The 188,639-nt window shown below is 32.6% G+C and carries 151 protein-coding genes; 93 read left to right on the top strand and 58 right to left on the bottom strand.

Going from position 1 to position 188,639, the window contains the following annotated elements; all coding sequences use genetic code 11:
- Positions 1–345: 345 nt before the first annotated feature.
- Together ABD816_RS14240 and ABD816_RS14235 are read right to left on the bottom strand one after the other, a co-directional pair.
- Entirely contained in the window at positions 346–1,194 is an 849-nt protein-coding gene (locus ABD816_RS14240; protein ID WP_344928490.1) for a hypothetical protein, read from the bottom strand.
- A gap of 90 nt (positions 1,195–1,284) precedes the next feature.
- Positions 1,285–1,989: a DUF4294 domain-containing protein gene (locus ABD816_RS14235; RefSeq protein ID WP_344928488.1), complete on the bottom strand. Its 705-nt coding sequence runs from the start codon at positions 1,987–1,989 to the stop codon at positions 1,285–1,287.
- A 107-nt stretch (positions 1,990–2,096) separates the two neighbouring features.
- On the opposite strand from ABD816_RS14235, the gene ABD816_RS14230 reads away from it, so the two are divergent.
- A complete protein-coding gene (locus tag ABD816_RS14230) occupies positions 2,097–3,188 on the top strand; it encodes a M42 family metallopeptidase (protein ID WP_344928486.1) in 1,092 nt (363 codons plus the stop codon).
- Positions 3,189–3,349: 161 nt separating this feature from the next.
- Here ABD816_RS14230 and acs read toward each other — a convergent pair whose 3' ends face one another.
- The 8 genes from acs to ABD816_RS14190 form a co-directional block, all read right to left on the bottom strand.
- Complete coding sequence (gene acs / locus ABD816_RS14225; protein WP_344928485.1) at positions 3,350–5,302, bottom strand: acetate--CoA ligase; 1,953 nt, start codon at positions 5,300–5,302, stop codon at positions 3,350–3,352.
- Positions 5,303–5,368: 66 nt separating this feature from the next.
- The gene (locus ABD816_RS14220; protein WP_344928483.1) at positions 5,369–5,740 is read right to left on the bottom strand and encodes a response regulator transcription factor; all 372 of its coding nucleotides are present in this window, start codon (positions 5,738–5,740) and stop codon (positions 5,369–5,371) included.
- Between the two features lie 52 nt (positions 5,741–5,792).
- Positions 5,793–8,495, bottom strand: a complete 2,703-nt coding sequence (locus ABD816_RS14215) for an ATP-binding protein (protein WP_344928481.1) — start codon at positions 8,493–8,495, stop codon at positions 5,793–5,795.
- Positions 8,488–8,682: a hypothetical protein gene (locus ABD816_RS14210; RefSeq protein ID WP_344928480.1), complete on the bottom strand. Its 195-nt coding sequence runs from the start codon at positions 8,680–8,682 to the stop codon at positions 8,488–8,490. The genes ABD816_RS14215 and ABD816_RS14210 overlap by 8 nt, the downstream gene beginning before the upstream one ends.
- Positions 8,683–8,767: 85 nt before the next feature.
- Positions 8,768–10,558: a sodium:solute symporter family protein gene (locus tag ABD816_RS14205; RefSeq protein ID WP_344928478.1), complete on the bottom strand. Its 1,791-nt coding sequence runs from the start codon at positions 10,556–10,558 to the stop codon at positions 8,768–8,770.
- Between the two features lie 77 nt (positions 10,559–10,635).
- On the bottom strand, positions 10,636–10,902 hold the full coding sequence (locus ABD816_RS14200) for a DUF4212 domain-containing protein (protein ID WP_344928476.1): 267 nt from the start codon (positions 10,900–10,902) through the stop codon (positions 10,636–10,638).
- Between the two features lie 10 nt (positions 10,903–10,912).
- Complete coding sequence (locus tag ABD816_RS14195; protein WP_344928474.1) at positions 10,913–12,145, bottom strand: hypothetical protein; 1,233 nt, start codon at positions 12,143–12,145, stop codon at positions 10,913–10,915.
- Positions 12,146–12,264: 119 nt separating this feature from the next.
- Entirely contained in the window at positions 12,265–12,684 is a 420-nt protein-coding gene (locus ABD816_RS14190) for a transposase-like zinc-binding domain-containing protein (protein WP_344928472.1), read from the bottom strand.
- A 163-nt stretch (positions 12,685–12,847) separates the two neighbouring features.
- Here ABD816_RS14190 and ABD816_RS14185 point away from each other — a divergent pair, with 163 nt between their 5' ends.
- Positions 12,848–13,402 (top strand): NUDIX hydrolase, encoded by a 555-nt coding sequence (locus ABD816_RS14185; RefSeq protein ID WP_344928470.1) that lies wholly within the window; start codon positions 12,848–12,850, stop codon positions 13,400–13,402.
- A gap of 145 nt (positions 13,403–13,547) precedes the next feature.
- The gene (locus ABD816_RS14180; protein WP_344928468.1) at positions 13,548–14,411 is read left to right on the top strand and encodes a hypothetical protein; all 864 of its coding nucleotides are present in this window, start codon (positions 13,548–13,550) and stop codon (positions 14,409–14,411) included.
- Here the strand turns inward: ABD816_RS14180 and ABD816_RS14175 are convergent.
- The 3 genes from ABD816_RS14175 to dnaK form a co-directional block, all read right to left on the bottom strand.
- Complete coding sequence (locus ABD816_RS14175) at positions 14,404–14,961, bottom strand: GNAT family N-acetyltransferase (protein ID WP_344928466.1); 558 nt, start codon at positions 14,959–14,961, stop codon at positions 14,404–14,406. The genes ABD816_RS14180 and ABD816_RS14175 overlap by 8 nt on opposite strands.
- A 186-nt stretch (positions 14,962–15,147) precedes the next feature.
- Positions 15,148–16,455 carry a phenylacetate--CoA ligase family protein gene (locus ABD816_RS14170; protein WP_344928464.1) on the bottom strand — a complete coding sequence of 436 codons (1,308 nt, stop codon included), beginning with the start codon at positions 16,453–16,455 and terminating at the stop codon, positions 15,148–15,150.
- A gap of 191 nt (positions 16,456–16,646) precedes the next feature.
- Positions 16,647–18,560: a molecular chaperone DnaK gene (gene dnaK, locus ABD816_RS14165; RefSeq protein ID WP_344928462.1), complete on the bottom strand. Its 1,914-nt coding sequence runs from the start codon at positions 18,558–18,560 to the stop codon at positions 16,647–16,649.
- Positions 18,561–18,818: 258 nt separating this feature from the next.
- Here dnaK and panB point away from each other — a divergent pair, with 258 nt between their 5' ends.
- Together panB and ABD816_RS14155 are read left to right on the top strand one after the other, a co-directional pair.
- Positions 18,819–19,637, top strand: coding sequence for a 3-methyl-2-oxobutanoate hydroxymethyltransferase (gene panB, locus ABD816_RS14160; RefSeq protein WP_344928460.1), 819 nt, complete (start codon positions 18,819–18,821; stop codon positions 19,635–19,637).
- 51 nt (positions 19,638–19,688) lie between these two features.
- Positions 19,689–20,390: an RluA family pseudouridine synthase gene (locus ABD816_RS14155; RefSeq protein WP_344928458.1), complete on the top strand. Its 702-nt coding sequence runs from the start codon at positions 19,689–19,691 to the stop codon at positions 20,388–20,390.
- Positions 20,391–20,394: 4 nt separating this feature from the next.
- Here ABD816_RS14155 and ABD816_RS14150 read toward each other — a convergent pair whose 3' ends face one another.
- Entirely contained in the window at positions 20,395–21,252 is an 858-nt protein-coding gene (locus ABD816_RS14150; protein WP_344928456.1) for a DMT family transporter, read from the bottom strand.
- 451 nt (positions 21,253–21,703) lie between these two features.
- On the opposite strand from ABD816_RS14150, the gene ABD816_RS14145 reads away from it, so the two are divergent.
- A complete protein-coding gene (locus ABD816_RS14145) occupies positions 21,704–22,612 on the top strand; it encodes a hypothetical protein (protein ID WP_344928454.1) in 909 nt (302 codons plus the stop codon).
- A 31-nt stretch (positions 22,613–22,643) separates the two neighbouring features.
- On the opposite strand, the gene ABD816_RS14140 is transcribed toward ABD816_RS14145, so the two are convergent.
- Positions 22,644–24,188 carry a hypothetical protein gene (locus ABD816_RS14140; protein WP_344928452.1) on the bottom strand — a complete coding sequence of 515 codons (1,545 nt, stop codon included), beginning with the start codon at positions 24,186–24,188 and terminating at the stop codon, positions 22,644–22,646.
- Between the two features lie 207 nt (positions 24,189–24,395).
- Here ABD816_RS14140 and ABD816_RS14135 point away from each other — a divergent pair, with 207 nt between their 5' ends.
- A complete protein-coding gene (locus ABD816_RS14135; protein WP_344928450.1) occupies positions 24,396–25,568 on the top strand; it encodes a 2-isopropylmalate synthase in 1,173 nt (390 codons plus the stop codon).
- A gap of 95 nt (positions 25,569–25,663) precedes the next feature.
- A complete protein-coding gene (gene leuB / locus ABD816_RS14130) occupies positions 25,664–26,779 on the top strand; it encodes a 3-isopropylmalate dehydrogenase (RefSeq protein ID WP_344928449.1) in 1,116 nt (371 codons plus the stop codon).
- 30 nt (positions 26,780–26,809) lie between these two features.
- Here leuB and ABD816_RS14125 read toward each other — a convergent pair whose 3' ends face one another.
- A complete protein-coding gene (locus ABD816_RS14125; RefSeq protein ID WP_344928446.1) occupies positions 26,810–27,754 on the bottom strand; it encodes a phosphoribosylaminoimidazolesuccinocarboxamide synthase in 945 nt (314 codons plus the stop codon).
- A 76-nt stretch (positions 27,755–27,830) separates the two neighbouring features.
- Positions 27,831–28,787, bottom strand: a complete 957-nt coding sequence (locus ABD816_RS14120; RefSeq protein ID WP_344928444.1) for a PhoH family protein — start codon at positions 28,785–28,787, stop codon at positions 27,831–27,833.
- A 259-nt stretch (positions 28,788–29,046) separates the two neighbouring features.
- On the opposite strand from ABD816_RS14120, the gene ABD816_RS14115 reads away from it, so the two are divergent.
- From ABD816_RS14115 to dnaN, 5 genes are all read left to right on the top strand, one after another.
- Positions 29,047–29,877, top strand: a complete 831-nt coding sequence (locus ABD816_RS14115) for an SAM hydrolase/SAM-dependent halogenase family protein (protein ID WP_344928442.1) — start codon at positions 29,047–29,049, stop codon at positions 29,875–29,877.
- Positions 29,878–29,989: 112 nt separating this feature from the next.
- The gene (locus ABD816_RS14110) at positions 29,990–30,280 is read left to right on the top strand and encodes a putative quinol monooxygenase (RefSeq protein ID WP_344928441.1); all 291 of its coding nucleotides are present in this window, start codon (positions 29,990–29,992) and stop codon (positions 30,278–30,280) included.
- A gap of 126 nt (positions 30,281–30,406) precedes the next feature.
- Entirely contained in the window at positions 30,407–32,803 is a 2,397-nt protein-coding gene (gene gldG, locus ABD816_RS14105) for a gliding motility-associated ABC transporter substrate-binding protein GldG (RefSeq protein ID WP_344928439.1), read from the top strand.
- 200 nt (positions 32,804–33,003) lie between these two features.
- Entirely contained in the window at positions 33,004–33,588 is a 585-nt protein-coding gene (locus ABD816_RS14100; protein WP_344928437.1) for a DUF1572 family protein, read from the top strand.
- Positions 33,589–33,839: 251 nt separating this feature from the next.
- Positions 33,840–34,958 carry a DNA polymerase III subunit beta gene (dnaN, locus tag ABD816_RS14095; protein ID WP_344928435.1) on the top strand — a complete coding sequence of 373 codons (1,119 nt, stop codon included), beginning with the start codon at positions 33,840–33,842 and terminating at the stop codon, positions 34,956–34,958.
- Between the two features lie 190 nt (positions 34,959–35,148).
- Here dnaN and ABD816_RS14090 read toward each other — a convergent pair whose 3' ends face one another.
- Positions 35,149–38,616 (bottom strand): glycosyl hydrolase, encoded by a 3,468-nt coding sequence (locus ABD816_RS14090; protein WP_344928433.1) that lies wholly within the window; start codon positions 38,614–38,616, stop codon positions 35,149–35,151.
- Positions 38,617–39,177: 561 nt separating this feature from the next.
- On the opposite strand from ABD816_RS14090, the gene ABD816_RS14085 reads away from it, so the two are divergent.
- The 3 genes from ABD816_RS14085 to ABD816_RS14075 all read left to right on the top strand — a co-directional run bounded on the left by ABD816_RS14085 (position 39,178) and on the right by ABD816_RS14075 (position 41,474).
- Positions 39,178–39,822: a spermidine synthase gene (locus ABD816_RS14085; RefSeq protein ID WP_344928431.1), complete on the top strand. Its 645-nt coding sequence runs from the start codon at positions 39,178–39,180 to the stop codon at positions 39,820–39,822.
- Between the two features lie 93 nt (positions 39,823–39,915).
- Positions 39,916–40,851 carry a pyridoxal-phosphate dependent enzyme gene (locus tag ABD816_RS14080; RefSeq protein ID WP_344928429.1) on the top strand — a complete coding sequence of 312 codons (936 nt, stop codon included), beginning with the start codon at positions 39,916–39,918 and terminating at the stop codon, positions 40,849–40,851.
- A gap of 77 nt (positions 40,852–40,928) precedes the next feature.
- Positions 40,929–41,474: a hypothetical protein gene (locus tag ABD816_RS14075; RefSeq protein ID WP_344928427.1), complete on the top strand. Its 546-nt coding sequence runs from the start codon at positions 40,929–40,931 to the stop codon at positions 41,472–41,474.
- A gap of 10 nt (positions 41,475–41,484) precedes the next feature.
- Here ABD816_RS14075 and ABD816_RS14070 read toward each other — a convergent pair whose 3' ends face one another.
- Positions 41,485–45,204: a bifunctional metallophosphoesterase/BamA family protein gene (locus ABD816_RS14070; RefSeq protein WP_344928425.1), complete on the bottom strand. Its 3,720-nt coding sequence runs from the start codon at positions 45,202–45,204 to the stop codon at positions 41,485–41,487.
- A 365-nt stretch (positions 45,205–45,569) separates the two neighbouring features.
- On the opposite strand from ABD816_RS14070, the gene ABD816_RS14065 reads away from it, so the two are divergent.
- Positions 45,570–46,079, top strand: coding sequence for a peroxiredoxin-like family protein (locus tag ABD816_RS14065; RefSeq protein ID WP_344928423.1), 510 nt, complete (start codon positions 45,570–45,572; stop codon positions 46,077–46,079).
- A 96-nt stretch (positions 46,080–46,175) separates the two neighbouring features.
- Here the strand turns inward: ABD816_RS14065 and ABD816_RS14060 are convergent, their stop codons facing one another.
- A complete protein-coding gene (locus ABD816_RS14060; protein WP_344928421.1) occupies positions 46,176–47,639 on the bottom strand; it encodes a glutamate synthase subunit beta in 1,464 nt (487 codons plus the stop codon).
- Between the two features lie 16 nt (positions 47,640–47,655).
- Positions 47,656–52,155 (bottom strand): glutamate synthase large subunit, encoded by a 4,500-nt coding sequence (gltB, locus tag ABD816_RS14055; protein ID WP_344928420.1) that lies wholly within the window; start codon positions 52,153–52,155, stop codon positions 47,656–47,658.
- Positions 52,156–52,588: 433 nt separating this feature from the next.
- On the opposite strand from gltB, the gene ABD816_RS14050 reads away from it, so the two are divergent.
- Together ABD816_RS14050 and ABD816_RS14045 are read left to right on the top strand one after the other, a co-directional pair.
- On the top strand, positions 52,589–52,927 hold the full coding sequence (locus tag ABD816_RS14050; RefSeq protein WP_344928417.1) for a P-II family nitrogen regulator: 339 nt from the start codon (positions 52,589–52,591) through the stop codon (positions 52,925–52,927).
- A 60-nt stretch (positions 52,928–52,987) separates the two neighbouring features.
- The gene (locus tag ABD816_RS14045) at positions 52,988–54,262 is read left to right on the top strand and encodes an ammonium transporter (protein ID WP_344928415.1); all 1,275 of its coding nucleotides are present in this window, start codon (positions 52,988–52,990) and stop codon (positions 54,260–54,262) included.
- 84 nt (positions 54,263–54,346) lie between these two features.
- On the opposite strand, the gene ABD816_RS14040 is transcribed toward ABD816_RS14045, so the two are convergent.
- Both ABD816_RS14040 and ABD816_RS14035 read right to left on the bottom strand, forming a co-directional pair.
- Positions 54,347–54,685, bottom strand: coding sequence for a DUF4870 domain-containing protein (locus tag ABD816_RS14040; RefSeq protein WP_344928413.1), 339 nt, complete (start codon positions 54,683–54,685; stop codon positions 54,347–54,349).
- 204 nt (positions 54,686–54,889) lie between these two features.
- Positions 54,890–56,746 carry a trypsin-like peptidase domain-containing protein gene (locus ABD816_RS14035; protein ID WP_344928411.1) on the bottom strand — a complete coding sequence of 619 codons (1,857 nt, stop codon included), beginning with the start codon at positions 56,744–56,746 and terminating at the stop codon, positions 54,890–54,892.
- A gap of 306 nt (positions 56,747–57,052) precedes the next feature.
- On the opposite strand from ABD816_RS14035, the gene mnmE reads away from it, so the two are divergent.
- From mnmE to ABD816_RS13985, 10 genes are all read left to right on the top strand, one after another.
- The gene (gene mnmE, locus ABD816_RS14030; RefSeq protein WP_344928410.1) at positions 57,053–58,468 is read left to right on the top strand and encodes a tRNA uridine-5-carboxymethylaminomethyl(34) synthesis GTPase MnmE; all 1,416 of its coding nucleotides are present in this window, start codon (positions 57,053–57,055) and stop codon (positions 58,466–58,468) included.
- A gap of 237 nt (positions 58,469–58,705) precedes the next feature.
- Positions 58,706–59,059, top strand: coding sequence for a helix-turn-helix transcriptional regulator (locus ABD816_RS14025; protein WP_149622979.1), 354 nt, complete (start codon positions 58,706–58,708; stop codon positions 59,057–59,059).
- 76 nt (positions 59,060–59,135) lie between these two features.
- Positions 59,136–60,281, top strand: coding sequence for a phage integrase SAM-like domain-containing protein (locus tag ABD816_RS14020; RefSeq protein ID WP_344928406.1), 1,146 nt, complete (start codon positions 59,136–59,138; stop codon positions 60,279–60,281).
- Between the two features lie 13 nt (positions 60,282–60,294).
- Positions 60,295–63,075, top strand: a complete 2,781-nt coding sequence (locus ABD816_RS14015) for a hypothetical protein (protein ID WP_344928404.1) — start codon at positions 60,295–60,297, stop codon at positions 63,073–63,075.
- Between the two features lie 141 nt (positions 63,076–63,216).
- A complete protein-coding gene (locus ABD816_RS14010; RefSeq protein ID WP_344928402.1) occupies positions 63,217–63,567 on the top strand; it encodes a helix-turn-helix domain-containing protein in 351 nt (116 codons plus the stop codon).
- Entirely contained in the window at positions 63,557–63,934 is a 378-nt protein-coding gene (locus ABD816_RS14005; protein WP_344928400.1) for a hypothetical protein, read from the top strand. The genes ABD816_RS14010 and ABD816_RS14005 overlap by 11 nt, the downstream gene beginning before the upstream one ends.
- Positions 63,934–65,457, top strand: coding sequence for a DNA primase family protein (locus ABD816_RS14000; RefSeq protein WP_344928397.1), 1,524 nt, complete (start codon positions 63,934–63,936; stop codon positions 65,455–65,457). Before ABD816_RS14005 ends, ABD816_RS14000 begins: the two co-directional genes overlap by 1 nt.
- On the top strand, positions 65,454–66,404 hold the full coding sequence (locus ABD816_RS13995) for a DUF6371 domain-containing protein (RefSeq protein ID WP_344928395.1): 951 nt from the start codon (positions 65,454–65,456) through the stop codon (positions 66,402–66,404). Before ABD816_RS14000 ends, ABD816_RS13995 begins: the two co-directional genes overlap by 4 nt.
- A 27-nt stretch (positions 66,405–66,431) precedes the next feature.
- Positions 66,432–67,019, top strand: a complete 588-nt coding sequence (locus ABD816_RS13990; RefSeq protein WP_344928393.1) for a hypothetical protein — start codon at positions 66,432–66,434, stop codon at positions 67,017–67,019.
- An 11-nt stretch (positions 67,020–67,030) separates the two neighbouring features.
- Positions 67,031–67,618 carry a hypothetical protein gene (locus ABD816_RS13985; RefSeq protein ID WP_344928392.1) on the top strand — a complete coding sequence of 196 codons (588 nt, stop codon included), beginning with the start codon at positions 67,031–67,033 and terminating at the stop codon, positions 67,616–67,618.
- Positions 67,619–67,665: 47 nt separating this feature from the next.
- On the opposite strand, the gene ABD816_RS13980 is transcribed toward ABD816_RS13985, so the two are convergent.
- On the bottom strand, positions 67,666–67,866 hold the full coding sequence (locus tag ABD816_RS13980; protein WP_344928391.1) for a hypothetical protein: 201 nt from the start codon (positions 67,864–67,866) through the stop codon (positions 67,666–67,668).
- Between the two features lie 105 nt (positions 67,867–67,971).
- Between ABD816_RS13980 and ABD816_RS13975 the strand changes: the two genes are divergently transcribed.
- Entirely contained in the window at positions 67,972–68,190 is a 219-nt protein-coding gene (locus ABD816_RS13975; protein WP_344928388.1) for a helix-turn-helix domain-containing protein, read from the top strand.
- Between the two features lie 573 nt (positions 68,191–68,763).
- Positions 68,764–71,493 carry a KAP family P-loop NTPase fold protein gene (locus tag ABD816_RS13970; protein ID WP_344928386.1) on the top strand — a complete coding sequence of 910 codons (2,730 nt, stop codon included), beginning with the start codon at positions 68,764–68,766 and terminating at the stop codon, positions 71,491–71,493.
- A gap of 214 nt (positions 71,494–71,707) precedes the next feature.
- Here the strand turns inward: ABD816_RS13970 and ABD816_RS13965 are convergent, their stop codons facing one another.
- From ABD816_RS13965 to ABD816_RS13930, 8 genes are all read right to left on the bottom strand, one after another.
- Positions 71,708–72,331: a hypothetical protein gene (locus ABD816_RS13965; RefSeq protein ID WP_344928384.1), complete on the bottom strand. Its 624-nt coding sequence runs from the start codon at positions 72,329–72,331 to the stop codon at positions 71,708–71,710.
- Positions 72,332–72,837: 506 nt separating this feature from the next.
- Entirely contained in the window at positions 72,838–73,302 is a 465-nt protein-coding gene (locus ABD816_RS13960) for a hypothetical protein (protein WP_344928382.1), read from the bottom strand.
- A gap of 317 nt (positions 73,303–73,619) precedes the next feature.
- Positions 73,620–74,138 (bottom strand): DinB family protein, encoded by a 519-nt coding sequence (locus ABD816_RS13955; RefSeq protein ID WP_344928380.1) that lies wholly within the window; start codon positions 74,136–74,138, stop codon positions 73,620–73,622.
- 166 nt (positions 74,139–74,304) lie between these two features.
- Positions 74,305–76,143, bottom strand: a complete 1,839-nt coding sequence (locus ABD816_RS13950) for a YfiR/HmsC family protein (RefSeq protein ID WP_344928378.1) — start codon at positions 76,141–76,143, stop codon at positions 74,305–74,307.
- Positions 76,140–78,851 carry a TonB-dependent receptor gene (locus ABD816_RS13945; RefSeq protein ID WP_344928377.1) on the bottom strand — a complete coding sequence of 904 codons (2,712 nt, stop codon included), beginning with the start codon at positions 78,849–78,851 and terminating at the stop codon, positions 76,140–76,142. Before ABD816_RS13945 ends, ABD816_RS13950 begins: the two co-directional genes overlap by 4 nt.
- A 128-nt stretch (positions 78,852–78,979) precedes the next feature.
- Complete coding sequence (locus tag ABD816_RS13940; protein WP_344928375.1) at positions 78,980–79,390, bottom strand: response regulator; 411 nt, start codon at positions 79,388–79,390, stop codon at positions 78,980–78,982.
- 402 nt (positions 79,391–79,792) lie between these two features.
- On the bottom strand, positions 79,793–80,197 hold the full coding sequence (locus tag ABD816_RS13935; protein ID WP_344928372.1) for a response regulator: 405 nt from the start codon (positions 80,195–80,197) through the stop codon (positions 79,793–79,795).
- Positions 80,198–80,240: 43 nt separating this feature from the next.
- Entirely contained in the window at positions 80,241–80,669 is a 429-nt protein-coding gene (locus ABD816_RS13930) for a response regulator (protein ID WP_344928369.1), read from the bottom strand.
- Between the two features lie 442 nt (positions 80,670–81,111).
- Between ABD816_RS13930 and ABD816_RS13925 the strand changes: the two genes are divergently transcribed.
- Positions 81,112–82,143 carry a hypothetical protein gene (locus tag ABD816_RS13925; protein ID WP_344928367.1) on the top strand — a complete coding sequence of 344 codons (1,032 nt, stop codon included), beginning with the start codon at positions 81,112–81,114 and terminating at the stop codon, positions 82,141–82,143.
- Between the two features lie 4 nt (positions 82,144–82,147).
- A complete protein-coding gene (locus ABD816_RS13920; RefSeq protein WP_344928366.1) occupies positions 82,148–83,167 on the top strand; it encodes a metal-dependent hydrolase in 1,020 nt (339 codons plus the stop codon).
- A 54-nt stretch (positions 83,168–83,221) separates the two neighbouring features.
- Here ABD816_RS13920 and ABD816_RS13915 read toward each other — a convergent pair whose 3' ends face one another.
- The 3 genes from ABD816_RS13915 to ABD816_RS13905 form a co-directional block, all read right to left on the bottom strand.
- Positions 83,222–83,722, bottom strand: coding sequence for a DUF1761 domain-containing protein (locus ABD816_RS13915; protein ID WP_344928364.1), 501 nt, complete (start codon positions 83,720–83,722; stop codon positions 83,222–83,224).
- A gap of 69 nt (positions 83,723–83,791) precedes the next feature.
- Positions 83,792–84,391: a LysE family translocator gene (locus tag ABD816_RS13910; protein ID WP_344928362.1), complete on the bottom strand. Its 600-nt coding sequence runs from the start codon at positions 84,389–84,391 to the stop codon at positions 83,792–83,794.
- Between the two features lie 74 nt (positions 84,392–84,465).
- A complete protein-coding gene (locus ABD816_RS13905; RefSeq protein ID WP_344928360.1) occupies positions 84,466–86,193 on the bottom strand; it encodes a chondroitinase-B domain-containing protein in 1,728 nt (575 codons plus the stop codon).
- A 238-nt stretch (positions 86,194–86,431) separates the two neighbouring features.
- On the opposite strand from ABD816_RS13905, the gene ABD816_RS13900 reads away from it, so the two are divergent.
- On the top strand, positions 86,432–86,788 hold the full coding sequence (locus tag ABD816_RS13900; RefSeq protein WP_344928357.1) for a hypothetical protein: 357 nt from the start codon (positions 86,432–86,434) through the stop codon (positions 86,786–86,788).
- Between the two features lie 78 nt (positions 86,789–86,866).
- Here the strand turns inward: ABD816_RS13900 and argH are convergent, their stop codons facing one another.
- From argH to ABD816_RS13845, 12 genes are all read right to left on the bottom strand, one after another.
- Positions 86,867–88,147: an argininosuccinate lyase gene (argH, locus tag ABD816_RS13895; RefSeq protein ID WP_344928356.1), complete on the bottom strand. Its 1,281-nt coding sequence runs from the start codon at positions 88,145–88,147 to the stop codon at positions 86,867–86,869.
- A gap of 42 nt (positions 88,148–88,189) precedes the next feature.
- Positions 88,190–89,254 carry a M20 family metallo-hydrolase gene (locus tag ABD816_RS13890; RefSeq protein ID WP_344928353.1) on the bottom strand — a complete coding sequence of 355 codons (1,065 nt, stop codon included), beginning with the start codon at positions 89,252–89,254 and terminating at the stop codon, positions 88,190–88,192.
- Between the two features lie 3 nt (positions 89,255–89,257).
- On the bottom strand, positions 89,258–90,040 hold the full coding sequence (gene argB, locus ABD816_RS13885; protein ID WP_344928351.1) for an acetylglutamate kinase: 783 nt from the start codon (positions 90,038–90,040) through the stop codon (positions 89,258–89,260).
- A 57-nt stretch (positions 90,041–90,097) separates the two neighbouring features.
- Positions 90,098–91,045, bottom strand: coding sequence for an N-acetylornithine carbamoyltransferase (locus ABD816_RS13880; RefSeq protein WP_344928350.1), 948 nt, complete (start codon positions 91,043–91,045; stop codon positions 90,098–90,100).
- 1 nt (position 91,046) lies between these two features.
- Positions 91,047–91,850 (bottom strand): glutamate 5-kinase, encoded by an 804-nt coding sequence (gene proB, locus ABD816_RS13875; protein WP_344928348.1) that lies wholly within the window; start codon positions 91,848–91,850, stop codon positions 91,047–91,049.
- The gene (locus ABD816_RS13870) at positions 91,828–93,024 is read right to left on the bottom strand and encodes a glutamate-5-semialdehyde dehydrogenase (protein ID WP_344928346.1); all 1,197 of its coding nucleotides are present in this window, start codon (positions 93,022–93,024) and stop codon (positions 91,828–91,830) included. Before ABD816_RS13870 ends, proB begins: the two co-directional genes overlap by 23 nt.
- An 89-nt stretch (positions 93,025–93,113) precedes the next feature.
- On the bottom strand, positions 93,114–93,272 hold the full coding sequence (locus ABD816_RS22315; RefSeq protein WP_425549119.1) for a GNAT family N-acetyltransferase: 159 nt from the start codon (positions 93,270–93,272) through the stop codon (positions 93,114–93,116).
- Between the two features lie 177 nt (positions 93,273–93,449).
- Positions 93,450–94,601: an aspartate aminotransferase family protein gene (locus tag ABD816_RS13865; RefSeq protein WP_344928343.1), complete on the bottom strand. Its 1,152-nt coding sequence runs from the start codon at positions 94,599–94,601 to the stop codon at positions 93,450–93,452.
- Positions 94,602–94,672: 71 nt separating this feature from the next.
- Positions 94,673–95,467: a pyrroline-5-carboxylate reductase gene (proC, locus tag ABD816_RS13860; protein WP_344928341.1), complete on the bottom strand. Its 795-nt coding sequence runs from the start codon at positions 95,465–95,467 to the stop codon at positions 94,673–94,675.
- Positions 95,468–95,559: 92 nt separating this feature from the next.
- Positions 95,560–96,537 (bottom strand): N-acetyl-gamma-glutamyl-phosphate reductase, encoded by a 978-nt coding sequence (argC, locus tag ABD816_RS13855; protein ID WP_344928339.1) that lies wholly within the window; start codon positions 96,535–96,537, stop codon positions 95,560–95,562.
- Positions 96,534–97,724: an argininosuccinate synthase gene (locus ABD816_RS13850; RefSeq protein WP_344928337.1), complete on the bottom strand. Its 1,191-nt coding sequence runs from the start codon at positions 97,722–97,724 to the stop codon at positions 96,534–96,536. Before ABD816_RS13850 ends, argC begins: the two co-directional genes overlap by 4 nt.
- Positions 97,712–98,353 carry a GNAT family N-acetyltransferase gene (locus ABD816_RS13845; protein WP_344928335.1) on the bottom strand — a complete coding sequence of 214 codons (642 nt, stop codon included), beginning with the start codon at positions 98,351–98,353 and terminating at the stop codon, positions 97,712–97,714. The genes ABD816_RS13850 and ABD816_RS13845 overlap by 13 nt, the downstream gene beginning before the upstream one ends.
- A gap of 831 nt (positions 98,354–99,184) precedes the next feature.
- Here ABD816_RS13845 and ABD816_RS13840 point away from each other — a divergent pair.
- The 15 genes from ABD816_RS13840 to ABD816_RS13770 all read left to right on the top strand — a co-directional run bounded on the left by ABD816_RS13840 (position 99,185) and on the right by ABD816_RS13770 (position 120,735).
- Positions 99,185–99,928 carry a FadR/GntR family transcriptional regulator gene (locus ABD816_RS13840; protein WP_344928333.1) on the top strand — a complete coding sequence of 248 codons (744 nt, stop codon included), beginning with the start codon at positions 99,185–99,187 and terminating at the stop codon, positions 99,926–99,928.
- A 260-nt stretch (positions 99,929–100,188) separates the two neighbouring features.
- On the top strand, positions 100,189–103,326 hold the full coding sequence (locus ABD816_RS13835) for a SusC/RagA family TonB-linked outer membrane protein (RefSeq protein ID WP_344928331.1): 3,138 nt from the start codon (positions 100,189–100,191) through the stop codon (positions 103,324–103,326).
- Positions 103,327–103,337: 11 nt separating this feature from the next.
- A complete protein-coding gene (locus ABD816_RS13830) occupies positions 103,338–104,825 on the top strand; it encodes a RagB/SusD family nutrient uptake outer membrane protein (protein ID WP_344928329.1) in 1,488 nt (495 codons plus the stop codon).
- Positions 104,826–107,258: a polysaccharide lyase 6 family protein gene (locus ABD816_RS13825; protein WP_344928327.1), complete on the top strand. Its 2,433-nt coding sequence runs from the start codon at positions 104,826–104,828 to the stop codon at positions 107,256–107,258. It abuts the gene before it with no gap.
- Between the two features lie 12 nt (positions 107,259–107,270).
- Entirely contained in the window at positions 107,271–108,806 is a 1,536-nt protein-coding gene (locus tag ABD816_RS13820) for an IPT/TIG domain-containing protein (RefSeq protein WP_344928326.1), read from the top strand.
- Positions 108,807–108,833: 27 nt separating this feature from the next.
- Complete coding sequence (locus tag ABD816_RS13815; protein ID WP_344928325.1) at positions 108,834–111,104, top strand: heparinase II/III domain-containing protein; 2,271 nt, start codon at positions 108,834–108,836, stop codon at positions 111,102–111,104.
- Positions 111,105–111,113: 9 nt separating this feature from the next.
- Positions 111,114–111,467, top strand: a complete 354-nt coding sequence (locus ABD816_RS13810) for a cupin domain-containing protein (RefSeq protein WP_344928322.1) — start codon at positions 111,114–111,116, stop codon at positions 111,465–111,467.
- 3 nt (positions 111,468–111,470) lie between these two features.
- On the top strand, positions 111,471–113,288 hold the full coding sequence (locus ABD816_RS13805; protein ID WP_344928320.1) for an MFS transporter: 1,818 nt from the start codon (positions 111,471–111,473) through the stop codon (positions 113,286–113,288).
- Between the two features lie 38 nt (positions 113,289–113,326).
- Positions 113,327–114,088, top strand: coding sequence for an SDR family NAD(P)-dependent oxidoreductase (locus ABD816_RS13800; protein ID WP_344928319.1), 762 nt, complete (start codon positions 113,327–113,329; stop codon positions 114,086–114,088).
- A 194-nt stretch (positions 114,089–114,282) separates the two neighbouring features.
- A complete protein-coding gene (locus ABD816_RS13795) occupies positions 114,283–115,323 on the top strand; it encodes a PfkB family carbohydrate kinase (protein WP_344928317.1) in 1,041 nt (346 codons plus the stop codon).
- Between the two features lie 89 nt (positions 115,324–115,412).
- Positions 115,413–116,081, top strand: a complete 669-nt coding sequence (locus ABD816_RS13790) for a bifunctional 4-hydroxy-2-oxoglutarate aldolase/2-dehydro-3-deoxy-phosphogluconate aldolase (RefSeq protein ID WP_344928316.1) — start codon at positions 115,413–115,415, stop codon at positions 116,079–116,081.
- Between the two features lie 364 nt (positions 116,082–116,445).
- A complete protein-coding gene (locus tag ABD816_RS13785) occupies positions 116,446–117,450 on the top strand; it encodes a sugar kinase (protein WP_344928314.1) in 1,005 nt (334 codons plus the stop codon).
- Between the two features lie 282 nt (positions 117,451–117,732).
- Positions 117,733–118,662, top strand: coding sequence for a hypothetical protein (locus ABD816_RS13780; RefSeq protein WP_344928312.1), 930 nt, complete (start codon positions 117,733–117,735; stop codon positions 118,660–118,662).
- Positions 118,663–118,838: 176 nt separating this feature from the next.
- A complete protein-coding gene (locus ABD816_RS13775; RefSeq protein ID WP_344928309.1) occupies positions 118,839–119,864 on the top strand; it encodes a T9SS type A sorting domain-containing protein in 1,026 nt (341 codons plus the stop codon).
- Between the two features lie 40 nt (positions 119,865–119,904).
- Complete coding sequence (locus ABD816_RS13770) at positions 119,905–120,735, top strand: heparin lyase I family protein (RefSeq protein WP_344928306.1); 831 nt, start codon at positions 119,905–119,907, stop codon at positions 120,733–120,735.
- A gap of 20 nt (positions 120,736–120,755) precedes the next feature.
- Here ABD816_RS13770 and ilvA read toward each other — a convergent pair whose 3' ends face one another.
- From ilvA to ABD816_RS13730, 8 genes are all read right to left on the bottom strand, one after another.
- The gene (ilvA, locus tag ABD816_RS13765) at positions 120,756–122,021 is read right to left on the bottom strand and encodes a threonine ammonia-lyase IlvA (protein WP_344928303.1); all 1,266 of its coding nucleotides are present in this window, start codon (positions 122,019–122,021) and stop codon (positions 120,756–120,758) included.
- 3 nt (positions 122,022–122,024) lie between these two features.
- On the bottom strand, positions 122,025–122,606 hold the full coding sequence (locus tag ABD816_RS13760; protein WP_344928300.1) for an O-methyltransferase: 582 nt from the start codon (positions 122,604–122,606) through the stop codon (positions 122,025–122,027).
- Between the two features lie 247 nt (positions 122,607–122,853).
- Complete coding sequence (gene ilvC / locus ABD816_RS13755; RefSeq protein WP_344928298.1) at positions 122,854–124,329, bottom strand: ketol-acid reductoisomerase; 1,476 nt, start codon at positions 124,327–124,329, stop codon at positions 122,854–122,856.
- Between the two features lie 131 nt (positions 124,330–124,460).
- Entirely contained in the window at positions 124,461–124,994 is a 534-nt protein-coding gene (gene ilvN, locus ABD816_RS13750) for an acetolactate synthase small subunit (protein ID WP_344928296.1), read from the bottom strand.
- 101 nt (positions 124,995–125,095) lie between these two features.
- Complete coding sequence (gene ilvB / locus ABD816_RS13745) at positions 125,096–126,829, bottom strand: biosynthetic-type acetolactate synthase large subunit (protein WP_344928294.1); 1,734 nt, start codon at positions 126,827–126,829, stop codon at positions 125,096–125,098.
- A gap of 66 nt (positions 126,830–126,895) precedes the next feature.
- Positions 126,896–128,572 (bottom strand): dihydroxy-acid dehydratase, encoded by a 1,677-nt coding sequence (ilvD, locus tag ABD816_RS13740; RefSeq protein ID WP_344928292.1) that lies wholly within the window; start codon positions 128,570–128,572, stop codon positions 126,896–126,898.
- Between the two features lie 493 nt (positions 128,573–129,065).
- A complete protein-coding gene (locus ABD816_RS13735; RefSeq protein ID WP_344928290.1) occupies positions 129,066–129,719 on the bottom strand; it encodes a response regulator in 654 nt (217 codons plus the stop codon).
- Positions 129,716–130,525 carry a sensor histidine kinase gene (locus ABD816_RS13730; protein WP_344928288.1) on the bottom strand — a complete coding sequence of 270 codons (810 nt, stop codon included), beginning with the start codon at positions 130,523–130,525 and terminating at the stop codon, positions 129,716–129,718. The genes ABD816_RS13735 and ABD816_RS13730 overlap by 4 nt, the downstream gene beginning before the upstream one ends.
- A 264-nt stretch (positions 130,526–130,789) precedes the next feature.
- Here ABD816_RS13730 and ABD816_RS13725 point away from each other — a divergent pair, with 264 nt between their 5' ends.
- The gene (locus ABD816_RS13725; protein WP_344928286.1) at positions 130,790–130,960 is read left to right on the top strand and encodes a hypothetical protein; all 171 of its coding nucleotides are present in this window, start codon (positions 130,790–130,792) and stop codon (positions 130,958–130,960) included.
- Positions 130,961–131,196: 236 nt separating this feature from the next.
- On the opposite strand, the gene ABD816_RS13720 is transcribed toward ABD816_RS13725, so the two are convergent.
- Positions 131,197–131,598: a hypothetical protein gene (locus tag ABD816_RS13720; protein WP_344928284.1), complete on the bottom strand. Its 402-nt coding sequence runs from the start codon at positions 131,596–131,598 to the stop codon at positions 131,197–131,199.
- A 414-nt stretch (positions 131,599–132,012) separates the two neighbouring features.
- Between ABD816_RS13720 and ABD816_RS13715 the strand changes: the two genes are divergently transcribed.
- The 41 genes from ABD816_RS13715 (at position 132,013) to ABD816_RS13515 (ending at position 182,839) form a co-directional block, all read left to right on the top strand.
- On the top strand, positions 132,013–132,579 hold the full coding sequence (locus ABD816_RS13715; protein WP_344928281.1) for a Pvc16 family protein: 567 nt from the start codon (positions 132,013–132,015) through the stop codon (positions 132,577–132,579).
- Positions 132,579–133,148 (top strand): hypothetical protein, encoded by a 570-nt coding sequence (locus ABD816_RS13710; protein WP_344928278.1) that lies wholly within the window; start codon positions 132,579–132,581, stop codon positions 133,146–133,148. The genes ABD816_RS13715 and ABD816_RS13710 overlap by 1 nt, the downstream gene beginning before the upstream one ends.
- 10 nt (positions 133,149–133,158) lie before the next feature.
- Positions 133,159–135,102: a phage tail sheath C-terminal domain-containing protein gene (locus ABD816_RS13705; RefSeq protein WP_344928276.1), complete on the top strand. Its 1,944-nt coding sequence runs from the start codon at positions 133,159–133,161 to the stop codon at positions 135,100–135,102.
- Between the two features lie 36 nt (positions 135,103–135,138).
- On the top strand, positions 135,139–135,573 hold the full coding sequence (locus ABD816_RS13700; RefSeq protein ID WP_344928274.1) for a phage tail protein: 435 nt from the start codon (positions 135,139–135,141) through the stop codon (positions 135,571–135,573).
- A 2-nt stretch (positions 135,574–135,575) separates the two neighbouring features.
- Positions 135,576–136,016, top strand: coding sequence for a phage tail protein (locus ABD816_RS13695; protein ID WP_344928273.1), 441 nt, complete (start codon positions 135,576–135,578; stop codon positions 136,014–136,016).
- A gap of 1 nt (position 136,017) precedes the next feature.
- A complete protein-coding gene (locus tag ABD816_RS13690) occupies positions 136,018–136,173 on the top strand; it encodes a DUF5908 family protein (protein ID WP_344928272.1) in 156 nt (51 codons plus the stop codon).
- Positions 136,174–136,176: 3 nt separating this feature from the next.
- Complete coding sequence (locus ABD816_RS13685) at positions 136,177–136,941, top strand: CIS tube protein (RefSeq protein WP_344928270.1); 765 nt, start codon at positions 136,177–136,179, stop codon at positions 136,939–136,941.
- 3 nt (positions 136,942–136,944) lie between these two features.
- Positions 136,945–138,684 carry a type VI secretion system tip protein VgrG gene (gene vgrG / locus ABD816_RS13680; protein ID WP_344928267.1) on the top strand — a complete coding sequence of 580 codons (1,740 nt, stop codon included), beginning with the start codon at positions 136,945–136,947 and terminating at the stop codon, positions 138,682–138,684.
- Between the two features lie 18 nt (positions 138,685–138,702).
- The gene (locus ABD816_RS13675; RefSeq protein WP_344928265.1) at positions 138,703–138,990 is read left to right on the top strand and encodes a PAAR domain-containing protein; all 288 of its coding nucleotides are present in this window, start codon (positions 138,703–138,705) and stop codon (positions 138,988–138,990) included.
- 138 nt (positions 138,991–139,128) lie between these two features.
- Positions 139,129–139,539, top strand: a complete 411-nt coding sequence (locus tag ABD816_RS13670; RefSeq protein ID WP_344928263.1) for a GPW/gp25 family protein — start codon at positions 139,129–139,131, stop codon at positions 139,537–139,539.
- Between the two features lie 3 nt (positions 139,540–139,542).
- Positions 139,543–142,635, top strand: a complete 3,093-nt coding sequence (locus ABD816_RS13665; protein WP_344928261.1) for a baseplate J/gp47 family protein — start codon at positions 139,543–139,545, stop codon at positions 142,633–142,635.
- Positions 142,636–142,645: 10 nt separating this feature from the next.
- Entirely contained in the window at positions 142,646–145,387 is a 2,742-nt protein-coding gene (locus ABD816_RS13660; RefSeq protein WP_344928259.1) for a hypothetical protein, read from the top strand.
- 33 nt (positions 145,388–145,420) lie between these two features.
- Entirely contained in the window at positions 145,421–149,584 is a 4,164-nt protein-coding gene (locus ABD816_RS13655; protein WP_344928257.1) for a hypothetical protein, read from the top strand.
- Positions 149,584–151,296, top strand: coding sequence for a contractile injection system tape measure protein (locus ABD816_RS13650; protein WP_344928254.1), 1,713 nt, complete (start codon positions 149,584–149,586; stop codon positions 151,294–151,296). The genes ABD816_RS13655 and ABD816_RS13650 overlap by 1 nt, the downstream gene beginning before the upstream one ends.
- Positions 151,293–155,609, top strand: a complete 4,317-nt coding sequence (locus ABD816_RS13645; RefSeq protein ID WP_344928253.1) for a hypothetical protein — start codon at positions 151,293–151,295, stop codon at positions 155,607–155,609. The genes ABD816_RS13650 and ABD816_RS13645 overlap by 4 nt, the downstream gene beginning before the upstream one ends.
- A gap of 62 nt (positions 155,610–155,671) precedes the next feature.
- Positions 155,672–156,496, top strand: a complete 825-nt coding sequence (locus ABD816_RS13640; protein WP_344928251.1) for an N-acetylmuramidase domain-containing protein — start codon at positions 155,672–155,674, stop codon at positions 156,494–156,496.
- Positions 156,497–156,498: 2 nt separating this feature from the next.
- Positions 156,499–157,821, top strand: a complete 1,323-nt coding sequence (locus tag ABD816_RS13635; protein ID WP_344928249.1) for an ATP-binding protein — start codon at positions 156,499–156,501, stop codon at positions 157,819–157,821.
- A 281-nt stretch (positions 157,822–158,102) separates the two neighbouring features.
- Positions 158,103–158,924 carry an SH3 domain-containing protein gene (locus tag ABD816_RS13630; RefSeq protein ID WP_344928247.1) on the top strand — a complete coding sequence of 274 codons (822 nt, stop codon included), beginning with the start codon at positions 158,103–158,105 and terminating at the stop codon, positions 158,922–158,924.
- 404 nt (positions 158,925–159,328) lie between these two features.
- Positions 159,329–160,051, top strand: a complete 723-nt coding sequence (locus ABD816_RS13625; protein ID WP_344928245.1) for an SMI1/KNR4 family protein — start codon at positions 159,329–159,331, stop codon at positions 160,049–160,051.
- Between the two features lie 239 nt (positions 160,052–160,290).
- Positions 160,291–161,013 carry an acetolactate decarboxylase gene (locus tag ABD816_RS13620; protein ID WP_344928243.1) on the top strand — a complete coding sequence of 241 codons (723 nt, stop codon included), beginning with the start codon at positions 160,291–160,293 and terminating at the stop codon, positions 161,011–161,013.
- A gap of 200 nt (positions 161,014–161,213) precedes the next feature.
- A complete protein-coding gene (locus tag ABD816_RS13615; protein WP_344928241.1) occupies positions 161,214–162,263 on the top strand; it encodes a hypothetical protein in 1,050 nt (349 codons plus the stop codon).
- A 284-nt stretch (positions 162,264–162,547) separates the two neighbouring features.
- Positions 162,548–162,841, top strand: coding sequence for a hypothetical protein (locus tag ABD816_RS13610; protein ID WP_344928240.1), 294 nt, complete (start codon positions 162,548–162,550; stop codon positions 162,839–162,841).
- 157 nt (positions 162,842–162,998) lie between these two features.
- On the top strand, positions 162,999–164,246 hold the full coding sequence (locus ABD816_RS13605; RefSeq protein WP_344928238.1) for a serine hydrolase domain-containing protein: 1,248 nt from the start codon (positions 162,999–163,001) through the stop codon (positions 164,244–164,246).
- A 314-nt stretch (positions 164,247–164,560) separates the two neighbouring features.
- Positions 164,561–164,992, top strand: a complete 432-nt coding sequence (locus ABD816_RS13600; RefSeq protein ID WP_344928236.1) for a hypothetical protein — start codon at positions 164,561–164,563, stop codon at positions 164,990–164,992.
- A gap of 243 nt (positions 164,993–165,235) precedes the next feature.
- Positions 165,236–166,333, top strand: a complete 1,098-nt coding sequence (locus ABD816_RS13595; RefSeq protein ID WP_344928234.1) for a serine hydrolase domain-containing protein — start codon at positions 165,236–165,238, stop codon at positions 166,331–166,333.
- A gap of 275 nt (positions 166,334–166,608) precedes the next feature.
- The gene (locus ABD816_RS13590; RefSeq protein WP_344928230.1) at positions 166,609–167,433 is read left to right on the top strand and encodes a TolB-like translocation protein; all 825 of its coding nucleotides are present in this window, start codon (positions 166,609–166,611) and stop codon (positions 167,431–167,433) included.
- Between the two features lie 2 nt (positions 167,434–167,435).
- Complete coding sequence (locus tag ABD816_RS13585) at positions 167,436–167,777, top strand: hypothetical protein (protein ID WP_344928228.1); 342 nt, start codon at positions 167,436–167,438, stop codon at positions 167,775–167,777.
- A gap of 86 nt (positions 167,778–167,863) precedes the next feature.
- Positions 167,864–168,484, top strand: coding sequence for a hypothetical protein (locus tag ABD816_RS13580; protein ID WP_344928226.1), 621 nt, complete (start codon positions 167,864–167,866; stop codon positions 168,482–168,484).
- A 139-nt stretch (positions 168,485–168,623) separates the two neighbouring features.
- The gene (locus tag ABD816_RS13575; protein ID WP_344928224.1) at positions 168,624–169,538 is read left to right on the top strand and encodes a GTP-binding protein; all 915 of its coding nucleotides are present in this window, start codon (positions 168,624–168,626) and stop codon (positions 169,536–169,538) included.
- Between the two features lie 299 nt (positions 169,539–169,837).
- Positions 169,838–170,794 carry an alpha/beta hydrolase family protein gene (locus ABD816_RS13570; RefSeq protein ID WP_344928222.1) on the top strand — a complete coding sequence of 319 codons (957 nt, stop codon included), beginning with the start codon at positions 169,838–169,840 and terminating at the stop codon, positions 170,792–170,794.
- Positions 170,795–170,883: 89 nt separating this feature from the next.
- Positions 170,884–171,591, top strand: coding sequence for a DUF1963 domain-containing protein (locus ABD816_RS13565; RefSeq protein WP_344928220.1), 708 nt, complete (start codon positions 170,884–170,886; stop codon positions 171,589–171,591).
- A 162-nt stretch (positions 171,592–171,753) separates the two neighbouring features.
- Complete coding sequence (locus tag ABD816_RS13560) at positions 171,754–172,206, top strand: nuclear transport factor 2 family protein (RefSeq protein WP_344928216.1); 453 nt, start codon at positions 171,754–171,756, stop codon at positions 172,204–172,206.
- Between the two features lie 172 nt (positions 172,207–172,378).
- On the top strand, positions 172,379–172,879 hold the full coding sequence (locus ABD816_RS13555; RefSeq protein ID WP_344928214.1) for a hypothetical protein: 501 nt from the start codon (positions 172,379–172,381) through the stop codon (positions 172,877–172,879).
- Between the two features lie 135 nt (positions 172,880–173,014).
- Entirely contained in the window at positions 173,015–173,500 is a 486-nt protein-coding gene (locus tag ABD816_RS13550) for a hypothetical protein (RefSeq protein ID WP_344928212.1), read from the top strand.
- 463 nt (positions 173,501–173,963) lie between these two features.
- Complete coding sequence (locus tag ABD816_RS13545) at positions 173,964–174,977, top strand: hypothetical protein (RefSeq protein WP_344928210.1); 1,014 nt, start codon at positions 173,964–173,966, stop codon at positions 174,975–174,977.
- A 6-nt stretch (positions 174,978–174,983) separates the two neighbouring features.
- Entirely contained in the window at positions 174,984–176,282 is a 1,299-nt protein-coding gene (locus ABD816_RS13540) for a YHYH protein (RefSeq protein ID WP_344928208.1), read from the top strand.
- A gap of 173 nt (positions 176,283–176,455) precedes the next feature.
- Positions 176,456–177,481, top strand: a complete 1,026-nt coding sequence (locus ABD816_RS13535) for an SH3 domain-containing protein (RefSeq protein ID WP_344928206.1) — start codon at positions 176,456–176,458, stop codon at positions 177,479–177,481.
- Positions 177,482–177,515: 34 nt separating this feature from the next.
- Entirely contained in the window at positions 177,516–179,081 is a 1,566-nt protein-coding gene (locus ABD816_RS13530; RefSeq protein ID WP_344928204.1) for a phospholipase D family protein, read from the top strand.
- Between the two features lie 146 nt (positions 179,082–179,227).
- The gene (locus ABD816_RS13525; protein ID WP_344928202.1) at positions 179,228–179,773 is read left to right on the top strand and encodes an isochorismatase family protein; all 546 of its coding nucleotides are present in this window, start codon (positions 179,228–179,230) and stop codon (positions 179,771–179,773) included.
- 110 nt (positions 179,774–179,883) lie between these two features.
- Positions 179,884–180,468 (top strand): helix-turn-helix domain-containing protein, encoded by a 585-nt coding sequence (locus ABD816_RS13520; RefSeq protein WP_344928200.1) that lies wholly within the window; start codon positions 179,884–179,886, stop codon positions 180,466–180,468.
- A 349-nt stretch (positions 180,469–180,817) separates the two neighbouring features.
- Positions 180,818–182,839, top strand: coding sequence for a peroxidase family protein (locus tag ABD816_RS13515; RefSeq protein WP_344928197.1), 2,022 nt, complete (start codon positions 180,818–180,820; stop codon positions 182,837–182,839).
- An 85-nt stretch (positions 182,840–182,924) separates the two neighbouring features.
- Here the strand turns inward: ABD816_RS13515 and rimO are convergent, their stop codons facing one another.
- Positions 182,925–184,229 (bottom strand): 30S ribosomal protein S12 methylthiotransferase RimO, encoded by a 1,305-nt coding sequence (gene rimO, locus ABD816_RS13510; protein WP_344928195.1) that lies wholly within the window; start codon positions 184,227–184,229, stop codon positions 182,925–182,927.
- A gap of 162 nt (positions 184,230–184,391) precedes the next feature.
- On the opposite strand from rimO, the gene ABD816_RS13505 reads away from it, so the two are divergent.
- A complete protein-coding gene (locus ABD816_RS13505; protein ID WP_344928193.1) occupies positions 184,392–185,483 on the top strand; it encodes a serine hydrolase domain-containing protein in 1,092 nt (363 codons plus the stop codon).
- 461 nt (positions 185,484–185,944) lie between these two features.
- Here the strand turns inward: ABD816_RS13505 and ABD816_RS13500 are convergent, their stop codons facing one another.
- Positions 185,945–187,624 (bottom strand): amidase family protein, encoded by a 1,680-nt coding sequence (locus ABD816_RS13500; protein ID WP_344928190.1) that lies wholly within the window; start codon positions 187,622–187,624, stop codon positions 185,945–185,947.
- Positions 187,625–187,872: 248 nt separating this feature from the next.
- Here ABD816_RS13500 and ABD816_RS13495 point away from each other — a divergent pair, with 248 nt between their 5' ends.
- Complete coding sequence (locus tag ABD816_RS13495; RefSeq protein ID WP_344928188.1) at positions 187,873–188,445, top strand: hypothetical protein; 573 nt, start codon at positions 187,873–187,875, stop codon at positions 188,443–188,445.
- The last annotated feature ends 194 nt before the right edge of the window (positions 188,446–188,639 follow it).

The raw sequence follows: 188,639 nt of genomic DNA, 5'->3' as shown, positions 1-188,639 counted from the left end.
CCAAATCCTATCAATGAACACAACCAAAATCAATAACATTCTACATACCTCCCTTGGCGGGTGCAAACCTACTAACTATTCACGTATAAACAAGACTTTTTTTAAAGTATTTTTAAAAGAAATGACACAATAAATGAAACTGCTTGATTTTTAAAAAGTTGGATGACGAATATAAGAAAACTAATTAAAATAAATTGAAAATAAATATTAAAATTAATTATAAAACCAATCTTATTTCTTTTAAACCACCTCTATAATGGTATTCCCTTATAAATATTAAGGATTTAACATATAGTCCGCGTAAAAATTTATATATCTAGTAATATACAAGACTAAAGAAATCGATTAGTTACTAAGAAACAACCAATACAATAAAGTTATAATACTGCCTGCATTCATTATTAGAGGAAAAATGATTGCCACTATGTGCTGATCATCTTTAAAAACATTTGAAACCGGGACTACAGCAAAATGACGCCCATTCCAATCCATATCCTTATATACAAATATTGCATTTAGAACAAATAAATGACTTGCCGTAAGTATTCGGGCATGAAAAAACTCATTTGACATTAAAGCTACCACCATAGTAGCAGCATGTGCTAAATACATAGTTGCCTTAGGTAAATACTGTCTAAACTCCACAAGAAAAACATTTGCAACCCAAAAGGTATACATGATTTGTAAATACAATGGAGCATTAGATCCCCAAAACTGAACTTCTCCGTCTGGAGTAATACTGGTTTTTTCTCCGGCACTATTAAAATACCAATATGCAATTCCAATACCCATTGCTATGGAAGAAGGTAAACATTTGTACTTTTTCTTTTTAAACTCCGATATCAGGAAGCCGCCCGTCTGAAAAATAAAAAAGATAACAAACATCCAATTCAATATCTCACCCCAATCTATATTCAAATCATTAGTGACTTTAGCAACTATACATATAATATTAAATCCTGTTTCTAATAGTATTAATCGTTTTATATCAACCCAATTATCTGCCTTTTTAAAAAAAGGATATCCAACTAATGGAAACACAATGGCAATTAATATTTCAAAACCGTAATGAAATTGGGATATGGTCAGAATAAAATAGCAATATGCTACAGATACCATAAAAAACAGCACAGAAGTCAAATGCGCATATGAGTTTTTACTTAAACCAAAAAAGTGATTTTCGTTTGTAGACATCAGCTTATATTTTAATCAGCATATTAGTTTTTTCACTAAAATCACTTAAAAATAGCATGAATAGTTTATATCTGTTAATAGATACTAATTTTATTTTTTTAAGGAGGTTGTCTTTTTTGAACCAGACCATTTATTTCTTAAATCATAAAAACTAAAATCCAATGCTGTCTTTTGTTCATCCAGAATATTGGCTTGAAAGCTTCGCTGTAAGATATCTTCTATCCAGAAATCCTCTTCTATATTTATAGGATCATATTCTTCTTTTAATGAGATACTAAAAAGTTTTGCAGTATTATTATACCAAAATGCCCGCCATCCACTTCTGTACTCCTTTACAAGGTCAAACATAGTAACACCTGTCTGACGGTGTACCAGTTTTACTAATATCTGTCCTTCTGTACGTGTCATTTTCTTCAATTCTTCTGTAAACTCTTCTTCCATATACTTTTGAAGAATTTTAATGTACTTTTTTTTGGATCTTTTAGAGTTAATATCCTTTAATCTATTATTCAATTCCGTCAACCTATCTGAAGCGAGTTTTGCATAGGGATATACTTTTCTGGTTTTACGTCTCAAGATGAGATACCTTCTTCTGGCTAATTTATCTTCAAAATTAAGCTTCCCCATAATTACCACTTCTTCTAAATCTATGGCTTCGTGAGGAATTGTATCTCCTTCTATTATATAATATTGTGCATATCCAGTAGTATCAACTTTGGTAGTATCGATTTCTTCTTGGCTAAATGACACTACCGAATTCAAAATTAACAGGATATAAATTAAAAACTTTTTCATATTTTATTCTTGGGATCGACAACGATCATTCCAAAATTAGTAATAAACACTTTCTAAACTGTAAAATATATGTGAATATTACTAACTTCGTAAAAAAACTGATATAAATGGCTAAAAAAAGTATATTAAATAAAAAGTCTCTGACTTTTCTGGAAAAATACCTAAATAATCCCGCTCCTACAGGATACGAATGGGAGGGACAAAAGTTATGGATGAACTACCTTAAACCATACGTTGATGAGTTTATTACGGACACTTATGGAACTGCCGTAGGAGTTATTAATCCAAAAGCGAAATACAAAGTAGTTATAGAAGGACATGCTGACGAGATTTCCTGGTATGTTAATTATATTACCGATAATGGTCTCATCTACGTCATCAGAAATGGTGGAAGTGATCACCAGATTGCCACTTCTAAACGTGTGAATATACATACGAAAAAAGGTATTGTAAAAGGAGTATTTGGATGGCCTGCTATCCATACACGTAAAGGATCAAAAGAACAAGCACCTACGCTGGAAAATATTTGTATAGATGTAGGATGCAATACTAAAGAAGAGGTATTAAAACTAGGAGTTCATGTAGGATGTGTTATCACTTATCCTGATGAGTTTTTTATTCTTAATAAAGATAAGTTTGTTTGCCGGGCATTAGATAATAGAATGGGCGGTTTTATGATTGCCGAAGTTGCTCGTTTACTTAAAGAGCATAAAGATAAACTACCTTTTGGACTTTATATTACTAATTCTGTACAAGAAGAAATAGGACTTAGAGGAGCAGAAATGATTACACATACAATCAAACCTGATGTAGCAATTGTAACTGATGTATGCCATGATACGACTACTCCTATGATAGAAAAGAAAACTCAGGGTGAAACTAAAATTGGTGATGGTCCTGTAATTTCTTACGCTCCAGCAGTTCAGAATCGACTACGAGAATTATTGATTGATACAGCAGAAAAGAAAAAAATACCTTTTCAGCGTATGGCTTCGAGCAGAATGACGGGAACAGATACTGATGCTTTTGCCTATAGTAATGGAGGTGTTGCTTCTGCTCTAATTTCATTACCACTGCGATATATGCATACAACGGTAGAAATGGTGCATAGAGATGACGTGGAAAATGTTATCAAATTAATCTATGAGAGTCTTCTTAACATCAAAGAAGGTGAAACATTTAGTTACTTTGGTAAGTAAAATTAAGAACCAACTTGTAAATATTGAATATTGAGGCAACCTAAAAATGTTTTAGGTTGCCTCTTTTTTTAAATAGAAATAAACCAATACTACAAAGTGGCTTTATATGTATTCAAAAGCCTCGCGATTGCAAGGCTTTTGAATACAAATCATTTTAATGATTATAGCGATTCGTCCATAATTTTCTGTACTACCTCTGGATTGAGTAGTGTAGATGTATCTCCCATATTAGAAGTTTCTTTTGATGCTATTTTACGAAGAATCCGACGCATAATCTTACCACTTCTTGTTTTTGGCAATCCTATAACAAACTGTACTTTATCAGGTTTTGCTATGGGACCAATGGTTTTAGATACTTGCTCTCTTATCTCATTACGCAGGGTATCACTTGGCTCCTTTCCATCAAATAATGTGACATACGCATATAAGGCTGTTCCTTTTACATCGTGCGGAAAGCCAACGATTGCAGATTCTGCTACAGCAAGATGCTCATTAATCGCATTTTCTATAGGTGCAGTACCCAGATTATGTCCTGATACGATCACTACATCGTCTACTCTACCTGTAATTCTAAAATTGCCTGTGGCATCTCTATACGCTCCATCTCCTGTAAAATACATATTTTTATAGGTAGAAAAATATACTTCTTTATATCGCTGATGATCTCCATAAATGGTACGAGCCATGGATGGCCACGGAAATTTGATTGCCAGTCGCCCTTCAGATTTTTTACGATTAAAGGGTATTTCATTTCCTTCGGCATCCATCAGTACAGGTTGAACTCCTGGCAATGGCAATGTAGCAAACGTAGGTCTTGTTGGGGTAATTCCTGCTAAGGGAGAAATCATGATTCCTCCAGTTTCTGTCTGCCACCAAGTATCAACTATAGGAGAATTTCCTTTTCCTATATTATCATTATACCAATGCCATGCTTCTTCATTAATTGGCTCACCTACAGAACCTAATACTTTTATAGCATCAAGGTTATGTTTATTAACCAGATCTAATGAATGTTTTGCTAATGCACGAATTGCTGTAGGTGCGGTATAGAAATGGGTAACATTTAGTTTATCACATATCTCCCAGAAGCGTCCATAATCCGGATAACTAGGCACTCCTTCATACATCACTGTGGTAACTCCGGCTGCTAATGGTCCATATATGATATAAGAGTGACCAGTGATCCAACCAATATCAGCAGTACACCAATAGACGTCGCTTTCTGGTTTCATTGAGGATTTAGTTCCGGCAGTTGCAAAATGATCACATTGAAACACATTAGCAAAAGTATAAGCTGTATACACCATATATCCTCCGGTAGTATGCACCATACCCTTAGGCTTACCTGTTGATCCAGAAGTGTATAGGATAAACAACATATCTTCTGCATCCATTACCTCAGCAGGACATTCTTTTTCTACTTTTTGCAATTCATCAAACCAAAAAACATCTCTTCCTTCTGTCATTGGTGTTGGTTCTACTGTTCTTCTATACACAATTACTGTTTCTATAGAAGGTGTATCTTTTAATGCTTCGTCGCACATCTCTTTAAGTTTCACAGGTTTTGTTCCTCTAAAGACCTCATTAGCAGTGATCAACATTTTACATTGAGAATCATTAATACGACTTGCGATCGCAGTGCTTGAAAACCCTGCAAATACAATCGAATGAACGGCTCCTATTCTTGCACATGCCAACATTGCTATCGCTAGTTCTGGAATCATAGGCATATATAGACATACGCGATCTCCTTTTTTGATTCCGTTATTTTTTAACACATTAGCAAAATGACAAACTTTTACATATAACTGACGGTAGGTGATATGCCTTGATTCTTCATCGGGATCATTAGGCTCCCATATTATAGCGGTTTTATTTCCTAGTTTCTCCAGATGACGATCCAGACAATTTTCTGTTATATTTAACTTTCCGCCTTGAAACCAAGCCACTTCAGGTTTTGTAAAATCCCAAGCTAATGTCTTATCCCACCTTTTATGCCAATGAAATTTTTCTGCAATACTGTCCCAAAACTTTTCAGGATTTTCTATACTTTCTTGATATGCTTCCTTATATTCTGCAAAGGATCGCAATTGTAACGTATCTCTTATTTCCATGATTTGTGATCTTTAATTTTATATGACTTTCAATTTTATTTTTTACTGATAAACTACCGAAATCTTCTATGCATTATTTAATAATTCAGTGATTTCAGCTATAACTTTTTTTACTGAAAATGGTTTCGTTAAATACTTATCAACTCCTAATGTTAATCCTATTTCTATGTCTGAAGCTTTATTCTTAGCACTTAAAAAGACAACCTTAATATTTTGAGTTCTTGAGTTTTCTTTAATATGTTTTAATGTTTGATATCCATCAACATTGGGCATCATAATATCCAGCAGCACTACATCAGGAATTTGAGTTTCTAAGATATGAAGCGCTTCACTACCATCACGTGCTATAAATACTTCATAGTCTTGTTTTTTAAAGGAATATTCCAATGACATAACAATATTAGGCTCATCATCTACGATCAATATTTTCTTTTGCATACTGTACTTTATTTTCTATCTACTTCTAAAATAGTTTTTTTCTTTTACTTAATTAGTTTTTAACATTTAGTGATACGGGTAAATCAATCATAAATTTAGCTCCATTTTTATAGGTAGTATCTGTCCAGATTTTGCCATTATGCCCTTCTATAATATGTTTACTAATTGCTAACCCTAAACCACTTCCTAATGGTTTTTTAATATTTTGATTTTTGGATTGATAAAATTTATCAAAAATATATTTCATGTCTTCTGCAGGGATTCCTTTTCCATTATCTTCTATACTAATACGAATAAAACCATCAATTTTTTCAGATGAAATTTGAATCATTCCCTTTTCCTCTTCTACAAACTTAATGGCATTAGATAATAAATTAGTAAACACCTGCAACATCCTGTCTTCATCATAACATATGGGTTCTTTCTCAATATGATCAGAAATAATAATAGTAACATCTTTCTTCTGAGCAATCGTATGGACACCATATACTGCCTCTTTTATGGTTACTGCTAAATCATTAAAAGTTTTATTCATTGATTCTCGACCTGATGCCAGTTTTTCAAGATCCAGTATATTATGAATCAAGGTAGATAACCGCTCTGAATCTCTTAAAATATTATCTAAAAATTGCTTTTTCAATTCTACAGGCATATCACTATCATTATCTATCAATACTTCTGCAGCCGCTCTGATAGAGGTAGTTGGAGTTTTTAATTCGTGAGAGACTGTATCTAAAAACTCATTTTTGAGTGTATCCTGCAACACTAACTCTTCATTTGCTTCTTTTAATTCTTCTGTAAGTTGAATCAATTCTTCTGATCGTTGTTGTAAAAATTTATTATTAGTAATTGCTTTTTTACTCTCTTCCAAAATTTCCAGTACTTCTACTAAACTGATAGGTTGTTCTTTTACAACACTTGCTATCAAAATACGAGATGATGCGCTTCCTATACTTCCTGTTAGTAATTTTTCAGAAAAATTAATGAGCCTGGCATCTGCCTGCTCTATGTCCTTAGGTATTTTGTATTTGACATAAAAAAGATTCAGAGCTCGTTCCGTTTTTTGAGTACCTAAAAACTTTGTCAGTACGCTCTTTATATCAGAGACATAAGCTTCACCTTTCCATACAAAAGCATTCTCTTGTAAAGCATTATAATTATTCACAAACATTTCTGCATAATTACGTTCTCTATAATTGCCTTTTCTATACAAGGAAACTGATAAATACAAAATGGTATTAAAAAATATACTCCAAAAAAACGCATGGGTTACTGGTGTCATAAAATCAATTCCAAACAAAGCATAAGGCTTTAAAAGCTCTATACCAAAAGGTCCGTATTTAGTAAAACCAATATGTTCTATAATAGTATCTAACACAAAGGGAAGCATAAGCGTATACATCGTAATAAGTGTTCCAAAAACGATACCTGTTTTTGCTGCGAGCGCTGATCCACGATTCCAAAAAAGTCCAATAAAAAAGGACGGTGCTAGCTGAGCAATCACCACAAAAGATATTTGACCAATTGAGAATAAAGACAATTGAACATTAAAATTTATGTAAAACAAATAAGCTCCAACAATTAATGAAAAAATAGCTATTCTTCTTATATTCTTAATATAGTTTGCATTTCGCTCTGGATGTCCTTTGCTAAATTTTTCTAAAAATCCATATGGAATGATCAAATTATTGCTAAGCATCGTAGAAAGTGCTAATGTAGAGACCACTACCATAGAGATTACCGCTGAAAACCCACCTAGAAACACTAAGGTTGCTAAGAATATATGACCATTCTGTAGTGGCAGTAATAACGTGTAGTAATCGGGGTTTGCTGAGGCTCCCAGATTTAACTTTCCGCCCCATGCAATAAAAACAACAAAAATATTAAATAACAATAGATATAACGGAAATAACCAAATCGCTTTTTTAAGATGCTTTTCTGAAGTATTTTCAATCACAGAGACCTGAAATTGTCTGGGCAATAAAAAAATTGCAAAAAAGGAAAGAGCAATCATAAAATACCAATTAATCCCTGCTTCTAACCCATTAAAAGTTGTGAGTGCTTCAAAATTTTCGGTAACTGCAATTTTAGTGTAGATATCTGTAGTTCCATCAAATAAGAAGTAGGTTACATATATTCCTATGATCAAAAAGAAAACAAGTTTGATAACTGATTCTACGGCAACAGAAAAAACAATCCCTTGTCTTCTTCTGGTAGCATCTGTAGCTTGTGTTCCAAAAAAGGCTGCAAAAATAGCGAGTAATACTGCAATATAAAAGGTAGTATCACTGAAGATTGATGCCGATGCAACAGTAGTATCATTAGAGATAATAGCATAGGTTTCTGAAATAGCTTTAAGCTGTAATGAAATATACGGGACGATCCCCAATACACAGATTAAGGTAACCAGAGCCCCTAACAATCTATTATTACCATATCGTAAAGAAATAAAATCAGCTATACTCGAAATTTTTTGCTGTTTAGAAATCTTGATCACTTTCTTTAGAACGATAATCCATAAAGGAAAAGCTATCACTGGACCAAGATAGGTTGTTAAAAAACTGACACCTGATGTAGCAGCAATACCTACACTCCCATAATAGGTCCACGCAGAGCAATACACTGCAAGAGATAAGGTATATACGTACGCATTATTAACCCAATTTCTTTTGGCTTTCTTTTCTGCCCAAAAAGCAAGACCAAATAGAAGTATCAAGTAGAATATGATTATGAAAATTAAAATATAATTATTCATAATGCTTCTTTAATATAAATGCAGAAATCAAAATCGCAATTGCCCAAATCAAAAAAACAGCAAAATAAAGTATGGGGAAACCAAAAATGCTACCGGATCTATTCACGATTAGAATCAACGGAAGATTAAAAAGAAAAACTAACCCTAAGGATAGTATCACTAATTTTTGCTGATGTCGCTTTTTCATATACGAATCCTATTTCTCGTTTTAAGAACCAATTAAATTAAACCTTCAAAGTTTTATGTCCTTTGAAGGTTTAATTACTCTTTCATTAATGATGTGTTGCTTCTCCTACTCCACTAGGTATTCTAATATTTTCTACAATTTCCTGAACATCATGTGGAGGTTCTTTAGTAAATTTAGATACTACTAAAGATACTATAAAATTAATAACCATTGCAACCGCTCCAAATCCTTCTGGAGAAATCCCAAACCACCATTCGCTCGCTGGCGGTAATGTTTCATCAAACCATCCTAACTTATATTTGATCATATACAAAAGCATACAAGTAATACCTACTATCATACCTGCTACAGCACCTTCTTTATTCATTCTTTTATAGAAAATCCCCAGAACTATTGCTGGAAAGAACGAAGCAGCGGCAAGTCCAAATGCCAATGCTACTACCGCAGCAACAAAGCCAGGTGGATTGATACCAAAATAACCTGCTACACATACTGCTGCAACTGCAGAAAGACGTGCTGCAATCAATTCTCCTTTTTCTGTAATATCCGGTTTGATCATTTTTTTGATCAAATCATGAGATACAGAAGAAGAAATAACTAACAATAATCCTGCAGCTGTAGATAAAGCTGCTGCTAATCCTCCTGCTGCCACTAATGCGATTACCCAATTGGGTAAATCAGCAATCTCCGGATTAGCCAATACCATAATATCTCTATCAACAAACAACTCATTTTTTGTTGCTGCATTAACATTAGTGATAAGTCGCTCACCACGTTCGCCTCTATTATTACCATCAAATATTGGTTTATTTTTATTTCCTTCTACCGCATGACCACTAAAATATTGTACCTGCCCATCTCCATTTTTATCTGTCCATCCTAATAATCCTGTATCTTCCCAGTTTTTAAACCAGGTTGGTAATTCTGAATATTCTTTATTTTGTACAGATTCTATCAAATTTGTTTTTGCGAAAACCGCGACTGCAGGCGCTGTTGTATATAAAATTGCGATTAACAATAATGCGTATCCGGCAGACTTACGAGCATCTTTTACCTTTTTCACAGTAAAAAAGCGTACGATTACGTGTGGCAATCCTGCAGTTCCTACCATTAACGCGAGTGTTATGGCAAATACATCAAGGGTTGATTTAGACCCATCCGTGTATGCAGCAAAACCTAAATCTGTACTTAATCCATCTAGCTTATCCAGTAAATACATTCCGGAACCATCTGACACCGTATCTCCAAACCCTAATTGAGGTATTGGATTGCCTGTCATCTGTATTGAAATAAAAATTGCCGGAACCATAAAAGCAAAAATCAATACACAATATTGTGCTACCTGGGTATAGGTAATACCTTTCATACCACCAAGTACAGCATAAAAGAGTACAATTATCATCCCAATAATAACACCCGTATTGATATCTACTTCTAAAAATCTTGAAAATACAATCCCTACACCTCTCATTTGTCCAGCTACATAGGTAAAAGAAACCAAGAGCGCACAGAATACAGCAACGGATCTGGCTGTTTTAGAATAATAACGATCTCCTATAAAATCCGGAACGGTAAATTTTCCAAATTTCCGAAGATATGGTGCTAATAATAAAGCCAGCAACACATATCCTCCTGTCCAACCCATTAAATATACGGCTCCATCATAACCAGAAAAAGCTATGATTCCTGCCATCGAGATAAAAGAGGCAGCACTCATCCAATCTGCTGCAGTTGCCATACCATTAGCTAAAGGAGAAACCCCTCCTCCTGCAACGTAAAACTCTTTTGTAGAACTTGCCCTTGACCAGATGGCAATACCTATATATAAGGCAAAAGTTACTCCTACGAGAATATAAGTCCAAATTTGAACACTCATACTGTTTTATTTTAAATATTATTTAATTTTTGTGTGATGACTACACTATGTAGTTACAGTTCTTATACTATATTTTTTTAATCTTTATCATCATACCCATACTTTTTGTCAAGTTTGTTCATCAATCGAACATAGACAAAGATTAAAATCACAAATACGTAGATAGAGCCTTGTTGTGCAAACCAAAAACCCAGCTTAAAACCTCCTAAGCGAATTTCGTTTAATGCATCTTTAAATAAAATACCTGCTCCATAGGATACTATGAACCAAATAGAGAGTAGAATAAAAAGGTACTTTACATTTTCTTTCCAATAGGCGGTAGCCTTTTTGTCTTTTTCTGTCATAATTTTAGATTTATAAATAGATCATTGCCTGTAATGTAAGTACTCCTTGCCCATCATTATCCCCATATGTTGTATTTTGGTACTCTAATGTTAGCTTAGAATTGTGTCCACTAATGTATGCATTGGCACCAATACCAAAACTCGTAGCGTTATCATCTATTAAATCAATAGATCTATTATTAAACAATACATAGGGTTGATATTTGATTTTCTTATCAGCATTAGGGATTACATATCCTACATGACCATAAATCATGGAACCTGTCTCATAAGTTTGTCCCAATGTATAGTTAGTCCCATAATCATTATTCTGATACGTAGCATAGGCGGTTATTACAGAACCATTATCACCTAGTGGCGCATCATAAAATGCATCAACCGCAAAAATTGCTACATCCTCCCCTTCTAATGTTCCATCGGCATTAGCTATTACACTTCCGCTGGGATGATAGAAGAACCCTGCTCCCACATTAAAAACTTTTTTTCCTCCCAAATAGGTTCCTACTTTATAGGGTAAAAAATTTGATTCTTTATCCTGAAAACTATATTCAAAATAACCCGCATAGTTTTTTCCTGCATCTTTAGAACCTAATAATCGTCTGCCTGCATACACTGCATTACCACCAGACACAGGTTCTGCTGTAGCTTGCAAATTATTGGTAACTGATTCGTTAATTGCAACCTGATAACCAAACTTACCAAAAGAACCTTTTGCATAGATCCCAATATGCCTTGCGAATTGATCTGATAAACCAATGGTTGCCCATGATTGTCTGTTATTATCCAGCGTCATCATATTGAGCGTACTCTGATTATTTAATCTCGAAATACCATTCCAATAGTGTAAACCTCCTCCAATGGAGTGATGTTCACCCAGGCTATACTGAACCCAGGCACCGTGAAGAAATAATTGAGAAGCTTCTCCTAATCCTGTGGGACTTTGATTATCTGCGTTTAAACTGTTTAATCCAAAATGTGTAAGAATTAAGAAGTCTTTATTGATCTGTGAGTATAATAAAACACGAGCTCTACGAATACTGAAATTAGTTTTACTAGCGTCTTCTGCAACGTTATCATTATACTGCGCCCAAAATTGAGCCCAAGAAATAACTCTGAAATACTTTGATCCATCTTCATTGAGTTTTACTTTTAATCCACCATCATAATCAGGAGAACCTTGAGAAAAACTTAGTTGACTGATCAAAAAACTACAGAGCAATACGACATAAAAGTGATTTTGCATAATTTTAGAATTTGATAAGTGATGATTTGTTTATGATATCGATATATTGTGTACCGTATAAAACTCTAAAATTTAAACTAGTAAATAAAAATTACTATATATTTTTGCTAATACTATAGTTATTCTTTAAACCTTTCCCATTTAATCAACATAAATTTATCTCCTAACTCAGTAACAATAACCCCAGCTCCTTTAATATTCTCAGGAGACTGAAAGTAAGAAGAAAGTTCTAAAGCATTTAGGATCTTATAGGTAGGATGATATTCAGAATTATATGGGCGTTTAATATTATATTTCTTAACCCAATTCATAATACTAACGTGAGAAATTCCTAATATTCTTTCTATTTCACGATATGTTAAACCCTCCAGATATAACTGTAAAGCTTTATTTACATAATAATCATCTATTTTCTTTCCAAGCTTATTAACCGTAAAAAAATAATTACACATTTTACATCGATATCGCTGTCTATTATTAACAATTCCACTTTTGACATAGCTTCGGGAATTACAATTGGGACAATTATCAATTTTCATATATATTAATTTAGCATAAATATACTAAATTAGCAATAATTATTTTTCAACATATCATTACTTATTTTAACAAAAACACATTTATAGACTTATTTCTTTGATAAATTATCCTCTTATCACAGTTTTGTTTATACATTTGGTTTTTTAATTATTTATATTATCCATGGCAGATGAGCTTATAGATATCGTAGATTCACTTGGAAATCAAACTGGACGAATTCGTCTTAAATCAGAGGCGCATCGATTAGGGCTTTATCATAAAAGTGTACATATCTGGTTCTACACCCTACGGGGAGAATTGTTATTGCAGAAGCGAGCCATAAATAAAGACACGTATCCTAATCTCTGGGATGTATCAGTTGCTGGTCATATTAGTGCAGGAGAAACCCCTGAAATTTCTGCAATTAGAGAAGTTGAAGAAGAAATCGGTTTAAAAATCAGCATAGATGATCTCGAATTCTTAGATATCTATTTATCAAAAAAAGAACCAGCTCCCGGAATAGTAGACAATGAATTTCATCATATCTATTTATCAAAATTATCCATTCCTTTACAAAAGCTAAAACTACAAAAAGAAGAAGTTGCTGCAATAAAGCTACTTTCTATAGATGATTTTAAAAATGAATTATCTAATTCGTTAGATAAAAACAAATACGTTCCTCACGATGAGAGTTATTTTCATTTAATAATAGATGAAATTAATAAAAGAATACACTAAATCCTTGTAATTCTTATCAAATAATAGAATGTTATCCTTTATTATGGTATTTTTATTCAAAATTTACAATATCTCAGTAGTAACCCACTTACACTTAATCAATATATTTTCTTTTTAAAAACGGTACCAAACTAAACTTGATAGTATGAAATTATCATCTCAAATTTTTTTATGTATTTCTTTGATTTCTCTATCCATGAGTTGTCAGAAAAAAAACACGGATGGTCTTTATATTATTAATGATTTATCAGGCTCATTAGATGAAATCTCGGGAATTACCAAATTTTCTAATGAACCTTATTTATATGCGATTAACGACTCTGGCAATAGTAATACAATCTATCAGTTAGATCTTCAGGGTGAAATAGTAAGAGAGTTAACTATCGATAATGCCAAGAATCACGACTGGGAAGATCTGGCATATGATTTTCAAAATAATATTTATATTGGTGATTTTGGCAATAATTATAATGACAGAAAAAATTTAGCTATCTATACAGTTTCTGATATATCAAACGAAAAAATAAAAACGCTTAAAACTAATTTTCGCTTAGAGGATCAAACGGATTTTCCTCCAAAAAAGAAAAACAGAAATTTTGATATTGAAGCTTTTATATACTTAAAAGGTAATTTCTATTTGTTTACAAAAAACCGAAGTTCAGAATTCAATGGAGAAACCAAATTATACAAAGTTCCTGCTCAACCCGGTAATCAAATTGCAACACTAATTACTAGTTATAAAACCTGTGATGATGCTTCTGATTGTTTTATAACTGGTGCTGCGATCAATGCTACAGGGGATGTGATTGCCCTACTTACCTATAATAAAATATTTGTATTAAAAAAGTTTAAAGGGGATGACCTATTTAGTGGAACTGTAGAAAAAATTAAGCTCCATCATTCTTCTCAAAAAGAAGGGATTTGTTTTAAAAATGAATCAACTCTTATTATTGTTGATGAGAAAGGTAAAAACAAAGAAGGTTTTCTGTATGAATACATTCTTAATTAGCTCTTTTCTTTTCCCAATCTTCTTCTAACATTGCATATTCGTAATTATCAGACCACCCGGTTTTAAGAGGTAACACTTTACGTTTATGACCTTCTCTAATCATTCCTGATTTTTCTAACACCCTTATCGACCCAATATTATCTACAGCACAGCCTGCTTCAATCCTGTGCAAATGCAGTTGTAAAAAACCGAATTGTAATAATTTAATCACTGCCTCTGTTGCATACCCTTTTGACCAGAAATCAGGCAATAGTTTATACCATAGTGAGCCTATTTTATATTTTGAATTTCCTATTCTTATTGATATTAAACCTACAAAATCATTTGTATCTAATGTACAAAGTGCAAATACAAATTCTTTTCTCAATCTAAAATTATCAATCCATTCATCCAAATATACTTGAGTAACTGCTTTATTTGTAGGAATTCCTAATGCATTATACATATCAACCGCTGGTATCGATAGCAGCTCATGAATAATAGAGAGATCGGCTTCTCTTACTGGTCTTAATTGTAACCTATTTGTCTGTATTATTAAATGCTCTGTCATTAATCAAAATTATGTTAAGCTATATGTTTAAATTTTCTAAGTTATAAAATGATTAGAAAGATAAATAAAACAAAAACTAAGTTTTTAATGCCTTATCAAGTAATCAAAATACTGTAGTCAGATCCAAAACTCTATTTCCCAGAATTACTACTAATTTTTACTTATAGCTCCAAAAGTCGATGTGTATTATAATTGAGAATGATATGTATTACTAACCTCTCTTCTTTTTCCTGAAGATAGCAACGGTATTTCATCTACATATTCTAGACTGATAGTCGCATCATTACCAAAAATATTTTTGTATTCTTTCATTAAGGTATGCTCATCAATCTTTTTATCTGTATTAAGTTTGATCAAATAATCTTTTTCTCCATACTGGACTAATTGAAACTGTTTGAAATCTCCATACTTAGACAATTTATAAGAAACATGGGAGGGGATTATATTTCCTTTAGTATCATAAATTAAGTCTAATTTCCGACCTTCAATTGAGGTAAGAAAAGGTATATCATTCTTATCCTTTTCTATAATCCCTATATCCCCTGTATCATATCTAATAAGAGGCATAGCATAATTATGTAAATCTGTAATTACAATTCTACCTCTTTTCCCATTTTCAATCACAACATCTTCTTTCATATCAAAAATCTCCATATAATAGCTTGCCTCGTTGACAATGAATCTCGAAGAATCTGTTCGATCCTGTTGGGCTAAAATTCCATTTTCATTATTAGAATATCTGGATACTGGTGCCACGCCAAAATATTTTAGCATTGCACTATAAGTATATTCATTTAATCTTTCAGACATGGTAATAATAGAAACCACATTACACTGGATCGGTCCTGATTTAATCTTATCTAAATATTTACAAATTTTCTCAAAAGCAGAAGTATACCCAAGGAAACTTTTCTGACTACTATCTTTACTAAGGTGATCTATAAGATGTGCTATATCATTATCCTTTAAATTAAAAACACTTTGTGGATATACGTTTTGTAACCAGAATTTAGAAAAGATTGTATGTTTATAAGTATCCGGCCAAATTTTAACGTATACTAATTGTTGCCCAATACGATATCCTGATCTTTTAGAAAAATATAGATTATCTGCTGTATTTCTTACTCTTTTGTTGGCATCTTGTAATACTGAAAAAGGAGCTCCTGTAGAGCCGCTTGTAGAAACCAATGTGCATTTTTCAGGAGTGTATTTTGATGATACAAATTCATCAAAATGATCTCGAATCAAATTTTTATTAGTTAATGGAAAATCTGCTATAGAGGAAAATTCAGAATTTTTTTTATAATACGCTGTGGTATCAACAGCGTGCTGTAGTAGACCTTTAAGGTACAAATCCTTCTTATTTTTTAATGATTCCTTATCTGAATTCTCAATGAGGTTTTGTATATCCTCATAATTTTTTTTGATCGGATTTCCTTTTAAAATATCAAGAGATCTAAATATAAATTTTCTAAAAATTTGTGATAGCTTCATTAGTTTCCCACTACTAATATTAACACCTTACTATTCAGCCTTATTACTTAAAATTTTACGAAATTAATTTTAATGAGCTGAGAATTTTATTAAAAGTAAAACAATTTAATGGTATAGTTATACATTTGTAGGAAATTAACAAAAAAAGGCATAGCGAATGCTATGCCTTTTTAAAATAGTGATTACTCTATTTATTTTACTTCTTCAAAATCTACATCTTCTACATCACTAGCTTCTGTATCTCCAGCTTCAGATTGTGCGCCTGCAGCATCCGGACCAGCCTCTGCTCCTGGTTGTGCTTCTGCTTGTGCTTTATACATCTCTTCACTAGCTACTTTCCAAGCCTCATTGATTTTATCAAGGGCTGGCTGGATTACAGCTAAATCCTTAGATTCATAAGCTTTCTTTAATTCTTCTAAAGCTTCTTCAACTGGCTTTTTCTTATCATCAGATAATTTATCACCAAACTCCGCTAATTGCTTTTCTGTTTGAAAAATCAATCCGTCTGCTTCATTTAACTTATCCGCAGTTTCTTTTGCTGCTTTGTCCGCTTCTGCATTAGCTTCAGCTTCCTGCTTCATTTTAGCAATTTCTTCCTCTGTTAAACCAGATGAAGCCTCGATACGAATATCTTGAGATTTATTAGTTGCTTTATCCGTAGCAGAAACCTTAATAATACCATTTGCATCAATATCAAAAGTTACTTCAATCTGTGGCGTTCCTCTCTGTGCTGGTGGAATTCCATCTAAGTGAAAACGACCGATTGTCTTATTATCAGCAGCCATAGGACGCTCTCCCTGTAATACGTGAATCTCTACAGAAGGTTGATTATCTGCTGCTGTTGAAAATACTTGTGACTTTTTAGTAGGAATTGTTGTATTAGATTCAATAAGTTTTGTCATTACATTACCCATTGTCTCAATACCCAGAGAAAGTGGAGTTACATCTAATAACAATACATCTTTTACATCTCCTGTCAATACACCACCTTGAATCGCTGCACCTACTGCAACCACCTCATCAGGATTTACACCTTTACTTGGCGCTTTACCAAAGAATTTTTCTACCGCTTCCTGTACAGCAGGAATACGTGTAGATCCTCCTACCAGAATTATTTCATCAATATCACTTGTTGATAACCCTGCTGCTTTTAATGCAGTACGACAAGGCTCAATAGTACGCTTTACTAAATCATCAATTAATTGATCAAATTTAGCTTTAGACAATGTTCTTACTAAGTGCTTAGGTCCACTTGCAGTAGCCGTAACATATGGTAAGTTAATTTCAGTTTGAGTAGATGAAGACAATTCAATCTTAGCTTTTTCTGCAGCTTCTTTAAGACGTTGCAGTGCCATAGGATCCTGTCTTAGATCCATATTCTCATCATTCTTAAACTCTTCTGCTAACCAATCAATAATTTTTTGATCTACATCATCTCCTCCTAGGTGTGTATCACCATCTGTTGATAATACTTCAAAAACACCATCTCCTAATTCAAGAATAGATACATCATGAGTACCTCCTCCAAAATCGAATACTACTATTTTTTGATCCTGACCTTTTTTATCCAGTCCGTAAGCCAATGCTGCTGCTGTAGGCTCATTAATAATTCTTTCTACTTTAAGACCTGCAATCTCACCAGCTTCTTTAGTAGCGTGACGTTGAGAATCATTAAAATAAGCAGGTACCGTTATTACTGCTCTGGATACATCCTGACCTAAATAATCTTCTGCGGTTTTCTTCATTTTCTGAAGAATCATCGCAGATAATTCTTGTGGTGTATATAAACGACCATCAATATCAACACGTGGCGTATCATTATCTCCTTTTACTACTTTATAAGCAGCTCTTTCTGCTTCTTTAGAAGATTCTGAGAACTTATTTCCCATAAATCTTTTAATAGAAGATATTGTTTTTGTTGGATTAGTAACTGCCTGACGCTTTGCAGGGTCACCCACCTTAATTTCTCCTCCTTCTACAAATGCAATTACAGATGGAGTAGTTCTTTTTCCTTCAGCATTAGGGATCACCACAGGCTCATTACCTTCCATAACAGAAACACAAGAGTTGGTTGTACCTAAGTCTATTCCTATAATCTTACTCATATCGTTTTATTATTTTTTAAGTGTTATTTCTTATTTTCTACAACCATCTAAAGTCAATGATTATGCCATGACCATCTGTATGACAGGATGTCATTCTATTTTTTCTAAAACAAACATATTGACACAAAACCCTTTGTTCAAACTTTTCACTTCATTACATCTCTTATACCCATGATAATTTATATTTTTGATTTATAGAATGAGAAACACTTCCTATAAATCACTACTTTTACCACAAATTAAACGAACTCACGCATTATGTCAACAGCAAAAAAAGATTACAAACGTGTTACAGTAAAGTCTCTGGTAGAGATGAAAAGTAATAAAGAAAAGATATCTATGCTTACTGCATATGACTATACGATGGCTAAAATTGTTGATAGTGCCGGAGTGGATGTAATTCTTGTGGGTGATTCTGCGTCTAATGTGATGGCGGGTCATGAAACCACATTGCCTATCACTTTAGATCAAATGATTTACCATGCATCTTCTGTAGTAAGGGCTATTGATCGTGCTTTGGTTGTTGTAGATTTACCCTTTGGGAGTTATCAAAGTGACCCCAAAGAAGCTTTGCGATCTGCTATCAGAATTATGAAAGAGTCCGGAGGTCATTCTGTAAAACTTGAAGGCGGAAAAGAAGTAAAAGAATCCATTAAAAGAATCTTACATGCTGGTATCCCTGTAATGGGACATTTAGGATTAACCCCTCAATCAATATATAAATTTGGCACCTATACTGTCAGAGCAAAGGAGGAACAAGAAGCAGAAAAACTAAAAGAAGATGCTTTGATGCTCGAAAAAGCAGGATGTTTTGCCATAGTACTGGAAAAAGTTCCTGCTGCTTTAGCTGAAGAGGTTGCAGCAAGTCTAACGATTCCTATCATTGGTATCGGTGCAGGAAATGGTGTAGATGGACAGGTATTGGTAACACACGATATGCTGGGCATGACGCATGAATTTAATCCTAGATTCTTAAGACGCTACCTGGATCTATATACAGAAATGACAACTGCATTCGAACAGTACGTAACCGATGTTAAATCAAAGTCGTTCCCTAATGAAAATGAGCAATATTAATTAATAATTGATTGTTCGTCAAGGATTAACCCATTTTATATCATTATACTATTGCCTTCTAAAATTGTTTCAAATAAATCCAACCTTCAAGTCCTTTATGAGGACAATCATATTATTGCTGTCAACAAAAGACCCGGGGATATTGTACAAGGAGATAAAACAGGTGACAAACCACTAAGTGAAGTGGTAAAAGAATATATCTCAGAAAAATATAATAAACCAGGAGCTGTCTATCTGGGGGTAGTGCATCGTCTTGATCGCCCTACTAGCGGTATCATTGTTTTTGCCAGAACTAGTAAAGCTTTACCCAGACTTAATAAATTATTTGCTGATAAGAAAGCAAAAAAAACATATTGGGCAGTGGTAAAAAATCACCCCCCTGCCAAGAGTGATACACTTACACACTGGCTTAAACGTAATCCAAAACAAAATAAGTCGTACGCATATCCTAAGGAAATTTCTGACAGCAAAAAAGCTATTTTAGATTACACGCTTATTAAAAAATTAAATAATTATTATTTACTGGAAATAAATCTACATACAGGTCGTCATCATCAAATACGATCTCAATTATCAAGTATAGGGTGCACAATCAAAGGAGATCTAAAATACGGTGCAGATCGTAGCAACAAAGATGGCAGTATACATCTACATGCCCGCATATTAACTTTTATCCATCCAGTAAAAAAAGAGTCTGTGACTATTATTGCGCCGCCACCATCAGATGCTATTTGGGACGATTGCATAGAGTAACTTTTTATTTATAGGATCTCACACTTTCGATCACAACAGCCATGAGTATAAGACTACCGCCTACCAATGTAGTCCAAATGGGTATTTCTTTTAAAAAAATAATCCCAATAATAATTCCGTAAACGGGTTGTATACTACTGATAATACTAGCGGTAGTAGCAGAAAATTGTTTAAAACTCACTAAAAACAAGGTATGTCCAATAGCGGTGGTAACCAGCGCTAAAACTAGTACCCAATGCCACTGATCTATAATTCCTGTGGGATTTAATAAAAATATAGAAGGCAGTAATAAAATGGCAATAACCACCAATTGATACCACATTAGCATAGAACCGTGATACGTGTCAACTTTAGTTTTCATAATCAAATTACGTAAAGCATAGCAAAATGCAGAAAAGATTCCAATTCCTACCGCTTTTGCATAGGTGTTTTCAAAACTAAAATCCGGTACTAAAAAATAAATCCCTAATAAGACCAGTGCTCCCAAAACTAAATGCATCTTCTGAAATTTAGTTTTCAATAAGATGGGCTCCAGAAAAGAGGTGATTACAGGATACGTAAATAAGGATAACATCCCAATCGCTACATTGGATAATTTTAATGCATAAAAATACGTAACCCAATGCACCCCCATTAAAACACCTCCCGTTATAATGGTCACTCTGTCTTTTGAAGCAATTTTAAAAGATATTTTTTTCCATTTACAAAAAATAAAAAGTAAAACACCGGCTAAGATTGCTCTAAAACAAATAGTAACAGGCACTGGCATATCAATATATCTGCCCAATGCTCCAGAAGTACTTATCAAAAGCATTGCAAAATTTAGTTCGAGGAGATTACGTATGTGTTGTTTTGTTTGCAATTTTTTTTATCAAAAGTATTCAATATAATTGTTTGATACTACTTATATCCACTTTATAGGTATAAAAAGACACTAAAAAACGTAACATTATTTATACTTAAGACATATTAATAGTAGAAGAAGTTATTATAGATAGTACTTACCTACTTTCTTTTGTATCTAAAAGCTATAATATCCGTATTATTTGATTTTAAAACAGCTTATTGATTACGCAACAAATATAAATACCATCTTTTTAAGTTCAAGGGCATCCCAAAACTTAAGAAAATTATACAAAGTTAAACGTGGCATTGTTATACCAATAAAAACTTGTAAAAAAAATGGATATCATTTTAATCAGAGTAAAAAAAAGAAAATAAATCAAGTGATGGTAGAAAAAACCTACTTTTATATAACAGAAAAGTAACAAAACGACTATTTATTATACTAATATCAAAAAGAACAAAATAACGTGGAAACATCCTTAGAATATTTAAATACTATTGATTGGCGTTTCATCTGGAGTATTATACGGGACATCGTATTACCTCATTCTGGAACTTTACTTCTTAATACGATCTTGTTTTTATTTCTAGGTTTCATAATAGCTCTTATATATTGTATCATTTTATATAGAAAAGGAATTCTTACCAGAGTACCGAGATATTATAATTGGGCGGTGAAATTATACATACCGATTCTCTTTGTTGGCATTTTGTATATTCTAGGGCAATGGGGTTTTATTAGAGGAGTGTACAAAATACTTGATAAAGAAAGACCTGCTATAGTACAAGGGGTTTACCAAGGAACTATGCAACAATTCTTTAAAAATGATCTAGAAAAAGATAAGTTTATAAGATTGATCCAAACATTTGCCTCAGAAACTAAATCAGATTCTGAAGTGTTTTTATATGGTTTTGAAGCCCAAATGGCACAATATGATACCGGAAGCTCTTTTCTTAATACTACAAAAAATAAATTATCTAAATATCTTATAGAAAATTATGGACAAGATGTCTACAAAGCTGCTATCTATGGCATGCTGGCATCTGCAGGAAAAGGACATATTGATATTTCAGAAGCATTACCTTATGAACAATATAGCGCTGGAATGGACTTTTTACTTACAGTAGGACATCAGGATTTAGAAAAAATTATTCTGGAAAAATTAGATATTTGGTGTCATCATTTTTTATCAACACAATATCACGGACTGATAAAATCACTTCTCATCTTTTTAATTCTCCTTATGATTGTTCCTCTTATTGAGTTTTTTATTTACAAAAAATGGTTTGAACCACAATTCATCAGAAAAAGAGAATCACTACTAGATAAGGACGCTATCCAATCATCAAAAATTCGCAGTGTGTTTAAAGAATAAATTGATAGGACAATTGGTTTGCAACTAAAAATTATCTCAACAACTTTTTAGACTTTTCTTTAATAATTTCAGCAACAGGCCTGCCTTCGATATTACTCTCTAACCAAGACAAAATATCTAGATACAAAAATGCTCTTTTTTCATAAGGGTGATTCTCGTATTGTTTTAAGGTTTTATGAAGCTTTCTAAATTCATCTTTAATCTGATGAGGAAAAATTTCTCCTAAATTTTTGAGAAATTTAATCATTTCCTTTTGTACCTCGTGTAATTCATCCATTTTGATTAAGAATCTATAGGTTTCCTTTAGTTGGGTTTCAAGATGATAATCCATACCTGCTTCATAATGTGAAACCAAACTCAATACTCTTGAAAAACACATTAAATCTTCTCGCATTTTTAGCGACTTATTCGAAATAATCTTTGTCAGGTATTCAATGCATTTTTTATGATTAGCCATCCCAAAATACAGACACGCTATTTTATAATATAATACCATGATATGATGATCATCCAATCTATTTTTGTATGCAGAAATACCATTGATTATCTCATCCACCAGATATTCGCCTGCATCAAATGTACCTTCCAGAAAATGAACATTTAATTTATTATTATACACAAATTGAAACGAAAGAACTTCTATATTATCGTCCTTTGGAAAATCAGCAGATACTATCGTCTTTTCGAACCGGGATAATCTTACCATTAATTGAGTTTTATCTTGTATCAAAAACAGAGATTCTAACAAATAATGATTCCCTCTTAAAAAAAATACGGGATTCAAAATAATCATGTGTGGGTTTTCATAAAACAGATCAACCCATTTTTTAGAATATTTATAACACGCTAAAAAATCCTGAACAATAAAACTATACCAGAGATGCGCTTTGTATAACCATAATTTTTCTCTAAAACCTAGTAATTCCCATTCATACTTTGGTAATTTACTTTCAAAATACGTAGTGATTTCTTTATGCTCTTTATCATTTCTTACGTATCCTGATTTAAGCATCAATCCGTATAACTGAAGAGATAGATTAGACAACTTACTCGTCAAAACATTTTTCATACTCAATGCTTTAGCCTCTAGGGTTAACTCATCTGCACGCGTATTAATACTTCTGGTAATATATTGGGTTTCTATAATCTTTTCTAATTCTACGATTTCATAAGCAATATTATGCTCTTCATTTTCTTTAGCCAAGGTTTTAGCCTTATCTAAAATCTTAAGACTTTGTTTGTACAACCCTTTATGATATAGTATAGTAGCAAAATCAAGTTGTTCTCTAATCTGAGACCTAATATTTTGATGTAATGGACTTAGCCTAAGACTTATTAAAATCTGTTTGTATAGATGAGCTTTCAAATTTGAAATCTGAAGCTTTGTCACGATTCCCTTAGACACAATAAGCTCTTCATTTAACGATTCATTTTTATCTAAATGATTAAAAAGCGCTAAAAATTTTGAATCTGAATTGACTCCTAATCGTCCAACATAGACCTTAAATTGTCGCTTTTCTGACTTAGAAAGTGACTTTACTAAAACAAACAAAGGATCTTTTTGATCATTAGTCATTGTAAGAAACGTATTATAATTAATTGATTAAAAGAATGTTATGTTTTAATTAAAACATTTCAGCATTGTAAAAAATGTAGCTAAATACCTTCTTTTTGAATTCCTAAAATATAAATTCGTTAGAGATTACTAATAATATCTTAAGATTTTTTTTTAAAGATATTCATTTAAAAGCAGAGCACTAAACTAATAATTGATAGAATCCCTATGAGCGATAATAAAGTCCAAATATTTGATACTACCTTAAGAGATGGAGAGCAAGTCCCAGGCTGCAAATTAAATACAAATCAAAAATTAGTTATAGCAGAGCGATTAGATCTATTAGGTGTTGATATTATCGAAGCAGGGTTTCCTGTATCCAGTCCGGGAGATTTTACCTCTGTGAATGAAATTGCTAAAATAGTTAAGAATGCTACCGTTTGCGGACTTACCAGAGCTGTAGAAAATGACATTAAAGTTGCTGCAGAAGCCCTTAAATTTGCAAAACGACCAAGAATACATACAGGAATAGGAACCTCTGAGTCACATATTAAATATAAATTTAATTCTACTCAGGAGAAAGTAATTGAACGTGGTATTGCTGCGGTCAAATATGCTAAATCTTTTGTAGAAGACGTAGAGTTCTATGCTGAAGATGCTGGACGTACTGATAATGAATTTCTGGCACGAGTCTGTGAGGCTATGATAAAAGCTGGTGCCACTGTACTTAATATTCCTGACACCACAGGATATTGTTTGCCAGAAGAGTATGGTGCAAAAATAAAATACTTAAAAGAAAATGTAAAGGGTATTGATAACGTAATTATCTCTTGCCACTGCCATAATGATCTGGGATTAGCCACTGCCAATTCTATTGCAGGAGTGATTAATGGTGCCAGACAGATCGAATGTACTATCAATGGTATTGGAGAACGTGCAGGAAATACTGCGCTAGAAGAGGTAGTAATGATTATGAAACAACACCCATATCTAGACTTACATACAGATATTAATGCTAAACTACTATACGACACCAGTCTTATGGTATCGGATAGCATGGGCATGTTTGTACAACCCAATAAAGCAATCGTAGGAGCTAATGCTTTTGCTCATAGTTCTGGTATTCATCAGGATGGCGTTATCAAGAATAGAGAAACATATGAAATCATTGACCCTACAGAAGTGGGCGTCACAGAATCAGCTATTGTACTTACCGCTAGAAGTGGAAGAGCTGCATTAGCATACAGAGCTAAAAAAGTAGGGTACGAATTAACCAAACTACAGTTAGATGATGTGTATAAAGAATTCTTAACCTATGCTGACAAGAAAAAAGAAGTACTTGACGAAGATATTCATCAAATAATGAGTACTCTTAATGTACCCACAACTGTAACTGCATAAAATATAAGCATATCACTAAAGAGATAAAAAGGAATTAGGTATCTTTACTATACTTAGATTTATTGTTTTCATCTTCTTTTCTATACATCCCTCTTATGAAATTAGATATTGCTGTATTATCCGGAGACGGAATCGGACCAGAAGTTACTGCGCAAGCTGTAAAAGTATTAGAAGCTATAGCGCATCGTTTTGATCATGTATTTACTTTTAAAGAAGCACTGATTGGAGGAGTAGCTATTGATCAAACAGGTAATCCGTTACCAGATGAAACTTTACAGATATGCCTCAATGCAGATGCGACCTTATTCGGTTGTATTGGCACTCCTACATATGACCATAATCCCACTGCTGTTATCAGACCAGAAAAAGGTTTATTAAAGCTTCGTAAAGAATTGGGATTATATGCTAATATCAGACCCGTAATCGCCTATGAAAACCTAATTAATAAATCTCCATTAAAACGAGAGGTAATTAAAGGTACAGATATCCTGATTTACAGAGAATTATCTAGCGGAATTTATTATGGTGAAAAAAAAGTAAATGAGGATGCAACCAAAGCTTCTGATCTATGCGAATACTCACGAGCAGAAATTGAGCGTGTTGCACATTTAGCGTTTAAAGCTGCTCAAAAAAGACGAAAAAAGCTAACATTAGTTGATAAAGCGAATATTTTAGAAACCTCACGTTTATGGAGAAAAGTCGTCAAAGAAATTTCTCACGATTATAAAGATGTTACACTTAACCTTTTATACGTAGATAATACAGCGGTACAAATTATTGTTAATCCAAGACAATTTGATGTAATACTCACAGAAAATATGTTTGGTAATATCATTTCTGATGAAGCCTGCGTGATCGTTGGGTCTATAGGATTATTAGCTTCAGCGTCTATAGGCGATACCAACTGTATGTTTGAACCCATTCATGGCTCTTATTCTCAGGCAACCAACAAGGGAATTGCTAACCCCATAGCTTCCATTCTATCTGCTGCTATGTTGCTAGAGCATTTTGGGCTGATCAAAGAGGCATACGCTATTAAAATAGCAATCAATAAATCATTGGAGTTAAAACTTACTACTCCAGATCTAAATCCAAATAATCCATTATCAACTCAGAAAGTTGGAGACTTTATTTATGATTATATCCTAAACCCTGAAGACTCTAATATCAATTTTGAAAACCTTCACTTAGGACAATCTACCATTATATAAATGATATCCTCCTTCTTTATTGAATTTGAATTATTTTAAATAGGTTAATACATTGTCTTTGATTCGCTCTTCTACGTTAGACACTTCAGCTTTTTGAAATTTTTCTCCGGTAATTTTTTCATAAAGCTCGATATATCGCTCCGAGACTGAAATTATATAGGAATCCGTCATCTCTGGGATTTGCTGTCCTTCTTTTCCCTGAAAACCGTTACTAATTAACCATTGGCGTACAAACTCCTTTGATAATTGTTTCTGTGGCTCATTATTCTCCTGTCTTTCTTCATACCCATCAACATAAAAATAACGTGAAGAATCAGGGGTATGAATCTCATCTATCAATACTATTTTTCCATCTTTTGTTTTTCCGAACTCATACTTGGTATCTACCAAAATCAACCCTTGTTCTGCTGCTATTTCTGTACCTCTCTGAAATAATTTATATGTATACTCTTCTAATACTAAATAATCTTCTTCAGAAACTATATTCTCAGAAAGAATTTCAGATCTGGTAATATCTTCATCGTGGGCTCCATTATCAGCTTTTGTAGACGGCGTAATAATTGGTTCAGGAAACTTATCGTTTTCTTTCATTCCTTCTGGCATCGGTACACCACATAATATTCTCTTCCCTGCTTTATATTCTCTCGCCGCATGACCTGACAAATACCCTCTGATCACCATTTCTACTTTAAAAGGCTCACATAGATGTCCTACCGCCACATTAGGATCCGGAGTAGCAATCAACCAATTTGGCACTAAATCTTCTGTTGCCTTCATCATTTTTGTAGCAATTTGGTTTAAGATTTGCCCCTTAAACGGAATTCCTTTTGGCATGACTACATCAAAAGCAGACAATCGATCGGTAGCAATCATAACCAACAGATCATTATTAATGGTATATACTTCTCTTACTTTCCCTTTATATACTGATTGTTGTCCGGGAAAATTATAATTTGTAGCTGTTATAGTATTCATTAGTATGCTGAGAATTTCTCGTTTTTGATTTCTAGTTCTAAAGATTTATTTTTTGACCTAATCCTTAGTATTCATTTTAGTCATTTCTATTTTCTATTTCTTTATAAGCAGCTATTACTTTTTTGACTAGTTTGTGACGTATCACATCTTTGTCATCCAAATGAATTACACCAATTCCTGCTACTCCTTTAAGTACAAGCAATGCTTCTTTTAATCCAGAAGTGACTCTGCGTGGCAAATCAATCTGTCCGGGATCCCCAGTAATCATAAACTTTGCATTTTTACCCATACGGGTTAAAAACATCTTCATTTGTGCGTGCGTTGTATTCTGTGCTTCATCCAGAATCACAAAAGCATTGTCTAGTGTTCTACCCCGCATAAATGCCATTGGGGCTATTTGTATCGTTCCTTTTTCGATAAAACTTTCTAGCTTTTCATTAGGAATCATATCCCGTAATGCATCGTATAGTGGTTGCATATACGGATCCAGTTTTTCTTTTAGATCACCCGGTAAAAACCCAAGATTTTCTCCTGCTTCTACAGCGGGACGGGTTAGAATAATGCGCTTTACCTGCTTTTCTTTCAAAGCTTTGATCGCCAATGCCACACCCGTATAGGTTTTTCCTGTTCCTGCGGGTCCTATGGCAAAAACCATATCATTTTTAGTCATTAACTCTACTAACTTTCGCTGATTAGCCGTCTGAGCTTTGATCAACTTGCCTCCTACTCCATGAACGAGAGTGGCTCCACTGATATCCGAAGTCTCATAATCTGCTTTACTTTCGCTGGTAAGAACACGCTCGATTACATTCTCATCTAACTTATTATACTTAGCAAAATGTTCTAATAGCATATTAAGTCTTATATCAAACTCCTCCAGTAATTCTTCTTCGCCATATACTTTTATCTTACTACCTCTGGCAACAATTTTTAGTTTAGGAAAATATTTTTTTAATAATTGAATGTTACTATTCTGATCTCCGAAAAACTCTCTCGGATTAATTTCTGTAAGTTCTATAATAAGTTCGTTCAAAAGCTATATAAGTTTTTAGTATGAATTGTTTTTAGGATTGACTAAGTTTGCTATCGTTGGTCAATTTTTTGCAGGGAAATCAAAAATGAAAAACTAAGTATAAAATATACTGATTATGAACTTACTAGTAAGTTTCAAAACAGTTTATATTAAAACTCAAATATCACATTTGATTCTACCTACGAAAATTAAGTAACCTTGTAACAAATTTACATATTTTTAAGTGCCAAATATTAAAAGATATTAACAATTCTTATCCATGTCAATAATCACTTTAACCACAGATTTCGGAATCAAAGATCACTTTGTCTCTGCTGTAAAAGGTGCTATTTACACAGAACTCCCTGAAGCTAGAATTGTTGATGTTTCTCATGAGATTTCACCGTTTCATATTATTGAGGCTGCTTACATTATTCAGAATGCTTATAAAAATTTTCCAAAAGGCAGTATCCATATTATAGGTATTGATAGTGAACTACACGCAGAGAATAAACATATTGCAGTAAAACTGGATGACCATTATTTTATTTGTGCTAATAATGGATTAATCTCATTAATAGCATCAGAGTTTCGACCTGAAAAAATGGTAGAAATTAATATTCATGGAACAAGAGGCACTAATTTTCCCGTACTTGATGTATTTGTTACCGTAGCGTGTCACATTGCCAGAGGAGGAACATTAGAAGTCATAGGAAAAACGGTGACAGATATTAAAATGATCAAAGGTATTACCCCTATCGTTAATCTGGGAGATAAGCAAATTGTAGGGAGTATCATATATATTGATAACTATGGTAATTTAGTTACCAATATCAAAAGAAAACTTTTTGAAAAAATAGGGAAAGGACGAACATTCAAAATTACAGCCAGAAGTGCCTTTTTTTATACTATATATGATCGATATAGTGATGCTATAAATTTTGAAATTGAAAAAAGCAAACGAGAAGAAGATGGTAAAAAATTAGCTATTTTTAATTCTTCTGATTATTTAGAATTAGCAATTTATAAAAGTAACCCTAAAACTGTAGGCGGTGCTTCGAGCCTTTTTGGATTGCGCTACAGGGATACTGTGAGTATTAATTTTGAATAAAAATATTCTCTTATTTTATCCGTAGTAAAAAATAACACCATCACGAAGTCAAAAATAAAATATTGAAAACTAAAAGAACTTTGTAACTTGGGCACCTTTAAAATATAATTAGATGATCATACGTATTGTAAAAATGGGGTTCTTACCAGAACAAATCGATGCATTTTTAGAAATATTTGAAAAAAATAAAAGTAAAATAAAAAACTTTGATGGTTGTTCACATCTCAAATTAATTAGAGATACGTCTCAAATTAATCAATTTTTCACTTATAGTCATTGGGAAACTGAACAACACCTCAATAACTATAGAAACTCTTCGTTATTTAAAGAAGTCTGGGCAAATACAAAAAGTAAATTTAATCAAAAACCAGAAGCCTGGAGTACTAAAGAGATCTGTAATTAAAGAAACGGTCACTATAAAATGTAACAATGCTAAGATTAAATTTTCTATGGTTACCCAACATATTTTCAATACAACCCATCATATAAAATTCATTGCCTCAACTCTTAACTCATAATTAAACAAAGAATGCTTGCAGTCATACAAAAAGAAATAAACACCTTCTTTGCCTCGGCAGTAGGATATCTGGTCATTGGAATATTTTTAATCCTTAATGGACTTTTCTTATGGGTATTCAAAGGACAATTTAACATCCTGGATAGTGGCTTTGCTGATCTGTCTCCATTTTTTCAGATAGCACCATGGATTTTATTATTTCTTATTCCTGCAATTACTATGCGCAGTATTTCTGAAGAAAAGAAACAAGGTACACTAGAATTATTACTAAATAAACCTATAAAGCATTGGCAATTAATTATTGGAAAATATCTAGGCAGTTTCTTCCTCATTATCATTGCCCTTATTCCTAGTATTTTATATATCATTACGATCTATCAATTAGGAAGCCCCTCTGGTAATCTTGATGTAGGAAGTACGTTGGGGTCTTACATAGCATTACTTCTACTTAGTGCAACCTATACTGCTATTGGTACTTTTTCTTCTGCTATTACTAATAATCAAATCGTAGCCTTTTTGATTTCTTTATTTCTTTGTTTTTTATTCTATTTTGGGTTCAGTGGGTTGGCAGATTACCAATTATTAGGCACTATAGATTATATAATTGAACAAATAGGGGTGCAATTGCACTATGAACGTATTAGTCAAGGAATTGTAGATAGTAGAGATATACTATATTTTATTAGTCTTATCTTCTTATTTACTTTTTTAACTATACTTGCAATAAAGAAAAGAACTATTATCACCCTTCTAAAACTGGGAGGAATAGCAATAATTACTGTTATCATATTGAACATTACAGGAAACTCAATATATAAGCGCTTTGACCTTACTCAGGATCATCGGTTTACCTTATCTGAAGCAACCGTACAACTTCTCAAAGAATTAGAAATACCTGTGACTATTGATGTATTATTAGAAGGTAATTTTCCATCAGAATTCAGAAAGCTACAAGGTGAGACTAAACAGTTATTGGAGGAGTTCAACTCCATGAACCCAAAAATTCAATATATTTTTACAAATCCGATCGAGGAAGAGGAATTCAGAAAAGAAACGTTAACAGAACTCCAACGTCTGGGACTTACTCCTATGGAGGTAAGTGTACAGGAAAGTGGTAAAACTGAAATAGAAACTGTAGTACCTTGGGCGATTATGAATTATCAAAATCGTAGTGTAAAAGTAGCTTTAGTAAAAAACACAATGGGTGCGACTACAGAGGAGCGCGTTCAGAATTCTATTCAGCAATTAGAATATGTTTTTGCGGACGCCTTAAAAAAACTAATCCAGCCAAAAAAGAAAAAAATTGCTGTTTTACGAGGAAATGGTCAGTTACCAGACGTAAGAGTTGCCGATTTTATCAAAACCCTTCAAGAATATTATTTCCTAGGTGCTTTTACCTTAGACTCTGTAGCAGCAAATCCAGAAAAGACCTTGCAAGAATTGCAAAAATTTGATATGGTCATTAATGCTAAACCTACGGAAGCTTTTTCTGAAAAGGAGAAATATGTATTAGATCAATTTATTATGAACGGAGGTAAATCTCTGTGGCTACTAGAATCCGTTGGTATGGAAATAGATAGTTTGTTTACACCAACCGCTAAGGGATCAACTGTTGCATTCATGCAGGACCTACGATTGGGAGACGCTTTATTCTCTTATGGTGTAAGGATTAACCCGGTACTGGTTAATGACCTCTACTCTGCTCCTATCATGCTTGCTTCTGGTCAAGGTAATGACACCCAGTTTACACCGTATCCATGGTTTTATGCTTCTTTGACAAAAAGCAACAGTAACCATCCTATTGTAAAAAATATAGAATCTGTAAAATTTGAATTTTCTAATCAGATTGATACCCTTCAAAATGATGTGAAAAAGACTATTTTACTTACCAGCTCTGATCAATCAAAATTAGAAGGAGTTCCTAAAGAAGTTCGTCTGGATATTATTAAACAAAAACCTGATATTGCCAGTTATAAAAAAGGCAATCACGCCCTTGCCGTTTTATTAGAAGGTACATTTACATCTGCCTATGAGAATCGTGTAAAACCTTTTAAAACTGACAGCATGCGTGACACTAGTCTGACTACAAAAATGGTTGTCATTGCTGATGGGGATGTTATTAAAAATGGGGTTAGAAAAGGACAACCTGTTGCTTTGGGCTATGACCCCTATATGAACTTACAATATGGAAATAAAGAATTCTTACTAAATACCATAAATTACTTATTAGATGATTCCGGCCTTGTAGAGGTAAGAGGCAAAGAAATACAAGTAGCCTTTTTGGATATCAAGAAGGTAGTAGATAACAAGGTTTTTTGGCAAGTCATCAATATGATCGTTCCATTAATTCTTTTGGGGATTTTTGGATTTTTATTCTTATTCTTTAGAAGAAGAAAGTATACGGTTTAATTCATAGGTAATACCGTTCAAGATATTTTTGTTTTGAATCTTTATATATCAAAATCTGTAATTTTTTATCTATATCAAAATATATAGAGATATGTTATCAAGGCTTTGAAAATCAAAACAGACTTTATAATGAAGAAATAATAGAAAAAGAATCGTATTATTAGCTTACATTATCATAGACTCATATAAAATAAACCGACATGAATTCTGTAACCTATCTTGATGGCATCAAAAAGCAATTTCTATACTATAAATCATTAGGTCAAAACACCATAGATCAAACTCCTGATAAGCAACTATTCTGGCAATATGATGATAACAGCAATAGTATAGCCATCATTATAAAGCACTTATGGGGAAATATGAAATCCCGCTGGACCAATTTTTTAACCACAGATGGAGAAAAAGAATGGCGGAGCCGAGATGAAGAATTCGAAAATGATATTCAAACAAAAGAAGAGTTAATCGAGATATGGGAAGAAGGTTGGCAATGCTTATTTGAAGCGTTAGATAGTATCAATGAACTAAATTTTGAACAACCCATTTATATCAGAAATATCGAACATAGTATTACCGAGGCCATTAACAGACAGTTGGCACATTACGCGTATCATATTGGTCAGATAGTGTTTATAGGAAAAATGTGTTGTGGAGAAAACTGGCAATCATTATCTATTCCAAAAGGAGCATCTCAATCTTATAATAAAAAACGTTTTTCTACTCCAAAACATAAGGCACATTATACGGACAATTTGATTAATAAAACACGTCAATTTCCTAAATAGTACCTGAGAGATAACAATTACAAAATATAGTCAATAACTCCTCCTTCTTTGTTAATAACTATAGTTTTTGACATACCAAAATCCTTAAGCATTACAATTATCTTTGTCTCTTAATTTTGCAATAGCTATCATACAAATAATGGTACACTATAAAACTTATGTCAGGATTGACTTGATTTTATAATCGCATATACCATCGTACTAAAAGCTATTTTTAAGTATAATAATAGAAAAATCACACATATAAACCGATGAAATTTATTGTATCCAGTTCCTATTTATTAAAGCAACTTCAGGTATTAGGCGGCGTAATTAATAACAGTAACACCTTACCTATTTTAGATAATTTTTTATTTGAATTAGATAATAATTCTTTACACGTATCTGCATCTGATCTGGAGACTACAATGTCTGCCAAACTGGATGTAGAATCTTCTGATACAGGAATTATAGCGGTACCGGCAAAATTACTTCTAGAAACACTAAAAACGTTTCCAGAGCAACCCCTTACCTTTGTAGTTGGAGATAATAATACCATTGAGATCAGTTCTAATCATGGTAAGTATGCATTAGCCTATGCTGATGGAGAAGAGTTTCCTAAAGCAGTAGAGGTAGAAGATCCCAGCGCTACCAATTTGTTAGGTGATATCCTTGCCACAGCTATAAGTAAAACTATTTTTGCTACAGGTAATGATGATTTACGACCAGTGATGAGCGGTGTATTCTTTCAATTTTCTACAGAAGGATTAACTTTTGTAGCAACAGATGCTCATAAACTAGTAAAATATACAAGAGAAGATGTAAAAGCTTCTCAAGCGGCTGAATTTATTATGCCAAAAAAACCATTGAATCTGTTAAAAGGGATATTAGCCGGTAGTGAGACAGAAGTATTAATAGAATATAACGATTCTAACGCTAAGTTTACATTTGATGATACACAACTGATTTGTAGATTAATTGATGGGAAATATCCAAACTATGAAGCAGTGATTCCAAAAGAGAATCCCAACAAGTTAACAATTTCACGAGTACAGTTTTTAAATTCTGTACGCAGGGTTTCTATATTTTCTAATAAAACTACCCATCAGGTGCGTCTCAAAATCGCAGGAGCAGAATTAAATATATCCGCAGAAGACATCGACTACTCTAACAAAGCAGAAGAACGTCTTACCTGTGATTATCAAGGTGATGATATGCAGATTGGATTTAACTCTCGATTTTTAAGTGAAATGCTTAATAATTTAAATACAGATGATGTACAATTAGAAATGTCATTACCTAATCGAGCGGGAATCCTAACACCTACAGATGGATTGGATGAAGGAGAAAGTGTAACTATGCTAGTGATGCCTGTGATGCTAAACAGCTAAGAAACATATCACGATACCTTTCATAAAAAAGTATTAGTTGTATATCATTTTTTTAAAATTTACCAAGAGAAAATAATGAGTCGTCCTGAGATATGTTAACACAAAACTGACTTATGTAAGGACGAGATATAATATATAAAAAGGGCAACTTCAGAGAAGTTGCCCTTTTTGGTAATAGCTAGTTTTAGGGTTAATTCTTCATAATTTTATGAACAGTGGTTTCTTTGGTATCACTATAGACTTTTACGATATATAATCCTTTTGCTAATGCGCTCATATCCATATCTACTTGTGTTTGAGAATCCTTTAGCAATTGATTTTTGACAAGAGTACCTCCAATACTATACACATGAACCCTTACATCATTCGCCAATCCAGAAAGACTCATTATATTTTCTATTGGATTTGGATAAATAGATATGTTAGAAGTTATTTTATCTTCACTAACACCAGACCTATCTCCACATGATCCTACAGTAAAATTGTGTCGCGATCCTGATGTATTATTCTCACCACCAGTGGGGAGGCTATAGGTATAGTAGAAATAAATCTCTTGGCCTTCACTGGCATTTATTTGAAATGGTACCATAGGTGTCACATTATATCCAGGATACCCTCCTGTAGCAGTTGTGCCGTAATAGAGGATACAAACCGTATCTCCCATATCGGTAGCTTCTGGAATAAAGGTAAGAGTAGGGTTAGTACCATCTGATGAAATTTCATAACTATATTGACCGTTAGAAGCATCTCCATTACAATTTGTCACCCCTGTCGTTATACTCTCTTTAAATTCTAAATAATTTACATTAAGTCCAGCCGCATCAAAAACCAGTTTTAACTCGTGAACTTCAGAACTAATTGTAACACCAGGAACTGTAAGAGTAGTATAATTTTGCCAGGCTCCTGTATCTGGTACCGAAATAACATCCGTAATAACAGTGCCATCTAACTCCACATGAAATTTTCCGTTTCCATTGATTGAAGCTACTCTAAAATCAAGATCATATGTATCTGTAGAAGCACTCGCATCAATAGTATATGCTAACCACTCACCAGAAGCAATCCATCCTACGTTATATATCCCTGTAGTATCTCCTGCATTCTGAATATCCACATCATCTGTTTTATAAGCTCCTCCTCGATTTCCTGTAGTAGTATCAAAATAGCCTACATTTTGACCTCCTTCTTTATAATCTTCTGCTTCTACTAAACCTGGTATAGGATGAGATTCTGTAGGCGTTATAATCACTCCTGATCCATCTGTTGTAATTAAGGTAGTTGCGGGAACTGTAAATGAATCTACTATACTTCCATCTTTAAAAACCTCGCACACCTGCGCTACATCTTTCGGATTATACACTACATATGTCATGCTACCATCTTTAAGAAATGCACTACTCAATGGCAAACTCAATCTGTAATTTGATTGACGTAATCCTAGATTTTGAGAGTTATGTGCATAATAATAGGTTAATGCATTTTCGGTAGAATTATGAGCTACGCTATATGCATCCGTACCTGCACTACTATCCCAGAATTCTTCAAAATTTTTGGTTACACCTTCTGGGTCAAAAAATAATTTGAATCCCCAGCTAACATTCATCCAATCACCGCTTAGTGCCCCCAGATCAGCCTCCATATTATTGATAATAGGGTCTACTATTGCATTTGCTTCATTAGTAGTTAGGAAATCATTCCAAAAACCATACGCAGGAGAAACAGGTAACCATTGGATTCCATGAATATATGTATCCTGCGCTCCAAAAAAAGTACCATAAACATATCTATTCATTTCCAGAATCCCAACGATTGGCTGTTCATATCCTATTTCTTCAAATACGCCACTTTCATTATACCAATAATCAGCAATAGCTCTGCTTTCCATCAAATATCCATATGCTGCAGCATCCCTCATCTCCTCATTTTCTGTAATCTCTCCCGTCATAAACATCCCTGCCCAGGATTGCATAGCTTCTGATGTAGACTCCTGATTATTTCCAATAGCATTACCTAAACCATTTGCAAAAGAATGTCCCATCCATGGGCTAAAGGTTCTCATATATGGAAAATCAGTATCATTTCGATCCCAATTTGCATACGTTTTGATTACACTAGTAAGCATTGGCCAATATCCATCCATAGCACCAGGCTCTGCCATCTCTAATAAAGCCCCTGCATGCGCAAGATACCCGTAATGAAAATGATGATCAGTAAAAAAACCAGAATAATACTCTTCATTAAACCCTACCAGCGCTTTCCAGGCTGGGTAATAGGCATAATAAAAAGACGTTTCCCCAGGAGTATATGTCAACCAATCATAGGTACGCTCTTTGGCAAGGTTCAATAAACTGTCAAAATCAGGATGCCCTATTTCCTTAGCAATTAATGCATATTTAATCAATTTCACTAAAGCTTTTCCTCCCCAATATGTTCCGTCTGCAAAATTATCAGGATCTAAACTTGCACTATAGCTATCTATCATTTCTGTAAGCTTAGCTTTTTCATATGGGTTTGCATCAGATGTTACTGTTGTAGGTTCATTAAAATGTGGCAAAATATCCGCTTTAAATTCATAGCTGAAGGTAAAATTAGTTCCCGCAGCTAATTTTAAGGTTCCTCTGGGCGTTGCTGTATATTCTCTACCTGTTAAAAATGAAAATGTATTAGCATTACCTCTATAATGATGTGGTATAAATCCCTGTAATACATTAGATTCTGTTCCTACAATATTGGTAGTCTCTACTTCATATGTAACATTCACCAATCCATTATCTGGCTGGTAATCATAAACTGCTGTAGTTCCTGTTGGTTTTGTAAATGCATAAGTATGTAAAAAATCAAGATCAGAAATATCAGTCAATGCCGAGAACACAACATACTTACCGCTTGTATTTGCAATTTCCAGATTTCCTTCATTACCATCAACACCGGTAATCGTAGTCGTTTCGGATAGGTGTACGCCATATAAATTGCCATCATATTCTATAGCAAACCTATCTGTAGTTGTTGGAAAACTAAGTACCTCACCATTAGCATCATAATATGTTCTTACGCCTGTATGAACCGATTGAACAATAGCATTAAATCCATTTGTCTTAATCCATACAAATGGCATACCTTGTGCTAAAGTAACATTCATAGTATTAGGACTGTCACTTTGTTGTACCTCTAAATCTACATGCCAATCAGACCAATTAGTAGCTACTGTCTTAGAAGCCGAAAAGTTATCCCCTGTTAAGGTTACTAAATAGTCAACACTAATCCCTACACTTTCATCTCCTCCCCAATCTTTAGCAGTTCTATGTCCTATTTGAAATCCCTCTGTATTTGCTCTCGATAATAACGGATACGTCCATAAGTTTCCTCCATTTCTTGTACCATCATCATTTTCAGCATATAGAACACTAGTCCACCAATCATTAGTAGGCACCGGCTTTCCAGCCATATCTGGTCCTATATCCAAGGTAGGAAATCTTGCTATACTCTGAAAAGTAGGTTGTGTAGGATCATTTCCTATATACTCATGACTAGGCGGATATTCCGCATAGGATCCTGATCCTACATTGATTGTACTTTGTGACCGCATCTCTTGTAAGCCCACAAAAGAAATCAAAAACAGTGTAAAAACTGATTTGACAAAAGGTTTTAATTTTCTCATAATTTTAAATATTTGTGTGAATATGTTGGTTAATTTATTTCCGCCAGTGTTAACGTTTTTTTTGTTTTAATAGTATATCATAATGTTTATTTTCAAAAATTTTCACCCTAACCAATCTTTTTAAATAATCGTCATCTTCACTAAGTTGTGATATAAAATAATATATACCATACGATGCATAAACAATGCTAAAGGCATTTTTTTAAACTTTATAAAACTAGGAATACTATTTTGATACACGATAAAGAACAACTACAACAAAAAACATACAAAACCATAAATTATTAACAATTATCTATTTTTTTAGCAAAAAATAAACAATATCTCTACTAAAATGACACAAAAAATACACAATATTCAATACAAAAAGTAATTATTAAAGCTTTTGTATAGGTAATGTTGTGGTTTTATTTAGTCTAGTAGTTTACTATCTAAGCTTTTATAATTCCTATAGTTGCTTTAAAACAGAAAAAATTCATTCATTCAATTGCTAACAAAATGATCAACTTCTAGTCAGCTTTTAGGAAATAAAAAGTAGTTTTACACCTATAACTCATCATTTTGAAAAAAATCATAAGCTACATCTGGCCCGTCACTAAAAAAATCAAATCTAATATAAATGGGATATTAGAAATCACCTGGATTGATGGCAAGAAAGTACTGGATAGTAAAAATGCCAATTACTCTTATGGATCTTTGCAGAGACTATTATCATATGGGATATCAAAAATCAATTTGCAATACGATTCAGAAATTCTATTGTTAGGACTTGGCGGTGGAAGTGTTATACAATCGCTACGAAAAAACTTTAAGCATACCGGTAAAATCACTGCGGTAGAAATTGACGAGATGATAATTGAGATTGCCAAACAAGAATTTAATATTGTAGAAGATGAAAGCCTTACAATTATTTGTGATGATGCAATAGCTTATGTAGAGACTTGTCAACAAAAATTTGACCTTATTATAATCGATTTATTTATAGACACTATAGTTCCTGACCAATTTTATAAGTCAGATTTTTGGAATAACCTCATCTTATTAACTAAACCAAAAGGTCACGTTATTTTTAATGCAGGCATTAACTTAAAAGAAAAAACAAACATTGAATATTTAATAAATCATTATCAATCAAAAATTAAATTTACGAAACACGATGAAGTTGAAGGATCGAATATTGTTTTGATTGGAGAGTTCAAAAATTAACCAGATTATCAATAGTAAAAAACGAACAGTGATGATTAAAAAAATGTCTATATAATCGTTTAACTTTATACAGTTCAAAAACTTATCAGATTCATGACAGCAAAAGACTTAAAAGATTGCCACAAACGTATTAAATCTAATATCCATAGAACTCCTGTAATGACTTCCAGATTACTTAATACAATGTCGGGAGCGGATTTGTTTTTTAAATGTGAAAACTTCCAACGCATGGGAGCTTTTAAGATGCGGGGTGCTATGAATGCCATTTTACAGTTATCTGATCAACAAAAATCCAAAGGAGTTGTAACCCATTCTTCTGGCAACTTTGCACAAGCATTATCACTGGCTGCCCAAAACCTGGGTATTACAGCATATATCGTTATGCCATCAAACGCTCCAAAAGTGAAAAAAGAGGCTGTAAAAGGTTATGGAGGTCATATAATAGAATGTCCTCCCACACAAAAAGACCGAGAATCTACTGCTATAAGGGTGCAATTAGAAAAAGGAGCTACTTATATTCATCCATCTAATCAACTCGAGGTAATCTTGGGGCAAGGAACAGCCGCATTAGAATTACTGGAAGACTATCCTGATCTAGAATATATCTTTGCACCAGTAGGTGGCGGTGGATTAATAGCAGGAACAGCATTAGCTGCCTATTTTTACGGAAAAAACTGCACTATCATTGGCGGAGAACCCTTTGAAGTTGATGATGCATATCGTGCATTGAAAAGTGGAAAACTAGAAATGAATGAAACTACTCATACGATCGCTGACGGTCTTAGAATGCCGTTAGGAGATGTTAATTTTCCTATTATCAAAAAGTATGTTTCTGAAATAATACGAGTAGAAGAAAAAGAAATTATAGATGCAATGCAACTCATTTGGGAACGGATGAAAATTATTATCGAACCCTCTTGCGCTGTCCCTTTTGCGGCACTACTTCGTAAAAAAGAGAGATTCAAGAATAAAAAAATTGGAATTATTCTATCAGGAGGCAATGTAGACCTTTCTAATTTGCCATTCTAATTTAAGTATACCTTTGTTAACAGTATAAAAAACAACCACTTAATCTATTGCTAAAATTGTAGACACACCGCATTGCTATGAAGAAAATCATATTCTCATCAAACTTCACAACATTTCAGAAAATTTTTCTAATTATGATTTTTTTAGTCCTCTTTTTTCTTGGTTCTCTTATGTTACTTGCGATGATATTATGGATTCTTGGTGCACCAGAATTAGAACATTATTCCATAAGTACCTTCTTCTTAGTTATACTCTTTCCTATTTCTATTGGAATTCTAGTGATGTTATTCTGTAAAAAGGGAATTCTAATTAAAAATGGTAATTTATATAAAACTCAATTTTTCTTCGGAAAAGTGCTTAAGAAGAAACAACTATCTCTGGATCGCATTACAGATATCAGTCTTCTTTCCTTTAATGGTACACAAAAATTCGCTTGGTCCTCTATGGCAAAACCCGATCAAGGATATGAAGTAAAACGATATGAATTATATTTATTAAATGAGAATCATACTGTGAAACTTTTTTTAATATCAACCTCAAAAAAGGAACTGGCAGTAGATTCAATCAATATAATTGCTCAGGAATTAGGATTAGTACATAGCGTATACAACCCAAGGTTTTAATTTTTTTATCCTAAAATTCAAAACCGAAACCTCCCTGGATTTGAAAACCTTCTTCTGATCCAAACATACCCAATCTAAATGCAAATGTATCGGCTCCACTTAACCATAGCCCTCCACCATAAGAAGTATGCCATTGGTTAGAGTTTTGATTGTCAATCCATACTCTACCATAATCAAATCCACCAAATGTTCCAAAGGTTACAGGAAAAACCGAAGTAACAAAACGCTTTATTCTTAATTTTAAATCCGTAGTCTGATAAAAGTATTGTTCTCCCGTAAAACGTTCATTTCTAAATCCTCTTAAACCATTATCTCCACCTATGGATGGCGCGTGATAATAAAAATAGTCACTACCTATATTTGCCATAATCTCTGCTTTTGTTCCCAGAACTAAATGTCCTGAAGGAATTAACTGATGACTACCACCAAGTGTAAAGGATGCATATCCAAATTCATTTTCTGAATTTTGTAAATTTTTCTTATATCCCCCATATAATTTGAAAGTTAAAGATTTAGTAGGAAAATCAAATGCATTTTGACTATCAAAAGAAAAGCCAGTTTCTACACCTGCAAAGGATTGTGCTTCAAAAACCAATGGATTGACATTCATCTGATTTACAAATCGATCCGGATCGTCATTAACCGTTATTGATTCGAACAATGCTTTAAAATATAATGATCTATAACTTACAGAAGCATCCACTTTAATTTGCTCCATCTGTGAACGATTAAAATCCTGATTAAAATCATCTTCAAGGTTTTCCGTTTCATTACCAAATCCAAAAAAGTTATTAGCATACCCATCACTGGTGTAATATCCGTTTAGAGTAAAATTCCAATTAGGAAAAATATTAGCAAAAACACCTTTATATGACAGATCGAAGCCTTGAAAAGTAAAAAAGTAATTTCCACCAAAGGTATGTTGTTGTTTAAAATCTTTACCATCACCATGAATTCCAAATTTAGTGTAGGTATTTCTCAACCCAAGAAACAAACCATCATCATTACGCAAACCAATAGTAGGCATTATAATATTATAATCTTCTTGAAAATATCGCCAATGTAACGTATTAGTTTCATACAAATTCGTTAATTGTTTAGCAGGCTTCTTTTTTGTAAAATCAGATTTCTCGAACTCCCAGTCATACACTTTTATACTTCGCTTATTCTCTATTTTATAAACATCCGTACCATATCCTCCAATTATTTTTATTTTACTGTAGGAGTCGCCATCACCGTTTACTATAAAAGTATCATCATCATTTAATCCATATATCAATATAGTTTTATTTTCATTTTTATCAAAAACCCTATCGTAAAACACCTTGTTTTCCTTCTCTTTTAGGTTTCTTTTTCCAACGATTCTTGTTTTTCCTTCGGGCATTCGTGTAATTTCGAATATATCATCTTTGTGAGTTCCTGAGACCACAGCTGTTTTATTTAGATAGGTAGCATATTCTTTTGCATATTGATCAATATCTTTTAGCCTTTGCTTTAGATTATTTTTTATTTCATTGGTAACATCATCCTGAATCTCAACTGGTAAATTTTTAAATGCCTCATCAACGGAACCTTCACTAAGATTTTCCTGTATAAATTTTGCTTCTTCTATCCAAGCATCTACTCCATATTTAGTAATAAACGTTTGATCCAGATTATGTCCTTCAGCATTAAACCATTTTACACTTTTAATTTTGGGACCATACGATTGCCATAATCTAGTAGGAGGCGAAAACGTCTTTATAAATGGTATTGCAATGCCATCATATTTAGAGAATGTATTATCCCTATCTCTTGCAACTGGTATAAAAAGTTTTTCATCTTTATCATCTTTATCATATTCTACCCATCTCCATTGATCCTGATGTCTATCCCAATCACCTATAAGCATATCAAATATTCTTGCTCGTATATATGCTTTTTGGGCTACTACATAAGATTCATCTTCTTTAATTTTCTCCAGCACATCAGTAGTGCTTTCAAAATCTGATACTTTACCATCTACATCCGGGATGGCGCGCCTATATCCTTCATATTTGTTTTGTTCTTCAGAGGGACGTCTCTCTATATAATATAACTCATCTCCATACCCTTCATTATATACACCTAAACGATTTTGTTTTGGAACATAGAATAAATTAGTTTCAGAATGATTAATATCCAATTTATCTGCCATATCATTAATGACCATTTGCATAAATGGATGCGCAGTAGTAAAAAAATCTGATACTAAATCTTCTGTTAGTGTATTTTCATAATCCTGAGTATCATAAGAAATCCCCTGAATCTTCTGAGTTAAGAATTTTAAAGCCTCTTTTTTTAAAGATCTCATAGCATATTCCCGGTTTTGACTATCTACCAGTCTTAAAGAATTAGATTGATGTCCTCCTCCTCTTTTTTCAACAGTGAGTCCTCCATATAAGGTATCTAATAGTGCAACAGGAACAGTTACTTCTTTATTAAAATAAGATCTGTATCGTTCACCCCACAAAAACGTATAGAATCCAGATTTTTCTAAAGAAGCATCATCTTCAATTATAACGGCCTTTTTCTCAGCAGGGTATGTTGATGTATCAAAATTATAATCTTCATATGTTTTTAGAGGTGTTAAAACATCAAAATTATATTCTTCCTTTTGATTAGGTGTTATAAAACTGACAGATGAAGAACCATCTTCATAATATTCTAATTTAGCAAATCCCTTAGATCCATAGGTAAATTTTCCATTATATTTTAAAGTTCCTCCTGGTGCGTGAATGAACCCATTAGTGCGATAGGTAGCTGATGCATTGCCAAAAGAACCACTAATAATCTGATGTATACCACCCCCTGATAGATATTGCAAGCTTTCCTCATGACCAGAAGCTACGGTAACTCGATCCGACTTTTGTGCAATTGAGCTCACCAAAATTCTTAAATATCTATATCTAGGAAAATCTAACTGATCTTTTGATAAACTCGAAAGATCTTTTACCTCATCGATAACACTCCCTAATACCGGCACCGGTAAGAGATGACTGCCCAAAGTTTCATGCCCAGCGTTGACACCATTACTAAAAATGGGATGATGCATGACAATTAATATATTTTTATCTTGTGCGTCGTTTATATAACCTTCCAATTCTTCTGCAAAACGCCTTCTGGTATTAATATTAGAACACTTCTTGTTAATCTCTTCTACACGATCCCAATTTGTTATAAACCAATATGAGTTCACAATAATCATATCTAGCTGATCATTAACTACTATATGCTCCAGTGGACATCCGTTTTTTTCTTTAAACTCAGCATCAGCAGCAGTATTTTTTTCTATATAATCTTCATATTCCTCCATCTCATCAATCTTAGCATCTTTCCATTCGTTTACTCCATGAGTAAAAATCATTTCTCCTTTAAATCCCTTGGCAAAAGCCAACTGCTCGTCTAATAATGCAAAATCCTTTTTCTTCTCCTTTTCTTTTTCGGATATATTATCTCCTAAAAACAATAAAGTACTTTTTTTATCTGCTTTTGCTAATTCTTCAGAAAGTAATTCACTTAAGCTTTCCGACACATCCTCTCGCTGTTGATTTCCATATCCTCCTACTAAATAAAAGGTATGCTTTACCTTTTTAGATAAAGAAGGCATTAATTGTTCTTCACTTTTTTGTTGTGGTTTATAGGTAGCACATCCATGCAATATCAGTAACGATGCTACAACAAATGAAAACTGAAAGTAATTGATTCTCATAAATATAATATTGAAATAAGTTCAAAAATCAGGATAGTATACTCAATACTATTTACCCTAAAATGTAATTAAAAACATTTTCTAAAATTCATTCGAAATAACGCACTATTACAACAATTCTGTGATCGCTAATCCAAATTTTATTAGCCTAAATGATAAATAATAAACTACTAGTCGAAATGCCTGTATTCTAAAAATAAAATAACAAATGGCTACAAAGGATTTTTACTAAGTAAATACACTAATATGTACTATTTAGAAAAAATTTGATAAACAAGACTTTCAAATTCTTATAATAGAGTTAATACAAACATTATTTAAGTTAAAATAAATTATCTTATAAATTTATATTTGATAAAAAAATTATGATTAAACCAAGAACAAAAGTACCATCACTTGTTGTAGATCTTATTAATGGTACACAGTGGAAATTATCTAATCAGCATCCAGAAAACTATACATTAATCGTATTTTATAGAGGAGTACACTGTCCTGTTTGCAAAAAGTATCTGGAAGAATTAACAGAAAAATTACAAGATTTTATAGATAGAGGAGTACATGTAATTGCCATTAGTTCTGACAGTGAAGAAAGAGCTAAAAGATCTGTTGATGAATGGAATATCACAGCATTACCTCTTGGATTTAATTTATCTATAAAAAAAGGACGTGAATGGGGATTATTTATCTCCAAAGGAATTAGTGAAAAGGAACCTGAAGAATTTACTGAACCAGGCGTTTTCCTGATTAAATCAGATGGTACCTTATATTTTTCAGCTATTCAGACTATGCCATTTGCAAGACCCAATTTTGAAGAAATTTTAAGTGCTATAGATTTTGTTCAGAAAAAGAATTATCCCGCTCGTGGTGAATCATAATGCCATTTAAGTTATATCTCTTTTCTTATTTATATCAAAAAGCTGCTAATCATATTTGATCAGCAGCTTTTTTTATAAAAATAACACTTATTAAAATTAAACTCTTGGAAGATCTCCTTCACCTTTTCGAGGTAAACTTGAAGATCCCATCAAATATGAGTCTATATGATAAGCAGCCTCTCTACCTTCTGAGATTGCCCACACAATAAGAGATTGTCCTCTACGTGTATCTCCGGCAGCAAAAACACCTTTTACATTAGTTGTATAATTTGCTTCTGTAGCGCTAATATTTGTTCTGGCATCCATAGATATCCCCAGTTGTTCTGCAATTGTAGGTTCTGATCCTGTAAACCCAAGAGCTAGCAATGCCAGCTCACATTTCCATTCTTTCTCAGTCCCAGGTATTTCATTTAAAGTAAAACGACCATCGACCTTTTTCCATTCTACTTGTGAAGTAATTAATCCAGTAAGATTACCGTTCTCATCTCCTAAAAACTCTTTTGTAGATATGCTCCAATTACGTTCTGCACCTTCCTCGTGTGATGAACTAGTACGAAGACGCATAGGCCAGAAAGGCCATGGTTGATTAGCCGGACGTTCCGTAGTTCCTTTACCCATAATCTCAAAATTAGTTACTGATGTAGCACCATGACGAATAGAAGTACCAATACAATCTGATCCTGTATCTCCCCCTCCTATTACAATAACATCTTTTCCTGTGGCTAGAATTTCTTCTCCAAGATCACTAATTCCATCTACACGCTTATTATTCTGCTTAAGAAAATCCATCGCCTGTGTCACTCCCTTTAGATCAGCACCTTTTACAGGAAGGTTACGTCTTATAGTAGCTCCTGTGCAAAGCACAACTGCATCAAAATCTTCTTTAAGTGATTCTGCAGTAATATCTTTTCCTATCCAGGTATTGGTCTTAAACACAATACCTTCTTCTTCCAGTACCGTTACTCGACGATCAATCACATTTTTTTCCAGTTTAAAATCAGGAATTCCATATCGTAATAAACCTCCTACTTTTTCATCTCTTTCAAAAACAGTTACTAGATGTCCTGCACGATTTAATTGTTGAGCCGCTGCCAATCCAGCAGGTCCTGATCCAATAACAGCAACAGTTTTACCAGTTCTCTCTTTTGGAGAGACCGCTTTAACCCATCCTTTTTCAAAAGCCTCTTCTACTATGTTTTTTTCTATATTTTCAATAGTAACAGGATCCTCATTAATTCCTAATACACATGCTTCTTCACAAGGTGCAGGGCATAGTCTACCAGTAAACTCAGGAAAATTATTAGTAGAGTGCAATATAGTTGCTGCTTTTTCCCATTTACCTCGATACACTGCGTCATTAAAATCGGGAATTAAATTTCCTAAAGGACACCCACTATGACAAAATGGAACACCACAATCCATACAACGGGCTCCTTGATCTTTCAATTTACTCTCCTCCATTGGAATCGTAAATTCCTTATACTCTTTTATACGATCCTTAACAGGCTGGTACTGCTCAATCTCTCTCTCAAATTCTAAAAATCCAGTTATCTTTCCCATGGTTAATATCGTTTTTTTAAGCTTGCGCTAAGTTTTCTTCTTCTAATCTTTTTAATGCCTGTTTGTATTCTTCTGGTAGAATTTTAATAAATTTAGATAATTCGTTTTCCCAATTCTCTAAAATTCTTTGTGCTATAGGACTTAATGTAGCATTATAATGGTTTTCTATCAAGGTCTTCAATTCCTCAATATCAGCTTGTTCTATTACTGGATCCAGATTTAATGCTTCTTTATTACAGTTTGCCTCAAACGTATTTTTATCATCATAAATATAGGCAATACCTCCAGACATTCCTGCCCCAAAGTTTCTTCCCACTTCACCAAGTATAACAGCAACACCTCCGGTCATATACTCACACCCATGATCTCCGATACCTTCTACCACAGCTTTAGCTCCTGAGTTACGAACACAAAATCGTTCTCCTGCTTTTCCGTTAATATATACTTCACCTGCCGTCGCTCCATACAGGGTAACATTACCCGTTATTACATTTTCTTCAGGCACAATGGTAGCCTCATCTGGTACTTTGATAATTAATTTTGCTCCAGAAAGTCCTTTACCTAGATAATCATTTGTATTTCCATTGACAATCATCGTTAAACCTTTAGTAGCAAATGCTCCAAAACTTTGTCCGGCAGCACCCGTAAAGTTTAGCTTTAAAGTACTATCCGGTAATCCTTGCGCTCCGTATATTTTAGAAATTTCATTACTTAAAATAGCTCCTACCGCTCTATCGGTATTGATAATATCAAAATCTAATGTAGTTTTCTCTTTTCTAAATAATGCCTGGTGTGCTTGTTCTATTATCTCAAAATCTATGGATTTACCTAATCCATGATCTTGTCTTTCTGAATTATACAAAGTCACATTGTCTGGTGCTGCAACCTTGTGTAAAATTGGAGAAAGATCAATTCCTGCAGATTTATAATGACTAATAGCCGCTTTTCTATCTAGTTTTTGTACTTGCCCTACCATTTCATCTATAGTACGGAAACCAAGTTGTGCCATAATCGCTCTCAACTCTTCTGCAACAAAATACATATAGTTTACCACGTGTTCTGGTTTCCCTTTGAATCGTTTACGTAATTCAGGATTTTGCGTTGCTATACCCGCTGGACAGGTATTCAGATGACATACACGCATCATAATACAGCCTGAAGCTACTAATGGTGCTGTTGCGAAACCAAATTCTTCTGCCCCCAGCAAACAAGCTACTGCCACATCACGTCCGGTTTTTAATTGACCATCACATTCTAGAACGATTCTACTTCTCAGGTTGTTACCTACTAATGTTTGTTGCGCTTCTGCAATACCAAGTTCCCAAGGCAGACCCGCATGTTTTAATGATGTTAATGGTGATGCTCCTGTCCCTCCATCAAATCCGGATATTAAGACAACATCTGCTTTTGCTTTTGCAACTCCTGCAGCAACAGTACCTACTCCTACTTCAGACACTAACTTAACATTAACTCTTGCACTTCTATTTGCAGATTTTAAATCATAAATAAGTTGCGATAAATCTTCAATTGAATAAATATCGTGGTGTGGCGGTGGTGATATCAACCCTACATATGGTGTAGAATTACGTGTTTTAGCAATTTCCGGATTTACTTTAGGTCCAGGTAACTGACCTCCTTCTCCGGGTTTAGCACCCTGCGCCATTTTTATTTGAATCTCTGCTGCATTTGTCAAATAATTTGACGATACTCCAAATCTACCTGAAGCTACCTGCTTAATAGCACTATTCTTCCAATCTCCATTCGCATCTTTATAAAAACGAGTAGGATCTTCTCCTCCTTCACCAGAATTACTTTTTCCGCCTATACGATTCATTGCTACTGCAAGATTCTCGTGAGCTTCTTTACTAATCGATCCGTAAGACATCGCTCCTGTTTTAAAACGTTTCACAATTTCTGTCCACGGTTCTACTTCTTCTATAGGAATAGGGTCATAATTAGAAAACTCTAGTAACCCTCTAATGGTCATTAAACTTTTAGACTGTTCATTAATCAAGTTAGCATATTCCCTGTATGTCTTTGGGTCATTATCCCTAACTGATTTTTGTAATTTAGCCACAGACATTGGATTAAACTGATGTTTTTCTCCATTACGTCTCCACTTATATTGTCCACCAAATTCTAAATCCAGCGTAGCATCTACTTCTCTTTCAATATATGCTCTCTTATGACGTTTTCCTATTTCTTTTTCTATCTCATACAATCCAATTCCTTGAATACGTGTGGCTGTATTAGGAAAATACTGATCCACCACCTTAGTATTGATACCTATACATTCGAATAACTGAGAACTTCTGTAAGAATTCAAAGTAGAAATACCAATTTTATTCATTACTTTAAGCACTCCTTTACCAACAGCTTTATTATAGTTTGTTACTGCTTCTTCTCCGGATAAACCAGAAATATTCTGCTCATCAATCTGCTCCTTTATAATCTCATTGACCATATATGGATTGATTGCACTAGCCCCATATCCGAATAGTAGCGCAAAATGATGTACTTCTCTAGGTTCTGCAGATTCTATAATAAGACTCACTTTGGAACGCTTACCCAATCTTTGTAATCCACTATTAACATAAGAGCAGGCTAACAAAGCAGGAATCGGAGCTCTGTGCTTACTAACGTTTCTATCAGATAAAATTACAATATTACTACCTTCATCAATTGTGTCTGAAACATTTTTAAGTAATACTTCCAACGCATCTTCTAAGCCATTTAAGCCGCGATTTACATTATAAAGCATTGGTACAGACGTGGCTTTAAAACCATTTTCTGTATATGTTTTTATTTTATCCAAATCCTCTTTAGAAATAACAGGATTTTGAATCTTTAATTTTTTACAATGTTTTTCATTAATATCAAAAATATTATGATCAGACCCTAATGTCAAACTAATATCAGTTATTAATTCTTCACGGATACCATCTAATGGCGGGTTGGTTACTTGTGCAAATAACTGCTTAAAATAATTATAAATTAATTGTGGACGTTCAGAAAGTACAGCAATTGGGGTATCAGACCCCATAGATCCAATAGGTTCCTTTGCCGATTGACTCATGGGAACGATAATAACATCAATATCTTCCTGTGTGTATCCAAAAATCTCTTTACGAGTATCTATAGTTTCTTCGCCTAAGAATAAAGGGCAGTCATTATATGATATGTTTTTTAAATGAACCAAATTAGCATTAATCCATTTACGATATGGATGTTTTGCTGCTATTTCTTCTTTAATTTCTTCATCGTTAATAATACGTCCTTCACCCATATCAACCAGAAACATCTTCCCTGGCTCTAATCGTCCATGAAACTCTATATTACTTGGTTCGATATCTACAACACCAGTTTCTGAGGACATTATTACATATCCATCTTTAGTCACCGTATAGCGAGAAGGTCTTAATCCGTTTCTGTCCAGAACAGCTCCTATATAATTACCGTCAGTAAATGGAATTGAAGCAGGACCATCCCAAGGTTCTACAGCACAAGAGTTAAATTCATAAAATGCTTTCTTCTCATCAGACATATTTGGATTTTTCTCCCAAGCTTCTGGTACCATCATCATCATTACTTCTGGTAATGATCTCCCTGTCATTAACAACAATTCAACAACCATATCCATAGAAGCAGAATCTGACTTCCCTTTTAATACAACTGGTAATATTTTTTTAATATCTTCTCCAAACCAATCACTTTCTAATAGTTCTTCTCTGGATCGCATTCGGGAAACATTACCTCTTAAGGTATTAATTTCTCCATTATGACACATATATCTAAACGGCTGTGCTAGATCCCAAGTGGGAAATGTATTTGTAGAAAAACGCTGATGTACTAAAGCTAATCTTGTTACCACCTTAGGGTCCATAAGATCTGTATAGTACAATTTTATATCTTCGGGCATTAAAAGCCCTTTAAATATTAAAGTCTTCGTAGATAAACTTGGTAGATAGAAAAATTTGTTTTCAGATAATTTAGAACTATAAATAGTATGTTCTGCAATTTTACGTGCGCTAAATAATTTCAAATTAAAATCAAAATAGCTTTGTTCCGGATTACTTTTACCAATAAAAATTTGTTTGATAAATGGTTCTGTAGTAGCAGCTATTTCTCCTAAATGAATATGATCTACAGGAACATTTCTCCATCCTAACAAAACAAGTCCCTGATCTTCTACACTCTTCTCAAAGGTATCAATACAAAACTGTCTCTGATTATCTTTTTTAGGTAAGAATACATTACTTACAGCATATTCTCCAGCCTCTGGTAAATCAAATGTGCAGTTTTCAACAAAAAAATCGTGTGGTATATCAATCAGTATTCCAGCACCATCACCTGTTTTTCCATCCGCACTTACCGCACCTCGATGCTCTAATTTCTCAAGAATCTCTAATGCTTTATGTATGATATCATTCGACTTCTTCCCTTCCAAACTACATATAAATCCGGCACCACATGCGTCGTGTTCGAATTCTGGTAAATACATTCCTTGTTTCTTCATATTATTTCCGATCTAAACGATTTCTAGATGATGAAATTAACAAATCATTAAGGAAAGAAAAAGAAAATCGCTCCTTATCTCATTACTTTTCTTTGCTCTTTAAAAAAAGACCATAATCAATAAAATAATCACAAAATATAGACTTTTCATTACGAATTTGACAACGTGTTTTTTGTTAAAAATGTAAATATGACAAGGGATTGAAGCTTTTTATTCATGAAAATTGAGTAATTCAAGATTTTGAATAAAAAAATTGATATTTAACTAAGGAATCATCAGTTTTTGACCTTAAAAATAAATACCCCCCATTTTTTTAGGGGTAATTCTTTAAAAATGATAAAAATTATAAGTTTACCCTTTAAAACATAGATGTTAAAAATTAAATAACATATTTTTGAAACAGATTTAACATTAATTTTAACTTTTAATCTTTATGAAGAAAATAGAAGCAATCATCAGAAGATCTAAATATCGCGTTGTAAAGGAAGCTTTACATGACAAAGGCGTAACATTTTTTTCTTACTGGGATGTTACGGGTGTAGGAAACGAACAAAAAGGAAGTGTTTATAGAGGTGTTTCTTACAGTACAACAGATATTCAAAGACGTTATCTATCCATCGTTGTCAATGATGAATTTGTAGAAGGTGCTATCGCTGCGATTTTGGAAGCGGGTAAGACAGGAGAAGTAGGAGATGGTAAAATCTTTATTTCTGACATAAACGAAGCTTATAGAATACGCACAGCAGAAAAAGGTAGTGATACATTGTCTTAACAGTTTATCATTATTACACATTACTAACTAAAACGAAAACAATTAAAGATCAATTACACAATGGAAATGTTAACTATAAATAATGTATGGATGATGGTGTGTACTGCACTTGTCTTCTTTATGCACTTAGGTTTCTCTTTTTTAGAAATTGGATTAACCCGTCAGAAAAACACAATAAATATTCTGTTTAAGAATGTTTTTATTATCTGTGTAGGATTATTATTATACTACATCGGAGGATTTAACTTGATGTATCCCGGATTCGAAGCAGGGGATGCTGGATTTTTAAAATTTGCAGGATTTGGGATTGAGGCTCCGGCAAACGGAATGACTCCAGAATATGCAAGTGCAGGTTATACCTGGTGGACAGATTTCTTATTTCAGGGTATGTTTGCTGCTACTGCTGCTACCATTGTTTCTGGAGCTGTTGCTGAAAGAATTAAACTTGGAGCATTTATGACTTTTACCGTAGTATACGTTGGGTTAATTTACCCAATTGTTGGTGCTTGGAAATGGGGAGGCGGATGGCTTCATACCCTCGGAAACAAATATAATGCTGCTGGAGAAATTATATCAGAAGCTGGTTTTTATGATTTTGCAGGATCAACACTTGTACACTCTGTAGGAGGATGGGCTGCATTAGTTGCTGTATTTTTATTAGGATCAAGAATTGGGAAATTTAATGCTGAAGGAAAGCCTCAAGCAATTCCAGGACACAATATACCATTAGCTACCGCAGGTGTACTCATCTTATGGCTAGGATGGTTTGGATTTAACGGAGGATCTGTATTATCTGCTGATCCTGCAGCTACATCACTTACACTAGTAACTACTTGTCTTGCAGCTGCAGCTGGAGGAATCGGAGCTTTTATTACTTCTACAGTATTATATAAAAATTATGACTTAACTATGTTCTTAAACGGAATATTGGGAGGTCTTGTAGGTATTACTGCTGGAGCTGATCTTATGTCACCTAATGAAGCTGTTATTATCGGTATCATCGCTGGTGTTATTATTGTATTAGGTGTTGCATTAGTAGATAAATTAAAATTAGATGATCCTGTTGGAGCCATTGCTGTACATTTAATTTGTGGTATCTGGGGTACATTAGCTGTTGGAATTTTTGGAACAAAAGCTGGTGGGGATCAACTTTTATATCAACTAACAGGAATCGGAGCAATCGGAGCATTCTGTCTAATATCGGCTTTTATCATACTTTTTGCTATTAAGAAAACAGTAGGATTAAGAGTATCTGAAAAAGAAGAAATCGATGGTTTGGATGGTCACGAACATGGGATGGATGCATATCCTGATTTCAGAACTAATGAACATTAGAAAACAAAACTAGTTTTATTGTATATAAAAAAAAGAGGGCGATTTTGATAAATCGCCCTCTTTTTTATTTCAGGATAGGATACCTTATTTTATAATTTCTAAGGATAAAGGATAAGAAGGACTTTCCCCATCATTTACTTTAATGGCATTTATGATAGGAAATACAATACATAGAATTCCTATCACAGCCAATCCCAAGGCACCCAGACCAAATAAAAATGTCAAGGGAATACAAATGATCCCATAAATTAACATACTGAGTTGAAAGTTGACGATTGACTTACCATGTTCATCCATAGCTAATACTTTATCTTTTTGAGTGATCCAAAGAATTAAAGGAACAATAAATCCCCCAAAACCGGTAACTACATCTAATAATTGCGATAGATGAGTAAAAACTAATAATTGCCTGTCTTTTTTCATAATTTATTTTTTTGATTGATGAATGTAAATATGCTAATTTTATTAGCATCTATATTTATATGACGAAATACAGACTAAAACGTTACAATTATTAAAAAATACGAAGTGAAACACATTAAAAAAGGTGTCTTTGAAACTTTCCAAAGACACCTTTTTCTTAACTAAAAATAGAATTTTATACGATTAAAATAGATCCCATAACTACTATTTTATTATAACATTATGCGTAGTTATAGCACCTTGACTATTAACTCTTAACAAATACATACCTGAGCTTAACGAAAACTGAGAAGTCTTTACTTCGTTATCACCTTCTTTTAAATAAATTTCACCATGCTTCTTACCTAAATACGAATAGATAGTTGCGACCGCATTGTCAAACTCTTTTCCTACCTTAATAGAAAATACTTGGTCAGAAGGATTTGGATAAATAAAAACAGCATTTTGTGCTAAAACTTCTTCTTCGTTTATACTTTCGATTTCGCCAGCAACTGATTCCGAATTGTCTGCGGATTCGCTCAATGGTATAATTTGCCATTGTAAATTTTGACTTGGATTACTAGATGTATATAGATTCACATTTTGACCATTGGCACCATTGCTTCCTCCATTAATAGAAAACCCAGATGAATTTCGTTTTTCCAACTTAACATATCCTCCACCAGCATTCACCTTTCTCCAGTGCTGATTATAATTATTTGCATTGTATGTCCATAAATACACATTTTGTCTAAGTGAACCTCCATTACCCCCATCAATTGCATAATTAGTCCCGTTTTTTATATAGGAGTAGTATCCACCCCCTTGATCGATTTCGATCCATTGTTGATTGACATTACCTGGATCACTAGACCATAAATATAAATTTTGCCCATCAGCACCACCATTATTACCATCTAAAGCATACCCAGAGGCATTTCTTTTCACTATTTGCACAAGATTAGTTGTGGTACCCGGATTATCGAGATCCATTGCATCCCAAAAAGCAGAAATAGTAGCTCTTTCTCCAAAATTGGAACCATTGATTGACCTACATCCTCCATAGGCATGCACACCAACTGCATTACCTGTAGCCTCATCAATGATAGGACTTCCAGAATTCCCTCCTTCTGTATCAGTCTGATAGTACACATAATTGGAGTTCGTACTTGTCATTGGACCGGTATGAGTTTGTTGAGTCTGATTATCACTACCACTATCTACTCCATATCCAGTTATTCTTATAGTACTGCCGGGCGTAGCTTGTGTTACATTATATGATTTTCTTTGTGCCTGAATAGGTGTTTGACCCGTTTCAGAATTAGAACTTGCCGTAAAAACAGCCCAATCAGTTATTGAAGTTCCTGCATAAGGAGTTATAAAATTACCTATAGGATATTGATCTTCTGGTCCTGGATGCACAATACTTCTATCTGAATTAGAAGGTGGGACATTAAATTCGATTATAGTTGCTCTACTTGCATCTGCACAATGCCCTGCAGTTACTAATTTTCCATTACGTATAATCCAGCCCGTACAACCTATAGGAACGATTCTTCCAATTGCTGCATCATTAGATGATACTCTGTCATCTGTAGATCCACATTGAGATTTAGTTTGTTGGGCACGTTCTCCAACACCGACTTTATGAATCGTAAAACCTACATTTTTTTCGTCATTTACTACCTGTAAGGATACAGTTACTTCATCGCCATTAAAATATGCAGAGCTATTTTGCCAATTTTTAATCGTTTCACCTGTTAAAGTTTGAGAATGACCATCTAGAGTAGAAGTTATTGTTAAGGTACTTTGCTCTCCCAGATTAATATCAGTAAAAAATAAACGTAGCCATTCAGCATTTTTTTCTGAAATTTTTTCTGAAATAATTTCGGCGCTTTTGGTATTCAATTTATTATCTTCTGATTGAAAAACAAGATCATATTTTACATAATGCCGTTCCAATTCGTCTTGTGCATTACCTATAAAAGGTGATAACAAAGTTAAAAAAATAAGAAAGAGTACTAATTTCTGAAAACGATAGCCAATAAAAGAGTAAGATTGATTTGTGTCTAAATACTTCATAAAAGTAAGATTAAAAAGGTTAATAAATATCTATTATAAACTGCAATTTCTTGAAAACACTTTCTCAAAAAAACACAGGTCTTATACAACTCTATATTGTATATGTACTTATAACTACACTAAACCTTTGTAGTTTATTTACACATATCTAATATTTTATTATTCCTTTTTTCCCTCCCTAAATTGGATGACCAATTTAGCAAATTATTTTAAGTAAATCAATATAAATCAACAACTTAAAAAGTTTACAATAAAAACACAAACTACATACGGATAATACTTACTTTTGTTCCTTTATATATTATTATGATTCCACAAGATACTATTGTTGCATTAGCAACTCCATCTGGAGCTGGTGCAATTGCAGTGATTCGGGTATCCGGATCTCAATCGATAACTATATGCTCCTCTATATTTAAATCAATAAGTGGTAAAAATCTTGCTAAACAAAAAACACATACAATTCACCTGGGACACATTATTGATGGAGAACGCATTCTGGACGAAGTTTTAGTTTCTATTTTTAAAAACACTAACTCCTATACAGGAGAACCCACTGTAGAAATTTCTTGCCACGGATCTAGTTATATACAACAAGAAATCATTCAATTATTACTCCGTAATGGTTGTAGAATAGCGAATGCTGGAGAATTCACCTTACGCGCTTTCATTCACGGAAAGTTAGACCTATCACAAGCAGAAGCCGTCGCAGATTTAATTTCTTCAGATTCAGAAGCTTCACATCAGATTGCTATGCAGCAGATGCGTGGTGGTTTTAGTTCTGAAATCAAAAAATTACGTGATGAACTTCTCAATTTTGCATCTCTTATAGAGTTAGAATTAGATTTTGCTGAAGAAGATGTTAAATTTGCGAATAGAGGTCAATTTCAAGAGTTGATTTCTAAAATCACTACCGTATTAAAACGGCTCATTGATTCATTTGCTATAGGAAATGTAATAAAAAACGGAATTCCTGTTGCGATTGTGGGAGAACCAAATGTTGGGAAATCTACATTACTCAATGCATTGCTTAATGAAGAAAGAGCAATAGTATCTGATATTGCCGGTACTACACGCGATACTATTGAAGATGAAATCATTATCGGTGGCATTGGTTTTCGATTTATCGATACCGCAGGAATTAGAAAAACAAAAGATGTAATTGAAGAACTAGGAATTCAAAAAACTTTTGAGAAGATAGCACAAGCTCAAGTTGTCATTTACTTAGTTGACAGTTCTGAAATGATAGAATCAGTCAATACTCCTATCATCTCTTCTAAGGGCAAAGAAAAGGTTATTGAAATCAATCAAATAAAAAATAAGTATCCTCAAAAACCAATCATTATTGTAGCTAATAAAGTGGATCAACTTGAAGAAAATCAAATTATACACTTACAATCCGAAATTTCAACTATTCATTTATTATCTGCTAAAAAGCATATAGGAGTTGAATCATTACAAAATAAACTTTTAGAGTTTGTAAACACAGGTGCCCTCCGCAATAATGATACTATTGTTACCAATTCAAGACACTACGATGCTTTATTAAAAGCGCTAGAAGAAATCCAGAAAGTTCAGTATGGATTAGATGCTGGATTATCAGGTGATTTAATGGCAATAGATATTAGGCAAGCGCTATTTCACTTTGGAGAAATCACTGGAGAAATTACTTCAGATGATTTATTGGGAAATATTTTCGCTAATTTCTGTATCGGGAAGTAAGCCAACAAAACAAACAAATACCAATCACATAATAACCTATGTAAACAATTGATTTTAAATATTAATTGTTAATAATTACTATATTTTAGTTAATATCTATTACCTGTTTCTTACGCATCTATTTGTACCTTTGTTGTACCTCGAAGTATTTGAGGTACAAATTTTAAGTATTAAGGCGAAATTATGGCACTTATTTCTTCTTAATACTACTTAATGATACTTAAGACTTCTTAATTTATGAGTACAAATATTAGAGTACAACGGATTTGCCAGCATTGTGGGAATGATTTTACCGCTCGTACTACAGTAACAAAATATTGTGGAGACAATTGCGCCAAAAGAGCTTATAAGGTTCGTAAACGCAATGAGAAAATAAATAATAGTAATAGAGAGACTAAAGAAATAATCCGTAAGCCTATCGAGCAGATTAAAGCCAAGGAATTTCTTACTGTAAATGAAACGGCAATTCTATTAGGTTGCTCCAAAAGAACCGCCTACCGATTGATTGAAAAAGGAACTATAAAAGCAGTAAACCTTTCGGAAAGAATGACAAGAGTGAAACGTGAAGAACTTGACAGGTTACTAAGTTGAAAATATTTTATTTTTAAAGGTACACCAATTACACTTTCTACACGATTAATAATAAAAGACAACGAATAAAAGACAGATGGCAATTAAAATTAGCTTAAGAAAAAAGCCTATCTCAAAAGGTAGACACAGCTTATACCTTGACTTCTACCCTCCTATTACTATTGCCCAGACAGGCAAAAAAACCCGTAGAGAGTTTCTAGGGCTTTATATTATAGACAAACCCAAATCACCACTAGAAAAACTAGATAACAAAAACACCTTACTACTTGGTGAACAAATACGTCAAAAAAGAGATAATGAATTGAACAAGCCCGAAGTGTATAATGCATTCGAATTAGAACAATTGAAGGCGAAAGAAAAAGGTAAACATTCCTTTATTAGCTATTATGAAGAACAAATGGAAAAGAAAATCGGAAAAAACTACGCTGTCTGGATTTCTTCTTTTGCGTATCTAAAAGACTTTACTGCTAATAGTTTAACATTTGCCGACCTCAACGAAAAGTTTTGTAATGATTACCGTGATTATCTACTTACTGCCAAAAGTAAGAGAAGTAGTAAAACTACCATTTCACAAAATACCGCTCAAAGCTATTTTAATAAATTCAAAGCTACATTAAAGCAAGCATTTAAGGACGATTTATTACCCAATGACCTCAACGGAAAAATAAAACCAATTAAGCAAGCAGATACAAACAGGGTGTTTTTATCTATAGAAGAACTAAACAAATTAGCTAATACGGATTGTGTAAATCCAATATTAAAAAAAGCATCTTTATTCTCTGCTCTTACTGGGTTGAGGTTTTCAGATATTGAAAAATTACAATGGAGTGAAGTAGTTCATTCCCCAGATCGAGGATATTCTATTCAATTTCAGCAAAAGAAAACTAAAAGAAATGAATACTTGCCAATTCCAGAACAGGCTTATGCTTTAATGGGAGAACCAAAAGAAGCTAATCAAAAAGTATTTGAAGGATTATATTACTCTGCACATCAAAACTCGCAATTATTAAAATGGGCTATCAGCGCAGGAATACAAAAACACCTAACTTTTCATTGTTTCAGACATACGTATGCCACCTTACAACTTAGTAATGGTACTGATATCTACACTGTATCCAAGATGCTCGGACATAAGGATTTAAAGACTACTCAGATTTATGCTAAGGTGATTGATGAAAGTAAAAGAGAAGCCGCTAGTAAAATTAAATTGGACTTAGAATAAGAAAAGTGAAGAAATGAATATAATTAATCATTTAAACTATCAATTAAGCAAAATAGAAGAACTTCTAAATAAAGACTTAGAAAACAAGGAAGTTACTTACAACTATTTGATTTGCGAAGACGACTACAAATTTTTAGATAAATATGAACTGCAAACATACATAACGGAGACTAAAATAGAAAATTTAGGATTTCTCAATACAATTAATGAAAGATGTTCTAATATAATTAAACTTTGGAATATAGATTTCGAAACTCTACCAAATAAAACACTTGATAAACCATTTATTTATAACGATACCGAAACTGGGAATTATTTCAATTCCGTTTTAGATTTCCACGCTATTTATTTAAATGAGGAAAAATGGAAGTTTTACAATACCGAACTAGGTAAAACATATTTTATTAAAAATTATGAATATGAATTATATTCGATAGCGGATATAGCTAATAGATGTTATTTAATATTGAACTGGATCACAGGTACTTTCCCAGACAGTAAATCTGAAGTGCATCCTGATGTTTTTTTTCAAAACTATCTGAAGCACGGACTTTTTTCTTTACAATCACCAATAAAACCATACGATAAAAATAATTTAAAATTAGTTCTTAAAAGAATCGAAGAATATGAAAGTAGATATAAATACATTTATAATAAACTTAATAGTAAAAAACAATTAAAACTCAAAGAACAAGTTTTAAACCATCTTAAAGAAATCAAAAAAGTTCAAACTTTTCCCATCTACGAAACAAAATTAAACGAGCTAATTGAAGAGATTATTAATCTTTCGGAGGATCATTTAAATTATAAAAACGTTGATAAAGAAATACCCTATAGAGATCGGGGATATTGGATTGAAGTTTTTAATGACATTGATACCTCCAAAAAACAAAAAGTTATTGTAAGACTTTTAGGTTCAAAAAACTTAGAACGTGGTGCTTATGATGAAGGGTCTTTTAATTTAACCGTTGAATACTTAAAAAGATTCAAAGAAGATACCGAGTTTTTATCTAAAGAAAGAACTTTACAGTACATCGGTCAACTTAATATTAAAAAACCAAAGAGTCCAAAAACTGACAGTGCTTTATTTAATCAAACTGTTTTCAACGCAGAAAATAGCTATTATGAATTTATTGAAGATTATAAATTACATCTTGAAGAAAATAATCTAATAGAAGAACTACAAAAAGTCTTAAATAATATTGGTAGTATAACAGAAAAACTTGACTATTTAGAAGAGCAAAAAATAGATTTTAAAACTCATAATTTAATTTCTCCATTAAAAATTCCCGAAAGTATCTATAAAGATCATTTTCGTGATGGTTTAAAGTTGCCAGAATTCACTTATTGGTTTTTAAAATTTAATGCTAAAGAACTTTTTAGCTATACCATAAACAGTAAGGATTTTACTAGTAAATTAAACTCAACACTGAAAAAAGAATTTATACAAGCAGAACTAAATGAGCTTAAAGAAATTGAAACAAATGCTAAAGAATTACTTCTAAAAAAAGAAGTTGATATTCATAATCAAAATCACCCTAATAATTACAATTATCGCAGAGAAATTACACTATTAAAAGTGTTAGATGGCAATTACTATCAAGAAAACATAATTAACTCTCCTCATGCCTGGGGTAGTTTAGAAACACAGTATTATTTTAAATATCATCTTTTGAGACCTTACTTGGAGAAAATTAAATCCACAAAAAAGGCATTAGAATCTGTGAACAATGCCGATGATCCTTTATATTCTTTAGAACAAATTGATCCTAAAACATTACGAAAAACAGACTTATACAGAATACATAAAGATCAAATAAAATCCAATGGGTATTTATGTGTTAATCTTGATGATGGCAGTCAGACTAAAATCTATACACCTGAATTAGCCATAATATTAACTAGTGGTTTTATTAAAGGAAAAAAACGGAATAGTGATACTATTATTAATATTGAAGAACTTGACTTCTTAAGAGATTATAATATAGGGTTCAAAGAGGGGCAAGAATATTTTAAAAAAGAATTTAATCCTACATTAGAAATACTCTATGGAATAAATAGCACAACTTATATTAAGAACCTTCACTATAATTATTTTCATTTCAATTTCGGTTCTTTTAAAATAGGTTGGAACTATATTAGACATAATTATCCAATGATTATAAATCGTAAAACAAGTAAGGAGTATGGATATTATTCAGGAATTGTATCGGAAATGGAGTTACTTATTAAAAAACATCCTGAATTGTTTAAAGATTTTAATAAATGTGGTTCTGAAAAAGATTATAAGACTATAAAAACCAAACACTCAAGTACACTGAGCGTAAACGTTGAGTCTGAAGTCCAAAACTTAGAACAAGAAAAAGGAATCGAAATACCTAGAGAAACTCTTAAAGACGATGGGAAGCAAAATATTACTATTGAACAGAAAACAAAAACTAAACAATCAGAAAACATTCAATTATTAACAAAAATATGGCTCGCTGAACCTAAACTTGCAATAAAAGATTTAATTGAAAAAGGCATTGAAAAAGGAATGTGGGATAAAGACCTTATTTTAAAACTAAGAAGAGGTTCATTGTATGGCTCTGAAAAAGTTTTTCTAGGTTCTTTATCTGTAGCTCTAAGATCATATTCTATCAATTCTAACACTGATTACAAATTAATTGGAGAAATATTTTGTAAAGTTTTTAATGTAGATATTAAAACAGGTACATCAACTCCATACAAATCCTTTCAAACTGGTAATTCAAAATATATCGATCAAATAAAAAGAGCTTTTAATATTAAATGATTATTCTTCAAAATTCCTAACCAAAAAATAATAATAATTTTATTCTAGGTTTATTACAGGTTCTCTGCGTTCTTGAAAATTCCTGAAAATTCTAACTTCAGAATTCTGCCTTATTGTACTCGAATTTAAAAAAACAGTACAATGGAAGCATTGAAATTTGAAAATCTGCCAAACGCAGTCGCTGAGCTTCAAAAAGGACAAAGCGAATTAAAAGCCTTATTACTTCAAAAGGCACAACCTCAACCTGAAACCGATAACCCTATAACTATACAGGGAGTATCAGAACTCACAGGATTAACAGTACCTACATTATACGGGTATTGTCAACGTAATGAAATACCCTATAGCAAAAAAGGGAATCGACTTTACTTCTTCAAATCCGAAATCATTGATTGGATTAAAACAGGAAAAAGCAAAACACTGAAAGAATTGCAGTTGGATGCGGAGGCGTATTTGTCTAACAAAAAGAAAGGGCTGAATTATGAAAAATAATCACAAAAACAACCCTAATAAAAGACAACGTAAAGATAAGGTTTCTGTGTTGAAATACATAAAAGCTAGGGTAGAAAATGGAACAGGTTTGGTACTGTCCGAACTTAAAAAAGAGTATAACGAAGAGCAACTTTTTTTTATAGCTTTAAAGTATATCACCACAACAAAAAAAGCACTTTGCAAAGCTCTTGACATCCCAGTTGAAGCAGGTTGCAGATACAAGAGAAAATATGAGAAACAAGGACTTCTTGTAGAATCTATTGAAGATATTGTATGTCCCTACACTATGCATCCTGCAAAACGTTTAAGTACAAATCCTGATGAATTTGACGATTTGACCCACACTAACCAATTAACCTTATTCTAATGAAACAGACAGAGATAAGTAATATTGATATAGATGATATTTTGGAAGAAACCACTAAACTTCTGGATGAGGTTAAAATTGACAAAATATCTCTTAAGCAAAATAATGTATCAAATATTCTGGATGAGATACTAAATCGCATAGACTATGTAGATTTTAGGGAGTATTGTAAATTAAAAGGTGATAACGCTAAACTAAAAGGCAAACACTTCTTGGTATCCGTAGTAGAGATTCTATTACAGGTTACGAACGAAAACGGTTTTAGCCTTTGTAGAAAAGACGGTATGATCTATTTATTTAATTCTGAGTATTGGGAAAATATAGATCAAGATAGGTTTAAAGATTTCTTAGGTAAAGTTGCTTTAAAAATGGGAGTAGATAAATTTGATGCAAAGCTGCATCTCTTTAAACACGAATTACTAAAGCAATTTATATCAGACGGTGGATTAGAAGAAATTAAAACCATACACGGAACTACATTGATAAATCTTAGCAATGGTACATTTGAGATTACTCCCGAAAAGCAATACTTGAGAGAGTTTAAGAAAAACGACTTTATAACGTACCAACTACCTTTTGTTTACGATCGTGCAGCAAGCGCGCCAATTTTTAAAGGGTTTTTAGACAAAGTACTTCCCGAGCCAGAATTACAAGATATTCTAGCAGAATACTTAGGGTATATCTTTGTTAGGAATAACGTTCTCAAGCTCGAGAAAGTTCTTTTACTCTATGGTACTGGTGCTAACGGAAAAAGTGTCTTATTTGAGATCATAATGGCTCTATTGGGTAGTCAAAACGTTACAAATTATTCTCTACAATCACTTACAGCAGAAAACGGATATTCTAGGGCAATGCTTTCTAATAAGTTATTGAATTATGCAAGTGAGATTAATGGTAAATTAGAAGCTAACATTTTTAAACTTCTAATTTCGGGAGAACCAGTTGAAGCAAGACTACCCTATGGAAATCCTCACTTGATAACAGACTATGCTAGGTTTATGTTTAACTGCAATGAGTTACCAAGAGAAGTAGAAAATACTAATGCATTTTTTAGACGCTTCATTATTCTCCCTTTTCGCGTTACTATACCATCGCAGGAGCAAGATAAAACATTAGCTAAACGAATTATTGATAATGAGCTTTCGGGTGTTTTCAATTGGGTTTTAGATGGTCTTACTCGTTTATTTAAAAAAGAAGGTTTTACAGAAAGTAACGTAGTACAAAATGAGGTAGTACAATACCAAAAGGAAAGCGATAGTGTATTGATGTTTCTTGACGACGAGACTTATCAACGTTCTACCCTAATGGATATGCCTTTAAAAACAGTCTATAATGAATACAAATCTTATTGTATCGATGGGGGTTATCGGACTTGTTCAAATCGTACTTTTTCCAAAAGATTAAAAAAAGCAGGGTTTACTATCGAAAGAAAGAATTATGGAATGGCAATCTACATAGAGAAAGCTCCCAATAGTGTAGAAAGTGTATCAAATGTAGGTTCTAAAACAACAAAATTATTTTGAAAGACTATAGATACATACTAGAACCATACAACGGGATGAAGACCAGGTATCGTTGTCCTAATTGCGAAAAAAATGGCGTATTTACTCGTTACCTTGATCAACGTACTGGAGAATATTTGGACGACAAAACGGGTAAATGTTCCAGAGCAATTAAATGCGGATACCATTTTTCGCCGAAACAATACTTTTCTGAGGGTGGTATTTCAATCTCTGAAGTGCAAAAAAAACCATTGATATGGAAACCAAAACTAAAGGTTAAACTAGAACCCAACTATATCGATAAAATAGTTTTAGAAGAAAGCATTGATAACAGACTGTCTAATAACTTTTTGCTGTACCTATCTCATATCTGGAATGATGAGGTTGCTGTTCATTTAGCTAATGAGTATAATATCGGCACTTCTAATCACTGGAGTGGAGCAACCATTTTTTGGCAAGTAGACAATTTCGGCAAAATTAGAAGCGGTAAAGTTATGCTATACAATCCTGTGACTGGAAAACGTATAAAACAGCCATACAATCACATTAATTGGATTCATAAAGTATTAAAGCTAGACAACTTCCATTTGCAGCAATGCTTCTTTGGAGAACACCTACTCCATAAACACAAAGAAAAGCCAGTCGCCATTGTGGAAAGCGAGAAAACAGCTATAATAGCTAGTGTGTTCCTACCTGAATTTGTCTGGTTAGCTTGTGGTAGTGTGCACAACCTCAACAATGAAAAAACAATGGTTTTAAAAGGTAGAAGTGTTGTGCTTTTTCCAGATTTAGGATGCTTTGACCTATGGAATGATAAAATACATAAGCTATCAAAATTAGCAACTTATCGAACTTCTACTCTATTAGAAGAAAAAGCTACCGATAATGAGCGCAAACAAGGTTTTGACATTGCCGACTACCTAACAAAACCTAATATTATAAATTACATTACTACTAACCTTCCTTAAAGATTTAGGTTTCAAAAATTCTGAGATATGCCAAAACCTTATACAGCTCCTTTACTAATCGATCAACAAAAAACACTCTCAACTGGTTATTTGTCTAAGCGTAATTACTTTCTGCCTAACTATAAAGTTACTGGCTCAACTGGTTGGACTTCTAACAAATCTAAGGATTTAGATATTACAATAACTACAATAATGAAAAAGGGCAATGAGGTTGTAATTCTAAACTATTATGATTTTAACAGCGAACCCGTAGAGCAAGTTATTTACTTACAATCAGAACCTTCTAATTTAGGTAAAGGATTAGTTTGGTTTTTTATTTGCCCATTTTCTGGTAAAAGGTGTAGAAATTTGATATTTGTTTATAATCGTTTTATGCATCGAAGTAACATACCCAAAGCTATGTACACCGTGCAATCAGAAAGCAAGTATTGGAGAAAATTATTTCAACTACAACCTAACATACCCAAAACTCAGAAGATACTTAATGAGCCTAATAGAAAGTATTATAAAAAATACTATTGTGGTAAAATAACAAAACGCTATAAAAAGTATTTAGTCATCATTCAGAAATGGAATACTAACAGGGATGAACGTATTGCTTTAATGAATAGATAAAACGATTTACAATGCCAAAACCACATACATTTCCTTTCATATTTGATCAAGTAAAAAGCATTGATATTTCATTACTTAGAAAATGGGGTTACTTAAATCACTGCCATTATAAAAGTGGTACACTTACTTGGAGTACAAATGGAATAGAAACTAGTAATATCTCTATAGCAACAAAGATGAATACCATAAAAAAAGTATTAATTCTTAGCTACAATTGTAATGACAAATCTTATAAATATGAAGTGCCATTAGTTTCTTTGCCTTCTAATTTAGGGAAAGGTATAGTGTGGTATTTCCTTTGTCCTTTCACCAAAAAACGATGTAGAAAATTACATTTTATAGACCAACGTTTTATTCACCGTTCTGCGCTACCTAGTGGGATGTATGAAAAACAAATCCAAAGTAAGAAATGGAGACAAATGGACAAGGCTTACGGTTTCTATTTTGATTCAAATCAACACTACCAAGAACTTTACGGAAAGTACTTTAAAAAGTATTACAATGGTAAACCAACGAAGAGGTATCTAAAATTGATGGCAAAAATAAATAGATCAGAAAGCATCCCCTATCAGGAAATCGAAAAAGCAATGTGCATTTGAAATTTCAAGATAATTTCTTAACTTTTTCAATACCATAAGTTTTATTTCTAAGATTCTGCGATTTTTTTAAATGACTTCAAAAAGAAAGCAATATTCTGCTGCTGTTTTTGAGTAAAATAATCTCGATCTATGTGATTTAATAAATACATCAAATCATCTAAGTCATCAATTAACTCCTTCTTACTGCCATAATTTAGTTTTAAATCGTCCGCTATTCTAATCAACTCTCCTTGATTTAATTCTTTCATAATATTTTTCTAGATAGCAAAATTAAAAAAAACCGTATAAATAAATACACATTTTGTGTAAATATTTACACGGTTGAATCAATTATGTTTCTTGAATATTGTTTTATGAAAAATATTGATGATAAAAAATTAAGGGCAATTGGAAAAAGAATCAATGATTTGAGAATTGAAAAAAGAATGTCAATTCAAGAGCTTGCTGACAAAGCAAACATTGAGAGATCAAATTTATCTCGAATTAGCACTAAAGGATCTAATTTCACATTATTAACTTTATTGAAAATTATTACAGCGTTAGAATGTGAACCCAATGATATAATATTATAACCCTATTGGTATATTCAGCCTTACAATTGATAGTTTTTCAAAACGAATCCTATCAATATTTTGTTTACAATATCTAAAATATAAGAAAAATTAATAGACTAATGTCATCTCATTTTTAATCAATTTAATCATTCTAATCCATTTAATATCTTGTCTATAACAAAACAGAATAAACAGAAAACAATCAATATTGAGAATAGTATTAAGAGGTTATATCTATGCGAATAAATATTAACACACTCAAAATCAGTTCTTTTTACTTTTTCAGGAGTGATTTCGAAAAAATCGAGTAATAACAATAATGGAAGCCAAACCACAATTGACAAGTATACAAACAGCATTACCACTCCATCCAAAAAGGAATCATTAAAATGTTTTATTGTTCTTTTCACTAGATACCTGTACATAATTCTAAAATACCAGTTTGTTTAATAATTTCTTTGAATATTCCCCAAATTAACATAATTTAACCAAACTCAATCTGAGAATGTAACAAATCCTCTCTATTTTTAGGTAAATCATATTTCTAATTTCACATATTACTATTTTTATCAATCTCATATTTAATACTTTATGATAGAAAAACTAATTCGATTAACAAATAAATTCTTGCTATTTAGCAGGAGGAATTTCAGAATTTGCGTAATATGGGCAATTCTTTTTTTAGTTTTTATTTTATTCGAAAATAGAATTTCTGATTTATTAATATCCTACAGTTTCCTAGCAGAAAAGGAAGTGAATGGTGAAAATTTTGAAACTATTTTTATAGCACTTAATATCATAATCATCATTATTATTATTTGGTTCTTAATAAAGAATTATCGCATTTCAAAACAGTTTAACTTTTGGTTATTACTATTCGCAGTTTCCTATTTGGTCTTGAGGATAAATCAATTAGATAATTTAAAATTCATTAAGATTAAAAACATCACATTTTCAAATCTTTACTATACTGATATTTTTTTATTAGTTGGAATCGGTATTATTGTTCTTTACATAAGAAATTTCTTTAAGGATTTTAAACCTTATGATCATCTAAAAGCTATAATCGGTAGATTTTTATTTATTGAACAGGAATCCATAAATTCGATATACAAAGAGGATTTACCAATATCAGGAAATAAGACAATAGACAATGAAAAAATCATTAATAAATTATTACCTAAGATCATTCAATTAAACCCACTTAACGCTTTCATAATAGGCATAAATGCAGAATGGGGTCACGGAAAAACAAGTTTTTTAAAAAGGTTAGAATACAGATTAAAATATGATTTAAAATTTAAAAACCATATTCCTATCACCTTTTGGTTTAACGCTTGGCAGCATCAAGATGAAAAATCAATAATTAATAATTTTTTCAATCAGTTAAAAAAAGAGCTTTCTAGATATTCGGGAGATGCCAAAACTTCAATTAATCAATATTTAAGTAAGCTTTTTGCTATAATAGATAAAAGTAATGGAATAAAATTTTTAAATAACGATATACTTAGCACGGATTCCAGTATAGAGGACTATTACGCTAATATTCAAAATTTAATCAATCGTATTGATAAAAAAATAATTGTATTCGTTGATGATTTAGATCGCTTGAATAAAAATGAAATTTCTGAAGTTATAAGAATTCTAAGGAATGTAGCCAATTTCAAAAACACTGTGTTCGTTTGTGGTTTTGATAAAAACTATGTAATAAAGGAAGGAGGTTTTGATCATAATTATCTTAATAAAATTTTTAATCTCGAAATAAATCTACCTAAACTACCTCAAAATGGACTTTGGATATATTTGAAAGATTTGATTGAAAAATCCTCTGTTTTAAGAAAAAATGAAGCGATTATTAAAGAATTTAATAAAATTTTCGAATACGATACCGAAGACCATCCTTGGATGGATATTTCGTTAGATAATCTACTAATTAATAATAAAGAGTTGGATGAAAATGATCTTAATTCAATTCCTCTAACTCCTTTATTGTTCTTTGACACACGGAGAGATATAAAAAGATTTTATAATAGTTTAATTACAAATATAGACACACTTGAAAAAATCGATGACGTAGAACTCAGAGATTATCTAGTATTCAAGCTACTAATTTTTAAATATTACTGGTTAATAGATAGTTTTAAAGGAAAGCTTTTGAATTTTTGGTTAGGAGATCAATCCACTCTTAAACTTCAAAAAAATAAGTTATATTTTTTTGAAAACAGAAAAGATATTCAAAATATTGATAAGATTACGATATTCTCTGTTTTAGAGTACCTATTTTATGATAATGAACAAAACCTTAATCAAGAAGGTTCTAAAAGAATGAATCAAAGAAGATACTTGCCTCTATATCTAAACAATAATATTTATAATCAATCCTTCTCTTATTCAGACTTACTTACTGCTCATAAAGAACATAACATATCTTCATTAATTGATTCTAGAGTATTGAACGAGAGTAATAAGAACTCTTTATTAAATGATATAAAAAGTTATATTTTAAGGGAAGATAACCTTAAGAATATTCAAGATTTTGATCAAGCGATAACTGTTATCAAAAAATACCTATCCATTCAAATAAGTCATACAGAGCTTCTTCATCTCCTTCATTTTGGGGAATCTATTGACGGTTTTAAAGAGCTTTCAAATACTAAAATCTTTATTCAAATTGATGATGTATTTGGAAATTTTCTAGGTCAACTCAATGAGTTTTATTCTACTGGCATTAAAAATATTTCTTACCCTAATGATTTTTTTGGAAGCTACTTTAACAAAAATGACATAGAAGGGTTAGATATCTTAAATCGTTCCTATGTAAAAGAAAAAACAATTAAACTTTTCCAGAAATTCGCGAATAAAGAAAGATCAATTCAAGAAATTTCGAATAAATTATACGATTGTGCTGAATATCATTGTAAACCTTTCTATTTAAGATTATATTATGATGAAATATCAAACATTTACAAGGAGTATTTAAAGAACAACTTTTTCGAATTTTTTATTAAATTAGAACCTTTAGAAATAGTGAGATTCTTTGATGTTAAATCTTTAGCTTCTCTTTTTGTCACAAAAAAAGATAAAGAGGATATAATCCAGCAAGCCAAAGAATTAATAAAAAATAAAACTCAATGGACTGAAACAGATTTAAACGACAACCCTTTTTTAAGAAACGGTTGGATAAATTTCTTAAGTTACATAGAGAATATATCTAAAAATATAGATTTAACTGAATCTGAAATAGAAAAGAAAAATTACCTAATTCACTATATTAGAGAGTACATTAAAAATGGCTTTATTATCCCTAACAAGTCGATATAAGGTTTTATAGGTCATAAAAAGAGGAGTTCTAAACACAAGAAGGATAATCCTGAATAATGAATCACTTGTACCCTATTTGTACCTAAACACATGTAAACACCTTATTTTATTAATATAATAGATTTTGTATCGGGAAGTAATCTAATAATACTTATTATATAAAAACTGAATTTACAAAAGATAGTATTCAACTTAAATCTTGAACTTATTGCTATTATTGATGCAATACTTCATAGACATTAATTGGCAGGAAATTAGGTCGTTGTTCATTATCTTCTCCATTTGAGGCATTATACAAACTTTTAAAAAAACGAAAAGCTCCTACCGAATAATTCACTTTATCCATCCACTGATAGAAATATCTTTCTTTACTTTCTGTAGTAGCATACTCAAAAACTTTTGTTTTCAACTTATCAAAACCTTCATCAGTCATAATAGGACGTGATGGAAACAACTCGAACTCTTTTTTCTCAGTAATATCGAGCATTGATTTAACCCATTCTACATCAGATCGATAATCCTCTACTAATTTATTTTCCATAGAGAGGTGCATTTCTTTCTCAAATTTAATTCTGAGTGTACTTTTTGTACCAACCATATCAGCAGTCTTAAAGGTAAGACTTCCATTACTAGCCAAATGATATTGACCGTCTATTTTGCTTCCTTCAAAAATAATAGTATAAGGAACACCCGTAAGACTTCTTACTTCAAATTCCTGTTGGTTAATAGGTGAAACTGCGATCTGCTGATCTTGTGCACTTACGTAAGTATAAGAGCACAAAAGCACTAACAAAATTGTTATTATTTTTATATTACATTTAGATATTTGGAGCATCATGATATATTATTTTTATATGGTTAAAGTTATAATTTCATAGGTAGTTTTCAAAGTGTTATTACTGTGATTTTTTACTATTTTCAAGATTTATTATGACAATAAGCTCTCTTTTTTCAGTACATTCTAAAAATCAACTACTTATAACAAATTTTCCCTCTTTTTATTTAACGAAAATCAGATATTTTCACTTTTAATTACTTATTCTATTTTGTTATCAATATCTTAATATCAAAAGTCGTGCTACATTTTTCATATTTAATCTATTAGTGTAATTTTTATTTCAATTTCATAATAAAAAGCATCATGACACTTCATATCTCACAAGAAGATTTACTAATTCATTTAGGAAATATAACATTCAGAAAAAAAGATTTAAAAAGAGAAAACAATAAAATAAAATTATAAAGAATAGAGGTAAATTGCTTACTAAATAGTAATCCTATCACGTTTTAAAAAACCAGTTCAAATATTGTTTTATAAAAAAATAAATTTGTAAATCCAGAAAATCAATTATGTAACCCAGTAACCCTATCTATCCAAAAATAATCAGAAATTGTGGGATCTATATGGATTTTCTCCCCCGTAATTCTATTTTCGAGCACAACAATGTCGTGATTTTTAAAAAAGGAGGAGTCAACATAAGCATGTACGTTCACCCCAAAAAAATATAATTCTCCTACATACACTTTTGCTCGCCAATGATTCGATATTTCTGTTTTTTCAATTAAAAAATTACAGATAGATGCATAAAAGTGCGAATAGCCTACACAGTTAGTACTTTGCGTATGTATTAATTGATTAGGATTTATATCACACCTGGAAAAAGTAAATTGCAGTTTTTTATTTGTAAGTTTATTTGTGGTATCTACTATGGATGTTATAGTAAAAAGATTTTTATTACTTGCAGAAGATTCTATATAAGTGATAAGTTTTGAATCAAGTACCTTAAAGGTTTTTCTTTCTTCTATCAAATCATATTTTATAATCAAATTATATAAATAACTTCTAAGAAAACAAATCAATATGACAGATGTGATAAGAATATATATATTTCGCGAAACTTTCATATACCATCCTTGCTATAAAACGCTTAGAATTCTAAGATATCAATTATATTGACTTATAATCATAATATTCTGGATATTCGTTTGTAACTAAATTAATAATATACGATTGATAAGAGATCTAAAGTTATGTTTTTTCTTATTTAATATACTTTGTTTGATATTAACATAATAGCGTTTATTTTACTTGTTCGACTTAAAAAGCTAAGTATGTATCTATTTTATTAAAGATACCGTTCTTTTATAATATCCATATGCCAAATTTCATGGCCTAGCATAATAAAAGCTGCAGATCTTGCTGATAAAGCCCCTCCGTTAGCATTGCCTACATATTCTAACTGAGAATCGGGCACGCTATTTAAAAAAGAAATAAAAGCATCCCTTAAAATACTATATTCTTCAATTAGAGCTTGTAATGGTTTATGATCAGCACCTGAGGGTTCTATGTAAATATCCTGATCAAACCCAGTTAATGCAGTCTTATCGTTTCTAGCGATTCTAAAACATCGGTACATAAAAATTCTTTCTGTATCAATGAGGTGTTGCAATATTTCTTTGATGCTCCATTTCCCTTCATCATATTTATACAGTAATTTATCTTCAGGAATGTTAGAAAAGAACTGAATCACATTCTTTTTTCCTTCCGCATACCCTTTTCTTAGATCAAGCTCTGGTGCTAACTTGTTAATATAAATTTTGTAATACGGATCAAATTCTTTTTGACTTAAACTACTTGTTTTCATATTTCTTTTTTAACAATACAATAATACATAGAAATTAGTTTTCATTAATAGTCCGGTTTTAAAATAATCCTTACACCAGTTTTTTATAATAGTTATCATCGAGATCTTACAAAAAGCATATTTTACAAATTTACAGTAAAGAATTTCACACAGCTCAAAAAACTGGTTATCCCGGAATTGTAAAGTAAAATGTGGTTCCTTGCCCTTCTATTGACTTTAACCAAATCTCACCACCATGAGCTTCCACTATTTTTTTACAATGTGCTAAACCAATTCCCGTTCCTTGATACTTTTCTCTGGAATGCAATCTCTGAAAAATAGCAAAAATTCTATCCTTATGTTTTTCAGGAATTCCGATCCCATTATCCTTTATAGCAAACTCCCAAAACTGACTGGATACGTTATTAATTATCTTTGTTTTTTTAACTGCAGAAATAGTAACTTCAGGAACTACATCCTCTTCTGTAAACTTAATCGCATTACTTACCAAATTCTGGATTAACAATCTCAATTCTATTTCAGATCCCTTTACAACAGGTAATGTATTTACTGTAAGCTTTGCATTTGTTCTTTCTAAAATCGAAGTGAAATCTGCTTTCAGTTCTTCCATAATTTTAGTAAGATCAACCTTTATAAAATCTTTAGACCGACCTAGTCTGGAATATTCTAATAATGCATTAATAAGCTTTTTCATTCGTTTACTTGCATCTTGTATAAAAGTAAGACTATCTTTTCCTGCTTCATCAAATTTATCACCATAATCTTCTGCAATCAAGCCTATAAAGCTAGAAATCGTATTTAAAGGTTCTTGTAGATCATGGCTTGCTATGTAAGCAAATTGTTCTAACTCTTTATTCTTTGATTCTAACACCTTAGATTGATGATAAATCTCCTGGTTTTTTTCTTCCAGGGACGCATTCAATCTTTTCTTGTGTAAATAACTTCTATATATAAAAAAGCTGATCAAAATAATAAATACAGCAAGTATGATAAGTAATATATTAATCTTTTTCTGGTTATTAATTTCTAAAAGCTGTTGCTCTAAAATAGCTTCCTGATCTCTAACCTGAGTATTTAATTCATTTTGATACTGGTGTTGTCGATCAATTTCCTGTGCACTAACCTTAATCTTTTCTTCTTGTATTTTTATAAACTCTAATTGTTTCTGTATACCTTCTTCGAGTTCTTTTTTTATAAGCAGTTTTTCCTCATATTTCTTTTCACGTATTTTACCTTCTGAAAAAAGCGCTTGTATTATTTTGTTTCGTTCACTTACCTTTTCTTGTATATTATCTAATGCTTTTTCTTTTGTAAAAATTTTTTCTTCTTGTTGTTCAATCTTTTCTTCTTTATTTTTAATAACTATTTTTTGTTCCTCATTCTCTACCATCACCCGTTCTAATGACTTTTCTGTGGTACGAAACAATCCTTTCCATTTTTCAGAAGAAGTGATTCCGTATTTTTTTAGGGATGGTGCTATTATAAAACCTTCATTTTCAATACGTGAAGTATTTATTTCATATTCAAAAGAATTCCCTACATGTATCATATTAATCATCGAGGTGTTATAATCAAAATCTTCTGTCACTAATAAAATATGCTTTCCTTTTATTTTATTAAAAATATGATCCATACTATAATTGTATTTATTATTTACATACAATAGCTGAATATCTTTTACACTTTTGACTGATTGAAAATTATAAACATTAACAGGTTTTCCAAAGACTTTTCGCTTTTGCGCCATCGTCTTAAGATTTATATAGGTATCATCAGGTCCCAAGACCCCGATATTAAAAGTCTCTAATGTAGTATCAGACCAACCTATTTGTTGCGCTAGATTAAATATAAAAATAGCACGTTGTGATTTCTCTACTTCTTTATCCTCTATTTCCTGAGCATTTATTATTGTTGAAATATTTGAAATAAAAAAGAAGGTGATGAAAAAATAAATGTGAACCCTGTAGAAAGAGATACGCGAAAAGTTACCCAATGTACACATCATAATCTTAACAAAAGCCTAAGATAATAGTTTGCTCCATTAACTCCAAACTGTTGAACTCTTCTACTATATAAAAAATTACCGTCACTGGTATTAGCAGCATGTGTATGTTTATCTGGATACACATTAAAAATATTATTTCCTCCAACGGTACATTTTACAAAATCATTTATCTGATATGAAATTGCCATATCAGTCACTAGTTTTGAAGAAAATGTTTGATCCCTTGTTTCTATGAGTCCATTGTATTCATTGACAACCCAATTAGCCTGATCTCCATCATCAGGATGAACATAAGTTACATCTCCAAAAAATGTATTTCCCATCTGAATCCTGAACTTATTAAATTCATAAGATATCATAGAGTTCATTTTGTAGGTAGGTTGGCCAGATTCTACCCTCCCTATTTCTTCTCTATTAAACAATACATCTTCTTGCCCTACAAGTGAGGGAGATACTTTTATCCCTCCAACAACTTTGGTATTCGTTATGTTTATCCCTAAAGTAGTATCAAATTTACCAATTCCCAGATTTGTTTTAAATACGATAGCGGCGTCTGCTCCTGATGTCCTGGAATCTATCGCATTTGTAAAAAACTGAGCTGCACCTACATTAAAAGGAGCAAGAAGGTCCTCATACCCTTCTGCAAACCTCCCCGAAAGTACAATTCTATCCTTAATATCAACAAGATAATAATCAAAGGTAAAAGTGAAGTTTTCATTTATTTTACTGCTGATACCAGCACTAAAATGATTAGATAGTTCTGGTTTTAATTTTTCAATTTTAAATGCTTCTGTTGCAACTGCACTTTCATTATTAAATGTTCCAACTCTTATACTTTCTCCATTTATAAACTGTGTACTGATATTCTGGAAGAAAACCTGATGTAATGATGGCGCCCTAAACCCTGTAGAAAAACCTGTTCTAAAACTTAATCCTTTAGTGACCGCGTATCTACCAGAAAGTTTCCATATTGCCTGACCATCAAAATCATTATAAACTCCATACCTAGCTGCTGCTTTTACAACTAATTTCTGTGTTAAATTAGCCTCTATATCCATGTAACCAGAAGTATTAGTTCTAAAACGATTCAGTTCATTTTCTGGTTGGAAACCAGGAAAAACCTGTGCTCCTGCTACTCTGGAAAGCTCTTCTCCAGAATCTGATATATACGTACTACCACCATTGATATATGAATCTTCTTCTCCTGCCTTAATCTGATAATTTTCTACTCTTAACTCTCCTCCAAAAGCAATATTAACACCATCTAACCAGTCAAAAGTTCTAGAAATGTCTAAGTTTGTCGTATTTTGCTGATACTCAAATCCTCCAACATAAAATGTGCTTGGTGAAGCAACACCTAATGAGGCATTATTGGAATTATTTACTGTAAAATCCAGGGAGTTTGTGCCAATTGCATGACTAAAATCTACATCCCAGCCATTCTTAATCCCTCTGATTCCACCTGTAACAGCATCATCTTGTATGTCAGTAAGTAACTCTGGAGAAAAACCATTTGGAAATAATTCTGGTACTATTAGATCAAGATCTTTTGGAAAGCGATAAAATCCAGCTGTTTTCCCTTCTCTATAATTTCTCCCTCCCAGTAGATAAAAGGTAGCGTTATCTGACATTGCAATCTCACCATTAATCATCAATGATAAATTCTGCGTCTCTGCACTACCGATTTCCATTACCCTATGATTATCATAACCGGTCTGTCCAAAAAAATTATTCTGTAGAATTAATTGTTGATCTTCTATAGGGTCTTCGACATAAACAGTACCTGTATAATCGCCAGCTCTATTCACCGATTCTTTATCTCTATACTCTGCTGTAACATTAACAAACCCTCTATTTCCTATTTTTAATCCAAAATTAGCCGAAGAATACGTAGTAAACCCATCTCCTGCTGTTGTGATACCTACTCTATTATTTACATCAATAACATCTGTCTGTGTTTTTAAAATAATATTAATAACACCAGCAATCGCATCCGATCCGTATTGTGAAGCCGCTCCATCACGTAATACTTCGATTCTTTCTATTGCAGCAATAGGTATTGCATTAAAGTCTGTACCCACTGTTCCTCTTCCTATCGTGCCATTAACATTTAGTAAGGAACTATTGTGTCTTCTTTTCCCATTAATCAGAACTAAAACCTGATCAGGTCCTAATCCCCTAAGAGAAGCTGGATCAATATGATCGGTTCCATCAGCAATGGTTTGATTAGTAGCATGAAAAGATGGAATTAAATAATGTAAAATATGACTCAGTTCTACCTGAGATGAATTGGATATATCTTGTGGAGATATAATATCAATAGGCACAGTATTTTCTAATAAAGATCTAGGTTTACCTCTAGAACCAATCGAAATAGGTTGATCCATAGAAAACCCCGTACGTAATACAAAATCATTATTAATCGTCTCTCCCACCTTTATAGTAACAGACTTAGAAAGAGAATTATACATAACAAATCCAGCGGTAACTACATACTCACCTTCTTCTACCTCTAATAAATAATTACCATTGATATCCGTAGTGGTTTGTAAATCCATTCCTTCAATACTTACCTTAGCTCCTGGCAAATTACCAAATTGATCAGAGACATTACCTGTAAGTATTGCCCGAGATTGCGAGATTGCTTTATGAGAAATAAAACAACATACTAAAATGGCTATAATATAGGTTTTGTGAGGAAGTTTCAAGATATACGTAAATTTAAAAGTGGTTGGTCTTTCTAGTTTATTAATTGAATAAGCAAGGTAATTAAAAATACTTTTCTTAAATATTTTACTACTGGTTTTGCATCAAATAATAATCAATAAATTAATTACTAAACAAAAACAATTTCTTCATTAAAATGTTTATCCACAATATTTAAAACCTTATTCACCGTGAGCATTTTTTCACTAAATTCATGCACACCAAACACCTCTACTGCTTTTCTTTTCTCATCAATGGTAATCTCTGCGCCAATCATTAAAACAATGATTGGTTTTTTACTACCAATATCATATTTTTTTAAGTTTTCTAAAAAATCCCAACCATTCATAACAGGCATATTTACATCAAGAAACAAAATATCAGGAATATTGCCGGATACTATAATATCTAATGCTTCTTTTCCATCTCTTGCAATTAAAACTTCATCAACACAATTTGTTTTTTTAACAATCATTGTGTTAAAAAAATTAGTAGCCTCACTATCGTCTATTAATAAAATTTTATTCAATTTAATTTCCATATTATTATCTCTTAAAGGGGTTGTTATTGATATAAACTAAGCTTAAAAACATATTCATTTTTTCATTCAATATTACAGGTAACTCATAAAGTTATGTTGTGTAAGTTATCCATGACTGCGAATAATTAAAACTCAGGAGTGTGTTTTAAAATCTTATGTTAATACTTTAATTCTTAAACTTTCCAATTGATTTTTTTTACATCAGGCTAATGACGTAAACAATTATCAATTTCCAATCAATCAGGAAACAAACCTATCACAAAAAATCGATTAAAAACGAATATATTCGACAAAATACTTGTTTTTTATAAATAAGTGGTAAAGAACTATTATTTACAAACATTAATATGTGTCTATGCGTTTTCTAAGATTTGATAAAATTATTTAAATAATGAGTGACCATTATTTAGAAATAACCTCTGGGAAATGTATAGATATAATCTGGTGAAGTGTATCCTTTGTTAACATTTTTTCTTTAAATCCTTTAACTTGAGAAATACATTCTAGTCGTTTCTCTTCTTCTTTAGTTAATGAGGCGCCTAGCATTATAATAATTACAGAATTTCTCAATGAATCTTCTAGCATCTGATAGGCATCAAGAAACTCCCACCCATTCATTACGGGCATATTAAGATCAAGAAATATAATTTCAGGGAGGGTTTCTTTTTTGATATATGCTAATGCTTCTTTTCCATTAGTAGCAACTAATACTTCGTCTACATAATTGGTTTTTTCTATAATAGTCTTATTAAAAAAATTGGTAGCACTACTATCATCTATCAAAAGAAACCGTTTTAATTTATTCATACAATTATGAAACGCTTTACCCACAAACTATTTACTAAAAAAACTAACAGTTATGAGAAGTAATTATTGAAAAATGTTTTTCTATTACTTTATCTAACACTCCTAGCGATAAGGGCTTATTAATAAAATCATCTACAGAATGGTTCTTCAAAGATTTGTGTACATCATCGGGATTAGAAGATGTAGATAATAAAATAACTTTAATCCCTTCTGTAGTTTGCTTGTTTAATTTAGAAAACTCAATAAGAAACTCCCATCCATTCATAGCAGGCATATTGATGTCTAAAAAAATAAGATTTGGTTTAGTCGTTTCTTGACTTTCTACTTTATCTAAATATGCTAATGCTTCTTTTCCGCTCTGCACCGTATAAATACAATCAAAGCTATTATGCTTGGTTACGACTCTTTCGTTAAAAAAATTCGTAGCCTTATCATCATCGATCAATAAGACACAGTTTATCAATTTCCCCATAAGCTTCTGAATTGAAGTCAAAAAAACTAAACTTAATTGACATAACCTGCATAAACTTAAACTTTATGAAAGGGTTTTCGTTTAAAAACCTTATTTAACGATAAAAAAAACTTATAATTAGTAAATCGGCCTTAGATAAAGAAACTATATATTTCTGAGAACTTTCTAATACTCTTATTTTGTTTATTTTTCAATTGATAATGGTTTAACAAGTTACAAATAAAAAATAAAATGTAATTTTGGTATTCATAACATTCAATTATTTAATACGATCTTTTAAATATTTATGCTTAATAAAATAAAAAATTGTTATAAATCAAATCGGTTACTTTATAAATTTTATAATAGCACAGAAGATATACCCTCTTCTCAGTGGGATATTGTAAACTCAAAAAACAATCTTTTTCTAACGTTGAATTATTTACGTACTTTAGAAAAATCATTGGCAAAGACCATTCAATTCAGATATATTATTTTTTACGATGATAAAGTTCCTGTAGGTATAGCTGCTACACAATATATATCTTTTAATACTAATGAATTAAAACTTCACGAGTTTCCTTGTAGTATAAGTGGTACAATAACGAATACACTATTTAAAAATACTGACATAAAAGTGTTAGTCTGCGGTAATTTATTTTCTTGCGGAGAACATGGTTTTTCATACACTGACCGCTTAACTGCTACTGATGCTTTTGAAAACTTATCAAATGCGTTGCGTGAATTGAGCAAAATAGAAACCACTGACAAGCCTTCTTTTATACTTCTTAAAGAATTTTGGCCCGCATCATTCAACAACAGTGATTCTATAAAAAAACAAGATTTCAGAGATTTCAAAATTGATGTTAATATGGTACTGCCTATAAGACCAGAATGGAATGATTTTAATATGTATCTAGGTAGTATGAAAACCAAATTTAGAACAAGAGCTAAGAAAGTTTTTAAAAATTCTTCTGAAATTATCGTAAAGAGTTTTAACCCTGATGATATTCTTTTTTATGCTAAAAAAATAAATTCATTATATTTATCTGTTATCGAAAAAGCGGATTTTAAGGTTGAAAAACTAAACGCTTCTATCTTCCAAAATCTCAAGAAAAACCTAGGAGATTCATTTATATTTAAAGGCTATTTTCTTGAAGACAGATTAGTGGGCTTTAAGACTGCATTTATTCTTAAAGATGCATTAGAGGCTAATCATATCGGTATTGATTATGAGTATAATAAAACCCACGACATTTATCAAAAAATGTTATATAACTATGTAGCGTTGGCTATTTCTAAAAAAGTTCCTGAGCTACGTCTGGGTAGAACTGCTGAAATCATAAAAAGTAGTATTGGAGCAGAACCTGTAGAAATGAAATTATATGTACGACATTGTAATTCTATATCAAATGCTTTATTAAAGCCATTAGTTGATCTGATCTCACCAAGCGACTATGAAATAAGGCATCCTTTTAAACTTCAGGTTCAATAATAATATGGATTCGTTAACACAAATTGTATTAGGTGCCGCTGTAGGAGAAGCGGCTATCGGAAAAAAAATTGGTAATAAAGCAATGTTATGGGGTGCTATCGCTGGAACGATTCCAGATCTTGATGTTATAGCAAAACTTTTTGTAGACCCCGTTACTGCAAATGAAGTACACAGAGGATTTTCTCATTCTATCTTATTTAGTATCATCATGGCTCCTTTATTAGGATGGTGTGTTGCTCAATTATATCGAAATAAAGAAGCAGACTGGAAAGACTGGACAAAATTAATGTTTCTGGCCCTTTTCACACATCCTCTCCTAGATGCTTTTACCACGTGGGGAACTCAACTATTTTGGCCACTAGAGTACAAAGTTTCTTTCAAAAATATCTTTGTTGTCGATCCATTATATACAATTCCTTTTTTACTATGTGTACTTACTGCCATGTTTTATCAAAGAACAAATCCAAAGAGAAAAAGAATTAATACCATCGGAATCTTAGTGAGTAGTTTTTATCTCTTAATCACTCTGGGAATGAAATGGTATACATATCAAGTTTTTAAAATCAGTCTGGAGAATCAACATATTTCTTATAAAGAAATTCAAATTAAACCTACCCCTCTCAACAGTTTATTATGGACTGCTAACGTAGAAACTGATCGTTCTTTTTTAATAGGACACTACTCAGTTTTTGATGCAGACAAAATAATAACTTTTTCAGAATTCCAAAAGAATCATCAACTATTAGAACCTATCAAAAATTCAGCATTAATCCCCAGATTAATTAACTTAACAGAGGGTTGGTATACTATAGAACAGAAAAAGGATACACTGCTATTTAATGATCTTAGATTTGGACAAATGGGTGTCGGAGCTCACACAAATCGTTTTGTATTTAGTTATGAACTTTTTACGGATACTGAGGGTCGTCTAAGTGCAAGAGAAAGAGAAAGAGAAAGAGATCCTGAAAAAGCAATACCTTTATTAAAAACAATTTTCAAAAGAGTTTTTGGCAACAAATTATAGAAAAGATTACTTAGCTTTTTTTGAAAAATCTTTCTCTATTTTATATTAAAATGGTTAGGCAAACTCACAAATCACCCCTCCCATTAATCCAAGACAAACCGTCCAATACCCTACATTAATAAGAATATAGGTAACGCCTTTTCTTTCAAACAAGGCATTAGTACCTAAAACTGGCAATACAAAAAAGATACCTGATAAAACACCATGAAATACACCGTGTCTAAAAGTTCTGAAGTTAGTCCCATACTTAGCCATAAAGTCCTGAGCATACAAATTAATTTCTGTTCCTTCTTTTAGTAAATCAGGATCACTCATTAAACTAGAGAAAAATCCATATTGGTGAATTACTAAAATAGTAACCATTGTAGCAAGAAAAAAACTCAGGATATAGCTTAAAATAAAAATCTTAAGCATGCTCGCTCTTTTTAGATCCTCTGTAGTAAATCCACACGACTTCATCCATGCGGATCCAAAAACTTTTGGGTTGTACCAAATAAAACCCAAAACCATCGGGATAAGTGCAGCAATAGCGGCTACAATAAAATTAAACTCCATATCAGTTTGTGCTTAAAGTTGTTTATCAAATATAATGAAAATCAAACATATAGAACCTTTATTACTGTTTCATAAGACAATATAAAGCACACGAATAGAACAGAGAATTAATATGACACCGGTAATTCTAAAAAAAATCTTTAACCTCTTTGATGTTATAAATTTTCTTAATTTTTCTGAAAGAAATACCTTTAATATGTCTGTTACTAAAATACCCAAAAGAACTGTTACTAAAAACCATAACATTGAGACCTCATTAGTATACTTTAATTGTCCATACTTATAGATTCCTACCCACACTATAAATACAAAAGGATTAAAAAAATTGACGCTAAAACCTTTAATAAAAAAAGAATACAGCGCCTTAGATTTAATCTGTCTTGTATTAACAAAAACGGGCTTCTTCAATACATAAGAAATTCCTAATCCGAATAGAATAATACTTCCCACTATACCAAGCCAAAATTGATATGCAGCTGTTACAAAAAGCTGAGAAACTCCAAAATAGCACAACAAAACACAAACAATATCACTACTAATAATACCTAGAGCAACGATTAAACCAGCTTTCACACCTTTTTGCAAACTAATGTTCAGTAATAAGAAAAAGACAGGTCCTATGAAAATAATGGTCCCTAATCCAATCACAAATCCTTCTAGTACATACATAGTGAGTATTACTATAATAAAACAAAACCTTCAAGATTTTCTCCTGAAGGTTCAATTAAATACTACTAATTAATCTATTTCTTAATAAATCGCATTGTTTGCGTTTCTTGTTTATCAGAAGCTAGCTCTCTGGTATTTGCCTGAATCAGATAAATCCCTGATGGTATTTTTGATACATTTTCTTGTATTGTATTTTCTCCAGGAGCTAATGATGCATCTGTCAAAGTTTTTATTTTTCTTCCTGTGCTATCAAATAGTATTAATTCTAACCATACTGCCTGATCATTTTTTATGATTACATTAATATTATCTGTATTAGGATTAGGAAAAACTCCCATATACATAGACGGCGTAGATACATTAACCGGAGTGTCAACAGATAATAAAGGATTAAAATAAGAAGGTCCTGTATTACTGGCTGTTGCGATAGGTTGGATTATGGCAGTGTGTGGAAACTCTACACTACCTATATCCTTTGATGTAATAGCTGCTGGTCTTGCTTCTTTCATTAAATCAAAAAGGATGTCATCATCTATGTCTAACCCTGTATATGAAGCTATTGCAGTATATCCTGTCTGAGCCGCATCAATAGCAGGACTATCAGAAGCAAGACCATAGAATCCTTCAGAATTAATTTCAACTTTTGGATCTACAACGGTAATTCCAGAAGCTGGAGTAACAATGCCTAAAGAACCAAAGGCAATATTTCCTATCCAGGTTTCAGTACCCGTAGCGTCTCTAAAATGGTCATCCATAGGTTGAGTGAAAATATTATTAGCTAGTGTTATATTTGTCGTAGGCATTGTACCAGAGGCATCTAATCGAACCTCTTCTGTATCTATAAAAGTATTGTAAGCAATGGTAATTCTATCTAATCGATCATCTGTAGAATCGCCATCATTATCATTTAGATATATTGATCTGGATGTTAATCCACTAAAATAATTATTGAATATAAAATGATCCTTACCTTCTCTTATTCTGATACCTCCCAACCCATTAAGAAAGAAATTACCATATACTGTATTCTCAGAACCATGACGTAGTACCAATTCTGCATTCGGATTATTGTCAAACGTATTATATCTATAAACATTTTGTCTTGCTTTATTGGAAATAATTTCTCCATCACCATTACACTGTGTAAAATAACAGTATTCTACAATAGATCTGCTAATGAAGGTTCTCTGTGAGCTAACTCCTATTCTGATAGGCTCAACACCAGCATCACCTATATCCATTCCGTCATCGTCAGTAAAATTTTTAAAAGAGCAATAACGAATCGTATGATATCCGGGCTCTGTATCATCTACAAGTATAGAAAGAATATTTTGATCTTCATAATTCACTCTATTTTCAAAATTACAATAGGAAATATCAACATTTCTTGAATTTTCGTCTACTATTAAATATTTAAAACAAGTATAGTCAGCAATATTAATATCCGTAAAATCAACATCTTCGGCTTCGATCGATATCACATTACTTGATCCAATATTACCACCTACAAACTGAAACCCACTTATTACCGAATCATCTGCAGTAATACTCATTCTCGAACTTCCATTAAATATTACATCTCCAGCCACCTGAGCTCTTATTATTAAACCATCTTTAGTTACATTCATTACGATATTACTATAGGTGCCTGATTGCCATTCTATAATATCGCCGGCTACGGCACCGGATTGTGCTGTATTAAATTCTGTTTGAGATGTGACTACAAAAGTGTCAGCAAAAGCTGAGATATGTACAGAAATCATTAAAAGAATTGCATAAATTGAGGAGGATAATTTTATCATATCGATATGTAATTAATTAGTTAGTTACGTATATAAAACAAGAATATTAAAAAGAATACCCAAGAAGCTGAAACAGATATTGATCAATCCTGGGATACGTTAGTTAACACCTTTTAAACTAAGGTAGAAAATAATATTTAAACTATAAAAATTAATCTTATTTATTAAAATTAATTTTGAAGCAATTGATTTTAAAAGGCTATTTTTTACTTTTACTAACCAAATTAGTTACACTTTGATGAATAAAAGACAACTTACTAAATTTGCTATTTACGCAATTGCAGTTCTTTCTGCTACTTTGATTAATGAATTTGTGATTAAATATGTAAAAAAACATATCCATGAACAGGGCTATTTAATGGTACTCATTGACATGGTAATTGTCATTTTAATTTTTGCTCCTGCTTTTGCATTTGTCTCTAAATATACTAAAAAAATCTCCTCTGCCTATCTTAAAACTTCTAAAAAAGTAGCTAGTAATAAAAACGGAAATCTATTAGGATTCTCTGTAGCAATAATCATTTTATTCATTCTTTTTGCTTACCTCAGACATCATATTAATGTGGTTTCGGACATTAAAACTTTTATGCAATAGAAAAAACAATCCCCGATGGTTAACTACTCCTTCGGGGATCTAGATTGAAGCTAAAAATTAAACTAACTCAACTTATACTCAATTAAAATGCTTCAATTTTTCTTTAATCTCATCAAGACATAAATTGTTAATACTACCAATATGAGTATGTGTTGTATTCTTCTCTGGTTTATAATTTCCGTTTTCTATATCTACACCTATTTTAACATATGCATCTCTAAACGACATTCCTTTCATTACCAGTTCATTTAAGGTATCAACACTAAATAAATAGTCATATTTATCATCATTTAGAATATCATTATTTACTTTAACATTTTTCAATGCATATATTGCCATCTCCAAAGAGGCTTTTAAGTCCTGTATAGCTGGTACTATACCTTCTTTCAGTAATTGCAAATCTCTATGGTATCCGCTAGGTAAATTATTTGTAAGCAGACTTAACTCATAAGGTAATGCCTGTATCTTGTTACATTTCCCTCTAATCAGTTCAAAGACATCAGGGTTTTTTTTATGAGGCATGATACTAGAGCCTGTAGTGAATTCTGATGGTATGCTCATAAAATCAAAATTCTGACTCATATATAAACACACATCCATAGCTAACTTTGATAAGGTTCCAGCCACACTACTCATTGCAAATGACGTAGATTTCTCTGATTTACCACGACTCATCTGGGCTGCTACGACATTATATTTTAATGTAGTAAAGCCTAATTCTTTTGTTGTAAACTCTCTATCAATCGGAAACGAGCTACCATAACCTGCTGCACTTCCTAGTGGATTTTGATCTACTACTTTTAATGCAGCTTCTAAAAAATATAAATCATCAGCAAAACTCTCTGCATATGCAGAAAACCATAATCCAAAAGATGATGGCATCGCAATCTGCAAATGAGTATATCCAGGAAGTAAAACCTCTTTATATCTATCTGCAGATTTCAATAAATCATAAGATAATTCTTTAACTTGAGATTTGATCTCTGATAATTCATCTTTTAAATATAAATGCATAGCAACTAATACCTGATCATTACGAGATCTGGCTGTATGAATTCGTTTTCCTGCATCTCCAATTTTTTCTGTAAGTACAAATTCTATTTTAGAATGCACATCTTCAAACTGATCTTCGATTATAAATGTTCCTTCTTTAATTTCTTTGGCAAGATCATTTAATTCATTTTCTATTTTTAAAATATCCTCATCAGAAAGTAATTCTATACTATGTAACATTTTGGCATGCGCCAGCGTAGCTCTCACATCATATTTAGCTATTACTAAGTCAAGCTGTCTGTCATTACCTACAGTGAACATATCTATTTTTTGATCTGTTGGTAATCCTTTATCCCAAAGTTTCATCTTATTGTCTTTAATACTTGATATTAAACTCTTACTACTAATTTATACAATTCCTTCTAAAATCTTAATATATAATGCAACTCCTTCTTTGATTTCATCTATAAAGATAAACTCATTGGCTGAATGTGATCTGGTCGAGTCTCCGGGTCCTAATTTTAGCGATGGACAACTTAGTACCGATTGATCCGACAATGTTGGCGACCCATAAGTTGTTCTTCCTAACGAAATACCAGATTGCACGACAGCGTGATCCTTTGGTATAGATGATGAACCTAAGTGTAATGATCTTGGTTTTACCTCTACATGAGCTGGCATCGCCTCTCTGACAATCTCTAAAATCTCTTCATTCCTATATTTATCATTCACTCTGATATCAACAACTATGTCACAATGAGAAGGTACTACATTATGTTGTTTTCCTGCTTGTATTTGTGTCACAGTCATTTTTACATTACCTAACACTTCAGAATAATGCTCCATTTGATAAGTTCTAAACCAATCAATAACTTGTAATGTGTTATAAATAGCATTATCATCATTAGGATGAGCTGCATGGCTGGCAGTTCCATGTACCGATACGTCTAATACTAAAAGTCCTTTTTCTGCTATTGCCAACTGCATTAATGTAGGTTCTCCAACAATAGCAAAATCAACATTTTTAAGATATTTTAATATACTTTTCAATCCTAATGGACCACTATTTTCTTCTTCTGCCGATGCTGCTATCACAAAATTATATGCTAAATCTTCTCGTTCATAGAAATATGTAAATGTAGCAATCAGAGAAACAAGACATCCACCAGCATCATTACTACCTAATCCATATAATTTACCGTTTTCTACAAAAGCATGAAGTGGATCATTAGTATAATTACCATTTGGTTTTACAGTATCATGATGAGAATTTAATAAGATAGTCGGTTTACTATCATCAAAATATCTATTATACGCCCATATGTTATTATGTTCTCTTTCAAAAGCAATATTCCTTTCAGTAAACCACTGCTGGATCAATAACGCAGTTTCTTCTTCTTCAGAAGAAAATGATTGAGTAGTTATCAATGCTTTCAAAAGTTTGATCGCCTCCTGTGTTAGTTTTTCTATCATCATTTATAAACTTAGCGTCGTATGCTTTATATTCTTATCTTTTATAAAACTGGCATTAGCAATATGAACAGTATTTACATTTTTATGAAGTGCATCAAAACAATTTTGAAGTTTTGGCAACATCCCATCCGCAATAACTCCTGATTCAGTAAGTTTTGCATATTTCTCTGAATCAATATATTCTATTATAGAATTTTTATCATTAATATTTTCTAAAACCCCTTGTAATTCGAAACAATAAAATAAAGAAACGTTGTATAAATTAACTAAAGAAGCAGCTATTTCTGACGCAACTGTATCCGCATTTGTATTCAGTAACTGACCATTTCCATCATGCGTTACAGCACAAAAGACAGGTGTAATCCCTAGTTCTATAAATCCATTAATCACTTCAGCATTTACTTGTATAACGTCACCTACATATCCGTAATCAACAAATTGAACAGCTCTTTTCTCTGCTAAAACAACATTCGCATCAGCTCCAGTTAATCCAAGGGCGTTGCAATTATTTTTTTGTAATTCAGCAACTATTTTTTTATTTATTACCCCGGCATAGGTCATCACAACAATATCCAAATTCTCAGCAGATGTAATCCTTCTTCCATCAATCATCTCTGTCTTAACATCTAATCTAGAAGCTAATTGTGTTGCAGACTTACCTCCTCCATGAATTAAAACCTTAGGTCCTTCAATTCTAGCAAAATCTTCTAAAAACGAAACTAATGCTTTTTTATCTTCTATAATATTACCACCAATCTTAGCTACTAATATTTTTCTCTTCTTCATACTTACAATATTAAATCAGTATATCCAGATCTTTACCTCCGTTTTTATTGACAAAACTCAGATATTTTTTAGAATCTTTTTTAAAACTAACTGTGCCGCATATGTTCTATTATTAGCCTGCTTTATGACTATTGAGTTTTCACTATCTATGACTGCGTCGTCAATTACAACATTTCTACGCACAGGAAGGCAATGCATAAACTTAGCATCTTTTGTCAATTTCATTTTATTCTCTGTAATTTTCCAGGAAGAATCATCTGTAAGTGGTTTACCATAATCCGTATAAGAACTCCAATTCTTTACATATACAAAATCTGCATCTTTAAATGCGTTTTCCTGGTTGTAATCAATAGGCACCTCATTGGTAATATGACTGGCTAACTCAAACCCCACCGGGTGGGTAATTACAAAATCTGCATCCATTTGCTGCATCATCTCTACGAAAGAATTTGCAACAGCCTGTGGTAAGGCTTTAGGATGTGGTGCCCATGATAGTACAACCTTTGGTTTATTTGTTTTTTTATGTTCTTTTATAGTAATTGCATCTGTTAATGCTTGTAATGGATGACCTGTAGCACTTTCCATATTTACAATCGGAATTGTCGCATATTTCATAAAGCTATTAAGCACTTTTTCCTGATAATCATCTTCTCTGTTTTCCAGTTTTGCAAATGCTCTGATTGCTAGCACATCACAATACTGAGAAACTACCTGTGCTGCTTCTTTTACATGCTCAGAAGTATTCTGATCCATGATGGTTCCATTTCCATATTCTAACGACCACCCTTCACCTGTAAAATTCATTACAATTACATTCATCCCTAGATTCAATGCTGCTTTCTGAGTACTTAAACGGGTACGAAGACTAGGATTAAAGAACAAAAGACCAATTGTCTTATCTGTACCTAAATTTTTATCTGCTAATGGTGTTTTTTTCATCTCAATAGCTTCATCTACCCATTGTTCTAATGAATCAATATCTTGAATGGAAAAGTAGTTTTTCATTTTATTCTTTTATAGTACCTATATCGTTTTTGATTATTTTTGTGATAGCTATCGTACCTTCAATAGCGTCTACCACAAAATTATCGTTTAATCCATTAACAATCCAAGTCTCTATCTCGGATTGCTGTGCTATTCTGGCAGCTTCTATCTTAGACTTCATACCACCAGTACCGTGCGTCGATGTTAAAGTTACAATCTCATTTTCTAAAGCATCTATATTTTCTACCTGATTGATTGTCTCATATGTATTATTTTCAACAGATTCTTTAGTACAAACTCCATTTGTATTTGTGGCAATCAATAACAAATCTACATTTAGTAATGAAGCCGTCAATGCAGCCAATTTATCATTATCTCCAAACTGAATCTCATCTGTAGCTACCGTATCATTTTCGTTAATAATAGGGATGTAATTATTAGCTACCAGTACATTAATAGTATTAACAATATTGTTTTTAGACTGTGCTCTCTCAAAATCAGAATACGACAATAAACATTGCGATGTTAATAAGCCAAGATCTCTAAAACTCTCTTGAAAAATACGCATCAAATGCGGCTGCCCAATAGAAGCCAGCGCTTGCTTTACATTAATTTCTTTACCATTGCTCTCTAAATTGACAAATTGTTTTGCTACAGCTATCGCCCCAGAACTTACAATCACAAACTCATACTTATGCTGTAGAGCAACAATCTGGCGACCAATATCCTCTATCTTTCCTCTGGAAATATGATCGGTTTGCTTTGTCAAAACATTAGACCCAAGCTTCAGTACAATCCTCTTTTTATCTGATCTGTCCACTGCCATGTATATACCATTTATTAGTTACAAGATGCTGCAATCCGATAGGACCACGTTGATGTAACTTATCCGTACTTATCGCTAACTCTCCTCCTAGTCCAAGCTCAAAACCATCTGTAAATCTGGAAGATGCATTGTGATAGACAGCTGCACAATCAACTGAAGCCATAAAAGTATCCGCAACTTTCTGATCCTGTGTAATGATAACAGCAGAGTGACCTCCACTATACGTATTAATTTTTGTAATTGCTTCCTGAGAATTTTCTATCTCACCAATAACTATTTTAAAATCTAAAAACTCTTGGTACCAAATTTCATCTCCTGATATCCCTTCTACTCCATCATATCCCGATATCGTATCATCACCCAAGATCTGAACATTATACTTTTGTAATGCTATAATAAGACTTTCAACAAGATCATCTTTATTCGGTAAATTACTATCAATCAAAACTTTATCTACCGCATTACAAGCAGAAATTTTATCTGTTTTACCATTCAATATATTATTTAACGCTAACTCTTTATCAGCTTCACTATGAACATACACAAAATTATTACCTCTACCACTCACAATTACCGGACAGCTTGCATGTTTTTTGACAAAATCAATAAGTTTTTCTCCTCCTCTGGGAACAATTAAATCTACCCGCTGTGTTGGTTTTTCTAAAAACTTTTGTGTTTCTTGCCTGTTATAATTCAGGTATTCCACCCAATCAGTAGCAATATTATTTTCTTCTAAAGCCTGATGCCATAATGTTACTATTGCAAGATTAGAATGTAAAGATTCTTTTCCTCCTTTTAATAAAATTTTATTTCCGGATTTAAAAGCAATTCCCGCTGCTTCAATAGTTACATCTGGTCTTGATTCATATATAATCAAGATGGTTCCAAAAGAGGCTGTTTTATTATATACCTGCATCCCATTATCATGCATAAAACTGAATCGTTCTACTCCCACGGGATCCTTTTGATGTGATAACTGCTTTAATGATAAAATCATCCCATCAATCTTAGTTTGATCTACTTTAAGTCGATCCTTCATTGCTAAATCCTCATCCTTGTAAGCCTGCATATCTTTCAGATTAGCAGCTATAATAGCTTCTCTTTCCTGATCCACTAGTGTCACCATTCGTTGTAACACGGCGTTTCTTTGTGATATATTTAATGTTATACTCATTGTTATAATATACGTTTCATTTACTGGTATATGCTTCCAGTTTTTTGTGAAGAATTTTTAATTCCTTTGATTCTAAATCCGAATTTTGTTTAAAAACTAATCACTGTCTGTTTAGCACTTAACAACATCTTCTTCACATTTTTATTTTTACAATCTTCTATCAGATGTTTTACAATTTCTTTTCTTATTCCTTTATTTTTAAAATCTCCAGCGACTGCCTTTTTAAAAATTACTCCTTCATTATTGATAAAATTGTAAGCTACCCATTCCTTAAAACCTGTTTATTATTTCTACAAACCAAATGCAAGCTTTTTTGTTCAAAATTATCTTCTATTTGCGATGTAGTATGATGCATTCCTTTAAAAAACTGTTCTGTTCTAATAGACACACTTTGCAAGTAAAGAGTGCTGTTACAAGTCATAAATTCATAGTTCATTTACTTCTTTTTCTAATTCTAATACGGTTTTCAAGGAGTTAATAAACTGATCTATTTCTTTTTTTCCAGCCGTTAATGGCGGGAGTATTCTTAAAAGTTTTTTGTTCATGGCTCCTCCTGTAAAAATATGTTCTTTATAAATTAACTTTTTCCTGAGTTCTCCTACTTCAAAATCAAATTCTACACCAAGCATTAATCCTTTTCCTTTTACCTGTTTTATTCCAGGTAAACTAGTTGCCTGAGAAATAAAATATGCTCCGGTAAGTGCTGCATTATCAATCAAATTCTCTGTTTCAATCACTTCTAAAACCGCCAATGCTGCTGCACATGATAAGTGATTCCCTCCAAAAGTAGTACCCAACATCCCATACCACGGTTTTATATGAGGGGCAATCATAATACCCCCGATTGGAAAACCATTTCCCATTCCTTTAGCTATAGAAATAATATCTGGTGTTATCCCATGATGTTGATGGGCAAAGAATTTACCTGATCTTCCATATCCAGATTGTACTTCATCAAGTATCAGTACTACCTTATTATCTTTACATAAGCTTTCTAAGCCTTTAAAAAAATCAGTCGTTCCCTGATCCAATCCTCCTACACCCTGTATAGGTTCAATGATAACTGCGCAAACATCCCCTTTCTCTAACTCTTCCTTCACCAATTCTAAATTGTTTAATGGTAAAAAAGTAACGTGTTGTTGTTTATTAAGAGGTGCATTAATTTTAAGATTATTAGTAGCGGCAACTGCAGCAGAAGTTCTACCATGAAATCCATTATCAAATGCGATCACTCTGGACTTATTAGTATAAAAAGATGCGAGTTTTAATGCATTTTCATTAGCTTCTGCTCCAGAATTACACAAAAACAACTGATAACTATTATATCCAGACATATGCCCTAACTTAATAGCTAATTCTGATTGTAAACTATTCTGAACAGCATTAGAATAAAAGCTAATTTTATCCATCTGATCTTTCAATCTTTTGATATAATGAGGATGCGAATGACCAATAGATATTACTCCATGACCTCCATACAAATCCAGATATTCGGTTCCATTTTTATCAATAACAATACAATCATCAGCTGCAACAGGTTCTACGTCATAAAGTGGATATACATCAAATAGTTTCATAATATTGGTTGTTTATTGTTTGTAATTGGGTATCTGTAAAATGGAATTAACAGATAACTAAAAACAAGCAATTATTTTATCGTATTTATTTTCTCATAAGAAGCCATCACTCCTTTGATCACTGAAGAACTTAATCCCTGATGTTCCATCTCATTCAATCCTTCTATAGTACATCCCTGTGGAGTGGTAACTTTATCAATCTCACGTTCTGGATGCGTTCCATTTTCAGCTACTAAGGTCGCTGCCCCTATGGCAGTTTGCACTGCAATAATCTGCGCTTCGTGGGGATGAAACCCCATCTGAATACCACCCTGAATCATTGCTCTCAAAAACCGTAAAAAGAATGCTATCCCACTGGCACCCAAAACTGTGGCAGCCTGCATTAATCGTTCTTCTATTAGTAACGTTTCTCCAATAGTATTAAACATTTTCTCCACAGTCGCTAATTCCTCTTTTACGTCTTCATTAGCAGCAATACAGGTCATAGAAAGTTTTTTTGATGCACCCGTATTTGGCATCACCCTAACGACCTTATTATTTGGAACTGTTTTATTAATTTCTTCAATAGAAGTTCCTGTAACTGTAGAGATTAATATCTGATCAACGGTAACGATATCTTTGATCTCTTTTAAAACATCATCTAATTGCCTTGGCTGTACACAAAGTATCAGCCACTTCACATTTTTTATAGATGCTTCAATATTTTGTGAAGTAGATACGCCAAGTTTTTCTTCAACTTCTTTTAAATTATATTTTGATTTATCTACAACGGTAATATCTTTTGCCTCAAATAAATCGCTACTCGCCAATCCAGAAATTATAGATTTTCCAAGATTACCACCACCTATAATCGTTATTTTGTTCATTTCTTATTCTATTTTATTTATCCAAAACTGTCAAGAATTACCAATTACTATGATAAAACTTAATTCGTTTTATTCTAATACCCTCTATTTCCTTAAAAAGCACTTCCTTTTAATGCTAATCCTGTTTGCTCTTCTAACCCGAACATTAAATTCATATTATGAATTGCTTGCCCTGATGCTCCTTTTATCAAATTATCAATAATAGATGTTACCAATAACATTCCGTTCTTTTTACTGATATGGAGTATACATTTATTAGTATTTATCACTTGTTTCAAATAAATCTCTTCATCAGAAATAAACGTGAATTTAGCATCTTGATAAAATGCTGTGTATAGTTGTTTAGCTTCTTCTTCTGTCCCGTCATATTTAGTATACATGGTTGCATAGATTCCCTTACTAAAATTCCCCCTGTTCGGGATAAAGAAAATTGAAGATTGAGTATCCTCTTGTAATTGCAAAAGGCTTTCCTGAATCTCTCCTAAATGTTGATGCGTAAATACCTTATAACTTGAGAAGTTATTATCTCTCCAACTAAAATGTGTAGTACTACCCGGCATTACTCCTGCCCCCGTACTTCCTGTAGTAGCATTTACATGTACCGTATCCATAAGTTTACCAGAAGCGGCTAATGGTAATAACCCTAATTGTATCGCTGTAGCAAAACACCCTGGATTTGCAATATTTTTTGCAGATCTAATCGCTTCCTTTTGTAATTCTGGCAGGCCATAAATAAATGATCTTCCAGAAAAACAATGATCATCTTTTAGCCTAAAATCATTTCCTAAATCAATTACTTTTACATTTTCAGAAAAATGAGTATCTTCTAAAAAAGCTCTTGACCTTCCATGACCCAAGCATAAGAATAACACATCTATATCATAGTTCACTGAATTAGAAAAATCAATATCAATCTCTCCTATTAAGTCTGTATGCTGCTTTGATACCGGATTTCCGGCATTGGTCGTACTATACACAAAATCAATAACAACTTCAGGATGGTGCACTAATAATCTCAACAATTCTCCTGCTGTATATCCCGATCCTCCAATAATTCCAACTTTAATCATTTTTCACCTGGATTAACGTTATGGTAAATTTTATTTGCATTTCCATAGATCTTTATAAACCCTTTCGCATCCTCTGATGTCCAAGAATTATTCATTTCTCCATATTGTCCAAAATCAGACTTCATCATATCAAAATCAGACTCAATCCCTTCTAATGTAAAGTGATATGGTTTTAATTTGACTATGACATTTCCAGTTACTGATTTCTGTGAATCCTCTAAAAACACTTCTATATTTCGCATTACGGGATCCAAATAATTACCTTCATGCAATAACATTCCATACCAATTAGCTAATTGTTCTTTCCAATATTGTTGCCATTTTGTCAATACATGCTTTTCTAATAAGTGATGTGCCTTAATGATTACCATAGGTGCAGCAGCTTCAAATCCCACTCTTCCTTTAATTCCAATAATAGTATCTCCTACGTGAACATCTCTACCAATAGCAAAAGCACTTGCTAATTCTTCTAATTTCTGAATATTAGTGACAGGAGAATCTTTTACACCATCTAAACCTATGAGTTCTCCTTTTTCAAAATTAAGAATTACTGTTTCTTCTTTATCCTTTTGTAACTGACTAGGATACGCACTCTCTGGCAATGAACTATGAGAGGTAAGTGTTTCTTTACCGCCTACACTAGTCCCCCAAATTCCTTTATTTATAGAATATTGCGCTTTTTCCCAACTATAATGCACTCCATGTTTTTCTAAAAATGTTACTTCCTCCTGACGTGAAAGTTTTAAATCTCTAATAGGAGTAATTATCTCAATTTCTGGTGCTAATGTTTGAAAAATAACGTCAAATCTAATCTGATCATTACCCGCACCAGTACTACCATGAGCGATATATTTTGCGCCAACGGCTTTTGCATAGTTTATGACCTCTATTGCCTGAAAAATTCTTTCTGCGCTTACAGAAAGAGGATAGGTGTTGTTTTTTAAAACATTACCAAAAATCAAATATTTAATTGCTTTTTGATAAAACTCATTCAAGATGGTTTTATTCACATGAGAAGAACTTCCTAACTCATGAGCTCGTTCTTTTGTCTCTTCTAATTCTTTCTCCGTAAAACCACCTGTATTCACTAAAATTGTGTGTACATCCAGATTTCTTTCATGAATAAGATATTTAACGCAATAAGAAGTATCTAATCCTCCACTATATGCTACTACTACTTTTTCCATAACAATAACTGTTTATTATTTGTAAGCATTGTTTGCTTTATATTTTTTAATCTGTTTAATATCATTTTATTAAACCATTTCTCCTTTTTCTTGTGCTCTTTAGAAGGATCATACAACATTCCGGTACAAAGACACATTTTGTGTTCTTTAGATTTAAGAATTGTATAATTTGTGCAAGTTTGACAACCTGCCCAGAATTTTGGGTCATCGGTAAGCTCAGAAAAAGTTACTGGTTTATAACCAAGATCAGAATTTATTTTCATCACCGCTAATCCTGTTGTGATTCCAAAAATCTTTGATGTCGGATATTTTTTAAGAGAATAATTAAATGTAAACTCTTTAATCTTCTTTGCTAAACCTTGATTTCTATAATCAGGATGCACTATTAATCCAGAATGTGCCACGTATTTTTCATGTCCCCATACTTCTATATAACAAAATCCAGCAAAACTACCATCTGATAAAGCGATAATAGCGTTTCCATTTTTCATTTTTGTTTGTATATATTCTGGAGTACGTTTTGCAATACCCGTTCCTCTTACCTGAGCGGATATTGAAATTACCTCACAAATTTCTGGGGCAAAATCAAAATGGTTAGAATTAGCTATTAGTATTTTTATTTCTTTCATAAACGAAATACGTTTACCAAAAAAGGTATTTAATTAATTTAAATGATATTTTCTTTATTTGAAATGTCACATTATTAAAGATAGCCTTATAAAACATAATACATATATATTAATGTATATTATAAATCTAAGAAATAATAATTATGACGCTGTAACTGGAAGAAGGACGCACCTGCTTCAAAAGAATTTTAGAACCCCAAGGGGCGGCGCACGGAAAAGATGGGTTTGAAGAAATCAAACAATAGGCTCAAGAAATGAGCGATAATTTTTGTAATAAAATAAATTGCATTTTTCATAATAGTAACTCTAAATCGTCGGCCTTAGCCCCTTTCGTTAACTAACTAATGCAATATTACATAAAATAAATCTTTGAAAACAAAGAAAAAATCATAAATTAGAATAAAATTATGATTTTCATAAATTTACACATAGTAAATCTAACTAATCATAATTAGAAAGTCAATAAAATAGTATAATGACTAAAAAGACAAAATATGATTACAGTATTTTAAGAAAACAAATTATTAAGAAGCTAAATTAGAATTTAACAAATTATGGTGTATTTTTTGATTAACCAATAAATGATGAATAATTCATAAATATTCATATATAATTTATATGTATTATCAAATAAACATCCTTTTGAATAATTTAAGTAGTTAAAAACATTATTATTACGTTTCAAAATAAGACCAGATACGATTTTAACTAAAAAAAAGATGCTTTCTTAAACTTTCTTAAAAATTTTAACATATAAATTTTGTGAAAGTAAAAAAAAACAATACTTTTGGTTGCCCAGATTGGTCAACCAGACAATGTCAAAATTGATTTATGAGCGTTAAAGTGGAAAAGGGAACAGACCTTATATATGATCCAAAAAAGGGAACAGAAGAATTAATAATTTCTAAAATCAGGGAACTAATTAATTCCAGGCAATTGGGTCCTGGAGATAAGTTACCTGCTGAGCGGATTTTAGCTGAAAACTTAGGAGTAAGTCGTAATCAATTACGGCAAGCTATACAACGGTTAGAATTTTATGGCTTAGTAAAAAAGTTTCCCCAAAGTGGTACAAGGGTATCAAATATTGGAGTTACTGCTCTTAATGGAATGATGTCAGATATCCTTCAATTACAAGAGCCTGATTTTAAATCTTTGGTAGAAACAAGATTGATAATAGAAACAAATGCTGTGCGCTTAGCCGCGTTAAGAAGAACTGAAACACATTTGGATCAAATTAAAAAAGCGCACGAAGCATATAGCGAAAAAGCGATTAAAGGATTGAATGCGGTAGAAGAAGATTTAATGTTTCATTTAAAATTATCTGAAGCTAGTGGTAATAGTGTAATTAACTCATTAATGTTAGTTATAACACCAGAAATTATCACACACTTTGTTGCTAATAAAGTGTGTGATAAAGATGAAAATCATCTTTTAATCAAAGAGCATCAGGGAATTATTAACGCTATCATTGAAAAAGACCCCGATAAGGCAGTAGCTAAACTTGAAGAACACTTTGTGGATTTATATAATTTTTGCTATCAAACAACTAATAACATAAAAATAAATAAACATTAAACCATAATGAAATGTAACATAAAATAATCAATAAAAAAATAGAGGTCTGTTCACAATGTTCACCTCTTAATTTTCGAAACTTAATATGGTATTAAAATAAATTTATAGCTAATAATTACTTACATTACAAATAGAACCATACACCAACTTTAAGGTATGTATTTATTTTTTAAATAGTAGTTATTCTTGCTTTATTTTTAATTCGAAAATGTCAACATTAGTATTCTAAACTAAAGCATTATTAAACAAAAAAACTACTTATGTATTTAAAAAAGATGTTCGCGATCGCAATGATTGTTCTATGTCATTATACAGTACTCGCTCAGGATACTGTTACTGTAGAAGGGACAATTACTGGACAAGAAGATGGTATTCCGATACCAGGTGTTAATGTATTTATCCTTGGCACAAAATCAGGTACTACTACAGACTTTGATGGTTATTACCAATTAAAAGTTGAAAAAGATGCTGTTCTTTCTTTTTCTTTTACAGGAAAAAAAACAGTAACCACCGATGTAGCAGGAAGAACTACTATTAATGTTCAATTAGAGGAAGAAGCTTCTGAGTTAGAACAAGTGGTTGTTATTGGATACGGTACTACAAGAAGATCTTCTCTTACCGGTTCAGTTGCCAAATTAGAAAATAAAAATTTAGACGAACTTCCCTACACTGATGTTTCTAGCGGAATTAAAGGTAAGATCGCGGGGGTTCAAATTCGAAATACATCTACAGAACTAGGAGCGGATCCAGAGATTGTCATTAGAGGAACAGGTTCTATTAGTTTGAGTTCTGCACCTTTAGTTGTAGTTGATGGTTTTCCATTTGATGATGGATTACAATTTATTAATCCAAGTACAATTAAATCAATCGAAGTTTTAAAAGATGCGAGTTCTACTGCGATTTATGGTTCGCGTGGAGCAAACGGTGTAATCCTTGTTACAACAAAAGATGGAAAAGAAGGAAAGGCTAAATTCGAGTTTAAAACGTATACCGGTTTTAAAAGAGCTTTTAGAGAAGTTGATATCTTAGATGCTGTAGAATATTCAGATTTAGATCTTGAGCGTAACCGAGTAGTTGGTATTGATGATTATAGTGCTATTCAGGTAGCAAAAAGAGAAATTGCTATAAACAGTGGAGGTCCTACTAACTGGCAAGCTGAAGCTTTAAGAGATCCTGCTGTAATACAAAGTTACTTATTAAATGTATCTGGAGGTGGAAAAGATAATAAATACTTTATATCTGGTCAGTATGTTACTAATGAAGGTCTTTTAAAAGATAACTTCTTAGATCGTTTAAGTTTATCTGTAAAATTTAAATCTAAACTTTCTGATAGAGTTTCTTTAAACTTATCAGTAATACCATCATATACAGAAAATAGAAGATCAGGTATTAATTTTACGGATGTACTACGTTATGAAACTTGGATTCCTGTGAGACATAACGCTTATACTTCTGCATTAACCGGAAGAGAAATTGGAAGTTATGCACATAACCCACATTTTGACTTTCCTACCGGTCAAAATTTTGAATATATTAATGCATCAGGTGAACCTGATTTAGCAACTGTTACTGGTACATTATGGGGATCTAACAATTTTAACCCTATCGCTGCACAAATAGAAACTGAAGATATTCAGCACGACTATAGATTAGTTACCAATGGAAGTATTACTTGGGAAATATTAAATAATTTAAAACTAAGATCTTCTGCCAATGCATTATTACACCAAAGAACAAGAGAAACGTTTGAAGGTAGATTAGGTAATAGATCTAATACAAATCTTGGTGCAGCTAATGATCGTTTAAGAACTAAATATGTTTTTGAAAACACTTTAACATATAATAAAAGTTTCAATAAAAGTGAACTTGCTGTATTATTAGGAACAACTTATGAAAGGGATTTATTCAAATTTACCAATATAGAAGCAACTGGATTTGCAGTAGAAAATGTTACTACATTAAATAACGCAGGTAGTTTAGTTCTTGAAGATACAAATACCTTGAAATACGAAAATATTTTATCTTCTTATTTAGGTCGTATTAATTATGCATATGATGATAGATATTTATTTTCAGTAGCTGCCAGAGCGGATGGTTACTCAAAATTTGGAGAAAATAATCAATACGGATTATTCCCTTCAGTTTCTATTGGATGGAATATTGGAAATGAAAAATTCTGGCAAGACAATATTAGTTTTATTAACAGGTTCAAATTAAGAACTAGTTATGGTATCTCTGGTAGTAACTCTATAAATGTTGAAGATTTTCCAGCACGAAACCTTCTTTTCCAATCCAATTACCCGCTTGGAAATTCAACAGTTGGTCAATCTTCAAATACAGGGTATGGACAAATCAACAGCTTTATAGGAAATCCTAATATTAGCTGGGAAACCGTTGAGGAATATGATACTGGTATAGAGCTAGGCTTTCTTAATAATTCAATCAGTTTGACAGGTGATTATTATTATAAAATATCACAAGATTTAATTTTAGAAGAACAAATTCCTTTAGTAACAGGATATGATACTTATTTTAACAACACAGGTAAGGTTCAAAACTCTGGTTTCGAATTTGAATTATCTACTAATGTAGGTAATGGTAAGTTTAATTGGCAGGCAAGTGCTAATATATCTTTTAACGAGAATAAATTAATTTCTTTAGGAGGTCAGGAACAAACAATTAGTACAGGAGAACGTACTGATCAATACTTATCCAGAGTAGGAGATCCATATATTCAATTTTTTGGATACCAGACAGACGGAATATGGCAGACACAAGCAGAAATTGATAGTAACGTATCTTTTGCTAATGATGTACCTGGTGCGTTGCGTATTGTTGACGTTAATGGAGATGGTGTGTTAGATGCTGATGATAGAACAGTAATTGGTAATCCTTTTCCAGATTTTAACTGGGGATTCACAAACAATTTTACATATGGTAATTTTGATTTAAATATTGCGTTACAAGGATCACAAGGTGCTGAGGTACGATATGGAGATGCATTCTATATTGAAGTACAACGTTATCACAAAAATTATGCTGTAGGAGCTTGGTATGACGAGTCTGTTATTGCAACAGAACCTCAAGAAAGAACCGGAACTCCTTGGTTAGAAACTGACCGCGGTATACAAGATGCTTCTTATATTTCTTTAAGAGAAGTTATCTTAGGATATACTATTCCTGCAGATGCTATGAAATCAACAGGATTAGATAAAGCCAGAATATATATTTCTGCTCAGAACCCTATTTATATAGTATCTGATGACTACTACGGATTAAATCCTGAAGGTATTTCAACACCTACTGCTATTTCTGGTAATCCTTTTATTACAGGTTATCAAAGAGGTGTAGCTCCGATAGAACAACAACTTTTAATAGGATTAGATATCAACTTTTAAAAAAAACAAAAATGGAAACCTATATAAAATATAATAGAAAGCCCTATATCATTTTTATGCTTAGCTTGCTAGTAATAGGCTTTACTTCTTGTGATCTTGATGTAGAATCAGAATCAGAAGTTGACTCTGAAGTGTTTTACAGAGATGCTGAAGAAGTAAATCTAGCTTTAATCTCTGCTTATAACAGCCTTCGTGATGTTATGGATGTAGAATTTAGTGTAACTGAAATTAGATCTGACAATACTTTTCTTTCTCCTGATTCTTCAGTGGAAAATGATGTTGATAATTTCACCTTAGACAGAGGTACTATGGTATCTTCAAATTTAACAAACGAACAATATTATAGAGTATGTTATTCAACAATTGGATTAGCTAACGATGTAATCGAAAACGTTGGTAATGTTGAAGATTTAGATTTACGCAATCAATATGAAGCAGAAGCTCGATTTTTAAGAGCACATTGCTACTTTAACTTAGTACGATTATATGGTGCTGTTATTTATGTTGATGGAAGTTTATTAGGTGATGATGCCCTTTTATTAGAAAGATCTCCTGAAGCTTTTGTATATCAAAAAATTAAAGAAGACCTTATTTATGCAAGAGAAAACTTACCTTCAGAATACGGTGAAGATGAAGTTGGTAGAATTACCCAATATGCGGCTAAAGGAATTCTTGGAAAAGTATACTTAACGCTTGGAGAATATCCATTAGCAATTACAGAATTTCAGGACATAATTGATTCTGGAAGATTTGGTTTAGTTCCTAATTATGCCGATATCTTTTCTACTAATAATGAAAATAACGAAGAAGTAATTTTTGCGGTACAATATATTAGTGGAAACCTTGGTCTAGGATCACCTTTCGCTAACTATTTTGCTCCAGGAGCCACAGCAGAGCTTCTAGGTATTATAGGAGATGGTGATGAATTAAATATTCCTACATCGGGAATAGTAGACGCTTATGAAGATGGTGATCCAAGAAAAGAGGCATCATTGGCTGAGTCCTATACTGATTCACAAGGAAACGAAATCTTTTTCAATTATATTACAAAATATTTTACTCCTGTAGATAACGAATTTGATTCTGATAAAGATTGGATTATTCTAAGATATGCTGATATTAAATTACTACTTGCTGAAGCATACTTAGAACAAGGTAGAAAAGATGAAGCAGTAACACTGATTAATGAAATCAGAACAAGAGCAGGGCTTGCTAATTTAACTGCTACAGATATTGCAAGTACTTTTTCAACGAAGCTTGCCTTAGAAAGAGAAAGAAGAGTTGAATTTGCTTTTGAAAATCATCGCTTTTTTGATTTAGTGAGAACAGGAAGAGCACTTACCGTTATTAATCAAAATTTTATATCAGAATTTATTTATAACGATCCTAATAATCCTCAAAAAGCTGCTGCTCCTATTTCGGATTATCAACTAAAATTACCTATTCCTCAACGTGAGATTGATATCAATCCTAATCTAGCTCAAAATATAGGATACTAAATGAGTAACACTAGATTACATATAACTCTTTTGTTATTGTTAACACTAACAATAAATTCACAATATTGTGCTGCCAAAGAAATTTTGGTAGCCAATATTGATGAATTTAACGTTGCCATAAAAGGAGTATCTCCTGGTGATCATATCATTCTTAAAAATGGAGAATGGAAAAATGTGAATCTTATAGTTCATGGTCAGGGAACGTTGGAGTTACCAATAACTATTGAAGCAGAAGCTTCGGGTAATGTAATCATTAGTGGAGATTCTAGTCTAAAAATGACTGGAACTTATCTTATTGTAAAAGGATTATGGTTCAAGGATGGGTATACTTCTGGTAATGCTGTTATTTCTTTTAGAAATAATTCTAGTGAATTTGCTACTAATTCCCGAGTTACAGAGTGTGCGATTACCAATTATAACCCTACATCAAAAGATCAAGAATACAAATGGATAGATGTTTGGGGTAAAAATAATCGCATTGATCATAATTATTTTATTGGTAAAAACAACAGCGGTAGTCTTTTAGTAGTATGGTTAAAAGGTGATCAACATATTGAGAACAATCATTCCATTGATCACAATCATTTTGCAGGAAGACCTCCTTTAGGAAAAAACGGCGGAGAAACTATCAGAATTGGAACCAGTAAAACTTCTATGTCTTCTTCTAAGACATTGGTAGAAAACAACTTGTTCGAGAAATGTAATGGTGAAATTGAAATTATTTCTAATAAAAGTGGTGATAACATTTTTAGAGATAACTTATTCTTAGAAAATGAAGGAACATTGACACTTAGACATGGTGATAATGCATTAGTAGAAGGAAACGTTTTTATTGGTAACCAAAAATCCAAAACAGGAGGAGTTCGTGTGATTAACGCTAATCATATTATTAGAAACAATATGATGATAGGACTTACAGGATCTGGATTCAGAGGACCTATTGTAGTCATGAATGGTGTTCCAAACAGCCCATTAAACAGGTATAATCAGGTACAAAATGTAGATATACAATACAATACAGTTATTGATTGTTCGCCTGTTCAATTTGCAGCGGGAAAAGATGATGAACGTACATTACCTCCTATCAATACTACTTTTGCCAACAATATTATTTCGAATAGTGGTGATAGTGATAAAGTAATTGAAGTTTCTGATGACATCAAAGGATTTAATTTTTCTTCTAATATAATTGATGCAAATGCAACATTCGCAGCTAAAGGCTTCACTCAATATAAGGTTGAATGGAATTTATTTAACAATGCTGTACTGATACCAACATTAGATAATGGAACTAAATTAAAAGCTACCAAAATCAATGATTACAATCCAACGGTTGATATCACTGGAGCAAAAAGAAATTCTTATACGATTGGAGCTTATAACATAGAAAACAAAGCATTACCTAAAGCTTTAGTAATAAAGACTGGTCCGACAACCTGGAAACCCAAAGTGGAACCTCTTATTGAAATTACAAATACTATTATTGAAGTTGAACCGGGAATTGGAACACTAAACAAGGCAATGAGTAAAGCGGTTAAAGGCTCTACTCTAAAGCTTAAATCGGGAATGTTTATTCTTGAAAAGGGGATAAAAATCAAAACTGATGTTAGTATAATTGGAAATGATGCTGATAAAAAATCTGTTATAAAAATACAAGACAACTTAGAAAAAACATCTAATTATATTTTTAGACTTGACTCAAAAGCTATATTAAAATTAAAAAATCTTGAATTAACCGGGGAAAATAAAACACCGATTAAATACGCAGTAGCTTCATCGAATACAAGTGAAAATTCACCTTTTTCAGTTTTTATAGACAATTGCCTAATTCATAATTTTAACAATAGAACAGGAGGAGGATCGGTCTACAAATCATATAAAGGTACATTTGCTGATACGATAAGTATCAAAAACTCCAGAATAGAAAATTCGTATAGAGGATTAAATTTATCCGAAAACAAAAAAGGTTCTGGACAATCTAGTGCTAAAGTAGTTATTCTTGAAAATTCTATATTTTCAGAAATTGAACAATGGGCATTAAACTATTTTAGAGATGAAACATTATCTAATGAAGATCAAGATGCTCAGTTATACATAAACAATTGTATATTTAGCCGAGTTGCTGATTACGAAAAGGGAAGAATACTAAAAACAACTGGTATATCTTTTGTTAAAATTGAAAATTCAGTTTTTGAAAAAAGTTATAAAATTCAAAACCCTTTAAGTTTATCAGGTCAAAAAAACTTTATTAATAATTGCTTATTATTTAATGCTGGTCAAATAAAGTTAAGTAATAACGCTAAATCTGATAACATAATTTATAAAAATCCTAAATGGGAAGATTTTAAAAACTTTATTCCAAGTTCAAAATCTCCATTAGTTAAAAATGATCAAAATAAACAAATAGGACTATCCTTTAAAAACAAAAAATAAATACTATATACTATGAAAAAAACAATAAAATTTTTCGGTAATATATTAGTAGGTTCAAGTATGTTTGGACTCATGCTAATATTCCTTGCGATATCTGCTTGTGATGCAGAGGTAGAGGTAGAACAAACCCTAGAAGATATTAACTCAGTAGAGCCTACAATCACTGGTTTTTCTCCATCTTCTGTTAACATTCTTGAAACGGTAACGATTGAAGGAACAGGGCTTCAGTTTGTAGATAGTGTGTATGTTGGTGATAAACTAGCAACTATCTCATCACTTGCCAGTAGTTCAACATTAACATTTATTGTACCAAACGACGCACCAACTGGAGAAAAAATCACGGTAGTAAATCAGGTTTCCAGACAAGGTCAAGATAACCTTTTGGTATCCGGAGTTTCATCTGAAAACCTAACCGTAAATTATCCTGATCCTGTAATCACAATTCCTGATACTTTTGTTAATGAATCATTTGTGAATCAACCCGTAACTTTTGAAGGTGCTAATCTTTTAGGAATCACAAGTGTTACTTTTGCAGGTATAGAAGCTCCTGTAGAATTTCAAAATGAATCAGTAATTGTTGTTAATACTCCTGATATGAGTAAAGCAATAGGAGAAGCTGGTGTTGATATAGTAATCAATTACTCTACGGCTTCAGGATCTGCATCAGAAACAATCGTATCTAATTTTATAGTTAATATACCTTTATTAACCTTAAATGGTTTCCCAACAGTAATTTCTCGAGATAATAATGTAACAATTACAGGTGAAGATCTTCAAATCACTGAAACTATAACCGTAGGAGGTGAAACCGTAACGATTATTGAAAAAGAGTCTAATGAAATTGTTTTCTCTCCACCTACAACATTAGTAACAGGGTTATATGATGTACAATTAACGGATCAAGAAGGTAATGTTACCACTCAAGAAAATGTAGCATATGTACATGCTAAATATATAGAATTCTTTGATTTTGCTAACTATAGCACTACAGATGTAAGAGATGATGGATTACTAAGTATTTCTAAAATTAATGATGTAGATAGTCAACCTAAAATTGACGGAGTTCCTTTTGGTACCGAATATTTACAAATGGAATATGCAAGCTTAACTGGTAGTACGAGAGCTCGTTTGTATTTTGGCGAAACAACTGCAGGAGGTGGATTTTCAGGAAGTTTAAATAAAAGTCAATTATCTGAATTAATTGGAGCTGAAGCAACGTTTGATAATGCTTATTTACATTTCTGGGTAAGAACTGTCGGAAACCCAAATATTAAGTTATACTTTGGAGATAGTCCTAGAAGAGAACTAAGAATTACAGATTCTACGCCTCCAGGTGAATGGCAGTTAATTGCTGTTAATTTAACAAATTTTGTAACCGGAGGTAGTATTGAAGACTTTCATGTAAGATTTGCACCGGGAAGTGGTGGAGAATTACCAAAACGACATGATGTAAATTGGTTTATTGTATCTGATCAAGTGCTTACTGAATTTGGCGCTATTGATACTTCTGATACGATTTCAACAGACGTTTTTTGGAAAGCACAATAGATAATATAGAATTATAAAAACATCTTAATGACCCACATATTCTTAAATGCTAAGAATGTAAGACTAGGCACTTTTTGCCTAGTCTTATTACTTAGTATGACTTTTATCAGCTGTAATAAAAAAGAAATTAAAGAAACCGGTGAAACGGTAACCACCGATGTACAAGAGGGTCCTGTATTATCATTATACCCTAAGGATGCAACGGAAATAAAAAAATTAAAAGACTCAAATGATGTTTTGAAAATTTCTTTTGATGAACATCAAAAGAAAGCTGACAAAGCAATCACTAATGGGATAGAAGTACCTGTACCTAAAGATCCAGGAGGCGGATATACACACGAAAAACATAAGCAAAATTATGGTGAAATGTACGCCGCAGGTATTGCATATCAAATTACAAATGATAAAAAATATGCCACGTTTGTAACCGATATGCTACTAGAATATGCCAAAATGTACCCTACCCTACCACTACACCCTTTCAGTAAAGAAAATCATCCTGCTGGAAAACTTTTCTGGCAAGGACTTAATGAAAGTGTATGGTTAGTAAACTCCATACAAGCCTATAATCTAGTAAGTTCTGCTATATCAGAAGAAAATAAAAAAATAATCGAAACTGATGTATTCAGGAAGGTAGTTGAATTTGTAAGCGTTGATTCTAAAGAAACTTTCAACAGAATTCACAATCATGGTACTTGGGCAGTTGCTGGAGTAGGTATGACTGGCTATGTATTGGAAGATCAAGATATGGTTGATCGTGCATTATATGGAAGTAATAAGGATAAAAAAACTGGATTTCTAAAACAAATCAATGAATTATTCTCTCCTGATGGGTATTATTCTGAAGGGCCTTACTATCAAAGATATGCGATGATGCCTTTTATGCTGTTTGCACAAGCAATAGAAAATAATCAACCAGACCTAAAAATATTTGAATATCGCAATCAACTCTTAGGAAAAGCAGTCACTACTGTTTTACAGCTTACTGATGAGAATGGAGCTTTCTTACCCTTTAATGATGCTTTAAAAGAGAAAAACTATCTAACCGGTGAGCTAATATTTGCAAGTAATATAGCATACGCTTATTATAAAGATGAAGCATTACTTCCGGTAATCCTAAAGCACGGTAAAGTTAGTATTTCCAGTGCAGGATTAAAAGTAGCGCAAGCTTTAGATAATTTTGAGCTAACAGCATATGTTAAAAAGCCTATGTTAATTCTCGATGGCAAAGATGGCAAGGCTGGCGGACTCGCTTTAATGAGAATGTCTAATGGCAAACAGGATGAACAATTGACATCTATCTTCAAATTTGCATCTCAAGGAATGGGACATGGACATTTTGATAGGCTATCTATTTTTATGTATGATGGTAAACAAGAAATCTTACAAGATTACGGTGCAGCACGCTTTCTTAATGTAGAATCTAAACAAGGAGGTCGTTATTTACCAGAAAACAAAACTTGGGCAAAGCAAACTATAGCACACAATACTGTTACTGTAGATCAAAAATCTCAGTTTGGTGGGAATGTCAAAAAGTCTAGTGCTGTTAACCCTAAACTAATATTCTCAAACCTAGAAGACCCGAATCTTCAAATTGTCAGTGCAGTTGAAGAAAATGGATATGAAGGAGTAAAAATGCAACGTACCATTACAATGATAAAAGATGAAAAATTAGAAAGACCTCCTTTTTTAATAGATGTCTATACCATTAATTCTGAGAACGTACATCAGTATGACCTTAATTTCATGTATCAAGGTCAGGTAATGGAAACTAATTTTGATTACAAAAAAGAAACCACGCTATCCCCACTTGGAAAAGAAAACGGATATCAACATTTATGGAAACAAGCAGAAGGAAGAAGTGAAAAAAATCTAGCTACATTAACCTGGTTAAATAAGAACAGCTTCTACTCTATCTCTAGTTTAATCGATGCTGATAGCAGAATGATCTTTTCTAGATTAGGTGCTAATGATCCTGATTTCAATCTTAGGAACGAACCCTCTTATATGATAAGAGAGAAAGGAAAAAAGAATCATATTTTTGTGAATGTAATTGAGCCCCACGGAAATTTTGATCCTAAATTAGAATCTGTTCAAAATCCGCATTCTAGTGTTAGTGAAATAAAGGTTTTATTATCAAATAAAGAATATACTGCTATATCAATCATATTAGATGCTAAAAAGACATATACCCTTGTCATAGCTAACAATAGTAGCGAATCTAATAAACAACATAGCGTTACCATTGATGAACAAGAATATGAATGGACAGGTAATTATAATTTAAAAATCAACTAAACTAGAATAATGAATTACTCAAAAACAAAGAGTGAGGTTTTCTTTGAAACTAAAGAGAAGTCATGGGAAGATACTGCACCAGGTATCAAAAAACGAATGATCGGATATGATATAAATATAGTGAGTGAAAAAGAATCTTTTGGTTATTTCTACAATCATTTTCATTCTCAAACTGCCAAAGTTGAATCAAAAAGTTTTGAAGCAATAGTCGGTAATCAGAAGAAAAACTTAAATGGTGGAGACGATTTCTTTACCCCATTAAACGTTTCGAACAAAGCAGTATGTTTAGAGTCTGGAGTATTAATTGATGTATTTAGTCCAATAGGAAAAGATTTCTTGGACATTTCACACACAAAGAATTAAGTGATGAAAAAAATAAAAGGTTTACGGTGGTATATTATTGTACTAATTTTTTTAGCCACTGTTATAAATTATATAGATAGAACTGCGTTTGCGCTCTTATGGCCAGAAATGGGTAAGGATCTGGGAATGAAAAATTCAGATTACGCTACAATGTTCAATTGGTTTTTAGGAGCATATGCAGTAGGTAAATTTGCTTCTGGTAAATTATATGATAAAATAGGTACCAGACTAGGTTTTACAGTATCCATTATCGTATGGTCTGTGGCCTCTGTTTTTCACGCTTTTGCTAGAGGGATAATATCTCTATCCATATTTAGAGTAATGCTAGGATTAGGAGAAGCCGGTAATTGGCCAGGAGCTGTAAAGAGCAATGCAGAATGGTTTCCAGTGAAGCAACGTGCCATTGCACAGGGTATTTTTAATGCTGGAGCATCTATTGGTAATGTTATTGCACCATTTATCATTGTGTTCCTCTATGCACTTTTTGGTTGGAAAACGACCTATATTATTTTAGGTGGAATAGGACTTATTTGGGTAATACCTTGGTTGTTTATTAATAAAGCAATACCAGAAAAACACCCATGGATTACACAAGAAGAAAAAGAATTAATACTTTCTAGTAGAATTGAGGATGATAAAAATGAGGATGATACTAAAAAAGAGAAAAGCTTAAGCATAGGAACTATATTAGGCCATAAAGAGTCATGGGGAGTATTACTTTGTCGTTTCTTTATTGAGCCAGTTTGGTGGTTTTTCGCAGCATGGATGCCTATTTATTTGAATAGTCAATTTGGATTAAGTATTTCAGAAATTGCTGGTACCATGTGGATTTCTTATTTATTTGCTGCTGCGGGAAGTATTGTAGGAGGATGGTTTTCAGGTTTGTTAATGAAATCAAGAACAGTTGATTTTGCCAGAAAAACTACAATAACACTTGGAGGAATTTTAATTTTCTTAGGATTCCTTTCTATCATACAATTTGTAGGTAATTCATCAGCTAATATAAAAGTATCAGAAATAAATGGCATAGCAGCTACAGTAGAGAAAAAAATAATTGTTGCAAAAGATACAATTATTTTAAATGAAAACGGTGCACTTAAATTCAAACCCGATTCATTATTTTCGGGAAAGAAAATAATCCCTATTACTATTTCGAATCAAGAACTAGGGACTAAAACTACATCTTCAATTGAAATTCTAGTGACACCTGTAGTAGACAAAGATGCTAAAATGACTGATATAAAGCTGATGTCTATTAACCTTGACCCCCTTAAAAATAGCACCGATAATTTACAAATTACAGGTCTTAAAGGTAAGCAGCTTCCTGGCAATGATATTAAGTTAAAAAATGGGACCGCAAAACTTACTAATGGAATCATTCAGTATACACCTAAAGCAAGTTTTAAAGGTCAAGAGACTATTACATATACAACAAAAAATGCAAGTGGTAGTATTACAGAGAATAGCCTTGATGTGTATGTAACACCACAGAATGACTCTTTAACAATAAATCCAACCGGAGAAAGTAATTTTATGCTCTTCATTTATTTAGCTGGTCTTATACTTTTTGGTTTCCAATTTGCTATTGGCAACATACAGACGATATCCAGTGATTTATTTAGAGGACCTTCTGTAGGTACACTTGCAGGTCTGGCGGGAACTGTTGCGGCAGTATCTCCTATGATAATGAATTGGTTTGTAGGTCAAATAACAACAAGCTCATATACCCCTGCATTTATAGCTATCAATGTTGCTGTAGTACTGGGTGTATTAGTGGTATTTATTTTTATAAGAAAAATAGGACCAGTTCGAACAAAATAATAATCAAAAATTAATCAACATAAATAAAAATTAATAAAATGAGTACAAAAGGAAAAGTTGCAATAGTGACTGGAGCAACAGGCGGTATAGGTTTTGCAGTTGCAAAAAGATTAGGTAAAGATGGATATACTGTAATTCTAAATGGTATAGAAGATGATGAAGGTGCTAAAAGAGTAGCTGAACTTGCAGATGATGGAATAACTGCCGAGTATTATGGATTTGATGTTACTAATGAAGAAGCGGTAACCTCAAATATAAAATCAATTGGTGAAAAATATGGTAAAATCGATGTATTGGTAAATAATGCCGGTGGATTAGGTGGAAGATCTAGATTTGAAGAAATGACCACAGAATTTTACAGAGGTGTAATGGCATTGAACCTTGACTCGACGTTTTTTGCGTCCAGAGCTGCCATTCCATTTCTTAAAAAAGCGGAAGGTGCTTCTATTATTAACTATACATCAAATGCAGGATGGACTGCAGGAGGACCTGGAGCTGGTATCTATGGAACATCTAAGGCTGGAGTTCATGCAATAACAAGAGCATTAGCAAAAGACCTTGCAGAATACGGAATCAGAGTGAATGCAGTATCTCCTGGTACAATCGATACTCCATTCCACAAACAAATTAAATCAACTAAACCAGAAGTTTTTGCTTCTTGGAAAAATAATATTTTATTAGGTAGATTAGGTCAGCCAGAAGATGTAGCTTCTGTAGTTTCTTTCTTAGCAAGTAATGACGCTTCCTTTATTACAGCTGAAACTCTTCAAATTGGTGGAGGACAAGCGTTAGGAATTTAAATAATGATTTTTATACTGCTGGAAACTACCTTTGTTTCCGGCAGTATATAATATTGATATTAACGATTAACATAAATTATAAATTAATGATCATAATATCAAAAAGATTACTAAACAACATATTGCTATAAGTAAGATCTGTTATTTAGAAATCTAATTGAAGTATCAAAAAATTATAGAATAAATAGTACAAAATGAAAAAAGTAGTAACTTTTGGAGAGATCATGTTACGATTAGCTCCTCAGGGATTTTTAAGATTTTCTCAAGCTAACAATTTTGACGCAATATATGGAGGTGGAGAATCGAACGTAGCAGTTTCTTTAGCAAATTATGGAGTACCCGTGGATTTCGTAACGCGATTACCAAAAAATGATATTGGTGAGTGTGCTATGATGGAAATGCGCAAAAGAGGTGTTGGTGTAGATAAAATTGTATATGGTGGTGATCGTTTAGGAATTTATTTCCTAGAAACTGGTGCTGTATCAAGAGGATCCAAAGTTGTTTATGATAGAGCACATTCTGCAATTGCAGAAATTGAATCTGGAATGATTAATTGGAAAGAAGTTTTTGATGGAGTAGAATGGTTTCACTGGACAGGTATTACTCCAGCAATATCACAAGGAGCCGCTGATGTTTGCTTAGAAGCGGTAAAAGCAGCTAGCGAACTAGGTGTTACTATTTCAACAGATCTTAACTATAGAGCTAAACTTTGGAACTACGGTGGAGACAGAGAAGCTATTATGACAGAATTAACTTCGTATTGTGATGTTATCCTAGGAAATGAGGAAGATGCAGAGAAACATTTTAACATCAAACCAGAAGGATTGGATATTACAACTCAGGGACATGACGTTAAGGCAGAAGCTTTTTTATCTGTATGTAAGCAGATGATGGAAAAATTTCCAAGAGCTAAAAAAGTAATTACTACATTAAGAGGTTCTATTTCTGCTTCTCATAACACATGGGCTGGAGTTTTATATGATGGTAAGAAAATGTACGAGACACGTCAGTATCAAATTACGGATATTGTAGATCGAGTAGGTGGCGGAGATTCATTTATGGGAGGTTTGATCTATGGATTACTTAAATATCCTGAAGATGATCAAAATGCACTGGACTTTGCGGTAGCTGCCTCTTGCCTAAAACATACGATTAAGGGAGATGCAAACCTTGTAACAGTTGCAGAAGTTGAAAAACTAATGGGTGGAGATGCTTCTGGACGAGTTGCTAGATAATAAAAAATAATTATAGGATATCGAGCATATAAAAATTCGATATCCTATTTTTTGAACTCTCATGAGTTCATTTAAAACAAATCAATATAATGGCACAGTTTTCAAGAATTGAAGTTGCTACAGCAATGAAAGAAACAGGGATGATTCCTTTGTTTTATCATAATGATATAGAATTAAGTAAAAAAGTATTAAAAGCCTGCTACGACGGAGGTGCTCGCTTAATGGAATTTACTGCTCGTGGAGATTTCGCTCACGAAATCTTTGGAGAGCTTACTAAATATGCAATTGCAGAATTACCTGGTATGATAATGGGTGTTGGATCCGTAACGGACGCTGGTGCTGCATCTTTGTACATGGCACTAGGAGCTAATTTTATTGTAACACCTGTATTAAGAGAAGATATAGCAATCGTTTGTAACAGACGTAAAGTATTATGGTCTCCAGGATGTGGTACATTAACAGAAATATCAAGAGCAGAAGAATTAGGATGCGAAATCGTAAAACTATTTCCTGGTGATATCTATGGCCCTAATTTTGTGAAAGGTATTAAAGGTCCTTGTAAATGGACTAGCATTATGCCTACTGGAGGTGTTGCTCCTACTAAAGAAAACCTATCCGCTTGGTTTGATGCAGGGGTTACTTGCGTAGGGATGGGATCTAAACTGATTTCTAAAGATATAATCAAGAATAAAGATTATGCTAAATTAGAGCAAGATGTAAAAAATGCACTTGCAATTGTTAGAGAAGTTAGAAAATAACTAGCTACCTAAAATACTCAAAAACGTTTCTCAAATGTTAAACGTTACAAAATATACCAATTAAATTTCACTTTAATTATTTTGAAATTTAATTGGTATTATTATAAAATCTAACTTATAAGTAATTAAGGAAACAAGGTGTATGTTATTTTAAATGCATCATATTAAATACAAAAAAGTTAATACAAGTTATTCTTTTTTATAAATCTGTTAGCTATAACATTAAAAAAAAATGATCCCATAATTCTGGGATATCTTACTTAAAAAACAAATTATTTTGATCTAAAAACGCTTATCTTCGGATTATTATAAAACTCAACTAATTTTTATCAAAAGATTGTAATTTTTACTAAAGCATATAAAAATGAGTAAAGTAGTAACTTTTGGAGAAATCTTAATGCGTATTACTCCCTTAGGTAATAAAAAACTAAAGCAATCCAACCAACTGGAATACTACTTTGGTGGAACAGAAGCTAATGTAGCCATATCATTATCTCAATTTGGTAATCAGACTCAATATATAACAGTAGTTTCAGACGATTTTATTGGTAGTGCTGTAAAGAGTTATTTAAAACAGTTAGAAGTAGATACTACCTCTATTATAGAGTTACATCACCCATTAGGATTATACTTTCTAGAAGTAGGTGCGGTTATGCGTTCCAGCACTATTTCTTATAACAGGGCACATTCTGCATTTTGCCATATTGAACCACATATGGTAGATTGGGACGAAGCATTGCATGACTGTCAATGGTTCCATTGGACTGGTATTACCCCTGCCCTAACCCATAATGCGTATCTAACCTTAAAAGAAGGATTACAGGTAGCCCATAAAAAGGGGATCACGATATCTGCTGACCCTGCTTATAGAAAAGATTTATGGAATTATGGTAAAAATGCTAAAGATATTCTTAAAGAATTAATTATGTATTCTGATATTTTTATTGGAGGTCCTAATGAGATTAATGAATTATTGGGCACCCATTTTGAATACACTAATGAAGACTTTATTGCAGCAAGTAAATTACTATTAGCAGAGTATCCTAATATTAAAAAAGTTGCAGATAAAACAAGGGTTTCACTAAATGCTAACTGGCATAAAATCATTTCCCGTATGTGGACTGGTACAGAATTTCTCGAAACCAAAGAGCTTGAAATCACTCATATTGTAGACAGAATTGGAACCGGTGATGCCTATGCAGCCGGACTAATTCATGGACTTTTACATTATTCGGATTTAAAAGCTTTAGAATTTGCAAATGCATCTTGTGCTATTAAACATACTATAGAAGGAGATGCTAACCTCCTTAGCGAAAAAGAAGTGCTTAATATTATAGAAGGCAATACAAGCGGTAGAATTATACGTTAATATTGTGTATAAAAATTAATTTAATATAACTTTAACCTGGGTTGATCATATTCAAAGGCTATCAATTTACGGTTTTCCCACATATACCTAAAAAACAAACCGTATCTAAAACAATAAGATCATCGATAAATTGACAACTTATTCGATAAAAAGTAAGTTTTTTAACAAAAAACATAGTGAAATAAAATAATTTATAATATATTTGAGAAACCAATTAGTGGTTAACCAAATTTTTGACACCCTTTTTATCAACATTAAACAAAAAATTAACAAACAAAAATTATGAAAAAATTAATACTATCAGTTAGTTTGTTGGCTAGTTGTGCAATCTTCGCTCAAGAGCCTACAGTAATAAATGATGAATTTGCTGAAATTCCTAAAAATTCAGGAAGTGACTGTGCTTGTGCTGGTTGGATAAACAAAGACTTAGGGGATCAAGGAGAAACATCATCCTCAGGAGGACTTGTTGCTCCAAATAAAGCAATAAAATTTGATAATTCAGAAGCTGATGTAGCTTATCAAGAAATTGCCGTTTTACCTAATACCGATTATAGATTAACGTACGCCTATAGATTACAAGATCCAACAGGTAATAATCCTGGAATGTCTGGAGATGATACAACTCTTGAAATAAGAATTTTATCTGCTGCAGGATATACTACTGGTTATACTCCATCTTATCCAGCAGAAACTGATGATCCTATTCCTACTTTTGGTTATGTTGATATTGCAGAAGTAGAAAATGCGGCAAATAATATTACAAATGTGACACATACATATCCAGGTAACCAGGATTATAATATTGCTACATTAGATTTTAATTCTGGTTCAGATGAAAGTATAGTTCTTTTTATGAGGGGTATTGGAGGAACTGGTGCTTTTGATGCTACTTACCTTTGGAAATCTGGAGAGCAAGAAACTCAAGTAGATTACATTACATTAGTAAATCAAACAGATGCTAACGCTCTTGGTGTATCTGATTTCACTGCAAATAACAACAAATTCAAAATGTATCAATCTGAAGATTTTTTAAATATACAGACTGATGAAGCACTTAAAAGTGCAACGGTGTATGATCTAAATGGTAGGTCTATGATTTCTTCTGATTCAAAAAGTATTAATGTTAGCGCTTTAGCAAGAGGAACTTATTTATTAGGAGTTGAATTATTATCTTCTCCTGGTGCAATTAGCACTCAGTTGTTTTCTAAGTAAAAACAAAAATATAGTTTAACAAAACCTCTTGTATAATATATACAAGAGGTTTTGTTATTTTTGTTTGTAATTAAATTAATGATAAATTTATATACCTATGAAATCTATCTATACTTCACTACTCATCATTTTTTCTTTTGGATTACATATCAATGCGCAAATAACTCTTGATGCTAATGGGTCTCAATACTTATGAAGATATTAATGCTGTATTAGCACCTATTAGTGGTGATGTCATAGAAGCACCAGGTGTTACTGGTACTACCTGTGATAATCATTCCACATATGTGGGTACAGATGGAAATCGCCATATAGATGAAGTTTTTGATGCCGATTTAGGAATAAATGTGTTTAGATTTATTATCCATGTAAATGAAGATATTGACAGAGATAAATGTAGTACTACAGATCGACAACGCAATGAAATAAAAACATATGATCAATCTCCTGATAACCTATTAGGTATAGAGGGTGAAACCGTACAATATAAATGGAAATTCAAATTAGATGCTGGATTTCAGGGTTCTGGAAGCTTTACACATTTACATCAACTAAAAGCTGTGGGAGGTTCTGAAGAAGGTACGCCTCTTATCACGCTAACAGCAAGAGAAAATAGTAATAGCAGACTAGAATTACGATATGCACAGCAAGCTAGCCAAGCAACAGAAACTAGTATTGAGTTATCCTTAATAAAAGGAAACTGGATATCTGTAGAAGAAACTGTTTTATATGGAGAAACCGGAACTTACAATATCGTTATGACTAACACAGCAACTGGTGTAGAAATCATGAATCATACGATAAATGATAGAATGTGGAAAACAGACGCAGATTTTGTCCGGCCAAAATGGGGTATTTACAGAAGCTTAAACAGTGCTTCTGACCTTAGAGATGAAGAAGTATTGTTTGCTAACTTTTCCATAGAAGAAAACCCTACATTGTCAATTGGTGACTTATCAAAAGAAACTTTATTTAATGCATCACCAAATCCTACTACAGGAAAAGTAGACCTAAAGCTTATCAAAAACATAAATAATTATAGTGTTACTGTAACAGATATTAACGGAAAAACAATTCGGAAAACATCTGTTTCTGATACTAAAACAGTTGATTTGTCTGATCAATCCAATGGAATATATTTTTTCACTTTAGTAGACAAAACAACAAACATGTATTCTGTGGTAAAAGTTTTAAAACAATAATATGATATATTGATATTACTTTATAACAAAATACTTAAAAATGATTTATAAATACATCATCGCTTTTATTTCGATAGTATGTTGGACTAATTCTTATTCTCAAGTAATTCTTGAGGCAGATGGTCCCGGAGACACCTATGAGTTAATTACCTCTGCACTAGCTCCAGGATACAAACCCATAGAGGCTCCTGGAATAAAAAGAGGGGATTGTGACAATCATTCTGATTTTAATGAGTCTCACATTACAGAAGTGTATGATGCAGAGCTTGAGAAAAATGTTTTTAAATTTGTTATCCACGTAAAAGAGGATAATGACCGCTGTAAAATGTTTGACAGACAACGTAATGAAATTAAAAGTTATCGATCTTCTCCTGATAATTTAAAAGGAACCCAAGAAGAAACGGTAGTATACAAATGGAAGTTTAAACTGGATAAAGACTTCCAACCATCTAAAAATTTCACCCACCTCCACCAACTAAAATCTGTAGGAGAAACAGAAAAAGCAAAACCCATTATTACGCTTACTGCCAGAAAAGGAAGTGTTGACAAACTAGAGCTAAGACATTCTGGTGGTAAAGATCAAAATACTTTAAAAAAAGTAGACTTAGACTTATTGCGAGGCAATTGGGTACAAGTCATAGAAACTGTCACGTATGGTGAAGAAAACAAAGGCTCTTATGATATAGTTATTACTAATATCAAAACAGGAAAATCTATTTTGAAATATAAAAATAAGTCTATACAATTATGGAACGCAGGTGCTGAATTTGTCAGACCAAAATGGGGAATATACCGTAGTTTAAAAAGCGCTGAATATCTTAGAGATGAAACTTTATTTTTTGCCGATTTTTCAATTATAGAAAACCAATAGTATAATACCAGTAAAAGGTATCAAACGAGAAACTGAAATAAATCCGGTTTATCATTTAAATAATCACCATAAAAATTACGCTCCTTCATTCTATTAATTAAAGGAGCTAAATCTTTTCTATCCTTTAGTTCGATTCCTACTACGGCAGGACCATTTTCTCTACTGGATTTTTTAGAATATTCGAAATGGGTGATATCATCATTAGGTCCCAATATTTCTCCTACAAATTCTTTTAAAGCACCAGCTCGCTGTGGGAACCTAACAATAAAATAATGCTTAAGATCTGCATAAAGCAATGCTCTTTCTTTAATTTCTGCAGTTCGGGTGATATCGTTATTACTTCCACTTATAATACACACAACATTTTTACTCTTTATTGTATCTTTATAAAATTCTAAAGCTGCTAGCGTTATTGCACCTGCAGGCTCAACAACAATAGCGTCTTTATTATATAAATCTAATATTGTCTGACACACAAGCCCTTCTGGCACCGTAAATACATCTGTAAGATATGATTTACAAATCTCAAAATTCAAGTCTCCTACCTTTTGGACCGCAGCACCGTCAATAAACTTATCAATATTAAAAATTTGAGTATTCTTATTATTCTTGATAGAAGTAGTCATAGATGGTGCACCTTTTGGTTCTACACCGATAATTTTAGTTCTTGGAGATAAAGCTTTCAAAGCTCCGCATAATCCCGAAGCTAATCCTCCACCTCCTATAGCTACAAATACATAATCAATAGGTACTTCGGTCTGATTAAATATCTCCAGCCCAATAGTACCCTGACCCTCTATAGTCTTAGGATCATCAAAAGGATGTATATAGGTTTTTCCTTCTTCGGTACAGATTTTTTTTGCTGCATTAGATGCATCATCAAAGGTATCTCCTTCTAAAACAATAGTTACATAAGCACCACCGAACATACGTGTCTGCTCTATTTTCTGCTTAGGAGTTACAGAAGGCATATAGATAGTACCTTGAATCCTAAGATGATGACAAGCAAAAGCTACTCCTTGTGCATGATTGCCCGCACTGGCACACACAACACCTTTATCCATTTCTACTTTGGTCAACGAATTAATCTTATTATATGCACCCCGAATTTTATAGGATCGAACTCGCTGTAGATCTTCTCTTTTCAATAAAATATTTGCATCATACTTCTTTGAATACCGAATACTTTGGATTAATGGAGTAACTAATGACACTTCTTTAATTACAGATGCCGCCTTTTCTATATCTTCTAGTTCAGGAAAATATATAGTTGATGATGTATTCATATATTATTTAGTTTTTACTGCAATAATTAATCCTGTAGACCATTCCATTTTGGTTACACTAAAATCATTTCTTTCTTCCAGATAATCGATTAGTCTATGTACAAGATGTTGATGTCTCTCTGGCCAATTAGGTTGAATATTCATATCATCAATAACATAAAAACCTCCTGTTTTTACCAAGTTTAAAATTTCTTCAATCTCACTATATTTACCAGGCCAAGCATCTGCAAAAATAAAATCAAACATTACTCCCTGATACTCATGTATCCAGGTTGTACCATCTTTACAGATAATATCAACTCTGGAATCTTCTCCAAAAAAACTATGAGCAATTTTAATCAATTCAGGATCACTATCTACGGTTATAAGCTTAGAAAATGAATCCATCCCATCGATCATCCAAGACAAAGACAAACCGATCCCTGTACCTAATTCCAGAATATTAGCTCTAGGTTTTGAAGAAACTAAAGTTCTTAATAAACTACCAACAAGCAAATCGGAAGGCATTGTGAACCCTATTTCTTTTGACTTTGCTATTATTGCCGGATACATTTCAGGTATATCCTTAATATTAGTATTGAACATTGTTTTATTTTCTTTGCATTTGCTAATTTCTGAATCAAAAATCCTCTATACCTTATTACACAATTTGTTAACTAAATAGCACTTCACACATTCATAAACAGATAAATAATAATTCACTTATAATTCTAAACAATATGTTTTTAAACCTACTAAAAAAATACCACATATTCTTTCAGGAGTTTCTGGATCCAAAAGAATATGTGGTATAAAAAAATTGATAAAAAGAGCGTACTCTTTCTATTTCAGACTATACAATCGGCTTCATCGCGGTCATAGAGGCTCTTAACCTACTACCTACTTTTTCTATTGGATGATTTCTTAAAGCAGCATTTACCTCAATAAGTTTTGCATTATCTACACCATTATCTTTTCCTGCATCAAAAGCTTCACCAATAATACTAGTATTAACTGTTTTCATAAAATCAGCGAGTAAAGGTTTACAAGCGTGATCAAATAGATAACAACCATACTCTGCTGTATCAGAAATTACTCTATTCATTTCAAATAACTTCTTACGTGCAATCGTATTTGCGATAAGTGGTGTTTCATGTAATGATTCATAATACGCAGATTCTTCTATAATACCAGAAGCGGTCATAGCTTCAAAAGCAAGCTCTACTCCTGCTCTTACCATCGCTACCATTAATACACCGTGATCATAAAACTCTTGCTCAGAAATTTCCATAGCTCCAGCAGGTGTTTTTTCAAAAGCAGTTTCACCTGTAGCTGCTCTCCATAATAAGAGGTTCTTATCATCGTTAGCCCAATCCTCCATCATTGTTTTAGAAAAGTGCCCTCCTATAATATCATCCATATGCTTCTCGAATAAAGGACGCATAATATCCTTTAACTCTTCAGCAAGCTCAAATGCCTTAATTTTTGATGGATTGGATAATCTATCCATCATATTGGTGATCCCTCCATATTTTAATCCTTCTGTAATAGTTTCCCATCCGTATTGAATTAATTTAGAGGCATACCCTTCATCAATCCCTTTTTCGATCATTTTATCAAAACAAAGGATTGAACCTGTCTGTAATAAACCACAAAGGATCGTTTGTTCCCCCATAAGATCTGATTTCACTTCTGCTACAAAAGAGGATTCCAGCACTCCTGCTCTATCTCCTCCTGTACCTACAGCATATGCTTTAGCTTGTGCAAGACCATGACCTTGAGGATCATTTTCTGGATGTACTGCAATTAAAGTTGGTACCCCAAAACCTCTTTTATACTCTTCTCTTACTTCTGATCCTGGGCACTTTGGTGCTACCATAATTACTGTAAGGTCTTTACGAATCTGCATTCCCTCTTCTACAATATTAAAACCATGAGAATAAGCAAGCGTAGCTCCGTTTTTCATTAAAGGCATCACCGCTTTCACTACTTGTGTATGTTGCTTATCCGGAGTAAGATTAATTACCAGATCCGCACCAGGCACCAATTCTTCATAAGTTCCAACGGTAAACCCATTGTCTGACGCATTCTTAAAAGACTGTCGTTTCTCTTTAATAGCTCCTTCTCTAAGGGTATAAGATATATCCAATCCAGAATCACGCATGTTCAGTCCTTGATTCAATCCCTGAGCTCCACATCCTACAATTACTATTTTCTTCCCTTTTAATGCTTCAATACCATCAGTAAATTCAGACGAATCCATGAATCTACATTTTCCTAACTGTGTTAACTTATCTCTTAATGATAGCGTATTAAAATAATTGGCCATTTCCTTTTTAATTTGTTGTTACTTCCGACTGATCGGAAATCTATTTAATTTGAATTTTTAGTTATTTTCTTTTGAGTGCTTGATCATATTCCAGGAATTATATTTCTAAATGGATTATCTCAGCATTTTTTTTAGATCGTCTCCGGAACGAAGCTTTCTAAAATTTTAGAAATATGCATTTGATCTTTGGTCACAGCAATTCTCCCAGAACGTACAAATTGCATAAGTCCGTATGGCTCAAGTGCATTATATAGTTCTTCAACTTCACCGCGTCTTCCTGTTTTTTCCAGAACAAAAAACTCTGGTGTTACTGTGACAATATTCGCATTATTATCTTTGATTACATTTTGGATTTGCCTTTCTTCAAACAAAAGTTTTGAATCTATCTTAAACAGAGCAGTTTCCTGATAAATTGTTTGTTCATTCGTATGATAAAATGCTTTAATGACTTCGATTTGTTTTTCAATTTGACCTACCAATTTCTTTACTTGTTCTTCTGTTATTTTTACGACAATCGTAAAACGAAATACATCTTTGATCTCCGATACAGAAGCGGTCATACTGTCTAAATTGATATGACGCTTTAAAAAGATAGCTGATATTCTATTCAGCAGACCTATATTATTCTCAGTATATACTGATATAGTGTAACATTCTTTTTTCATGAATTAAAATTTTAATTCTAAAATTGTGTTTTTGACCTCAATAACTCGAGGATTTCTTTTTTTGCACACGGTTTGAAGGATATCCTACTTAGCACTTGTCTTTACTCTAACCTAATGTCAGAAACTGAAGCTCCGGTAGGAATCATTGGAAATACGTTATTTTCTTTCTCCACACATACTTCTAAAAAGTAAGCATCTTCTGAGGCAATCATTTCTTTTATAGCTTCTTTTAAATCCTCTCTTTTAGTTACTCTTTTTGCTTCGATATGATATCCTTTTGCAATTGTAACAAAATCAGGATTTATCATCTCTGTAGATGCATATCGCTTATCAAAAAACAGTTGTTGCCATTGACGTACCATACCTAGAAAATCATTATTTAATACAACAATTTTTACCGGTACTTTGGTCTGAAAAATTGTTCCTAATTCTTGGATTGTCATTTGATATCCACCATCACCAATAATTGCAACCACTTGTCTTTCTGGAGCTCCCATTTTTGCTCCGATGGCTGCTGGCAAAGCAAATCCCATAGTTCCTAACCCACCAGAAGTGACATTACTTTTGCTTTTAGTGAATTCTGCATAGCGACAAGCAATCATTTGGTGTTGTCCTACATCAGACACAATAACAGCATCTCCACCTGTCTCCTCATTAATTCCACGTAATACCTCACCCATAGAAAGTGATTCTTTAGAAGGATGTAATTCTTCTTTGATCACTTTATCATACTCAATTGCATCATAATCCCGAAATTGCTTAACCCAGTTTTCGTGTGATCCCGATACTATTAATGGTAATATATCAGCTAATGTTTTCTTTACATTACCCATAACCGCTACATCAGCTTTTACATTTTTATTAACCTCTGCCGGATCAATTTCAAAATGAATTACTTTAGCTTGTTTCGCGTATGTTTCCAAGTTACCAGTAACACGGTCATCAAAACGCATTCCTATGGCAATTAATAAATCACATTCGTTGGTTAATTTATTAGGACCATAATTACCGTGCATTCCTACCATACCAACATTTAATGGATGTGCTGTAGGTAATGCTGATAACCCTAAAATTGTCCAAGCTGCTGGTATATTTGATTTTTCAATAAAACTTTTAAGTTCTTCTTCTGCTTGACCAAGAATAACTCCCTGACCAAAAACAATCATAGGTTTTCTTGCCTTATTGATTAATTCTGCAGCTTGCTCTACTGTTTTGACATCGGTTTCAGGAACAGGTTTATAACTACGAACTCCCTTACATTTCTCATATTCAAAATCTAATTCTCCAAACTGAGCATCTTTTGTAATATCGACCAATACAGGTCCCGGACGCCCTGATCTTGCTATATAAAATGCTTTAGCTAATGCTTTAGGAATGTCTTTGGCTTTAGTAACTTGATGATTCCATTTTGTAATTGGCGTTGATATCCCTATGATATCTGTTTCCTGAAAAGCATCTGATCCCAATAAATGAGATCCTACTTGTCCTGTGATGCATACCATCGGAGTAGAATCAATCTGTGCATCTGCAATTCCTGTCACAAAATTTGTTGCTCCTGGACCAGAAGTAGCTATTGCTACGCCTACTTTACCGCTGGTTCTTGCGTATCCCTGTGCTGCGTGTGTAGCACCTTGTTCATGTCTTGTTAGTACATGTTGTAGTTGATCCTGAAACTTATATAATTCATCATATACCGGCATAATTGCACCACCTGGGTATCCGTAAATTAAATCAACACCTTCTGCCAAAAGGCAATGTATTACCGCTTCGGCTCCTGTCATTTTACCTTTGGTCACTTCTGCTTTCTTTTTTTCTATTTGCGTTTGTGTTTCCATACGCGATTTATTTTTAGAAACTAGACACTAGTTAAAAAAACCAGTTTCCAGATTTATTCATTCTTGTTAAAACTCATCAGTTACGCATCCTTCTGATGCCGATGATACTGTGTGGGCATATTTATACAAAACGCCTTTTGTGAACTTCAATGGAGGTTTCACCCAGGAAGCTTTTCTTCTTTTTATTTCTTCTTCCTCTATGGCTACAGTTATCGAATTGGTTTCTGCGTCGATGGTAATAACATCACCATCTTCTACTAACCCTATTAAACCACCTTCCTGTGCCTCTGGGGTAATGTGACCTACCACAAATCCATGAGTTCCTCCAGAAAATCTTCCATCGGTTATCAATGCAACATCATTACCAAGGCCCGCTCCCATGATTGCAGCTGTTGGTTTCAACATTTCCGGCATTCCGGGACCTCCTTTTGGACCTTCGTACCTAATGACGACTACATCTCCTTTTTCAACCTTACCATCTCTTATTCCATCATTTGCAGCATATTCTCCGTTAAAAACCTTTGCTTTTCCTTGAAAACGTAAACCTTCTTTTCCTGTAATCTTTGCTACACACCCTTCTTCTGACAGGTTTCCAAACATAATCCGAAGATGTCCTGTAGGCTTTATTGGATTTTCGATAGACTTTATTACATCCTGGCCTTCTGAAAGATCAGTAACCTCTAATAAATTTTCTGCCAGCGTTTTTCCGGTAACCGTAAGACAATCCCCGTGAAGTAGTCCTTTTTTAAGCAGATATTTTAATACCGCTGGGATCCCTCCTACTTTATGTACATCTTCCATAAGGTATTTCCCACTAGGCTTTAAGTCTGCTAGAAATGGAGTTTCATCACTTATTCGTTGAAAATCTGCTAATGTAAACTCTACATCGGCCGCTCTGGCGATTGCCAAAAAGTGTAATACCGCATTCGTAGAACCTCCTAAAACTGTAACTAATCTAATAGCATTCTCTAATGATTTCTTAGTAACGATATCAAGAGGTTTAATATCTTTTTCTAAAAGTAGTCGCATTGCGCGTCCTGCAGCAATACTCTCTGCTTTCTTATCTTCTCCTAATGCGGGATTAGATGAATTAAATGGTAATGACATTCCTAACGCTTCTATAGCAGAAGCCATCGTATTAGCCGTATACATACCTCCACAAGCGCCTGCGCCTGGACAAGCTTTCTGGATAACACTTTTATATTCTTTTTGATCTATAGTACCTGCTACTTTCTGCCCCCAGGCCTCGAATGCTGAAACTACATCTAATTTTTTTCCATTGTGACTGCCTGAAGCTATAGTTCCTCCATATACTAAAATAGAAGGTCGGTTTAACCGCAACATTGCCATTAAAGCTCCTGGCATATTTTTATCACATCCAACAACAGTTACCATACCATCATAAGACATAGCTTGAACTACTGTTTCCATAGAATCCGCTATTACATCTCTAGAAGGTAATGAAAAACGCATCCCAGGAGTACCCATAGAGATACCATCGCTTACACCAATAGTATTAAAAATAAGCCCTACTACATCTTCTTCTTTCGTTCCTTCCTTTACTAATTTGGCTAAGTCATTGAGGTGCATATTACAAGGGTTTCCTTCATAACCTGTACTAGCTATACCTACTAATGGTTTATTAAAATCCTCCTCTGTTAAACCAATCGCATGAAGCATCGCTTGTGCAGCTGGTTGTGTATCATCTTGTGTAACTTGTTTACTAAATTTATTGATGCTCATTCCGCTTTCTGAATGTGATTTCTTATTAATAATTTAAAATTTTAACAGTTTTGATGAAAAATCAATATTCAATCAACTAAACTATAATGTAAAACTATCTCCTACAGACTAAACACTTGATTTTTATTCAATACCCTTACAGTATCCAACGTATATGAATCAAAGTTTAATATTTGATTAACAGATACTTAAACTGTTTTTTTTTACAATCACTATTTGTTAATTTTTTATTATTCTTTCTTTTCTTTTAAAAATAAACCAATTATTCCTACAACTGATTTTAATTTTCTAATTGTTCTAAATACATTCTGTGTAAACTTAACAAACTTCTATTTTGCATAAATTGATTTGATTTTTTGACACAAGGAAACATAAATAAATGAAAGATAGACTATTTGGTAATAAACAAAGTGTTCTCTTGAAACGCCAGGTCAGCGCATTATTAAATCTTTTAAAATAATGAGAAAAGTATGCTATTGATATTTGCTAAGATTTATAGCTTAAAAAAATTATTTTTCATACAGTAAATAACTAATCCCACTCTGGTTCTTACTTGTAATTTTTTAAAAACCGATTCTCTGTAATTCTCTACAGTTTTAGGACTTAGTTCCATCTCACCCGCAATATCTTTATAGGTAAGTTCTGAACAAGCATATTTTAGAAATGTCCATTCTCTTTCTGTAAGTTTTTCTGCTAAATCTCTAGTGACTTCTTTCTCAGGTTGGTCAGAATATTGCAAAGCACTTTGGATCTTACTAGAATAATAAAAACCTTGCTCAATAACCATTTTCATAGCAAACTCAAAATTCTCAGGATGGATATCTTTCAGTAAGTATCCTCTTGCACCGGCGCGTAACATTTTAATAATAGTTTCTTCATCATCCTCCATAGTTAACACCAATACTTTTTGTTCCGTTTGATGCTCCTTAAGCCAGGTCATCGTTTGAACACCATCCATAACAGGCATTTTAACATCTAATAAAATAAGATCAGGTTTTCGTCTTTTGTGGAGATAGTACTGTGTAAGTTCTTTTCCGTTTTTAAGGATAGCCAACACTTCATACCCATCTAACTTGGTGATCAAACTTTCTAATGATTGTGCAAAAAGTAGGTGATCATCAACAATAACTACTGTTTTTTTCTTCATCCTAACTCGTTATTTTTAATATCCTCATTATTACTTTTAAATGGGTAGGTTAATCTAAGAGAAACTCCTTCTCCTGGAGCTGTTTCGTATTCAAATTTTGCATTTATTAAATCAGATCTACTTGCCATATTTAATAACCCTGAACCAGCTTTAGCATTTTTTTTAGAAAACCCAATTCCATCATCCTTTATAGATATTATTAAATTTTTTATTTGATACTCTATTTTAATTTCTAATGATGAAGCTTGTGAATACTTAATTGTATTAGAGAAAAACTCTTGGATGATACGATAAACAATAATTTCATCCTTAGGATGCAAGTCTGTTTTATCACCAGTAACTGAGAATTTAGTCTTTAAAAAATTAAGCTTTTCAAATCTTGTTAATTCTACCTGTATTGACTCTTTTAATCCAATATTTTGGATCACTTCATTATTTAGTGTTTTAGACAGATTTCTTATCTCTTGCAAACTATCTCCAACCAGGCTTCTTACATCTTGTATAGAATTTGCTAATTCTGGATCTAAATTAGTGTTTAACATATTAATTTGCATCACTGCAGTAGAAAGAAGTTGACCAATATTATCGTGTAGTTCCCAACTTACATTTTTAAGCGTTTGCTCCTGTATTTCTATTTTAGACTTAAATAATGCGTCTTCAAATCGTTGCTGGTCCTTAAAGCTTTTAAGGAGTAATTTATTTTTCCTTTTTTGGAAAGCAATAAAGAACACAATTCCGAAGATTATAAAAAATAATATAATGACGGTAAAGTAAACTATTAATAAGATTTGTTCTTTCTCGAGCATAGAATAAAACCAAGAGTATAACAAGTATACACAAAAATATTCGCTGTAGTAATTATAATCTCATAAACCTTTGTAAAATCAGGACTTTTTGTTTCACTAAAATATTTAGAGTAAATAAAAATTGGAGTAGAACTTAAATGATATATCACTACCCCAATTCCTATATAAAAAGGTAATGTTTTATAAAAGTCCAGAATTTGATCTCCAAAAAGCATTTGAAAAAAAAAGTAAATTACATATAGTAACAATAATAAAGAACCTACAATGAAATTAAGAGATACAATTGCATTAAAAAATTCACTTGATGTAACTAAATTAAATATCGAAAACATCAAAAAAAGTATTGTAAATAAAAAACCTATCTTTCTTACTTTTTTAGAATTAAATAAAGAAGTAAATAGAAAAAGGAAGAAAACAAAACTTATAGTATCATAGATATTATAAATCCAATTATTATTATTTAATAAAAAATAATGTTCTAAACCTTTTAAGGAATCTAAATAGTAGATAGCAGTCGGCATCCAACCAAAAACAATTTCTACAAATACTGTGAATAATAAAAAATATACGAAATATCTAGACAAAACTTCATCTTTGAATTTCATCACATACATTGTCCCACTGACTAATGCGATTATTTCAAAAATATTAATAACTATTTGAAAAAACATCTAGTAGATATGCGGAGGACGACCACTTCCCCCTCTGTTATAAGCGTCAATATCATAATTATTAGGTTGTTCAGCATTTTCTTTACCTAAACTTTTGGCAGGAGCTCCTGTAGGAACCATAAACAAAGTAGAATATCCTCTTTTCATTTTACACTTTGCCTTAGAATAAGCACCCATATAAATTCGTATACCCGGATGATCAATTCCTTGCTTATTAGATTCCGATTTTACATATGCAAGATATTCTTCTAATTCTTCTACACTCCACCAAAACTCTCTGGTATCTTCAAAACCAAGTCTTTTTTTCAAATGTCCTTCCCTTTGATTACACCAATTATCATGAAGCTCTTTGGCTTCCTTTTTACTAATACACTTTTTAGGTTTCTGCTTTTTAGCCGCCATAATTAGGAAAATTTTAAGTTTATACTGCTAATATATTCAAAAAACAAATCCCGATACAAATACGACTACCCTTTTCATTATAATTATTACGGTTAAGCCTTACTCTCAAAATACTGATTAACAGTTTTTTAATCATTTTACACAAATAGTCATAAAAAAAAATTGCTAGGGGGAAAAGCCCCTGATCCATCTAGGGGTATTTCACTTTCTAAATTAAAGCTTTTCAACTTACAAAATACCGTCAAATGCCTACACTAATAAGCTTATGCTACTGTTAATTTTACAAAAGTATTTATTCCCCTAAGAATGTTGATACACTTTATAAAAGTTATTACTAATACGGTTTTTTGTAAAACACACGAATTAAATAGAATCTATTAGAATACCACGGCTTAATTAAAATTATTTTTCATCATGTTAAAAGACTTTATAAATCATATTGGGTCAGATCTTGATATTTATATTAATGCATTATCTTCCATTACCTCAACGGTAAAAACAGACATTGCTAATATCGGAGATTACGGTACTGATAGTTTCTCTGGCAGTACCGGATCAAATGTATTTATCACTGTAGTAAAACTTGAAGAAGAGTCTACATTACGAAATTTTCCTAATAGTAAATTAATACAACAAAATAATGGAAATTTTGCTGTAGACAAACGTTTTCCAAAAATATTCTTAAACTACTTTCTGCTTTTTTCTGCGACATTATCTTATGACATGTCTATTGCGACAGTTCATAGAATTATAAAATATTTTCAAGCTCATAAGACATTTAATTTTACCTCGGATGAAAGCGATATAGAACTCTCCTTAGAACTGGTTTCACCCACGTTCGAACAGATGAATAATATGTGGGGAATTCTGGGTGGAAAACAATTTCCAAGTGTTCTATATAAAGGAAGAGTCACAGAATTGGAATTCTTAAATGAACAATTATCACCAGCAATCACAACGATCTCTGCAACACTACAATAATGAGTCACTTTAGCTATACATATGAAACCTTATTTACATTGGATATACAGCATCCAGATACTATTCCGGTGATTGGTAATGTAACTTTTGTACCTTCAGAATCAACAGCACTAATTCTGAATAAATATAAACTGATTATGAAACCTACGGTTACAGGTTTTGTAGTTGCATATAGAACCTCGACTACTTATGACGAAGTAAAAGACCCGAAAGGGAATGTTACACATACTCCCAATGGTTCTGTAGATTGGTTAGATACCAATTCGATAAATATCTCTTTGAATATTTTTTGTATCGCTACTCAAAAATTTATAGAAAATACCGCCTGGAAGGATCTGGGTCCCAGAGCAAAAAAGAATAATGAAGTAACCTTAGTATATCAATATATTTTGTATAGAGCATTATATGATGCTCCAGCATCAGCACCTGATATTGATAATGCGCCTATTACAAAGGATTACAGTTTAGAAAACAACGATTATAAGCGATTACAAGTTGCAGAATTAAATTTTAAGTTATCAGGTCATATTCCCAATAACACTCATAAAACAAATACAATAATCATATAAATCAATAATTATGGCAAGTACACTAAAATCACCTGGCGTATATGTAGAAGAAGTAAGTACATTCCCTCCTTCTGTAGCACAGGTTCCTACTGCAATTCCTGCGTTTATTGGGTACACAGAAAAACAAGGACTCAACAATGAACTAGGAATGGTTCCAAAAAAAATTCGCTCCTTACTGGATTACGAATATCTGTTTGGCACAGGACCTTCAGGAGGTCTTGACATCACATTGGACACCAACAACTCTGTTACAGACGTATCCACTGACGGACAGGAATATTATCTGTATAACAGCTTACAATTATTCTATAACAATGGTGGTGGTGACTGTTATATTGTATCCATTGGAGCATACGATAGTGGTATTTCTGCTACAAATTTTACAGATGGGATTACAACACTAAAAAAAATAGACGAACCTACACTATATGTTACTCCGGATGCTTCATTATTAAGCAGTATCGATGATGTCAAAGATGTGCATTCTAAAATGCTGGATGAATGTGAGATATTACAAGATCGTTTTGCAATTCTGGATATATATAACGGACATATTGATTTTACAGACCCTGCAGCTACTACTGATGTTATTGCAGATTATCGCAATAAATTACCTTCTAACAGCAACTTAAAATACGGGGCATGTTATTATCCGTTTTTAAGGACATCATTACCTATAAATTTCAGTTTCAATAATCTGGTTTTTAATAAAAATGGTAGTCCGGTAGCGCTAAACACATTAATTGATCAAAACAAATTTAGTGATGGAAAAAAAGAATTGTTAACTAAGCTGGGAGAAGTAAAAGAGGATTATGAATCCACCTTTAATGATCTTATCAAGGTGTATACTTCTAATAAATATGAGAACACTACAGATCCGGTTCAAAAAGATGATATCAATAAAAAAACGACCTTAATAAATGACATGTTCAGCGTAATAATTGCACTGGGTCCAAAATTAAAGAACCTTACTACCCTAACCAATCATACAGCAATAAAGTCAATTTATGATGATGCAATTGCCTTAGGAAGTTCTTTTAGTAAATTAAATAAATCCTTTTTGGATGGTATTACCAATGTGAATACCAAATTAAAATCAGGTCAAAAAATCGCTACAGTAACATCCACAGTCACCACTACAGAAACCGCAGGTCTATTTAATCTTGATGTATCAGGTATACCAGCTTCTTCTAATCTTGACGTGGCTTATGGTTTATTAAAAGATTATTTCTCAACAATTTATAATGAACTGTATAACATCTCAAATGACTTTTATGCTCAAGTTAATGCTGCTTCTAAAGCATTAGAGGATATTTTAAAAACAGAATCTCCACTTTATTCGTCCATACTTACAGGTATTAAACAACATGGGGTAGTTCTACCTCCATCCGGAGCAATAGCAGGAATTTATGCTAAGGTAGATAATCTTAGAGGCGTATGGAAAGCTCCGGCTAATGTAGGTTTAAACTCAGTAAATGAGCCTGTGGTAAAGCTGTCGAGTAAAGATCAGGAAGGACTTAATATAGATGAGATTGCAGGAAAATCTATCAACGTTATCAGAGCTTTTACTGGTCGTGGCAATCTCGTTTGGGGTGCAAGAACGCTTGCAGGAAATGATAATGAATGGAGATATGTACCCGTAAGAAGATTTTTTAATATGGTCGAAGAATCTGTAAAAAAAGCAACAGAACAATTTGTCTTTGAAGCCAATGATGCCAATACCTGGGTACGAATCCGATCCATGATCGAAAACTTTCTTACGAATCAATGGCGAGCGGGTGCATTAGCAGGTGCTAAAACTGATGACGCGTTCTATGTACGCGTAGGGTTAGGGCAAACGATGACAGCACAAGATATCCTTAACGGTATTCTCAATGTAGAAATCGGCATGGCGGCAGTACGCCCGGCAGAATTTATTGTGCTCAAATTCTCTCATAAATTACAGGAATCATAGAAATCATAAACTTTTAATTTAAAAAACAACCATATTATGGCAGCAGAATATCCATTAGCAAAGTTCCATTTTAGTGTAGATTGGGGTGGTTCAAAAATAGGGTTTCAGGAAGTATCCGGTCTCGATGTAGAGATAGAACCACTGGAATACAGAGATGGGGCAAATCCAGAATACAGCAAAACCAATATGCCCGGAATGATTAAATATAGTGATGTTACGCTTAAAAGAGGAGTCTTTAAAAGTGATAACGAATATTTTGCCTGGATGAATACCGTAAAGCTTAATACCATTGAGCGTAGAGATATCACGATAAACTTATTAGACGAAAATCACGACCCTGTTGTTACCTGGAAACTAAAAAACGCATGGCCAATGAAAATACAGTCTACTGATCTTAAAGGAGAAGGAAACGAAATTGCCATTGAGACTTTGGTATTAAAACACGAAGGATTGACCATACAAAACGAATAACTATGTTTTTATATCCGGCAGTTGGTTTTCATTTTGCAGTATATTTTCATGGACTTCTTCCTACTCCTATCGATGTTAGTTTTCAATCCGTAACAGGATTAAGTGTCTCCGTAGAGACCGAAAGTTACAAAGAAGGAGGAGAAAACAGATATGTTCACGACATTCCTACGGGACTTAAATTTTCTACATTAACATTAAAAAGAGGGCTTAAAAGTATTCCCTCGCCATTAACCAAATGGTGTGAAGGTGTCTATGAAGATTTTAAATTTAAACCTCTGGATCTTATTGTACTATTATTAGATGAAAATCATCTCCCGATTCATCGATGGAGTGTACTGCATGCATATCCCATTAAATACGAAATCGGAGAATTTAATGCCGAAACCGCAGGAATCGTTATCCAGACCTTAGAACTGAAATATAAATATTTTAAATCCATATAAGATGCCGGTAGAAATCAAAAATCTTTCTATAAAAGTGCAGGTTCATGGCAATGCATCACAAATACGTAATGACGCTGATGATCTCACGTCAGAATGGACGCAGGAAGAATTAACAGAGCTGATAGAAAAAAGTCTAAACAATAAAAAAGAACGGTAAACTATGTTTTCAAAAGGCACATTAGTCAAACTTATGATCACCGCTTATACTGATGAAAAATTCAAAGATCAGGTAGGAAATTCCTTAACAGCGCTCATTAATCCGGAGGGCTATAAAGAAACTTTTACTGTAAAGTATGATGAAGCACAGCCCGCCGGAAATCAAGGAAATGCTCCTAAGTTTAATAAGATTACTCCCGGAGAATTTACGTTTAGATTACTTTTTGACAGTACGGGTGTTTTTGATGAAATAGAAAATATTGATGATGCAATGGCCAGTATTTCAGAGAATATCAGTGCATTTGTGCCGTCTTTTTTAAAAAACGACGATGGTGACAAGGTAGATGAAGGCGTTTTTAATCAAATTGAAGAGTTTAAGAAACTTGTCATTGATTTTAATGGCAATACACATCAAAATAATTCACTGATTATCGCTTGGGGACCGTTGATTATAAAATGTAAACTGACCAAATTAGATATAGAGTATAAGTTATTCAATGCCTCAGGATATCCTATACGAGCAATAGCGACTATAGGATGCATTAAAATCATTAGTGATGAAGAGCGTAAAGCATTAGAAAACAAAACTTCTCCTGATCTTACGCATATCCGGTATGCAAAAGCAGGAGATACACTCCCATTGATGACCTATAGAATCTATGGAGACGCCGCATATTATCTGGAAGTTGCAAAAGTAAATAACCTTCAGAACTTTAGACGATTAAAAGCAGGTCAGAAAATCATTTTTCCACCAATACAAAAAAACTAGCACATGAATCTATTAGGAGACATTGAAGAAAAAACAGGAATCGTAACCTCTAGAGTATTCATAGAAGGATCTGAGGTTTCTACTCTATATGGTGTGCAATCTATTGGCATTACTAATGCTTGTAATCGTATCCCGACTGCTATACTAACTATTATAGATGGATCGCCAGCAGATCAGGATTTTAAAGCCAGTAGTGATGCTATTTTTGAACCGGGCAAAGCAATTGAGATAAAAGCAGGATATCAAGGAATCGAAGCAACTGTTTTTAAAGGAATTATTATAAAACAAGCTATTAAAATCACTAAAAAAAATAGTGTATTGATCGTAACCTGCAAAGATGACGCCTTTACCATGACATTAGGAAAAAAAAACAATATCTTCTATGATGCTACTGACAGTGATGCGATAGAAAAATTAATTAATGATGCCGGGTTGACACCCAATGTAATTGCCACAACTTTTACACATCACGAATTGGTTCAGTATCAAAGTACTGATTGGGATTTTATGATGTCTCGTGCACAGGTAAACGGAGCCATCTGCACGATCTCAGATGGCACTATCCATATACAAAAACCTGTATTAAATGACACTGAAGTCATGACTGCTACCTTCGGAAGTTCGATTTTTTCCTTTGATGCAGAAATAGATGCACGTCATCAATACCAATCTTATGAGGCAAATAGCTGGGATTATAGTAATCAGGAAATTATTTCAACAACAGCAACTAACGCAGGGCAGATAAGCACAGGAAACCTAACAGAAAGCTCTCTGGCTAAAGCCGCAGGAAATCATACCACTCGCCTGGATCATTCTGGAAATATTAGTTCTGAAGTCCTGCAGACCTGGGTAGATAGTAAAAGTACATTGCAACAACTTGCCATGATACGAGGTACGCTTCAGGTGCAAGGAAATAAAGCATTAAAAGCCGGAGTTTTAATCAAATTAGAAGGCGTAGGTGATCGATTTAACGGAAAAGTATTTGTAGGAGGTGTTCATCATACTATCACAGAAGGAAACTGGTTTACAAATGTACAGATCGGTCTGGATCCGGATTGGTTTACAGAACAGTATGACATTTCTGCCTTACCGGCATCAGGTATGCTACCCGCAATTAGTGGGTTACAGATTGGCGTAGTGACTGCACTAGAAGGAGATCCTGATAGTGAACATCGTATAAAAGTAAAAGTTCCGATTATCAATACTAATGAAGAAGGAGTGTGGGCAAGAGTACTTTCATTATATGCGGGTGAAAATTATGGGGTCCAATTTCTGCCCGAAATTGGCAATGAAGTATTACTTGGTTTTCTTAATGACGACCCTACTCAGGCAGTCGTATTAGGTGCAATGTATAGCAATACCCATACAGCACCCATTGAATTTACAGATGATAATTTTGAAAAAATTATTATGGGTAATAGCGAAATCAAAATATTGCTAAATGATGATACCAAAACTATTACACTAGAAACGCCCGCAGGAAAATCCATTATGCTGGATGAAGATGAAGGTATTATAAAATTAGAAGATGACAACAATAATATAGTGACCCTGAATAGTGATGGAATATCTCTGGAAAGCGGTGGAGATATCACGCTAAAAGCTACAGGAGATGTTACCATAGAAGGAAATAATATAGAAGCAAAAGCCAATATGAATTTCAAAGCAGAAGGATCGGCAGGAATCGAAGTTTCCTCTAGTGCAACAGCCGTGCTTAAAGGTTCTTTAGTACAAATAAACTAAAATAGAAAAACTAAAACGATGTCATTAGCAGCCAGAATAACAGACATGCATGTATGTCCGATGGTCACCGGAACCGTACCACACGTAGGAGGTCCTATATTACCTGCAGGAGAACCTACCGTATTGATTGGCGGTATGCCGGCAGCCAGAGTTGGAGATATGGCAACCTGCACAGGACCACCAGATACAATCGCTGCCGGATCAGGAACCGTCCTCATCGGTGGGATGCCTGCCGCCAGAATGGGAGATGCTACCGCACACGGCGGCACTATAGTCGCAGGATGTGGTACCGTAATAATTGGATGATTTTTTAAAAAGTAATGAGTACAAAGTATGAAGGCTAAAAGCTAAAAACTAAAGTTATAACGAATCAAAAAATACGAATGACAAATAAATAATTCAACGATTCAACTTTAAAACTATATAACCCGAAACCTAAAAACAATGAAAAATGAAACCCCATATATAGGAATTGGATGGAGCTTCCCTCCTGCTTTTAACAAGTTTACCAGTCAAGTGGAGATGACAACAGAAGATGATGATATCGAGGGCAGTCTGGAAATCATTTTGACCACCAAACTTGGTGAACGATTATTACGACCCTTATTTGGGTGTGACCTGAGTACAAAAGTATTTGAAACCATGAACGCTACTCAGGTAAACCTCATCAAAAATATGATCGAAGAATGTATCTTATTATATGAACCCAGAATTGATACAGAAGATATTAAAATCAATACCAATAACGCATTCGAGGGTATTTTTTATATACATATTGATTACACCGTACGTACTACAAACTCCAGAAGAAATATTGTTTTTCCATTTTACCTAAACGAAGGGACTGATTTATAATTTATGGCAACAAACTGTACTAATAGCGACACTACTAAAAATTCTGAAGGAACCACACAACATCAGCGATATCTGGATGCTCTACATCCAGATGGCTTAGAATTAATGGGATTCTCTGTAGAAGAATGGATGGATTTTGCATATAAATTTTCAGAAAAAGTAAACTTTTATAACGATAATGCCACTACTGCTTCTACTACCTGGAAATCATTTTTTGAAAAAACGAATGAAATCAAATCCATTGCCAAAGAATATACGGATGGTGATATAGATCCACATCTCACCTTATTTATATGTTTTCTTAAATTACTGGATACTTCCAAGCAACAATTTGATGGTATTACTAAAAGACATTTGGATTTTTATTATCAGGAGGTACTACAATTAAAAAAGCAATCCTATACACCTGATAAAGTATATGCGCTGTTTGAACTTGCTAAAAATGTAGAAAACCAACAAATCGCTAAAGATACTCTATTGGATGGGGGTAAAGATACAAATGGAAAAACCAGAAACTATGCTGTCAGTGAAGAACTGGTTGTCAATACAACCAATATTGCTCAGCTAAAATCTACATATCTGGATGCAACCGGATGGTATGAAGCACCCATACCTAATTCTATTGATGGACAAGGAGGAGATTTTGACAATGAAAGTAATAGTTGGATGCCCTTTGGAAACACCAGCTATGCAAATGCAAGTTTTGGCTTTACCATCGGTGCTCCTTCTTTAAAAATGAGCGATGGTCCCAGAAGTATTGTACTTACCTTTAAACTTGCAGGAAAAAACGGAACGATAACAACTACCGAAGACTTTTCTGAAAGTCTTATCTTTAGTATTACAGGAGCATCAGGTTGGATTACAATACCCGTTCCTAAAGAGAAGATAATGAGCATTAATGGAGAATTTTCATGCACATTAGAGCTTTCAGAAACGGATGATGCTATTATCAATTATGATGTAACTATACACTCAGAAAATTATAATGCCGTACACCCTCTCATCAAAATTGAATTTAACAAAACGACAAGAGAAGCCGCAACCAATAGTTTTAAACTCTATAAAAAACTAGTTGACCTTACTATCATTGACATTATCATTACCACCACCAGCCTGTATACTAAAAGTTTATTAGTAAAAAATGATACCGGAACCATTACTACAGAGAATGCTTTCTTTCCTTTTGGACCTCAGGCAAAAAAGAATGCAAAACTAAGAATCAAATCTGAAGAGTGGATCGGAAAAAACATTACTGAGGCAGTATTAAAAATGAACTGGAAAGATCTGCCGGACAGTTTTGCCACGCATTATAGCACCTATACAGAATCAACGGTAAACGACGGACTATACGATCCTATTTCGGATACAATTGTCAAAAAAACAATGGGAGATGATCGCTTTACTGCCACAACATCCATAATATCAAAAAACAGAAACACACAATCTGATCTTAAAACACCGGATCAAATTAATATTGATTATCAAGTATACTGGTTAGATAAGTTGAATTATTTAGAAGATGATAATAATAACCCGGTAGGTCTTAGTACTCCGGACAAAATTGCTATTACCGCTACAGAAGATACCACTATTGCCGATAATGCTTTATTCAAATCACCTGAACGTAGTGAATTTTCTTTTTTTGATGATGCTGCCGAATCATATATTCCACTGGCAACAGATGCCTACTTTTTACAAGTAGAATTAGAAGAAGATTTTTTTCAGGATGTATTTGGTAAGGTATTGACCGCACAGGCGATTGCAGAAAAAGCTGCTCCCAACGCCCCTTATATCCCATTAGCAGAGGACATCTCTGTAACCATTACTACAGAAGAGCATTTTAACACGCTGGATAAACATCTAGAATTATTTCATAATTATCCCTACGGTCAGATAAAGACGATTGCTTCTGCACAAGCAAGTCTGGTATCTTCTTTTACTCCAAAAGGCGCATTGTTTTTAGGCTTAGAAAACTGTATACAAGGAACACATGTACAATTTCTTTTTCAATTAGAAGAAGGAACAGAAAATCCTGATGCTATTATTTCTGAAGGATATCCAGAAATAGAATGGCACTATCTCCATCAAAATGAATGGATATTATTTACTAAAGAACAACTACTAAAAGATGAAACCAATAATTTCTTAAAAACAGGATTGGTAAAATTTAAAATTCCTAAAAATTTTGATACAACCAATACTTTATTACCAGATTCCTTATTCTGGGTACGAGCTTCGCAGAAGTCCAAAATTATAGGAACCAATTTACCAGATACAGTAAGTCGGTTTATAGAGATTCATCCACAAGCGGTACAGGCAGAATTTAGTAACCAGTATAATAGTCTGGATCACCTGCAAAACGGTATCCCATCCAATACAATTTCTAAACTAATCAATCGTATGGCAACGGTAAAAAAAGTCATCCAGCCCTTTGCCAGTTTTGATGGAATACCAGAAGAAGATGACACTCATTTTTACCGAAGAATCAGCGAACGTCTGCGACATAAAAACAGAGCCATTACACTATGGGATTACGAACATCTGATTTTACAAGAATTTCCTAACATCCATAAAGTAAAATGCCTTAATCACAGCAGTTTTAACTCTAATCAAAGTCCGGGTGATGTACTAATTGTAGTAGTACCAGATATCAAAAATCAAAATGTATTTAATGTATATGAGCCTCAGATGAGTGCTAATAAGCTAACAGAAATAGAAGAATACATTAATCAGCTCAACAGTTCACTAGTCAATGCCCGTGTAGTTTCCCCAGTGTATGAACCTGTACGTGTTACATTAGATGCCTTTTTCTATCCAGAATATGACATCAATTTATATACTAAGCTTCTTAAAGAAGACATCGCTAAATTTTTAGCTCCGTGGGCATTTGATACAGAAGCATCAATAGCATTTAATAACACACTCCATGAATCTGAAATGATTTTTTATATAGAAAACTTACAATATGTGGATTATATCAAAAATTTTAGCCTTACGCATAATGGCAACGCCAAACAAAAGGTATCCCCAACAGATGAAAAAAGTATTTTGACATCTGTAGCTGCATCATCTCATATCATACCCTCACATAACTAATAGTCAATATATGTATACTATAGAAGAACATAGCGAAATCCCAAAGAACATCAACTATCAGAATGATCTTGATTTTTCCTGGTTAAGAGATCAGGGACAAAAATATATTGAGGATCTGGGCAGAAAACTATGGACTGATTATAACATTCATGATCCGGGGATTACAATCATGGAGCTATTATGTTATGCAATTACAGATCTGGGATTACGAATTAATCAACCCATTGAAGATCTGGTAGCCATGCCCAATAATTCTGAATCACAGATGCATGAGCAATTTAAAAGTGCCTTAAAAATATTAACCTGCGAGCCAGTAACTCAGGATGACTATCGTAAACTTTTTATTGACATTGATGGAGTTAAAAATGTCTGGCTAATACCATACAACCTAACCATGCATCTGGAATGTAACCCTGAGGCTCCAAAAATAGATTTTAAACCCATAGAAAACACCATTTTTAATACCACAGAATTTAATGCAAAGGGATTGTATTGCCTGTTAGTGGATTATGATAAAAAGGCGGATCAGGTGCTTATTGATAAAGAAATTTTTGAAACATATCATCAAAACAGAAATCTATGCGAAGATCTGATTGAAATAAAAAAAGTACCTCAACAATGTATCAGTATTTGTGTACAAATTCAATTAGAAAACGGAGCTGATGAAGAGTGGGTACATGCTAAAATTCAGTTCGAAATTGAACAGTATTTCTCGCCATCCCTTCCCACCTATTCTTTACAGCAATTACAAGAAAAAGGACTGACAACCGACGCTATTTTTGAAGGTCCTGTATTGACTAACGGTTTTATAATCAATGAAGATCTGGAGCACACCCAACTACGTAAAGAAGTACGTCGCAGTGATCTGATCAATATTATCATGAAAATAGAAGGTGTATCGCTTATTGAAGAAATCAGTATGGATAACTGCCCTCCGGACACTAATAATCCATCATCAGATTGTGTACCTCCAGTAACTGCACAGAGCGATGCGTGGATTATTCATATTGAAGAAAATCATAAACCAGCGATCTGCGATAAAAGTACCTGGACCTATAAAAAAGGATTACTACCGGTGGGTATCAATCAGGAAAAATCAGCAGTATATCTAACAGCACTGGAAGCAACTTTTAAATCAGATCAGAAAAAATCTTATGAAGACCTGCCAATGCCAGTTGGCAACTATACCGGGATTACCGATTACCAGACAATACAACACGATTTGCCAGAAAATTATGGAATCTCCACCTATGGATTGTCTGATAAAGTACCTGAACTAAGAAAAACACAGGCAAAACAGTTACAAGGATATTTAATATTTTTTGATCAAATTCTAAGCGTCTACTTTTCGCATTTAGGACAAGTCAAATCCTTACTTTCAGGAGACAATGACCTCAAGAGATATTATATATTAAACGCTGTAGATGACATACAGGATATAGAAACATTGATAAATGACTCCTTGATTTATGAAAACAATCCTAATCTTCCGTTAGAAATAGATGCAGACGGAAGTACAAAATCTCTAATTAATGATCTTGAAGATTTTAATACTAAACGGAATCAATTATTAGATCATCTACTGAGTCGATTTGCAGAAGTTTTTGAGGATTATACCAGCGTGATGTACAAGCTTTTTGGAAAAAATGTAGATGATGATATTATCAAAACTAAAAATGCCTTTCTTAATCAATATGATGTGATCAGTTCACAGCGAGGTTTAGCATATAATTACAGACTTAAAACAGAAACAAATACTCCCGATGTATGGGACACAAATAATGTTTCAGGGTTTCAAAAACGAATTGCCTTACTCTCTGGTATGGCTGATTACCAACGTAAAAATCTTTTTAATAATCATCTTAGAATTGAAAAATATATCAGAGCTAATAGCGAGGTAGAATATCGATGGCTGATTATAGATAGTAATCAAACCTATCTCTCCTCCAGACAAGATTTTAAAACCAAACAACAAGCCATAGACAATCTGTTGATTGCCCTAAAATATGCCTTTGATCCAGAAAATTTCAGGCTCCTGCCGACATCCACAGGTACTAAAACCTTTGTGGCACTAACAACACCACAATATACAAGCGATCCTGATGATGAACATATTATCGGCAGACAGTACAATCGGTATTTTAGCAATCAGGATAATGCGGAGGCTGAAATTAAAAAAGTATTGAATTTTATAGCCAACATACAAAGCGAAGAAGGATTTTATGTAATCGAAAACATCCTCGCACTACCCTATCATATACAGAACATTCCCAATACATTAAACGATTGCTTACCAGTATGTGTAGATGAAAATTGTCATAGTTGTGGTCCATTGGACCCGTTCTCTTATCAAATAACTATTGTATTTCCCGGGTGGATATCGCGTTTCTCTAATATTGATTTCAGAAATTATATGGAAGCACTGATCCGCCGGGAATTACCTGCGCATATACTGCCCAGAATCTGCTGGATTGGTCACATGAAAGGTATGCTTGATCACGCAGAAGGAGAACCAGAACCACCTAATGATATGGAAATTCTGCAAGAAAAATGGAAGAAATTCCTGATTTCTAAAAACAATAAAAGCAATAACTATCACGCATCGTTTACCACCACAAAAGAATTATGGTGTGCTATGAGTCACCTCAATACAATTTATGGCAGTGGCACCTTGCATTATTGCGAAAATGAAGAAACCGAAGAAAATAAAAACAGAATTATATTAAACCGAAGCTCGCTGGGTTCCTTATAATTGATACTACTAAAATTTAAAAAATATACTGTGATGAATGATACTTCTTTTGAAACACCGTACCTAAAGACGTTGCATACGAACAATAATATCTATGATCGTTTTGTACCAGATCAGGTACTCACACATCATAATCTGAATAAAATAATTGATTATTTTGAAGATCAGGACAGATTATCACGAATCAATACTATTGGTGTAGGTATAGGTTGTGGACTGGACTTCTTTGTAGAAACTAACGAAGAAGGAGCCATTACCATAAAAGTAAATGCAGGTGTAGGAATAACCACAGATGGTGATATCGTTACCGTCAATACTTCCGGATCATTGCAAGCAAAATATGAGTTTCAATATTTTACTAATTCATTTGTAAATCGGGCAAACTATGCCAGGTTTAGTGGATTAAACATATTCGAGATTCATACACAAGAGGAGGCGGATCTTCTAACCGGGGAACTGCCGCTCTCCTCTTTATTTAATTTTAATGGACTATATCTACTCGCCTACGTAGAAAATTATAGTGAGAACCCTGGCATTTGTAGCGGTAGTGGATGTGATGATACGGGTGAGCATATTTATAAAAATCTTAAATTCGTTCTCACCGATCAAAATGGTTTTGATGCACTTACTGCAGAAGCGGCAGACAGTATTTTTTATTATAAAAAAATGCGTTCCTTTTACGATAGCCTACCAGAGTTATCGGTTACAAGACCACTTTTAAAAAGTACCAATACAAAAGCTCAGAATTCTATATATACCCTTTATAAAAACGGAATCCTAAGTAATAATACGGTCACTTTATTACGAGATAGTTTTTTGCAGATCATTGACAAATTAGACAATCGGTTGAATGTAAAACGATATGCTATTACAGAAAGTAATGTCATAACACGTTTTGAACCCTTACTTACAATCGACAATTATCCTGTACTGGATATACAATATCGCTATGATTTTCTAAAAGATCTCATAGAAACTTATCATGAAATCCGTTCTTTATTACTACATATCAATGCCGATTGTGTGCCTAATACTACCGCATTTCCAAAACATTTATTACTTGGAGCAATCAACGCAGACAAAAGAGAATTTACGCGACATGACTTCTACCCTTCTCATATCGTAGCTACCGATGATGAAAACTTACTGCAAGTCCTAAGCCTCATTATTCGATTCTATAGTCAATTAGATCAATATTCAATTCCGTCTAATGGTGCGTTGGTAGTTAATGGTAAACCTAGTTCTACAGCATTTAATAATATCACCATAAAAATAACTCCATCCAGAGATTATGAGCATATCCTCAGTAAACGAAGTATTCCTTATTATTATAAAGCTCAAAATACCCTTACCAAAAACTGGAATTATAAAGATATCGTTAACAGAAGAGCTCATGCGCAATTATGTTATCACAAATCAAACTTATTGAATATTGATGCTATTCAGAATCCATTAAATTATAGTCATGCAGGACACGATTTTTATCGTATTGAGGGACATTTAGGTAAAACCTATACCAGCGTTCTTTCTAAATTAGCGCAGTTACAAACCGATTATAACCTTAACTTTCATGTAAAAGCCATTAGCATCGGTGCCGCATTAGAAACAATTGATCTTGATACATACAGTTGTCAGTTTGAAGATCTAAAAACGTTACTCAAAGCATGGCAGGATGAATTTCAATGTTTATTAAAAAACGGATCTGATTTTTTTAATAAGTATAATTATCAGAATCTTGGGCAAAATGCTACCACTACCAATTATCTGGATTACCACACAATAGCATCAGAGCAAGATCGTACAAAAACAGTAGGAACTACCACGAATCCCGATACGCCAATCTCGCCGATGAACAAGATGACAACTACAGAAACATCAGGAGCGTCTAAGCTGATTGCAGTAGCAACAGAATATGCTATACAAGCTACAAACAGCACAGATTCCGAAATTTTATATAAGGTAGCAAAAGAATATATGATTAAAGAAGTAGGAGGCTACGATAATGCAGAAGAAGAACTCATCTACGTGGATTACCCTACAAAAATTGCTGTAGATCTATATACTGTACACGATCAGTTTGTCGACGATCTACAGGTATACACAGAACCTACAGCTCTGGATCGCTTTACGGCATCACTTAATCAATTATGTTTTGATCTTAACAAAGCAAAAGAAGATATAGTAACAGCCAAAAACAACAAAACATTTGGAGAAAACTCCAGAGATACCATGTATGAATTCATGATTTATGAACTCTCTAAGCTATGCTGTTTTAAATCTAAAATACAATGGTTATTAACCGAAATAGAAACCCGAAAAAAGAATATTTTTGATCAGCTTACGCTATCCAATCTTATTAAAAACAATCCGGGTATCGAGCACATGGCAGGTGTTCCTAAAGGTGGAACTTTTATTATTGTCTATGGCGGACGTGATACTACTACTGGTTTGTTCTCTAATAAAGTGATTGCAGATTTTGCATACCATGACTTGTGTTGTAATGATTGCCCGCCTCATACGATTATTATCCAACAAGAAACTCCGGTCTTGCCCGGTGTACTTCTGCAACCTACCGTGTATTGTATCACAGACGGACAGATTATAGAAAAAGGAACCTTTACACCTACTCCCGATGATGCAGTGATCACCTCAGATCAAGGAACTAATTTTATGAATAAAGAAAATAAGTTTGATCCTAATGTTGTCTCTGACGCACTTTTAGGAATCCCTATCACATTTAAGGTAAACGAAACCCCTGTAACCACTACGGCTACAGTATATAGAATTCCGGATGCAATTATTTTTAACAGTAGTACTAATCCAGAAATCACCATTACCATTAATGATGATAGTAGTAGCGATAATCCATCAGCTTCTGTTACACTAACTCCAACCACACCCTATCAAGACAAAGGATATTTAACATATACATGGACAGATGAAAACGGAACAAAAATTGGAATATCCCGTGTGTTGGAAATAGATGTACCCATAGTAGAAGGTCAAATTTCTAAAGAGCTACAATTAGAAATAGGGATTAATAACCCCGATGCTACTTGTTCCACTATAGTACCCATTAGAATCCGTGAAAAAATCACTACAATCCCTGATGAAGTGGGGCTGGAATTAACACCCGATGTTTTCTGTTTTGAAGATGATCAAAATGTAGCATTAGTTCCATTCTTACTAACACCAGAAAATGGAATAGTAACATCAGACCAAGGCACATCATTTATCGAAAATGACAATACCTTTGACCCCAATGAAGTTCAGGATTCCCTACTGGATGCTTTACTGACTTTTAAAGTGAATAACCAAGCCGTTACACAAACCGCTCAGGTGTATAAAATCCCTAATGCTCAGCATTTTAATACTTCAGAAAACAGTACCATTAAAATTATAAAGATTGATATTGACAATAAAGTCGCACAAGTATCACTAACTCCTATTACTCCTTATGACGCTCTTGGATATTTAACCTATCAATGGCTGGATGAGAATGGTACATTGATAAGTAATTCTGATACACTCATCTCAGAATTCTCTATAATAGAAGGACGAATAGAGGTAAGAATTAAGTTGCAACTAGGTGTTAACAATCCATCTGCAGCTTGTAGTAACTCTTATTTAATTGAATTAGATATTCCTGTGACTGTCGATAATGAGGATCTATGCTTTGAGGAATTTGGCGATAGATTAAATAGGTATCCCATAAATGATGTATTAAAAAGAGCACAAGAAAAAACAGCAAACACAGAATTTGGAACTGATTTTGCCGAAAATATTATCAGGCCTACCTTTAACTTATATACCAGTGCTTCACAATTAAAAGAAGATGATTTTAATGATAAAGATACATTAAAAACAGTATTGGATATGATCAATGCATTACTGCAGGATCTTTCTGAAAATTATATTCAAAATAATGATAGAAAAGAATTTCTAACCGAGTTCTTACTCATCCACGAAGCATTAGCAATTTTATTTTTAGAATTAATAAGATGTTGTTCTGATGAAGATGTAGCTAAACTAGCAGCGCAAATTAATGCATTCGAAAATGTGATTGCAAAAGACAAAAGAACCTTTGAAGAAAATAACAGAGACTATGAATTCATCAGTCAGGAATTCTATGATGCATATACTTCTAAATCAGAAAATTTAAGAGCACTGTTTAGAGATCTATTTAATTTCAATTAATGCATACGATCCATAACATAACATTTGATTGCAATCTCAATAATATTGAGGCAGAAGAGTCTATGGAGATTACGTGTAATCGCATGATACAAAATCACATATTGCCAAAAATCGAACGACAATTAGATAGCTGGAATGCCAATCACCCCGGAATGAAATGTATCATTCCGGAGATAAACATTACTATTTTATGCACAGAGTTTTCAGTTGAAACCATAGAATATATGCTCCTCAGGCAATTCAACACTATTTTAGAAGAAAAAACAAAAATTGCACAACAAAACACAACGCATGCTAATCCTTCAGCTACACGTATAGTTCCGACAAGTCTGGTTACTGATTTTATTTTAAATTATTTAAAAAACGGATACAATACCAATATATCTGAAATCAAATCAATCGCACAATGGAGTAAAGATATACATCAATTAAGTAAACAATTTGTAGATACCGTACTGCATCTTATCGCTACTGATATTAGAGTTGCTAAACGGTTTATATTACTATTCGACACCAGTGAAACAGCGTTTCAGAAACTCTTTGAAAACGAAAAATTTTACCAAAACACCAATTTCATTACTCAATTTCTTAGTGCATTATGGGCAGTAATATCTCCCGAAAAAGATAGGACTATACAGATAGCAATATGGAAGACTTTGCTATGTACAAGCAACAGCGCAGAACGTTTTTCTAAAACAGTACATACCATCCTGGCATCTGTAGGTAGTTTTGATCCAAACGATGCCAAAACCACTTTTTTGCTAACAGCATTAGTAATGCAGGTACAATGTCAATTAAAAACAAAAGAATCCATTAAAATAGATTCAGAAATAAAAGACTCATTGACAACTATAACAACCACACCAGCATCTAAGTTGCCTAAAGAAGAAATCAACAACAAAAATCAAACATCACTAAAACGTACGCAAAATGTTACCAGTTCTGAGATACCTACAGAAAAAGAAAAAACAAAACATAGGCAAAATAGTAAACAAAATGATGTTGTAAAAGATAAAAAAAACAGTGCTATCCAGAGTACCTCATATTCTTCGAATGATAAAATTATAACACCCGATGTTACTAAAAATTCTTCTACACCAACAGAAGATCAACATCCAACTAAAAGCGATGTGGATGCTTTAACAAAAAACAAAAGAGAAAATCATAATAATCCCCAAAAGGAAGCAAGAGATTCTGAACGATTGCCGTTAGAAAACACAACTATTATTGGAGAAAATATAGGCTTGTTTATGTTACATCCTTTTCTAAGTGAATTTTTTAAAGAGGCTGGGATTCTGGTCGACAAAGAAATTATAAATCCCGACAAAGGAATCCAATTACTCTATTATCTGGCAACTGGCAATGATACCTGTAAGGATCTCCACGTCTTAACAGAAAAAATAATCCTTGGTATCCCATTAGAACAGCCCGTTTTTGGAGAAAATCCTTTATCCGAAGAAGAAAAAAATATCTGCAACCAATTGCTTAAAGCCGTATTAAAACACTGGACAGTTTTAGAAAAAAGTGGTATTGACGCACTCAGGTCTATGTTTCTGATACGTCAAGGTACGATTGAATATAGAGGCAAAAACATTCATATTGAAGCAAATCATCTGGCACAGGATATATTACTAAAAAAACTACCCTGGGGATTAGGAATGATCATATTGCCTTGGATTAAAGGAATATTTCACATCAAATGGAAATCATGAGAGTAGCAAAAATACAAAACACTACCACCACATCAGCACCTGATTCTTCGGGAGCATCATTTATTCCTACAAAACAAAAACCAAAAAAAAGAAAAAAAGAAAAGAAGAAAGCAACAGCTCCTTTTATAACCAAACCAGTAGTAACAAAAAAAAATCCAACAGAAAAAAAAACAACTCCTGTTCCTAAACCTGTTTCTGAACCCATAATTGAGCAAGTAGCAATCGCACCAGTAGCAACTATAAAAAAAGAACAAAAAGAGCAGTCTGGTACTATCGAAAAAAAGAAAAAAGAAAAACCATCTCAAAAGGAAAAAAGAAAGGCTAAAAAAGAAGCGAATGCTACTAACCAAAACAAAAAATCAGAAAAAACATCGAAAAAAACATCAGAGAGTTCTTCCTCCGGATCAGGAATTGTTTTACAGAAAAAGGCCAAATCTTCAGGAAGTACAGGGAACGCAAAAGCTACAACTATAAAAAGCAAAAAGAAAGAAAAAAAAGATCCAAAAGAAAAGACCCCAAGAAAAATAACACCTACCAATACAAATCCTGCAAAGGATAAAAAATTTCAGGCAACGATAGCACATATAGAAAAAAGCGCTGTTGAACAACAAACCCATAAACCGGCAAATGAAAAAGTAGCAGAAGTAGAAAAAGCAGCAAAATTACCAGAAAGTGATCAATCTAAAAAAAATGATCAGCTCCAGCATATCGGTGCTATGGATGCTGTAGCAGAAAAAAGTAAAGAAACCCCTTTTACTGCAGCAACCTTTAAAACTCTTTTAAAAGAAAATCTCAAAACCTTAGAAGCTGATCTACCCACAAATGAAGCAGGTGCAGAAAAATTCAAAAAAGAGAAACCGATAGATAAAGTAAAAAAAGATATTTCTGGTCAGGTAAAGGATGAAAATGCAAAACTATCCGGACCGATGGCGGAGCAAATAAAACAAAAAGAACCACCTGCCAGCGGATTACCAACAGAAAAAGAAGAGAAACTACCATTTGATCCTATTGGTAAAGCACCTAAACCTATTGATGCCAAAGGTTCTGTCCCCAAGAAGAAACACAGTTCAGAAATCTCTATGGAGGACGAAAGTGCTTCACTGGATGAGTATATGGCAGAAAACGAGCTGACAGAAGATCAACTCGCCAAGAGTAATGAACCCAAATTTACCGGCGCATTACAATCTACTAATGATGCTAAGCAAAAAGCGGCAGAAGCCCCTAAGAAATATCGTGGTAAAGAGAGTGTTATACTAAATGGCGCACAAGGCACAGCAGCTGCGCAAGGTAGCAAAGGACTCAATGGTATGTTTGCTGATCGTGCAGGTTCTTTTGTCAATGTGGGAGCTAATCAACTCTCTAAAGAGCAAACTGATGGACAGCAACAAAAAATCATCTTCAAGAAATTGGAGGGTATATATAATGATACCAAAACAGCTGTAGAAAAAAAACTATCATTACTATCCAAAGGAGTAGATCTTTATTTTAGTACAGAAGCAGAAAGTGCTAAAAATACCTTCGAAAAAAATGTGGAGAAAAAACTTAGTGATATCTATGGATGGTTTACCATTGATGATGCTATTTTTGGCGCGGATGAAGTAGCTATTGAAAAAGTATTTGTAGAAGAAAAAGAACGATTTATAAGTAAAATGGATAGTGTGCTGGATAAAATTGCCACACTTATCGCTGAGGAATTGAATGCTTCTATTGCTTTAATTAATGAAGGCAGAAAGGAGAGCGAAGATTATTTTAATGACCTTGATGAGGATCAGAAAAAACTTGCAGGAGATGCCATGGAGCAATTCAGTGGGCAATACGATTCACTAGAAGAAACCGTACGCGAAAAAGAACAGGAACTGGCACAGGAATTAGCAACATCTTATAAAAAAAACGTAGATTCACTCAGAGCATCTTTTGATAGTATTAAAGAAAGTGTCAGCGCCACCTGGATAGAGGCTGCTTTTACAGCACTAAAAGCGGTTGTGGATGCCATCATCGCGATCAAAGACTTGTTTGTCAACTTACTAGTTGCCGTGATTGAGGCTGTGGGTGCTATCATACAAGATCCTATTGGATTTTTGAGTAATCTAATCACCGGAATCAAAGAAGGTTTTCTGAATTTTGGTGCCAATATTAAGAAACATTTGATTACGGGATTGATAGAATGGCTTACCGGATCTCTGGGAGGTGTTGGGATTACATTACCAAAAAACTTATTCAGTCTGGGCGGTATTTTTGATCTTTCTATGCAGATTATGGGACTCACCTGGGACTATTTTAGGGCAAAAGCCGTAAAACTTATAGGAGAACCGGTAGTAAAAGCTATGGAAACCGGTTTTGAGATGTTCCAGATCATTCGCGAAAAAGGAATTGCCGGAATCTGGGAGTATATTAAAGAATCATTTACGGATCTTAAAGAAACAGTCATGGATGGCATCCGGGATATGATCATTTCTAAGGTTGTAGAGGCAGGTATCAAATGGATTATAGGATTAATGAACCCCGCAGGAGCTTTTGTCAAAGCAGCCATGATGATTATTGATATTGTAAAATTCTTTGTAGAGCGCGCCGCTCAGATTTTTGAACTCGTTACCGCATTTACCAATAGCATCCGCGAATTAGCAACAGGTAATGTTGCCGGCGTAGCAAAAGGTATAGAAAAGGCACTTGCTAAAGCCTTGCCTGTTATGATAGGTTTTCTGGCATCACTTCTGGGGATTACCGGACTGACTCAAAAAGTACAAAAGATCATTAAAAAGATCAGAAAAAGAGTTGATAAGGCAATGGATAAGATGATCGCTAAAGCTAAAAAATGGGGTAAAAAATTATTCTCGCGTAAACAAGGAAAGAAAAATAAAAAACAAAAAAATAAGGATATCGCTTCTGGTAAATTAAAAGATACTGAAGTAGGAAAAGTAGTTCCCTTTAAGGCAGGAAAAGAAGGACATAAACTATGGATAGACACCTCGGGTAAAGGTGCTAATGTAATGATGGCAAGCACACCAGAAACCTTGGAGAACAAATTTAAACGATGGGATAAGAAAGCAGATAAACTAGAGGATGAAGCAGACAAAACTAAAACACAACAATTAATTGCACAAGCAAAATCCCTGAATAGTGATGTAAATCTGGAAGCAGGCAAAGTAGAAGAATTAATAAGAACAGCTCAGAAAAAACCACAAGATGAGCAAAACACGAAAAAAGCAAAGCAAGGAGATGATTCCATCGAGAAAAAAGAAGAAAATCTAAAAAATATACTCGTACAACTACTGGACAAATTAGATAATATATTCGAGATACCGCGAAAAATAAGAAAATATGTAGGACAACGTATTATAACAAGAAGAGGAGAACCCAGATATTTAGCAGGGTTTAAATCGGTTGTCGAAGGCACAAATTACAAAATTGCTATTAAAAAAAGTGGAACTGATAATCCAACTTTTTATATCAGTCGCCATGATGCTACTTTGTCCCCACCCATATTTATCAATAATGATATATTAGAAATAGGAAAAGAAAGAGAATATACAAAAGAGCACGACAAATATAAACCCGATAAAATAATTATAGGACAGGATGGAACGGGCGTATACAAAGCAAGATATGTAACAAAAACAATTAATAACAATCCCGGACCTGTCATTAAAGTAGATATTTCATTTGTAGAAGAAGTATTAAATGAAACTAAAAACAAAAAACAACACCGAACAGTCTCTGCTACCGGTCTGAAATTTAAACCAGGAGAACATGGCAGAGGAAAAACTGATTCTGGTAATAGTTTTTTTCATAATTCGCATCTTATTGGGGATCGATTTGGAGGTTCTGGATTCAATGAGGGATTGAATGTTCTTTTAGCTACCAAAGAATATAATACAGGTAGTGCGTACATGAAAGGAAAAGAAAACGAACTGGCTAAAATATTACAACAAAAAGATGCCAGTTTTAAGTATGATATGAAAACTTCTGCAGAAATAAGTGAAGAAGTTGAAAACCCTAGTGAGCTTGAAAAAATATTAAAAAAAGAATTTACAGAAGACCTTTCTGAAAACAAGATAGACGACCTCAATAATCATCTTAAAGATGACGCAAAAAAGAAAATTGTAAAATCGCTAAGATCTGCGATTAGTAAAGACATGAAAGGAATCCCTGGTCAATTTCTTAACACTTCCTATCTTGTAGTTGAAAATACAGCGACTAAGGGGAAATTATTTGAAGATGGTATTCAGGAAGACATATTTTATCAGGCAAGTTTAGATGAATTAGCTAAAGAAAGAACCAGTGAAGGCACCACAACAATTTCTGCTAATAAATAGAGATGCTGGTTCTACATTTCTTTTTGTAACTTACTTACATATAACAACAATTGAAACCAACTATGAAAACATTACGATACAGATCCAGAGGAAAAGAAGTTAATTTTCTCGAACAGATATTAGTCAAATTAGGATACCAAGTATTTGTCTCTAACTATTTTGGTCTGGATACAGATAAGTCGGTTCGGGATTTTCAGCAAAAAAACAAACTTGTTGTAGACGGTATCGTTGGACTAAAAACCTGGACAAAATTGATTGCGGCAGAACAAGCCACGCTGGAATCTCTGGATAAATTACTATCTGAGCAGGATTTAATCGATTTTGCAAACAAATATACTATCGAACTAGCTGCTATAAAAGCGGTAAATGAAGTAGAAAGTAACGGAAAAGGGTTTCTAATTGATGGCAGACCCGTGATCTTGTTCGAAGGTCATATATTCTGGAAGCAATTACAAAAAGTGGGGCTCAATCCTACAGATTATCAAAATGAAGTTACCGCAGATGTTTTATACCAATTCTGGGTAAAATCGCATTATAAAGGAGGCGCAGGTGAGTATGACCGATTAGAAAAAGCTGCTGGAATAAGTGATCTCCCCGCAGTACGTAATGCTGCTTATGCCTCTGCATCCTGGGGATCATTTCAGATTATGGGCTTTCATTATAAAAGCTTAGGATATGATTCTATAGATTCTTTTGTTTCTGATATGTATGAAGATGAAGGAAAACATCTGGATGCCTTTGGTAAATTTCTCGAAGTAAATAATCTTATCAGACACCTGAAAAATAAAGATTGGGAAGCTTTTGCTAAAGGATATAATGGTCCGGGTTATAAGAAAAATAAATATGATACCAAACTGAGAGATGCGTATAACAAGTATAAAAATTAGTAATGAAGCGTACTTCAGAACCCTTGCCTCCTTTTGAGTTTTTAGCAGCAGTCATCCACTATCGATTGCAGACTGAATTAACAGAAGACACTCCAAAATTCCCAACGTATGAACCCGAGAAATTTGATGATTCTTCTATTTCCAGATTTATAAAAAAAACCAATTTACCACAAACAGAAACTATTGTTCTATTACTAGCACTGGTACCACATCTATTGCCAGGATTTTTAAGTTCTATACTAGCTACTTATTTTCCTGATGGTGGAGAGCTTCCTGAATTTGGAGGTATTAAAGGCACACACTACCGAGGTATATTTCCTACGGGAGAAACAGTTTTATATATTTTGGCAGGCACTCATATCCAACAAAGAATTGAGGTGTCTTCCATTTTTGAAGCCCAACACGTCTTTAAAAAGAATAATATTGTTTCTTTAGATAAACCTATTCACGGCGAACCAGCAATGAGCGGTCGTTTAGTACTAGATGAAGAATACCTTTTTTGGATTACAAAAGAAAAAGTTGTGCATCCGGAACTTAGCGAAAAATTTCCAGCGCAACGTATTACTACGCAACTGGAATGGGATGATCTTATTCTTGATATGGAAACAATGGATCATATTCGCGAAATTGAAACCTGGCTACACTATGAAAAAGAACTAAAAACAGATTGGGATATGGGCAAGCGGATCAAGCCAGGATATCGAGTGATGTTTTATGGCGCTCCGGGAACTGGAAAAACATTAACCGCTACCTTACTTGGCAAACATACGGGTAAAGACGTATATCGCATTGACCTATCTATGGTCGTCTCTAAATTTATAGGAGAAACGGAGAAAAACCTCGCTAATCTTTTTAACAAAGCTGAAAACAAGAATTGGATTCTGTTTTTTGATGAAGCAGATGCTATTTTTGGAAAACGTACAGAAACCCGTGATGCACATGATAAATATGCTAATCAAGAAGTTTCTTACCTCTTACAACGGATTGAAAACTATAGTGGTTTAGTTATTTTAGCTTCAAATTTTAAGAAAAATATTGATACTGCTTTTACCAGAAGATTTCAATCGATTATAGAATTCAAAAATCCTGATACAAAAGAACGTCTCGCGCTATGGAAACATAATATCCCAGAAAAAGCATCACTTGCTGAAGATATTGATCTAAATAATATAGCTACCAATTATGATATTACAGGATCAAATATTGTTAACGCCATACAGTATGCCAGTATCCAAACTATAGCAAAGAAAACAACCATCATCAGTCGCGAAGATTTATTAAAAGGTATTAAAAAAGAGTTTATAAAAGAAGGCAGGATGATGTGAGGTCTAGTTTATTATTATAAAAAAGCTTTAATAGAGTTGGGCATAAAATAAATATGTTGTAAACCACAAAAAGAACATTATTTTTGATGTAGGAATATTCTTTTTTATATAGTTTAATGTATGCTTCTTTACAATTAGAACAAATAGTATAATAATATGCGGTTACAAATAACTACAATAGGGTATATAATTCCTGTTACAAACAATGCAAAAAATCAGTTAATCAGAATATTGCATTTACGAATTGATTTCAGTACCAAGTTATTAAAATTTTCAAGAAAATGAACCTACCACGCAAATTGTTTTTAACTTTTAGTTGTATTGTATTTTTTATTAAATGTGATAAAAAAGAGACTAAAATTGAAAATAAATTATTATCAAATGATGAAGCTTCTATAATTCGTGAAGCTGAAATAAAAATAAAAAAGACATTAGATGTAGACTTGTTATCTTCAAAAGGTATATCCATTATGAGTAATCATATAGTTACATTTGATTTCGATTATGATAATTCTTTGGATGCATTAGTATTTTGTGGTTTTAAAAATACTCAAGACCATTCATTCCATAAATCAAAAGTTATATTTTTAAGAAACAATGGGAAAGAATTGATACCTACAGATTCTTTAATCTATTCGGACAAGTATATAATTCCTTCTCAAAGTAAAACCTTCTATTCTGCAAGAGGTGATGGTGTTATAATTGAAAAATATATACCTGATGCTTATGGAAGGATAGGAGAAGCTTTTAATAGTCGAGGTATAGTTATTTATCTTGAAAACACATTATACCTTGATTATATATCTACCAACGATATTGATTTCAGTTATTCTGAAACTGATTACATACAATATGTATCAGCAAGAAAAGGACTTTTATGTAGAGATCAACCTGGGAAAAAAGGTAAAGTAATACATAAATTAAACTATGGAGAAGAAGTTAACGTTATAAAAAGAACAAATCAAGAGTTAACAATTTATGATGAAGATAAAAATGAAAGTATTACTGGTGATTGGGTTGCCATTAAATTAAACACCTTAAATACATATGCGAAAGAAGGATATGTATTTAATGGTTATTTAGTAGATGATAATCCAAATTAAAATCACTTTTTTTATATTTTTTTACACTTTTAAATAAATGAATATTGATTTTTGAGTATTTTTTAAATCTTTACCAAACATAAAAAAGAAAAATATACTAACACAATCAGAAATAAACTTATTGAACAAAATAAAAAACACTGTTGGTAACAATCGTAATCATTGCACAACTAACCTTTTCCACAAGGCGATATATTTTTTAGTTGTTTTAATGAAAATTGACAATGAATATCAAAGTTTGGAGCTAAATCCAAAGGTCATTTCTTTTTTGCAACAACGCTAAATTTTTATAGATTAAACAAGAAATAAAAATGCGTAGACAGATCGAATAGTTCTGGTATATTTACCTTGCGTAGATTCTTATATTTGGCATTAGACACAAACTAAAAACAATATGAACTAAAATGACACCAAGAGAACAACTAGAATCTATTCTCACAAATCAATACGAATCTGAAGATGGAGATTTGTACAAAATTGAATTATTAGACGGAATGATGGATATTGAAATTGAAAATCTCAGAAATCAACTTCCAACTAATAATTTGCCAAAGGAAATTGAAGATCTATTAAGATTCTGTAAGGGATTTGAATTCTGCAGCCTTGAAGAAATCCGTTTTGACACTTTTGGAAATTTTGGATTTGAAGAAATGTTTCCATACTCAATTCAATTGGCTGGAGACGGATTCGGTAATTTTTGGATTTTAGATATCGATTCACAGGGAAATTGGAACTCTGTTTATTATGTATGTCACGATCCAGCAGTAATTGTAAAGCATTCTGAAAATTTATCTGAATTCATAAAACACGTTGATGAATTCGGATTAAATAAAGATCAATCTAATTTACACATCATTCACGAAAAAATAGTAATGGAGATTTGGGATGAAAAAGTCGGAATAATGGAAAAAAATGAAAAGGATTATGACTTTAAAAAGAGACATATTAAATTACCCGAGATGTTTTTAATTGCAGATTTGACTAATGAACCAATAAAAACTGGTTTTGCTTGGGGAAAATCGGGCCCAAATACAAAAATCATAAGACCTTCAGACAAACCTATTTGGATAGTTGAGAAAAGAGTAAAGCAAGGTTTTCTATCGAGGCTACTTGGTAGAAAAAAATAAAAATAAAAGCCAATGCCTAGCACAGTTTTTAAAATACAGTTAATATAATAGTGAATTATAAACCATAAAGTTAATGCTTATCTCCAAAGACTACCAATTTTTTTAAATTTGGTTAAAAAAATAAAAAATATTTGATCATAAAAAAATTGATTATGTACTAAACCCATAATATAGAATCTTATAACAAGCTAGGTTTCGTGCACAATAACATTACCGATAATTTGAGAAAACCAAAATCAATGATAAAAAAAATAATCCTTGGAATTATAACAGTCGTAATATTTAGTTGTAATTCTGACAAAAAGAAAACCAACTCCAATAAAACATATTCGGACATTACTATTGTAGGTGCAATGAAAAATGTTATGTGGGAAGGAGAATTAGATGGAAATATTAATCTCGACACCATTTCTAATAAAAAAGGGCTTTATGGGCTTGGACCTGAAAGTTATCTGACAGGAGAATTACTTATAGATAATGGACAAAGTTATGTTTCAAAAGTCACATCTGATTCAACTATGATAGTTAAAAAAACATTTGATGTATCGGCGCCTTTCTTGGTGTATACCAACGTAACCGAATGGAATGAAATAGAATTAGCTTCAAACATCAAGTCTATTAAAGACATTGAAAAATTAGTTAATGAAAAGACGACTGACTTTAAAAGACCTTTTGCTTTCAAGCTTACAGGAAGAATATCAAAAGCAATTATTCATATTCAAAATTTACCAAAAGGAACAAAAGTTTCATCTCCCAAAGAAGCTCATCAAGGACAAACCAATTACAAATTAAAAAATGAAGAAGCAACTATCATTGGGTTCTTCTCAACGGAACACAAGGGGGTTTTCATACATCACGACTCAAATGTTCATTTACACTTAATTACAAAAGATAAAAGCAAAATGGGACACTTGGATGAGTTGGAAATTGAGAATATGAAATTGTATTTGCCGAAAAAATAGGAACTGCTAAGAAAAATAGCGCAAGTCTTTGATAAAAATAAAGCTTGGGTATTTTTGGAAAGTCGCCAAGTATAAAAATTTGGCATTTTCAATAAAAAAGATAAAAACAAAATATTTATATTTAGCTAAATAATAAACGGAAATAAAAGTGCTTATCTCCTGCTCTATGTTTCTTATATCGAATGTTACCTATAAGATAAATGAAAAAAATAGTAACCAGTATCTTACTTATCACTTCAATTTTAACTTTTGCTCAAAAAATTGAATTAGGAACTATTTTTACAATTGAATTTGATAGCCTAAATAAGAATATGAATTTCAAAATTCAAAAAACCAATAGTTTTGATGAAATAATAGATATCTCGAATATGGACTCAATTATCAAGTCAAGTCCAAAAGAAAATGAAATAATTGGAGTATTTGCAAACGGTAAGTTTGGAAAAAACACAAATTCAATGCTTGTTTTAATAAGTGGATTGACTGAGAATCTTGACTATGATATAAGAATCAAAACACCACATAAAAGAAGATTCCAAAAAACATCCACTTCTACCCTCTTTAAAGGTGTAAAATCAATTGAATATTGGTCTTATCAAATAGAAGAAATCGACTTTAAGAGCTTTAAATCCATTCCAAAAGAAAATTTTCAAACATTACTAATTGAGACAAAAATAGATTCCACTTGTATTAAAAATGCTGACAAGAATATTGAATTTGGAAAACAAGAGTTTAAAATTTATCTTGAATTAGCTATTTCAGAATTTGATAGGAATAAAAATTTTGAACTTGGTAAAATGACAAAATATGAGAATTCTATTAATTCAGAAGATGTCTCACTTGGACATTTTTGGTCACTTGGAGAAGGAATTTATCCAAATACAAAAGGATTTAAATTTGGTGATCCGATAAGTTATAGAAGAATTGAATGTCCATATTTTGAAGGAAAATTAAATTACTTCTATACCAAAGAAAATCACAACATTAAAGTAATTTCATTTAATTGGGAGACGTTTAATGAGTCAAACTTTGGCATTAATCCAGAAATAAAAAATGATGTCAAAAATAAATTCGACGAAAAATTTGAATACCTTTCAGAAACAATAAATAGTCTTTTAGGAAATCCGATTGGAAATATTACGGAGGAAAGCGGTCAAAGAAAAATTAGGTGGAAAAATGAAAAAGGAATTAATGCGTACTTATTTGATTTTGGCAATCACAATGAAATAAGACTATATGTTTACAAAGAATAAACTGGCTACAACAGCGTTGACAACAACATTAAAAACTACCCTTGATCACAAAAAAAATATTCATCTCTCTTTTTACAGCAATCGTTACTCTAATTGTAACTTTCTATGGTTGAAAATTAGCAAATGACTATCACTTGATGTATTTCAATCCATTATGGAAAAGTCTTTCGATTTTAACTTTAGTAACTCTGATTTTACTTATTATTATATATGCTATAGCAAAAAAACGAATAATAATAAAATGCATTTATTTAATAGCTTTTTTAAGTATCGCCCCGAACTTAATGATTTTTTCAACAGTTTATGAATTAAAAAAAGAAGCTGAACTGAAAAGTTATTTTCACAAATTGTCGTGTGAAAATTATAAAAAACATTTAGAGAATTCTGATAATAAGATTTTTGTAATATCCACAGGTGGACTTGGATGTGATATTGAAGGAACAAAAAGAGAATACTCTAAAAAATATAATATTGATGTTATTGTTGATTGCCAAGGTTGTCTAATATGGAATTCTGACAGATGTAAAGAAAAAGTAATCGAGGACTATTTAAAAAAAACAATGGATAATACTATGTAAATTCTATGCTTTTAGTGCTTAAACAAAATTGGTTTTTGTAAATTCAAAAACTTTATAAAACCGAAAAGCTCGTATATGAATTCTACTACTATTTATTCACTAAACGAACAAGAACAAAAATCGGTAATACTAATAAATTGTTTTAAAACACAGAATAATGAATAAAATACTACTATTACTTTTAGGATTTTTATTAATCACTTCCTGTAAACAAAAACCAAAGACTGCAAAAGAAATTTCAGACCGCCAACCAATAAAGGATAGTCTAACGATTGAAATTAACAAGTTAAACAAAAACTATTTTAATGGATTAGGAGTTGCGATTGTTGATTCTACTGGTTTCTTGTACAAAAAAGGATTTGGATTTGCAGATGTAAAATCTAAGAAACCTTATACCGAAAACACACTACAACCCATTGCTTCTGTTTCTAAGACATTTATTGGCTTAGCATTAATGAAAGCTCAAGAAAAAGGCCTTTTACATTTAGATGACCCCGTAAATAAATATCTTCCTTTTAAAGTTCAAAATCCACATTTTCCAGATATTGATATAACCATAAGACAATTAGCAATACATACCTCATCAATAATTGATACTGAAAATTATATGAGTAAATCTTATATCTTAAAAGATAAAATAGATAGCTTGTCAATGAAATTAGAGAATATTCCTCAAAGTTTTAATCCTAATCACACCAAAATTACTCTTTCTGAGTTTTTAAAAAACTACTTATCTACAAATGGAAAATGGTATCATAAAAATGCATTTACAAAGAACAAACCTAGTCAGTTTTTTGAATATACAAATGTTGGTGCCACACTATGTGCATATATTATTGAGATTGTATCGAATACGTCATACGCGGATTTTACGACTGAGCATATTTTGAAACCTTTACAAATGTCTAATTCGGGTTGGAGCTATAGAACTGTCAATTTTGAAAACGTTTCAACCCTATATTCTGATATAGAAAACGAACTACCATATTACTCATTAATTACATATCCTGATGGCGGATTCATAACAAATCTAAATGATTTAGGAAAATACTTGACTGAATTGATTAAAGGTTATTCTGGTAATGGAACAATCCTCACTCAAAAAAGTTATAAGCAACTTTTTAAAATACAATTGACTGGTGAAAATTTTGCAGAAAAAAGAGACAAAACAAATCCCTATGATGACGAATATAATTCAGGTATTTTCATGGGCTTTTCTTCTTTTAATAATATAGGTCACACTGGTGGAGATCCTGGAGTTTCAACTTTAATGTTCTTTAATCAAAAAAATAAGATCGGGCGAATTTTATTTGTAAATACTAATATTCAAAACCAAGATGGATTTAATTCATATTTTGGAATTATGAACAAATTAGATGAATATTCAAATAAATTAATTGAATAAAAGCTTGCGCTATGATACTACCAATCTTTAGAACGTGGTAACGTTATTTATAAACTTTTAAGAAGCCATTTTTCAAGATGTAAGACTAAAAAGGTTTTCACTCCACTTTTGTATAAAATCTAAATCCAATAATTCTATAATGAACGATAAAATTATGACTTGGAAATCCATTCGATAACTGAACCTGGTAAAAAAACTTTTTGATTTGGGTTTATCAACAAAAACATGAAACAAAATAAAAAGATTTGCCTAAATGTTTAATCGGAAATTCATTACTTTTAATTCCCATACAATCTATAGTCTAAACTTTTGTGATGAAAAAAGTAATTATAATAATCGTAATATTAATAAATTTTATAAGCTGTAAAAAGTATGATAATGATTGGGAATTAATCAATTCAAAAAAAATAATTCCTGAAATATTCTTCTCAACTTTAGAAAAAAATAATAAAAACTTTAAAATAGCAGATTTTGATGAAGAATGGAATTGTTGCTGTAACATAATTGATGTATCTCTTTCCACGCAAAAATTATTATATGTAGGAAAAAAAAGAGATCTATGGAGAGTTGTTTATATGCAAGGTGGATATGGAATTAATTATGCCTACAATGAATTTCAGATAAAAAATGATTCTCTTTATAACTTAAAAATTGCAACAACATTATATAAAATTGATCATAGTAAAATGATTGATTATTTTCTTAATGATAAAGATACAGAGTTAATCAAAGTAGATGCTAGATAGAAAAAACTTTTCCTAATCGAATTCTAACTTCATCTAATGTGTCCTTCCTTATTGAGACTACAGTATGACTATATTCTAATTGATTTTTGGCTTATTTCAGGTTCTTTTAAGCGTATTTATTATCTTTTCATATTATATAGAAATAATCCGTAGTTAACTTAAAATAAAAAAAATTACGTTGTGTTAATCCGAAAAGTTATCATTTTATCCCAGGTTATGTTTTATACACGAGATCTTTATATTATGAAAAAAAAGATAGTAATATTAACAATTTTAGCGGTATTGGTTAATTTATTTTGCTTTGGACAGAGCACCTATAGCTATTCCCAACCGGAAGAGCTTGGGGATGGATGGAAAACGGAAAATCTAACATCACTAAATATTGATACAACATTAATTTATAAAGCATTCAACCAAATAAAAAACAGAGCAAACAAAATACATAGTGTTTTATTGATAAAGAATGACCGACTCATTATTGAGGAATATTTTAAAGGACATTCAGCAGACCAGCCTCACGACCTTCGTTCTACCACAAAAAGCATAAGGTCAATTTTATTAGGAATTGCCATTGAGAAAGGATTTATTGAAGACATCAACGACCCAATATCAAAATATATCAAGAGTCATATACCCAAAAAGAATCTCGATAAGAGGAAAAATAACATTACCATCAGAAACCTCTTAACTATGTCAAGCGGACTTGATTGTAACGACTGGAACAAAAAATCAAAAGGACAGGAAGACAAGGTCTCTAAAAAAAAAGATTGGCTTCAATATACTCTTGATTTACCAATGGTTAATCAACCAGGAGCGGTATCAAATTACTGCTCAATGGGTGTAGTTTTAATCGCAGAAATAATAAGTCAGGCATCAGGAATGACAATTGACAAATTCGCTGAGAAATATTTATTCAGTCCTATGGGAATTGACAATGTAAAGTGGGGACATACGTCAGATAAAGAAATTATACCATCTGGAAAAAGATTATATATGACCTCTAGAGATATGGCAAAAATTGGACAATTGTTACTCAATAAGGGGAAATGGAATGGAAAAACAGTCGTGTCAGAAAATTGGATTCAGGAATCAACTACACCAAAAACCAAAATTACCGGAATTGATTATGGTTATCTTTGGTGGAACATTCCATTTAAAGTAAACGATAAAGTTGTTGTCTCCAAAACTGCAACTGGAAACGGAGGTCAGTATATTATGATTCTTCCAGCGTTGGATATGGTTGCTGTATTTACCGGAGGAGCCTATAATTCTCAGGATGATAAATTACCTTTTGCAATGTTGAATGATATATTCCTTCCTACATTCAACATAGAAAAATAATAATGATAAAATCGTATATAGAACATAAGACGTTTACGTTCAACCGTAAGTTCTGAGAATATTAACAAAGTCACCAACTATGAAATTTAGTGTTTTTAAAATTGAAAAATTGAAAAATTGAATTGTGACTCCATCAAAAAGAAAGAGCCTCTTTTCTGCCTAATTATTTTTATAAGTACTCTATGATATTAATTAGAGAAATGAACAAACTCAGAATCATCTTACTATTTACAATTGTTGTCTTAAGTTGTAGGCATGAAAATAATACTACAAAAATGGAATTTTTAACCAACAAAATTCCAGATAAAACACCTTTTGAGTTTATGCAAAATTTGGTTCCTGATAACAAACTTATACATAGAGGAATTTTTAGTCCTAATTTAAAAGAATATTATTATACTATTTCAGATAAGAGTTTTAAGAAATTTGAAGTTTTTGTAATAAAAAATAATAACAAAAATTGGTCTGAACCTAAGAAAGCATTTTTCAGCAGTTCTTATAACGAACATGGAATGAGTTTTTCACCTGATGGAAATTCAATCTATTTTAGTTCTACCAGACCGACAAAAATTGATGGCGTTTTTGAAACCTGGCATATTTGGAAATCCGAAAAAGTTAATGGAGAATGGAAAAAACCTATTTTTGTGGATATTCCAAACTTAAGACAAAAATTAGTTTCGCATCCTACAGTGACAGAATCCGGAACTCTATACTTTCACACAAGTAACTTGGATTATAGCGAAATGAATATTTATCATTCGCAACAAGTAGACGGGAAATTTATAAATGCAGAAAAAACTACAATTTCACTAAATCCCGAAACCGGAACATGCACTCCATATATTTCACCTAAAGAAGACTACTTAATTTTTGCTTCAATAGGTCACGAACTCGATTTAATGATTAGTTATAGTGACGGTAATGGTGGGTGGACAAATACAAAAAAACTAAATAATCAAATCAATAATAAGGGACAAGGAAATCCATATGTAACACCTAACAATAAGTTCCTCTTTTTTACAACTGGCGAACATTTAGATAAAGGATGGAAAATTAAATGGATCAATATAGAGTCTGAAATAAATAATAACCAATTCTAACATTGCAAAACTCAGATCTAAAAATTAACTTTGATAAAACAGAGTTTATTCCTTATGGATGTGGACCTTCAGTACATGCGATCTTCAATGTTAAAAATAAATCCGAAACTGAAACTTGGTTTAAAACAGATGTAGCTGACCTATCCTCTAATGAGTATACGATCTTCTATATTAAAGAACAGAATGGAAATCTCAATGTAAGACATGGAATGTGTGCAGGAGCATTCAATTTTAGTAGAGAAGGAAGGTACAAAGTTAGGTTTTCTCCAATGAATATCGATGGAAAATCATTATCAACTACAGACTGGATAACGTTTGACAGTCTATATTCAAACTTAAAATAGAACTACAGCAAAATTATATATTACAATATAGTTACCATTTGGCTTAGTAACTTCATTATATTTAACTATTATTATTAATAAACAAAATGAAAAACAGATTACTAATTTTAATGTCTTTGCTATTACTTTTTTCTTCTTGTGGAGTTTTATTTTTTAGAAACATTACGTGTAGAGAATACAAATTAGATGCTGAACAATTTTGGTTTCAAGGAGATGTACTATCTGAATATGTTTTTGTTAACAAATCTTCTAACATGGAAAAGAAATTTTATCTTAGAGATAAATGGATTTCTCATAGAGAAAATTATTTTTCGGACTCGGGATGTGATTGTCATGATATGTCTTCTCAACTTTTAATAGGAGAAAAAGATTCTATATGGATGGTTAGTGACTCTAGATATATCGAAAAAAATATTCCTACGACAAGAGAATCTTTTGCTTTCAAATTTGATAATACTAAAGATATTTTAAATAATGAAAACTCAGTGATCAGTTCAGGATCTATTATCATTGGTGAAGCAGAGATTGAAACTAAGATATTTATAAGTGATTATGGAGGTAGCAAAACCAAAATTACTGTGGGAAAGGGAATTGGACCTATCAAAATTGAATTATCCAATTCTGAAATTTGGGAAATGAAAGGAATAAAAATTGAAAAGATGGCTCCTAAGAGTGAGTATAGATATATGAATAATTATTGCAATTAAGAGGTGCTAATATCTTGTATGAAATCTGAACAAAATTTAGTATCGAATCAAAGGATAATTTTTTCTTACAATAGCGCTAAATTTTCATGAATTAAATAACAAATAAAAATACTAGACACTAAGTTCTACTTTAAAGAATATGGAAGCTATCATCACTATTGTCGGTTTTTTAGGAGCAGGAAAAACAACACTATTAAAACACTTAATAACCAGTTATATTGATAATGGTTGGAATCCTTTTGTAGTTTTAAATGATTATGAAAACGCAAACCTTGACACTCTCCAACTGACTGATAAGCTGGAACCAAAATGGATTAGAGCACTTACGGGTAGTTGCATTTGTTGTACTGGTATACATGAATTGAGAAATTATGTAAATCGCATTCCTGCACGAACTAATGGGATCACTTTAATTGAAGCTAATGGTACTTCTGATGCTTGCTCTTTAATGGAGTTTTTATGTGTTGGACTACATGATAGATTTTTACCACCTATCCAGATATCAGTTGTTGATGTTACAAATTGGCAAAAACGAGAAGAATTTAATGAACTAGAATCAAATCAGGTTCAAGTATCTTCTTTAATTGTCCTTAGTCATATCGAGAAGCAAACAGTAGATAGACAAGCATTAGTTGTTAGAGATCTAAAAAAGCGTAATCCTTTTGCTAAGATTATAACAATGAAAGATATTGATATCATGCTTGTTTCAGAACTCAAACCGTCTAAAAATATGGCTCAAAAGCTTGACCATCAAAAAGCACATTGGTCTTCTTGTTCTTGTGATTTACCAAATCTCCCCAATCTAAGTTGCATTTATTATATCTGCCAAACATTGCCGAAAAGTATCCTAAGAGTAAAAGGTTGTGCTAAAATTGGTAATGAAAAAAGTTATACTTTTTTTGAGCGAAATCCGGATGGAAAAGTATTTGTGAGACCTTTTAATGGTATACCAATCACAGGTCCAAAACTACTTACCATTGGACCACAGAGCAATCTTCTTATGCTCAAAAAAGTAATCGAAGAAAGCCTCACTAATACAGAGTTTAGTTTGTAATAAAATAAGAATATGCGTTTAAACATAAAAAACTATAATAAAGCTTCTCATAATGAGTACAGGTTTGATTCTCAATCCTACAATCTATACTATGATTATGTCTAAAAAATCTTTTAAATTAATGACTATGCTCTTATTTTGTATTTTGTTAATTATAGTTGTTCGGTGAGCTTTGCTATAAAAAAAAATAAAACAAAGTGAAAAGTTTTGGATATGTGTTTAACTTTAAATTGAGTATGTCTTTGGTTCCTTGTTAACCTTATATAAAAGCGTTATTTCTCAATAAAATAATAGTAAATATGAAATTAAAAATATTGACAATTATATCTTTTTTTTATGTTGGTATTTATTTTGTTGGTGCACAAGATGGCAAAATTATCGAAAAACAAAGAATGATTTTAAGCGATTCTACGGTCGCTAAAATTCAAAAAGCTGATTCTGTATTAGCTGTAGCTCTTAAAAAAATCGAATTTTACCGTATCACCTATTTATCCGATTCCCTGAAAATTAAAGGGTTTATCGCTAAACCAATTGGAACTCAAAGTTTTCCTTGCATAATTTCTAATCGAGGAGGTTCCGGAGAATTTGGTAAATGGAATGAAATTGGTGTTGGCTTCTTTTTGGGAAAATTAGCAAGTTGGGGTTATGTTGCAATAGGTAGCCAATATCGGGGTAATGATGGTAGTGAGGGACAAGATGAAATTGGTGGTAAGGATTTGAATGATGTTTTAAGTTTAGTCAATAGCCTAAATGAAATAAGCAATGCCGACACCTCAAGAATAGGTATAGAAGGTGCAAGTAGAGGTGGTATGATGACCTATCTTGCATTAAAAGAATCATGCAAATTTAAAGCAGCTGTAGTTCTTGCTGGTGCTGCCAATGCCTTTACACACTTGGTTAACAGGCCAGATTTTGAAGAAAATGTTTATGCAAAATATATTCCGGACTATCATAACAATAAAGAAAAAGAACTCAAAGCACGATCAGCAGTTTTCTGGGCCGATAAGATGTGTAAAACCACACCTCTATTAATTATGCATGGTAGTTCAGATTGGCGTGTTACTGCTGCAGAATCTCTTGAGTTAGTAAATGAACTTTATAAATATAAACATCCGCTACGCTACATACTTTATGAAGGAGCAGATCATAGAATAAGTGAATTTAGAAATGACTATTTTTCTCAAATGAAAAACTTTTTTCAGCACTATTTAAAAGAAAATAATAATCTTCCTAATATGGAACTGCATGGCAGATAGATCAATCTACCACGATTTGATCTATTTTTTTAATACTTTTTTAGTATGTAATGGCACTATATAAGAGATGTAAGTTATAATCACATAAAATGACGATAAAAGAAATTCAAAATAAAATAGCTAGACCCATAACTAAATTTACTACAGGTGGTTTTAGACCAGAAAACACTATAGAAGAAAGTTGGATTGGAAAGGTTTCTGTCTTTAAAAATGATGAAGAAATACCGATTGATAAAAATGGGGATTTAATGATTTCTCTTGGGCAACTTTACATTCCTAATCTTCCATTTATTCATAAAAATATACAAAATACGAAAGTAATAACCGTTTTTATTTCCAAAGAGTTGCCTAAGTGTTTAGAAAAAATGGGAGATCGTTGGCTAATAAGAGAATACAAAAATCTTGATGAAATAAAAATTAAGAATTTGAAAAATCCAACATCTTTCTTAAAACCGTTTCCTCTAAAATCTGAATTTATTAAAAAAGATTTTCCTATCTGGGATGGTGGTGGATTATCAGGAGAAATGGAAGATGAAATAATCAAATTAGAGCGAGAAGGGATTATTAGAAGTTATTATGATATAACCGATCATACGTATGAACATAAAATCGGTGGTTATCCTTCTTTTTGTCAACCTGGAATCGGAGATTCTGATGGATTTGGAGAAGGTTTTGAATTTGTTTTTCAAATTTCATCTGATGAAAAAGCAAATCTAAATGTCGTAGATAGTGGTAGCTTAATGTTTGCAAAAAACAAAAAAACTGAAGAATGGAGTATCTATTATGATTTTTATTAATAAAAGACTACTTGACATGAATTAGCTAGCTGCTGCGTAAAGTGATAAATAATACGAGTTACTAAGACCTATAAAACAATCATTTTTATAAATCACTGATGACAGTCTTAAACACTATTTCTTATATGTTTCTCCCTATAACATATCTTTAAAAGATCAATCATGAAACAATATTTTATATTTACCATATCATTATTTTTCCTCTTGACTTCTTATGTTAGAGGACAAACTAAACAGGACTCCTTAGACATTAAACAAGTTGCATTGGATTATATCGAATCTCAGCACCAGGTAAAACCAGAACAATTCGAGCGATCTGCTCATCCAAGGATGGTTAAAAGGACTTTCTGGACAAATAAGAAAACAGGGAAAGAATACTTGAGAGAAACATTTACTGACGCCATGATTTTGCTTGCTGAAACCTACAATATAAATAAAGATAAATTCCCAGAAGACCCAAAAAAAGAAGTGGTTATTCTTGATATCTATAATAAAATTGCTTCAGTAAAATTAATTGCGGATGATTGGGTTGACTATATGCATATTATAAAACTTAATGGAGAATGGAAGCTTGTGAATGTATTATGGCAATTTAATGATGCTAAAGAGCATTAGACAAAGTGTAGTAAATTTAGATCAAAAAACAATACGACAGGAATAGATGAATATTTTCGGTAACACAAAAAATCTATAAGACATAAGAAAAGTACTTATTCTTACTATTAGAGAAAGCTAAAATAACTACCAATTGAGATAATGTCAAACTATAAAAACCACAATAGTCTTAATGAACCAACACGATAAAAGAATATATAATCTCGGATATATTAACGGATGGTTGGCTAATATGGCCAGAATTAATGATAAAACGAATCATGGATATGATTTTAGATTGACAAAATTTGAAAAAACTGATCAATCTTTAGAAGAACAGTTAAGTGTAATATTTGATCCAATTTGTACATCATTTAATCTCGAAAAAATAAAAAACCCTAGAGAATATTTAATTAAGTCAATGTTAGAATATTGGTTTTTTGAATTTCAAGAAAAACCATTTAGTAATATCTTTTTATCCGATAGAAAAAATAACTTTTCATTATCAGATGACGACTGGAAAAAAGAATGGGTTGAAGAATTTTTAGAAGTACTTCTCTACACAGTTTCCAGTGATGAAACTTATCATCTTACTGTTGGTAAAACAAAAGGATTCTATGTCTGCGCCAGTTCTGAGATAATTTTTGTAAATAAACAAGAAATATTTCATTTACATTTTTCAGTAAGTGACTGATAAAATGTAAGATAATAACATGTAAAAAACTAAAAGTTATTTATCTTAAATTAAAAAGAATATGCCCATATTGAAACTAGGAGAAAAATGAAAACAAGTTTATTGCCACAACAATAAACACGTAATAACTAGAGTATGAACAAAAAGCAATACCTAAAATCTCTGGAAGAAATAGGATGGTTTGATTATCCCCAGAACGATCGGGATCAGATCATAAACAAAATAAATAAAAGTGAAAATAATTACCATTTAGACTTACATCATTTCTCTTTTTTTATTGATGATTTCCGCTCAATAGAAGACTATAAAAGTTTTATGAAAGAGCTCAAAGAAATTGGTGGAATAGCGTTTCAATCTGCTGAAATCAGAACCAATGAAGATGAAAATTCCATCAGTCTTAAGGTCCATATGGGTAAAAAAGAATTTGAAATGAATTTTGACTTAGATGAATTTACCATAATACCCCAGATTGAAGAAAATTTCAATGATTTGTTTGCAAATTTTGAAATTGATTCACGCCTTTTCTGGCTACCATTAGAAAGTGAAATATTTTTCTATGCTTTGATCCCTTTTGAGTTATATAAGAAAGCAACCATAAAGGATATGATTCCTATGGAGTAAGCTTATTGTAACCACCTTAAAATGAATAACATGAATTTGCTTGTGTGGTCTTGTTTGATATTTAAAAAGTATTCTATTTAAATTTTCATTTTTTGAACTCATAATAAGATTTATTCATACTTTCTTGGATTTGTATAATTCAAAGTTTTAGCCCCTTTCTACTTTGCTTTTCATAAAATTGTAGTCTCTATTAATAGTTTTTGAAGTTGCATGTTGTTTCTTATGTATGCTTATATTTATAACCGCTCATTAGCGATCATATTGCTGAAAATAACAAAAAAAGCCTTACTTGCTATTCATTCATTAATTGCATCATTAAAAACATAAAATAATTGTATTTTTAGAAAGTTTTACAATATACACTCTGTATGCAGGTGTTAAGTGCTTTGTTAAAACTCACTACTTTTCACTTACATATTAACTATAGCCTAAGATTTGGCGATACTATAAAAATGTATACCTAATGAAAAATTCACTTACTTTACTAACCATATTATTAATCTTTAGTTGTGGTAAAAATAAAACTAAAACAACAGAAACAGAGCTTACAAGCAGTCAGGAAACTGTTACTTATAAAGGAACTGCGAGTATTACCCAAGGCATAGCTTCAACAATAGCTGAGAATATATATACTTGTGAACGCGGACGAAAAACTGATATAGGAGAAATTACCTCTACGGACGGTAAAAAATGGACAGTACCCTCTCTAACCAATTATACAAATACTGATTTTCCATTTGCACCAGATTTATTTAATTCCTGCGAAGGTAAAAATTATGCAACCTCAGAAGAAGCATTATCCGATTATGATGATTCTAAAATTATAGAAATTGATGAAAATGGAGCGCTTTTTACAGCCTATATTTTTGCTGATAATTATTTTGAAATGTTTGTAAATGGTATTCCAGTAGGGAAGGATAAAGTTCCCTTCACAGAATTTAATGCCAGTATTGTAAAATTTAAAGCCAAAAAGCCATTTACCATTGCTATGAAGTTAGTAGACTGGGAAGAACATCTAGGTGTAGGTTGCGAACCTAACAGAGGTAAATCTTTTCACGCTGGAGATGGTGGAATGGTAGCTGTTATTAAAGATGATCAGAATAATATTATCGCTACCACTAATGAAGGTTGGAAAGCACAGACCTTTTATACAGCACCTGTTACCGATTTAGATTGTGTATCTGAAGATGGAACCTACCGCTATTCTCAAAATTGTAATACAGATGGAGGTCAAGACGGGTCCTCATTTTACGCCTTACATTGGGAACTTCCTAATTATTGGATGAAAACTAATTTTGATGATGCTAATTGGCCAAATGCAACCACATATACCAATCAGACTATTGGGGTAGATAACAAACCTGCATATACCAACTTTACTTCTATTTTTGATAATTCAGAAAACGATGCAAAATTTATTTGGTCGACAAATGTAGTTCTGGATAACGAAGTTATAGTACGATACACCATAAAATAAATATCAATGAAAAAGCTGTTATTTTATTTGCTTGTTTTAATATTCCTTAGTAATGCTTTCGCTCATAACGGAGGACACGGTAAACCTACAGTAATTTGGAAATTTGTAAATAGTAATAAAACTATAACAGCAGATTTTATAAAAAAAGAGGGCGAAACTGTTTTTTTAAGAAATGAAGATCACAAAATTTCAACATTTAACTACAATACTTTTGCACAAGAAAGCCAACAATATATATTAGACAGAACTCACTGGGTTAATAATAAAAACAAACTTCAGAATGCGCAAAGTACGCTGTACAGTGATACATCAATTTGGTTGATTTTATTAGGTATAACATTACTCCTATTTTCAATTTTTATTATAAAGAAAAAAATAAAATTACTGACTTTTAGCCTTTTAGGAATGGTATTAGTCATCTTGGGCTGCAAAAACGCCAATACTACAAAGGTTTCACTTATGGCAGCTAATAATATTTCATTTTTGGAATCTGTTTTTGGTGTTTTTGATAAAATAAGTACTAGATATGATGATCAATATTTTTATATAGAATCTGATGGTATTCCAGCGCACGAAATGATGACGGGCATTACCAACTGGCAGCAACAAGTTCCTATCAATCACGATTATACTGGCAATAATGCCTGGGCAATACCTATACAACCTGAAGTATCTGAAAACCCTCTTTCAACAAAAGATAATTTTATGAAAGGTGCTATTGCAATTGCTGCAAATGGAATTCCTATCTTCAACCCACTCAACAATCGTGGTGAAGATGCAAATGCTATTGGAGAACTTGATAAATGGGGTGGACATTGCGGAAGGGCTGACGATTATCATTACCACTTAGCTCCTACGCATTTACAATCCAAGGTTGGTCCTGATAAACCTATCGCCTATGCGCTAGATGGTTTTCCTGTGTATGGAGAAACTAACCAACAACTTGATGAAAATTTAGGAAGGTTTACCTCAGATAGTACCTATCAATATCATACAATAAAAGAATACCCTTATTTAATTGCTGCGATGAAGGGAAAAGTAAAAATAAACCCTGAAACTGTGGCTCCTGAAAATGAAATAATGCCACAAGCAAAAACTAAAGGCGTTCGACCAGATTTGAAACCATTACGTGATGCAGAAATTGTTAATTTTACGAATCCCGAACTCCACCAATACAGTTTGACATATAGAATTGATTCTTTAAAGTATATCATAAATTATGGATGGGATAATAGTGGAAAGTATAATTATGAATTTGTAAATCCTGATGGAACAATAACAAAAGCTGAATATAAAAGGAAATAAATAGTATTTCTTATTACAGTCTTACAATAAACTTTTATAACTGAATGAAATATAAAAGTTTAAATTAATATTACTATAAGAATTATACACTCTTCCCAAAGTAATTGTATTAACTAAAGTATATCTGTATAGTAGACAATATTGTATCATACCAGACTATGTTAATGACTCATATGAAAAGTACCCGTACAAGATTAAATACAATACAAATCTTAAATCTACTCCTCCTCTTTTGCATCATTTCTCAGGCACAATCTCAAGACTCAAAAACATATCGAGTGATCGCCCGTAGTGGTTTAACGGTAAGATCTGCACCAGATATTAATAGCAAAAAAATCAATGTCATCCCTTTTGGAACAGAAGTTACCGTAAAAGATAAAACCACCGTTCCATTTGAGGTGAATGATAACGGATACAAAATTCTGGGAACGTGGTTTTCTATTCAAAATGATTCTTTATCAACACAGCCCTCTTATGTTTTTAGTGGGTTTCTGAAAACCATAGATGAAATAGCAAATTCTTATAAAGGTATTCATACGCCTAACAAAATGTTTGACCGATTCCACGGAGTATATCAATTTAATGAAAAGGTCAATGGCATCGTTATTCTGGATGCTGAAGAATATCTCAATATTTCTGATATCGATTTTAATAATTATATATCTCAAGAAACTGAAACTAATGAGGATATATATTACAAAAATACTTTTGTAACATTATATAAAAACAAAAAAGCAACCCGGGCTTTTAATCATCTTCTCAATGAAGAGTTTTATGTTTATTTTGAAAAGGGTGCTCAAAAAATTAAAATTATTAATATTTTATTTTACCCTAGTGAGTGTGCAGAAAGTTTTGTTGTATTAGAATTAGATCCTTTTATCTCCAATTCCTTGGGAAAACCTATAATGGCTTCTAAAATAAACCTGGAACTTACCTATGCTTCTTTTTTAAAAGAAGCCGCACATTATAATTATCTCACTGATATACGTAAATTAGGTGCAGATTGTGGCTTTGCTAATGACAACGGACATATTCAGCTCTTTGCCAAATATAAAGAGTATTATTTTGGATATCGCAATGACCCTGATATTACAGCTATTTATATAGAACCTTACAGGCAAATCATACGTTTTGATCAACAGGAAGTAAACATCCAATATTCGAGTTTTCTCGATTTATTTGGCTGTCCCTGCTTATAGACGGTTACATTTTTTAATTAGTATTTCATTATATATGACAACACAAAATACATCAAGCGAGATTGCAAAAATGACAAACTATCTAACCTTCTTTTTAATATGTATTCTTTTAGTTTCCTGTTCGGATAAAAAAACAAAGCTTCCTATCCCAAATAAAGATTTCTGCTCCAGTATTCATAGAAATGATACCATCAGTTTATCAAAGGAGTTAGCTCCGTTTACTGATACCATGAAAAACAAAACCGGAGTATATGTATTAGAAGATGGTGGTGGTTCTCTCGTCACCCGTGCTTGGTTATGTGAATATGCAGAAAAGACAATCGATATTCAATATTTTATTTTTTCTACTGATAATGTTGGATTGATTGCTTGTGACTATTTAGTTCGAGCAGCAGACAGAGGTGTTAAGGTTAGGATACTTGTAGATGATATTATGGTAGATGCAGGTATACAAGATATACTTGCATTGGATTCACACGAGAATATAACTATCAAAGTGTATAATCCCGGAGTGAATCTGGGTAAGAATATAGTCAGTAAAATTGTTAAATTCACTACTGATTTTAGAAATGCTAATCAACGAATGCATAACAAAACGTTTACAGTAGATGGTAAAATAGTTATAACCGGTGGTCGTAATATTGCGGATGAATATTTTGACTATGATCACGAGTACAATTTTAGAGATCGCGATGTTTTATTAGTAGGGCATGTCTCAAAACAAGTTACCGCATCTTTTAATACCTTCTGGACTCACCCCCTTAGTGTTTTAACAGAGAGCTTAGTAGATCAACAAGATCAGAAACAGGAGTCGCAAAACTTTGACCGGTTACATCAATACGCCTGTAACCCAGAAAATTTCTGGCCACAGGTACGTTCTAAAATAGAAAACCTTCCTGTAGCAATTCAAAATATAAAAAATTCGGGTTCATTACTCTGGACAGATAAAGTTTCCTTTGTATCCGATATACCTGGAAAAAATGACGGATCGGAAGGACTCGGTGGTGGTGGTCGCTCTACAGAGGCATTAGTTAAACTAGTAAAAAACGCAAAAGCAACCATTGATATCCAAACCCCGTATTTAATTACGTCAGAAGTAAGTCAGAATCTATTTAGAGAAGCCGTACAACGTGGGGTAGAAATCAGAATTCTTACAAATAGTCTTGCATCTACCGATAATGTAGAAGCTTTTAGCGGCTATCAAAAAGATCGAAAAAAATTATTAGAGACTGGTGTCAAGATTTACGAATTTCGACCAGATGCTGCAGAAAGCACCAAAATTATGACTGGCGAATTAAGAGCAACTTTAGAACATAAACCACTTTTTGGTCTTCATGCTAAGACTATGGTGGTTGATGGAATCACAACAGTTATTGGAACCTTTAATCTTGATCCCAGAAGTGCTAATCTTAATACAGAATGCCTCGCAATTATACATTCAGAAGAAATTGCAACCACCGTACTAGAAGGTATGGAAGAAGAATATAAACCTGAAAACTCTTGGGAGACCACCCTAGAATCAAATCCAGATGATAAAGTAAGTACAATAAAACGTGTTAATACCTGGACCCGAAAAATACTTCCTAAAAGTATTTTATAATTCTTTTTTGTTAATTTTTGTTACTTCTATTCATATAATGAAAATGAACTATACTAAGTACAGAAAGCCCAAGTATCGTTATACAGATATGGTATAAGAAGATAGTAAGTTTACCTTAATCGCTTAACCTATATACATTATAATATATGACCACTTCAAAAGCACTCCTGATTATAGATATGCAAAAAGGTTCTTTTATACCACAAACTCCTAGATTTGATACTACAGGTATTGTACAAAGAATAAATCAGTTATCATCATTATTCAGAAAATCTAATTTCTCAGTGATATATATACAACACGATGGCACAGCTACAAATGAATTTATACCAAACACTACCGAATGGGAAATACTAGATGAATTAGAAGTTACAACTCAAGATATTTTTATAAATAAATATGCTAATGATTCTTTTTATAATTCTAACCTACAATCTAAATTGATAGAATTAGATTGTAATGAATTATTTATCACAGGATGCGCTACAGATTTTTGTGTAGCATCCACAATTCAATCTGCTTTGACTAAAGATTATGCGATAACTGTTGTAAAAGATGCTCATACCACTGGAGATAGACCACATCTTAAAGCAAATCAAATAATTGAACATTACAACTGGGTCTGGCAACATATGATTCCAACCAAAGGCGCCATACAAGTAGTTGATTTAAAACAGATTGAACTATCTTAAGTTTTTATTTCTACAATTTTTCTTCTTAATTTCCGTTATGAATTGGTAAACCTATTACAACCTATTACAACCAATAATAAAACATTCAACCACTTTTTACTAATAGTCCCATGAAGATTATTATCAAATATATGCTTAGCAACCACGCGAAAGCAGAAGTAACCACTCTATTACAAAAAATGAACCTCAACCCTACCCTGGTAGAATTAGGTGAAGTATTAATTAGGGAAAAGGAGCTTACGTTAAGCAAACACTTAGAATTACAGAAAACACTAAGAAGTAGAGGTTATGATCTAGTAATAGATAAAAAACTATTACTAACAGAAAAGACAAAACAGGTGATTATTGATATGATACATCATTCCTCTGAGTTATCAAAAATCAAACCCTCGGATTATATTAGTGAGAAAGTAGGAATGCATTACACCGTTCTTTCAAAAATGTTTTCTAAAATAAATGACTGTACTATCCAGCAATATATTATTCTCCAAAAGATCGAGCGAGTAAAACATTTATTGATATATAATGAACTGACCCTTTCTGAGATCGCCTGGAAGCTTCAATATAGTAGTGTGGCTCATCTATCAGGGCAATTCAAAAAAATTACAGGACATACTCCGTCTGCTTTTAAAAAACTAGAACATAAACAATTACAATACCCGATTGACATAACAAATAATAGAAAGGGGTTTTAAAGAAATGAAGTCTTTAATCAAATATGTAATTTTATGTCTGATTTATGTAACATCTCTTCTTTTAAAAAAAAATATTTTTGTTTTTCTAAGTACAGCTATTTTAAGAGTCTATAGATAAACTCAAAAATGGTTTAGGGCTCAAATTTCTCCCCCCCAGCCAGACTTTAATGGTTTTTATACATATAATTTATTATGCATTAACCATTAATGAAGCATGTGCATAAGCACTCGTATACATTTGTGACATACCACTACAGTCTCCGGCTGTAATGGTATGAATAGAATCGAATGAATACATGTTTAACATATAATCAACTTAAAAAATTATTAATTCTAACACAAACAAATCATGCTTAACAAACTCACACTTCTCACTAGCTTGGGATTACTTTGTTCCTTACTATTTACAACAGACGTTTTGGCACAACAACCATCTAAGAGTGCTATCGGAAATTACCTGGCTGGTAGTACCAACAATGATGAGGCACTAAAATCCAATCGTAGACGATCCAGAGACTCCAGAACACCAAGAAGTCGTAATGAACAGTTTAGATCAATCAACGGCACTAATAATAATACAACCAAAAGAAGTAAAACTACATGGGGTGCTGCAAATACTAATTTTTATAGAGAATTACCTGCTGACTATGGGATATCAGATCCTAACAATGCCCTAAATAGTGATCATCGTCCTTCTCCAAGAGAGATTTCAAATTTAGTCTGTGATGAGCCTGTTACACAATTTAATGTTCGTGGTTTAAATACCATGCTCTATTTTTGGGGACAATTTATTGATCATGATATGACATCAACGCCTGCTGGAAACACAGAATATATGCCCATTGCATTACCAGAGGATGAACCACTTTTTACGGAAGCAATTCCTTTCTTTAGAAGTGATTATGATATTGTTAATTCTAAAAGAGAACAAATTAATAATAACACAGCTTTTCTGGATGCTTCTGTAGTATATGGTTCTGATACCGAAAGAGCAACTTGGTTAAGGAGCTTTACCGATGGCAAACTAAAAACATCAGAAGGCAACTACCTTCCATACAACACATATACTGGAGAAATAACAGGAGATATTGATCCGGATGCTCCAGAAATGGATGATATTGATGGAACTACCAAAACTTTTGTTGCCGGAGATCATAGGGCATCAGAAAACACAATTTTAACGGCGATACAAACCGTGTTTCTTAGAGAACATAATAGAATATGTGACCAATTAATTGAAGAAGGTTTTAGTGATGATGAAATGATCTATCAACTAGCTAGAAAAAAAGTTGGAGGAATTATACAAGCGATTACTTATCAAGAATTTTTACCCGGATTAGGTATTGATTTAAAAAGATACAGGGGATACAAGAATGATGTACGACCAGACATTATGAATACTTTTGCTACCGCTTCATACAGATTCGGGCATACGCAAGTATCAGATGATGTAGTTGTAGTTGATAATGAATGTGAAGAATTAGGTCCAGGTGAATTCGAACTCGTAGAGGCTTTTTTTAATCCTGAACTTTTTGTAGCATACGGACCAGAAGCATTTTTGAAAGGTGCTACCGTGCATAGACTCTATAAAACAGATACAAAAATCAATGATGTTTTAAGGAATTTTCTATTTGGAAACGTAGAGGATGAAATACGTTTTGGTATTGATCTGGGCAGCTTAAATATTCAGAGGGGTAGAGATCATGGATTACCTGATTATAATACTGCAAGAAAATATTACACAGGTAGAAAAGCAGAAAGGTTCTCGGATATTTCGTCAAATGATACGGTAGCTACTAATTTAGAAACGCTATATAATGATATTAACCATATTGATTTATGGGTTGGTATTCTATCTGAAGATCAGTTAGAAAATTCATCAGTAGGAAAAACAATGCACAATATGCTCGCTAAACAATTTGAAAACCTTAGGGATGGAGATTTTTATTATTTTGAAAATGATCCTTTTTTATCCAATTCACAAAAAAGAAGCATAAAAAACACTACACTAACTGACGTCATTCATCGCAATACAACATTAACCAGTCTATTTGCCAATGCCTTTGAAATGGATATATGTTTTGGAGATGGAGTTCCAGAAGATTTTGCAACAAATAAAGCCGCTAATAATATTGCAGGTATTTACCCCAATCCTGTAGATAATGTTCTTCGTATTAATTTTTCTGAACCTTATAAATCCGGGACAATTCAATTATACTCATTATCAGGAGCTCTAATACAAAGCCAGCTTCTTGATGGTTCTCAACAAAATTTACAATTGGACTTAGCCAATATGGAATCAGGAATCTACTTACTTAAAACAAGGACTGATAATAATCCAGAATATGTACAAAAGATTGCTAAACTATAGAGAAAGTTTATAAAAAGAATCTCAAATTCTAAAAATGCCTTGATATAATAAAAATCAAGGCATTTTTTCTATAAAATTGAATCAATTAGTTTACTGGTTCGCCATACAAATCAAAATCTTCAGCTTCATATATTTTAACCGTGGTATAGTCTCCTGTCTTTAAATAAAACTTAGCTGCATCAATCAATACTTCATTATCAACATCTGGTGAGTCAAATTCTGTTCTACCTATAAAATAAGGACCTTCTTTACGGTCAATAACTACCTTAAACTCCTTCCCTATTTTTTGCTGATTCAGTTCCCATGAAATCTGTGACTGAATATGCATAATTTCGTTAGCACGCTCCATTTTTACATCTTCTGGAACATCATCTTCCAGATTAAATGCATGTGTATTCTCTTCATGAGAATAAGTAAAACAACCTAAACGTTCAAAACGCATTTCACGTACCCATTCTCTGAGCGTTTCAAAATCTTCTTGTGTTTCCCCGGGATACCCTACAATCAATGTGGTACGAATTGCCATTTCCGGAACTGCCTGTCTGAATTCTTTTAATAATTTAGTGGTCTTTGCCTTAGTAGTACCCCTACGCATAGATTTCAGAATCGGATCAGCAATATGTTGTAGCGGAATGTCTATATAGTTACAAACTTTTGATTCTTGCTTCATTACTTCTAAGACTTCCATAGGAAACCCTGTAGGGAATGCATAATGTAATCGTATCCATACAATCCCATCTACTTTTACTAATTCTCTAAGCAAATCTGCCAACTTTCTTTCTTTATAAAGATCAAGACCATAATACGTAAGATCCTGTGCAATCAATACCAGTTCTTTAACTCCATTAGCTGCTAACTTCTCAGCTTCTAGAACTAAATCCTCTATGGGTGTTGATTTATGAGTACCCCGCATAATTGGTATTGCACAAAAAGAACAAGGACGGTCACACCCCTCCGCTATTTTTAAGTAAGCATAATTTTTTGGAGTTGTTGTTAGTCGCTCACCAATAAGTTCATGTTTATAATCTGCACCTAATGCTTTTAACAGTCCAGGGAGTTCTGTAGTCCCAAAATACTGATCAACATCAGGGATTTCCTCCTGCAAGTCTGGCTTATAACGCTCCGACAAACAACCTGTCACAAATACTTTATCCACAACACCCTCTTGTTTCTTTTGCACGTATTCCAGAATTGTATTGACAGACTCTTCTTTTGCATTAGCAATAAAACCACAAGTATTGATTACCACCACATTTCCTTCTTCTTCGTGGACCACTTCTTTGTTATTTGCTTTCAATTGCCCCATCAGGACTTCACTATCATACACATTCTTGCTACAACCAAGAGTTACAACATTGATTTTATTCTTCTTTAACGTCTTTGTTCTCATAACATTAGGATAAACACACCTGGCATCCGACAGGGGCGTGCAAAGATACAATGAATCACCAAAGTAGAAGCATAAAAATGGATAAGTATCTACCTATTTTTTCCTTTTATTAAACCTTTTGTATCTTACTACGTCTAAATCTACCTAAATACTCTATACCTTATGAAAAAAATTAGTACACTCTCATTTTTGATTATACTTATAAATTTTTCATGTTCTAAGGATACGGTAGCAGAGGATGATTTTATAAACAGTCCAGATACAACCGGACTTTATTTCCCTCCTATCAGTTCTGATGATTGGGAGACAATGACGATTACAGACTTAGGGTGGAATACAGAAGCAGAAAAATCGCTTTATGATTTTCTTGAAGAGAATGACACCAAATCTTTTATTATTCTAAAAAATGGTAAAATCGCAGTGGAACAATATTTTAATGGATCAGACATAGATGACTCAAACCCTTGGTTCTCTGTAGGAAAAACACTTACCGCTTTTACAATAGGGATTGCACAACAGGAAGGTTTATTAGATATCAATAGTAGTTCTTCAACCTATCTTGGAAACGGATGGGCAGCCATTACATCAGAGCAAGAAAACGCTATAACAGTAAAACATCATCTTACAATGACTACAGGATTAGATTATTCTGTTTCTAATAATTGTACAGATCCTGACTGTCTCACATTTTTAAATCCGCCGGAAGATTTTTGGTATTATCATACTGCAGCCTACACCCTTTTAACTGAAATGGTCGCTAATGCAGCTAATCTGGAATATGCCACTTATTTTGATACCAGATTAAAAAATAAAATTGGCATGAGTGGTAATTGGGTTTCTCTGGGATATGCAAACGTATATTATAGTAATGCCAGAAGTATGGCACGCTTTGGGCTATTAAACTTAAACAAAGGGAACTGGAATACTACAGAAATCTTAACCGATCAGAATTATTTTACAGAAATGACAACTACTTCTCAGAGTTTAAATCAATCATATGGATATCTATGGTGGTTAAATGGTAAATCCAGCTCCAGGATACCTGGCTCAACAGGAGAGTTTTCTGGTTCATTGATCCCAGATGCCCCTGATGATATGATTGCAGGTTTAGGGTTAAACGACCAGAAATTATATATCGTACCGAGTCAGAATCTAGTAGTAGTACGTATGGGTAATAGTGCAGGTCAGGATGTTTTAGGTCCTTCTAGTTTTGACAATGAATTGTGGATCAAGATCAATGCACTTATTCAATAACCCAGAAATCAAATTACTATATTATATAATTTTAGAAGCACACTCATAGAGTGGAACACTTTTAAAACTATTAATAGTACTTATCCATCGGGGGGCGAATTTGATTAATAGTTTCAAAAGCGATATTTCCATCTATGATTTTAAGTATAATAACAGATGATAAATTTCTGTCATACTAATTGTATTGGTGTTTTTAACCAGGTTATTTCAACAAAATTTCTATTCTCTACATTAAATTATGATGTTACTAAAACATTTATTTCCATAGAGTTAAATCGATATTAAAGATAGATTTTTTATTTTAAATATTGGCATGCTAATCCATGTAACATCCTAAATGATTAAAATAAGAATAAATCCATTAACAAAGTACTAATTTTGAGTTAGTATCTTTTGTTTTTTATAGCTTTATGCTTCAACTTATTACAAATTTTGTCATTTTTCTATCGATAGTTTAAAATCTATCTGTACTTCTCAGGAGCTTTTCTTTTGTTAGATATTTGCTCATATGCATATCCTAATTTTAATAATAAAGCTTCAGAAAAAGGCTTTGTAATAAAAGTAAGTCCTTTTGGTTCTCCATCTGTATCATATCCCATAGGAACGGTTAATGCAGGGTACTTAGCCATTGCCGCATATCCTGCATGGTAATTATTAATTGATAATATTGCGTGTAAATTGTATTGCTTCATAGAGGTATCAAAATAAGCTCTGGCCTTTGTCTGTAGATCTTCTTTTATCTGCACCATCTCTCTTAATGAAGTTTCATCCTTAACAATTCCTTCTAACAAACCCTGACCATAAGGCATTCTATTAATAGTATCCAGAAGGTTATATGATACTATATCTTCAACAGTTTTAATTTCCTTTATAGTATTTGCATATTTTTTAATATACTTTGGCAAATCTCTTTTCATATCAAAATTCAAAACCTGTAAGAAACCTGATAACTCCTCATCTTTTGGTGAAATTTCTATAATTACACCTCCATTATTTTTAATTTGTTCTACAGCATTAGCGTATAAAGAATCTACTAAAAGCTCTTTAATAACTCCAAATTTCATCTTCGTGATAGTACCTTGTGTTGTGGCAGAGATAAAATCACCCCCCATAAGTATAGAACTAGGATCCATTACATCTTTGCCTAACATAGCACTAAATAAAATAGCAGCATCCATACTACTTTTTGTCATAGGCCCTGGTGTATCAAGTGTACTGGATATTGGCACAATACCAGATCTGCTTAATACACCTATTGTAGGTTTAAGACCAACTACAGAATTCTGACTGGAAGGAGATAGTATTGATCCACTGGTTTCTGTACCAATTGCGGCTACACAGAAATTAGCTGCTACTGCTACTCCACTCCCCGAACTAGATCCTCCGGTTTCAAAAATTAATCTTCCGTAAGGATTCAGCGTTTGACCACCAATAGCACTGTATCCAACAGGGCAACCTTCACAGAAAAAATATGCCCATTCACTTAAATTTGATTTTCCTAATATTAATGCATTTTTATCTTTTAATTTACTAATAATAAATGCATTCTCTGTAATATTATCCTTAAACACAACTGCACCGGCAGTCGTAGGCATATCCTTAACTCCAATATTATCTTTGACTAAAATTGGCATCCCATAGATAGAATTGATATCAACCCCTGAAGGACCTAAAGAATCTAAATGTCTTGCTTGAGCAATAACTTTAGGATTTAGAGAAATTACTGAATTCAACGACAAATTGTTATCACTTTCGAATTTTCTAATCCGATAGATATAAAACTTTACTAAATCTTCGTAGGATAATTTACCTTCTTGAATACTCTGCTGAATAGATGGGATATCCTTTTCTAAGATTAGTGCTTTCATCCTCATATGGTCCTCCTCAGAAAAATATTTCAACTCTTCATTCAGGTGATTCCATATATCATTTTTATCTCTGATTCTGGAATTTATTAATTTCAAATGCATTCGTTTCTTTTCCAAATTCTGTGTAGCCTCCAGATCGGTTGTTTCGTCATAGGCCTTCCAGACAACCTCAGGTTGCAACACTCTAACTTCCTCAATCGCTTTGACCTCTTTATCGCGTTTACAAGAAATAAAAATTACTATAATGCTTACAATAGATAGAATTGATTTCATAAAACGATTTTATATTTTTAGTTACTTTTTTCTAACCCCCACCAATTATCTGATTGATGAACTGAGCACCTATACATAATCCATGTTACATCCTTTTGCAGTTGAAAGCAGAAAGCTATCTGCTAAAACTAACACGTAATCTTAAAGAACCAAAAACAAATTGGTGAAAATTAATTTATTAGCTAAAATTAATAAATTGTGATATATTTTACATTAAAGAATTAAGGATAATAACACAATTAGTTCTTATGATCAAAAAAATAAGTTTAGTACTATACGTTTTAATTATATCAAGTTGTTCTACTGAAGTTTCAAAATCTCAAGCAGCATCTTTATTTAATACTCATTTTGATAAAGAACCTTACTATAATTATGTAAGAATAAGTAAAGGATTGATTGAAATAAAGAAAGACTCAAAGAAAGATAATTTAAAACTAGGCGTATTCAAAAATTTAGAAACTGAAGGTCTCATTAAACTAAATCGTATAGAATCGACTAAGAGTGGTAGTTCTACTTTTTATAAGATTCATTTTTTAGATAAATCAAATAAATATATCGTTGATTTATCAGATAAAAAACAAGGCAAAGATCATCTGTTAAGAAACACAATTGTCAAATTAATTAGTGCAGAATGGAAATTTGACAAGGTTATAGACATTGAAAACCATCCAAAAACAAAAGGCGCAAATGCGACTGTGTTGTTCAAAAAGACTAATGCTAATCCATTTGATGCTTTTGCATACAATACGTCTGATACAGAAAGAGAAGAATCTATAAAAATCCGTCTGAATCTTGATAACCAATATGTTTGTTGTGATTAATTCTCTATAACACTCATTAGGGCATCATAGCAACCTCATCGTAAATACTTTTTATATGGTTTTTATAGGTAGTATCTCACCAAGTGTGTAAAGTTTAAAATACGGAGGTCGCGACCTCCGTATTTTATTTTTTATTAACTTTAAATTTTATGCACTTATGAAGAAAGAAGATTTCATTACCGAGGATTTTTTGA

The organism is Aquimarina addita (genome assembly GCF_039539305.1).
Taxonomy (GTDB): Bacteria; Bacteroidota; Bacteroidia; order Flavobacteriales; family Flavobacteriaceae; genus Aquimarina; species Aquimarina addita.
This window is presented reverse-complemented; position numbering and strand designations above follow the sequence as displayed.

Bases quoted from the DNA above. Each gene is read 5' to 3' on its own strand.
- ilvA (WP_344928303.1), bottom strand. From the start codon at position 122,021: ATGAATACATCATCAACTATATATTTTCCTGAACTAGAAGATATAGAA.
- ABD816_RS14065 (WP_344928423.1), top strand. From the start codon at position 45,570: ATGATTAAACCAAGAACAAAAGTACCATCACTTGTTGTAGATCTTATT.
- ABD816_RS13515 (WP_344928197.1), top strand. From the start codon at position 180,818: ATGCTTAACAAACTCACACTTCTCACTAGCTTGGGATTACTTTGTTCC.
- ABD816_RS14215 (WP_344928481.1), bottom strand. From the start codon at position 8,495: ATGAATAATTATATTTTAATTTTCATAATCATATTCTACTTGATACTT.
- ABD816_RS13985 (WP_344928392.1), top strand. From the start codon at position 67,031: ATGCCAAAACCACATACATTTCCTTTCATATTTGATCAAGTAAAAAGC.
- ABD816_RS14210 (WP_344928480.1), bottom strand. From the start codon at position 8,682: ATGAAAAAGCGACATCAGCAAAAATTAGTGATACTATCCTTAGGGTTA.
- ABD816_RS13640 (WP_344928251.1), top strand. From the start codon at position 155,672: ATGAAAACATTACGATACAGATCCAGAGGAAAAGAAGTTAATTTTCTC.
- ABD816_RS14005 (WP_344928400.1), top strand. From the start codon at position 63,557: ATGAAAAATAATCACAAAAACAACCCTAATAAAAGACAACGTAAAGAT.
- ABD816_RS14125 (WP_344928446.1), bottom strand. From the start codon at position 27,754: ATGAATACTATAACAGCTACAAATTATAATTTTCCCGGACAACAATCA.
- ABD816_RS14110 (WP_344928441.1), top strand. From the start codon at position 29,990: ATGATCATACGTATTGTAAAAATGGGGTTCTTACCAGAACAAATCGAT.
- ABD816_RS14090 (WP_344928433.1), bottom strand. From the start codon at position 38,616: ATGAGAAAATTAAAACCTTTTGTCAAATCAGTTTTTACACTGTTTTTG.
- ABD816_RS13700 (WP_344928274.1), top strand. From the start codon at position 135,139: ATGGCAGCAGAATATCCATTAGCAAAGTTCCATTTTAGTGTAGATTGG.
- ABD816_RS13665 (WP_344928261.1), top strand. From the start codon at position 139,543: ATGGCAACAAACTGTACTAATAGCGACACTACTAAAAATTCTGAAGGA.
- ABD816_RS14240 (WP_344928490.1), bottom strand. From the start codon at position 1,194: ATGTCTACAAACGAAAATCACTTTTTTGGTTTAAGTAAAAACTCATAT.
- ABD816_RS14015 (WP_344928404.1), top strand. From the start codon at position 60,295: ATGAATATAATTAATCATTTAAACTATCAATTAAGCAAAATAGAAGAA.
- ilvB (WP_344928294.1), bottom strand. From the start codon at position 126,829: ATGGAAACACAAACGCAAATAGAAAAAAAGAAAGCAGAAGTGACCAAA.
- ABD816_RS14170 (WP_344928464.1), bottom strand. From the start codon at position 16,455: ATGAAGCTATCACAAATTTTTAGAAAATTTATATTTAGATCTCTTGAT.
- ABD816_RS14185 (WP_344928470.1), top strand. From the start codon at position 12,848: ATGGCAGATGAGCTTATAGATATCGTAGATTCACTTGGAAATCAAACT.
- ABD816_RS13655 (WP_344928257.1), top strand. From the start codon at position 145,421: ATGAATGATACTTCTTTTGAAACACCGTACCTAAAGACGTTGCATACG.
- ABD816_RS13600 (WP_344928236.1), top strand. From the start codon at position 164,561: ATGAAAAAAGTAATTATAATAATCGTAATATTAATAAATTTTATAAGC.
- ABD816_RS13795 (WP_344928317.1), top strand. From the start codon at position 114,283: ATGAAAAAAGTAGTAACTTTTGGAGAGATCATGTTACGATTAGCTCCT.
- ABD816_RS13575 (WP_344928224.1), top strand. From the start codon at position 168,624: ATGGAAGCTATCATCACTATTGTCGGTTTTTTAGGAGCAGGAAAAACA.
- ABD816_RS14000 (WP_344928397.1), top strand. From the start codon at position 63,934: ATGAAACAGACAGAGATAAGTAATATTGATATAGATGATATTTTGGAA.
- ABD816_RS13775 (WP_344928309.1), top strand. From the start codon at position 118,839: ATGGGTCTCAATACTTATGAAGATATTAATGCTGTATTAGCACCTATT.
- panB (WP_344928460.1), top strand. From the start codon at position 18,819: ATGTCAACAGCAAAAAAAGATTACAAACGTGTTACAGTAAAGTCTCTG.
- dnaN (WP_344928435.1), top strand. From the start codon at position 33,840: ATGAAATTTATTGTATCCAGTTCCTATTTATTAAAGCAACTTCAGGTA.
- ABD816_RS14035 (WP_344928411.1), bottom strand. From the start codon at position 56,746: ATGAAGTATTTAGACACAAATCAATCTTACTCTTTTATTGGCTATCGT.
- ABD816_RS13570 (WP_344928222.1), top strand. From the start codon at position 169,838: ATGAAATTAAAAATATTGACAATTATATCTTTTTTTTATGTTGGTATT.
- ABD816_RS13780 (WP_344928312.1), top strand. From the start codon at position 117,733: ATGAAAAAATTAATACTATCAGTTAGTTTGTTGGCTAGTTGTGCAATC.
- ABD816_RS13520 (WP_344928200.1), top strand. From the start codon at position 179,884: ATGAAGATTATTATCAAATATATGCTTAGCAACCACGCGAAAGCAGAA.
- ABD816_RS14175 (WP_344928466.1), bottom strand. From the start codon at position 14,961: ATGACAGAGCATTTAATAATACAGACAAATAGGTTACAATTAAGACCA.
- ABD816_RS13730 (WP_344928288.1), bottom strand. From the start codon at position 130,525: ATGCTCGAGAAAGAACAAATCTTATTAATAGTTTACTTTACCGTCATT.
- ABD816_RS13975 (WP_344928388.1), top strand. From the start codon at position 67,972: ATGAAAAATATTGATGATAAAAAATTAAGGGCAATTGGAAAAAGAATC.
- argB (WP_344928351.1), bottom strand. From the start codon at position 90,040: ATGAAGAAGAGAAAAATATTAGTAGCTAAGATTGGTGGTAATATTATA.
- ABD816_RS13535 (WP_344928206.1), top strand. From the start codon at position 176,456: ATGAAAAGTACCCGTACAAGATTAAATACAATACAAATCTTAAATCTA.
- ABD816_RS13565 (WP_344928220.1), top strand. From the start codon at position 170,884: ATGACGATAAAAGAAATTCAAAATAAAATAGCTAGACCCATAACTAAA.
- leuB (WP_344928449.1), top strand. From the start codon at position 25,664: ATGAAATTAGATATTGCTGTATTATCCGGAGACGGAATCGGACCAGAA.
- ABD816_RS13660 (WP_344928259.1), top strand. From the start codon at position 142,646: ATGTATACTATAGAAGAACATAGCGAAATCCCAAAGAACATCAACTAT.
- ABD816_RS13580 (WP_344928226.1), top strand. From the start codon at position 167,864: ATGAAAAACAGATTACTAATTTTAATGTCTTTGCTATTACTTTTTTCT.
- ABD816_RS14045 (WP_344928415.1), top strand. From the start codon at position 52,988: ATGGAAATGTTAACTATAAATAATGTATGGATGATGGTGTGTACTGCA.
- ABD816_RS14060 (WP_344928421.1), bottom strand. From the start codon at position 47,639: ATGGGAAAGATAACTGGATTTTTAGAATTTGAGAGAGAGATTGAGCAG.
- ABD816_RS13820 (WP_344928326.1), top strand. From the start codon at position 107,271: ATGAAAAAAACAATAAAATTTTTCGGTAATATATTAGTAGGTTCAAGT.
- rimO (WP_344928195.1), bottom strand. From the start codon at position 184,229: ATGAGAACAAAGACGTTAAAGAAGAATAAAATCAATGTTGTAACTCTT.
- ABD816_RS14070 (WP_344928425.1), bottom strand. From the start codon at position 45,204: ATGAGAATCAATTACTTTCAGTTTTCATTTGTTGTAGCATCGTTACTG.
- ABD816_RS13980 (WP_344928391.1), bottom strand. From the start codon at position 67,866: ATGAAAGAATTAAATCAAGGAGAGTTGATTAGAATAGCGGACGATTTA.
- ABD816_RS13970 (WP_344928386.1), top strand. From the start codon at position 68,764: ATGATAGAAAAACTAATTCGATTAACAAATAAATTCTTGCTATTTAGC.
- ABD816_RS13835 (WP_344928331.1), top strand. From the start codon at position 100,189: ATGTATTTAAAAAAGATGTTCGCGATCGCAATGATTGTTCTATGTCAT.
- ABD816_RS13910 (WP_344928362.1), bottom strand. From the start codon at position 84,391: ATGTATGTACTAGAAGGATTTGTGATTGGATTAGGGACCATTATTTTC.
- ABD816_RS13530 (WP_344928204.1), top strand. From the start codon at position 177,516: ATGACAACACAAAATACATCAAGCGAGATTGCAAAAATGACAAACTAT.
- ABD816_RS13785 (WP_344928314.1), top strand. From the start codon at position 116,446: ATGAGTAAAGTAGTAACTTTTGGAGAAATCTTAATGCGTATTACTCCC.
- ABD816_RS13905 (WP_344928360.1), bottom strand. From the start codon at position 86,193: ATGATAAAATTATCCTCCTCAATTTATGCAATTCTTTTAATGATTTCT.
- ABD816_RS13545 (WP_344928210.1), top strand. From the start codon at position 173,964: ATGAAAAATTCACTTACTTTACTAACCATATTATTAATCTTTAGTTGT.
- ABD816_RS13865 (WP_344928343.1), bottom strand. From the start codon at position 94,601: ATGAAACTATTTGATGTATATCCACTTTATGACGTAGAACCTGTTGCA.
- proC (WP_344928341.1), bottom strand. From the start codon at position 95,467: ATGAACAAAATAACGATTATAGGTGGTGGTAATCTTGGAAAATCTATA.
- ABD816_RS13845 (WP_344928335.1), bottom strand. From the start codon at position 98,353: ATGAAAGAAATAAAAATACTAATAGCTAATTCTAACCATTTTGATTTT.
- ABD816_RS13615 (WP_344928241.1), top strand. From the start codon at position 161,214: ATGAAAAAAATAGTAACCAGTATCTTACTTATCACTTCAATTTTAACT.
- ABD816_RS13735 (WP_344928290.1), bottom strand. From the start codon at position 129,719: ATGAAGAAAAAAACAGTAGTTATTGTTGATGATCACCTACTTTTTGCA.
- ABD816_RS13715 (WP_344928281.1), top strand. From the start codon at position 132,013: ATGTTAAAAGACTTTATAAATCATATTGGGTCAGATCTTGATATTTAT.
- ABD816_RS13890 (WP_344928353.1), bottom strand. From the start codon at position 89,254: ATGATAGAAAAACTAACACAGGAGGCGATCAAACTTTTGAAAGCATTG.
- ABD816_RS14235 (WP_344928488.1), bottom strand. From the start codon at position 1,989: ATGAAAAAGTTTTTAATTTATATCCTGTTAATTTTGAATTCGGTAGTG.
- ABD816_RS13685 (WP_344928270.1), top strand. From the start codon at position 136,177: ATGTTTTCAAAAGGCACATTAGTCAAACTTATGATCACCGCTTATACT.
- ABD816_RS13935 (WP_344928372.1), bottom strand. From the start codon at position 80,197: ATGAATAAATTAAAACGGTTTCTTTTGATAGATGATAGTAGTGCTACC.
- ABD816_RS13505 (WP_344928193.1), top strand. From the start codon at position 184,392: ATGAAAAAAATTAGTACACTCTCATTTTTGATTATACTTATAAATTTT.
- ABD816_RS14180 (WP_344928468.1), top strand. From the start codon at position 13,548: ATGAAATTATCATCTCAAATTTTTTTATGTATTTCTTTGATTTCTCTA.
- gldG (WP_344928439.1), top strand. From the start codon at position 30,407: ATGCTTGCAGTCATACAAAAAGAAATAAACACCTTCTTTGCCTCGGCA.
- ABD816_RS13630 (WP_344928247.1), top strand. From the start codon at position 158,103: ATGAACCTACCACGCAAATTGTTTTTAACTTTTAGTTGTATTGTATTT.
- ABD816_RS13940 (WP_344928375.1), bottom strand. From the start codon at position 79,390: ATGGAAATTAAATTGAATAAAATTTTATTAATAGACGATAGTGAGGCT.
- ABD816_RS14040 (WP_344928413.1), bottom strand. From the start codon at position 54,685: ATGAAAAAAGACAGGCAATTATTAGTTTTTACTCATCTATCGCAATTA.
- ABD816_RS14100 (WP_344928437.1), top strand. From the start codon at position 33,004: ATGAATTCTGTAACCTATCTTGATGGCATCAAAAAGCAATTTCTATAC.
- ABD816_RS13800 (WP_344928319.1), top strand. From the start codon at position 113,327: ATGAGTACAAAAGGAAAAGTTGCAATAGTGACTGGAGCAACAGGCGGT.
- ABD816_RS13620 (WP_344928243.1), top strand. From the start codon at position 160,291: ATGATAAAAAAAATAATCCTTGGAATTATAACAGTCGTAATATTTAGT.
- ABD816_RS14195 (WP_344928474.1), bottom strand. From the start codon at position 12,145: ATGCAAAATCACTTTTATGTCGTATTGCTCTGTAGTTTTTTGATCAGT.
- ABD816_RS13955 (WP_344928380.1), bottom strand. From the start codon at position 74,138: ATGAAAACAAGTAGTTTAAGTCAAAAAGAATTTGATCCGTATTACAAA.
- ABD816_RS14020 (WP_344928406.1), top strand. From the start codon at position 59,136: ATGGCAATTAAAATTAGCTTAAGAAAAAAGCCTATCTCAAAAGGTAGA.
- ABD816_RS14200 (WP_344928476.1), bottom strand. From the start codon at position 10,902: ATGACAGAAAAAGACAAAAAGGCTACCGCCTATTGGAAAGAAAATGTA.
- ABD816_RS13550 (WP_344928212.1), top strand. From the start codon at position 173,015: ATGAACAAAAAGCAATACCTAAAATCTCTGGAAGAAATAGGATGGTTT.
- argH (WP_344928356.1), bottom strand. From the start codon at position 88,147: ATGAAACTTTGGGATAAAGGATTACCAACAGATCAAAAAATAGATATG.
- ABD816_RS13870 (WP_344928346.1), bottom strand. From the start codon at position 93,024: ATGAGTATAACATTAAATATATCACAAAGAAACGCCGTGTTACAACGA.
- dnaK (WP_344928462.1), bottom strand. From the start codon at position 18,560: ATGAGTAAGATTATAGGAATAGACTTAGGTACAACCAACTCTTGTGTT.
- ABD816_RS13670 (WP_344928263.1), top strand. From the start codon at position 139,129: ATGAAAAATGAAACCCCATATATAGGAATTGGATGGAGCTTCCCTCCT.
- ABD816_RS13990 (WP_344928393.1), top strand. From the start codon at position 66,432: ATGCCAAAACCTTATACAGCTCCTTTACTAATCGATCAACAAAAAACA.
- ABD816_RS14190 (WP_344928472.1), bottom strand. From the start codon at position 12,684: ATGAAAATTGATAATTGTCCCAATTGTAATTCCCGAAGCTATGTCAAA.
- ABD816_RS14075 (WP_344928427.1), top strand. From the start codon at position 40,929: ATGAAGAAAATCATATTCTCATCAAACTTCACAACATTTCAGAAAATT.
- ABD816_RS13705 (WP_344928276.1), top strand. From the start codon at position 133,159: ATGGCAAGTACACTAAAATCACCTGGCGTATATGTAGAAGAAGTAAGT.
- ABD816_RS13710 (WP_344928278.1), top strand. From the start codon at position 132,579: ATGAGTCACTTTAGCTATACATATGAAACCTTATTTACATTGGATATA.
- ABD816_RS13920 (WP_344928366.1), top strand. From the start codon at position 82,148: ATGGATTCGTTAACACAAATTGTATTAGGTGCCGCTGTAGGAGAAGCG.
- ABD816_RS13695 (WP_344928273.1), top strand. From the start codon at position 135,576: ATGTTTTTATATCCGGCAGTTGGTTTTCATTTTGCAGTATATTTTCAT.
- ABD816_RS13880 (WP_344928350.1), bottom strand. From the start codon at position 91,045: ATGAAAAACTACTTTTCCATTCAAGATATTGATTCATTAGAACAATGG.
- ABD816_RS13675 (WP_344928265.1), top strand. From the start codon at position 138,703: ATGTCATTAGCAGCCAGAATAACAGACATGCATGTATGTCCGATGGTC.
- mnmE (WP_344928410.1), top strand. From the start codon at position 57,053: ATGATTCCACAAGATACTATTGTTGCATTAGCAACTCCATCTGGAGCT.
- ABD816_RS13950 (WP_344928378.1), bottom strand. From the start codon at position 76,143: ATGATGTGTACATTGGGTAACTTTTCGCGTATCTCTTTCTACAGGGTT.
- argC (WP_344928339.1), bottom strand. From the start codon at position 96,537: ATGATTAAAGTTGGAATTATTGGAGGATCGGGATATACAGCAGGAGAA.
- ABD816_RS13900 (WP_344928357.1), top strand. From the start codon at position 86,432: ATGAATAAAAGACAACTTACTAAATTTGCTATTTACGCAATTGCAGTT.
- ABD816_RS13930 (WP_344928369.1), bottom strand. From the start codon at position 80,669: ATGGGGAAATTGATAAACTGTGTCTTATTGATCGATGATGATAAGGCT.
- ABD816_RS14135 (WP_344928450.1), top strand. From the start codon at position 24,396: ATGAGCGATAATAAAGTCCAAATATTTGATACTACCTTAAGAGATGGA.
- ABD816_RS13650 (WP_344928254.1), top strand. From the start codon at position 149,584: ATGCATACGATCCATAACATAACATTTGATTGCAATCTCAATAATATT.
- ABD816_RS14140 (WP_344928452.1), bottom strand. From the start codon at position 24,188: ATGACTAATGATCAAAAAGATCCTTTGTTTGTTTTAGTAAAGTCACTT.
- ABD816_RS14230 (WP_344928486.1), top strand. From the start codon at position 2,097: ATGGCTAAAAAAAGTATATTAAATAAAAAGTCTCTGACTTTTCTGGAA.
- proB (WP_344928348.1), bottom strand. From the start codon at position 91,850: ATGGCAGTGGACAGATCAGATAAAAAGAGGATTGTACTGAAGCTTGGG.
- ABD816_RS13610 (WP_344928240.1), top strand. From the start codon at position 162,548: ATGATTTTTTCAACAGTTTATGAATTAAAAAAAGAAGCTGAACTGAAA.
- ABD816_RS13725 (WP_344928286.1), top strand. From the start codon at position 130,790: ATGAAATTAAGAGATACAATTGCATTAAAAAATTCACTTGATGTAACT.
- ilvD (WP_344928292.1), bottom strand. From the start codon at position 128,572: ATGAGCATCAATAAATTTAGTAAACAAGTTACACAAGATGATACACAA.
- ABD816_RS14220 (WP_344928483.1), bottom strand. From the start codon at position 5,740: ATGCAAAAGAAAATATTGATCGTAGATGATGAGCCTAATATTGTTATG.
- ABD816_RS13790 (WP_344928316.1), top strand. From the start codon at position 115,413: ATGGCACAGTTTTCAAGAATTGAAGTTGCTACAGCAATGAAAGAAACA.
- ilvC (WP_344928298.1), bottom strand. From the start codon at position 124,329: ATGGCCAATTATTTTAATACGCTATCATTAAGAGATAAGTTAACACAG.
- ABD816_RS13810 (WP_344928322.1), top strand. From the start codon at position 111,114: ATGAATTACTCAAAAACAAAGAGTGAGGTTTTCTTTGAAACTAAAGAG.
- ABD816_RS13525 (WP_344928202.1), top strand. From the start codon at position 179,228: ATGACCACTTCAAAAGCACTCCTGATTATAGATATGCAAAAAGGTTCT.
- ABD816_RS13590 (WP_344928230.1), top strand. From the start codon at position 166,609: ATGGAATTTTTAACCAACAAAATTCCAGATAAAACACCTTTTGAGTTT.
- ABD816_RS14080 (WP_344928429.1), top strand. From the start codon at position 39,916: ATGACAGCAAAAGACTTAAAAGATTGCCACAAACGTATTAAATCTAAT.
- ABD816_RS13690 (WP_344928272.1), top strand. From the start codon at position 136,018: ATGCCGGTAGAAATCAAAAATCTTTCTATAAAAGTGCAGGTTCATGGC.
- ABD816_RS13645 (WP_344928253.1), top strand. From the start codon at position 151,293: ATGAGAGTAGCAAAAATACAAAACACTACCACCACATCAGCACCTGAT.
- ABD816_RS13805 (WP_344928320.1), top strand. From the start codon at position 111,471: ATGAAAAAAATAAAAGGTTTACGGTGGTATATTATTGTACTAATTTTT.
- ABD816_RS13760 (WP_344928300.1), bottom strand. From the start codon at position 122,606: ATGTTCAATACTAATATTAAGGATATACCTGAAATGTATCCGGCAATA.
- ABD816_RS13495 (WP_344928188.1), top strand. From the start codon at position 187,873: ATGATCAAAAAAATAAGTTTAGTACTATACGTTTTAATTATATCAAGT.
- ABD816_RS13555 (WP_344928214.1), top strand. From the start codon at position 172,379: ATGAACCAACACGATAAAAGAATATATAATCTCGGATATATTAACGGA.
- ABD816_RS14025 (WP_149622979.1), top strand. From the start codon at position 58,706: ATGAGTACAAATATTAGAGTACAACGGATTTGCCAGCATTGTGGGAAT.
- ABD816_RS13560 (WP_344928216.1), top strand. From the start codon at position 171,754: ATGAAACAATATTTTATATTTACCATATCATTATTTTTCCTCTTGACT.
- ABD816_RS14205 (WP_344928478.1), bottom strand. From the start codon at position 10,558: ATGAGTGTTCAAATTTGGACTTATATTCTCGTAGGAGTAACTTTTGCC.
- ABD816_RS14050 (WP_344928417.1), top strand. From the start codon at position 52,589: ATGAAGAAAATAGAAGCAATCATCAGAAGATCTAAATATCGCGTTGTA.
- ABD816_RS13540 (WP_344928208.1), top strand. From the start codon at position 174,984: ATGAAAAAGCTGTTATTTTATTTGCTTGTTTTAATATTCCTTAGTAAT.
- ABD816_RS13850 (WP_344928337.1), bottom strand. From the start codon at position 97,724: ATGGAAAAAGTAGTAGTAGCATATAGTGGAGGATTAGATACTTCTTAT.
- ABD816_RS13815 (WP_344928325.1), top strand. From the start codon at position 108,834: ATGACCCACATATTCTTAAATGCTAAGAATGTAAGACTAGGCACTTTT.
- ABD816_RS13595 (WP_344928234.1), top strand. From the start codon at position 165,236: ATGAAAAAAAAGATAGTAATATTAACAATTTTAGCGGTATTGGTTAAT.
- ABD816_RS13915 (WP_344928364.1), bottom strand. From the start codon at position 83,722: ATGGAGTTTAATTTTATTGTAGCCGCTATTGCTGCACTTATCCCGATG.
- vgrG (WP_344928267.1), top strand. From the start codon at position 136,945: ATGAATCTATTAGGAGACATTGAAGAAAAAACAGGAATCGTAACCTCT.
- ABD816_RS13840 (WP_344928333.1), top strand. From the start codon at position 99,185: ATGAGCGTTAAAGTGGAAAAGGGAACAGACCTTATATATGATCCAAAA.
- ilvN (WP_344928296.1), bottom strand. From the start codon at position 124,994: ATGAAAAAAGAATGTTACACTATATCAGTATATACTGAGAATAATATA.
- ABD816_RS13635 (WP_344928249.1), top strand. From the start codon at position 156,499: ATGAAGCGTACTTCAGAACCCTTGCCTCCTTTTGAGTTTTTAGCAGCA.
- ABD816_RS13625 (WP_344928245.1), top strand. From the start codon at position 159,329: ATGACACCAAGAGAACAACTAGAATCTATTCTCACAAATCAATACGAA.
- ABD816_RS13720 (WP_344928284.1), bottom strand. From the start codon at position 131,598: ATGGCGGCTAAAAAGCAGAAACCTAAAAAGTGTATTAGTAAAAAGGAA.
- acs (WP_344928485.1), bottom strand. From the start codon at position 5,302: ATGGAAATAAGAGATACGTTACAATTGCGATCCTTTGCAGAATATAAG.
- ABD816_RS13830 (WP_344928329.1), top strand. From the start codon at position 103,338: ATGGAAACCTATATAAAATATAATAGAAAGCCCTATATCATTTTTATG.
- ABD816_RS13605 (WP_344928238.1), top strand. From the start codon at position 162,999: ATGAATAAAATACTACTATTACTTTTAGGATTTTTATTAATCACTTCC.
- ABD816_RS13965 (WP_344928384.1), bottom strand. From the start codon at position 72,331: ATGATGCTCCAAATATCTAAATGTAATATAAAAATAATAACAATTTTG.
- ABD816_RS13770 (WP_344928306.1), top strand. From the start codon at position 119,905: ATGATTTATAAATACATCATCGCTTTTATTTCGATAGTATGTTGGACT.
- ABD816_RS13500 (WP_344928190.1), bottom strand. From the start codon at position 187,624: ATGAAATCAATTCTATCTATTGTAAGCATTATAGTAATTTTTATTTCT.
- ABD816_RS13825 (WP_344928327.1), top strand. From the start codon at position 104,826: ATGAGTAACACTAGATTACATATAACTCTTTTGTTATTGTTAACACTA.
- ABD816_RS14010 (WP_344928402.1), top strand. From the start codon at position 63,217: ATGGAAGCATTGAAATTTGAAAATCTGCCAAACGCAGTCGCTGAGCTT.
- ABD816_RS14115 (WP_344928442.1), top strand. From the start codon at position 29,047: ATGTCAATAATCACTTTAACCACAGATTTCGGAATCAAAGATCACTTT.
- gltB (WP_344928420.1), bottom strand. From the start codon at position 52,155: ATGAAGAAACAAGGAATGTATTTACCAGAATTCGAACACGACGCATGT.